187 protein-coding genes, 7 pseudogenes and 1 riboswitch (1 of these 195 cut by a window edge) are annotated in these 230,686 nt (G+C 73.9%); of the genes and pseudogenes, 97 read left to right on the plus strand and 97 right to left on the minus strand.

Features of this window, described 5'->3' with window-relative positions; all coding sequences use genetic code 11:
* Positions 1-46 precede the first annotated feature (46 nt).
* From AB0O09_RS02050 to AB0O09_RS02060, 3 genes are all read right to left on the minus strand, one after another.
* Entirely contained in the window at positions 47-1,450 is a 1,404-nt protein-coding gene (locus AB0O09_RS02050; RefSeq protein WP_363539274.1) for an NADP-dependent succinic semialdehyde dehydrogenase, read from the minus strand.
* A gap of 144 nt (positions 1,451-1,594) precedes the next feature.
* Positions 1,595-2,602, minus strand: coding sequence for a sphingomyelin phosphodiesterase (gene sph, locus AB0O09_RS02055; protein WP_363539276.1), 1,008 nt, complete (start codon positions 2,600-2,602; stop codon positions 1,595-1,597).
* Positions 2,603-2,814: 212 nt separating this feature from the next.
* Complete coding sequence (locus AB0O09_RS02060) at positions 2,815-4,044, minus strand: glycerophosphodiester phosphodiesterase (RefSeq protein ID WP_363539278.1); 1,230 nt, start codon at positions 4,042-4,044, stop codon at positions 2,815-2,817.
* Positions 4,045-4,321: 277 nt separating this feature from the next.
* On the opposite strand from AB0O09_RS02060, the gene AB0O09_RS02065 reads away from it, so the two are divergent.
* The 8 genes from AB0O09_RS02065 (at position 4,322) to sigJ (ending at position 11,006) form a co-directional block, all read left to right on the plus strand.
* The gene (locus tag AB0O09_RS02065) at positions 4,322-5,311 is read left to right on the plus strand and encodes an endonuclease/exonuclease/phosphatase family protein (protein ID WP_363539280.1); all 990 of its coding nucleotides are present in this window, start codon (positions 4,322-4,324) and stop codon (positions 5,309-5,311) included.
* Between the two features lie 206 nt (positions 5,312-5,517).
* Complete coding sequence (locus AB0O09_RS02070) at positions 5,518-5,820, plus strand: urease subunit gamma (protein ID WP_344628329.1); 303 nt, start codon at positions 5,518-5,520, stop codon at positions 5,818-5,820.
* A 14-nt stretch (positions 5,821-5,834) separates the two neighbouring features.
* The gene (locus AB0O09_RS02075; protein ID WP_359986227.1) at positions 5,835-6,146 is read left to right on the plus strand and encodes an urease subunit beta; all 312 of its coding nucleotides are present in this window, start codon (positions 5,835-5,837) and stop codon (positions 6,144-6,146) included.
* Complete coding sequence (locus AB0O09_RS02080; RefSeq protein WP_363539282.1) at positions 6,139-7,890, plus strand: urease subunit alpha; 1,752 nt, start codon at positions 6,139-6,141, stop codon at positions 7,888-7,890. The genes AB0O09_RS02075 and AB0O09_RS02080 overlap by 8 nt, the downstream gene beginning before the upstream one ends.
* Before the next feature lie 10 nt (positions 7,891-7,900).
* Positions 7,901-8,557 (plus strand): urease accessory UreF family protein, encoded by a 657-nt coding sequence (locus tag AB0O09_RS02085; RefSeq protein WP_363539284.1) that lies wholly within the window; start codon positions 7,901-7,903, stop codon positions 8,555-8,557.
* Entirely contained in the window at positions 8,547-9,224 is a 678-nt protein-coding gene (gene ureG / locus AB0O09_RS02090) for an urease accessory protein UreG (RefSeq protein ID WP_363539286.1), read from the plus strand. Before AB0O09_RS02085 ends, ureG begins: the two co-directional genes overlap by 11 nt.
* On the plus strand, positions 9,221-10,102 hold the full coding sequence (locus AB0O09_RS02095) for an urease accessory protein UreD (RefSeq protein ID WP_363539287.1): 882 nt from the start codon (positions 9,221-9,223) through the stop codon (positions 10,100-10,102). The genes ureG and AB0O09_RS02095 overlap by 4 nt, the downstream gene beginning before the upstream one ends.
* 25 nt (positions 10,103-10,127) lie before the next feature.
* Complete coding sequence (gene sigJ, locus AB0O09_RS02100) at positions 10,128-11,006, plus strand: RNA polymerase sigma factor SigJ (protein ID WP_363539289.1); 879 nt, start codon at positions 10,128-10,130, stop codon at positions 11,004-11,006.
* Between the two features lie 88 nt (positions 11,007-11,094).
* Here the strand turns inward: sigJ and AB0O09_RS02105 are convergent, their stop codons facing one another.
* From AB0O09_RS02105 to AB0O09_RS02140, 8 genes are all read right to left on the minus strand, one after another.
* Positions 11,095-12,057, minus strand: a complete 963-nt coding sequence (locus tag AB0O09_RS02105; RefSeq protein ID WP_363539746.1) for a cytochrome c oxidase assembly protein — start codon at positions 12,055-12,057, stop codon at positions 11,095-11,097.
* A 159-nt stretch (positions 12,058-12,216) separates the two neighbouring features.
* A complete protein-coding gene (locus AB0O09_RS02110) occupies positions 12,217-13,224 on the minus strand; it encodes a 2-hydroxyacid dehydrogenase (RefSeq protein WP_363539291.1) in 1,008 nt (335 codons plus the stop codon).
* A gap of 282 nt (positions 13,225-13,506) precedes the next feature.
* A complete protein-coding gene (locus tag AB0O09_RS02115) occupies positions 13,507-14,841 on the minus strand; it encodes an MFS transporter (RefSeq protein WP_363539293.1) in 1,335 nt (444 codons plus the stop codon).
* Between the two features lie 97 nt (positions 14,842-14,938).
* Positions 14,939-15,520, minus strand: coding sequence for a TetR family transcriptional regulator (locus AB0O09_RS02120; RefSeq protein ID WP_363539295.1), 582 nt, complete (start codon positions 15,518-15,520; stop codon positions 14,939-14,941).
* 113 nt (positions 15,521-15,633) lie between these two features.
* Positions 15,634-16,659, minus strand: coding sequence for a 6-phosphofructokinase (locus AB0O09_RS02125; protein WP_030269331.1), 1,026 nt, complete (start codon positions 16,657-16,659; stop codon positions 15,634-15,636).
* 318 nt (positions 16,660-16,977) lie between these two features.
* The gene (locus AB0O09_RS02130) at positions 16,978-17,706 is read right to left on the minus strand and encodes a glutamine amidotransferase (RefSeq protein ID WP_030269330.1); all 729 of its coding nucleotides are present in this window, start codon (positions 17,704-17,706) and stop codon (positions 16,978-16,980) included.
* A gap of 68 nt (positions 17,707-17,774) precedes the next feature.
* On the minus strand, positions 17,775-19,031 hold the full coding sequence (locus AB0O09_RS02135; RefSeq protein WP_344626428.1) for a MurT ligase domain-containing protein: 1,257 nt from the start codon (positions 19,029-19,031) through the stop codon (positions 17,775-17,777).
* Between the two features lie 289 nt (positions 19,032-19,320).
* Positions 19,321-20,139 (minus strand): methyltransferase domain-containing protein, encoded by an 819-nt coding sequence (locus tag AB0O09_RS02140; protein ID WP_363539297.1) that lies wholly within the window; start codon positions 20,137-20,139, stop codon positions 19,321-19,323.
* A 149-nt stretch (positions 20,140-20,288) separates the two neighbouring features.
* Between AB0O09_RS02140 and AB0O09_RS02145 the strand changes: the two genes are divergently transcribed.
* Positions 20,289-20,936, plus strand: coding sequence for a methyltransferase domain-containing protein (locus AB0O09_RS02145; protein ID WP_363539299.1), 648 nt, complete (start codon positions 20,289-20,291; stop codon positions 20,934-20,936).
* A gap of 52 nt (positions 20,937-20,988) precedes the next feature.
* Here AB0O09_RS02145 and AB0O09_RS02150 read toward each other — a convergent pair whose 3' ends face one another.
* The 6 genes from AB0O09_RS02150 to AB0O09_RS02175 are packed head-to-tail and all read right to left on the minus strand — an operon-like array spanning position 20,989 to position 28,002.
* Positions 20,989-22,146, minus strand: a complete 1,158-nt coding sequence (locus tag AB0O09_RS02150; protein ID WP_363539301.1) for a glycosyltransferase family 4 protein — start codon at positions 22,144-22,146, stop codon at positions 20,989-20,991.
* A 9-nt stretch (positions 22,147-22,155) separates the two neighbouring features.
* A complete protein-coding gene (locus tag AB0O09_RS02155) occupies positions 22,156-23,631 on the minus strand; it encodes an oligosaccharide flippase family protein (protein ID WP_363539303.1) in 1,476 nt (491 codons plus the stop codon).
* Positions 23,628-24,917: a hypothetical protein gene (locus AB0O09_RS02160; RefSeq protein WP_363539305.1), complete on the minus strand. Its 1,290-nt coding sequence runs from the start codon at positions 24,915-24,917 to the stop codon at positions 23,628-23,630. Before AB0O09_RS02160 ends, AB0O09_RS02155 begins: the two co-directional genes overlap by 4 nt.
* Before the next feature lies 1 nt (position 24,918).
* Positions 24,919-25,797 carry a glycosyltransferase family 2 protein gene (locus AB0O09_RS02165; protein ID WP_363539307.1) on the minus strand — a complete coding sequence of 293 codons (879 nt, stop codon included), beginning with the start codon at positions 25,795-25,797 and terminating at the stop codon, positions 24,919-24,921.
* 58 nt (positions 25,798-25,855) lie between these two features.
* Positions 25,856-26,575, minus strand: a complete 720-nt coding sequence (locus AB0O09_RS02170; protein WP_363539309.1) for an FkbM family methyltransferase — start codon at positions 26,573-26,575, stop codon at positions 25,856-25,858.
* A complete protein-coding gene (locus tag AB0O09_RS02175) occupies positions 26,572-28,002 on the minus strand; it encodes an O-antigen ligase family protein (protein WP_363539311.1) in 1,431 nt (476 codons plus the stop codon). Before AB0O09_RS02175 ends, AB0O09_RS02170 begins: the two co-directional genes overlap by 4 nt.
* 37 nt (positions 28,003-28,039) lie before the next feature.
* On the opposite strand from AB0O09_RS02175, the gene AB0O09_RS02180 reads away from it, so the two are divergent.
* Together AB0O09_RS02180 and AB0O09_RS02185 are read left to right on the plus strand one after the other, a co-directional pair.
* Positions 28,040-29,569, plus strand: coding sequence for a polysaccharide biosynthesis tyrosine autokinase (locus AB0O09_RS02180; protein WP_363539313.1), 1,530 nt, complete (start codon positions 28,040-28,042; stop codon positions 29,567-29,569).
* Positions 29,566-30,141 carry a low molecular weight phosphatase family protein gene (locus AB0O09_RS02185; protein WP_363539315.1) on the plus strand — a complete coding sequence of 192 codons (576 nt, stop codon included), beginning with the start codon at positions 29,566-29,568 and terminating at the stop codon, positions 30,139-30,141. Before AB0O09_RS02180 ends, AB0O09_RS02185 begins: the two co-directional genes overlap by 4 nt.
* On the opposite strand, the gene AB0O09_RS02190 is transcribed toward AB0O09_RS02185, so the two are convergent.
* Together AB0O09_RS02190 and AB0O09_RS02195 are read right to left on the minus strand one after the other, a co-directional pair.
* Entirely contained in the window at positions 30,117-31,121 is a 1,005-nt protein-coding gene (locus AB0O09_RS02190) for a polysaccharide deacetylase family protein (RefSeq protein ID WP_363539317.1), read from the minus strand. The genes AB0O09_RS02185 and AB0O09_RS02190 overlap by 25 nt on opposite strands.
* Positions 31,118-31,963 carry a class I SAM-dependent methyltransferase gene (locus tag AB0O09_RS02195; protein WP_363539319.1) on the minus strand — a complete coding sequence of 282 codons (846 nt, stop codon included), beginning with the start codon at positions 31,961-31,963 and terminating at the stop codon, positions 31,118-31,120. The genes AB0O09_RS02190 and AB0O09_RS02195 overlap by 4 nt, the downstream gene beginning before the upstream one ends.
* Positions 31,964-32,105: 142 nt before the next feature.
* Between AB0O09_RS02195 and AB0O09_RS02200 the strand changes: the two genes are divergently transcribed.
* Both AB0O09_RS02200 and AB0O09_RS02205 read left to right on the plus strand, forming a co-directional pair.
* Entirely contained in the window at positions 32,106-33,224 is a 1,119-nt protein-coding gene (locus tag AB0O09_RS02200; RefSeq protein ID WP_363539321.1) for a glycosyltransferase family 4 protein, read from the plus strand.
* Entirely contained in the window at positions 33,221-34,318 is a 1,098-nt protein-coding gene (locus AB0O09_RS02205) for a GNAT family N-acetyltransferase (RefSeq protein ID WP_363539323.1), read from the plus strand. The genes AB0O09_RS02200 and AB0O09_RS02205 overlap by 4 nt, the downstream gene beginning before the upstream one ends.
* Before the next feature lie 7 nt (positions 34,319-34,325).
* Here AB0O09_RS02205 and AB0O09_RS02210 read toward each other — a convergent pair whose 3' ends face one another.
* The gene (locus AB0O09_RS02210; RefSeq protein WP_363539325.1) at positions 34,326-35,351 is read right to left on the minus strand and encodes an LCP family protein; all 1,026 of its coding nucleotides are present in this window, start codon (positions 35,349-35,351) and stop codon (positions 34,326-34,328) included.
* A 279-nt stretch (positions 35,352-35,630) separates the two neighbouring features.
* Between AB0O09_RS02210 and AB0O09_RS02215 the strand changes: the two genes are divergently transcribed.
* Positions 35,631-36,206, plus strand: a complete 576-nt coding sequence (locus AB0O09_RS02215) for a sugar transferase (RefSeq protein WP_363539327.1) — start codon at positions 35,631-35,633, stop codon at positions 36,204-36,206.
* A gap of 48 nt (positions 36,207-36,254) precedes the next feature.
* Here the strand turns inward: AB0O09_RS02215 and AB0O09_RS02220 are convergent, their stop codons facing one another.
* The 7 genes from AB0O09_RS02220 to asnB all read right to left on the minus strand — a co-directional run bounded on the left by AB0O09_RS02220 (position 36,255) and on the right by asnB (position 45,561).
* Positions 36,255-37,406, minus strand: coding sequence for a glycosyltransferase family 4 protein (locus AB0O09_RS02220; RefSeq protein ID WP_363539329.1), 1,152 nt, complete (start codon positions 37,404-37,406; stop codon positions 36,255-36,257).
* Positions 37,407-37,409: 3 nt separating this feature from the next.
* Positions 37,410-38,171: a WecB/TagA/CpsF family glycosyltransferase gene (locus AB0O09_RS02225; protein ID WP_363539331.1), complete on the minus strand. Its 762-nt coding sequence runs from the start codon at positions 38,169-38,171 to the stop codon at positions 37,410-37,412.
* Positions 38,171-39,166, minus strand: a complete 996-nt coding sequence (locus AB0O09_RS02230; RefSeq protein WP_359988293.1) for an NAD-dependent epimerase/dehydratase family protein — start codon at positions 39,164-39,166, stop codon at positions 38,171-38,173. Before AB0O09_RS02230 ends, AB0O09_RS02225 begins: the two co-directional genes overlap by 1 nt.
* Positions 39,167-39,359: 193 nt before the next feature.
* Positions 39,360-40,745 carry a GNAT family N-acetyltransferase gene (locus tag AB0O09_RS02235; protein ID WP_363539333.1) on the minus strand — a complete coding sequence of 462 codons (1,386 nt, stop codon included), beginning with the start codon at positions 40,743-40,745 and terminating at the stop codon, positions 39,360-39,362.
* A gap of 98 nt (positions 40,746-40,843) precedes the next feature.
* The gene (locus AB0O09_RS02240) at positions 40,844-42,292 is read right to left on the minus strand and encodes a pyridoxal-dependent decarboxylase (RefSeq protein ID WP_363539335.1); all 1,449 of its coding nucleotides are present in this window, start codon (positions 42,290-42,292) and stop codon (positions 40,844-40,846) included.
* 136 nt (positions 42,293-42,428) lie between these two features.
* On the minus strand, positions 42,429-43,535 hold the full coding sequence (locus AB0O09_RS02245) for a hypothetical protein (RefSeq protein ID WP_363539337.1): 1,107 nt from the start codon (positions 43,533-43,535) through the stop codon (positions 42,429-42,431).
* 175 nt (positions 43,536-43,710) lie between these two features.
* The gene (asnB, locus tag AB0O09_RS02250; protein WP_363539339.1) at positions 43,711-45,561 is read right to left on the minus strand and encodes an asparagine synthase (glutamine-hydrolyzing); all 1,851 of its coding nucleotides are present in this window, start codon (positions 45,559-45,561) and stop codon (positions 43,711-43,713) included.
* A 160-nt stretch (positions 45,562-45,721) separates the two neighbouring features.
* On the opposite strand from asnB, the gene AB0O09_RS02255 reads away from it, so the two are divergent.
* Positions 45,722-45,997, plus strand: coding sequence for a hypothetical protein (locus AB0O09_RS02255; protein WP_030269292.1), 276 nt, complete (start codon positions 45,722-45,724; stop codon positions 45,995-45,997).
* Between the two features lie 34 nt (positions 45,998-46,031).
* The gene (gene glmS, locus AB0O09_RS02260) at positions 46,032-47,858 is read left to right on the plus strand and encodes a glutamine--fructose-6-phosphate transaminase (isomerizing) (protein ID WP_344626451.1); all 1,827 of its coding nucleotides are present in this window, start codon (positions 46,032-46,034) and stop codon (positions 47,856-47,858) included.
* Positions 47,859-47,922: 64 nt separating this feature from the next.
* Here glmS and AB0O09_RS02265 read toward each other — a convergent pair whose 3' ends face one another.
* The gene (locus AB0O09_RS02265; RefSeq protein WP_363539748.1) at positions 47,923-48,903 is read right to left on the minus strand and encodes a DUF5937 family protein; all 981 of its coding nucleotides are present in this window, start codon (positions 48,901-48,903) and stop codon (positions 47,923-47,925) included.
* A 113-nt stretch (positions 48,904-49,016) separates the two neighbouring features.
* Between AB0O09_RS02265 and AB0O09_RS02270 the strand changes: the two genes are divergently transcribed.
* Complete coding sequence (locus AB0O09_RS02270) at positions 49,017-50,282, plus strand: MFS transporter (protein ID WP_363539342.1); 1,266 nt, start codon at positions 49,017-49,019, stop codon at positions 50,280-50,282.
* Positions 50,283-50,526: 244 nt separating this feature from the next.
* Here AB0O09_RS02270 and AB0O09_RS02275 read toward each other — a convergent pair whose 3' ends face one another.
* Positions 50,527-52,014 carry an amino acid decarboxylase gene (locus AB0O09_RS02275; RefSeq protein WP_363539750.1) on the minus strand — a complete coding sequence of 496 codons (1,488 nt, stop codon included), beginning with the start codon at positions 52,012-52,014 and terminating at the stop codon, positions 50,527-50,529.
* A gap of 179 nt (positions 52,015-52,193) precedes the next feature.
* On the opposite strand from AB0O09_RS02275, the gene AB0O09_RS02280 reads away from it, so the two are divergent.
* The 4 genes from AB0O09_RS02280 to AB0O09_RS02295 are packed head-to-tail and all read left to right on the plus strand — an operon-like array spanning position 52,194 to position 54,954.
* Positions 52,194-53,135: a LysR family transcriptional regulator gene (locus AB0O09_RS02280; protein ID WP_363539344.1), complete on the plus strand. Its 942-nt coding sequence runs from the start codon at positions 52,194-52,196 to the stop codon at positions 53,133-53,135.
* A 34-nt stretch (positions 53,136-53,169) separates the two neighbouring features.
* Positions 53,170-53,526, plus strand: coding sequence for a VOC family protein (locus AB0O09_RS02285; protein ID WP_363539346.1), 357 nt, complete (start codon positions 53,170-53,172; stop codon positions 53,524-53,526).
* Positions 53,527-53,554: 28 nt separating this feature from the next.
* On the plus strand, positions 53,555-54,211 hold the full coding sequence (locus AB0O09_RS02290; RefSeq protein WP_363539348.1) for an NAD(P)-binding domain-containing protein: 657 nt from the start codon (positions 53,555-53,557) through the stop codon (positions 54,209-54,211).
* Between the two features lie 2 nt (positions 54,212-54,213).
* On the plus strand, positions 54,214-54,954 hold the full coding sequence (locus AB0O09_RS02295) for a PIG-L deacetylase family protein (protein WP_363539350.1): 741 nt from the start codon (positions 54,214-54,216) through the stop codon (positions 54,952-54,954).
* Here AB0O09_RS02295 and AB0O09_RS02300 read toward each other — a convergent pair.
* A complete protein-coding gene (locus AB0O09_RS02300; protein ID WP_363539352.1) occupies positions 54,918-55,811 on the minus strand; it encodes a DedA family protein in 894 nt (297 codons plus the stop codon). The two genes, AB0O09_RS02295 and AB0O09_RS02300, sit on opposite strands and share 37 nt — an antisense overlap.
* A gap of 4 nt (positions 55,812-55,815) precedes the next feature.
* On the minus strand, positions 55,816-56,010 hold the full coding sequence (locus AB0O09_RS02305; RefSeq protein WP_095877200.1) for a DUF1918 domain-containing protein: 195 nt from the start codon (positions 56,008-56,010) through the stop codon (positions 55,816-55,818).
* 334 nt (positions 56,011-56,344) lie between these two features.
* On the opposite strand from AB0O09_RS02305, the pseudogene AB0O09_RS02310 reads away from it, so the two are divergent.
* Together AB0O09_RS02310 and AB0O09_RS02315 are read left to right on the plus strand one after the other, a co-directional pair.
* Positions 56,345-58,723 (plus strand): annotated as a pseudogene (locus AB0O09_RS02310) (discoidin domain-containing protein); the annotation flags it as partial.
* Between the two features lie 102 nt (positions 58,724-58,825).
* A pseudogene (locus tag AB0O09_RS02315) lies at positions 58,826-59,209 on the plus strand (discoidin domain-containing protein); the annotation flags it as partial.
* Positions 59,210-59,297: 88 nt separating this feature from the next.
* Here AB0O09_RS02315 and AB0O09_RS02320 read toward each other — a convergent pair.
* Complete coding sequence (locus AB0O09_RS02320) at positions 59,298-59,957, minus strand: TetR/AcrR family transcriptional regulator (RefSeq protein WP_363539354.1); 660 nt, start codon at positions 59,955-59,957, stop codon at positions 59,298-59,300.
* Between the two features lie 37 nt (positions 59,958-59,994).
* Positions 59,995-60,162 carry a hypothetical protein gene (locus AB0O09_RS02325; RefSeq protein ID WP_363539356.1) on the minus strand — a complete coding sequence of 56 codons (168 nt, stop codon included), beginning with the start codon at positions 60,160-60,162 and terminating at the stop codon, positions 59,995-59,997.
* A gap of 163 nt (positions 60,163-60,325) precedes the next feature.
* On the opposite strand from AB0O09_RS02325, the gene AB0O09_RS02330 reads away from it, so the two are divergent.
* Complete coding sequence (locus tag AB0O09_RS02330) at positions 60,326-60,865, plus strand: winged helix-turn-helix domain-containing protein (RefSeq protein ID WP_363539358.1); 540 nt, start codon at positions 60,326-60,328, stop codon at positions 60,863-60,865.
* Positions 60,862-62,148 carry an MFS transporter gene (locus AB0O09_RS02335; protein WP_363539360.1) on the plus strand — a complete coding sequence of 429 codons (1,287 nt, stop codon included), beginning with the start codon at positions 60,862-60,864 and terminating at the stop codon, positions 62,146-62,148. Before AB0O09_RS02330 ends, AB0O09_RS02335 begins: the two co-directional genes overlap by 4 nt.
* 71 nt (positions 62,149-62,219) lie before the next feature.
* On the opposite strand, the gene AB0O09_RS02340 is transcribed toward AB0O09_RS02335, so the two are convergent.
* Entirely contained in the window at positions 62,220-62,399 is a 180-nt protein-coding gene (locus AB0O09_RS02340; RefSeq protein WP_363539362.1) for a hypothetical protein, read from the minus strand.
* On the opposite strand from AB0O09_RS02340, the pseudogene AB0O09_RS02345 reads away from it, so the two are divergent.
* Both AB0O09_RS02345 and AB0O09_RS02350 read left to right on the plus strand, forming a co-directional pair.
* Positions 62,398-62,703: pseudogene (locus tag AB0O09_RS02345) on the plus strand (aldo/keto reductase); the annotation flags it as partial. The gene AB0O09_RS02340 and the pseudogene AB0O09_RS02345 overlap by 2 nt on opposite strands.
* 122 nt (positions 62,704-62,825) lie before the next feature.
* Positions 62,826-62,990 (plus strand): annotated as a pseudogene (locus AB0O09_RS02350) (aldo/keto reductase); the annotation flags it as partial.
* Positions 62,991-63,166: 176 nt separating this feature from the next.
* Here AB0O09_RS02350 and AB0O09_RS02355 read toward each other — a convergent pair.
* Positions 63,167-64,159, minus strand: a complete 993-nt coding sequence (locus AB0O09_RS02355; protein ID WP_363539364.1) for a site-specific integrase — start codon at positions 64,157-64,159, stop codon at positions 63,167-63,169.
* A gap of 289 nt (positions 64,160-64,448) precedes the next feature.
* Here AB0O09_RS02355 and AB0O09_RS02360 point away from each other — a divergent pair, with 289 nt between their 5' ends.
* The 3 genes from AB0O09_RS02360 (at position 64,449) to AB0O09_RS02370 (ending at position 66,695) form a co-directional block, all read left to right on the plus strand.
* A complete protein-coding gene (locus tag AB0O09_RS02360; RefSeq protein ID WP_363539366.1) occupies positions 64,449-64,682 on the plus strand; it encodes a hypothetical protein in 234 nt (77 codons plus the stop codon).
* Between the two features lie 392 nt (positions 64,683-65,074).
* Positions 65,075-66,430, plus strand: a complete 1,356-nt coding sequence (locus AB0O09_RS02365) for a GH1 family beta-glucosidase (protein WP_363539368.1) — start codon at positions 65,075-65,077, stop codon at positions 66,428-66,430.
* A 130-nt stretch (positions 66,431-66,560) separates the two neighbouring features.
* Positions 66,561-66,695: a hypothetical protein gene (locus tag AB0O09_RS02370; protein ID WP_363539769.1), complete on the plus strand. Its 135-nt coding sequence runs from the start codon at positions 66,561-66,563 to the stop codon at positions 66,693-66,695.
* A gap of 73 nt (positions 66,696-66,768) precedes the next feature.
* Here the strand turns inward: AB0O09_RS02370 and AB0O09_RS02375 are convergent, their stop codons facing one another.
* The gene (locus tag AB0O09_RS02375; protein ID WP_363539370.1) at positions 66,769-67,182 is read right to left on the minus strand and encodes a MarR family winged helix-turn-helix transcriptional regulator; all 414 of its coding nucleotides are present in this window, start codon (positions 67,180-67,182) and stop codon (positions 66,769-66,771) included.
* Between the two features lie 149 nt (positions 67,183-67,331).
* On the opposite strand from AB0O09_RS02375, the gene AB0O09_RS02380 reads away from it, so the two are divergent.
* The 7 genes and pseudogenes from AB0O09_RS02380 to AB0O09_RS02410 all read left to right on the plus strand — a co-directional run.
* Positions 67,332-68,363 carry an aldo/keto reductase gene (locus tag AB0O09_RS02380; RefSeq protein ID WP_363539372.1) on the plus strand — a complete coding sequence of 344 codons (1,032 nt, stop codon included), beginning with the start codon at positions 67,332-67,334 and terminating at the stop codon, positions 68,361-68,363.
* A 312-nt stretch (positions 68,364-68,675) separates the two neighbouring features.
* Positions 68,676-69,797, plus strand: a complete 1,122-nt coding sequence (locus AB0O09_RS02385; RefSeq protein WP_363539374.1) for a Gfo/Idh/MocA family oxidoreductase — start codon at positions 68,676-68,678, stop codon at positions 69,795-69,797.
* 894 nt (positions 69,798-70,691) lie between these two features.
* Positions 70,692-71,015, plus strand: coding sequence for a hypothetical protein (locus AB0O09_RS02390; protein WP_363539376.1), 324 nt, complete (start codon positions 70,692-70,694; stop codon positions 71,013-71,015).
* Positions 70,979-71,074, plus strand: a pseudogene (locus AB0O09_RS02395) (histidine kinase dimerization/phosphoacceptor domain-containing protein); the annotation flags it as partial. The gene AB0O09_RS02390 and the pseudogene AB0O09_RS02395, both read left to right, overlap by 37 nt.
* A gap of 252 nt (positions 71,075-71,326) precedes the next feature.
* Complete coding sequence (locus tag AB0O09_RS02400; protein ID WP_363539378.1) at positions 71,327-71,581, plus strand: hypothetical protein; 255 nt, start codon at positions 71,327-71,329, stop codon at positions 71,579-71,581.
* Positions 71,582-71,594: 13 nt separating this feature from the next.
* Positions 71,595-72,719, plus strand: coding sequence for an SPFH domain-containing protein (locus AB0O09_RS02405; RefSeq protein ID WP_363539380.1), 1,125 nt, complete (start codon positions 71,595-71,597; stop codon positions 72,717-72,719).
* 111 nt (positions 72,720-72,830) lie between these two features.
* Positions 72,831-72,941 (plus strand): annotated as a pseudogene (locus tag AB0O09_RS02410) (family 1 glycosylhydrolase); the annotation flags it as partial.
* 51 nt (positions 72,942-72,992) lie between these two features.
* Here AB0O09_RS02410 and AB0O09_RS02415 read toward each other — a convergent pair.
* Together AB0O09_RS02415 and ctaD are read right to left on the minus strand one after the other, a co-directional pair.
* Positions 72,993-73,337 (minus strand): hypothetical protein, encoded by a 345-nt coding sequence (locus AB0O09_RS02415; protein WP_363539382.1) that lies wholly within the window; start codon positions 73,335-73,337, stop codon positions 72,993-72,995.
* Positions 73,338-73,432: 95 nt separating this feature from the next.
* A complete protein-coding gene (gene ctaD / locus AB0O09_RS02420) occupies positions 73,433-75,178 on the minus strand; it encodes a cytochrome c oxidase subunit I (RefSeq protein WP_363539384.1) in 1,746 nt (581 codons plus the stop codon).
* A gap of 357 nt (positions 75,179-75,535) precedes the next feature.
* On the opposite strand from ctaD, the gene AB0O09_RS02425 reads away from it, so the two are divergent.
* Positions 75,536-76,669, plus strand: a complete 1,134-nt coding sequence (locus tag AB0O09_RS02425; protein WP_363539386.1) for a PP2C family protein-serine/threonine phosphatase — start codon at positions 75,536-75,538, stop codon at positions 76,667-76,669.
* Positions 76,670-76,742: 73 nt separating this feature from the next.
* On the opposite strand, the gene AB0O09_RS02430 is transcribed toward AB0O09_RS02425, so the two are convergent.
* The 5 genes from AB0O09_RS02430 to AB0O09_RS02450 all read right to left on the minus strand — a co-directional run bounded on the left by AB0O09_RS02430 (position 76,743) and on the right by AB0O09_RS02450 (position 81,629).
* Positions 76,743-77,195, minus strand: a complete 453-nt coding sequence (locus tag AB0O09_RS02430; protein ID WP_363539388.1) for a MaoC family dehydratase — start codon at positions 77,193-77,195, stop codon at positions 76,743-76,745.
* A gap of 22 nt (positions 77,196-77,217) precedes the next feature.
* Complete coding sequence (gene fabG, locus AB0O09_RS02435) at positions 77,218-77,973, minus strand: 3-oxoacyl-ACP reductase FabG (RefSeq protein ID WP_363539390.1); 756 nt, start codon at positions 77,971-77,973, stop codon at positions 77,218-77,220.
* A gap of 4 nt (positions 77,974-77,977) precedes the next feature.
* Positions 77,978-78,664, minus strand: coding sequence for an HAD family phosphatase (locus AB0O09_RS02440; protein WP_363539392.1), 687 nt, complete (start codon positions 78,662-78,664; stop codon positions 77,978-77,980).
* Entirely contained in the window at positions 78,661-79,878 is a 1,218-nt protein-coding gene (locus AB0O09_RS02445) for an acetyl-CoA C-acetyltransferase (protein ID WP_363539394.1), read from the minus strand. The genes AB0O09_RS02440 and AB0O09_RS02445 overlap by 4 nt, the downstream gene beginning before the upstream one ends.
* Before the next feature lie 224 nt (positions 79,879-80,102).
* The gene (locus AB0O09_RS02450; protein WP_363539396.1) at positions 80,103-81,629 is read right to left on the minus strand and encodes a long-chain fatty acid--CoA ligase; all 1,527 of its coding nucleotides are present in this window, start codon (positions 81,627-81,629) and stop codon (positions 80,103-80,105) included.
* 301 nt (positions 81,630-81,930) lie between these two features.
* On the opposite strand from AB0O09_RS02450, the gene AB0O09_RS02455 reads away from it, so the two are divergent.
* A complete protein-coding gene (locus AB0O09_RS02455) occupies positions 81,931-82,482 on the plus strand; it encodes a TetR/AcrR family transcriptional regulator (protein ID WP_363539398.1) in 552 nt (183 codons plus the stop codon).
* A gap of 28 nt (positions 82,483-82,510) precedes the next feature.
* Here the strand turns inward: AB0O09_RS02455 and AB0O09_RS02460 are convergent, their stop codons facing one another.
* Positions 82,511-83,668, minus strand: a complete 1,158-nt coding sequence (locus AB0O09_RS02460) for an acyl-CoA dehydrogenase family protein (RefSeq protein ID WP_363539400.1) — start codon at positions 83,666-83,668, stop codon at positions 82,511-82,513.
* 225 nt (positions 83,669-83,893) lie between these two features.
* Between AB0O09_RS02460 and AB0O09_RS02465 the strand changes: the two genes are divergently transcribed.
* Positions 83,894-85,117, plus strand: coding sequence for a helix-turn-helix domain-containing protein (locus AB0O09_RS02465; protein WP_363539402.1), 1,224 nt, complete (start codon positions 83,894-83,896; stop codon positions 85,115-85,117).
* 42 nt (positions 85,118-85,159) lie between these two features.
* Here the strand turns inward: AB0O09_RS02465 and AB0O09_RS02470 are convergent, their stop codons facing one another.
* The 5 genes from AB0O09_RS02470 to AB0O09_RS02490 form a co-directional block, all read right to left on the minus strand.
* Positions 85,160-86,992: a thiamine pyrophosphate-binding protein gene (locus tag AB0O09_RS02470; RefSeq protein WP_363539404.1), complete on the minus strand. Its 1,833-nt coding sequence runs from the start codon at positions 86,990-86,992 to the stop codon at positions 85,160-85,162.
* Positions 86,989-89,097, minus strand: coding sequence for an FAD-dependent oxidoreductase (locus AB0O09_RS02475; protein WP_363539406.1), 2,109 nt, complete (start codon positions 89,095-89,097; stop codon positions 86,989-86,991). Before AB0O09_RS02475 ends, AB0O09_RS02470 begins: the two co-directional genes overlap by 4 nt.
* Before the next feature lie 812 nt (positions 89,098-89,909).
* On the minus strand, positions 89,910-90,404 hold the full coding sequence (locus AB0O09_RS02480) for a universal stress protein (RefSeq protein ID WP_363539408.1): 495 nt from the start codon (positions 90,402-90,404) through the stop codon (positions 89,910-89,912).
* 190 nt (positions 90,405-90,594) lie between these two features.
* Positions 90,595-91,023: a hypothetical protein gene (locus tag AB0O09_RS02485; protein ID WP_363539410.1), complete on the minus strand. Its 429-nt coding sequence runs from the start codon at positions 91,021-91,023 to the stop codon at positions 90,595-90,597.
* A 79-nt stretch (positions 91,024-91,102) separates the two neighbouring features.
* Positions 91,103-92,050 carry a chlorophyllase gene (locus tag AB0O09_RS02490; protein ID WP_363539413.1) on the minus strand — a complete coding sequence of 316 codons (948 nt, stop codon included), beginning with the start codon at positions 92,048-92,050 and terminating at the stop codon, positions 91,103-91,105.
* Between the two features lie 217 nt (positions 92,051-92,267).
* Here AB0O09_RS02490 and AB0O09_RS02495 point away from each other — a divergent pair, with 217 nt between their 5' ends.
* Complete coding sequence (locus tag AB0O09_RS02495) at positions 92,268-92,834, plus strand: TetR/AcrR family transcriptional regulator (protein WP_363539752.1); 567 nt, start codon at positions 92,268-92,270, stop codon at positions 92,832-92,834.
* A 136-nt stretch (positions 92,835-92,970) separates the two neighbouring features.
* Here AB0O09_RS02495 and AB0O09_RS02500 read toward each other — a convergent pair whose 3' ends face one another.
* From AB0O09_RS02500 to AB0O09_RS02525, 6 genes are all read right to left on the minus strand, one after another.
* Complete coding sequence (locus AB0O09_RS02500; RefSeq protein WP_363539415.1) at positions 92,971-93,987, minus strand: ketoacyl-ACP synthase III family protein; 1,017 nt, start codon at positions 93,985-93,987, stop codon at positions 92,971-92,973.
* Positions 93,984-94,709 carry an SRPBCC family protein gene (locus AB0O09_RS02505; protein ID WP_363539417.1) on the minus strand — a complete coding sequence of 242 codons (726 nt, stop codon included), beginning with the start codon at positions 94,707-94,709 and terminating at the stop codon, positions 93,984-93,986. Before AB0O09_RS02505 ends, AB0O09_RS02500 begins: the two co-directional genes overlap by 4 nt.
* Positions 94,681-96,474: a thiamine pyrophosphate-binding protein gene (locus tag AB0O09_RS02510; protein ID WP_363539419.1), complete on the minus strand. Its 1,794-nt coding sequence runs from the start codon at positions 96,472-96,474 to the stop codon at positions 94,681-94,683. The genes AB0O09_RS02505 and AB0O09_RS02510 overlap by 29 nt, the downstream gene beginning before the upstream one ends.
* Entirely contained in the window at positions 96,471-97,490 is a 1,020-nt protein-coding gene (locus AB0O09_RS02515) for a GlxA family transcriptional regulator (RefSeq protein WP_363539421.1), read from the minus strand. The genes AB0O09_RS02510 and AB0O09_RS02515 overlap by 4 nt, the downstream gene beginning before the upstream one ends.
* Before the next feature lie 551 nt (positions 97,491-98,041).
* Positions 98,042-99,751 carry a SulP family inorganic anion transporter gene (locus AB0O09_RS02520; RefSeq protein ID WP_363539423.1) on the minus strand — a complete coding sequence of 570 codons (1,710 nt, stop codon included), beginning with the start codon at positions 99,749-99,751 and terminating at the stop codon, positions 98,042-98,044.
* 174 nt (positions 99,752-99,925) lie between these two features.
* On the minus strand, positions 99,926-101,770 hold the full coding sequence (locus AB0O09_RS02525) for an ABC transporter ATP-binding protein (RefSeq protein WP_363539425.1): 1,845 nt from the start codon (positions 101,768-101,770) through the stop codon (positions 99,926-99,928).
* Positions 101,771-102,067: 297 nt separating this feature from the next.
* Here AB0O09_RS02525 and AB0O09_RS02530 point away from each other — a divergent pair.
* The 5 genes and pseudogenes from AB0O09_RS02530 to AB0O09_RS02550 form a co-directional block, all read left to right on the plus strand.
* Positions 102,068-102,187 (plus strand): annotated as a pseudogene (locus AB0O09_RS02530) (very short patch repair endonuclease); the annotation flags it as partial.
* A gap of 398 nt (positions 102,188-102,585) precedes the next feature.
* Positions 102,586-102,728, plus strand: a riboswitch (SAM riboswitch).
* Positions 102,729-102,920: 192 nt separating this feature from the next.
* The gene (locus AB0O09_RS02535; protein ID WP_344623590.1) at positions 102,921-103,634 is read left to right on the plus strand and encodes an IclR family transcriptional regulator; all 714 of its coding nucleotides are present in this window, start codon (positions 102,921-102,923) and stop codon (positions 103,632-103,634) included.
* A 109-nt stretch (positions 103,635-103,743) separates the two neighbouring features.
* Entirely contained in the window at positions 103,744-104,523 is a 780-nt protein-coding gene (locus AB0O09_RS02540; RefSeq protein ID WP_363539427.1) for a class I SAM-dependent methyltransferase, read from the plus strand.
* Between the two features lie 162 nt (positions 104,524-104,685).
* The gene (locus AB0O09_RS02545; RefSeq protein WP_363539429.1) at positions 104,686-105,678 is read left to right on the plus strand and encodes a phospholipase; all 993 of its coding nucleotides are present in this window, start codon (positions 104,686-104,688) and stop codon (positions 105,676-105,678) included.
* 281 nt (positions 105,679-105,959) lie between these two features.
* Positions 105,960-108,029, plus strand: a complete 2,070-nt coding sequence (locus tag AB0O09_RS02550) for a protein kinase (protein ID WP_363539431.1) — start codon at positions 105,960-105,962, stop codon at positions 108,027-108,029.
* A gap of 72 nt (positions 108,030-108,101) precedes the next feature.
* Here the strand turns inward: AB0O09_RS02550 and AB0O09_RS02555 are convergent, their stop codons facing one another.
* The 7 genes from AB0O09_RS02555 to AB0O09_RS02585 all read right to left on the minus strand — a co-directional run bounded on the left by AB0O09_RS02555 (position 108,102) and on the right by AB0O09_RS02585 (position 116,943).
* Entirely contained in the window at positions 108,102-108,407 is a 306-nt protein-coding gene (locus AB0O09_RS02555) for a hypothetical protein (RefSeq protein WP_363539433.1), read from the minus strand.
* A 19-nt stretch (positions 108,408-108,426) separates the two neighbouring features.
* Positions 108,427-109,341: an NlpC/P60 family protein gene (locus AB0O09_RS02560; protein WP_363539435.1), complete on the minus strand. Its 915-nt coding sequence runs from the start codon at positions 109,339-109,341 to the stop codon at positions 108,427-108,429.
* 199 nt (positions 109,342-109,540) lie between these two features.
* Positions 109,541-112,066 (minus strand): acyl-CoA reductase, encoded by a 2,526-nt coding sequence (locus AB0O09_RS02565; protein WP_363539437.1) that lies wholly within the window; start codon positions 112,064-112,066, stop codon positions 109,541-109,543.
* Positions 112,063-113,244 (minus strand): acyl-protein synthase, encoded by a 1,182-nt coding sequence (locus AB0O09_RS02570; RefSeq protein ID WP_363539439.1) that lies wholly within the window; start codon positions 113,242-113,244, stop codon positions 112,063-112,065. Before AB0O09_RS02570 ends, AB0O09_RS02565 begins: the two co-directional genes overlap by 4 nt.
* Positions 113,241-114,383 carry a GNAT family N-acetyltransferase gene (locus AB0O09_RS02575; RefSeq protein WP_363539441.1) on the minus strand — a complete coding sequence of 381 codons (1,143 nt, stop codon included), beginning with the start codon at positions 114,381-114,383 and terminating at the stop codon, positions 113,241-113,243. Before AB0O09_RS02575 ends, AB0O09_RS02570 begins: the two co-directional genes overlap by 4 nt.
* Complete coding sequence (locus tag AB0O09_RS02580) at positions 114,380-115,684, minus strand: MFS transporter (protein ID WP_363539443.1); 1,305 nt, start codon at positions 115,682-115,684, stop codon at positions 114,380-114,382. Before AB0O09_RS02580 ends, AB0O09_RS02575 begins: the two co-directional genes overlap by 4 nt.
* Complete coding sequence (locus AB0O09_RS02585) at positions 115,681-116,943, minus strand: phenylacetate--CoA ligase family protein (RefSeq protein ID WP_363539445.1); 1,263 nt, start codon at positions 116,941-116,943, stop codon at positions 115,681-115,683. Before AB0O09_RS02585 ends, AB0O09_RS02580 begins: the two co-directional genes overlap by 4 nt.
* Positions 116,944-117,453: 510 nt before the next feature.
* Between AB0O09_RS02585 and AB0O09_RS02590 the strand changes: the two genes are divergently transcribed.
* Entirely contained in the window at positions 117,454-118,491 is a 1,038-nt protein-coding gene (locus tag AB0O09_RS02590) for an alpha/beta hydrolase (protein ID WP_363539447.1), read from the plus strand.
* Between the two features lie 54 nt (positions 118,492-118,545).
* On the opposite strand, the gene AB0O09_RS02595 is transcribed toward AB0O09_RS02590, so the two are convergent.
* Entirely contained in the window at positions 118,546-120,057 is a 1,512-nt protein-coding gene (locus AB0O09_RS02595) for an MFS transporter (protein ID WP_363539449.1), read from the minus strand.
* A 199-nt stretch (positions 120,058-120,256) separates the two neighbouring features.
* On the opposite strand from AB0O09_RS02595, the gene AB0O09_RS02600 reads away from it, so the two are divergent.
* The gene (locus AB0O09_RS02600) at positions 120,257-120,607 is read left to right on the plus strand and encodes a YciI family protein (RefSeq protein WP_363539451.1); all 351 of its coding nucleotides are present in this window, start codon (positions 120,257-120,259) and stop codon (positions 120,605-120,607) included.
* Between the two features lie 9 nt (positions 120,608-120,616).
* Positions 120,617-121,894 carry a sigma-70 family RNA polymerase sigma factor gene (locus AB0O09_RS02605; RefSeq protein WP_363539453.1) on the plus strand — a complete coding sequence of 426 codons (1,278 nt, stop codon included), beginning with the start codon at positions 120,617-120,619 and terminating at the stop codon, positions 121,892-121,894.
* Between the two features lie 27 nt (positions 121,895-121,921).
* On the opposite strand, the gene AB0O09_RS02610 is transcribed toward AB0O09_RS02605, so the two are convergent.
* Positions 121,922-122,566, minus strand: coding sequence for a hypothetical protein (locus AB0O09_RS02610; protein WP_363539455.1), 645 nt, complete (start codon positions 122,564-122,566; stop codon positions 121,922-121,924).
* A 386-nt stretch (positions 122,567-122,952) separates the two neighbouring features.
* Positions 122,953-123,684, minus strand: coding sequence for an alpha/beta fold hydrolase (locus tag AB0O09_RS02615; RefSeq protein ID WP_363539457.1), 732 nt, complete (start codon positions 123,682-123,684; stop codon positions 122,953-122,955).
* Between the two features lie 224 nt (positions 123,685-123,908).
* Between AB0O09_RS02615 and AB0O09_RS02620 the strand changes: the two genes are divergently transcribed.
* A complete protein-coding gene (locus tag AB0O09_RS02620) occupies positions 123,909-124,778 on the plus strand; it encodes an S-methyl-5'-thioadenosine phosphorylase (protein ID WP_363539459.1) in 870 nt (289 codons plus the stop codon).
* A gap of 353 nt (positions 124,779-125,131) precedes the next feature.
* Here AB0O09_RS02620 and AB0O09_RS02625 read toward each other — a convergent pair whose 3' ends face one another.
* Positions 125,132-125,446, minus strand: coding sequence for a hypothetical protein (locus tag AB0O09_RS02625; RefSeq protein ID WP_363539461.1), 315 nt, complete (start codon positions 125,444-125,446; stop codon positions 125,132-125,134).
* A 32-nt stretch (positions 125,447-125,478) separates the two neighbouring features.
* Between AB0O09_RS02625 and ligD the strand changes: the two genes are divergently transcribed.
* The 5 genes from ligD (at position 125,479) to AB0O09_RS02650 (ending at position 131,009) form a co-directional block, all read left to right on the plus strand.
* Positions 125,479-126,375: a non-homologous end-joining DNA ligase gene (ligD, locus tag AB0O09_RS02630; protein ID WP_363539463.1), complete on the plus strand. Its 897-nt coding sequence runs from the start codon at positions 125,479-125,481 to the stop codon at positions 126,373-126,375.
* Positions 126,376-126,883: 508 nt separating this feature from the next.
* Positions 126,884-127,600 carry an SMI1/KNR4 family protein gene (locus tag AB0O09_RS02635; RefSeq protein ID WP_363539465.1) on the plus strand — a complete coding sequence of 239 codons (717 nt, stop codon included), beginning with the start codon at positions 126,884-126,886 and terminating at the stop codon, positions 127,598-127,600.
* Between the two features lie 91 nt (positions 127,601-127,691).
* The gene (locus tag AB0O09_RS02640; RefSeq protein ID WP_363539467.1) at positions 127,692-128,987 is read left to right on the plus strand and encodes an MFS transporter; all 1,296 of its coding nucleotides are present in this window, start codon (positions 127,692-127,694) and stop codon (positions 128,985-128,987) included.
* A 116-nt stretch (positions 128,988-129,103) separates the two neighbouring features.
* Complete coding sequence (locus AB0O09_RS02645) at positions 129,104-129,844, plus strand: response regulator transcription factor (RefSeq protein ID WP_363539469.1); 741 nt, start codon at positions 129,104-129,106, stop codon at positions 129,842-129,844.
* 7 nt (positions 129,845-129,851) lie between these two features.
* Positions 129,852-131,009 (plus strand): HAMP domain-containing sensor histidine kinase, encoded by a 1,158-nt coding sequence (locus AB0O09_RS02650; RefSeq protein WP_363539471.1) that lies wholly within the window; start codon positions 129,852-129,854, stop codon positions 131,007-131,009.
* Positions 131,010-131,061: 52 nt separating this feature from the next.
* On the opposite strand, the gene AB0O09_RS02655 is transcribed toward AB0O09_RS02650, so the two are convergent.
* Positions 131,062-131,340 (minus strand): hypothetical protein, encoded by a 279-nt coding sequence (locus AB0O09_RS02655; protein WP_363539473.1) that lies wholly within the window; start codon positions 131,338-131,340, stop codon positions 131,062-131,064.
* Between the two features lie 488 nt (positions 131,341-131,828).
* On the opposite strand from AB0O09_RS02655, the gene AB0O09_RS02660 reads away from it, so the two are divergent.
* Together AB0O09_RS02660 and AB0O09_RS02665 are read left to right on the plus strand one after the other, a co-directional pair.
* A complete protein-coding gene (locus AB0O09_RS02660; protein WP_363539475.1) occupies positions 131,829-132,881 on the plus strand; it encodes a lytic polysaccharide monooxygenase in 1,053 nt (350 codons plus the stop codon).
* A gap of 313 nt (positions 132,882-133,194) precedes the next feature.
* Positions 133,195-134,664, plus strand: a complete 1,470-nt coding sequence (locus AB0O09_RS02665; protein ID WP_363539477.1) for a phosphatase PAP2 family protein — start codon at positions 133,195-133,197, stop codon at positions 134,662-134,664.
* Here the strand turns inward: AB0O09_RS02665 and AB0O09_RS02670 are convergent.
* Positions 134,643-135,089: a hypothetical protein gene (locus AB0O09_RS02670; protein ID WP_363539479.1), complete on the minus strand. Its 447-nt coding sequence runs from the start codon at positions 135,087-135,089 to the stop codon at positions 134,643-134,645. The two genes, AB0O09_RS02665 and AB0O09_RS02670, sit on opposite strands and share 22 nt — an antisense overlap.
* Before the next feature lie 62 nt (positions 135,090-135,151).
* On the opposite strand from AB0O09_RS02670, the gene AB0O09_RS02675 reads away from it, so the two are divergent.
* Positions 135,152-135,940 (plus strand): DNA-formamidopyrimidine glycosylase family protein, encoded by a 789-nt coding sequence (locus AB0O09_RS02675; protein WP_363539481.1) that lies wholly within the window; start codon positions 135,152-135,154, stop codon positions 135,938-135,940.
* A gap of 29 nt (positions 135,941-135,969) precedes the next feature.
* Here AB0O09_RS02675 and AB0O09_RS02680 read toward each other — a convergent pair whose 3' ends face one another.
* Both AB0O09_RS02680 and AB0O09_RS02685 read right to left on the minus strand, forming a co-directional pair.
* The gene (locus tag AB0O09_RS02680) at positions 135,970-136,965 is read right to left on the minus strand and encodes an RNA ligase family protein (RefSeq protein ID WP_363539483.1); all 996 of its coding nucleotides are present in this window, start codon (positions 136,963-136,965) and stop codon (positions 135,970-135,972) included.
* Between the two features lie 73 nt (positions 136,966-137,038).
* Entirely contained in the window at positions 137,039-137,668 is a 630-nt protein-coding gene (locus AB0O09_RS02685; protein ID WP_363539485.1) for a uridine kinase, read from the minus strand.
* A gap of 92 nt (positions 137,669-137,760) precedes the next feature.
* Here AB0O09_RS02685 and AB0O09_RS02690 point away from each other — a divergent pair, with 92 nt between their 5' ends.
* The 6 genes from AB0O09_RS02690 to AB0O09_RS02715 all read left to right on the plus strand — a co-directional run bounded on the left by AB0O09_RS02690 (position 137,761) and on the right by AB0O09_RS02715 (position 143,270).
* Positions 137,761-138,264, plus strand: coding sequence for an HD domain-containing protein (locus tag AB0O09_RS02690; protein ID WP_363539487.1), 504 nt, complete (start codon positions 137,761-137,763; stop codon positions 138,262-138,264).
* A gap of 162 nt (positions 138,265-138,426) precedes the next feature.
* The gene (locus AB0O09_RS02695; RefSeq protein ID WP_363539489.1) at positions 138,427-138,597 is read left to right on the plus strand and encodes a hypothetical protein; all 171 of its coding nucleotides are present in this window, start codon (positions 138,427-138,429) and stop codon (positions 138,595-138,597) included.
* Positions 138,594-138,899 (plus strand): dsRBD fold-containing protein, encoded by a 306-nt coding sequence (locus AB0O09_RS02700; RefSeq protein ID WP_363539491.1) that lies wholly within the window; start codon positions 138,594-138,596, stop codon positions 138,897-138,899. The genes AB0O09_RS02695 and AB0O09_RS02700 overlap by 4 nt, the downstream gene beginning before the upstream one ends.
* A gap of 179 nt (positions 138,900-139,078) precedes the next feature.
* A complete protein-coding gene (locus AB0O09_RS02705; RefSeq protein ID WP_363539493.1) occupies positions 139,079-140,788 on the plus strand; it encodes a serine/threonine-protein kinase in 1,710 nt (569 codons plus the stop codon).
* 11 nt (positions 140,789-140,799) lie between these two features.
* A complete protein-coding gene (locus AB0O09_RS02710) occupies positions 140,800-142,032 on the plus strand; it encodes a hypothetical protein (RefSeq protein ID WP_363539495.1) in 1,233 nt (410 codons plus the stop codon).
* A gap of 137 nt (positions 142,033-142,169) precedes the next feature.
* On the plus strand, positions 142,170-143,270 hold the full coding sequence (locus AB0O09_RS02715; protein WP_363539497.1) for a hypothetical protein: 1,101 nt from the start codon (positions 142,170-142,172) through the stop codon (positions 143,268-143,270).
* Between the two features lie 67 nt (positions 143,271-143,337).
* On the opposite strand, the gene dacB is transcribed toward AB0O09_RS02715, so the two are convergent.
* From dacB to AB0O09_RS02730, 3 genes are all read right to left on the minus strand, one after another.
* On the minus strand, positions 143,338-144,960 hold the full coding sequence (gene dacB / locus AB0O09_RS02720) for a D-alanyl-D-alanine carboxypeptidase/D-alanyl-D-alanine-endopeptidase (protein WP_363539499.1): 1,623 nt from the start codon (positions 144,958-144,960) through the stop codon (positions 143,338-143,340).
* A gap of 237 nt (positions 144,961-145,197) precedes the next feature.
* Positions 145,198-146,595 carry a PQQ-binding-like beta-propeller repeat protein gene (locus tag AB0O09_RS02725; protein ID WP_363539501.1) on the minus strand — a complete coding sequence of 466 codons (1,398 nt, stop codon included), beginning with the start codon at positions 146,593-146,595 and terminating at the stop codon, positions 145,198-145,200.
* Positions 146,576-146,851: a hypothetical protein gene (locus tag AB0O09_RS02730; protein WP_363539503.1), complete on the minus strand. Its 276-nt coding sequence runs from the start codon at positions 146,849-146,851 to the stop codon at positions 146,576-146,578. Before AB0O09_RS02730 ends, AB0O09_RS02725 begins: the two co-directional genes overlap by 20 nt.
* Positions 146,852-147,044: 193 nt before the next feature.
* Here AB0O09_RS02730 and AB0O09_RS02735 point away from each other — a divergent pair, with 193 nt between their 5' ends.
* The 3 genes from AB0O09_RS02735 to AB0O09_RS02745 are packed head-to-tail and all read left to right on the plus strand — an operon-like array spanning position 147,045 to position 151,030.
* Positions 147,045-149,396, plus strand: a complete 2,352-nt coding sequence (locus AB0O09_RS02735) for an FHA domain-containing protein (protein ID WP_363539505.1) — start codon at positions 147,045-147,047, stop codon at positions 149,394-149,396.
* Between the two features lie 6 nt (positions 149,397-149,402).
* Positions 149,403-149,933 carry a hypothetical protein gene (locus tag AB0O09_RS02740; protein ID WP_363539507.1) on the plus strand — a complete coding sequence of 177 codons (531 nt, stop codon included), beginning with the start codon at positions 149,403-149,405 and terminating at the stop codon, positions 149,931-149,933.
* Positions 149,930-151,030, plus strand: a complete 1,101-nt coding sequence (locus tag AB0O09_RS02745; protein ID WP_363539509.1) for a serine/threonine-protein kinase — start codon at positions 149,930-149,932, stop codon at positions 151,028-151,030. The genes AB0O09_RS02740 and AB0O09_RS02745 overlap by 4 nt, the downstream gene beginning before the upstream one ends.
* Here AB0O09_RS02745 and AB0O09_RS02750 read toward each other — a convergent pair.
* Positions 151,009-152,340 (minus strand): streptophobe family protein, encoded by a 1,332-nt coding sequence (locus tag AB0O09_RS02750; protein ID WP_363539511.1) that lies wholly within the window; start codon positions 152,338-152,340, stop codon positions 151,009-151,011. The two genes, AB0O09_RS02745 and AB0O09_RS02750, sit on opposite strands and share 22 nt — an antisense overlap.
* A 591-nt stretch (positions 152,341-152,931) precedes the next feature.
* Here AB0O09_RS02750 and AB0O09_RS02755 point away from each other — a divergent pair.
* The 5 genes from AB0O09_RS02755 to AB0O09_RS02775 all read left to right on the plus strand — a co-directional run bounded on the left by AB0O09_RS02755 (position 152,932) and on the right by AB0O09_RS02775 (position 157,627).
* A complete protein-coding gene (locus AB0O09_RS02755; protein WP_363539513.1) occupies positions 152,932-153,945 on the plus strand; it encodes a DUF6777 domain-containing protein in 1,014 nt (337 codons plus the stop codon).
* A gap of 33 nt (positions 153,946-153,978) precedes the next feature.
* Complete coding sequence (locus AB0O09_RS02760; protein WP_363539515.1) at positions 153,979-154,494, plus strand: hypothetical protein; 516 nt, start codon at positions 153,979-153,981, stop codon at positions 154,492-154,494.
* Positions 154,495-154,573: 79 nt separating this feature from the next.
* Positions 154,574-155,080 carry a YbaK/EbsC family protein gene (locus AB0O09_RS02765; RefSeq protein WP_363539517.1) on the plus strand — a complete coding sequence of 169 codons (507 nt, stop codon included), beginning with the start codon at positions 154,574-154,576 and terminating at the stop codon, positions 155,078-155,080.
* A 160-nt stretch (positions 155,081-155,240) separates the two neighbouring features.
* The gene (locus tag AB0O09_RS02770; RefSeq protein WP_363539519.1) at positions 155,241-156,458 is read left to right on the plus strand and encodes a CoA transferase; all 1,218 of its coding nucleotides are present in this window, start codon (positions 155,241-155,243) and stop codon (positions 156,456-156,458) included.
* 8 nt (positions 156,459-156,466) lie between these two features.
* On the plus strand, positions 156,467-157,627 hold the full coding sequence (locus AB0O09_RS02775) for an acyl-CoA dehydrogenase family protein (RefSeq protein WP_363539753.1): 1,161 nt from the start codon (positions 156,467-156,469) through the stop codon (positions 157,625-157,627).
* Between the two features lie 1,726 nt (positions 157,628-159,353).
* On the opposite strand, the gene AB0O09_RS02780 is transcribed toward AB0O09_RS02775, so the two are convergent.
* The 3 genes from AB0O09_RS02780 to AB0O09_RS02790 all read right to left on the minus strand — a co-directional run bounded on the left by AB0O09_RS02780 (position 159,354) and on the right by AB0O09_RS02790 (position 162,109).
* Entirely contained in the window at positions 159,354-159,692 is a 339-nt protein-coding gene (locus AB0O09_RS02780; protein WP_363539521.1) for a hypothetical protein, read from the minus strand.
* A 177-nt stretch (positions 159,693-159,869) separates the two neighbouring features.
* A complete protein-coding gene (locus AB0O09_RS02785) occupies positions 159,870-161,096 on the minus strand; it encodes a helix-turn-helix transcriptional regulator (protein ID WP_363539523.1) in 1,227 nt (408 codons plus the stop codon).
* A gap of 119 nt (positions 161,097-161,215) precedes the next feature.
* On the minus strand, positions 161,216-162,109 hold the full coding sequence (locus AB0O09_RS02790) for a GntR family transcriptional regulator (protein WP_363539525.1): 894 nt from the start codon (positions 162,107-162,109) through the stop codon (positions 161,216-161,218).
* Between the two features lie 202 nt (positions 162,110-162,311).
* Here AB0O09_RS02790 and AB0O09_RS02795 point away from each other — a divergent pair, with 202 nt between their 5' ends.
* The 5 genes from AB0O09_RS02795 (at position 162,312) to AB0O09_RS02815 (ending at position 166,947) form a co-directional block, all read left to right on the plus strand.
* Complete coding sequence (locus tag AB0O09_RS02795; RefSeq protein WP_363539527.1) at positions 162,312-162,641, plus strand: hypothetical protein; 330 nt, start codon at positions 162,312-162,314, stop codon at positions 162,639-162,641.
* 2 nt (positions 162,642-162,643) lie between these two features.
* Positions 162,644-163,981, plus strand: a complete 1,338-nt coding sequence (locus AB0O09_RS02800; protein WP_363539529.1) for an FtsK/SpoIIIE domain-containing protein — start codon at positions 162,644-162,646, stop codon at positions 163,979-163,981.
* A gap of 215 nt (positions 163,982-164,196) precedes the next feature.
* Entirely contained in the window at positions 164,197-165,507 is a 1,311-nt protein-coding gene (locus tag AB0O09_RS02805) for a replication initiator (protein WP_363539755.1), read from the plus strand.
* On the plus strand, positions 165,500-165,682 hold the full coding sequence (locus AB0O09_RS02810; protein ID WP_363539531.1) for a helix-turn-helix domain-containing protein: 183 nt from the start codon (positions 165,500-165,502) through the stop codon (positions 165,680-165,682). The genes AB0O09_RS02805 and AB0O09_RS02810 overlap by 8 nt, the downstream gene beginning before the upstream one ends.
* Positions 165,682-166,947: a tyrosine-type recombinase/integrase gene (locus AB0O09_RS02815; RefSeq protein WP_363539533.1), complete on the plus strand. Its 1,266-nt coding sequence runs from the start codon at positions 165,682-165,684 to the stop codon at positions 166,945-166,947. The genes AB0O09_RS02810 and AB0O09_RS02815 overlap by 1 nt, the downstream gene beginning before the upstream one ends.
* Positions 166,948-167,505: 558 nt before the next feature.
* Here AB0O09_RS02815 and AB0O09_RS02820 read toward each other — a convergent pair.
* The 3 genes from AB0O09_RS02820 to AB0O09_RS02830 all read right to left on the minus strand — a co-directional run bounded on the left by AB0O09_RS02820 (position 167,506) and on the right by AB0O09_RS02830 (position 180,143).
* Positions 167,506-174,480: a polymorphic toxin-type HINT domain-containing protein gene (locus AB0O09_RS02820; protein ID WP_363539535.1), complete on the minus strand. Its 6,975-nt coding sequence runs from the start codon at positions 174,478-174,480 to the stop codon at positions 167,506-167,508.
* 204 nt (positions 174,481-174,684) lie between these two features.
* A complete protein-coding gene (locus tag AB0O09_RS02825; RefSeq protein WP_363539536.1) occupies positions 174,685-178,998 on the minus strand; it encodes a LamG-like jellyroll fold domain-containing protein in 4,314 nt (1,437 codons plus the stop codon).
* A gap of 413 nt (positions 178,999-179,411) precedes the next feature.
* Positions 179,412-180,143 carry an FCD domain-containing protein gene (locus AB0O09_RS02830; protein ID WP_344627499.1) on the minus strand — a complete coding sequence of 244 codons (732 nt, stop codon included), beginning with the start codon at positions 180,141-180,143 and terminating at the stop codon, positions 179,412-179,414.
* A gap of 335 nt (positions 180,144-180,478) precedes the next feature.
* Here AB0O09_RS02830 and AB0O09_RS02835 point away from each other — a divergent pair, with 335 nt between their 5' ends.
* From AB0O09_RS02835 to AB0O09_RS02855, 5 genes are read left to right on the plus strand one after another with little or no spacing between them, the layout of a single operon-like run.
* Positions 180,479-181,921 carry an amino acid permease gene (locus tag AB0O09_RS02835; RefSeq protein WP_363539757.1) on the plus strand — a complete coding sequence of 481 codons (1,443 nt, stop codon included), beginning with the start codon at positions 180,479-180,481 and terminating at the stop codon, positions 181,919-181,921.
* Entirely contained in the window at positions 181,918-183,276 is a 1,359-nt protein-coding gene (locus AB0O09_RS02840; protein WP_363539538.1) for a glutamine synthetase family protein, read from the plus strand. Before AB0O09_RS02835 ends, AB0O09_RS02840 begins: the two co-directional genes overlap by 4 nt.
* Complete coding sequence (locus AB0O09_RS02845) at positions 183,273-183,971, plus strand: gamma-glutamyl-gamma-aminobutyrate hydrolase family protein (protein ID WP_363539540.1); 699 nt, start codon at positions 183,273-183,275, stop codon at positions 183,969-183,971. Before AB0O09_RS02840 ends, AB0O09_RS02845 begins: the two co-directional genes overlap by 4 nt.
* A 53-nt stretch (positions 183,972-184,024) precedes the next feature.
* Positions 184,025-185,389 carry an aldehyde dehydrogenase family protein gene (locus AB0O09_RS02850; protein WP_363539542.1) on the plus strand — a complete coding sequence of 455 codons (1,365 nt, stop codon included), beginning with the start codon at positions 184,025-184,027 and terminating at the stop codon, positions 185,387-185,389.
* A 5-nt stretch (positions 185,390-185,394) separates the two neighbouring features.
* Positions 185,395-186,162: a 3-oxoacyl-ACP reductase gene (locus tag AB0O09_RS02855; protein WP_263106550.1), complete on the plus strand. Its 768-nt coding sequence runs from the start codon at positions 185,395-185,397 to the stop codon at positions 186,160-186,162.
* A gap of 81 nt (positions 186,163-186,243) precedes the next feature.
* Here the strand turns inward: AB0O09_RS02855 and AB0O09_RS02860 are convergent, their stop codons facing one another.
* Positions 186,244-186,531, minus strand: a complete 288-nt coding sequence (locus AB0O09_RS02860) for a hypothetical protein (protein ID WP_363539544.1) — start codon at positions 186,529-186,531, stop codon at positions 186,244-186,246.
* Positions 186,532-186,660: 129 nt separating this feature from the next.
* Complete coding sequence (locus tag AB0O09_RS02865) at positions 186,661-190,380, minus strand: SpoIIE family protein phosphatase (protein ID WP_363539546.1); 3,720 nt, start codon at positions 190,378-190,380, stop codon at positions 186,661-186,663.
* A gap of 118 nt (positions 190,381-190,498) precedes the next feature.
* Between AB0O09_RS02865 and AB0O09_RS02870 the strand changes: the two genes are divergently transcribed.
* Positions 190,499-191,446: a pseudouridine synthase gene (locus tag AB0O09_RS02870; RefSeq protein WP_363539548.1), complete on the plus strand. Its 948-nt coding sequence runs from the start codon at positions 190,499-190,501 to the stop codon at positions 191,444-191,446.
* A 9-nt stretch (positions 191,447-191,455) separates the two neighbouring features.
* Here the strand turns inward: AB0O09_RS02870 and AB0O09_RS02875 are convergent, their stop codons facing one another.
* On the minus strand, positions 191,456-192,991 hold the full coding sequence (locus AB0O09_RS02875; RefSeq protein WP_363539550.1) for an ATP-dependent DNA ligase: 1,536 nt from the start codon (positions 192,989-192,991) through the stop codon (positions 191,456-191,458).
* Between the two features lie 82 nt (positions 192,992-193,073).
* Positions 193,074-193,601, minus strand: coding sequence for a 2'-5' RNA ligase family protein (locus AB0O09_RS02880; protein ID WP_363539552.1), 528 nt, complete (start codon positions 193,599-193,601; stop codon positions 193,074-193,076).
* A gap of 102 nt (positions 193,602-193,703) precedes the next feature.
* On the opposite strand from AB0O09_RS02880, the gene AB0O09_RS02885 reads away from it, so the two are divergent.
* Positions 193,704-195,785 carry an MDR family MFS transporter gene (locus AB0O09_RS02885; RefSeq protein WP_363539554.1) on the plus strand — a complete coding sequence of 694 codons (2,082 nt, stop codon included), beginning with the start codon at positions 193,704-193,706 and terminating at the stop codon, positions 195,783-195,785.
* Positions 195,786-195,826: 41 nt separating this feature from the next.
* Here AB0O09_RS02885 and AB0O09_RS02890 read toward each other — a convergent pair whose 3' ends face one another.
* Positions 195,827-197,500 carry a SpoIIE family protein phosphatase gene (locus AB0O09_RS02890; RefSeq protein ID WP_363539556.1) on the minus strand — a complete coding sequence of 558 codons (1,674 nt, stop codon included), beginning with the start codon at positions 197,498-197,500 and terminating at the stop codon, positions 195,827-195,829.
* Positions 197,501-197,651: 151 nt separating this feature from the next.
* Here AB0O09_RS02890 and AB0O09_RS02895 point away from each other — a divergent pair, with 151 nt between their 5' ends.
* From AB0O09_RS02895 to AB0O09_RS02940, 10 genes are all read left to right on the plus strand, one after another.
* Complete coding sequence (locus AB0O09_RS02895) at positions 197,652-199,730, plus strand: SpoIIE family protein phosphatase (RefSeq protein ID WP_363539558.1); 2,079 nt, start codon at positions 197,652-197,654, stop codon at positions 199,728-199,730.
* A 146-nt stretch (positions 199,731-199,876) separates the two neighbouring features.
* Positions 199,877-201,817, plus strand: a complete 1,941-nt coding sequence (locus tag AB0O09_RS02900) for a hypothetical protein (protein WP_363539560.1) — start codon at positions 199,877-199,879, stop codon at positions 201,815-201,817.
* 199 nt (positions 201,818-202,016) lie between these two features.
* Positions 202,017-203,027 (plus strand): MFS transporter, encoded by a 1,011-nt coding sequence (locus AB0O09_RS02905; protein WP_363539759.1) that lies wholly within the window; start codon positions 202,017-202,019, stop codon positions 203,025-203,027.
* Positions 203,024-205,321 carry a molybdopterin oxidoreductase family protein gene (locus AB0O09_RS02910; RefSeq protein ID WP_363539562.1) on the plus strand — a complete coding sequence of 766 codons (2,298 nt, stop codon included), beginning with the start codon at positions 203,024-203,026 and terminating at the stop codon, positions 205,319-205,321. Before AB0O09_RS02905 ends, AB0O09_RS02910 begins: the two co-directional genes overlap by 4 nt.
* Positions 205,322-205,325: 4 nt before the next feature.
* Complete coding sequence (locus tag AB0O09_RS02915; RefSeq protein WP_363539564.1) at positions 205,326-205,943, plus strand: 4Fe-4S dicluster domain-containing protein; 618 nt, start codon at positions 205,326-205,328, stop codon at positions 205,941-205,943.
* A complete protein-coding gene (locus tag AB0O09_RS02920) occupies positions 205,940-206,536 on the plus strand; it encodes a Rieske 2Fe-2S domain-containing protein (RefSeq protein WP_363539566.1) in 597 nt (198 codons plus the stop codon). Before AB0O09_RS02915 ends, AB0O09_RS02920 begins: the two co-directional genes overlap by 4 nt.
* A complete protein-coding gene (locus tag AB0O09_RS02925) occupies positions 206,533-206,889 on the plus strand; it encodes a DUF6755 family protein (protein WP_344628105.1) in 357 nt (118 codons plus the stop codon). The genes AB0O09_RS02920 and AB0O09_RS02925 overlap by 4 nt, the downstream gene beginning before the upstream one ends.
* A gap of 116 nt (positions 206,890-207,005) precedes the next feature.
* The gene (locus AB0O09_RS02930; RefSeq protein ID WP_363539568.1) at positions 207,006-208,061 is read left to right on the plus strand and encodes a LacI family DNA-binding transcriptional regulator; all 1,056 of its coding nucleotides are present in this window, start codon (positions 207,006-207,008) and stop codon (positions 208,059-208,061) included.
* Between the two features lie 171 nt (positions 208,062-208,232).
* Positions 208,233-209,249, plus strand: a complete 1,017-nt coding sequence (locus tag AB0O09_RS02935; protein WP_363539570.1) for a LacI family DNA-binding transcriptional regulator — start codon at positions 208,233-208,235, stop codon at positions 209,247-209,249.
* Between the two features lie 138 nt (positions 209,250-209,387).
* The gene (locus tag AB0O09_RS02940) at positions 209,388-211,136 is read left to right on the plus strand and encodes a discoidin domain-containing protein (protein WP_363539572.1); all 1,749 of its coding nucleotides are present in this window, start codon (positions 209,388-209,390) and stop codon (positions 211,134-211,136) included.
* A gap of 74 nt (positions 211,137-211,210) precedes the next feature.
* Here AB0O09_RS02940 and AB0O09_RS02945 read toward each other — a convergent pair whose 3' ends face one another.
* The 6 genes from AB0O09_RS02945 to AB0O09_RS02970 all read right to left on the minus strand — a co-directional run bounded on the left by AB0O09_RS02945 (position 211,211) and on the right by AB0O09_RS02970 (position 215,911).
* Entirely contained in the window at positions 211,211-211,987 is a 777-nt protein-coding gene (locus AB0O09_RS02945) for a polysaccharide deacetylase family protein (protein WP_363539574.1), read from the minus strand.
* A 100-nt stretch (positions 211,988-212,087) separates the two neighbouring features.
* Positions 212,088-212,765, minus strand: coding sequence for a DUF6445 family protein (locus AB0O09_RS02950; protein ID WP_363539576.1), 678 nt, complete (start codon positions 212,763-212,765; stop codon positions 212,088-212,090).
* Between the two features lie 97 nt (positions 212,766-212,862).
* Positions 212,863-213,378, minus strand: coding sequence for a DUF6584 family protein (locus AB0O09_RS02955; protein WP_363539578.1), 516 nt, complete (start codon positions 213,376-213,378; stop codon positions 212,863-212,865).
* Positions 213,379-213,506: 128 nt separating this feature from the next.
* Positions 213,507-214,274, minus strand: a complete 768-nt coding sequence (locus tag AB0O09_RS02960) for an alpha/beta hydrolase (RefSeq protein ID WP_363539580.1) — start codon at positions 214,272-214,274, stop codon at positions 213,507-213,509.
* Between the two features lie 55 nt (positions 214,275-214,329).
* A complete protein-coding gene (locus AB0O09_RS02965) occupies positions 214,330-215,307 on the minus strand; it encodes a hypothetical protein (RefSeq protein ID WP_363539582.1) in 978 nt (325 codons plus the stop codon).
* Positions 215,300-215,911: a helix-turn-helix transcriptional regulator gene (locus AB0O09_RS02970; protein WP_363539584.1), complete on the minus strand. Its 612-nt coding sequence runs from the start codon at positions 215,909-215,911 to the stop codon at positions 215,300-215,302. The genes AB0O09_RS02965 and AB0O09_RS02970 overlap by 8 nt, the downstream gene beginning before the upstream one ends.
* A gap of 124 nt (positions 215,912-216,035) precedes the next feature.
* Here AB0O09_RS02970 and ligA point away from each other — a divergent pair, with 124 nt between their 5' ends.
* Complete coding sequence (gene ligA, locus AB0O09_RS02975; protein WP_363539761.1) at positions 216,036-218,072, plus strand: NAD-dependent DNA ligase LigA; 2,037 nt, start codon at positions 216,036-216,038, stop codon at positions 218,070-218,072.
* 220 nt (positions 218,073-218,292) lie between these two features.
* Here ligA and AB0O09_RS02980 read toward each other — a convergent pair whose 3' ends face one another.
* Positions 218,293-218,883 (minus strand): DinB family protein, encoded by a 591-nt coding sequence (locus tag AB0O09_RS02980; protein WP_363539586.1) that lies wholly within the window; start codon positions 218,881-218,883, stop codon positions 218,293-218,295.
* Between the two features lie 552 nt (positions 218,884-219,435).
* Between AB0O09_RS02980 and AB0O09_RS02985 the strand changes: the two genes are divergently transcribed.
* Together AB0O09_RS02985 and AB0O09_RS02990 are read left to right on the plus strand one after the other, a co-directional pair.
* Entirely contained in the window at positions 219,436-220,101 is a 666-nt protein-coding gene (locus AB0O09_RS02985; RefSeq protein WP_344623952.1) for a response regulator transcription factor, read from the plus strand.
* Positions 220,098-220,463: a VOC family protein gene (locus AB0O09_RS02990; RefSeq protein ID WP_363539588.1), complete on the plus strand. Its 366-nt coding sequence runs from the start codon at positions 220,098-220,100 to the stop codon at positions 220,461-220,463. The genes AB0O09_RS02985 and AB0O09_RS02990 overlap by 4 nt, the downstream gene beginning before the upstream one ends.
* Before the next feature lie 7 nt (positions 220,464-220,470).
* Here AB0O09_RS02990 and AB0O09_RS02995 read toward each other — a convergent pair whose 3' ends face one another.
* The 5 genes from AB0O09_RS02995 to AB0O09_RS03015 form a co-directional block, all read right to left on the minus strand.
* Positions 220,471-221,784 (minus strand): MFS transporter, encoded by a 1,314-nt coding sequence (locus AB0O09_RS02995; RefSeq protein ID WP_363539590.1) that lies wholly within the window; start codon positions 221,782-221,784, stop codon positions 220,471-220,473.
* A gap of 77 nt (positions 221,785-221,861) precedes the next feature.
* Positions 221,862-225,155, minus strand: coding sequence for an amino acid adenylation domain-containing protein (locus tag AB0O09_RS03000; RefSeq protein ID WP_363539592.1), 3,294 nt, complete (start codon positions 225,153-225,155; stop codon positions 221,862-221,864).
* A gap of 37 nt (positions 225,156-225,192) precedes the next feature.
* Positions 225,193-225,996, minus strand: coding sequence for a class I SAM-dependent methyltransferase (locus AB0O09_RS03005; protein WP_363539594.1), 804 nt, complete (start codon positions 225,994-225,996; stop codon positions 225,193-225,195).
* Positions 225,993-229,550 carry an amino acid adenylation domain-containing protein gene (locus AB0O09_RS03010; RefSeq protein WP_363539596.1) on the minus strand — a complete coding sequence of 1,186 codons (3,558 nt, stop codon included), beginning with the start codon at positions 229,548-229,550 and terminating at the stop codon, positions 225,993-225,995. The genes AB0O09_RS03005 and AB0O09_RS03010 overlap by 4 nt, the downstream gene beginning before the upstream one ends.
* A 193-nt stretch (positions 229,551-229,743) precedes the next feature.
* Positions 229,744-230,686, minus strand: the 3' portion of a protein-coding gene (locus AB0O09_RS03015; protein ID WP_363539598.1) for an alpha/beta fold hydrolase. The gene runs 38 nt beyond the window's last position; only the last 943 of its 981 coding nucleotides appear in the window; its start codon lies off the right edge, out of view; it ends in the stop codon at positions 229,744-229,746.

Raw genomic sequence — 230,686 nt, forward strand, 5'->3', positions numbered from 1 at the left:
CGGGGCACGCAGCGTGCGTGCCCCGCCCCTGCCGCGTCCGGGCCGGTCAGCGGCCGCGCCAGACGGTGGTGATGTTGCAGAATTCGCGGATGCCGTGGCCGGACAGCTCCCGCCCGTAGCCGGAGCGCTTCACGCCGCCGAACGGGAACGCCGGATGCGAGGCCGTCATGCCGTTGAAGAACACGCCGCCGGCCTCGATGTCGCGGGCGCAGCGCTCCTGCTCCTCGTGGTCGGTCGTCCACACGTTGGAGCTGAGGCCGAACGGGGTGTCGTTGGCCAGTTCGATCGCCTCGTCCAGGCTCTCCACCCGGTACACGGTGGCGACCGGGCCGAAGGCCTCCTCGTGGTGGATGCGCATCTTCGGGGTGATGCCCGTCAGCACGGTCGGCAGGTAGTACCAGCCGCCGTCCAGCTCCTTGGGCAGGCCGTCCGGGCGGGCGCCGCCGCACTCCACGACGGCCCCGGCGGCCACCGCGTCGTCGACCAGCTCCTCCAGGTCGGCGCGGCCCTGGGAGGTGGCGAGCGGGCCGATCTCGGTCTCCTCGGCCAGCGGGTCGCCGACCTTCAGGGCCTTCATCCGGTCGGTGAACGCCCTGGTGAACGCCTCGTAGACCTCGGCGTGCACGATGAAGCGCTTCCCGGCGATACAGGACTGCCCGTTGTTCTGGGTGCGTGCGGTGACCGCCCACTGCACGGCGCCCGCCAGGTCGGCGGAGGGCAGCACCAGGAAGGGGTCGCTGCCGCCGAGCTCCAGCACCGACTTCTTCACCTCGTCGCCGGCGATCGAGGCGACCGAGCGGCCGGCGAGCTCGCTGCCGGTCAGCGTCACCGCGGCGACCCGCGGGTCCCGGACGACGCCCTCCACCGCGGCGGAGCCGATCAGCAGGGTCTGGAAGCAGCCCTGCGGGAAGCCCGCCTCCAGCAGCACCCGCTCCAGCGCCAGCGCCGTCCGCGGCACGTTCGAGGCGTGCTTGAGCAGGCCCACGTTGCCCGCCATCAGGGCCGGCGCGGCGAACCGCACCACCTGCCAGAGCGGGAAGTTCCACGGCATCACGGCCAGCACCACGCCGATCGGCCGGTAGCGCACGTGCACCGAGGCGCCGCCGGAGTCCGCCACGTCGGCCTCGGACGGGTGCTCGTCGGCCAGCAGCTCCGGCGCCCGGTCGGCGTACCAGCGCATCGCCTTCGCGCACTTGGCGACCTCGGCGCGGGCCGCGACGACCGGCTTGCCCATCTCCACCGTCATCGTCCGGGCGATCTCCTCGCGCTCGGCGTCGAGCAGGTCCGCGGCGCGCTTCAGCAGCGCCGCGCGCTCCTCGAAGGAGGTCGTCCGCCAGGACCGGTAGGTCTCGGCGGCGAGGCCGAGCCGCTGTTCGAGGGCGGCGTCGTCGTACGGGGTGAAGGTCTCGACGGTCTCCCCGGTGGCCGGGTTGACGGTGGCGATGGGCATGGCGGCTCACTCCTCGGTTCTGGCACGCGGGTGCCGGTCGGGCCCGGTCGGATCCACCCTCCCCCCGATCGGGGCGGGGCGCAGCCGCGGCGGCCGCCCGGGGTGCGGGCGGGGCCGCCGCGGCGTGCCCGCCGTGCGGAAGGATCAGTGCGCGGCGAGCGGGTAGTGGTCCGACAGGTCGTTGTACGTGTAGCTCTTACCCCAGCTGCTCACCGTCCACGGCGTGCTGTGGAAGCGCACGACCTGGTTGGTGTACTGCTGCGGCCGGGCGTGGTCGGCCCGGTACAGCACGTAGTCCAGGTCCTCCGCGGGCTCGCCCGGGTAGCGGTAGGCGGCGATGGAGTTGTCGACCGTGTCGAAGGAGTGCGGCCAGCCGGTGCGCTGCGAGGCCGGGGCCAGGTTGCCGTTGTCGAGCAGCGCCTGGTACTCGGAGCCGTGCGAGTCGACGTTGAGGTCGCCGGCCAGCACGATCGGCTCGTCCGCCGGGATCCGCTTGGCGTCGAGGAAGGCCCGCATCGCGAGCAGCTGCTTGGCCCGGACGGCGGCCGGCTCGCCGCTGGAGCAGCCGGTGTCGGTGGACTGCAGGTGCGTGCCGACCACGTGGGTGCGCAGCCCGTCGACGTTCAGCACGGCGTACACGAAGCCCTTGTTGGACCACCAGTCGGCGCCGCAGGCGTCCTTGAAGACGTACTGCTCCTTGCGCAGGATCGGCCACTTGCTGAGCAGCGTCACCCCGCCGTCCTCGGGGGTGGTCGAGCTGTAGCTGCCGGAGGTCGCGTCCCAGCCGCCGGTGGAGCGGCCGACCACCGGCGTGTGGTACGGGTACGCGGCCGAGGCGCGGGCGGTCAGCGCGTCGGAGGCGGCGTTGTCGAACGCCTCCTGGAGGACCACCACGTCGTGGCCCTGGAAGAAGTCCGCCGAGGCGATCGCCTGCGCGCGGAGGTCCTGTCCCCAGTTCGGGTAGAGCGACTTGCTCATCAGGAACACGTTGTACGTCAGGACGTCGAGCGCGGGCGCGGTGACCGGCGCGCTCTCGGCCGCGGCGCCGGTGGCGGCCGCCGCGGGGGTGGCGGCGAGCGTGCCGAGCACGGCGGCGGCGACACAGGCCGCGGCGGCCGTTCTGGTGGCGCGGCGGACGGACGACAGGGGCATCGAAGCTCCGTGAGGGTGTGTCGTGAACCCGTCGGGTTGCGGGATGTTGTGCATCCAACTTCGGCGCCCGCACGGCGTGCAAGACATCGGGCGAGCATTCGGTGAACTCGTCCGAAACAGTGCTACCGATCGGTAGTCGGATGGGCCCGGGACGCACGGCGGCCGGGCCGGGTGCGCCTGCACCCGACCCGGCCGCAATGGCCGACCGATCGTCAGTTCACCCCGCGGGAAGCCCAGAAGTCGCCGCGGGCCAGCACCGAGGTGTCCGTGTTGTCGGTGAAGAAGCCGTCCACGCCCAGGTCGTAGAGCCGGCGCGCCCAGCCGATCGAATCGCCGTACGCGTTCGGGTCGGTGCCCCGGCGGAAGTCGACCGGCAGGAAGGAGTTCTCGTTGCGCACCGTCCACGGGTGCAGCACCAGGCCGGCCGCGTGCGCGTCCGCCACCAGCGTGGTCGGCGGCAGCAGCCTGCCCGCGGCGTCCACCGGCGCGATCAGCTGCGTGGTCGGGCCGATGCCGTGCGAGAACGACGCCAGCCAGCGCAGCCCGCCCGGCGTCACCAGGTCCGCGACCGTCCGCCGGTCGCCCGCCAGCACGAAGTCGTACGGCTGCGTCGTCGGACCGCTCAGCAGCTGGATCCGCGGGTTGTCGACCAGCTTCGCCAGCCGCTGCAGGCTGCTCGGCTCGAAGGACTGCAGGACCGCCCGGCCGTTGCGGCCCGCCAGCCCGCCGCGGCGCAGCTCGTCCGCCAGCCGCTCCTCCAGCGGCAGGCCGATCGAGCGGAAGTAACTCGGGTGCTTCGTCTCGGGGTACAGCCACACCGGGCGGCCCAGGGTGCGGGAGCGCCTGTTCGCGAACTCCACCACCTCGCGGAAGGTCGGCACCGGCCAGCGGCCGTCGTACGGGGTGTTGCGCTGGCGCTGCTGCGGCAGGCGCTCCTTCGCGCGCAGCGTGCGCAGCTCGGCCAGCGTGAAGTCCTCGGTGAACCAACCGGTCAGCGCGGTGCCGTCGACCGTCTTCGTGGTCCGCCGGGCGGCGAACTCGGGGTGGTCGGCGACGTCGGTCGTCTCCGCGATGTTGTTCTCGTGGCGGACGACCAGGTGGCCGTCCTTCGTCGGCACGACGTCCTGCTCGATGACGTCCGCGCCGAGCTCCAGCGCCAGCTCGTAGCTGCCGAGGGTGTGCTCCGGCCGGTAACCGCTCGCACCCCGGTGCGCCACCACCAGCGGGTGCGGCAGCCGGTCCAGGCCGGTGCCCGTGCGGACGGGCGGACGCGTCCCCGCGGCCCGCTGCGCGTCGCCCCGGCCGTCCGCCTGCTCGTCGTCGGCGGCGGACGCGGGGGTCGCCCCCGCCGCGGTCAGCGCGGCCGCACCGAGGCCGGCCGCCCCGGTCGCCCGCAGGAACGTGCGGCGCGAGGATCCCCCGCCGATCGGACGCTGCGTCATCTGGCCTCCCTGCCAAGGGTTTCGGTCGATGCCCGGCACCCTAGGCGGCCGGTGCGCACCACGCGGTGAACCGGGAACGAACCACCTGCCAACCGCCGCCGAACGCCCGCCCGGACGCCCGTCCGTACGGCACTGCGGCTCGGGACCGCCGCTGAGGACCGCCGCACACGGGCACCGCGCTGCTCCCTCCGGGTGGCGGCCGGTGCGGAACCCGCCCGACCGGGTACGGCGTCCTCGCAGCGGACGGCGACAGGGCCGAGGACGGAGGTACCACGGGGTGGCACGGGGCGACGGCACGGCGGTGGAGGAGCGGACGTCCCGGGAGGCACCCGCCCGGCCGCCCGGACGGCCCCGCGGCCGGGTGACGGCCACCCTGGCGGCACTCACCGCACTCCTGCTGATCGGCCACCGGCTGGTTCCCGACGGAGGCTGGCACCTCGGCAGCCTGCTGGAGGCCTTCCTGCCGTGGGCCGGGCTCGCCGTCCCGGTGCTGCTGGCGGCGGCGCTGCTCCGCCGCTCGCCGCTCGCCCTCGCCGCGGTGCTGCTGCCGGCCGTCGCCTGGACCGGCCTGTTCGGCGGACGGCTGCTGCCCGGCGGCGACGGAGGCCGCTACGACCTGACGGTGGTGCAGCACAACGTCGCGGACGAGAACACCGACCCCGAGGGCACCGCCACCCGGCTGGCCGGGACGGGCGCCGACCTGCTGGCCGTCGAGGAACTGACGGAGCCGGCGGACGGGGTGTACGAGCGGATCCTCGGCACGGTCTACCCCTACCGGGCACGCTCCGGAACCGTCGGACTCTGGTCCCGCCTCCCGCTGACCGACGTCCGGCCGGTGGACCTGAAGCCCGCCGAGGTGCACGAGTACTGGAAGCGCGGGGTCCGGGCCACCGCACGGACGCCCAAGGGCGACCTGGCGGTGTACGTGGCGCACCTGCCCTCGGTGCGGATCTCGCCGACGGCGGGGTTCACCACGCCCCGGCGCGACGAGAGCGCGCGGCTGCTGGCGGCGGCGATCGACGCCGAGCCGCTGCGGCGGACGCTCGTCATGGGCGACATGAACGGCACCCTCGACGACCGCGGACTCGCCCCGGTCACCTCCCGGCTGACGCCCGCCCGGGGCGGCTTCGACTTCAGCTGGCCGGCGGGGTTCCCGTTGGCGCGGATCGACCAGGTGCTGGTGCGGGGGGCCACGCCCGTCCGCACCTGGACCCTCGCCCGGACCGGCAGCGACCACCTGCCGGTGGCGGCCCGGATCCGGCTGTGAAGGGGGCGGCCACCAGGGGCGCGGAGGGCGCGCCATCCGGGGCGCGTGGGGGAGGTGCCCCCACGCGCCCCGGGTGGCCGGCCCGTAACCAGGGCGGGGGCCGGGCGGTTACGCCTCGGAAAGTAGGGCGTAACCGGTCCACAACAAAGGGCGGATCCAATGTCCTCCTCGTCACCGTCCGACCTCCCACCCCGAGGTGCGTACAGATGAAGTTGACCCCCCGCGAGCAGGAGCGCCTGCTCGTCCACGTCGCCGCCGACGTCGCCCGCTCGCGGCGGGCCCGCGGTCTGCTGCTCAACCACCCCGAGGCGGTCGCACTGATCACCTCGCACGTGCTGGAGGGCGCCCGGGACGGCCGCAGCGTCGCCGAACTCATGGAGTCCGGGCGGCAGGTGCTCACCCGCGAGGACGTGATGGAGGGGATCGCCGAGATGATCCCGGACGTCCAGGTGGAGTGCACCTTCCCGGACGGCACCAAGCTCGTCACCGTCCACGGGCCGATCCAGTGAACGCGCCGGGCCCCGTGACGCCGGGCGGGATCCTGTACGGCGAGGGGGAGATCGGCCTGAACGCCGGCCGGCCGGTCACCCGGCTGACCGCGGTGAACGCCGCGGACCGGCCGATCCAGGTCGGCTCGCACTACCACTTCGCCGAGGCCAACCCGGGGCTGGAGTTCGACCGGGCGGTTGCCCGCGGGCAGCGGCTCAACATCCCGGCCGGCACCGCCGTCCGCTTCGAGCCGGGCATCCCGGTGGAGGTCGAACTCGTGCCGATCGGCGGCCGCCGCGAGGTGCACGGCCTGCGCGGCGAGACCGGAGGTGCCCTCGATGGCTGACCGCGGCGACCCGTCCGCCCCCGCGCTGCGGCTGAGCCGCGAGCGCTACGCCGACCTGTACGGGCCGACCACCGGCGACCGGATCCGGCTCGCCGACACGGCGCTGCTGATCGAGGTCGAGGAGGACCGCTGCCGCGGCGGCGACGAGGCGGTCTTCGGCGGCGGCAAGGTGATCCGCGAGTCGATGGGGCAGGCCCGGACGAGCCGGGCCGAGGGCGCCCCCGACACCGTGATCACCGGCGCGGTGGTGCTCGACCACTGGGGTGTGGTCAAGGCCGACATCGGCATCCGGGACGGCCGGATCACCGCCCTCGGCAAGGCCGGCAACCCGGAGACCATGGACGGCGTCCACCCGGACCTCGTGATCGGCCCGGAGACCGAGGTGATCGCCGGCAACGGGAAGATCCTCACCGCCGGGGCGATCGACGCCCACGTGCACTTCATCTGCCCGCAGCTCGCCGACGAGGCCCTCGCCTCCGGCATCACCACGCTGATCGGCGGCGGCACCGGCCCCGCCGAGGGCACCAAGGCCACCACCATCACCCCCGGCGGCTGGCACCTCGCCCGGATGTTCGCCGCGATGGACGACCTGCCGCTCAACATCGGCCTGCTCGGCAAGGGCAACACCGTCAACACCGCTGCGATGCACGACCAGTTGAGAGCCGGAGCGCTCGGCTTCAAGATCCACGAAGACTGGGGCGCCACCCCGGCCGCGATCGACGCCTGCCTGCGGGTCTGCGACGCGACCGGCGCCCAACTCGCCATCCACACCGACACCCTGAACGAGGCCGGGTTCGTCGCCGACACCCTGGCCGCGATCGCCGGACGCGGCATCCACGCCTACCACACCGAGGGCGCCGGCGGCGGCCACGCCCCCGACATCATCACCGTCGTCTCGCAGCCCAACGTGCTGCCCAGCTCCACCAATCCGACCCGCCCGCACACCGTCAACACCGTCGACGAACACCTCGACATGCTGATGGTCTGTCACCACCTCAGCCCGCACGTCCCCGAGGACCTGGCCTTCGCCGAGTCCCGGATCCGCCCGTCCACCATCGCCGCCGAGGACGTGCTGCACGACCTCGGCGCCATCTCGATCATCAGCTCCGACTCCCAGGCGATGGGCCGGATCGGCGAGGTCGTGCTGCGCACCTGGCAGACCGCGCACGTCATGAAGGTCCGCCGCGGCGCCCTGCCCGGCGACGGCCGCGCCGACAACCACCGGGCCCGCCGCTACGTCGCCAAGTACACGATCAACCCGGCCGCCGCCCAGGGCGTCGACCACGAGATCGGCTCCGTCGAACCCGGCAAGCTCGCCGACCTGGTGCTCTGGACCCCGGCCTTCTTCGGCGTCAAACCCGACCTGGTGATCAAGGGCGGCCAGATCGCGTGGGCGCAGACGGGCGACGCCAACGCCTCCATCCCCACCCCGCAACCCGTGCTGCCCCGACCGCAGTTCGGTGCCACCGGCCGCGCCCCCGCCGCCAACTCCCTCAACTTCACCGCGCAGGCCGCGATCGACGACCGGCTGCCCGAACGGCTCGGCGAACAGCTGGGCGTGCGCAAGCGGTTCACCGCCATCCGGTCCACCCGCGGCGTCACCAAGGACGACATGGTGAACAACACCGCCCGCCCCGACGTCCGGGTCGACCCCGACACCTTCACCGTCACCATCGACGGCGAGGCCGTCACCCCCGCCCCCGCCACCGAACTCCCGCTCACCCAGCGGTACTTCCTCTTCTGAGGAGGCCCAGGTGCACGCCGCCCTGCTGCTCCTCGCCGACGGCCGCTTCCCGGCCGGCGGCCACGCCCACTCCGGTGGCGCCGAGGCCGCCGTCCGGGCCGGCCGGATCCACGACGCCGACACCCTCGCCGCCTTCCTCACCGGACGCCTGCACACCACGGGCCTGACCGCCGCCGCCCTCGCCGCGGCGGCCGCCGCCGAGGACGCCGACCCCGCCACCCTCGACGCCGCCGCCGACGCCCGCACCCCCTCACCCGCCCTGCGCGACACCAGCCGCCGCCTCGGCCGCCAACTGCTGCGCGCCGCCCGCGCCACCTGGCCGCACCCCGCCCTCGACCTGCTGCACAGCGCCCACCCCCGCGGCCCCCACCAGCCCGTCGCGCTCGGCACCACCGCCCGCGCCGCCGGGCTCACCCCCGTGGACGCCGCCGCCCTCGCCGCGTACGAGAGCGTCAACGGCCCCGCCACCGCCTGCGTGCGGCTGCTCGGCCTCGACCCCTACGAGGTCGCCGCCGTGCTCGCCCGGCTCGCCCCCGACCTCGACACCGTGGCCGCAGGTGCCGCGGACGCCGCCGCCCGCGGCACCCTGCCCGCCGCCTCCGCCCCGCTGCTCGACGTCCACGCCGAACGGCACCGCTCCTGGAAGGTCCGCCTCTTTGCATCGTGACCACGTCGACCCCCACGACGCCCCCGCCCGCCACACCTACGCCGAACAGACCCGCACCCGCACCCGCCGTGCCCTGCGGATCGGCCTCGGCGGCCCGGTCGGCTCCGGCAAGACCGCCACCGTCGCCGCGCTCTGCCGGGAGCTGCGCGAGGAGATCTCCCTCGCCGTCGTCACCAACGACATCTACACCACCGAGGACGCCGAGTTCCTGCTGCGCAACGCCGTCCTGCCGCCCGAGCGGATCGCCGCCGTCGAGACCGGCTGCTGCCCGCACACCGCGATCCGTGACGACATCTCCGCCAACCTGGAGGCCGTCGAGGAACTGGAGGAGACCGTCGGCCCGCTCGACCTGGTGCTCGTCGAGTCCGGCGGCGACAACCTCACCGCCACCTTCAGCCGCGGCCTGGTCGACCACCAGATCTTCGTCATCGACGTCTCCGGCGGTGACAAGATCCCCCGCAAGGGCGGCCCCGGCGTCTCCACCTCCGACCTGCTCGTCGTCAACAAGACCGACCTCGCCCCGCTGGTCGGCGCCGACCTCGCGGTGATGGCCCGCGACGCCGAGGCCCAGCGCGGCGGCCTGCCCACCGTCTTCACCGCCCTCACCGCCCCGGACGGCATCGCCCCCGTCGCCGCCTGGGTCCGCGCCCGGCTCGCCGAACGGTGACCGTCACCGGCGCCCGGCACCCGGCCGCCGGGCACACCACCGCCCCGCACCCGGCCGCCGTCGGCGCCACCGCCCGGATCACCGCCGCACCCGACGGCCGCGGCGGCACCGCCCTGCCCGTCCTCGCCGGCGCCGGCCCGCTCGCCCTGCGCCGCACCCGCGGCGCCCCGGGCACCGCCCACGTCTGCGTGATCGGCTCGATGGCCGCCCCGCTCGGCGGCGACCGGCTCGCCCTGCACGCCGAGGTCCGGCCCGGCGCCGCCCTCACCGTCACCAGCGCCGCCGCCACCGTCAGCCTCCCCGGCCGCGGAGGCGCCCCCGCCCGCTACGACCTGCACCTCACCGTCGGCGAGGACGCCGAACTCGACTGGCGCCCCGAACCCGTCATCGCCGCCGCCGGCAGCCACCTGCTGCTCACCACCGTCGTCCGCCTCGCCCCCGGGGCCCGGCTGCGGCTGCGCGAGGAACAGGTGCTCGGCCGGCTGCACGACCACACCCGCGGCGCCCCGCCCGGCCGGATCACCGCCCGGCTCACCGTCCACCTGGCCGGCCCCGCCCAGGCCGACCGCATCCTGCTCGACCAGCAGACCGACCTCGGCCCCGGCGCCCCCGGCTGGGACGGCCCCGCCGTCCTCGGCCCGCACCGCACCGTCGGACAACTGCTCACCGTCGGCCTGCCCGCACCGACGCCGCCCCCGGACGGCACCGACGCCGCCCTGCTCACCCTGCCCGGCCCCGCCGACGGCCCGCCCGCCACCCTGCTCACCGCCCTCGCCCCGGACGCCCTCGCACTGCGCCGGCTGCTCGCACCCGACACCGGCCGGAACGGTTCGGGCACAACCGTCACCTCCGCGGCCGCCCGAACGTCAGAGAGGTGAGAGCACACCGACGAGGAGGGGCCCGATGGACCGGAACGACTGGCTGGCCGAGCGCTTCGAGAGCCACCGCGGCCACCTGCGGTCGGTGGCGTACCGGATGCTGGGCTCGCTCGGCGAGGCCGACGACGCCGTGCAGGAGGCCTGGCTGAGGCTGAGCCGCACCGACGCCGACGAGGTGGAGAACCTGGGCGGCTGGCTCACCACCGTGGTCGGCCGGGTCTGCCTCGACATGCTCCGCACCCGCCGGACCCGCCGCGAGGAGCCGATCGGCGAGCGGCTGCCCGACCCCGTCGTGGCGAATGCCGACGGCACCGACCCCGAACAGCAGGCGCTGCTCGCCGACTCGGTCGGGCTCGCCCTGCTCGTCGTGCTGGAGCAGCTCGCCCCGGCCGAGCGGCTGGCCTTCGTGCTGCACGACATGTTCGGCCTGCCGTTCGACGAGATCGCGCCGATCGTCGACCGCACCCCGGCCGCCGCCCGGCAGCTCGCCAGCCGTGCCCGGCGGCGCGTCCAGGGCGCGGCTCCCGCGCCGGACCCTGACCCGGTGCGCCGCCGCGAGGTGGTGGACGCCTTCCTCGCCGCCTCCCGCGGCGGCGACTTCGAGGCATTGGTCGCCGTCCTCCACCCGGAGGTGGTGCTGCGCGCCGACGACGGCCCGGCCGCGCCGCTGATCGTGGTGCGCGGGGCCCGCGAGGTGGCCTCGCAGGCGTTCCGGTTCCGGCACATGGCGCCGTTCTCCCGGCCGGCGCTGGTCAACGGCGGGGCCGGCACGGTCACCGTGGTCGACGGCCGGCCGGTCTCGGTCATGGACTTCGTGGTCGCCGACGGCCTGATCGTCGCGATCGACGTCCTGGCCGACCCGGAGCGGCTCGCCCGGCTCGACCTGGACCTCCTGGAGGACTGACCCCGGCCCGGACGCGGACCCGAACGGCGGCGAGCCCCGCCCGGTACGCACCGGGCGGGGCTCGTGGCGGGTGCGGCGGGGCGGGGGCTCAGCCCGCGTCGGCGGCGCGGCCGCGCCGGTCCAGCGAGGCCAGGTAGGCGTTGTAGGCGGCGAGCTCGGCGTCGCCGTCCCGGTCCGCGGCGCGGTCGCGGCGGCGGGCCTGCCGCTCCTCGGACCGCGCCCACTGGAGGGTCAGGGCGATCAGCACGATCGCGGTCGGGATCTCGCCGAACGCCCAGGTGATGCCGCCGGCCAGCTCCTGGTCGTCCAGCAGCTTGGTGCCGGGCGGGGCGGCGGCGTCGGTGAAGGTGGTCACCAGCGGGTGGGTCGCCATCATCACGGCCACGCCGAAGAAGGCGTGGAACGGCATCCCCACGAAGAGCTCCAGGATGCGCATGATGTAGCCCGGCCGGTGCGGACCCGGGTCCACGCCCATGATCGGCCAGAAGAAGAGCATGCCGACCGCCAGGAAGTGGACCATCATCGCGAGGTGCCCGAGGCGGTACTGCATCAGGTAGTCGAACAGCGGCGAGAAGTACAGCGCGTACAGGCTGGCGACGAACAGCGGGATGGTGGCGCCGGGGTGCGAGACCACCCGGACGTACCGGCTGTGCAGCAGGGCCACCAGCAGCTCGCGCGGGCCGCGGCCGCTGCCCTTGCGGGCCGGGCGCAGGGCCCGCAGCGCCAGCGTGATCGGGGCGCCGAGCAGCAGCAGGATGGGGGAGAGCATGGACAGCACCATGTGCTGGATCATGTGCGCGCTGAACAGCACCATGCCGTAGTCGTTCAGCCCGGTGCAGGTCACCAGGACGACCGTGCCGGTGCCCGCCGTCCAGGCGATCATCCGGCCGACCGGCCACTTGTCGCCGCGCCGCCACAGCCGGATCGCGGCCGCCGTGTAGAGGCCGAGGGCGAGCACCGCGCCGATCAGGAAGGGCCAGTCCGGCGACCAGCCGAGCGCGGCGGACGGGTTGTACGGGCCGAGCGTGCCCGTTCCGCCGTGGTGGTGCATCCCTGCCATGCCGTCGCCCATCGGCGCGTCCTGCCTTCGCTGGTGCCGACCGGACCCGCCCGCAGGCCGGTCCGGTTCGTCCGTTTTGCTTCCGGCACAGCCTAGGCGGCGCTTACGAACGGACCGAACCCGGCCCCGCTCCCGGCGGGCGCGGCGCGGTCAGCCGGCGGCGCCGGCGGCCGGGACGAGGATGTTCTCGCCGGTGCGGCCGGCCGCGAAGTCCTCGACGTTGCGGACGGTCGCCGCGATGATCTGGCCGACCGCGGTCCTGGTGAAGTACGCCTGGTGGGAGGTGACCAGCACGTGCGGGAAGGTCATCAGCCGGGCCAGCACGTCGTCGGTCACCCCGTGCACCGACCGGTCGGTGAAGAAGACGCCGGTCTCCTCCTCGTACACGTCCAGGCCGACCCCGGCGAGCCGGCCGGACCGCAGCGTCTCGACCAGCGCGGCGCTGTCGACCAGGCCGCCGCGGCTGGAGTTCACCAGGATCGCGTCGTCCTTCATCCGGGCGAGCGCGGCCGCGTCGATCAGGTGGCGGGTGTCCGGCAGCAGCGGCACGTGCAGGCTGACCAGGTCGCTGCGCTCCAGCAGCTCGTCCTTGTCGACGTACTGCAGACCGAGCTCCCGGCAGGCCGGGTTGGGGGCGACGTCCCAGCCGAGGAGTTCGGTGCCGAAGCCGTGCGCGATCCGGGCGAAGCACTCGCCGATCTTGCCGGTGCCGATCACGCCGACGGTCATCCCGTGGACGTCCCGGCCCAGCAGGCCGTCCAGCCGGAAGTCGAACTCGCGGGTGCGGCTCGCCGCCCGCAGCAGCCGCCGGTTCACGGCCAGCGCCAGCGCCCAGGCGTGCTCGGCCACGGCGTGCGGGGAGTAGTGGGAGACCCGGGCGACGGTCAGGCCGAGGTCGCGGGCGGCCGCCAGGTCGATGTTGTTGAAGCCGGTGGAGCGCTGGGTGATCAGCTTGGTGCCGCCCGCGGCGAGCCGGGCCAGCACCACGCCGTCCAGCTCGTCGTTGACGCTGCTGGACACCACCGGGAAGCCGTCGGCGAGCGGGGCGGTGTCCCGGGTGAGAAAGACGTCCAGCATGCGCAGCGGGTGCCGGCCGGCGAACGCCGCGTCCAGCAGCGGACGCTCGTCGGTCTGCACGCCGTAGGCGAGGATCTCCATCGGGGTCGCTCCTCCTGCTCGCTCTCGGGCCCTGCGGTGGCTCTCCCAACCTATGGTGTGCCCCGGACCCCGGCCATGGGCCGATCGTCCCTCCGGACCGGCGGTGGGTGCACCCGTAGGGGCGCGGGGAACTGCGCAGTCCGGGGGCGGGTCGTCGTACGGATCAGGGCTCGGCCCGATGCTGTGGTGGCGATCGCTTCCGAATTGCGCAGTTCTCCCCCGGCCTTCGGCCGGGAGGTGCCCCCACGCGCCCCTGGGGGCTGCCCCTGGTGGGACGGCCGGTCAGGTGAGGGCGCCGGCGAGGGCGGTGAGGGCGAAGAGGGCGCCGGCGGCGGCCAGTGCGGCGCCGCCCGAGCCGACCGTGAGGAGGGCGGTGAGCAGGACGGTCGGGCCGAGTTCCATCGCCGTGTTGAGCACGCCGCCGGCCAGGCCGATCTGCTCCTCCGGGACGCCGTCGGTGGCGAGCACCGCGGCTCCGGCGAAGGCGAGGGCCGCACCGAAGGGCAGCAGCACCAGCCCGGGGACGAGCGGCAGGTAGCCGGAGCCGGTGCCGAGGTGGGCGAGGGCGAACAGGCCGGCGGCGCCGGTGGCCAGACCGATCGCGGTGACGGCCTTCGGCCCGACCCGGCCGACCAGCGGCCCGGCGGCCTGCCCGCCGAGGAGCAGTGCGGCGGCGTAGGGGAGGAAGGCGCCGGAGGTGGCGAGCGGGGTCCAGCCCAGGTCCTGCTGGAGGTGCAGGGTGAGCAGCAGGAAGAGGGTGGCGGTGCCGCCGGCGCTCAGCAGGGTGGCGGCCAGGCCGAGCAGGCGGCGTCCGCCGCGCAGGAAGCCGAGCGGCAGCAGCGGCTCGGCGGCGCGCCGCTCGCGGAGCACGAAGGCGGCGAGCACCAGCAGGCCGAGGGCGAGCGGCAGCTGCCAGCCGCCGGTCTCGGTGAGGACGAGGCCGTAGCTGACCAGGACGGTGCCGGCGGTGGCGAGGACGGCGCCGGGCAGGTCGAGGGCGGGGCGCCGGTCGCGGGCGGGGTCGCGGGGCAGCAGTGCGGGGGCGAGGGCGAGGGCGGCGGCGACGACGACCACCGGGACGGCGAACATCCAGCGCCAGGAGAGCCAGCTGGCGACGGCCCCGGAGGCGAGGTTGCCGGTGGTGGCGCCGAGCACGGAGAGTCCGCCCCAGGTGGCCATCGCCCGGCCGTAGGCCGCGGGGCCGGGCAGCAGGGTCTTGAGGACGGCCATGCCGGCCGGGGCGACCAGGGCCGCGGCGGCGCCCTGGAGGAAGCGGAGCAGCAGCAGGGCGGTGTAGCCGGGGGCGAGCGGGGCGGCGATCGAGGCGAGGCCGAGCACCACCAGGCCGGTGGTGAGCATCCGGCGGCCGCCGTAGCGGTCGGTGAGCCGGCCGCCGAGCAGCAGCAGGGCGGCGAAGGAGAGCCCGTAGGCGGCGTTGAGCAGGACGAGCCGGCTGTGGTCGAGGCCGAACTCGCGGCCGATGTCGGGCAGCGGCACGGAGATCGCCATCAGGGTGAAGATCAGTGTCGCCTGGACGGTGCCGAGCAGGGCGAAGCCGGGTGCGGTGCGTGGCGCCGGTGCGCCGGTGGACGTCGGAGTGATGGCCGTGGCAGCCATGGTCTCCCCCTCTTTCTGTACCGTTCGGTCCAATATAAGCCGTGCAGAGGGCCGCCGAGGAGCGGCCGGTGGAGCCGTCGGTCCGGGCCCGCGGGGCTCAGTCGAGCAGTGACAGGGCGAGGTCCGCCGCGTCGGTGACCCGTCGCGGGTCGTCGCCCGCCTTGCCGATCACCCGCATGCCCTGCATCACGGTGAGCAGCAGCCGGGCGAGCGCCCGCGGGTCCTTCTCCGGCGCCAGCTCGCCCTGGGCCTGCGCCCGGGCCAGCGCGCCAGCGGTGAGCGTCTCCAGGGTGTCCCAGCTGGCCCGGACGCGGCGGGCCGCGTCCGGGTCGCGGGTGGCGAGTTCGGTGGCGGTGTTGGTGATCAGGCAGCCGCGGTGCCGCTGCTCGCGGACCGCCTCGTCGGCGAAGCGCCGCACCACGGCGCGGACCGTGGGCAGGGCCGCGCCGGGCTGCGAGAGCTCGGCGAGCAGCTTGGCGTCGGTGTTCTCCCGGTAGCGGTCGAGCGCCTTGAGGAACAGCTCGTGCTTGCCGCCGAAGGTGGCGTACAGGCTGGCGCGGCCGATGCCCAGGTGCCCGGTGAGGTCGGCCATCGAGGTCGCCTCGTACCCGCGCTCCCAGAACAGCTCCAGCGCCGCCTGCAGCGCCGCGTCCGGGTCGAACTCCTTGGTCCTTGCCATGGGAAGACCATAGCGCTATCTGGATCGATCGGTCAAGAAAAGCTGGAGAAGAGAAGGAACCCCGCCCGCCGAGGTGGCGGACGGGGCTCCCGAAGAGCTGCGGGACGGGCCGGTCAGATGACCGTCTCGGCCTCGGTGTAGCGCTCCTGCGGCACGGTCTTCAGCTCGGCGACCGCCTCGGCGAGCGGCACCAGGCGGATGTCGGTGCCCTGCAGCGCGGTGATGTGGCCGAAGGCGCCCTTGTGGGCGGCCTCCACCGCGTGCCAGCCGAAGCGGGTGGCGAGCACCCGGTCGTAGGCGGTCGGGGTGCCGCCGCGCTGGGTGTGGCCGAGGATCACCGGACGGGCCTCCTTGCCGAGCCGGTGCTCCAGCTCGCGGGAGAGCTGGGTGGCGATGCCGGTGAACCGCTCGTGGCCGTACATGTCCTTGGTGCCCTCCTCCCACGGCATGGTGCCGGGCTCGGGCTTGGCGCCCTCGGCGCAGACCACGATCGCGAACTTCTTGTGCCGGTCGAAGCGCTCGCGCACCACGTCGGTCAGCTTGTCGATGTGGAAGGGGCGCTCGGGCACCACGATCGCGTGCGCGCCGGCCGCCATGCCCGCGTTGAGGGCGATCCAGCCGGTGTGACGGCCCATCACCTCGACGACCATGACCCGCTGGTGCGACTCGGCGGTGGTCTTGAGGCGGTCCAGCGCGTCGGTGGCCACCGAGACGGCGGTGTCGAAGCCGAAGGTGACGTCGGTGCAGGCGATGTCGTTGTCGATCGTCTTCGGCACGCCGACCACCGGCAGGCCCGCGTCGCTCATGAGCTTCGCGGCCTTCAGGGTGCCCTCGCCGCCGATCGGGATGACCGCGTCGATCCCGAGGTCCTTGCAGTGCTGCTTGGCGCGCTCGACGCCGTCCCGCAGGTGGCTCGGCTGGACCCGGGAGGACCCGAGGATCGTGCCGCCCTGGGCGAGGATGCCGCTCACCGACTCCAGGGTGAGAGGACGGTGGACGCCTTCGAGGAGGCCGCGCCAGCCGTCCTGGAAACCGATGATCTCGTCGCCGTGGTCGACCACCCCCCGGTGGACCACGGAACGGATCACGGCGTTCAGGCCGGGGCAGTCACCGCCGCTGGTCAGGACACCAATACGCATTGCTTTGCAACTCCCCTGGGGGCACCTCCCAGCCGCCAGGCTGGGGGGAAGAACCGGAGGCCGGACTACCACCTCGGTGTCGCCACCGCGGACAGGTCGCACCCGGGCGTCTTCAACCGGGGGCGACCATGGCACAGCATACGGTTCCTGCGTCCGGCCGGGCAGGAGCCGAGCGGGAGCGGCATCGTCGACGCGTCCGCGCAATCTGCAGCCGGACGCCGAGGAGGGTTGCGTCCAGCGTTCCCTATTCTCTTATGCATCCCGCCCGCATGGCACCGGTTGACCGCAATGCGGTCAACCGGACACCCTTCGTCGGAATCAGGCGGGCTGGCTGGTGGCCGCGATGCGCTCCGCGCGCAGCGCGTCGTACCAGGTCGTGTCGGCCGGCGGCAGCGCGCTGACGTCCAGCGCCAGCTTGAGCAGCATGTCGGCGACGGCGGGGTTGCGGGCCATCACCGGGCCGTGCAGGTAGGTGCCGAACACGGTGTCGCGGTACGCGCCCTCGGTGCCGTCGCCGGTGCCGTTGCCGCGGCCCGTCCGCACGTTCGCCAGGGGCTTGACGCCCTCGCCGAGGTGGGTGACGCCCTGGTGGTTCTCGAAGCCGGTGAGCTGCGGCAGGCCGAGCGCCGGGTCGACGTCGGCGAGCACGTCGCCGACGCAGCGGGAGCCCTCGCCGCGGGTCGTCCACACGTCGAGCAGGCCGAGGCCCGGCTCGCGCTCGCCGAGGTCGTTGATGAACTCGCGGCCGAGGATCTGGTAGCCGGCGCAGACCGAGAAGATGATCGCACCGTTCTCGGCGGCGCGGACCAGCCCGCCGTCGTTGCGCAGCCGTTCCGCGGCGAGCCGCTGCGGACGGTCCTCGCCGCCGCCGATCAGGTAGATGTCGCCGCTGGTCGGCACCGCCTGGTCGGAGCGCACGTCGATCCGGGTCACCCCGAGGCCGCGCTGCCGCGCCCGCCGCTCGACGACCAGCGCGTTGCCGCGGTCGCCGTACGTGCTGAGCAGGTCCGGGTACACCCAGACGAGGCGCAGGCTGCTCTCGTTCATCCTCGAAGGCCTTCCGTACTGCTGCTGCTGCTGAGGCTGCTGGAACTGCGGGTCGGCGGGGTACGACATCAGACCGCCACCGCCTTGCGCAGCTGCTGGAAGGCGGTGTAGTTGGCGATCGCCTCGATCCGGCCGGGCGGCGCCAGCCGGACGGCCTGCTCCAGGGTGTCCACCACCTGGAACTGCAGCCCGGCGACCTCCAGCCGGACCGCCAGGTCCAGCTTGCGCTGGCCCATCACGAAGATCGGGTGGCCGGCCAGGCGCTCGTAGTCGACGTCCCACAGCCAGGAGGTGTCGGTGCCGTCCGCGTCCAGCGCGTTCACCGACAGCACCACCGGCGCCGGCGGCTGGTCGATCAGCGTGAAGGTCTCCAGCCAGCCGGCCGGGTTCTTCGCCAGCAGCAGGCGCACGTCGCGGCCCTGGTACTGCACCACGTCGTAGCGGCCGGCGACCGCGGCGACCGTCTGCATCCGCTGCAGCGCGACCTGCGGGGCGACGCCGAAGACCGCCGCGACCGCCGCCGAGCTGGTGGCGTTCGCCAGGTTGGCGCGGCCGGGCAGCTGCAGCTGGATCGGCCAGGCACCGCGGTGCGGGTCGATGACGTGGGTGCCCTGCAGCGCCCAGTGCGGGTTCGGGCGGCGGAAGCCGCACTGCGAGCAGAACCAGTCCTCGCCGGGGCGCTGCATCACGCCGCCGCAGGACGGGCAGGACCAGGCGTCCTCCTTCCACGCCTGCCCGGCGGCCACCCAGACCACCTTCTTGCAGGACGAGGCGGCCCAGGTCACCAGCGGGTCGTCGGCGTTGGCGATGATCACCGCGTCCGAGTCCTTGAGGCCCTCGCGCCACTTCTCCGCCATCATGCGGGTCTCGGCGGCGCGGTCCAGCTGGTCGCGGGAGAGGTTCAGCAGCGCTATGGCCTTGGGCCGGGTGTCCCGGGCGACCGTCGCGAGGTACTTCTCGTCCACCTCGATCACGCCGAAGCGCGCGTCCGAGCCGCCGGCCAGCGCGGCGGTGATGCCGGCCGGCATGTTGGCGCCCAGGGCGTTGGAGACCACCGGGCCCGCGGCGCGCAGCGCCTCGGCGATCAGCCGGGTGGTCGTGGTCTTGCCGTTGGTCGCGCTGACCAGCACCACGTCGAGGTGCTCGGACAGGGTGGCCAGCAGATCGGGGTCGAGCTTGAGCGCGATCTTGCCGCCGATCACCGAACCACTGCCGCGCCCGGCCTTCTGCGAGAGGGCGGCGGCCATCTTGCCGGCCGTCACGGCGATCTTGGCGCGGGCGGGCAGCGAGGCGTCGCGTGCGGCTTCCGGACCGGTGCCTTGCATGCTCAGTGGTTCCTCCTTGCTGCGGCGCCGCCCCGGTCGTGCGGGACCGTCGGACGGCAGGGACGGGGGCCAGCCTACCCACTCCGGCGGCGGGCTCTGAGCGCAGGACCCTTCGCGGCCTGCCGGGACGGGCCCCGGCGGGACTCCGGCGCCCCTCCTGCCACGGCCGCGCCGGGCGGCGCCGCCGGGCGGTCACGGGCGTGACGGCCGGTCAGCCGGCCGGTCCGGCCGCCGGTCCGACGGGCGCCGGCGGAACCGCGCGAACCGGGAGGAACGCGGCGCCGGGACGTCATCCCGGCCGCTGCGCCACGATGAAGACGGACGACGGGCGGAGCTTCTGCCAGGCCGACGTCGGGTGGTACCGGTAGTTCCAGGCGGTGGCGAGGGCGAGCGCCCGGTCGACGACCGCGCCGATCCGGTTGGCGTACATGTTGCAGCGGAGCAGCCGGCCGATCCGGGAGGTCGGGGTGGCCGCGCAGAAGAGGCTCGACCGGATCGACAGCCCGGCGTCGCGGACGGCCCGCTCCAGCAGGTGGCGCGGGATGCCGCGTTCGCGCCGGGTCAGTCCGGGGCGGTCGGCCGAGCGCCAGTCCCCCATGGAGACGACGGGCTCGCAGAGCAGCACCCACCCGCCGGGGGCCGTCACCCGGCCGATCTCCCGGACGACCTTGGACACGTTGGGGATGTGGTGCAGCACGCCGAAGCACAGGACCAGGTCGAAGCTCCGGTCGCCGAACGGCATGTCACCCGACGGCACCGGGTCCTCGTACCGCACCGGCGTCGACCGCAGCGCCGCCGACCGCAGGTGCGCGGAGGGCTCCAGGATCGTGATGTCGTCGATCCGGTCCAGGACGGGGAGGAACTCCCCGCCGAAGGCGCTGCCGACCCCGAGCGCCCGGGGGAAGCGGCGGTCGGGCAGGTGCCGGAAGCCGTACTGGCGGTTGAACCCGCCGTAGCCGTACGCCTCGGAGTCGGAGGACGCCGCGCCGAGGTCCGCGTACGCCTCGCGTTCGTCGGCGAACCACTCCTCGACCTGGGCGGGGCCGAAGTCGTCCCCCCACAACTCGAGGCCGGAGAGGTAGCGTTCCGCGAACTCGTCTGTCCTCATGCGCGCACTGTAGGGCGGCGCGGGAGCCGGCGGCGGCCGGCCGGGCCGGGGACCGGCGGACATGCCACGGACGGCGCAATGGGGCGGTGGCCCCGGTGCGGCGCGCCAGACTCGGCGGGGCCACCGAGGAACGGACAGCGGAGACCGGGATGCTGAAGACGACGATCGCCGACCCGGACAGGCCAGGCTCGCTCGCGCACGCGGCGCGGGCCCGCCGCTGGACGGAACTGCTGCGCTGCTTCCCCGACCTCGCCGAGATGCGCGTCCTCGACCTCGGCGGCACCCCCGGCTCCTGGCGTGCCGCACCGCGGCGCCCCGCCCACGTGGTGACGGTCAATCTGGACCCCGCCACCGCACGGCACGACGAGCCGGGACTGACGGCCGTGGTCGCCGACGCCTGCGACCTGCCGCCGTCCCTCGCGGCCGAGCGCTTCGACCTGGTGTACTCGAACTCCCTGGTGGAGCACGTCGGCGGGCACAGCCGGCGGCAGCGGTTCGCCGAGACCGTGCACACCGGCGCGACGCACCACTGGGTGCAGACCCCGTACCGCTACTTCCCGATCGAACCGCACTGGGTCTTCCCCGGCATGCAGTTCCTGCCCTTCCGGGCCAGGGTCGCGGTCTCCCGGCACTGGCCGCACGGGCACATCCGGTCCGACGGCCCGGCCCGGGCGGTGGCGGACGTCGCCGAGGTCGAGCTGCTGTCCGCCACCGAGATGCGCGGGTACTTCCCCGACTCGCACCTCTGGTTCGAGCGCTTCGCCGGCCTGCCCAAGTCGCTGGTGGCCCGGGCGTAGTGCCCGTCCCGACCGGCCGGGCCGGGGAGCCGTGGCACCCCGGCCCGGGGCCTCAGGCGGCCGTCCGGAACCAGCGGGTGTAGGTGTCGGCGACCGCGTCGAGGTCGAAGTGCCCGCGCACCCGGTCGCGGCCCGCGGCGGCCAGCCGGGCCCGCAGGGCGGTGTCGCGGCCGAGGCCGACCATGGCGTCCGCGATCTCCCGGGGTGCGTCGACGTCGACGAGGACGCCGGCGCCCCCTTCGGCGAGGACCCAGGGCACCGCGCCGCTGCGGCGTCCGCCGAGGACGGGCACGCCCACGGCCATCGCCTCCAGCAGGATCATCGGGCACGCCTCCAGCCGTGAGGGGTGGACCAGGGCGGTCGCCTCCGCGGCGAGGCGCTCCAGCAGCTCGCGGTGGCCCGTCGGGCCGGCGAACTCCACGCCCCGTGCGAGCCCGTGGGCCGCGGCCCACCGGGCGGCCGCGCCGTCCGGGCGGAACCCGTCGCCGAACATCAGCAGCCGGGCCGCGGGGAGGCTGCGCCTGGCCAGGCCGAAGGCGCGCAGCGCGGCCCGGCCGTTCTTGAGCGGCCCCCAGCCGTTGAGGACGGTGGCGAAGACCGGCGCGGCGGTCGCCGCGGGCGGCGGCGCGCTCGGCATCCCGGCGAGCCGTACGCCGTTCGGGATGACCTGCACGGGGACGGGCGCCCGCAGGACGGTCGTCAGGTGCCGGGCGGTGTACGGGCTGACGCCGCTGAGCGCGGTGGCCCGGTGGACGGCGGGCAGCGCGAGGGAGTTGCGCAGCCAGCGGTACGGACTGAGGCCCTCCTCCCAGGCGCACCTCAGCGGCGCGTCGTGGGCGGTGACGAAGGCGGGCAGCCCGCTGCGCGCCGCGGCGAGGGCGAACTCGTACGTCCAGTGGGCGCTGATCACGTCGGCCGGCCGGGCGTGCATCTCGCGGACGAGGGCCTCCCGCTCGACGCGGAAGAAGTCCCGCAGGTAGTGCCGGGCGTGCGCCCGGGTGGGCAGCACGACGACGGTCAGCGGGCCGGCGGTGCGGACCCAGCGCCGCTCCGTCCAGCCGAGCGCGTACACGGTGACGCGGTGCCCCTGGCCCAGCCAGGTGTCCACCAGCTGACCGGTGTAGGGCACGGCGTAGGTGGCGGGCGGCGTGCAGCCGAGGCGGCCGGCGAGCGGGGCGAGCGAGATCGGTCCGGTGAACCCGATGTGCATGGGCGGTCCTCAGGGGCGGCCGGTTCGGGCGGGTCGGGGGAGCAGGCCGTGCGAGGCGGCCATGGCGAAGACGGGCACGTTCCGGCGCACCAGGAGCCAGAACGCGGCGACGGGCAGCAGGGCGAGCAGCCCGAGGGCGGTCGAGGACGCCGCGCTGCGGCCGTACTGCGCGCCGGTGTGAGCGGCGAGGAAGAAGGAACCGCCGATCACCGCGTGGACCAGGTGGGCGCGCAGCACGGCCGGCACCTCGACCAGGCCCGCGCGGTGCCACCCGGCCAGTTGGAGGGCGTGCCCGACGGCGGGACCGACCGCCATCGCGGCGGGGACGAGCGCGAGGTTCCGCAGCGAGGTGGCGGCGCCGACGGAGAGGAGCACCGACAGGGCGACGGCGGTCTGGACGACCAGCAGCCCCCGCAGCGCCTTGCGGACCTCGTCGACGGCGTAGCCGATGGAGCACAGGAAGTAGAGGGCGGCGTTCAGGGCCAGCAGCGGCACCAGGCCGCAGGCGCTCTCCCAGCCGGGGCCCAGGAGCAGTGCGAGGGCGGAGGGGCCGAGGCCGGCCGCGGCACCGAACGGGATGAACGCCAGGCCGGACGCGGCGCTGAGCATGTCCCGGACCTTCGGCGCCAGCGGCAGCCCCTGGCCGTGGGCGCGGGCCAGCACCGGCGTCGCCGCGTGGTGCAGGCTCTGGCACAGCAGGTTCAGCGGGATCGCGACGGTCAGCGACGCCCGGGAGAACTGGCCGGCCGCGGCGGGTCCGAGCAGCCGGGCGGTCAGCCACAGCGGGGACTGCAGGGCGGCCGTCTGCACCAGACCGTAGCCGGTGAACGTGCCGGAGAGCCCGATCATCGACCGGGCCGGCACGTCCGGCCCGTCCGGGAGGTCGGACCGGGCCAGCCGGACGGTGGCGACGAGCAGTGTGCAGGCGGAGGCCGCCGGGAACGCCGCGGCCATCCCGTACGGGTTCCAGCCGAGGGCGAGCAGCAGCGCACCGGTGAGCATCCCGCCCAGCTGGCCGCCGAGGTCGGCCGCCACGGACGCCCGGGCCAGCCCGCACCGGCGCAGCGCCGCGGTGGCGACCGCCGTGGACGGCAGGACGAGGAACTGCAGCCCCAGGATGCGCAGCAGGGGCTCCATCAGCGGGAGGTGCCACAGCGCGGCGCAGGGCGCGGCGGCGGCCTGCACGGCCAGGCAGCTCAGCGCCCCGGTGACGGCGGAGATCCGCCGGGCGGTGCGCAGCACCTGGCGGGTCAGGTCCTCGCTGCGCAGCAGGTAGGTGGCGAGGCCGGCGTTGGAGAACAGGGTCAGCACCTGGAGCACGGCCAGTGCGGTGGCCTGCACGCCGTAGGCGCTGCTCGCCACGGTGCGCGCGGTGAAGGCCGTGTAGCCGATCTGGAGGACGGTGTTGGCGGCGGCGCCGCCGTAGTTCCAGACGAGGGCGGCGAGCGCGCTGCGGGGCTCGGGAGCGGTCCGGACGGTGCTCATGCGGCAGCCCCCAGGCGCAGGGACGGTTCTGCGGGGGCCGGCCGGTGGACGGTGCGCGGCGCCGCCGGCCCCCGCAGGAGCAGGCCGATCAGCAGGCTCTGCTCGAAGGGCATCGCGTACGCCAGGCAGAAGCAGGCCATGCCGGTGACGGACAGCCACATCGCCAGCCCCATCGGGGAGCGGGGCGGGGTGCGCCGCAGCACGGAGACGACGAGCCAGACGGCGGCGCAGAGCCCCAGCAGGCCGACCCGAAGGAGCAGGTGCAGGTAGAAGTCGTGCGGCTGGCTCTCGACGACGTGCCCGTAGAGCATCCGGTCGAACCCGGAGCCGAAGGGGAGGCCGAAGAGCCAGTCGTGCACGCCGTTCAGCCGGCCGACGAGCAGGTGCGAGCTGTCGATGCGCCACTCCAGGGTGTCCTCGTTGCTGGCCGACGAGGCGAGGTTGCGGGTCAGGCCGGTGTCGGAGGGGAGCGAGAACACGAGCAGGGCCGTTGCGGCGAGCAGCACCGCCACGGTGACCCCGGCGGCCTTGCGGCCCGGCCCCACGGGGCGCAGGAGCAGCCATCCGGCGACCATCACGATCGCGGCGGCCCACACCGTGCGGTGCTGCAGCAGCACCACGACCGGCAGCAGCAGTCCGGCCAGCAGCCGGCCTCCGGACGAGCCGAACGGATCGCACAGCAGCATGACGGCCGCCTGGGCGATCACCAGGGCCGACGCGGCGTCCACGGGACGGGAGTTGATCATCCGGCCGTCGACCAGGACGGAGGTGGAGTTGCTGCCGATCCCCAGCCGGCTCCACCAGTACGCCGCGGCCAGGCAGTAGACGCAGGCCAGCACCGTCCAGAGCCGGACGACCAGCCGGTCGAGCGGCTTCCCGGTCCTGGCCGTGGCGGTGTAGCAGATCGCCCCGAGTGCGTGCAGGAAGTACACCCGGGCCTCGTTCCCGGCCCCCTGGACGCCGTACGCCGCCATGCCGGTGACGACGGACACCGCCACCAGCAGGCCCAGCACCGCGAGGGCGGCGTGGCCCGGGGTCGGCCTGATCGGGCGGCGCACCACGGAGACGACGGCGGCGATCCCGGCGCACACCGTCAGCAGGTCCAGCGGGTAGAGGCTGATCCCGGCGCCCAGCACCGGCACCTGACCCCGTGCCAGCACCAGCCAGGCCTGGCCGCCGGCCATGGCGCAGACGCCGATCGCGGCGGAACGGACGAAGAGCAGCACCACGGCGACGGCCGTGGTGAGGGCCGCCGCCGCCAGCAGCGCGTCCTGGGCGGAGAACACGTCAGGCCCGCCGGGCGCGGTCCAGGGCCGCGGCCAGCGTCGTCCGCGCGTAGGGCGCGACCATCAGCAGGGGCGCCCACGGCCACAGGTGCCGGTGGCAGAACGCCCACCACTGCCGCGGCGGCAGCTCGCGCTGCGACACCAGCCGCCGCAGCGCCTCGCGCACCCCGATGCCGGGCTCCCGGGAGCCGCTCAGCGGCGGGTTGGTGTCGCAGGCGCCGACGTACCCCGGGGTGACGTAGAGGGGGATCCCGGCCCGCCGGGCGCGGAGGCCGTAGTCGAAGTCGCCCATCGAGTGCCGGAACCTGCGGTCGATGTCGCCGAGCCGGTCGCGGACGCGGCGGGGGACGAGCACGACGTTCCCGTTGCAGGTGTCGCAGGGCTCGGGCGCGCCGGTGGGGTCGACGAGCACGAAGGCGTGCGAGCGCGGGTGCCACCGGGGGAGCGTCCGCCGCCGGCCCGAGTAGGTGGTGCGGGCGCCGTCCGAGGAGTGCAGCGCGCCCACGACGACGGCCCCGCCGCCGGTCCGCTCCGCGGTGGCGAGCAGGTCGGCGAGCGCGTCAGCGGTGAGCCGCACGTCGTCGTTGAGCCACAGCTGGTGGTCCCAGGCGGGCAGCCCGCCGCGTCTGCTGCGCCGGCTGGCGGTGCGCATGCCCTCGCCCCAGAAGACGTCCTGGCCGACCGTCACCACCTCGACCTCGGGGAAGTGCTCCGCGACCGCCCGGGCGGTGCCGTCGGTGCTGCCCGCGTCCACGAGGTGGACGGACAGCACCGTGCCCTCGGGCAGGCCGCGCTGGTTCCGCAGCGAGGCGAGCGCGGCCAGGGTCTTCGGGGCGCGGTTGTGGCAGGTCATCAGCACCGCGATACGGAGTGGTTCCACAGGACGAACATGGTCCACCGGGTGGTCCCGCGTCCCCCCGACACTCCGAGGCGTCGCGCTATTCGCGGAACAGCACCGCGTCGCACTGGTACATCCGGCCCGTCCTGCCGTCGGTGAACCCCGGCAGGAGGTGCATCAGGGTGAACCCCCGCTCCTGGGCCCAGTCCAGGGCCTCCCGGTGGAGCATCCCCCCGTCGTACAGCGGCACCAGGGACATCTCCAGCTGCAGCCCCGCGCAGTCGGCGACGCGCTCCCCGGCGCCGTCCAGCACCTGCCGTTCGAAGCCCTGGACGTCCAGCTTGAGGAAGGCCCGCTCCCCCTCGGCCACGAGACCCGGCCACAGTGCGTCGAGGCGCTCCACCCGGACCTCCTCCGTCCGGACGTACGCGCTGCCGGGCGAGGCCTCGGTGTGCAGGTCCAGCATCGGCAGCAGCGAGCTGCTCGCGCCGGCGTTGCCCGCGACGTTGATCACCGCGGTGCCCGGCCGGTCGCCGAGCGCACCGCGCACGGTGTGCCACCGGGGATCGCCGGCCGCCCGGCGGAGCAGCTGCCGGTGCAGCTCGCCGACGGGCTCGAAGGAGGTGATCCGCCCCCGGTAGCCGCAGACGCGCAGCTGGGACGCGTAGTGCCCGGTGTGCGCGCCGACGTCGAGGACGACGTCCACGCGGTGGTGGTCCAGCAGGCGGGCCACCTGGTGGTCGGGGCACTCGTCGGGGTAGCGGGCGACGTCGAGGCCCAGTCGTCGGACCGCACTCCGTGCGCGGTGCAGCAGGGTCATCGCGCCAGCTTCGCAGGAGCCGGCGGGGCATCGGTTGATTGGCGCAGCACGGCCGGCGAGTGTCGGGGACGGTCCGGTGCGGCGCCGCCCGGCGGCGGGGCGCCGTCGGTGGCCCCCGCCGCCGGGCCGGGCAGCCGCCGGCCTGGCAGGGCCGCGGGTGCGCCAGGGGACCACGCGAGCAGTACGGAGACGAGCACGAGGACCAGCAGCAGGAACGGGCTGAAATCGACGCCGCGCAGCGGCGCCTCGGTCACACAGGTGGCCACGGTGATGGCCGTCAGCGCCCAGGGCAGCCCGGCACCGGCCGCCGCGCCGCGGGCGGCCGCCACCACGACGGCCGCCGCGAACAGCAGCAGGCCGGCCGCGCCGACCAGACCGGACGTGGCGAGCGTCTGGTGCAGCTGGCTGTGGGCGTGGGAGTAGACGGCCTGGACGGGGGAGGAGCGGTCGGTGAACAGCGTCGGGCCGTAGCCGAGCAGCACGTCCGAGCGGAACGCGTTCATCGCCATGTCCCAGACCGCCGTGCGCCCGTGCAGCGTGCTGACCTCGCGGTCCGACAGCACCTGGCCGGCCCCCGCCACCAGGGCCGGCACGAGGACGGCCCCGCAGGCCGCGATGCCGAGGACCAGCAGCCGGCGCAGCAGCGGGTGGACGCGGTGCTGCCCGCCGCGCCGGTACAGCAGGAGCAGGCCCAGGGGCGCCGCCAGCCACGCCGTCCGGGACTGGGCCAGGACCAGGACGGCCGCGGCCGCGCCGGCGTGCAGCGGCCAGCGCCGGCTCCGGTACAGCGGCGTCAGCTCCACGGCGAGTGCGACCGAGGCGATGACGCCCAGCAGGATCGGGTGGGTGGTGACACCGACCAGGCGGGAGGAGCCGAGGCCGGGCAGCCGGAAGTTGACGATGGGGCTGGCGGCCAGTGCCCAGCCGGGCGCGACGGCCAGCGCGCACAGGCTGCCCCAGGTGTAGACCCGCAGCATCGCCCGCACCCGGCGCATCATCGCGGCCGGCCGGATCCGCGGCGCCGCGTACAGGGCCGCGACGGTCAGCGGGGCGAGGTACAGCCGCCAGTCGCCCGCGCCGCCGTGCCCTCCGACCAGGGCGGAGAGCACCGGGCCGGCGTACATGCCGAGCGCCGCCGCGGCCACGGCCGCACCGACCGGCCCGGCCGGCCGGCGGGGCCCGGCCAGGGCGAACAGCAGCACGCCGACCAGCAGTGCCACGGTGGCCAGCAGGTAGCCCATGCCCATCTGCAACTGCCAGGCGGCCGGGCCCTCCTGGGCGGTCGGCAGGCCCCAGCCCGCGGGGGCGCCGGAGTCCGCTGGGCCGCGCGGAGACAGTACGACGGCGAAGAACGCCGGGCCCAGGCCGACCGCCCACACGGCGACCGCTGCCAGGCGGGGGGCCACGGTGATGGCGCTGTGGCGCACAGACACTCCTCGGCGGGGTGAGAGCGGCTGACCCGAAATGTGGTCAAACGTGTTTAAGCTCCCTAAGGGGATATCTCATGCCCCGGTGTCGAGTCCGGGCCGCCCCGGATGCCGCGACCGGAACAACCCGAAGGGGTGCACGTTGGATCTGCGTGGATTTTTCAGGGCCATGGCGCGGCGCTGGCTGTCCGTCACGCTCTTGGCGCTGGCCGGACTCGGCGCGGGGCTCGCCGTGACGGCCGCCTCCACGCCGCAGTACCTGGCGACCGGTCAGATCTTCGTCTCCACCCGCGCGAGCGGAGACATCGCCGAACTCAACCAGGGCAGCGCCTTCTCCCAGGCGCGCGTCCAGTCCTACGCCGACATCATCTCCAGCCCCCGCATCGCCGGCCCCGTCGTCGACCGGCTGCGGCTGAAGACGACCCCGCAGGAGCTGGCGGGCCACATCTCCGCCTCCGCCAAGCTGAACACCGTGCTGATCGACATCACCGTCTCCGACACCGACCCGGAACGGGCGGCGCGGATCGCCAACGGCGTGGCCGAGGAGGCCGGCCGACAGATCGTCAGCCTGGAGACGCCGCCCGGGCAGGGCACCGCCCCCGTCCACATCGGCATCACCCGCACCGCCGAGGCGCCCGGCGCGCCCGTCTCCCCGAAGCCCCTGCTCAACGCCGCGGCCGGGCTGCTCGCCGGGCTGCTCTCCGGCGTCGGCCTCGCCCTGCTGCGGGAGACCCTCGACACCACGCTGCGCACCGCCCACGCGCTCGGCACCGCCACCGGGCTGCCGGTGCTCGGGTCGGTGCCCTTCGACAAGGGCGCGCCGGACAGCCCGCTCGCCGTCGGCCCGGCCGCGCACAGCGCGCGCGCCGAGGCCTTCCGGCTGGTGCGGACGAACCTGCAGTTCGCCCAGGTCGACCGCAGGCCCCGAGTGATCATGGTGACCAGCCCGCTGCCGGGCGAGGGCAAGACCAACACCGCCGCCAACCTCGCGCTCTCCCTCTGCGAGACCGGCGGCCGGATCTGCCTGGTCGACGCCGACCTGCGCAACCCGTGCGTCGCCAAGACCTTCGGGCTCGTCCGGGACGCCGGCCTGACCAGCGTGCTGATCGGCCAGGCCGCCGTCGACGAGGTGCTGCAGGAGTGGGGCGACGGCAACCTGAGGGTGCTCACCTCGGGGCCCGTCCCGCCCAACCCGGCGGAACTCCTCGCCTCCGACCGGATGGGGCTCGTCCTCGCCGATCTCGCCCGGGACTTCGACACCGTCGTCGTCGACAGCGCCCCCCTGCTGCCCGTCGCCGACACGCTCGGACTGGCCCACGCCGTCGACGGCGCGGTCTTCGTCGTGCGGGCGGGGCGCACGCCGGGCGAGCGGGTGCAGGCGGCCGTCGACTCGCTGCGTTCGGTGGGTGCCCCCGTCCTCGGCGGCGTCCTCAGCATGGCCAAGCTGCAGAGCGAGGGCTACGGATACGGATACGGGTACGGCGAGGCCGCCGCGGGCGACCTGCTGGTGGCGCCCAGGAAGCTCGGCGAGGGCGCCCCGGCCGACGCCGTCCGGGCCGCCAAGTGACCCGCTTCGAGGTGCTGTTCGTCTGCACCGGCAACCTCTACCGCTCCCCGCTCGGGGAGCGGCTGTTCGCCGCGCACACGGGCCCGTCCGGCGGCGGCATCGGCGTCGCCAGCGCCGGGACGCTGGCGCGCCCCGGGCTGCCGATGCCGCCGCGGACCGCCGCCGCACTGGAGGACCTGGGCGGCACGCCCGGCACGTTCGCGACCAGGCGGCTGACCGCGGCCCTCGTCGCCTCGGCGGACCTGGTCCTCGGACTCGCCCAGGAGCACCGGGACGCGGCGGTGCGCCTCCACCCCGCGGCGCTGCGGCGCTGCTTCGCGCTGGAGGAGTTCGTCCGGCTCGCCGACGCGGCGACCGGGCAGGGGGTGGCGGACGGCCCCCGCACCGCGGTGGCGCTGGCCGCCGCGGCACGGGGCCGCACTCCGCCGGTCGCGGCGGGGGCCGAGGACGTTCCGGACCCGGACGGCCGTCCGGCGGAGGAGCTGCGGTCGTGCGCCGCCCGGATCGACCGGGCCGTGCGCCGGGCCGTCGGCCTGCTGACGGCCGGTCAGGGCCTGGCGCCGAGCGACTGACCCGCCCGGGCGGCGGCGCGCGCCACCACCCGCCCCGCCCGGAACAGGGCGGGATGGAACCCGGAGAGGATGGTCTCCAGCCGGTCCGTACTGGTGCGGGTGGAGACCACCAGGCGGTCGATCCGCAGCGGGTGCAGGACCGACGGGTCCGCCAGCCGGTGGTTGTAGAGGAACCCGGTGCGGTAGCCCGCCCGCTGGAGGATCCGGTGCACCCGCTCGTCGGTGTTGCCGTTGGGGTAGGCGAAGGCGGCGGGCGGGCGGCCGAGCAGGTCGGTCAGCCGCCGGTGCGCCTCCAGCACCTCCGTGCGGACCTGCCCGTCGTCGCAGCGGTCCAGGCAGGGGTGGGTCAGGGTGTGGTTGCCGATGACGACGCCGGCCGCCTCCAGCTCCCGCAGCTCGCCGCGGCTGAGCTGGCGCCGGCGCGGCGCGGGCACGGCGGCGGTGGCCCGCAGGTCGGCCATGGCGAGCCGGCGGTCGCCCTCCGGGAGCAGCTTCAGCGTGTGGGCGGCGGCCTCCGGCGCGGCCGGCGGGAGGCGGTCGGTGCGGGCTCCGTGGCGGACGAGGTGCTCGGCCTCCTCCCACCAGAACGGCGTGTCGGTGCCGACCAGCCCGGGGATGACGAAGCACACCGCCGGGATGCCGCGGGCGGCCAGCAGCGGCAGGCCCCGGCTGTGCACGCTGTGGTCGCCGTCGTCGAAGGTCACCAGCACGCTGCGCGGCGGCAGCGGCCGGCCGCCGTGCACCGCCGCCTCGACCTGCTCCAGCGAGACGGGCACGAAGCGGCGCTGCAGCAGGTCGAGATGGGCCTCGAACGCCGCCGCGTCCTCGACCCCGTGGTAGCCGAGGACGGCGAGCCGGCCGGCCGAGCGGCGGCGGAACCAGGCCTGGACGGGCGAGCGCCGCAGTGCCCGGTCGGCGCCCTGCCAGGAGTCCCAGCGCAGGTACCAGCCGACGAGCCGGGCCCGGACCGCCGGGTTCACGCGCGGACCAGCGCCGGGAACGAGGCCCCGATGCCGACGCCCCGGTACCAGTGGTCACGCGGCTTCTCGCTGAAGTGCAGGAACTCCCGGCGGTTGTCCTCGGCCCAGCGGGGCAGCTCGCTCCAGCAGTACGTCTTCGTCGCCAGCACCACGGCCCGGGGGGACAGCAGCGGCGTCGCGGCGGCGAGTTCGGCCCGCTCGTGCTCCGGCGTCCAGCCGGTGTCGACGAACAGCAGGTCGATCGGCTGCTGCCGGGCGACCGGACCGGCGAGGAACTCCAGCGAGTCGCCGATCACGTGGTCGACCACCTTGTCGTACGGGGGCACGATCAGCTCGCCGGCACGGTCGTCGACGTCCACGGTGGCCAGCCGGCCGCCGCCGTTCCTCAGCAGCGCGGCCGCGATCACCGCGCTGCCCAGGCCCCGGTTGGTGCCGGTCTCGACCACGAACCCGGGACGGAGCGCCCGGACGAAGGCGTACCAGCCGATCCGGCGGCCGTAGCGGACCACCGGGTCGGTGGTGGCGTTCCGCTCGCTCCTCGCCAGGCCGGCGGCGACGAGGCGGCGCAGCTGCTCGTCCTGCTGCACCTCGGCCAGGTAGCCGCGGATCTCGTCCACCGGGGTGCCGGTCGACGTGGCGACGAACCAGGACAGGTGCTCCAGGTTGAGGGGTTCGAGGTCGTAGGTGTAGTGGACGTGCTCGCGCGAGCGGACGAGCCAGGACGCGGTCTGCTTCACGGCGTGGGCGTTGTGGCGGGCGGCGGCCGCCAGCCGGATCGGGAAGGTGGCCAACGGGGCCAGTGGGCTGGCAGCGATCCGCCGGGTCAGCGCCGTGTGCTGCATGACTGCTCCTAATGTGTCTTTCCCGCCCCAGTGACGGGTCTCTGACGTCCCGTTACGGCGTGTTTGTGGCAATTTATCCATCATGGAAAGAAAGTCTCCGGCGACACGCCACCCGGCCGGCCGCCCACGGGTGGCCCTGGTCGTGCCGTTCCTCTCCGAGTTCCGCCGCTCCTTCTACCGGCAGCTCGAAGCGGACCTCGACGCGCGCGGAGTGTCCCTCGTCGTCGCGCACGGGCAGCCCTACAGCCGGGACCAGCGGGCGCGACAGGACGTCGTCGACATGGCCGGCGCGGTGCGGCTGCGACAGTCCAGCCTGTGGGTCGCGGGCCGCCCGCTGGTCCACAAGCGCCTCGGCTCCCTGGCCCGCACCTCCGACGTGCTGGTGGTGGACCAGTCGCTGCGCAACCTGGAGCTGTACCCGCTGCTGCTGCGGCAGCTGACCGGCCGCGGGCCGGCCGTCGCCATGTGGGACCACGGCCGCACCTACACCGGCCCGCAGTCACGGCTGGAGCAGTCGCTGAAGTTCGCCCTCACCCGGCGGGCCCGCTGGTTCTTCTCCTACACCGACGGCGGCTCGCGCGCGGTGACCGACCACGGCTTCCCCCGGCAGCGGGTGACGGTGGTGCAGAACGCCGTCGACACCACGGCGCTCGGCGAGGCCTACCGCCGGGTGACGGAGGACCAGCTGGTCGCCCTGCGCGCCGAGCACGGCCTCACCGCGGGCCGCACCGGGCTGTTCGTCGGCGCGCTGAGCTCCAGCAAGCGCATCCCCTTCCTCGTCGCGGCCGCCGAGGCCGTCGCCGAGCGGCTGCCCGGCTTCCGGCTGCTGGTCGCCGGGACGGGCGAGCAGAAGGAGCTGGTGGAGGCCGCCGCCTCCCGCAGCCGGGTCGTCGTGCCGCTGGGGCCGGTGTTCGGCACCCGCAAGGCACTGCTGGGGGCGGTGTCGGACGTGTTGCTCATGCCCGGCCTGGTCGGCCTGTGCGCCGTGGACTCCTTCGTGCTCGAGACCCCCGTCGTCACCACCCCGTGGCCCTGGCACGCCCCCGAGTTCGAGTACCTGGAGCACGGCCGCAACGCCCTCGTCGCACCGGACGACGTGCAGCAGTACGCCGACGCCGTGGCCGGCCTCCTCGGCAGCCCGGCCGGGCTCGGCGCCATGCGCTCGGAGTGCCGCAAGGACGCGGCGCGCTACACCGTCGAGGAGATGAGCCGCCGCTTCGCCGACGGACTCGTCGACCTGCTCCGGGACGCGCGCCGGTGACCCGCCCGGCCACCGCCCGGAGCACGGCACCCGCACGGGCCGGCGGCCTCCGGATCCACCGGACCCCCGAGACGCTCGCCCCGTACGAGCAGGGCTGGCGGGAGCTGGCCGCCGCCGCCCCCGGCTCCTCGTACTTCACCACGCCCGACTGGGTGCTCGGCACCTGGGAGGCCATGGACCCGGCCGCCGCCGCGGCGGCCGAGGTCGCGCTCTGGACGGGACCGGACGGCCGGCCCGAGGCGGTGGTGCCGCTCGCCCGCACCAGGTGCAGGCTCCACCCGCGCATCCCCCTCCCCGTGACCGCCTGGACCCTGCTGGGGGCGGATGCCGACGGGGCGGACCACGGCCTGTTCCCCGTCGCCGCGCACCGGCGCGAGGAGGTCCGGACCTGGCTGCGCGACCGCACCCGGCGCGGCAGCCTCTGGCTCCCCGCCATGGACCCGGAGAACGACACCGCCCTGCTGCCCGCCGGCACCCGCCGGATCGCCAGGACCACCTGCCCCCGGCTGGAGATCGGCGAGGGCGCCGTCGTCGGCTCGACGGGCTTCCGCCGTCTCATGAGACGCCGCGCGCGGCAGCTCGCCGAGGCCGGGATCGCCTTCCGCTGGGTCGGACCGCAGGACATGACCGCCGGACTCCTCGACGCCGTGCTCGCCCTGCACCGCCTCCGGCAGGACCACCGCGGGGCGGTGACCGCCCTCGGCCCGCACCGCCGCCCGCTCCACCTGCGCCTGCGGGACCGCGCCGACGCCGACCGCGGACCGGCCGCCCTGGTCGCCGAACGCGAGGGCACCCCGGTCGGCGCCGTCTACGGCTTCCTCTGGCAGGACACCTTCGCCTACTACAACGGCGGCTGGGACCCGGCCTACGCCCGGCTCAGCCTCGGCACCGTCCTCCTCGACCGGACGATCGCCGCGGCCGCCGCCCACGGCGCACGCACCTTCGACTTCCTCCGCGGGAACGAGTCCTACAAGTACGACTCGTTCGGCGCCTCGGACCGCTGGGACGAGCAGTGGCTGCGCCCCCGCGGCGCGGGCGCCCTGGTGACGGGCGCCGTGCTGCGCCGCGCCCGGCGGCGGCACGGCCCCGCCTGAGACCGGCTCAGCCCTTCGCCGGGTCGGGCGGCGGTGAACGGTCCTCCCGCAGCGACCGGAACAGTTCGGAGGCGGCGGGCTCGTCCGGCACGTCCCGGTCCGGGTCCGCCGCGTACGGCTTGCGGGGGACGGTCCGGTAGTCCACCTGGCCCTCCGGCACCGCGCGGAGCCGGGCCACCAGGTCGTAGAGCTTGCCGAGCGAGTCCAGCCCCGAATCGGCGGTGATCGAGGACGTGACCGCGTCCAGGACGGGGTAGAGGCGCGCGGGGTTGAACAGCGTCCCGCTGCTGCGCAGCTTCGCCGACAGCTGCCCGAGGAAGGCCTGTTGACGGGACATCCGGTTGGTGTCGCTGCCGTCGCCGACGTGTTCGCGGGCCCTCACGTAGGCCAGCGCGTCGGTGCCCTGCAGCAGGTGCGGCCCGGCGGACAGGTCGAGGCCCACGTTCGGGTCCCGCTCGGCCCGCGGCAGGTCCACCTCGACGCCGCCGACCGCGTCCACGATCCGGCTGAACCCCTCGAAGCCCACGACGAGGTGGTGGTCGACCCGGATGCCCGTGAGGTCCTCGAAGGTGCGGATCGTGCAGGCCGCCCCGCCGAGGTCGAAGGCCCAGTTGAACTGCGCGTACTGGGCGCGGCTCGCGGTCGCACCGGTCCGCGGACAGCTCGGGATCGGCACCATCATGTCCCGCGGGACGCTGACGACCTGGAGACGCTTCCCGTCCCCGGCCAGGTGCACCAGCAGGACGGTGTCGGAGCGCGCACTGCCCAGCTCGGGACGGTAGTCGGAGCCCATCACCAGGATGTTCTCGGCCCTCCCCGAGGACTTGGGCCGCAGACCCGCCTGCTCCGCGAGGGCCCGCTCGGCCGCGGTGTCCGTGCGGAGGTTCCCGTCCAGCTGCACGTAGGCCCACCAGCCCAGGCCGACCGCGGCGGCCAGACCCGCGGCGACCGCGAGGGCCAGGATCCGCAGCGCCCGCCGCCGGCGGCGGGGTGACGGGGCGTCGGCCGACGGGTCCTCGGGCGCGCCGGTCATCGAGCCGGGGCCTGTTCGGAGATCGGCCCTCCGGTGCCCGGATCGCCCCGTCCTGCCACTCGCGCCGCCGTGCCCATCGGACCGCCGCCCTTCCGTCCGGAGTAAAAGGATGCGTGCCGCACCCGCATGGTGCCGTGTCTTGTGTGAGAGTGATTGCCGGAAATGCTCCGGTTCACGTACATCTGACATCTTTTACGCCTAAAGGGGTGTCACATGGCGCTCTCTGCCCCGCACCGCCCGTCCGGTCGGCGATCGGTCGGACGTCTCCCTGTCAAACGGGTGATCGACATCGTCGGCGCCATCTCGCTCCTGATGCTGTTCCTGCCGGTCATGGTGGCCGTCGTCCTGCTCCTCAAGGCGACCTGCCCCGGCCCGGTGCTCTTCCGCCAGGTCCGCGCGGGCCGACACGGCAGGCCCTTCCGCATGCTGAAGTTCCGCACCATGCACCTCGGCGCCCACGCCGAGCGGGCCTCCCTCGCCGGGCGCAACGACACCGACGGCCACCTGTTCAAGCTGCGGGACGACCCGCGGGTCACCCGGATCGGCCGCCACCTGCGCAGGTTCTCGCTCGACGAACTGCCCCAGCTCTTCAACGTGCTCCGAGGCGAGATGTCGCTCGTGGGCCCGAGGCCGCTCCTGCTGGAGGACTCCGACTACACCGGACGGGCCCGGGACCGGCTGCTCGTCCCGCCCGGCCTCACCGGCCTGTGGCAGGTGCGGGGACGCTCGAACCTGCCGTGGGAGGAGATGCTCCGGCTGGACCTCCACTACGTCGAGAACCTCTCCCTGCGCCTCGACGCCGGCATCCTGCTCCGGACCATCCCCGCGGTCATCACCAGCCGCGGAGCGCACTGACGCGCTCCGCGGCGATCCCAGCGCCCCTAGCGGTGCATCACCCGAGCCCTAGCGGTTTGTCCGGGATGCCAGCACGCCGCAGTACAGGTCCTCCACGCTCCGCAGCCAGGTGGCCTCGGTGAAGTGGTCCTCGAAAATCCGGCGGCAGTGCGTCCGCAGGGCCGGGAAGCGGGCCCCGGCGGCGGCGAGGACGGGGCCGAGGGGCTCGTCCCAGCGGACGACCGTGCCGGTGCCGCGGGCCCGGACGGTCTCGGCGACGGACGAGCCCTCGAAGGCGAGGACCGGCAGCCCCGCGGCGAGCGCCTCGACCTGCACCAGCGGGGCGCCCTCCAGGCAGCGGCTGGGGAAGACCAGGCCCCGCCAGCCGGGCAGCCGGCGGCGGAGCTCGGTGCGGTCCAGGCGTCCGAGGAAGCGGACCTGCGGCGGGGCCGCCGCCCGGGCCCGGTCGAGGAGTTCGCCCTCGCCCACGACGTCCAGCGGTTCGTCGGCCGGCCAGCGTTCCAGCAGCTCCAGCACGCCCTTCTCGGGGGTCAGCCGGCCGGCGAAGACCCACCGCCCCCCGGTGCCGCCGGCCGGCCGGGGCACCGGGTCGTCGACGAAGTTCGGGATCAGCGCGGTGCGTTCGGCGGCCACGCCGGCCCGTACGTACGTGCGCCGGCCCGATTCGGAGAGCAGCACCAGCCGGTCGGCCCGGCGCAGCAGCGGATCGCCGTCCGGCCCGCGGCGGTTGGCCCAGGCGAGCGGCGCGGTGGCCAGCCGCGAACCCCGGTAGCAGCCGTGCCGCAGTCCGGCGAAGGGGCTGCCGTCCGGGCACGCGGTGCAGGTGGCCCCGTCCCGGAAGAGCGCCGCACCGGCGCACAGCGGGCGGTAGTTGTGCAGGGTCGCCACCAGCGGGCCCGGCCAGTCGCGGACCCAGCTGCGGCCGAAGTTGGGGAAGAGGTTGTGGACGTGCACCACGTCCGGGGCGAAGGCCCGCAGTTCCGCGACGGGGGAGCGACCGCGGCCGGTGGCTACGGTGGCGGCGGCCCGCAGCGGGTGGAGCGGGCTGCGGGCCGCCTCGTCGGTGTGCGCCGCGACGACCGTGACCTCGTGGCCCGCGGCGCGCAGCGCCCGGGCCTGGTCCCGGACGGCCTCGTTCTCGCCGCTGGGCTGCGCGGAGGCGTAGAAGCTGTGCACCAGGGCGACCCGCAGCGTGTCCACCGGTCAGTCGGTCCCTCTCATCCGGGGCGGCCGCAGCGCGATCCGCGCCAGGTACGCCGGGTTGTTGCGCAGGTAGCGCCGCCAGAGGCGGCGGGGTTCGCGGGCGAGCCGGTACGACCACTCCAGGCCGCGCCGCTGCATCCACGCGGGGGCCGGCCTCTGCAGCCCGGCGTGGAGGTCGAAGGCGGCCCCGACGCCGAGCAGCACGGGTGCGGTGAGCAGCGGCCGGTGCGCGGCCATCCAGTGCTCCTGCTTGGGCGTCGACAGCCCCACCCAGACCAGGTCGGCGCCGCTGTCGTTGATCCGCCGGACGGCCTCGGCGTCCTCCTCGGGGGTGAGCGGACGGAACGGCGGCGAGTGGGTGCCGGCGATCCGCAGCCCGGGCAGCCGCGCCCGGAGCCGCTCGGCGAGCAGCTCCGGGACGCCCGGCCCGGCGCCGTAGAGGTAGGAGCTCCAGCCGCGTTCGGCGGCCCGGGCGAGGACGTCGAGCATCAGGGCGGGGCCGGGCACCCGGCTCATGCCGGGGGCGCCGGCCCGCCGGCCGGCCCACACCATCGGCATGCCGTCCGGGACGGTCAGGCCGGAGGCGTTGTGGATGCGGCGCAGCGCGGTGTCCCGCTGGGACTCCATCACCCCGTGCACACCGGTGACGCAGACGTAGCCGCGCTCGCCGGTCTCCACCCGGCGAGTGATCTCGGCGAGGGCGGTGGCCGGATCGACGGCGCTGATGCCCACGCCGAGCACGTCGACCCGCGGCAGGGCCATCAGCGCTGGTGGGGGCGGCCGTCGCGGCGGGCCCGGACCTGGTCGTGCACCCAGCGGTAGGTCTTCTCCAGGCCGGTCAGCAGCGGGACGGAGGGCGCCCAGTCGAGTTCCTTGACGATCCGGGTGTTGTCGCTGTTGCGGCCGCGCACGCCCAGCGGGCCGGGCACGTGGCGGTGCCGCAGCCGCACCCCGGCGATCTCCTCGACCAGGGCGTACAGCTGGTTGACGGTCACCAGCTGGTCGGAGCCGATGTTGAGCGGCTCGGTGACCTCGCTGCGGGCGAGCCGCAGGGTGCCGGTGACGCAGTCGTCGATGAAGGTGAAGCTGCGGGTCTGCTCGCCGTCGCCCCAGATCTCGATCTCGTCGGAGCCGGTGAGGACGGCGGTGGCGACCTTGCGGCAGGCGGCGGCGGGGGCCTTCTCCCGGCCGCCGTCCCAGGTGCCGTACGGGCCGTAGACGTTGTGGTAGCGGCCGGTGCGGGTGGCCAGGCCGAAGTCCTCGCGGAAGTGCCGGGCCATCCGCTCGGTGAAGAGCTTCTCCCAGCCGTAGCCGTCCTCGGGCATGGCGGGGTAGGCGTCCTCCTCGCGCAGCGGCAGGACGGCGGCGTCGGTCTGCTTGTCGGCGGCGTAGACGCAGGCGGAGGAGGAGTAGAAGTAGCGTCGGGCGCCGTGCTCGCGGGCGGCGAGCAGCATGTGGGTGCTGGAGAGCACGGACAGCATGCAGTCCGCCTTGTGGCTCTCGATGAAGCCCATCCCGCCCATGTCGGCGGCGAGGTGGTAGACCTCGTCGGCGCCGCCGGCCATCGTCTCCTCGCAGGCCTCGCGCAGCGAGAGGTCGCGGACGAGGTTCTCGGCACCGGCGTGCACCTGGTACCAGTCCTCCTGCGGTTTGCGGTCCACGGCCCGGACGGTGAGTCCCTCGGCGAGCAGTGCGCCCGTGAGGTGCCCGCCGATGAATCCTCCGGCGCCCGTCACCACGGCATCGACGTGTGCCACGGCTCGATCTCCCTTCCGGCAATTGCGACAAGTCACTGGAAAGGGATATATCTGCTCTTAAGGGGTGTCAGGGTCCGCTCGGGGCCGTGCGCCGTCTGCGCCCCTCCATTCGGCGGAGCGCACGGCACTCCGGCCCGGCCGCGAGGTGCGGCCGGGCCGGAGTCCGTTCGGGGTGCTGCGGGGTGACGTCGCCTCAGCGGCGCGGGCGGGTGGGCCAGGGGGTGGGCAGCTTGTCGGCGGCCTCCGCGAGGTGCGCGGTGATCACCAGGGTGCCGTCCTCGACCTGGTAGTCGAGCGGGGCCGAGAGCCGGCGCATGGTGGAGATCAGCCCGGTGTTGGAGGAGTGCGTCACCGCGTAGACGGTCGCCACCCCGGCCTCCAGGGCGAGGGCGGCCATCCGGCGGAGCAGGTCGACCCCGAGGCCCTGCCGCTGCCAGTCGTCCTCGACCAGCAGCGCGACCTCGGCGCCGTCGTCGTCCCACATCAGGTGGGCCAGGGCGACGATCCGCCCGTCCGCGTCCTCGACCGCCAGGGTCTGCCCGTGCCGCGGGTCGAGCAGGTGCTCCAGGTAGCGGTCGGCGTCCTTGACCGGGCCGTGGTAGCGCTTGCGCAGGGTGTCGGACGAGCAGCGCCGGTGCATCTCCAGCGCGGCCCGCTTGTCGCCGGGCGCGGCGCGACGGACGGTCAGGTCGGCACCGGCCGGCCGGGCGAGCCGGGCCTCGACCTTGGGCACCCGCGGGCCGAGCAGGCTGTCGAGCTCGACCAGCGCCTGGCCGCGGGCGAACTCGGTCGGGGTGAACGGCAGGTGCGGCCGGGTGAGTTCGATCAGGTCGCCGCCGGGGACGGGCAGCCGCATGGTGTGGCCGTCCACCCCGGCCGGGGTGGAGCGGCCGCGGTCCGGGTACTGCCGGATCGTGCACCGGCCGAACAGCTGCCGCAGGGCGACCGGCAGCTCGGCGGCGTCCAGCGCGGTGCGGGTGGCCAGGGCGAGCACGTGCGTGGGCGCGTCGACCAGTTCGTGCGCGTCGGCGCGGTCCGTCCAGATGTCGGTGCCGCCGGCCGCGGCGACCGCCGCGGTCAGCTCGGCCCGGTCGAGGGCGGCCGGGGCGCGCAGGAAGAACTCGTCGACGGTGCCGGCGGCCAGCGGGTGGGACTGCATCGAGACGATGTTGACCCGGCGCTCGGCCAGTGCCGTGCAGATCCGGGCCAGGCTGCCGGGGGAGTCCTCGACCGTGGTGCGGACCCGCCACAGCACGGTCGCCTCCAGCACGTCCAGGGGGTCGCTCACCGCGGCCTCCCCGGGCGGCGCATGGGTGTCCGGTGAGGGCGGTCCGTGCGGCCGCCGGTGCGCCCACCAGCCGTGGAAGACGGCCGTGGCGAGCAGGGCGAGGGCCGACACGGCGAGCAGAACCGGGCCGTCGTGGCCGTGCACGACCACGTTGGCGACCAGGTCGGCGGTGGCGACGGCGAGGAAGACGGCGGCGAGTTCGACGGTCTCTCTGCGCCAGCGGTGGGTCCGGGCGGCGCGCCGCTGGGCGCGCGAGGGACCGGCGGTGGTGACGGGTTCACGAGTGTCCATGCAGGTATCGTGTCGCGCCGGTGTTTCACGATCACGAATCCCCCGTGACCTGACGGTAAATGTCTCCGCGGCCGGCCCCTCGGCATGATCGGGGCACGTCAGGCGGGGCCGGAGGTGTCCGGACGGCCCGTCAGCCCGGCCGCCGCGGCGTGCACTTCGTCCACGAGCAGCCGGACGTCGGCCTCGGTGGTGGTGGCGTTGAGCAGGCAGGCGCGGAGCATCTCGTGCCCGCCGAGCACGGCGCCGGTGACGAACACCCGGCCGCGCAGCTGGACCGCCGCGGGCAGCTCCCGGTTGATCCGGTCCAGCTCGTCCCCGTCCAGCCCGGCGGGCCGGTACCGGAAGGCGACGATCGAGGTCTCCACCGGCGCCAGCAGCTCCAGCGCCGGGTCGGCCTCGACCAGCTCGCCGAGCCTGCGGGCCAGCGCGGTGGTGTGCGCGATGTCGGCGGCCACGCCCTCGCGGCCGCGGTGCGCGACGGACGCCCAGACCTTGAGCGAGCGGAACGGCCGGGTCTGCTCGGTGCCGTACTCGGAGAACCAGCCCAGCGAGCCGGCCGCCTCGTCGCGCAGGTAGGAGGGCACCAGGCTGAAGGTGCCGCGCAGGCCCTCGGTGTCCCGGACGAGCGCGCAGCCGCAGTCCACCGGCACGCCCAGCCACTTGTGCGGGTCCAGGGCGAGCGAGTCGGCGCGTTCCATGCCCGCGTAGCGGTGGGCGATCACCGGGTCGAGCACGCCGAACGCGCCGTACGCGCCGTCCACGTGCATCCACAGGCCCTCGCGCTCGGCGAGGTCGGCGATCGGGTGGAACGCGTCGACGGCGCCGGTGCCGACGGTGCCGGCCGAGGCGACCACCAGGAAGGGCAGCCGCCCGGCCGCCCGGTCCTCGGCGATCGCGGCCTCCAGGGCGGCGGTGTCCAGCCGGCCCTCGGCGTCGGTGGCCACCGTGCGCAGGTGGCGGCTGCCGAGGCCGAGCAGCTCGGCGGCCTTGCGGACGCAGGAGTGGGTCTCACCGGTGACGTAGCCGACCAGCGGCGGCAGCGCGGCGAGGCCCTCGGCACGGACGTCCACCCCGGCCCGCAGCGCGGCCCGGTTCCGGGCGGCGGCCAGGCAGACGATGGTGGCCATCGAGGTGCCCGAGGTGAGCAGACCGCCGCCGGCCGGGTGCGGGAAGCCCACCAGCTCCGCGATCCAGCGGACCACGGCCCGCTCCAGGTGGACGTCGGCGTGGTCGCCGCCGGCCGAGCTGGGGTTCATCGCGGAGGCGACCAGGGTGGCGAGCACACCGGCGGGCTGCGGGGCGGAGTTCACCCAGCCGAAGAACCGCGGGTTGCCGTTGCCCATGGGCGCCGGCAGCACCTGCTCGGCGACGGTCTTGAGCAGGCCGCCCAGGTCGGTGCCGGTCTCGGGAAGCGGCAGGTCCAGCAGCGCCTGCCGGTCGGCCACGGCCGTCGGCTGCCAGACCGGACGGTCGGCCAGGCCTTCCAGGTAGTCGGCGACCAGGTCGGCCGCGGCGTGCGCCGCACTGCGGAAGTCTTCGGAGGTCATGGTGGGTGCACTCCAGCGAACGGGGGTGGGGGAAGCAATGGCGCGGCTTCCTCGGCGCACCCGCGTCCCGATCGTACGCTCCTTACATCGGCGTGGATCCACCCAGGTGCTCCCACGTGCCCCTGCGCTCGCCCCGTCAGTCCAGGGTGCTGGAGAGGCCGCCCGCGGAGCGGCAGTAGCCGGCGATCTCCTTGTCGGTGATCTGCTTGCAGAGCTTGGCGGCGGCGCCGGACTCGGTGTAGTTGACCGTCCAGTAGCTGACCAGGCCCTGGGTGCAGGCCTTGCGCTGCCAGGTGTCGGCGGCGGTGGCGCACTGCTGGGCGGCCCAGTCCGCGCGGTCCAGGTTGTACTTCATGGTGCGCGAGCCGACCCCGCGGCTGCAGTCGTTGGCGCCGCCGCCGGCCTGGGCGTTGAGGCACCACTTCAGCGCCCCGGCGAAGGCCTCGGGGTGGTTGGCGTAGTCGTGCGAGCTGAGGTAGAGGGTCGGCGCGTAGAAGAAGCAGGCGGACTGGAAGAGGGCCGGCTGTTCGGGGCAGGGGTAGAGCGGTTCGGCGGCGAGCTTGTCGGCGGGCAGGTTCGCCTTGGCCTTCTCGTCCTCCTCGTCCGGGGCGAAGAGCTGCATGAACAGGCCCTCGGAGCAGGTGATCCGGCGGCTGGTGCTGGGGAACTTGCTGCACAGGTCGCGGGCGGAGGGGATGTCCTGCTTGGTGACGAACATGATCCCGTGGCCGACACCGTGGATGCACGGCCCGGTGTTGGCGGGTGCGCAGAGCGTCAGGATGTCCTGCTGCGGGTTCTTGGAGGCCGCGAGCATCTCCTCGACCGCGCCGTGCAGGTAGCCGGCCGCGCAGGTCTCGTGCGGGAAGGAGATGACCTTCTGGAAGTCCTCGTGGTACCGCTTCACCGCGGTGTGGCCGAGCTCGTGCGCGATCGGGTGGCAGAACCGCACGGTGTACGGCTTCTCCTTGGTGATCTTGTCGAGGTCGGCCAGCGCCACGCCGGGGTCGGTGGCGTCCATCTCGGCGACCAGCTTGTTCCGCAGGGTGGAGCGGGTCCACACCGCGGGGTCGCCGGTCGGAGAGGCGGACGCCGGGGTGGCTCCGCCGGGCGCGGCCTGGGTGGTGGCGGGCAGGCCGGCCGCGACCGGTGCCGTCTCGGGGGTCCAGCGGGTCACCGAGACCGCGCCGATCCCGAGGACGCCGAGCAGGACTGCGGTGACGATCGCGAAGATCCGCGGATGCATGGTGCTGATTCCCCCGGTGGTCGACGACGGACGGGCGGCACTCCCATCCTGACGTCGGCGGCACCGATTGCACGGACCGGCCGCCGCCGAACGGTGAGGTGTCGGCACCACCGGGGGAGCGGTTTCCCCCGGACGGCGCAACAGGCCCCCCTGTCGACACCTCACCCCCACCGTCTCACATCACGAGTGACACGTCGTATGTTCGCAGCCAGTCGTCGATGCCGAGCACCACTTCGGTGGCGGCCCGGGCGTACTGCGGGTCGGCGCCCGGCGCCAGCGCCTCGGCGACGGCCGTGCGGTCCAGCAGGGCCGCGGCGGGGGAGTCCCGGTCGGCGGCGAGCCGGCCGAGGGCCGACTGCAGCGAGCGCGGGTAGCGCAGGTCCTGGATCGAGGGGTAGGGGCTCTTCGCCCGGTCGGCGACGGCGTCCGGCAGCAGGTCGCGCACGGCGGCCCGCAGCAGGCTCTTCTCCCGGCCGTCGGCGGACTTGATCCGCCACGGCGTGTTGAAGACGTACTGGACCAGCCGGTGGTCGCAGAACGGCACCCGCACCTCCAGGCCGCAGGCCATCGACAGCCGGTCCTTGCGGTCCAGCAGGATCCGGACGAACCGGGTCAGGCTCAGGTGGGTGAGCTCGCGCATCCGGCGTTCCACCGGGTCGGTGCCGGGCAGCTGCGGCACGGCGGAGACCGCCTCCCGGTAGCGGTCGGCCCGGTAGGCGTCCAGGTCCAGCCCGGCGAGCAGGCCCGGGTCGAGCAGGCCCTCGCGGGGGCCGGCGCCGAGCCCGGCGGTGCGGGCCAGCAGGGCGGCCCAGGGGAAGGTCTCGGCGGCGATCAGCGCCGGGTCGTGGAACCAGGGGTAGCCGCCGAACAGCTCGTCCGCGGCCTCGCCGGACAGCGCCACCGTCGAGTCGCGGCGCACCGCCCGGAAGAGCAGCAGCATCGAGGTGTCCATGTCGCCGAACTCCCACGGCAGGTCGCGGGCGCGCAGCACGGCGGTCCGGTGCGCCGGGTCGCTCAGGGTGTCGCTGTCCAGCTCGACGGTGCGGTGGTCGGCGCCGACGTGCTCGGCGAGCAGCCGGGCGTACGGGCCGTCCGGGGTGCCGCGCATCGCGTCCGGGCGGAACCGCTCGGTCTGCCCGGCGTAGTCGACGGCGAAGGTGCGGACGGGGCCCGCGCCGCGCCGCCGCAGCGCCTGCGCGGCGAGCGCGGTGATCGCGCTGGAGTCGAGTCCGCCGGAGAGCAGGGCGCAGAGCGGCACGTCGGAGTCCAGCTGCCGCCGTACGGTGTCGGCCAGCAGTTCGCGGACGGCCGCCGCGGTGGCCGCGGCGTCGTCGGTGTGCTCGCGGGCCTCCAGCGCCCAGTACCGGCGGGCGGTCAGCCCGGAACGGCGGACGGTGACCACCTGGCCGGGCTCCACCTCGACGAGGCCCCGGTAGACGGCGTGGCCGGGCGTGCGGGCGGTGCTGAGGAGCTCGCGCAGCCCGTCGAGGTCGACCTCGGGCCGCAGCGCCGGGTGGGCGAAGAGCGCCTTGGGCTCGGAGCCGAACAGCACGCCGGCGCCGGTGCGGTGGAAGTGCAGCGGTTTGACGCCCATCCGGTCGCGGACGAGCAGTAGTTCCTCGCGGCGGGCGTCCCAGAGCGCGAAGGCGTACATGCCGTTCAGCCGGTCGACGAAGCGCGGGCCCCACTGGAGGTAGGCGCGGAGCACGACCTCGGTGTCGCTGCGGGTGCGGAAGCGGTGCCCGGCGTGCTGCAGGGCGGTGCGCAGCTCGCGGTGGTTGAAGACCTCGCCGCTGTAGCTGACGACGGCGGGGGAGTGGCCGCCCTGCTCGGCGGCCATCGGCTGGGCGCCGCCGGCCGGGTCGATCACGGCGAGCCGCCGGTGGCCGAGGGCGGCGTGCCGGGTGAGGTGCAACCCGCCGCCGTCCGGGCCCCGGCAGGCCATGGTGGCCGTCATCGCCTCCAGCGCCGCGCGTTCCCGGGTGAGGTCCCGGTCGAACGCCACCCACCCCGCGATTCCGCACATGCCGCCTCCGCAACTGTCTTTGGCGTGTACGGATCAGCACGCTACGCGGGAGCGTTCGGCCGCTGCAAGTGTGTTCGAGAGGGTCGAACCAAGGAATGTCTGCCCGATTTCGGGCAGAAATCTTGGGAATCCGACGGGCGGCCGCATAGAGTCCTCGACCGTGCCCGCCTCACCCCACCCTCATGAAGACCTCCTCGCCCACCTCACCCGCACCAGCCCGCTCGGGCCGGGCGAGGCGGCGCGGGTCGTCGCGGAGGTGATCGCGTACTTCTCCGAGACCACCGAGGAGTACGTCCGCCGCCGCCACGGTGAGCTGCAGGCACGCGGCCTGACCAACGAGCGGATCTTCGCCCGCCTCGGCGCCGAACTGGCGTCCCGGCGAGTCGCGGCGCCCGAGCTGTCCACCCGCCAGCTGCGCCGCATCGTGTATGGGTGAGCCGCCCGACCGCTGAACCGAAGGAGCCCCACCCATGTGCGGAATCGTGGCCTACATCGGCCCCAAGGACGCGACCACCTTCCTGCTGGAGGGTCTGCAGCGACTGGAGTACCGCGGCTACGACTCGGCCGGCGTCGCCGTCACCGGCAAGACCGGCAGCCTGAAGGTCTGCAAGACGAAGGGCCGGGTCGCCGACCTCGCCGCCGCCGTGCCCGCCCGCTTCAAGGGCACCACCGGCATCGGCCACACCCGCTGGGCCACCCACGGCGAGCCCAGCGACGCCAACGCCCACCCGCACGTCGACAACGCCGAGCACATCGCCGTCGTGCACAACGGCATCATCGAGAACGCCGACGAACTGCGCGCCAAGCTGACCGCCGAGGGCGCCGTCTTCACCTCCGAGACCGACACCGAGGTGCTCGCCCACCTGGTCGCCGCGCACGGCGGCGAGGGCACCGAGCTGGAGGACGCCGTCCGCGCCGCCCTCAAGCACGTCGTCGGCACCTACGGCATCGCCGTCGTCGACGCCCGCCAGCCCGACCGCATCGTCGTCGCCCGCAACGGCAGCCCGATCGTGCTCGGCCTCGGCGAGAAGGAGATGTTCGCCGCCTCCGACGTCGCCGCCCTCGTCCGCTACACCCGCCAGGTCGTCCACCTGGAGGACGGCGAACTCGCCGTCGTCCGCGCCGACGGCTTCCGCACCTTCACCGAGGACGCCCGCACCGTCACCCGCCAGCCGTCCACCGTCGACTGGGAGGTCGGCTCCTACGACACCGGCGGCTACGAGCACTACCTGCTCAAGGAGATCCACGAGCAGCCCGCCGCCGTCGAGCGCACCCTCTCCGGCCGCCTCGACGAGCGCTTCGCCACCGCCCACCTCGGCGGCCTCAACCTCGACGCCCGCGAACTGCGCGAGATCCGCCGGGTGAAGATCCTCGGTTGCGGCTCCGCCTACTACGCCGGCGAGATGGGCGCCCAGCTCATCGAGGAGCTCGCCCGGATCCCCGCCCACAGCGAGCCCGCCTCCGAGTTCCGCTACCGCAACCCCGTCATCGAGGCCGACACCCTCTACGTCGCGGTCAGCCAGTCCGGCGAGACCTACGACACCCTCGCCGCCGTCCAGGAGATCAAGCGCAAGGGCGGCCGCGTCCTCGGCGTCGTCAACACCGTCGGCAGCGCCATCGCCCGCGAGTGCGACGGCGGCATCTACCTGCACGCCGGCCCGGAGATCTCGGTCGCCTCCACCAAGGCCTTCACCTCCACGGTGATCGCCTTCGCGCTGCTCGCCCTGCACTTCGGCCGCATCCACGACCTCTCGCCCGCCGACGGCCGCCGCATCGTCGCCGCGCTCAAGGCCCTGCCCGGGAACATCCGGGAGATCCTCGACCAGCAGGACGAGATCGCCAAGCTCGCCGCCGAGTACGCCGACAACGCCGGGATGATGTTCATCGGCCGGGTCCGCGGCTACCCGGTCGCCCGCGAGGGCGCCCAGAAGCTCAAGGAGATCAGCTACGTCCACGCCGAGGCGTACCCCGCGAGCGAGCTCAAGCACGGCCCCCTCGCGCTGATCAGCCCCGAACTCCCCACCGTCGCCCTCGTCCCCGACGACGAGCTGCTCGACAAGAACCTCACCACCCTCGGCGAGATCAAGGCCCGCTCCGGCCGCGTCCTCGCGATCGCCCACCGCGCCCCCGAGACCAAGCTCGCCGACCACTGCATCGTCGTCCCCAAGAGCGAGCCCGAACTCGACCCGCTGCTCCTCAACATCCCGCTCCAGCTGCTGGCCTACCACGCCGCGGTCGCCCTCGGCCGGGACGTGGACAAGCCGCGCAACCTCGCCAAGTCCGTCACCGTCGAGTAGCCGCACCCCGACGGGCCGGCCGGCCGGGGGTGTTGCGCCCCTGCCGGCCGGCCCGTCGGCGCCGCTACGGACCGGCCGCCCGGAGCAGCACCTCGGCGGCCTCCGTCCGGGCGTACAGCACCTGGCGGCCGGCGCGGTGCGCGTCGAGCAGACCCGCGGCGCGCAGCGCGCCGAGGTGCTGCGAGACACCGCCCGGCGAGATCCCCGTGCGGCGGGCGAGCTCACCCGTCGACGCCGGCTCGTCCAGTTCGGCCAGCAGCCGTGCCCGGGTCCGTCCGAGGACGGCCGCCAGCGCCTGCGACGGCTCGTGCTCGCGCCGCTCCCACAAGGTGGCGACCCCGCGCGGCGGATAGCGCAGCGTCGGCTGCCAACCCGGGCCGGTCACCGAGAAGACCGTCGGCCAGACGAACGCCGAGGGCACCAGCAGCAGCCCCTGCCCACCCAGCCGGCGCCCGCCGCGCGCGTACCGGTGGCCGATGCGGAGCGTCTCGCCCTCCCAACCGACCTGGGAATTCAGGTCGTTGAGCAGACTCTCGGCGCCCGACCGGGCCAGCAGCCGGGCCCGGTGCAGCACGTCCCCCTCCAGCAGCGCCCGCAGCCTCGGCCACAGCGGCGCGAGCACCACCGCCCAGAACGCCTCCACCGCGTCGGCGAGTTCGGCCAGCCCGCGGGCCGGGTCCGCACGCAGCGCGGCGACCCGCTCGGACCGCGGCGCACGAGGGCCGCTCAGCCCGGCCCGGACCGCCTCCGGTGCGGTGGCCCGCAACCCGTCCAGTTCCAGCCGCAGATCGGGCACCGAGGTGGTCGGCGGCGGCGCGACGAAGACCGGGATGGTCCGCGGCGGCTCCGGGACGAGGTCGGCGAGCAGCCCCCAGTCCGGCCCGGCGGCGTCCAGCCGCTCCCGCGCCGGACCGCTCCACGGCAGGTACAGCGGATGCTGCTCCGGCCGCTTGAGGACCCGGACGGCCGCCACCACCTCCCAGAGCGGCGAGAGGGCGAACCGGGTCAGTGCCAGGTCGCGGGTGGTGAACTCCAGGTCCAGCATCGGCACTTCGTCCTCCACGCCCGTCGACCGGCGGCCGCCCCGGGCCGCCCCCGAATTTAGCCCACACTGAATCCGTGGCCGTGACGGGCCGCCGGACGCCATCGTCCCGGGTCATGACCACCACCCACACCCGGGCGCCCTCGCCCGCCGCCGTACCGGACGGCCCGGACAGCGCCTACCGGTTGCTGATCGCCGCGGCCGCCGCCGGCAAGGCCGGCAGCGCCGTCGGCAGCCTCGCCGTGCCGCTCACCGCCGTCCTCGCCCTGCACAGCCCCGCCTGGCAGGTCGGTCTGCTCGCCGCGCTCCAGACCGCCGCCTTCCTCCTCGTCGGCCTGCCGGCCGGGGCCTGGGTCGACCGGCTCCGCAAACGGCCCGTCATGATCGCCGCGGACGTCGCCCGCGCGCTGCTGTACGCCTCCGTCCCGGCGGCCTGGGCGCTCGGCTGCCTGGGCTTCCCCCACCTCTGCGCGGTCTCACTGCTGGCGGGCACCGCCACCGTGTTCTTCGACATCGCCGCCCAGAGCCACCTGCCGTCCGTGGTCGGCCGCGCCGGCCTCACCCGGGCCAACGCCCACCTGGTCACCGTCGACGCCGTGGCTCAGATCGGCGGACGCAGCGCCGGCGGCCTCCTGGTCGCCCTGCTCACCGCCCCCGTGACCCTGCTCGTGGACGCCGCCGGCTGCCTCGGATCGGCCTGGCTGCTGCGGCGGATCCGGCACCCCGAACCGGCCCCCGCCCCGACCCGCCCCGACGGCCCGCGCCTGGCCGACGAGATCCGGGACGGGCTCCGCTTCGTCCTCACCCACCCCGTCCTGCGGCCGATCGCCCTCGCCGGCGCCCTCACCAACGTGTCCGTCCAGCTCTGCCAGACCGTGCTGCCACTGCTCTTCGCCCGGACGCTCGGGCTGCCGGACGCGGCCACCGGCCTGTTCCTCGCCGTCGGCGGCGTCGGCGTCTTCCTCGGCTCCCTGCTCGCCCGCCCCCTGGCCCGCCGGACGGGGGCCGGACGGCTGCTCTGGCTGATGGGGATCGCGGTGGCACCGGTCGGCATCGGCGTCGCGCTGGTCGACCGGGGGCCGGCGCTCTGGTGCGCGGCCGCCGCCTGGCTGGTGACCACGCTCAAGGTCGGCATCGACAACGTGATCAAGGTCAGCTTCCGCCAGCACGTCACCCCCGACCACCTGCTCGGCCGGATGAACGCCACCATGCGGGTGATCCTCACCGGAGCCCTCACCGTCGGCGGCGCCCTGGCGGGCCTGCTCGGCACCCTCCTCTCCGAACGGGCCGCCCTCTGGGCCGGAGCCGTCGGCCTCGCCCTGGTCTGGCTCCCGATCCGCCGCTCCCCCCTCCGCACCGCCCCCACCCTCCCGGGCACCTGACGGGAAACGGCGAAGCCGAAGGGCGAAGCCCGCTCAAGGGCCCGGGAACCGCGCGCAGGGGAAGGAACGGGCCTGCCACCGGTGCACTCGGGTGGGTGCGGGAGTGTGTGGGTGTGCAGCCTTCCGTTCCGCGCAGTTCCCCGCGCCCCTGTCGGGGTTCGCCCGACGGGGAGGGCGAAGCCGATCCGGGGGCGCGGGCGGCCGACCCCGCCTGAGGTGGTCCCCGATGGTGCTTCCGCGCCGGTCAGGCCTCCACGACCCGGAGGAAGCGGACGGCCGGGTCGGTGGCTCCGCGGACGTGGCCGGTGGGGGCGGCGGCCACGGCGTGGAGGAAGGCGACGAGTTCGGCGGTGATCTCCTCGCCGGGCAGCACGTTGGGGATGCCGGGCGGGTAGGCGGAGAGGGTGTCCGCGGAGATCCGCCCGACCGCCTGGGCGGTGGGCACCGACCGTCCCGGCGCCAGGAACGCCTCCCGCGGTGTCATCCGGACGGCTCCCGGCGCGGGGAGCTCCGGCCCCGGGGCGTCCTCGGCGACGCCCGGGACCACCGGCAGGGCGTGCAGGGCCGCCGCGAACCGTTCCGCCTCGGGCCCGGCGCCCGCGCCGACCACCGCGACGACGGCGGCGTCGGTCGCGACCTCGACCAGGACCCCGTGCTCCTGCATCAGCCGCCGCCGGGCCTCGTGCCCGGAGATGCCGCCGGCCCGGACGTCCACGGAGACCCGCAGCGGGTCGGTGGCGACGATGTCCCGGAAACGTCCGAAGCCGTCGCTGACCACCCGGAACCGCCCGCCGGCCCGGACCGCGGCCCGCATGGCGTCGGCGGCGGCCAGTGACTTTGAGATCGCCCGGTGCCCGGTGACGAGGGTCCGCCGGGCCTCGTCCAGCGAGGCGAGCAGCAGGGAGCTGGCGCTGGTCGACTGGGTGAGGTGGAAGACGCGTTCGACGAGCGGTTCGAGCCGGTCCGCGAAGGGCCCGTTGCCGAGGTGCAGCATGGCGGCCTGGGTGAGTGCCCCGCCGAGTTTGTGGGTGCTGGAGACGACCAGGTCGGCGCCGTGCGCGAGCGCGTTCGCGGGCAGTGCGGGGTGGAAGCCGAAGTGGGAGCCCCAGGCCTCGTCGACGATCAGCGGGACCCCGGCGGCGTGCGCGACCCGGGCGAGCGCGGCCACGTCGGCGACGGCGCCGAAGTAGCTGGGGGTGACGACGTAGGCGGCCGCCGCGTCGGGGTTCCGGGCGAGGGCGACGGCGAGGTCGCTCGCGGTGACGCCGTGGGCGATGCCGGTCCGGGCGTCCACGGTCGGCTGGACGAAGGCGGCGCCGAGGCCGGACAGCACCAGGCCGTCGACGACGCTGGAGTGCACGCTGCGCTGGACGACGAGGGTCCGGCCGAGCGACTGGGCGACCAGGGCGGCGATCCGGTTGCCCTGCGAGGCGCCGTTGGTGAGGAACCAGGTCCGCCGGGCGCCCCAGGCGTCGGCGGCGAGCCGCAGGGCCTGGTCCATCGGGTTGTCCGGGCCCAGGTCGATGCCCTCCAGCAGGGGCGGCACGTCGCGCCGCAGCACGGCCTCGCCGACGTGTCCGGCCAGCCCGGCGAAGCGGTCCGGGTCGGCGGCGTGCCCGGGCACGTTGAGCCGCAGCCAGTCGCGGTCCGCGCTCGCCCGTACCGCCTCGGCGTAGGGGGCGCGCAGCTGGGCCGGGTCGGCGGCGGCGGGGACGGGGGAGGAGAGGGTCATGGTGCTCACCCTGCGACCGTCGCACCGCGCCGCCCATCGAGGCACCCGGTACTTTTCTGGACATCTCCAGAAAACCTCGATGGCTCCACCCCGGCCACCGACGAGGACCACCGACAACCCGGACCGACCCACACCCGGACCGACCCACACCCGGACCACCGACAGCCGAGGCCCCACCCGTGCTCGATCTCCGCCACCTGCAGGTGCTCCGCGCCATCGCCCGCGAGGGCTCGCTGGCCGCCGCGGGCCGCTCCCTGCGGCACAGCCAGCCGACGGTGAGCCACCACCTGGCCACCCTGGAGGCGCACTTCCGCACCCCGCTGGTGCACCGCGGCGCCCGCGGCGCCGTCCTCACCGAGGCGGGCCTCGCCCTGCTGCCGCACGCCGAGGCGGTGCTCGACCGGGTCCGGGTCGCCGAGCGGGAGCTCGCCGACCTGGTGGAGCGGGGCGCCGCCACGCTCCGGGTCGGCACCTTCCCGACCGCGGGTGCGCTGCTGCTGCCGCCGGCGGTCCGCACCCTGCACCGCGCCGGGGTGCACCTGGCGCTCACCGAGGGCGAGCTGCCGGCCCTGCTGGCCGGGCTGCGCAGCCGGCAGCTGCAGGTCGCCCTGGTCTACTCCCGCTCGGACGGCGGTCTGGACCTCGGCGAGGACTTCGTCGTCCACCCGCTGCTGGAGGATCCGCTGCAGCTCGTCCTGCCGGCCGACCACCCGCAGGCAGGCCGCGACCGGGTGCCGCTGGCGGCGCTGCGCGAGGACGGCTGGATCCTCGGGGTGAGCGACGCCGACCCGGTCGACCGGGTGCTGTTCCGAGCGTGCGCGGAGGACGGCTTCGAACCCGTGCCGGTGCTGCGCACCGACGACTACTCGGTGCTGCAGGGGTTCGTCGCCGCAGGGGTCGGTGTGGCGCTGCTGCCGAGGCTCGGTCTCGGCCCGCCCCGGGACGACCTCGCGGTGCGGCCGGTCGACGGTCCGCAACTGGCCCGGCGGATCGGGGTCGCCGCGCTGCGCACCAGCGATTCGGCGAACGCCAGGGCCCTGCTGGCCGCCCTCCGTGACGAGGCGGACCGGCTGCGTCACCGCTGGTCGGAGGCGGACCGGGCGGCGGGCGGCGGGGGGTGATGCCCCGTCAGCTCGGGTGGACTATGGTGCGACCATGGCACTGGAGTGGGAGCAGGTCGTCGTCGACTCCGCCGATCCGGTGGCGCTCGGCCGCTGGTGGGTGTCCGCCCTCGGGTGGACGGTGGTCAACGACGCGCCGGACGAGTTCGAGATCCGCCCGTCCGCGGACCGGCTGCCCGGTCTGATCTTCGTCCCGGTGCCCGAGCGCAAGCAGTTGAAGAACCGCCTCCACCTGGACTTCCGCCCCGACGACCAGGCGGCCGAGGTCGAGCGGCTGCTCGCCCTCGGCGCCCGCCGGGCCGACGTCGGACAGGACGGGGCACCCTGGGTCGTCCTCGCAGACCCGGAAGGCAATGAGTTCTGCGTCCTCGCCCAACGAAGCGACCCTTGAACGGGACCCCACACACGGGAGACTTGCGATGCGATTCGGGATCATCGGTACGGGCACGGTGGGCCGCACCCTGGCCGCCAAGCTCGTCGCGCTGGGCCACGAGGTCACCCTCGGCTCGCGCACCAAGGACAACACGGCGGCCGTCTCCTGGGCGGACCAGTCCGGCCCGAACGGCCACGCCGGCACCTTCGCCGACGCCGCCGACTTCGGCGAGGTGGTGATCAACGCCACCGCCGGGACGGTCTCGCTGTCGGCGCTGCGGCTCGCCGGTGCGGAGCGGCTGGCCGGCAAGGTGCTGATCGACGTCTCCAACCCGCTGGTGTTCTCGCCGACCGGCGAGGTCAGCCTGGAGCCGGTCAACACCGACAGCGTCGGCGAGCAGATCCAGCGGGAGTTCCCCGAGGCCCGGGTGGTCAAGGCGCTCAACACGCTGTCCGCCCCGCTGATGGTGGACCCGGGCCGGGTGCCCGGCCCGCACCAGCTGTTCGTCGCGGGGGAGGACCCGGAGGCGAAGGCCCTCGTCCGCGGGGTGCTGGAGCAGTTCGGCTGGCCCGGCGACCAGGTCGTCGACCTCGGCGGGATCAGCGCGGCCCGCGGCACCGAGATGCTGATGCCGTTCTGGCTCCGGCTGATGGGCCACTTCGGCCACACCGACTTCAACTACTCGATCAGGAGCGCCGACTGACCATGACGGATCAGGCACCACCCCCGTACCGGCCGGTCACCGAGGACTGGCAGACCGCCCTCGCCGTCGTCGCGCACCCCGACGACATGGAGTACGGCGCCGCGGCGGCCGTCGCCCGCTGGACCTCCCAGGGCAAGCGCGTGGTCTACGTGATGGCCACCAGCGGCGAGGCCGGCATCGACTCGATGGACCCGGAGACCTGCCGCCGGGTCCGCGAGGAGGAGCAGATCACCTCCGCGGCCCTCGTCGGCGTCGACGTGGTGGAGTTCCTCGGCCACCAGGACGGCGTCGTCGAGTACGGCCTGCCGCTGCGCAAGGACATCGCCCGGACGATCCGGCGGCACCGCCCGGAGATCGTGATCACCACCAACTTCCGCGAGACCTACGGCGGGACGTGGCCCAACCAGGCGGACCACATCGCGGTCGGCCGCGCCACCCTGGACGCCGTCCGGGACGCGGGCAACCGCTGGGTCTTCCGCGACCTGCTGGACGAGGGCCACGAGCCGTGGAACGGCGTCCGGCAGCTGTGGGCCGCGGCCTCGCCGGACTCCGGCCACGCGGTGGACACCACCGAGTCCTTCGACCTCGGCGTCGCCTCGCTGGAGGCGCACCGTGCGTACCTCGACGGACTCGGCGGCGACATGGCGGACGCCCGCGGCACGCTGGAGACCTTCGGGGCGATGGCCGGCGAGCGGCTCGGCACCCGCTACGCGTCGCCGTTCGAGGTCATCCTGCTGGGCTGACCGTCCGGCCCGCCCGGCCCGGATCCGCCGGCACCGGACCCGCCCGTACCCGGCCCGTCCCCGCCGTTCCTCCGCGGGGGCGGGCCGGGCTGCGCCCCGGACCCGTCGGCCGGCCCGTCCTGCGCGGCCGCGTCCCGCGCCGACCCGTCCTGCGCGGACACCTCCTGGGCGGACACCTCCTGTGCGTCCGCGTCCCGTGCCGGTGCCTCCCCGCCCTCCGCGGGTCCGGCGGCGGCCCGGCGGCGCCGCTTCAGGTAGGCGCGGAGCCCGACGAGGGCGACCAGCACGCCGAGCGCGGCGAGCAGGTAGACCTGGTAGCGCAGCGCCTGTTCGTAAAGGGTGCCGATGTCCGTGCCGAGGGCGTAGCCGAGCGAGGCCCAGACGCCCACCCAGAGCGCGGCGCCGGCGACGTTGGCGGGCAGGAAGCGCCGCCAGGCCATGTCGGTGGTGCCGGCGATGATCCCGTTGGTCTGGCGCAGGACGTCGATGAACCGGGCGACCAGGACGACCTTGACGCCGTTGCGCCGGAAGAAGCCCTCGGCGTGGGCCATCCGGGCCGGGGTGAGCCAGACGTACCTGCCCCAGCGGTGGACGAAGGCGTGGCCGCCGGTGCGGCCGATCAGGTAGCCGAGGCTGTTGCCGACCACCGCGGCGGTGAACGCCACCGCGACCACGCCCGCGATGGACATCCGGCCGGTGCCCGCGTAGACGGCGGCCAGCACCAGGACGGTCTGGCCGGGGACGGGGATGCCGCAGTTGTCGAGCAGCACGAGCAGGCCCACTGCCAGATAGCCGTAGTCGTCCAGCAGTGGGGCCAGGTGGGCCAGCGGGCCCGGCAGCGGAGGCGGGGTCGTCAATCCCTTAGCGGCGTTCCTGCTGGTGCTCGATGACGCAGTCGGGGCCGGGGTAGACCAGGCCGTCGTGGCCGTCCTCGAAGCGGACCAGGTACGGGGGCTCGCCGTCGGTCCCGCGGACCTCGATGATCTCACCCTTGCGGTCCACCATGCCGACGGACCGGCTGTGGATGTGGAGCTGGTCGCCCACAGTGGCTTGCATGATCATGCTCCTCGGTGGCTGTCGACACTGAACTGTGCTTCCACTCTGCGGCGCGGGCCGGGTGCACGCAATGGGGGCAGATGGGGCACAACTTCCCTCACCTCTCAGGTGATCACATCTTTGCTGGACCATCACATCCAAATTGCAGGCTTCGATCGATTTTTTGCGCACGGGTATGGACTTCGTGCATCCGCTGCTCATAGTCTCGCCACGCCCGGCGGGAAGCCGCGGGCTGCACCGGTGCGTCGTCGACACGGCGTCAGTGCGGCGCGGCGGCCGGGCACTTGCCCCCACCCGGAGCACCCCCACGATCGGCAAGGATGTGCAGCCGCAGATGCAGCAACCACCCCCCACCCGGCACGGCAGGCGCACCGTCGCGGCCCTGACCGCCACCGCCCTCGGCACCGTCGGCCTGCTGACCGCCGTCCTGGCGAACGCCGGTGCCGCGCACGCCGCCGGCGTGCCCGCCCTCTCCCCGCTGAACGTCCCGGGCCGCGGAGCGACCGTGCCGTTCGTCGAGCAGGAGGCGGAGTACGCCGCCACCAACGGCACCGTGATCGGCCCCGACCGCAGGTACGGCGCGCTGCCGTCCGAGGCGTCCGGCCGGCAGGCCGTCGCGCTCAACGGCACCGGGCAGTACGTCGAGTTCACGCTGACCCAGCCGGCCAACTCGATCGACTTCCGCTACAGCCTGCCGGACTCGGCGGACGGCAAGGGCCGCGACGCCTCGATCGACCTGCTGGTCGGCGGCGCCAAGCTGAAGAGCGTCCCCGTCACCTCGAAGTACGGCTGGTACTACGGTGGTTACCCGTTCAACAACAACCCGGGCGACTCCAACCCGCACCACTTCTACGACGAGACCCGCACCCTGCTCGGCCAGACCTACCCGGTCGGCACCAAGATCCGGCTTCAGGTCGCCTCGACCGCCCAGTCGCCCACCTTCACCATCGACCTGGCGGACTTCGAGAACGTCGCCGGGCCGATCGGCAAGCCGGCCGGCGCCCTCGACGTGGTCGCTGACTTCGGGGCCGACCCGACCGGTGCCACCGACTCCACCGCCAAGTTCCAGGCCGCGGTCGACGCGGGCACGGCCCAGGGCAGGACGGTGTACATCCCGCAGGGCAACTTCACCCTGTACGGCCACGTGGTCGTGGACAAGGTCACCCTGGTCGGCGCCGGCCCGTGGTACTCGGTGCTCGGTGGGCGCGACCCGAACAACCGCGCCAACGCGGCCGGCGTCTACGGCAAGTGGGCCAACCAGGGCGGCAGCTCGAACGTCACCCTCAAGGACTTCGCGATCATCGGCGACATCCGCGAGCGGGTCGACGAGGACCAGGTCAACGCGCTCGGCGGCGCGATGTCCAACTCCACCGTCGACAACCTGTGGCTGCAGCACACCAAGGTCGGCGCCTGGATGGACGGCCCGATGGACCGCCTCACCATCAAGAACAGCCGCATCCTCGACCAGACCGCCGACGGCGTGAACTTCCACACCGGCGTCACCAACTCGACGGTCACCAACACCTTCGTCCGCAACACCGGTGACGACGGCCTCGCCTCCTGGCCGCAGGACAAGCCGAACACCAACGACAGCTTCACCCACAACACCGTGGTGCTGCCGATCCTGGCGAACAACATCGTCACCTACGGCGGCCGCGACTTCACCATCTCCGACAACGTCATGTCGGACACCATCACCAACGGCGGCGGCCTGCACATCGCCAACCGCTACCCGGGGGTCAACTCCGGCAGCGGCACCGCCGTCGCGGGCACCGTCACCGCCGCCCGCAACACCCTGATCCGCACCGGCAACAGCGACTACAACTGGAACTTCGGCGTCGGCGCGGTCTGGTTCAGCGGCCTCAACGAGCCGATCAGCGGCGCGACGATCAACATCACCGACACCGACATCCTGGACAGCTCCTACGAGGCGATCCAGACCATCGAGGGTGCGGCCAACGGCATCAACTTCACCAACGTGAACATCAACGGCGCCGGCACCTACGCCGTCCAGGCGCAGGCCAACGCCACCCTGAAGTTCACCGACGTGAAGGCCGCCAACATCGCGCAGTCCGCCACGCCGATCCACAACTGCGTGGGCACCGGCTTCGTCATCACCGACGGCGGCGGCAACTCGGGCCTGACCGGTTCCACCTGCACCGGCACCTGGCCGGCCCCGGTCTGGACGTACAACGGCGTGCCCTCGAACCCGGGGACCTCCAGCCCCTCGCCGAGCCCCTCGCAGTCCTCCTCCCCCTCGCCGAGCCCGTCCTCCTCGCCGACGCCGACCTGCCCGACCGGCACCGGCAACATCGCGCAGGGCAGGCCCGCCACCGCGTCCAGCAGCAACCAGACCTACGGTGCGGGCAACGCGGTCGACGGTGACGCCAACTCGTACTGGGAGAGCGCGAACAACGCGTTCCCGCAGTGGGTGCAGGTCGACCTCGGCTGCGCGGTGGGCCTCGGCAGGGTCACCCTGAAGCTGCCGCCGGCCTCGGCCTGGAACACCCGCACCGAGACCCTCTCCGTGCAGGGCTCCACCGACGGCTCGTCCTTCACCACCCTGGCGGGCTCGGCCGGCCGCACCTTCGACCCGGCCACCGGCAACACGGTGACGATCGACCTCCCGGCCAACTCGACCCGCCACCTGCGGATCGCGGTGACCGGCAACACCGCCTGGCCGGCCGCGCAGTTCTCCGAGGTGCAGGCCTTCCTCGGCAGCGGCCAGACGTCCTCCCCGACGCCGACCCCGACCACCACGCCGGGCTGCAACCCCGGCACCGGCAACATCGCGCAGGGCAAGTCCGCCACCGCGTCCGGCTCCACCCAGACGTACGGTGCGGGCAACGCAGTGGACGGTGACGCCAACTCGTACTGGGAGAGCGCGAACAACGCGTTCCCGCAGTGGGTGCAGGTCGACCTGGGCTGCGCGGTGGCGCTCGGCAAGGTGACCCTGAAGCTGCCGCCTGCCTCGGCCTGGAACACCCGGACCCAGACCCTGGCGGTCTCCGGCTCCACCGACGGCTCGTCCTTCGGCACGCTGGTGGGTCCGGCCGGCTACACCTTCGACCCGGCCACCGGCAACACGGTGACGATCGACCTCCCGGCGAACTCGACCCGCCACCTGCGGATCACCGTGACCGGCAACACCGCCTGGCCGGCCGGCCAGCTCTCCGAACTCCAGGTCTTCGCCTCCTGACCGCGAAGACCTGGCAGCGGATGCCCACCTCGCCGGAGGTGGGCATCCGCTTCTTTCCGGCTCCGTGTTCAGGCAGCCGGCTCCGTGGTCAGGCGGCGGGCCGCTCCTCCAAGTAGCCGCGCAGGAGCCGCTTGCACTCGCCGATCAGCGCCGGATCGCCCTCCGGGTCCACCCGGAAGGCCACCTTGAGGACGGCGTCCGCGCACTCCATCGCCACCCGCAGCGCCAGCGCGGAGCCCTGGTAGGCGAACAGCTCGCCGCCCAGGGCGCCGATCCGTTCGGCGACCGCCGCGTTGTTGTCCAAGTCCCGGTCGAGCAGGTGCCGGTCGTCCCGCAGGTCGCCCGGCACCGCGGCGACCAGGCCGAAGTCCAGGTGGCCGAAGCCGGCGACGCTGCGCTTCATCGCGACGAACTCGTCCACCGCGAGGTCGACGAAACCGGGGACGCCGACCGGCGCCGCCGCTTCGATCCGGACGGCCAGCCGGGAGAGGAAGCGGTCCAGGTTCCGCTCGGCGAGGGCGCCCAGCAGGCTCTCCTTGCCGGAGAAGAACTGGTACAGCGTGCCGATCGGCACCTGCGCCCGGTGGGCCACCTCCTTGGTGGTCAGTGCCGTCGGGCCGACCTCGTCGAGCAGGCCCGCGCAGGCGTCCAGCAGCCGCTCGTAGCGTTCCTGGCTGCGCTGCTGGACGGGCCGGCGCCGGACCGCCCCGGACGGCGGCCGGTGGTCTGTCCCCGTCTGCGCCTTCATGGGATCACTGTGCCGTATCGGGCATTCCACGCGCGAATCACGTGCGGTGCGGCGGTCGGACGGCCTCTCGGTCGTCGACGAGCGCTCCCACCACGACCCGGGCGACGCGTTCGGCCGTCCAGCGGCCGGGCTCCTCCATCGAGGAGACGTGGTGGCCGGGGGTCGGCAGCGACAGGACGTCCGCGGCCGGGCCGGCGTCGGACACCCCCGTGGCGACGGAGGCGCACGGCACCGGCTCCGGCCCGCAGCCCTCGGGCCCGATGGCCTTCCGGGCCCGAACTCCTCGCTCGACCGGCTCCGGCGCGTGGGCCGCGCCGCCCTGCAGAAAGCGCTTGACGAATGGTCAAGAAGTGTTGACCATTGAGGGCATGCCTACCGACGATCTTCCCGAGACGTTCCACGTCACCACCGACGAACAGTTGCGCGCCGTCTCCAACCTGACGCGCCACCGGATCATGGCCGTGCTCCGCTTCGAGCCCGCGACGATCACGCAGATCGCCGAGCGCGTGGGCCTCGCGAAGGGGAGTTCCAGCTACCACGTACGACTGCTCGAACGGGCCGGCCTGGTGACGGTGGTGCGCACCCGGAAGGTCCGCGGGGTCACCGAGCGGTACTACGCCATGGCCGCGCGGTCGATCGTGCTGCCGGACCCGGGCGAAGGAGGGCCCGACGTGCTGATGCGGCACGCGGTGGCGGACCTGGAGGCGGCTCCCGCGGACGGTGAGCGGCACGTGCGGATGGCCCATCTGCGGCTCACCGAGGAGCAGTTCGCGGAGCTGGGAGCGCGGCTGGAGGCACTGGCGGACGAGTACCGGGAGCTGTCCGACCCGTCGCTGCCGGACGCGTCACTCGTCTTCGCACTCTTCCACCCGGCGTCGCACGTGCAGGCCGAGAGGGGCGCCAAGTGACCTCGGACATCAGGAAGTTGCCCGTCGGGTTCGGACGGCTGTGGACCGCGCAGACGGTGTCCTCGCTCGGTGACGGCGTGTCGCACGCCGCGCTGCCGCTCCTCGCACTGACGTTGACACGGGATCCGATGGCGCTCGCCGTCGTCTCGGCCGCCGGAACGCTGCCGTGGCTGCTCTTCGGGGTGCTCGGCGGTGCGCTGGTGGACCGCTGGGACCGTCGGCGCACGATGTGGGTCACGGACGCGGCACGCGCGGTGCTGCTCGCGGTACCGGCGGCAGCGGCCGCGCTCGACGTGCTCAGCATCCCCCTGCTCGCGGCCGTCGCCTTCCTGCTCGGCCTCGGCGGACTCTTCTTCGACACGGCCGCCACGGCCTACCTGCCGGACCTGCTCGGCCGCGACCCCGCGCTCCTGGAACGCGCCAACTCCCGCCTGCGCGGCACCCAGACCGCCGCCTCCGGCTTCGCGGGGCCGCCCGCGGGCAGCGCCCTGCTCGCGCTCGGGCGGGCGTTCCCGCTGCTCACCGACGCCGTGTCGTTCGCACTCTCCGCACTGCTCGTACGCTCGCTGCCCGCCGCGCCCCGGCCCGTGCCGCAGGCCCGTGAGTCGCTGCTGCGCCAGGCGCGGGACGGCGCCTCGTACGTGTTCCGGGACCGTTTGCTGCTCGGGCTCGCGCTGCGCCCGGCCGTCGGGAACATCGCCTTCCTCGCCGTGGAGACCGTACTCGCGCTCTTCGCGCACGACCGTCTCGGCATCGGCACCTCCGGCTTCGGCCTGCTCCTCACGGCGGAGGCCACCGGCGGTCTGCTCGGCGCGGGCATCGCCTCCTTCCTCGGCCGGCGACTCGGCACCGGCACCGCGCTGACCTGCACGGCCGCGGTCGAGGGACTCGCCGTCCTGGGGCTCGCCGCCGCCCCGAACCCGTACGTCGCCGGCCTCGCGCTCGCCGTCTGCGGGGCGGGCATGGGCGCCACCATGGTGCTCGCCCCCTCCCTCCGACAGGCGGTCGTCCCCGCCCACCTGATGGGCCGGGTCGCCTCCACCTCCCGCATGCTCGCCATGTGCGCCGCCCCGTTCGGCGCCTTCCTCGGCGGCTGGCTGGCCACCGCCTACGACGTACGCACCCCGCTCTACGCCGCCGCCGGCCTCCTCCTCACCATGACCGCCGTCACGTCGACCATGACCGGCAACCGCCGGGTCGAGGCGGCGCTGCGCGCCGCCGTCCCGGCCGGTGATCCGGATCGTCCGGAATCCGCGGATCTCGTTCAGCAGGTCGCCGTCTAGGGCTCCGGGAGGTCGTCGGGGGAGTGCCGGGCCCCGCTCGGACCCGGAGGACGACAGGGCGGAGCCACGGGTCAGGAACGGGCAGGCCGCATGCTCCCGGCGCCGGCGATCCGCGACGCGGCGTCCGACCCGAGCAGGTCGAGGACCTCCGCCGCGCGGCGCGGCTCGCCCGGCGCGGCCAGGACGGCCCCGCCGAACGTCGAGCTGATCGCGGCGTCGCCCGGTATCGTGCCGGCCAGCAAGTGCGGCATGACCGGCGTCGACGGGCGGCGCGTCATCGACGGCCGGCCCGAGACCCTCCGGCGCACCGCCGACGAGGCGCTCGCCCGGCTCCGCACCGACACCCTCGACCTCTACCACCTGCACCGCGTCGACCGGCAGGTCCCCGTGGAGGAGAGCATCGGCGCGATGGCCGAGCTCGTCCAGGCCGGGAAGGTCCGGGCCCTGGGACTCTCCGAGGCGTCCGCCGCGACGCTGCGCCGGGCCCACGCCGTGCACCCGATCGCCGAGCTGCAGAACGAGTACAGCCTCTGGTCGCGCAACCCCGAGCAGGGCACCCTGGCGGCGGCCGGAGAACTCGGCGTCGCCCCGGTGGCGTTCAGCCCGCTGGCCCGCGGCTTCCTCACCTCGGCGCCGCCCGACCCCGGCACGCTCCCGAGCGGGACATCCGCCGGCAGATGCCCCGCTTCGACGCCCGGCACTACCCCGCCAACCTCGAACTCCGGCGCAGGCTCGACGAGATCGCCGGGGCCGCCGGCTGCAGCCTCGCCCAACTGGCGCTGGCCCGGGTGCTCTCCCGGGCACCGCACGTCCTGGCGATCCCCGGGACGCGGTCCGTCGCGCACCTGCGGGAGAACCTGGCGGTGCTCGACCTCGCCGTCCCCACCGAGGCCCTGCAGGCGGCCGGGGAGGTGCTCAACTCCGCGACCGTGCACGGCGCGCTACAACGGGGCCACCCCGGCCGAGATCGACACGGAGCGCTGCGGGGCGGCGGGCTGACGTCCGAGCCCGCCGGTCGTCACCCTGCCGGGCCCTCACCGTTTCGGGTCGGGTCGGCGCGGCGCAGGACGGTGGCCCCGCCGAGGTCGGACGGTTCCAGCTCGATGGCGCGGCGGAGTTGCTCCATCCGCTTCGGCATCGGCTCCCAGCCGGGTTCGCCGGCCATGTCGAGGTTCAGGCTGCGGATCTCGCGGACGTAGGCGCGGGCCAGACCGCGGAAGTGCAGCGGCAGGCCGGGCCGGGCCCGGCCGCTGGGGGAGACGCTCACCCACAGGGCGTCGGTGGTCTCGTTCGCCCGCCCGGCGGGCTTCGCGGCGTCGCGGACGACCAGGTGGCCGCGGGCCTTCAGCCAGGTCCGCAGGGCGGCCCGGGTGGGGCCCGAGAGGGCGACGGTCTCGGTGACCGGTTCGGCCGCGAGGTCGCGGTGCTGGGGGAGGCGGGTGACGCGGATCCGGCCCCGGTCGGTGTCGACGTCGCCCACCCGCAGGTGGCAGAGTTCGCCGGCGCGGCAGCCGGTGTCCATCACCGTGCCGATGATCGCGAGGATCCGGCTCCGCGCCTCGGACTGGCCCGGTCGGACGGCCCGCTCCAGGTGGCCGAGCAGGATGCTGCGCGGCCGGGCGGCGACGACCGGCCGCAGCCCGGCCTGCCGGGTGCGCGGCGGCAGTACGACCGCGATCCCCGCGCCGGCGCCGAGGATCTGCAGACAGTCCTCCCGCACCCGCATGGAGGCGGGGGAGGGCTGGTCCGGCCGGGCGGCGGGCTTGCGGCGCAGCAGACCGCGCTCGGCCGCGTCGAGGTAGGCGGCGAGGGTGTCGGGGGCGAGGAGCTCGGCGAGGGAGGCGGCGGCCGAGGAGGGGATCTCGCCGCGCTCCAGGGCGGTGCGGAGCTCACCGGCGATCCACCGCAGTTGCTTCGCGCGGGACGCGCTGGTGGGCGGTTCGCAGGCGCGCTCCACCACGGCGTTCAGCGCCTCGACGGAGGGTGCGGCCACGACCGGGACGTCTGCCATGCGGTCACCCTAGTGCGGGGGTCCGACAGGTCCGCCGATCCGCGCCACCGAGCCCGCCGACCGGCTCATCGGATGGTCATATTAATAACTGGCCTGAGGCGCCGTAGGTGGTGGGACGGTCGCGCGGGGGTGACCGTCCCCGTCGGCTCACCGTCCCGCCGTGGTGGCCGTTTCTCCGGCGACTGCCGGTGCAGAGCCGCCCGGGCCGGACCGGCCCGGCCTTCCGGTGGATGTCCGGAGCGCTGCCCCTCGTTCTGGCGGCGCTCCTGCTGGCGCTGTTGATCCTCCGGTGTGCGACACGGTGATGCAGTGGTGGAAGACCGTGACCGGCCCGGCCGGGCGGGACTCCTGCGACGGGCGGCTCGTACTGCGGCTGAACGACGAACCGCCGTGCGAGTTCGGGGCCACGTGGACGGCGGACGACCGGAGCCCGCACTTCCGCGGACGGCTGACCACCGTGAACGGCGCCGACGTGGGCCGGACGGTCCTGCGGAAGATGACGCCGAAGGACAAGCCCGAGTAGGCCCTGCGGACATTCGCGGGGAACCCTTTCGGTCGACCATGCCGAGTTCCGGGCGGAACTGCCGGAGTGCGACGCGGTGCTCGTGTGCAGGGTCCTGACCCGGGGCGCACCGGACGGGGCAGGGCACACCAAGGTCGTCGTGGACGGAGGGGCGGCCGTCATCGTGCTCTCCCCGGCCGTGCCGCTGCCGCCGCCTCCGGGGACGGGCCTTCCGGGCGGCGCACGGTGGTGACCGCGGCCGGCGGTCGGTGGGCGCGGGTCGTTCGGGCCGGGGTCGCGCGCGGCGGTTGTCGCCGCCGGGTGCCTGGTGCGCCGTGGGGCGTCGCACTAACATGACAAGGCCTCATGTTCTTGTGATCCCGTCACCGCCCTCATGAGCAGGAAGTCAGGCCATGCCGAACCGACTCGACCTCCCGTCCGACTTCCGCTGGGGAGCCTCCACCGCCGCGTACCAGATCGAGGGCGCGGTGGACGAGGACGGCCGCGGGCCGTCCGTCTGGGACGTGTTCGCCGCCCGCCCCGGCGCCGTCCGCGACGGCCACACCGGCGCGGTGGCGTGCGACCACTACCACCGCTATCCCGAGGACGTCGCCCTGATGCAGGGCCTCGGCCTGGACGGCTACCGCTTCTCGATCGCCTGGCCGCGGATCCGGCCCACGGGCGCGGGTGGGACCAACCCGGCCGGCCTCGACTTCTACGACCGCCTGGTCGACGCCCTGCTGGAAGCCGGGATCACCCCGCTGCCCACCCTCTTCCACTGGGACCTCCCGCAGGCCCTGGAAGACGAGGGCGGCTGGCTGAACCGCGACAGCGCCCACCGCTTCGCCGAGTACACGGCGGTGGTCGCGGACCGGCTCGGCGACCGGGTGCCCGCCTGGATCACCCTCAACGAGCCCTTCGTGCACATGGTCTACGGCTACGCCCTCGGCATCCACGCCCCCGGCCGCGCCCTGTTGCTCGACGCCCTGCCCGCCGCCCACCACCAGCTGCTCGGCCACGGACTGGCCGCCGCGGTGCTGCGCGAACGCGGCCTGCAGGTGATGATCGCCAACAACCTCACCCCCGTCCGGCCGGCCACCGAGGACCCGGCCGACGTCGAGGCCGCCACCGCCTACGACGCCCTGCACAACCGGCTGTTCACCGACCCCCTGCTGCTCGGGCAGTACCCCGACCTGTCGGCCTTCGGCCTCGACGAGGACCTCGGCGGCACCGTCCGCCCCGGCGACCTCAAGCTCATCTCGGGCCCCGGCCTCGACGGCCTCGGCGTCAACTACTACAACCCCACCCGGATCGCCGCCCCCACCGACCCCGGCCTTCCCTTCTCCGAAGCCCCGATCGAGGGCGTCCCCCGCACCGCCTTCGGCTGGCCGGTCGTCCCCGACGGCCTGCGTGAACTCCTCGTGGGCCTGCACGACCGCTACGGCGCCGCCCTCCCGCCCGTCACCGTCACCGAGAACGGCTGCTCCGTCGCCGACACCCCCGCCCCCGACGGCACCGTCGACGACCCCGACCGGATCTCCTACCTCGCCGGCCACCTCGACGCCCTCGCTGCCGCGGTCGCCCAAGGCGTCGACGTCCGCGGCTACTTCACCTGGTCGCTGCTCGACAACTACGAATGGGCCGAGGGCTACCACCAGCGCTTCGGCCTCGTCCACGTCGACTTCGAGACGCAGAGGCGCACCCCGAAGGCCTCGTACGCCTGGTACCGCGACCTGATCGCCGCCCATCGGGCTTTGCAGGATGGGTAGTTGGGCATCCGCCCGGGAACTCGTCCACGTCGGGTCCGATGCCGATCAGCCGCCTCGGTGATGGAGGGCGTTCGAAGGCGGCGCGCCGTCGGGAGGGCGAAGGCACGGTGTTCGACGAGCGCAGGGGTCATTGCCGGCGGACGAGAACGCCGAGCTCCTGGCCGCCTGGATCGTCGAAGCCCGGGCAGCCGACCTGCCCCACCTGTACGCCTTCACGTGCGGCCTCGAACCGGACCGGGACGCCGTGACCGCTGCCCTGACCTGATGGGTTGACGCGACCCTCCGTCACCAGAGCATGTAAGACGGGGCGGTTGGCCGGGTGAGCCCTGTTCCGGCGCCTAGAGCCGGCGGAACACGGAGGTCAGGGTTTCGATCTCCTGCGCGGAGAGCTTGTCGGTGAGGTGGCGGCGTACCGCGGTGTCCAGGCCGGGGTGCACGGCGGTGATGGCCGTGCGTCCGGAGTCGGTGAGGGTGACGGTGACACCGCCGGCGCGTTCGCGGATGACGAGTCCACGGTTGCCCATGCGGGTGAGCTGGTGGGAGATGCGCGTGCGGTCCCAGCCGAGTGATGCGGCGAGCTCGCTCTGGCGCAGGCTGCCTCCCGCCTTGTCGAGGTTGGCGAGGATCGTCAGGTCCGGTTCGGACAGGCCCGCCGCCTCGGCGGTGTCCGCGATCACGCGGGCTCGGACGACCTCGTGGGCGCGCTTGAAGGCGCTCCAGAAATCGACGGGCTCGCACGCGGCGTCGGCCATGGCCCCGTCCGACGCGGCGGCCCCTCCATTCGGTGTTGACATATCAACTTGCCTCTTCTTAGTGTTGAGATGTCAACACTAACAGGTGGCTGCGCCCTCAGCAGCCCCCTGTCGGCCGCGTCCACCCTTCTCGCCCCGCAGGAGGCACCGTGCAGACCCGACCCCTTGGAGCCGGCGGCCCGCAGGTCGCCCCTCTCGCACTGGGCTGCGCCGGCATGTCCGACCACACCGCCCCCGCCGACGAGGCCGACGCCATCACCACGATCCGCACGGCCCTCGACGCCGGCGTCACCCTCCTCGATACCGCCGATTTCTACGGCACGGGCCACAACGAGGACCTCATCCACCGCGCCCTGCGCGTCGGCGATCGCGAAAAGGCGCTGCTGAGCGTCAAGTTCGGCGCTCTGCGCGGCCCCGACGGATCCTTCGTCGGCATCGAGGGCCGTCCCGCCCACGTGAAGAACGCGCTCGCCCACTCGCTGCGCCGCCTCGACACCGACCACGTCGACATCTACCGCCCCGCCCGCCTCGCCCCCGACACCCCGATCGAGGACACGATCGGCGCCATCTCCGAGCTGGTCCAGGCCGGGTACGTGCGACACATCGGGCTCTCCGAGGTGGGGCCCGAGACCATCCGCCGTGCCCACGCCGTGCACCCGATCTGCGATGTGCAGATCGAATACTCCCTGTTCAGCCGTGATCCCGAGGCCGACGGCATCCTGGACACCTGCCGCGAGCTGGGGATCGGCGTCACCGCCTACGGTGTCCTCGCACACGGCCTGCTCACCGGTACCTACCGGCAACCCGCCGGAGGTGACCCGCGCGCCCACTGGTTGCCCCGCTTCCGACCCGACAACCTTGCCACGAACCTCACCCTCGTCGAACGGCTGCGGCCGCTTGCCGACGCGCGGGGCATCAGCGTCGCGCAACTCGCCACCGCCTGGGTCGTCGCGCAGAGCCGTGAGCGCGGCATCATCGTGGCCGTCCTGGGCACCCGCCGACCCCACCGCGTCGCGGAGGCCCTGGCCGCGACCGAGGTCGCCCTGGCCGACGCAGACCTCCGCGCGATCGACGAGGCCGTCCCGGCCGGTGCGGTGGCCGGAACCCGCTACGCCGCGCCTCTCATGGCTCTGCTGGACAACGAACGCGGCCCGAATCCGTCTGCAAGCGCACGGAACTGACCGCCGAGGGCCGGGCGGCCTGCGCGGCTTCCACCGGCAGGGTCTCCGTCGGCATGCTCGGTGAAACCGGGCCAGGAGTTCCGCGGCGCCCGCAACACCACCGTGTCCTTCACGCCCGTCTGCGGCATCACCCGCTGACCCACACCCTCCGATCCCGTGCCCGCCGGGCGCGGATCTCCTGCCTCGGCGCCTGCTCGACACACGGCCCTGCTTCCCATGACGGGGCCCTGTGGTCGGTCACTCCCTCACTGGGTCCATGGCCGTTGTGAGCGACGCCGGTGCCCCGTCCATACGGAGAACAGGCTGCGAATCGTGAACACATCTGAGTCACTTCTCACCGAACTGGTCCGCTCCGAGAAGCCGATCGGAGTAGGGATCATCGGACTCGGGGCGCACGGCAGCTGGGCCGAGCGCTCTCACCTGCCGGCGCTGCGCGCCGTCCCGGGCTACGAGCTGAAGGCCTTGAGCGCGAGTTCGAAACAGTCGGCGGAGCGCGCCGGACACAAGCACGGTGTCTCTCGAACCTTCGGGACGGCGGCCGAACTGACTGCCTGCGAAGAGGTGGACCTCGTGGTCGTGGCGGTGAAGGTGCCGCGCCACCGGGAACTGGTGCAGACGGCGCTGAGCGCCGGCAAGAGCGTGCTGTGCGAGTGGCCGCTGGGCAACGGGCTCGCGGAGGCCGAGGACATGGCGCGGCAAGCGCGCAGCCGCGCCGTGCCGACCGTCGTCGGACTCCAGGCACGGTCGCATCCGGCCCTGGTCTATGCGCGGGATCTCGTGGCCGACGGCTACGTGGGGGAGGTGCTGTCCACTACGGTCGTCGGCTCCGGCGGTGCCTGGGGCGCCACCGTCGGCCCCGGCGATCACTACGTGCTCGACGCCGCCAACGGCGCGACACTGCTGACCGTTCCCTTCAGCCACACCCTCGACGGACTTGCGTCCGTCCTGGGAGAGCCCGAGGAACTGCGGATCCAACTGGTGTCGCGGCGCACGTCGGCCGTGGACACCGAGAGCGGACAGCCCGTGCCCATGACCGCCGCAGACCAGGTGGTGGCCTCGGGACGGCTGCCGGGCGGTGCGGTGGTCACCTTCCACTACCGCGGAGGCACGTCCCGGGGCACGAACTTCCGCTGGGAGATCAACGGCACCGAGGGCGACCTCGTCCTCACCGCCCCGATCGGCCATCTCCAGCTCAGCCCGGTCACCCTCGAAGGCGGCCGCGGAACCTCCCCCGGACTCGCTCCCCTGACGGTGCCGGAATCGTATGTTCACGTCCCGCAACTGGACCCCCGAGCCGACGCGCCGCTCTACGCGGTCGCTCACGCCTACCGGCAGTTCCTGGTCGACCTGCGCGAGGGCACGTCAGCGGTGCCCGATTTCGCGCACGGCGCCGCCCGGCACCGCAGCATCGAATCCGCCTTGACGACAGCCTGACCGGACGTGCCGGCCTCGGCCCGCCCACCGGCGGACTGCCACACGAAGCCGAAGCAACGAGCGCGAGGAGGCGGCCCGCGAATCGAGAAGGGACCGGATCGCACATGCGGACGTCCGGCGGAGCGCGCGCGGCACCACGGCCGGCAAGCGGCACCCGCGGTCGCGTCGTTGTGCTTCGGTCCGGCCACGATGAAGGTCCACACACCGGAGGGCCCCAGCCGACGCACGGCTGGGCCCCCGAGGTGATGGGTGTCGGTCAGCAGATGGACCTGTCCACGTCGTGAACCGCTCGTCCACGCGGCGGCGGGCCGCACCCGAGCACGATCACCACGGATCGGGCGGGTCAGCGCTGCAGGGTGAGGACGCCCGGCCGCCACGGTAGTTGGTCGTAGGGACCGCTCGCGGTGGGGGACTTGCCCTGGAGCGGACCCGCCGTGACCCGCACGCTGGGGCGACAGCGTTCCGGCGGAAGCGGGTGGAAGGCTCGATGCCGTGGCGGCCGGTGTCGGTGCCGGAGTGGGAGAAGCTGCGGGTCGCCGCACAACCCGCTTGCCGGAAAGCCGACTTGCTGGCCGTCCCGGATCGATCTGAGGCTCTCGGCCATGGCGACAGGGTGTTTCGACGGGCCGAGGGCCGCCATCAGCGCTTCGGCCCTCGTCCGCCTCGACTCCGAGACGCAGCAGCGCACTCCGAAGGCCTCGTACGCCTGGTAGCGCGACCAGCTCGCCAGCGCCCCGGACGACGTCCCGGCCGCCGCCGACGGTTCCGGTTGCCCGCGCCCACCTCGCGAGGTGCCCGCGTCGGCTGTCCGGTGCGTGCTCGCTTCCGGCACGGCGCCGTCACCGGCGGCGAACTCGTTTGCGGCGATGTGCCGTGAGCCGCCACGATCAGCGGATGTTCGAACTGCTGCCGGGGATCGGCGTCCTTCTGCCGGACGGTGCGGGAACGCTCCGCTTCGGAATGGACGATGTCGCCACGCGGAGGACCTTGGCCGGCCTCGGCCAGGTCCGGAGCCCGGGGGGCCTCGACGCGACGTGGATCTTCACCGTCCAGTGGGGCGATCTCGAACTGACCGCCTGCGCGAGGGGTGATCGGCACGACCCGGGCCCCGGCGACCTGCTGCTGGCGTACGTCGTGCTGAGCCGTGCCGGGCACCCGCGACGGCCGATTCCCGGCCGGGGCGTGGTCGCATCGCCCGCGAGTTGCACGACGTGGTGACCCACCACGTGACCGCGATGGTCGTCCAGGCCGAGGCCGCCCGCTACCTGACCGCCGCCGCAGGGGTCCAGTGGTGGGTCGACGCCGACCGCGACGGTGTGGGGGTCCCGTCGTCATCCACGGGACCGAGGCAGTCGCACGGTGGGCGGCACACGCCCCGCCCGCGCACCCCGTCGGCAGCGCGAGCGCCGGTGACACCTCGGAGTCGGGTTGCTCCAGTACGGGACGCGGCCGCGCGCCTGCCCGCTGCGGTCGGCCGGTGCTGCGACGATGGTGGCGCGGCGTACGACAGGTGAAAGGGGCGGCCGTCGATGGTGTCGGACGAGGCCGTGATCGGTTGCCCCGGCACGCTGGTGATCGGGACCCGGGGAGCCGCCGGCCCGGGTGAGGTCCTGGTGAGGGTCAGGGGCGGTTCGGAGACCTTCCTGGCCTGGTCGGAGGAGCCGCTGCCCAAGGGAACACCGGTCCTGGTGATCGAATCGCGCGGTACTCGCCAGGTCGACGTCATGGAGTGGACCGGCCCCACCGGCGACCCGGGGTCCGACCTTCCCGACGGACCTCGCTGAGGAGGCAACCAGGATGTTCGGTTATCGCGTTCCCGCCCCCGACCAGGCGATGTTGATCTCCGGTGGAAGGCGGGGCCTTGCAGGCGCGCCGTTCCGCGTGGTGACCGGGCACGGGGCGTTCGTCCTGCAGATCTTCCGCAAGGTCCGCTTCCTGACCCTGGCGATGTGCGAGGCGGAGGTTGCCGAAACCTGCGTCACCAAGCAGGGCATCGCGCTGACGGCGCGGGCGGTGATCGCCTTCAAGGTCGGCAACGACACCGAGAGCATCGTCAACGCCGGCCAGCGCTTCCTCTCCGACCAGGACCAGATGTCCGTGCTGACCGGCCGGATCTTCGCCGGGCACCTGCGCGCCATCATCGGCTCGATGACGGTCGAGGAAATCGTCACCGAGCGGCAGAAACTCGCGACCGAGGTGCTCGACACCTCGAAGGCCGAGATGGCGAAGATCGGCCTGATCGTCGACTCGCTCCAGATCCAGTCGATCGACGACGGCGACACCGGCTACATCGCCGCGATGTCGGCCCCGCACCGGGCCGCCATCCAGCGCCAGGCCCAGATCGCCCAGGCACAGGCCACCCAGGCCGCGGTGGAGGCGGAGCAGCAGTCCGCCCGGAAGCAGGCCGAGTACGCCCGGGAGACGGCCGTCGTGAAGGCGCAGTACACCGCCGAGGTGGATCGGGCCCAGGCCCAGGCGGCCCAGGCCGGCCCGCTGGCGCAGGCGCACGCGCAGCAGGAGGTGCTGACGGCGCAGACCGAGTTGGCCCAGCGCGCGGCCGAGCTGCGCCAGCAGCAGCTGGTCGCCGAGGTCGTGAAACCGGCCGAGGCGGAGGCCGAGCGGATCAGGGTCCTGGCACTGGCCGAGGCGGAGCGGATGAAGATCCAGGCCGAGGCGGCGGCCTCGCACGACCGGGTGGCGCTGGACCGGATGCTGATCGACCAGCTGCCGCAGATCGTCAAGGAGGCGGCCGGTGGGCTCGCGGGCGCCAACGTCAACGTCCTCAACGGCGCCGACGGCCTGGGCGAGATCGCCGCAGGCCTGGTCAGCCAGGGCCTGACGATCCTGGACTCGGTCCGCCGGGGCCTGGGCGCACCGGAGGGCCGCGTCGAACAGGACGGTGAGCCGACCGGCGTCGAGTGACGGGAACGCCGTCCGTCGTGAGGGGCAGGAGCCCGTCCCTTCGGGGCCTTGTGGTCCGGTCGTGCGCTGCCCGGGGCTGAGGGGCCGACGAGGTGGCAGGGCGTTCGACGGGCCGAGGGCCGCCACCGGCGCTTCGGCCTCGTCCATGTCGACTTCGAGACGCAGAAGCGCACCCCGAAGGCCTCGTACGCCTGGTACCGCAACCTGATCGCCACTCATCGAAGCAGGGGCTCACGGCGGTCAGGCCGTGGAGCGGGTGGTTCCGGTGGTGGATCACTGCCAGGAGCGGGTCGCCACCGCGGCGGCCGCTCCCAGGGCCGTGGCGAAGGGGAGCAGGGCGACGAGGCCGAGCCTCAGGCGACGGTACCGGTCCTCGTACTCGCTCCGCAGCTCCCGACAGCGCTGGGCGATGTGGGTGACGGCCTGGCGGGACACCTGCAGACGCTTCTGGGCGTACGCCTGTGCGACCTCCTCACGCTGCCCGGTCGAGAGCCAGGGGAACAGCTCGGTGAAGGCGGCGGCGTCCCGCTGGGCCGTGGCGATCTCCGCCTGCCACAGCAGGTAGCCCTCCAGCTGTCGCAGGCCGGTGTCGGCGATGTCGGCGGTGTCTTCGTCCATCACGAACCTCACGGACGGCAGGTGGGGCGGCTGCGCCGTCCTGCGGGACCGTGTTCCCGCAGGACGGCGGTCGTCGGCTTCGCCGGGACCGGTGGTCAGGCGCGGCCGCCGGGGCGGGGCCCGCGGCGCTGCGGGGTGTCGTACTCGACGGGGGTCACACCGGTGAGGTGCTTGGCGGGCTCGCCGTGGTTGTCGAGGTAGTCGCGGGCGGCGATGTCGGGGTGGTGCAGGTCGAACGCCGGGGACTCCGAGCGGATCCGGGGCAGCGTGAGGAAGTTGTGCCGCGGCGGCGGGCAGGAGGTCGCCCACTCCAGCGAGCGGCCGTAACCCCACGGGTCGTCCACCTCGACCTTCTCGCCGTACTTGGCGGTCTTCCAGACGTTGTAGAGGAACGGCAGGATCGACAGGCCGAGCAGGAAGGCGCCGACGGTGGAGACGCTGTTCAGCGTGGTGAAGCCGTCGGAGGCGAGGTAGTCGGCGTAGCGGCGGGGCATGCCCTCCGCGCCGAGCCAGTGCTGGACGAGGAAGGTGGTGTGGAAGCCGACGAACAGCGTCCAGAAGCAGATCTTGCCGAGACGCTCGTCGAGCATCTTGCCCGTCATCTTCGGCCACCAGAAGTGGAATCCGCCGAACATCGCGAACACCACCGTGCCGAACACCACGTAGTGGAAGTGCGCCACGACGAAGTACGAGTCCGAGACGTGGAAGTCGATCGGCGGCGCCGCCAGCAGAACACCCGTCAGGCCGCCGAAGAGGAAGGTGACCAGGAAGCCGACCACCCAGAGCATCGGCGTCTCGAAGCTGAGCGAGCCCTTCCACATGGTGCCGACCCAGTTGAAGAACTTCACGCCGGTCGGCACCGCGATCAGGAAGGTCATGAAGGAGAAGAACGGCAGCAGCACCTGCCCGGTGACGAACATGTGGTGCGCCCACACCGTGACCGACAGGCCGGCGATCGCGATGGTCGCGGCGATCAGGCCGGAGTAGCCGAACATCGGCTTGCGGCTGAAGACCGGGACGATCTCCGACACGATGCCGAAGAACGGCAGCGCGATGATGTAGACCTCGGGGTGGCCGAAGAACCAGAACAGGTGCTGGTAGAGCATGGCGCCGCCGTTGGCCGGGTCGAAGACGTGCGCCCCGTACTTGCGGTCGGCCTCCAGCGCGAGGAAGGTCGCGGCGAGCACCGGGAAGACCAGGATCACCAGCACGGCCGTCAGCAGGACGTTCCAGACGAAGATCGACATCCGGAACATCGTCATGCCGGGGGCGCGCATGCAGATGATGGTGGTGATGAAGTTGACCGAGCCGAGGATGGTGCCGAAGCCGGAGAAGGTCAGCCCCATGATCCACATGTCTCCGCCGATGTTCGGGGAGTGCACCTCGTCGGAGAGCGGCGGGTAGGAGAACCAGCCGAAGTCGGGTGCGCCCTGCGGGGTGAGCAGGCTGGCGACGACGATCAGTGAGCCGAACAGGTAGAGCCAGTAGGCGAACATGTTCAGACGCGGGAAGGCGACGTCCGGCGAGCCGATCTGCAGCGGCATGAACCAGTTGGCGAAGCCCGCGAACAGCGGGGTCGCGAACATCAGCAGCATCGCGCCGCCGTGCAGCGTGAACAGCTGGTTGAACTGCTCGTTCGAGACGATCTGATTGCCGGGGCGGGCGAGTTCGGCGCGCATCACCAGGGCCATCACACCCGCGACCAGGAAGAAGGCGAACGACGTCCCCAGGTAGAGCGTCCCGATCTTCTTGTGGTCCGTGGTGGTGAGCCACTGCACGAGAACCCTGCCCCGTCCCCGTGGCTGCGCACTCACCTGCGCCGTTTCCGTCCCAGCGGTCATCGGTTCAGCACTCTCCTCGCCCTTTTTGCCTCGATCGTCACCATCATGGTGGAGTCGGGCGGCTGCGCACGGTGAACGGCCGGTGGATACGCGGCGGCATCACCCGTTTGCCCTCGGTCCGCGCTGCCCGACGTGCCCTCCGGCGTCTCGGCGGCGCACCCGGGAGCCGTCCTGCGCCCGGTGCCGCCGCCTGATCACCGAGTACCGGGAGAGCCGTGGGCGGGAGCGGGGTGGAGCGGAACGGCCGCCGGCCAGGGCCGTCGGCAGCCCGCCGTGGCGTACGCCGTACGGGCGGCCTGCCGCGAAGCCCGTACGTGCCGGATGCTCCGGCCCCCGGGCGCGGCGCATTCTTGAGGCATGGACGTCGAACGGCGCTCGGGCGGCGAGAGGCCGTGGGGTCGGATCCCGGCCCTGGTGCTGGTGCCCGTCGGTCTCCTCGTGGTGCTCACCGTGGTGATCACCCGGTCGCCCGACTCGGTCCGTCTGGGACCGCTGCTCGTGATCGCCCCCGCACTGACCCCGTCCTTCGCCGGGCCACGGGTGACCGCCGCCGTCGCCGCGCTCACCGTCGCCGTCGGTGTCCTCATCGCCGTCCTGCGCGGCGGCCTGACCAGCGGCAACCACCCGGCGCAGCTCGCCGCACTCGCCGTACTGTCCACGATGATCGTGGTCTTCGCGGTGGTCCTGGAGCGCCGCGCCCGGCAGCTCGCCCGTGCCCAGTCGGTGGCCGAGGCCGCCCAGCGCGCGCTGCTGCGCCCGATTCCCGAGCGGATCGGCCCGCTGCAGATCGCGACCGCGTACCTGGCCGCCGAGCACGAGGCGCAGATCGGCGGTGACCTCTACACGGCGACCCGTACGGACGGCGGGGCGCGGATGATCGTCGGGGACGTCCGGGGGAAGGGCCTGGCCGCCGTCGGGGAGTCCGCCCTGCTGCTCAGCGCCTTCCGGCTCGTCGCCGCCGAGCACGCCACGCTGCCCGACCTCGCCCGGGCGCTGGACCACAACGTCAGCCGGTACCTGCTCGACTTCGCCCAGACCGACGGGGAGAGCGCCGAGCACTTCGTCACCGCGCTGTTCCTGGACATCCCCGACGACGCCCCGGTGGCCCGCATGACCAACTGCGGGCACCCGCCACCGCTGCTGCTGCACCACGGCCGCGTGATCGGACTCGACGGTGCCGGTGCCACGCCGCCGCTGGGCCTCGGTGTCCTGGCGGCCGCCGACTACCCGGACGACGCGTTCCCCTTCGAGGTCGGGGACACGCTCCTGCTCTACACCGACGGCGTGGTCGAAGCCCGTGACCGTTCCGGTGCGTTCTACCCGTTCGCGGACCGGGTCGCCCGGTGGGCCGGCAGCACGCCGGAGGCGCTGGTCAACCACATCCGCCGTGACCTGCTGGCTCACGCCGGTGGGCGGCTCGGCGACGACGCGGCCGTCGTCGCCGTCCGGCGCACGGACGGGTCCGAGCACCGCCTGCACGGGCTGCTGTAGACGGCCCACCGACGTGGCCGGGCCGGTCGGTGACCGGCGCGTCGGTCTCCGCGGCCGCCTGCGGTCGGGGCGATCAGGGCACCAGGATGCTGACGGTCTCCACGACGCAGGCCGGCTTGTCGCCGCCCTCCACCTCGACGGTCACCCTCGCCGTCGCCTGGTGACCACCGCCGCCGGGCACCACCGACAACAGCTCCACCCCGGCGCGCACCTTGGAGCCCACCGGGACGGGGGACGGGAAACGGAGCTTGTTCGCCCCGTAGTTGACGCCCATGCTCAGCCCCTCGACCCGGTACACCTGCCAGACCAGCATCGGCACCAGGGACAGCGTCAGATAGCCGTGCGCGATGGTGGAGCCGAACGGACCCTGTGCCGCCTTCGCGGGGTCGACGTGGATCCACTGGTGGTCGCCGGTCGCCTCCGCGAAGGTGTCGACCTGCTGCTGGGTGACGGTGTGCCAGTCGGAGTACCCGAGGTGGGTTCCGGCCGCCTGCGTGAACTGTTCCACGCCGTGGAAGGTCTTCATGTGCTCTCTCCTCGTTCCCTGCTCAGTCCTGCGGTCCGCCGGCGACGTAGAGGACCTGGCCCGAGACGAACCCGGCGCCCTCGCCGGCGAAGAACGACACCGCGTGCGCGATGTCCTCGGGCCTGCCGGTCCGGGCGACCGGGATCTGCGTCGCCGCGGCCGCCTTGAACTCCTCGAAGGTCATGCCGATCCGGCGCGCGGTCTCGGCCGTCATCTCGGTCTCGATGAACCCGGGGGCGATCGCGTTGGCCGTGACGCCGAACCTCCCGAGCTCGATGGCGAGCGTCTTGGTGAACCCCTGGATCCCGGCCTTGGCCGCGGAGTAGTTGGCCTGGCCGCGGTTGCCCAGTGCGGAGGTGCTCGAAAGGTTGACGATCCGGCCCCAGCCGGCCTCGGTCATGTGGCCCTGGACGGCGCGGGTCATCAGGAACGAGCCGCGCAGGTGCACGTTCATGACCGCGTCCCAGTCGTCGGCGGTCATCTTGAACAGCAGGTTGTCGCGGGTGATGCCGGCGTTGTTGACCAGCACGGTGGGCGCGCCAAGCTCCCGGGCGATCCGGTCCACGGCGCCCTGCACGCCGGGCTCGTCCGCCACGTCCACCCCGACGGCCAGCGCCCGGCCCCCGGCGGCCTCGATCTCCTCGACGACCGGCCTGCAGGCCTGCTCGTCCAGGTCGATGACGGCGACGGACAGGCCGTCGGCCGCGAGTCGCTTCGCGACGCCGGCTCCGATGCCGCGGGCCGCTCCGGTGACGACGGCGGTACGCGTGGTGTTCATTGTGTCAACTCCGCTTCGAGTCATGGGTGATGGTGGTAGGGGACGGGAGTGGCCGTCGGGACAGGCCGGGGACCAGGTCGGCGAGCGCGGCCCGGGTGGTGCCGGCGTCGGTGTGGAGCAACGCCTGCATGCCGACCGCACGGGCGCCGAGCACGTTCGGCTCGGCGTCGTCGACGAACAGCGCCCGCTCGGGCGGCACTCCGAGCAGCTCCAGGGTGAGCCGGTAGATCGGGGCCAGCGGTTTGCGCAGGCCGACCTCGCCGGAGATCACGACGGGATCGAAGAGCGGGTCGATCCGCTCGCGCGGGTAGGTGTTGCCCCAGCTGTTGGACAGCAGGGCCACCCGGATCCCGAGGTCGCGCAGCTCGCCGGCCAACTCGAACATCGCCGGGTCGGGCCGCATCCCGGCGAACAGGCGGGCGAGGACGCCGACCGGCTCGACCGGCGCACCGTGGACGGTGACCAGTTCGGCGGCGAGCAGTGCGTCGAACTCGTCGACCGTCAGCTCGCCGGTCTCCAGCCGGTGGACGGGGGTGCCGTCCTCGGCGTCGCGGGACAGCCAGGACTTGAGCGTCCGGGAGAAGGACTCCGGCCGGATGCCGTCGGCCTGCAGCCACGCGGCGATCGAGTCCCGGACCGGTCCGGTGAGGACGCCGCCGTAGTCGAAGACCACGGCCTCCACGGTGGTCACGAGAGCCGCTCCAGCACCATCGCCATGCCCTGGCCGCCGCCGACGCACATGGTCTCCAGGCCGAACTGCTTGTCGTGCCACTGCAGCGAGTTGATGAGGGTGCTGGTGATCCGGGCGCCGGTCATGCCGAACGGGTGGCCGACGGCGATGGCGCCGCCGTTCACGTTGAGCTTCTCCTCCGGGACGCCGAGGTCGCGCGCCGACGGGATGACCTGGGCGGCGAACGCCTCGTTGATCTCGACCAGGTCGATGTCGCCGATGGTCAGGCCGGCACGTGCCAGGGCCTGCTTCGAGGCCTCGACCGGCCCCAGGCCCATGATCTCCGGGGACAGCGCCGAGACACCCGTGCTCACGATCCGCGCCAGCGGGGTGATGCCGAGCTCCCTCGCCCGGGTGTCCGACATGACGACGAGGGCGGCGGCGCCGTCGTTCAGAGGGCAGCAGTTGGCGGCGGTGACGGTGCCGTCGGGGCGGAAGACGGGCTGCAGCTGGGAGACCGTGTCGAGGGTGACCCCGGCCCGTGGCCCGTCGTCCTCGGCCACCCGGCTGCCGTCGGGCAGGGTCACCGGGGTGATGTCGCGTTCCCAGAAACCGTCGGCGATCGCCTTCTCGGCCAGGTTCTGGCTGCGCACGCCGAAGGCGTCCTGTTCCGCGCGGCTGATGCCCTTGAACCGGGCGACGTTCTCGGCCGTGTGACCCATGGCGATGTACGCGTCCGGCAGTTGGCCCCGGGTGCGCGGGTCCACCCACGTCCGGCCGCCCTCGGCGAACTGCTCGGTGCGGGCCTGCGCCTCGGCGAAGACCGGGTTCATGGTGTCGGGCAGTCCGTCCGCGTTGCCCTTGGCGTAGCGGCTGACGGTCTCCACTCCGGCGGAGACGAACACCTCGCCCTCGCCGGCCCTGATCGCGTGCAGTGCCATCCGGGTGCTCTGCAGGCTGGACGAGCAGTAGCGGTTCACCGTGGTGCCCGGGACGGAGTCCAGTCCGGCGAGGACGGCGACGACGCGCGCCATGTTGAAGCCGGACTCGCCGGCCGGCTGGCCGCAGCCGAGCACCAGGTCGTCGATCGTCCCCGGGTCGAGCTGGGGCACCTTGGCGAGAGCGGCCCGGACCATCTGGACGGTGAGGTCGTCGGGGCGCAGTTCCTTCAGCGAGCCCTTGAAGGCCCGGCCGATCGGCGAGCGGGCGGTGGCAACGATGACGGCTTCGGGCATGGCTTTCCCTTCGTTACTTACTAAGCGCTTGCTTAGCTCCTCAGGCTGCAGGAGTGCGACACGGGCGTCAACCGGCCCGATTCGGCGGCCCGGTGTGGACCGCGTCACACGCCGGGCCGCCGGCCGCGGCAGTGGCGGCGACCGCCGAGAAGCGTTCTCGCGGCACGAGGGCGTGCCGCAGCCCCGCCGCGGCACGGATCGACCGCGGCGGAGCGACGGGTGTTTCACGACCCCGTGCGGAGCGCCTTCTTGAGGATCTTCCCGGTCGGCCCCTTGGGCAGTGCGTCGACCAGGCGCACCTCGCGCGGGTACTTGTAGGCGGCGACCCTGTCCTTGCAGTAGGCGGCGATCTCCTCCGCTGTGGCCGACGCGCCCGGCTTGAGGGCGACGTAGGCCAGGACGTCCTCGCCGAGCCTCTCGTGGGGCCTGCCGACGACGGCCGCCTCGGCCACCGCCGGGTGCGTGAACAGGACCTCCTCCACCTCGCGCGGGTAGACGTTGTAGCCGCCGCGGATGATCAGGTCCTTCTTGCGGTCGACGACGAACAGGTATCCGTCCTCGTCGGCGTAGGCGAGGTCGCCGGTGTGGAACCATCCGTTCCTGAACGCCTCGGCGGTGGCTTCGGGCCTCTTGTAGTAGCCCTTCATGACGTTGTGGCCGCGGACGACGATCTCGCCGACGTGGTCGGGCCCCGGTGGCAGCTCCTCGTCGTTCTCGTCGACCACCCGCACCTGAACGCCCCAGATGGGCCTGCCGATCGAGAGCACCTTCCGGGCCTCGGCACTGGTGTTGAACGTCGTGGTGCTCGCCGTCTCCGACAGCCCGTAGCCCTCCAGGACCACGACGCCCGGGAACTTCTCCTCGAAGGCGCGGATCACCTCACCGGGGATCGCGGCCCCGCCGGAGACCCCGACCCGCAGCGAGCCCAGCTCCCGGCCGGAGGTGTCGGCCGACAGGAGGGAGACGTACATGGTGGGCACGCCGGAGAAGACCGTGCAGCCGTGCCGCTCGACGGCGTCGAGCACCGGCCCCTGCTCGAACCGGGGCACGAGGACCATCGTGCCGCCGAACCGCACGCAGGCGTTCAGCACGCTCGACAGCCCGAAGACGTGGAACAGCGGCAGCACCGCCACGGCGATGTCGTCCTCGCGGAAGCCGAACAGCTCTCCGGCGACGGTGCAGTTCATGTAGAGCTGGAAGTGGGTGAGTTCGGCGCCCTTGGGTCGGCCGGTGGTGCCCGAGGTGTAGAGCAGCGCGGCGGTGTCGTCCGCATCGGTCGGCTCGATCTCGCCGGTGTCCTCGCCGGAGCAGAGCTCGTCGTAGTGGACCGTGCCCGCCGGCAGCCCCGCGCCGCTCGGCGAGGTGACGACGTACGTCGTGACGCCCTCGACCTGCTGCGCGCCTTTGAGCGCCTCGTCGGCGAACGACTCGAAGGTCACCAGCAGCTTCGCGTCGGAGTCGTCGAGGTGGTAGGCGATCTCGGGGGCGCGGAGCAGCGGGTTGAGCGGGACCATCGTCAGTCCCGCCTTGAGGATCCCGAAGTACGTGAACAGGAACTGCGGCACGTTGGGCAGGTGGACGGCGACCTTGTCGCCGCGCTCCAGCCCGAGGGCGCGAAGGCCGTTCGCGACGCGGCCGGAGATCTCGTCGACCTGCGCGTAGCTGAAGGACGTGTCCGCGAAGTGGCACATCGGCTTGTCCGGACGGGCCTGGCGCGACTCCCGGAGCATGGTCGCGAGGTTGAAGCTCATGAGGGCACTCCCGAGGGGATGGGTGCTGTGCGGCCCGGGTGGGCGGGGCGGCAGTCGGCGGTCCCGGAGGCGGCAGGGGAGAGGGGCGTGGGTGGTCGCCTGCGGTGTGGGCGTGTGACGGAGGCTATGACCCCCACCAACACTAAGCAAGCGCTTAGTAAGTGTTACTGGTGGGTAATTTCCGGGGCGCGGTTGATAGGGTCGGCGCATGCGTCGGAGCGAGGGAAGATCTGCGTCCACCCCGGCCGCCCTCGCGGACGAGCTGTGGCCCGACGTCCGACCGGAGACCGCCCGCCGGCTGATGGCGGCCGGCCTCGAGTGCTTCGCCCGGCAGGGCTACCACGCCACCACTACGCGCGACATCGCCGCGGCGGCGGGGATGAGCTCGGCGGCGCTCTACGTCCACTTCCCGTCCAAGGCCGCCCTGCTCTTCGAGATCGTGCGCAGCGGCCACGAGCAGATCCTCGCCGTGGTGGACCGGGCCGTCACGGGGGCCGGTGACCCGGCGGCGAGGATGGGCCGGCTGGCCCGGGAGTTCACCGAATGGCACGCCCGCCGCCACGCCGTGGCCCGGGTCGTGGCGTACGAGCTGAAGTCCCTGCCCGAGGACGACTACCGCACCGTGGTGGACCTGCGGCGCAGGATCGAGCACCTCACGCAGGGACTCGTGCGCGAGGGGATCGAGGCCGGTGTGTTCGAGGTCCGCGACGTGCAGGCCGCCGGCCGCGCCGTGCTCTCGCTCGGCATCGACGTCGCACGCTGGTACGAGGACCGCATGCGCACCTCACCGCGGGCCCTGGGGCAGCAGTACGCCGACCTCGTCCTGCGCATGCTCGGTGCCGACCCGGCGTAGTACCGGCCGCGGGTGGGGCCCGCTGCGGTCACAGGCCCATGGACTTGGCGATGACCGTCTTCATGACCTCGCTGGTGCCGCCGTAGATGCGGAAGACGCGGTTGTCCGTGTAGAGGCGGGCGATGGGGTACTCGAGCATGTAGCCGTAGCCGCCGTGCAGCTGCAGGCACTTGTCGACGACCCGCGACGCCGTCTCGGTGCAGAAGAGCTTGGTGGCGGCGGCGTCGGCGGAGGTGAGTTCCTGCTGCTCGATGAGGTCCAGGGCCCGGTCGCAGAGGGCCTGTGCGGCGGCCACCTCGGCGGCGCACTCGGCGAGGACGAACTTGGTGTTCTGGAAGCCCGAGACGGGCTGCCCGAAGACCTTGCGGTCACGGGTGTAGGCGAGCGCGAAGTCGATCGCGGCCGCAGCGGCGGCCACGGCGGACACGGCGATGCCGAGACGCTCGGGAATCAGGTTGTGGGCGAGGTACGCGAACGCCTTGCCCTCCTCGCCGAGCAGGTTCTCCACCGGCACCTTGACGTCGGTGAAGGACAGTTCGGCGGTGTCCGAGCTGCGCAGGCCGATCTTCTCCAGCTTGCGGCCGACCGCGTAGCCCTCGCTGCTCGTGTCCACGCACAGGATGGACAGGCCGCCGCGGCGGTCGTCCGCCGGGGCCGGGGAGGTGCGGCAGACCACCAGCATCAGGTCGGCGAGGACACCGCCGGTGATGAAGGTCTTCGCGCCGTTGAGCACGTAGTGGGTGCCGTCCTCGGACAGCACCGCGGTGGTGCGGATGCCGGCCAGGTCCGAGCCGGTGCCGGGCTCCGTCATCGCGATCGCCGTCATCATCCGCCCGGAGACGAAGTCGGGCAGCCAGCGCTTCTTCTGCTCGTCGTCGGCGAACTCGAGCAGGTACGGCAGCACCAGACCGGTGTGCACGCCGGAGCCGCCGAAGGACACGCCCGCGCGCATCAGCTCCTCGACCACCACGGCCTGGTACTTGAAGCCGCCGACACCCGAGCCGCCGTACTCCTCCGGGACCTCGATGCCGAAGATCCCCAGGTCGCCGAGCTTGTGGTAGAACTCGCGCGGCGCGTGGCCGGCGGCCTCCCAGGCGTCGTAGTGGGGCACGACCTCGTGGGCGATGAAGTCCCGGATCATCTCCCGGAAGTTCTCGTGGTCCTCGGTGTAGACGGAGCGCTGCACTGCCTGTCCCTCCTCTGCGCCCGGGTCTCCGGGCGACCGCCGGTGGTCTTCGCCGCGGGCCGCGCGAGGCGGCCGACGGCGGTTTCCGGCGGCCCTGAGCTGCGGTTCTGTCCTGCGACGCGCTCAACCTAGGGTGCGGGCCCGCGCATGGCCAGGTGCATCTGCACAAGACATCGGCCCATGGGTGTGCAACCTGCCCAACATGGTCCGGGCTAGCCTGGGAGCATGAAGGACGGCTGGGCGGCGCCCGCGCCCGAGGTGGCGGAACACATCCGGGCGACCGCGGAGCGGATGCAGGGCGCGTTGGACGAGCTGCTCGCCGAGATCGGTCAGCAGCTGGCCCCCGACACGCCGGAGGCGCCGACCGATCCGGTCATGGCCCAGGAGATCGCCGCGAGCAACCGGGACACCGTCGGGCGCTGGGTACGCGCCAACCGGCTCCGTCCCGGCCGCCCGGTTCCCGCGGACCTGACGGCGCAGATCCTGGACGTGGCGCGCGACATGGTCCGACGCGGCGTCGACGAGCGCCATCTGGTCCAGGGCTACTGGCGCGGGCACAACCTGCTGTGGCGGTACTGGATGCGCGCCGCGCTCGCCGAGCCGGCCCCACCGGAGGTGCTGGAAGCCTCCCTCGACCTGGCGGCCCGTTCCATGTCCCGGTTCGTGGACCGCACCCTGGCCGGCGTCCAGAAGCACGTGGAGCACGAACGCGACCAGCTCGTCGGCGGCATGCCGGCCCGGCGGCTGGAGACCGTCAACCTCCTGCTGCAGGGCGCGCCGATCGGCGAGGAACGGGCGAGTGCGCGCCTCGGCTACGACCTGCGCCGGCGTCATCTGGCCCTGGTGCTGTGGCACGCGCCCGGCGTGGCGGAGCAGGGCGAGCTGGAGTCCGCGGCCGATGCGATCGCCGAGGCGGCCGGAGCCCGGCGGCCCCTCACCGTCGTCGCGGGGATCTCGGTGCTGTGGGCCTGGATCGCGGTTGCCGGGCGGGTGGACACCGAGGTCCTCGCCGGGGCGCTCGCCGCCACGGGCAGCAACGCCCGTGCGGCCGCCGGGATGCCGGGTGACGGTCCCACCGGTTTCCGGCTCAGCCACCAGCAGGCGCTGACCGCCCAGCGGCTGATGTTCCGGATGCACCAGCCGCCCCGTCTCACCGCCTACGAGGACGTTCAGGTCGTCGCCATGGCGGCACACGACGAGGACCAGGCACGCGAGTTCGTCGCCGCCACGCTCGGCAAGCTGGCCGACGCGTCCCCCGAACTCGCCCGGACGCTGCGCGTCTACCTGCAGGAGGACTGCAACGCCGGCCGCGCCGCGCGCCGGCTGTACACCCACCGCAACACGGTCCTCAACCGCATCGCCCGCGCCGACGCCCTGCTGCCCAGGCCGCGTCCCGGACGCGGGCTGCAGATCGGCCTCGCACTGGAGCTGCAGCACTGGCTCGGGTGACGCACCGGCCCCCGTCGGGGACGGGGGCCGGTGGGCGCGGGCCTACGTGCACTTCTCGTCGATCTTGTACTGGAGCGCCTTCGGGTAGTCGTGCCGGCCGAGCCGGACGCGGGCCAGGATCGGCGCGTGGTTGAGGTCGTTGCCGGGATCGGCGATGTCCTCCAGGAGCGAGTCGAGCTCCGCGTGGGTGGTGAGCTCGAACCCGTGCATCCGGTCCTTGTCCGTGCCGAAGACCTCGGCCAGCTTCTCGTAGCGCCACGGGTGCAGCACGTTGTAGAAGTCGGCCCCGTCGGACGGCTTCTCCTTGTAGTAGCAGGGGCTGACCAGCATCTGCTCGATGCCGTAGAAGCCCTCGTTGTCCAGGACGAAGACCACCGGCCTCAGATGGTGACGCACGTGGGTGGACAGCTCCTGGCAGATCTCCTGGAACGAGCCGTCCCCGACGAACACGAGCGGGCGCTTCATCGGTTGCTGCCGTCCCAGCGCCACGCCCGTGGCCGCGCCGACGGAGTAGCCGATGGACAGCCAGCTGTTCTGCGCGAGGAAGCCGGCCCGCTCGGTGATCCGCAGGTTCATCGAGCCCAGCAGCGCGAACGCCGCGTCCGAGACCACCGTGAACGGCGAGGGGGCCTCCGGGTCGCCACCGGTGGCCCGGTGCTCCAGGAAGAAGTTGACGTGCTGGAAGAAGCTGTCGTACGTCAGCTCGGGCGGGTACCGGTCGGTGCTCAGCGAGTCCAGGAAGTCGGCCGTGCTGGCCGGGACGTCCAGGCCCGCCGCGTGCGCCAGCGCGAAGTGGTCGGCGGGGAAGGTCCGCCCCGCCAGCGCCTCGCGCAACGCCGTGATGAACCGGCCGAGTCGGACGTCGGGGAAGTAGCCGGCGCCGACGCTGACGCCGCCGCGTGCCGCCACGATCCAGTCGTCGCCGATCGACTGCTCGCCGGCGAGGTTCTTGGAGGTGGTCCAGATCCCCAGGCCGATCCGGCACCCGGCGTTCTTGAAGGTCGTCCGGATCTCCGGCAGGCTCGCCCTGCCGTTGTAGACGCCGGCGAACAGCGGGTGCCGTTCGGACACCACGGACTTCGCGCCGACCGTGGTGCAGAACTGCATCCGGGTGGTCTGCACGAACTCCAGCAGCTCGTTCTCCAGCCGCCCGCGGACGAGTTCCTCACCGGCCCAGACGATCGGTGTGCCGAACTTGCCGATCAGCTCCACCGCTGCCGTGACGGCCTTCTCCAGCATCTCCTCGTTGCGCCGGGTGAACGGCCGCTCGTGGGCGCGGAGCTCGCCCTGCGGAGGCTCGCACGGCGCGTGCCAGAGGTCCTCCGTGACCTCCAGGTAGACCGGCTTGCGCTCGGTCAGGCACGCGGTGATCGCGCTGTCGATCTGCGAGGGTGCGAGTCCCGGGTTGGAGAGCACCTGTGCGTCCACCGTGACCTGCCGGTAGACCTCCAGGTTGCTCTCCCGGCGCGGGCTCATGTGCGAGGTGAGCAGGCCGACCGCCTGCTGGTTGAGCCACTGTTCGTAGGACGGCGCCGCGTTGATCGCGATCAGTGGCACGTCCTCGACGTAGGCGCCGCCGATGGTGTTGAGGAGGCTGAACGCGCCCACCCCGTAGGTCACCGCCACGGCTCCGACGCCCTGTTCGCGACCGTCCGGGTCGGCGTCGGCGGCCCGCACCCTGGCGTAGGCGTCCGCGGCGTAGCCGCCGCCCATCTCGGTCGGGGTGCCGATCCAGCGCACGGCCGTGGTGGCCTGCATGATCGTCAGGAACGGGCCGAGGAAGTCCCCGGGCACCCCGAACAGGTGCCGGATGCCCAACTGTTCGAGCCTGGTGGCCAGGTAGCGGGCCACCGTCCATTCGCCGTCGCCGCTCATCCGCGCAGTGCCTCCTGTCGGTTCTCCTGCTGCAGCCGGGCCTCGGGCCGGATCTCCGGTTCCGCCGGGGCCGGCGGCGCCGGTGCCTCGTGCACGGCGACGGCCGCCCGGACGGCGGTCTCCACCGCGCCCTCGATCCAGGCGTGCTTCAGCGAGGCGTGCTCGCCGGCGAAGTGCACCGGGCCCTCCGGCTTGACCACGTCGAGGTGGAAACTGGTCATCTGGTGCGGGGTGTACACCGCCGCCTCGCCGAAGGCGTAGGGGTCGCGCAGCCAGCTCTGGGTCTTCCCGTAGCCGGTGTAGAACACCTCGATCCGCCGACCGTGCACCGACTGGAGGTTGCGCAGCGCGTGGACGTACCGCTCGTCGTCCTCCATGGAGTCCCAGCGCACCGCGTCGTCCGACCAGCTGTAGCTCGCCAGCACCACCCCGCCGCCGTCGCCGCCGGGCACCGGGTGCGAGGGGTAGTACATGAAGCGGTTCGGGTTGTCGGTGGTCGAGCCTCCGCCGAAGCAGTCGGTGGCGGGGCGCACGCTCGCCCGGAGCAGCGGGGTGTGCCGGTACACCTCCCGCTGGGCCTGGCTGATCCGGCTCTCGTCGACGCTCGCGTGCGCGCCGAGCAGCACCTCGGGCAGGTCCCGCGGGGGGCGGTGGCCGTTCTGGGCGGCGGCCACGGCCGCCTCGGCGTCGTCCTCGCCCGCCCGCTGGTAGTACTCGTACAGGCCGGGTGCGACGGTGTCGAGTTCGGCCTTCCAGTCGGCCTCGGTGAACTCCCACCACCGGCGGGAGAACTCCAGCAGCACCTTGGTGGCCTGGTCGTAGTGGGTCTCGATGATCGCCCTGCGCTTCTTGTAGGAGAACGGCGGCGTCACCTGGACGAACCGCAGCGCGGAGAACGGGACCGTGACGATCGCGAAGTCGCCCTTCCAGACGGTGGGTTCGGCCTCCGGGTCGTCCTCGGGGACGGTCTCGACAGCGACCTGCGGCCCGACCGGACCGACGCTCCGGGCTCCTCCGCCGTCCCGGCGCGGGTCCCAGTACTCCATCCGGATCATTCGCTCGCCCATCCGCAGCTCCTCCCGGAGCTCCTCGGCGAGCGCCTCGGGCAGCTTCGAGCTGCCGCCCACGATCTCCCAGTACGTGGCGTTCGGGTTGATGTCGCTGCGGCCCAGGAAGGTGTGGAAGAAGGCCAGGTGCAGCCGCGAGGTCATGTTCTCGATCGTGCCGATCGCCTCGATCGCCTCGTCGCTGAAGCCCGCGTACTCGCGCAGGAAGCGGCCCATCGAGTACCCGTCGAAGTCGCGGATCACCCGGGCCCAGCCGTCCAGCCACTCGGCGAACGGCTTGTTCACCCGCTTGCCGTCCCTGATCACCGAGTAGTAGTCGCGGACCGGCTCCAGGGCCTGGTTGACCATGTCGGCGGCGGTGATCCGCACCTCGTCGCCGGTGAGGTGGAAGCTCTCGTTGACGCAGCTCGGATCGGCGGCGTACTCCTTGCGGCGGGCCTGGACCCGGTTGGTTCGGATCCAGGAGTTGAAGCGTTTGACCGGTTCGCGGAAGTCCGGGCTGTCCGCGCCGTACTTCCAGACCTTGCCGGGTTCGAACGACTCGTAGACCACCGGCGGGACGGGCGCGTTCTGGTGGCCGGTGTCCGGATCGACGTCGACGTTGAAGAACAGCTGCCGCCGCAGGCCGAGGCTGTCGACCAGCGCGAGGGTGAGCGGGTGGAAGCCGGGCAGCCGCATGGCCCCGGCCTCGGCGTACTGCTCCGGGTCGCGGAACGGTCCGTCGACCGCGTCGTCGGTCGACCGGAAGGTCTTGATCCGCCCGCCGACCCGGCTGGCGTTGGCCTCCAGGACGGTGACGTTGTGTCCGGCGTCCTTGAGCAGCTTCCCGGCGACCAGGCCCGCGATGCCCGCGCCGACGATCAGCACGTCCTTGGGTTCGTCGGTCTCCGGAATGCCGTCCTTGATCAGTACGTCGAGGTAGCGGAGCTTCAGGTCCTCGTCGTCCGGACCGACCAGTAACAGCTCGCGCGCCAGGCGCCGGCAGGTCTGCCAGCGGGCGCGCTCACCGGCGGTGCCTTCGATGACGGGGTTCTCCATGGTGTCTCCTCGGGGATGCCCGGCGGTCAGGGACCGACCGGCTTGTCGGGGGAGGTGCTCGCCCTCGGCGAGGGGTCGCGGCGTGGTGATCAAGTGGTCGGGGCGTGGAGCGCGTCCGTCCTGCGGAGGGGGCGTTGCAGGCCGGTGGTGCCGGAGGCGCGGTCCGTGAGTCCGACCTCGGCCTTGCGGGCGAGGCCGACGACTTCGTCGAAGCCGTCGGGGACGTGTGCGGGGTGCCGGCTCTCCGGGGTGAACCCGGGCGGCGGACCGGTGCTGCCGGACCGGCTCGAACTGCTGCTCCGGTGGGGCCGCGTCGCGGGCGGACTTCAGCCCGCGGCCCCGGCCGTCGTCCGTTTCACGCTCGAACTCCGGCCGTACGGGATGCCCCGGCGCCTCGGCCGGTGGCTCCTCGGCCCGTCGTCGACGATGCCGGCGAAGGCGCGCGGGTGGGTGCGGCGGAGGTGGGCGATTCGGGGGGACGGGCGGGGGCCGAGGTCACGCTCGGGTCCTCGCGGTGGGTGACGGGCAGAGGTGATCACGGCACGTGAATTCCTCCGTACCCAAAGTAACTGTACTGTCGAGAGTCCTGTCAACCGGAGACCGGCCTCCTGGCCTGCTCGCGCAGTGTCGCCGGGGCGATCCCGGCCCGGGCGGCAGCCGAGGCCGGAGCCGACTCCGGGGTGCAGGTGCGCACCCCGAAGGCCTCCTGTGCGGGGTGTCGCGACTGATCGCCGACCACCGGGCGCGGCGCGGGAGGTGGGCCGGTCGGGGTGCGTTCCGACGGGCGCGTCGACGGTCTCGGACGGCGGCGCTCAGGAGGGTGCGGTGTCGTGTTCCGGCGGGACGACGACGACCGGGAGGCGGGCGTGGTGGACGACCTCGGTGCTGGTCGATCCGAGGGCGAGGCGTCCCCAGGCCCCCGATCCCCGGGAGCCGACCACCAGCAGGCCGGCGTCCTTGCTCGCTTCGAGGAGGACCTGCGCCGGGCGGCCGGGCTCGCAGACGATCTCCACGTCCACGAACGGTTCGCCGAGCTGCTCCTGCAGTTCCCGGACGGAGTCGGCCACGGCCTGCATGACGAGATCGCGCTGCTGGGGGACGGGCTGGCTGTCGGGGCCGGAGGAGACCGTCCACGCGAAGCCGGACTGCCGGGCGGGGGTGTACTCGTACGCGCAGACGGCCCGCAGGCCGGCGGCGCGCAGCCGGGCCTCGCGGAGCGCGAAGGTCACGGCATGCCGGGCCTGGGGCGAACCGTCCGTGCCGACCACGATCGGACCGGCCGCGGGGCGGGCGGCGGGATCGGTCATGGGTGACCTCCAAGGACTCGGTGCGCGGCGTTGCGTGCGGCCGGCGCGGCGGGTACGGCCACGGGTCCGGTCGGCCGTCCGTCGCGAGGCGCACCTATCAGCCTGCCCCGGTCACTCCCCGGGCACCATCGCAGCCGGTGAGCCGTGTCCGGTCGGTCACGATCGGCGACCGACCGGTCGGCGGGGCCCGCTACGACGCGACCGAATCCGGGGCCGCCCAGCGGAGCGAGTACCAGGAGAGCGCGGTGAGGGCCGTCGCGGCGGGCAACTCGGCGCAGTAGGCGAGGACTTGGGCGAGCAGGTAGTCGTGGCCGTGGTGCGCGGACCAGATGTCGAAGTAGGCGTCCATCGCCAGCAGGACGGCGGTGGCGGCGGCCAGCGGGCTGGTGGCCCGGTGGCGGCGGCGGACCAGTGCGGCGAGCAGCAGCAGCGCCGCCACCTCCATGACGTCCAGCCAGACCCAGGAGTTGGCGAGGTTGCGCGCACCGAAGCGGCGGACGGACAGGGCCAGCACCACGATCCACGGCACCAGCAGGGTCGCGGCCGTCCGCAGCCCGATCGGCAGCCATCGCCGGACGTCCGCCTCGCGGACCGTCGGCAGTCGTCCCGTTCCCGTCACGCGCCGATCGTATCGGCCGGCCGGCCGCGCGCGGGGGCCGGGGACACCGCGCGGGGTCCGTCCGTTCGGCCCCGGCGGGCTACTTGGCCTCGACCCGTCCGACCGGGTCGGGGTCGGCCGCCAGCGCCTCGCAGACGGTCTGCCAGGCCGGGTCGCCGGGGTGGAGTCGACTGCGGAGGTAGGCGGCGGTGAGCCGCGCGAGGGCGGCGACCCGTCCGGGGTTCTCGTCGGTGGTCTCGGCGGCGTCGTATCCGGCGATCCCGCCGAGTCCGTGCTCCGCCCCGAACAGGGTGAGCAGGGACTTGGGGCCGGGGGCGAGGGTGTAGGGGTCGGCGTGCCAGTCCGGGCCCATGTCGGTGAAGTGCCGGGAGTCGTCCTCGTCCCCCGCGACGACCAGGGCGGGGGTGGTCATGGTGGAGAAGTCGACGGCGCCGACGATCGGCCACTGCTCGGCCATGGGCCCGTTGAAGGCGTCGCCGCCCCTGCCGGGTGCGGCGAGCAGGACGCCCGCCTTGATCCGCGGCTCGGCCAGGTGCACCACCTCCCCGGTGTCCGGGTCGGTGAGTCCGGCACCCAGCAGGAGAGCGGCGGTGAAGCCGCCGAGCGAGTGCCCGGCGACGGCGACCCGGGTGGGGTCGATCCGTCCCGCGAGCTGCGGCACGGTGCGCTCGATCACGTCGAGCCGGTCGAGGACGTGGCCCATGTCCTCGGCGCGGGAGCGCCAGAAGTCCGGTGCGCCGGGGGCGTCGGCGACCAGGTGGCTCAGCGTGCGGGAGGTGAGGTGGGTGGGCTGGACGACGACGAAGCCCTGGGCGGCCCAGGCCTGGGCGAGCGGGGCGTAGCCGTTCAGCGAGGAGAGGTTGTTCGAGGGGCCGTGGCCGTGGGAGAGCAGGACGACGGGGAGGCCGGTCCCGGAGGCGGGGGCGGAGACGCGCACCTCGAGGTCCACGGGGCGTCCGGGCACGGGCAGGACCAGGGGGCCGTACGACAGGACGGGGGCGGGGGCTGTGCGGGTGGATGCGTGCATGGCGGGCGGGTCTCCCTGCTGCGGTGGGTGCCGCGGCCGACCGGAACGGGCGGCGGCGGGCACGGGTGATGGCCGGCTGCGCCCGCTTCGGATAGCCTGAAGCGGAACGCTGTCCCGTTTACTATCCGGAACATCGTTCCGTTTTGTCAACGGGTGTCGGAGGGAGCGGAGAGTCGTGTCCAGCGAGAGCCCCACGGGAAGGGCGCCGGCCAGGAGCATGCGGGCCGACGCGCTGCGCAACCAACAGGCGCTGCTCGCGGCCGCCGCCGAGGTGTTCGTGGCCTCCGGCGTCGACGCGCCGATCCGCCGGATCGCGGAAAAGGCGGGGGTGGGGACGGGAACGATCTACCGGCACTTCCCGACCCGCGCCGATCTCGTCACGGCCGTCTACCGCCACCAGATCGAGGAGTGCGCGCAGGCCGGCCCGGAGCTGCTGGCCGGTTCCGGCTCCCCGTTCGCCGCCCTGCGGCAGTGGATCGACCTCTTCGTCGACTTCCTGGTCACCAAGCACGGACTGGCCGACGCGATGCAGTCCGACAGCAGCGGCTTCGCCGCCCTGCACGGCCAGTTCCTCGACCGCCTGCTACCGGTCTGCGGGCAGTTGCTCGACGCCGCGGCCGGGGCGGGCGAGATCCGGGCGGGCATCCGGCCCTACGAACTGATGCGCGGCATCGGCAACCTGTGCATCGGAGGCGCCGACCCGCAGTACGACCCGCGGCGGCTGATCGGCCTGCTCCTGGACGGCCTGCTCCTGGACGGGCCGCGGCGCCCCCGGCCGGAGTGACGCCGACGGCGAACGCTCGCCGGACGCCGGCGGGTGCGCACGGGGCGCCGGGCGGGTGGGGCGGCGGGTCGGGTCGCCGCCGAACGCCACCGTGCGATGTCGTCGGCGGTCGAGCCCCGGTCCGGCGAGCGGGCGCTCACCCGCCCCCGGCGCCCCAGCGGACGGCTGCCGCACCCGCGTAGTCGCCGGCGTGTGCGAAGCCGCCCAGCACCACCAGGTCGCCGTCCTTCACCCGACCGGACCGCCGCGCCCGGTCCAGGGTGACGGGGATGGCGGCGCCGAAGAGGTTGCCGCACCGGTCGAAGGTGTCGGGATGCCGGTCGGGAGGAAGTCCCAGCGAGCGCCGCCAGTTCTCCAGGAACGCACGGTTGGGCTGGTTGGTGACCAGCACGTCGATCTCCGCGGTGGGGACGCCGATCCGCGCGCAGACCTCGGAGACCAGGTCGGGCACCAGCCGGTTGCCGCGTTCGAGGACGGTACCGACGCTCTCCTCGGTGAAGCCGATCCGCAGCTGGGACCGCCCCGGTTCCCAGTAGCGCCGGCCGTCCTCCAGGACGGCCGTCATGTCCCCACCGTGGGCGCCGATGTGGCGGCCGGCCACGGCCAGCACCGGCGAGGCCGCCGACGTGGTGAGGTAGCCGACGCCGCAGCCGTCCCCGGGGATCGCGGCCTGGGCGAGCCGTCGCACCTCGGACTGGGTGAAGAGCTGCCCGGCGGCGGTCTGCGCGTTGCAGATCAGCGCCGTCCTCGCCTCGGTGGTGCGGAGGATCTGCCCGGCCAGCTCCAGCATGTGGACGAAGGAGGCGCAGCCCGCGTTGGCCACGTCGATCAGCCAGGACGGGTTCAGACCGAGTCGGCGCGCGACCTCGGTGCCGGCCCCGACGAACGGGCTGTCCGGCAGCTGGCTGTGCACCAGCAGGACGTCCACCGCCCGGATCTCGGCCCGGCCGTGGCGCTCGATCAGCGGCTGGACGGCCTGCTCCACCAGGTCCACGTTGCTCTCCCCGGTCACGTGGTGCCGCAGCGCCGGGACGCGGAACATCGGGCTGTCCCTGAGCCTGTCCTCCGCCCCAGGGTGGTCGGTGTAGTACGAGGCGGGAACCGGCTCCCCGGGCAGGTGGCCGGAGACGTCGGTGAGGCTGACGGTCTTCACTTCGCCCCCGGACCGGCAGCGGCGACCGCCGAACGCGGCGGCACGCCCACCGGCAGGGAGTTGTGGGAGCGGTGCTCCAGGATCGCCTTGAGGTTGGCCATCTCCACCGTGTGCCCCGCGTAGAAGAGGTCCCAGTACGCGCCCACCCAGACCCGGTCCGGGCCCGGGGCGAGCTCGGGGCGCGGGTTGGCGTCGTAGTGCGGGTGCCGGCAGTTGGTCCAGGTGATGACGGAACCGGGCCGCCCCAGCACCGGTCCGGCGGGCACGACCCGCATCAGGTAGATCATCCAGAGCTGCTCGCCCTGGTCCCAGGCGCAGTGGAAGTCCACCGTCCGGGCCTCGGCGTTGGACTCCACCCGGCAGTAGATCCTGGTCCCGGCCTCCAGCAGGTCGTCCCCGACCCACAGGCCGGGGGCGCCGGCGGGCTCGAAGTTCCGCAGGCTGAACGTCCACTCCTCCAGGTGGTGCCCCTGACGCAGGTAGGCGTACGCGTCGTCCGGCGGGCAGTCGACGTACTCGTGGATCGTGCAGTACTGCCCGTAGACCTCCTGGTGCGGATGGGCCGGGCGGGTCAGTTCCGCACAGCGGGCCGCCAGGACGTCCGGTGCGGTGTTCTCCACCGTGGTCAGACCGGGCACGCCGGTCGGGCCGGACACCCCGGTCGGGCCGGGGGCTTCGGTCGGGCCGGACGGCTCAGCCGGTGTGGACGGTGCCGCGTTCACGGGCGCTCTCCTCGTGGTCGGCCGGCACGGGGCCGGCTGCGGTCAGGAAGGGAAGGAACGGGGGGATCTCCGCGGGGTCGACGTCCACGGCCACCAGGACCGGACCGCTCGTCGTGTTGCCGTGCAGCAGTGCCCGTCGCAGCTGCGGTCCGGTGGCGGCCCGGTGCACGGCCAGGGTGGGGAACATGCCTGCCGCACCAGCGGCGATGTCCGAGGGGAGGAAGAGGTTGGCCGGGTTCGGAGCACCCAGGAACAGCTGCTCGCGGGTGGCACACATGGCGTGGGCGTTGTTGTTGAGGATCACGAAGGTGACGCGAGCGCCGTACTCGAGCGCGGTGTGCACCTCCATGCCGTGCATGAAGAAGGCTCCGTCCCCGGCGAGCACGTAGCTGCGCCGCCCGGTGGCGAGTGCCGCCCCGATGCCGGCGCCGAAGGCGTAACCCATGCCGCCCATGCCGACGGCCACCACGAACCGCCCCCGCCGCGTCGCCCGGAGCCGGTGGATCGCGCTGGCTCCGGTGTTCCCGGCGTCCACGAAGACGTGGGCGTCCGGCGGAAGGGCGTCCGCCACCGCGGCCACCGCCTCGGTGTGGGAGAGACCGCCGGCACCGGGAGGCGGGGGCGCCAGCGGAACCGGACCGGCGTGCCCGGGGGCGGGACGGACGCCGGCGGCGAGCCGGGAGGCCAGTTGCCGCAGGGTGTCACGCAGACCGCCGGAGAGGTGGAGTCCGGGGACGGACGGGACGAACGGCGGCTCGGGATCGACGCAGATCACGGGGGTCTCGGCCAGGGCCGACTCCAGCCCGCCGCGGGCCAGCACCGGCAGGCGGGTGCCGACGAGCAGACAGAGCTCGGCCTGCCGCAGACAGTCCAGGACGTTCGGATGCCCCATCACCCCGGCCACGCCCGCGAAGTGCTGGTCGTCGTTGTCGAACACGTCCCTGGCGTCCGGCGTGACCGCCACCCAGGCGCCCAACCTCGCCGTCAGGTCGGCGAGTTCCTGCTTCGCCCCGGCCGCGGCGACGCCCTCGCCGGCGATCACCAGCACCCGGGTGGCGGCGCGCAGCCGCTCCGTCGCGCGGTCCAGCCGCACGGTCGGGGTGCGCGGTTCGGGTACCGGGGTGGGCGGTGCCGCCCCGCGGGGTGTCAGGGTGGCCTGCTGGACGTCCTTGGGCAGCAGGAGCACCGCGGGCCCGCGCGGGTGCGAGCGGGCCGCGGCCATCGCCTCGGCGAGCAGCCGCGGCAGTGCGTCCGGGTCCTCGACCCGGGCGCAGAAGCGGCTGACCGGCGCGAACAGTCGGTGGGCGTCGAGCGATCCGGCCCGTCCGCTGGTGTCCTGGAAGGCGCCGAGCCCGTCCAGAGCGGTGGGTGGCTGCCCGACGAGGGCCAGCACCGGGACGCGTGAGGCGTACGCCTCCGCCAGGCCCGGGAGCAGGTTCATCGCGCCGCCGCCGGAGGTGGCTGCGACGACGCCGAGCCGCCCGGTGGTGCGGGCGTACCCGTCGGCCATCGTGACGGCCGAGAACTCGTGCTTCGCGACGACGGTGTGCGGGCGGCCCCCGAGGCGGTGCAGGGCGTCGTACAGGTCCTCGATGTTCGCGCCGCCGATGCCGAACACCTGCCGGACTCCGTCCTCGGCCAGAGCGGCCGCCAGGTGGTCCACGACGCGGACCCCGGCGGTCGCGGCTGCGGTGTCCCCGGACGGGGTCGCCCGGATGCCGGTGGGGCCCGTCGGCGGGGTCGTCTCCCGGATGTCGGTGGTCACGGGGTGGCACTCCTGTCTGCCGGGCCGGTACCGAGGACCAGACCGGCCGGCGCGAGGGCCTGGAACCGCCGGCGGTACTCGTTCGGAGTGAGCTCCAGCGTCCGGCCGAAGGAACGGAAGAAGGTTTCGGCGGAGGCGAATCCGCAACGGCGGGCGATCTGGCCGACCGGTAGTTCGGTGGACTCCAGCAGTTTCCGGGCCCGGGCGATGCGCATCCGCTCGATGTACTGGCCCGGCGGAGTGCCGACCTCGCGCCGGAACACCCGGGCGAAGTTGCGTACGCTCATGTTGGCGCGCCGGGCCACCTCGGGTACGGGCAGCGGCTGTTCGAGGTTCTCCAGGATCCACTCCTGCGCGGCCCGGATCGGCGGACGGTCGGCCAGCTGGGCCTCCAGGATCGTGCTGAACTGCGACTGGCCGCCGTTCCGTTTGAAGAACAGCACCAGGAAACGGGCCACCTCCAGCGCGAAGGAGGCGCCGTGATCGGCCTCGACCAGGGCGAGGGCCAGGTCGATCCCGCTGGCCACGCCGGCCGAGGTCGCGTAGGTGCCGTCCCAGACGAAGATCGGATCCGGGTCGACGGCCACCTCCGGGTAGCGTCGGGCCAGCTCGTCGCAGAACGCCCAGTGGGTGGTGGCCCTCCGGCCGTCGAGCAGACCCGCCTCGGCGAGCAGGAAGGCGCCACCGCAGACGGACACCACCCGTCGCGAGCGCCCGGCCGCCCGTCCGATCCAGGACACCAGCTCCCGGTCGGCCAGTGCCTCGGGGAGGCTCCAGCCGCCCGGCACGACCAGCGTGTCGATCGGGCCCTCGCCCGTCCCGAGCGGCTCGGCCTCGATCACGATGCCCGTGCTGGTCCGCACCCGCGGCGCACGGGGCGAGACGATCTCGATCCGGTACTCGCCCTCCTCTCCGGGACGCCGCCGGTTGGCGGTGTCGAACACCTCGATCGGGCCCGTGATGTCGAGGGCCTGGGCACCCGGGTAGACCACCACAACAACTCGTCGCTGAGACACCGTTACAGCCTGTGGCCGGCCGGGGAGTGGCGGCAATGACGGCTTACTGACGAATCCGGCCACGGAAGTTGGACATGTCCACGGCGAACAGCGCGAATGACGCAGCGTCACGACTCCCTGTGAGGCGCGTCATAGTGCCGGTGCGCGCGTCCGACCGAGAGGTGGCGGTGATGGCGCGACGTCACGACCCGGGGTGAGACGGGTCGTAGTCCCGCGCACGTCCCCGGCTGCTCCCCGCGACTTCCCGCCCCGAGTGGTGAGAGCCCGGCGCTTCACCGCGGCGACCGGAAGCACCCCGCACCCCTGACTGCTGGACCAACGCCTCGCCCGTGCCGGGGAACTGCTGGAGACCACCGGGCTGCCGGTGGAGGAGGTCGCCCGCAGAGTCGGCCACGGCAGTGCGACGGCCCTCGCGGGCAGTTCGTCCCCCGCCGCGGCGTCCCGCCGAGCGCCCGCGCCGCGCCTTCACCCGTACCGCACGGCCCCGCTGACGCCGTACGCTCCCGATCCCCGTGGCCAGGGCCGGGAGTGCGCGAGGACCGGGCCGGGGCTCACCCGGCCGGGGGCTCCTCGGGCGGGGAACCGGGGGACCGGCCGCCCGGATACGCGCGGACGGCGTCGATCAGGTTGCCGAAGACGTTCTCCGGCGGGATCCGCTGCCACACCTCGTAGACCTTCAGGGTGTCCACCAGGGCCGCGTCGGGCCGCGCGAGGACGAAGGTGACGCCGCGCGTGGCGAGGAAGTCGAGCAGGCTGTGCAGGCGGACCCCGGCGGAGTAGTCGACGTCGGCGATGCCCGCGGCGTCGAGCACCAGCCAGCGCACCGGATGGGGCGCGCCGTCGACGAGCGCCCTGACCTGGTCGGCGAAGCGGCTCGCGTTCGCGTAGAAGAGCTCCGCGTTGAAGCGGAAGACGATCAGACCGGGCGCACTCTCGACCCCCGGCCCGGCGACCGTGTAGGTGGGCACGCCCTCGCCGGTGACGCCGACGACGAAGTCCTTGGGCCGGTACTCCCGCCGGATCACCTCGAACAGGGACAGCGCGAGGGCCAGCAGCACGCCCTGCTCGACACCGATGCAGAACACCGCGAGGGCGGTGGCGACGGCCACGACGAACTCGTTGCGGCGCCGGCTGCGGATCCGCCGCAGACCGCGCACGTCGATCAGGTCGAGGCCCACCAGGAACACGATCCCGGCCAGCGTCGCGAGCGGCATGTCGGCCAGCAGATCGGTGAAGACCAGTGCGACCAGGAGCGACAGGAGCGCCATGGTGAGGTTGGCGACCTGGGTCCGGCCGCGCTGCTGGTCGAGGATCTCCGTCTTCGTCGGGGAGCCGTTGACGACGAAGGTCCCGCTCAGCCCGGCGGCGATGTTGGCGACCGACAGGCCGACCAGGTCGCGGTCGACGTCGACGCGGTCGCCGTGGCGGGTCGCGTAACCGTGGGCCGTGGCCGCGCTCTGGGCCAGGATCAGGACGAAGCAGGAGACCGCGACGGAGAAGACCGCGGACACGTCGCCGGGGGACAGCCCGGACGGCAGGCCGAGCGGTGGGAGTCCGCCCTCGACGGCGCCGACGACGGCGACCCCGTGGCCCGGGGCGTCCGTCGCCGCTGACACGGCGATCAGCACCACCACCGCCACGACGGAACCGGGGAACCGGGGCAGGAGGCGCTTGAAGACCACGATGATCACGACGGTGGCGGCGCCGAAGGCGGCGGTGCGCCAGGAGACCTCGTCCAGGCGGGACATCCAGGACCACTGCTGCTGGAACCAGTTGCCACGGCCCCCGGGGATGCCGAGCAGCTCGGGGATCTGAGCCGTCGACACCTGGACACCGACACCCGTCAGGAACCCGATCAGGACGGCCGCGGACAGGAAGTCGGCGAGGAAGCCGAGCCGCAGCAGCCGCGCGGCGGCGAGGATCACGCCCGACAGCAGGGCGACCAGCCCCGCCAGCCCCACCCACTGCGGCGACCCCGGGACGAGACCGTCCACCCCGAGCCCGAGCAGCCCGGCGGAGAGGATCGCCGCGGTGGCGGAGTCCGCGCCGACGACCAGCAGCTTCGACGAGCCCAGCAGGGCGAAGGCGACCGCCGGCAGGACCAGCGTGTACAGGCCGGTGACGATGGGCATGCCGGCGATCGAGGTGTACCCCATGACCTCGGGGATCGCGACCGCCGACAGCGCCACCCCGGCGAGCACGTCCCGGCCCAGCCATGCCCGCCGGTACCCGCGCAGCGACACGGTGACCAGCCTCGTCATGCCAGTCACCTGGGCACCTCCGCAGCGGCCGGAGAACGCGTACGCCCCCATGGTCGCCGTCGCCGGACCGCGGCTGCGGCATTTCGCCCGGGTCCGCGGCGTCGGCGACCGACTGCCGGTACGGCCGGCCCCGGCCACGTCGCCCCGGATGCGCGGAGAGCGCCGCGGCCGGCGTCAGTGCAGGTCGGCACGGGCAGGATCGGCACGGGCAGGATCGGCACGGTCCGGGGTGTCGTCGAGGAAGCCGCCCGACTGGTGCTGCCAGAGCTTCGCGTAGGTGCCCTCCGATGCGAGCAGTTCCTCGTGGGTGCCGTCTTCGACGATCCGTCCGCGGTCCAGGACGACGAGCCGGTCCATGGTGGCGACCGTGCTCAGCCGGTGCGCCACCACCAGTGCCGTCCGCCCCTCCATGAGCCGCCACAGGGCCTCCTGGACGAGGAGTTCGCTCTCCGAGTCCAGGGCGCTGGTCGCCTCGTCGAGCAGCAGGATCGGCGCGTCGCGCAGGATCGCCCGGGCGAGGGCGACCCGCTGCCGCTGTCCGCCGGACAACTTGATGCCGCGCTCGCCCACCATGGTGCCGAAGCCCTGCGGCAGCGCGTCGGTGAACTCCGTGACGTGCGCGGCCTCCGCGGCGCGGCGGATCTCGGCGTCGGTGGCGCCCGGCCGGGCGAACGCGATGTTGTCCCGCAGCGACCGGTGGAACATCGCCGGGTCCTGCGGCACGTAGGCGATCAGACTGCGCAGGTCGGCCTGGCGCAGCCGGGTGATGTCCTGGCCGCCGATCAGGATCCGTCCGGCGTCGACGTCCGTCATCCGCAGCAGCAGCCGGGTGAGGGTGGTCTTCCCGCCGCCGGACCGGCCGACCAGTCCGAACTTCGCCCCGCTCGGCACCGTGAGGTCGAGGCCCCGGAAGATCGGGTCCGCGCCCGCGTGGGCGAAGTGCACCCGCTCGAAGCGGACCTCCGCGCCCCGGCGCAGCAGCGGTTCCGGCACGGCGGGATCGAGCACGGTCGGCGGCGTGAGCAGCAGCTCCGTGAACTGTGCGGCCTCCGTCAGCGAGCTCTCCAGCCGGCGGTAGATCTGGTTGAACTCGAACATGATCCGCGTCGCGTTGCTGTAGTAGGTGAAGGCGATCACCACCGCCTCCACGTTGTGCCGGCCTCCGCCGAGGGTCACCGCCAGCAGCAGGCCGAGGGCGTTGGTGAGCACCGACATCGGCGCGACCAGGGTGTCGATGCGCAGGTTGCCGTAGTCCCAGGACCGCAGCGAGAGCCGGCGCGACTCGGCGACACGGGACCGGTGTTCGGCCGCCTCGCCCCGTTCGGCCGCGAACGCCCGGACGGTGTCCATGTTCATCAGGCTGTCGGCGACGTGGCCGGACACCCGGGCGATCGCCTCCTCGCGCTCGTTGACCAGCGCCTGGCGGCGGCGGATGAGCGGGGCCGCGCACAGCGCCGTCAGCGCGATCATCACCAGCAGCCCGACCACGAGGAGCGGTTCGTAGCGCCACAGCACCACCGAGCCGAAGACCAGCGGCACGAAACTGGCCACGACCGAGAAGGTCAGCGTGTCGACGAAGTCCTCGAAGCGGGAGGCGAAGCTCAGCACCCGCTTGGTCAGCGAGCCGGCGAAGTTGTCGTGGAAGAACGCCGCGTCCTTGGCGAACAGCTCGTCCATGCCGATCACGTAGAGGTGCTCGATGCCGAGGGCGTCGAGGCGGTTCAGGCAGTGCAGGCCGACGCGCCACACCGCCTCCCCGGCCAGCAGGGCGCCGGCGAAGCCCAGGACGTACGGGAGCAGCGAGCCGGAGCCGGCCCCGGCGGGGGAGGCGATCCTGCCGACGAGCTTCGCCACCGCCAGCGGCGCGAGGTAGGCGATCCCGATGTTGCCCAACGCCGGCAGCAGCATGGCCGGCACCGTGAGGTACGGGAGCCGGGCCAGCTCCCGTCCGTAGTAGCGGAGTGCGAGGAGCACCGAACGCCTGCCCGGTGCTCCTCGGGGTGTCTCGGACGATCCCATCCCGACCTCGTTGCGTCGTGCGGAAGCCCAGCGACCGCCCTTCCCGGCGAATGAAATGATGTATGACTAATCGTCAAAAACCTTGCACGGAAGGGCAGAAGCCCCAGTCTCCCGCGGCCGCCCCGATGCAGTCCAAGCAATTTCCGGCAGGGCGTCACCTCCGACGGTCGCGGGCCGGCCGGGTCGCCGACGGGTCGGAGTGACCACCCGGGCCGGGCCGGAGTTGATCGGGGCATGGAGGAGACGGGTGCCCGGCAGGTGGTCCCGCGACCGAGGGACGCCAACGCCCGCCGGGTGATGCGGGCCCAGCGCCGTGTGAACACCGCGCCCGAACTCGCCCTCCGGCGGGCACTGCACGCACTCGGCTTCCGCTACCGGGTGGACCTTCCCCTCCCCACCATGCGGCGCCGGAGGGCGGACATCACCTTCGTGCCCTGGCGTACCGCGGTGTTCGTGCAGGGCTGCTTCTGGCACGCGTGCCCCGAGCACCTGCACGCGCCGAAGCGCAACGCCGAATGGTGGTGGCGGAAGCTCGACGACAACGTGCGTCGCGACCGGCACACCGATGCGAACCTCGTCCGGCTGGGTTGGCTCCCCCTGAGGATCTGTGGGGACGGGCGATCCCGGCCCGCGGGGGCGGTGGGTGCGTCGCGCGACCGACGATCCCGCCGTCCTGAGGACACGTCACGTCAGGACGCGCGGTGTTTCTGCAATTTGCAGCAAGGCCATGCGCTCCGCTCGGCCGCCGACGGACCGGGGCGCGCGGACGGGGGAGGTTTGGCGGGCCGCCCGCGGAATCTTGTATGGTTCCTCGCGAATCATCCAGAGGGGTGGAGGGACCGGCCCTACGAAGCCCCGGCAACTCCCCGGTCGAACCGGCGTCCGAAGTACGCGCCGCGCCGCCCGGGATCAGTGCCAACTCCGGCCTGCCGCCACTGTGGCGCGGGAAAGATGAGGAGACACGGTGCTCTCTGTGCTGTCCTTCGCCCGGGCGCTTCCCGCCCCGGTCTCTCCGCGTACCCGTCCCGTGCCCGGCGCAGCCACTCGGCCGACTTCTCCGGCCTGTCCTCGCTGACCACCCCCGCTCCCGCGCGGAGCGTCCGTGGGCGGGGCCCCCGCCGTTCACGGGATCTGAGACGGAGTACCCATCATGGAGAACACCAGCGGCGTCGGCGTGCTCGACAAGGTCACCTCGATCCTCGGCACCCTGGAGGCCGGTCCCACCACCCTGGCCGGACTCGTGGCCGCCACCGGCCTGGCGCGGCCCACCGCACACCGGCTCGCCGTCGCACTGGAACAGCACCGCCTGGTCGCCCGCGACCTGCAGGGACGGTTCGCCCTCGGCCCCCGGCTCACCGAGCTCTCGGCGGCCGTCGGCGAGGACCGCCTGCTGTCCGCGGCCGGCCCGGTCCTGGCCCACCTGCGCGACCTCACCGGCGAGAGCGCCCAGCTCTACCGCCGGCAGGGCGAGGTCCGGATCTGCGTGGCCGCCGCCGAACGCCTCTCCGGCCTGCGGGACACCGTGCCGGTGGGCATCGCCCTCCCGATGAAGGTCGGCTCCGCCGCGCAGATCCTGCTCGCCTGGGAGGAGCCCGAACGCCTCCACCGCGGCCTGCAGGGCGCCCGTTTCACCGCCACCGCCCTCAGCGGCGTACGGCGCCGCGGCTGGGCCCAGTCCATCGGCGAACGCGAGGCCGGGGTCGCCTCCGTCTCCGCACCCGTGCGCGGTCCGGCCGGCCGGGTCGTCGCGGCCGTCTCCGTCTCCGGGCCGATCGAGCGGCTCACCCGGCACCCCGGCGCCCGGCTCTCCCAGGCCGTCGTCGAGGCCGCCGGCCGGCTCGGCGAAGCCCTGCGCCAGCCCTGACCGGCCCGCCGGGCCGTGCCCGCGGAACACCCGCGGGCCGGCCGCCGGTCCGGGCATCCGGTTCGCGTACCGCCGGGTCGGCTGACCGTCCGTCAGTTAGCGTGGGCGTGTGAATCAGGACGAACGCTCACTCCGCGCCTCGTCGTTCGGCGCCGCGGCGACCGCCTACGCCGAACACCGCCCCGACTACGCGCAGGCCGCCGTGCGCTGGGCGCTCGAACCCGCGCCCGGCCCGCGGGTGCTCGACCTCGGCGCCGGTACCGGCAAGCTGACCGCGGGACTGCTCGCGCTGGGCGCGGAGGTCGTCGCGGTCGAGCCCGACCCGGCGATGCTGGCGGAGCTGCGCCGCTCGCTGCCGGACGTCCGCGCCCTGCGGGGCAACGCCGAGGCGATCCCGCTGCCGGACGCCTCCGTCGACGCCGTGCTGGCCGGCAACGCCATGCACTGGTTCGACATGGCCGTCGCCGGCCCCGAGATCGCCAGGGTCCTCGCACCCGGCGGCGTGCTGGCCGGCCTGTGGAACCTGCTGGACGACCGGGTCGACTGGGTCGCCGGACTGGCACGGACCGCAGGGAGCGCGGCCGTCGGCCCCCGTGACACGCCCGCCGCCCGGCGTGCCGAAACGGCCGCCGTGCACCTTCCGAAGGCCGGCGGACCCGCCCGGTTCGGGTCGCCCGAGCAGGCCGCGTTCCCGCACGGGCAGCGCCGCACGGCCGACACCCTGGTCGCCTCGCTCGCGACCCGCGCGGGGATGCTGGTCATGCCGGAGCGGGAACGGGAGGCCGCGCTGGGCCGGATCCGGGCCTTCCTCGCGGGTGAACCGGAGACCGCCCGCGGCGAGTTCACCCTGCCGATGCTGACCGGGGTGCTGCGCAGCCGGAGGCTGTGAGGCCGGTCCCGGCGCTTCGGGCCGCGGCGCTCCCCGCGCCGTGGCCGCGGGTGCGGGGGTGTCGTGGCGTGGCCGGATCCGGTTCCCCGTCGCCGGGCCCCGTGTCAGCATGCAGTCGGTGAGGTCGACTGACTGAGCGCGGACAAGAATAGGGGGCTATTCATGATCACTCGACTCGGGAGGGGGGCCGGCCCGCGGAGGTGGGCGGCGCTGACCGCCGCCGCACTCTGCGGAGCCGTCGGCGCCGGCACCGTCGGGGCGACCCCGGCCGCGGCGGCCGACCAGCGTCACGCGATCTACGCCGTCGCGCACCGGGTCGACACCCTGGACGGCGTCGACGCCGCACTCGACCACAGCGCCAACGGCATCGAGATCGACGTCTGCGCCTGGTGGAACCCGAACGAATGGCGCGCCTACCACGACTGCTCCTCGGCCGGCGACGCCCGGCTGGGCCCGAGCTTTGACAGCATGATCGACCGGATCGTCGCCGACGCCGGCGCCGGGCGCCGGCTGGCCCTGGTCTGGCTGGACATCAAGGACCCCGACTACTGCGGGGAGCAGCAGAACCGCGGATGCAGCGTCGCCGGACTGCGCGACAAGGCCCAGCGGCTGACGGCCGCCGGCATCCAGGTGCTCTACGGCTTCTACGAGTACCACGGCGGCAGCACCCCGGACGTCGGCGGCCGCGGCTGGAAGAGCCTCGAAGGCGGGCTCGGCCCGCTGGAGGGCATGACGACGACCGGGACCCGCGACCGGGTCCGCGCCGCCTTCGACCGGTCCGGCCCGGCGATCCCGGCCGGCCACCGGGTGATGGACTACGGCGACAGCGACATCGCCAAGGGGTTCGGCAACTGCACCGAAGCCACGTACAACACGTGCGCGGAACTGAAGAAGGGCGCCGCGGACCGCGCCGCCGGACAGCTCGCCGCCACGCTCTCCTGGACGACCACCTACAACGACCCGTGGTACGTCGACAAGCTGCTGGGCGACGCGCGGGTGGACGGCATCATCGCGGGCTACGGCGCCTTCACCGGGGTGCGCGAGTACGACCGGAGCTGGCAGTGCGCCAACGCCGTCAACCTCGTCCGCGACTGGGTGAACCGCCACGGCTCGACCCACCGCATGGCCAACGCCGGTGACCGCATGTTCCGTTAGGGCCCGCCGGAGCCGGAGCCGGAGCCGGGGTCGGGGTCGGGGTCGGGGTCGGGTCGAGTCGAGTCGTGCACGCATTCGGTTCGACCCGGCCGCGGTCGGCGCGGTACGGTCGCCTGTCATGCACACCAGGCCCGCCGTGCGGCCCCGGCCGCACCGGTGACGGTCGGTCAGGGCCGGTGCGCACGGGCAGCGATCACGCCCGGCCGACGGGGTGCCACCGGAGTCGACGTTCACCCGGTGGCGGCCCCGCGCCGAGAGGGCGACGGGGGAAGACGGGGGCGATGGACGCCGAGGAGACCGAGGGCCTGCGCACGGCGGGGCCGATCCGCTCGGCCGGGCAGGGCCGCTACGAGATGCAGGCACCGCTCGGGGAGGGCGGCATGGCGTCCGTGCACCGGGCCCGCGACCGGGTGCTGGGACGGACCGTCGCCGTGAAGACGCTCCACCCGGACCTGGCCCGCGACCCGGCCTTCCGAGAGCGGTTCCGCCGCGAGGCCCGGGCGGTCGCGGCGCTCAACCACGTCAACATCGTGGCCGTGCACGACAGCGGCGAGGACACCGGGCCCGACGGCGTGGTGCCGTACATGGTGATGGAGTACGTCCGGGGCCGGTCGGTGCGCGAGCTCGTCCGCGAGGCGGCCGCGGGCCGTGCCGGCGGCACCGTCCCGCTGGACCGTGCGCTGGCCGTGACCTCGGCCGTGCTGGACGCCCTGGAGTGCAGCCACCGCCAGGGGCTCGTCCACCGGGACATCAAACCGGCCAACGTCATGACGACGGACGACGGCCCCGTCAAGGTGATGGACTTCGGCATCGCCCGGGCGCTGCAGTCGGACGCCACCGCGATGACCCGTACGGGCACCGTCCTCGGCACACCCCAGTACCTCTCGCCCGAGCAGGCGCAGGGCAGGCCGGCGGACGCCCGCTCCGACCTCTACTCGGTCGGCTGCATGCTCTTCGAACTGGTCACCGGCACCCTGCCGTTCGACGGGGAGTCGGCGATGAGCGTGCTCTACCAGCACGTCCAGCAGCCGCCGCCGGTGCCGTCCTCGATCAACCCGTCGCTGCCGCCGGCCGTCGACGCGGTGGTGGCCCGCGCCCTCGCGAAGGACCCCGCGGGGCGCTACCAGAGCGCCCGCGCCATGGCCGAGGACGTCCGCCGGGCCGCCGCGGACGGGGCACCGACCCGTCCGCTGCACTCCGCTCCCACGGTGACGGCCGAGCACGTCAGCGCGGAGCGCATCGGGGCCGAGCGCATCGGGGCCGAGCGCATCGGGGTCGAGGACGACAAGGCCCGGCCCGCCGGGGCCGAGCACGCCGACGCCCGGGACACCGGGGGCGGGGGCGCGGGTGCCGGCGCGGGTACCGACCCGTCCTGGCCGTTCGCGGCGTTCACCGGTGCCGACGGCGCCGCTACGGCCGACGCCCTCGCCGAGGGCGTGCGGTACGTCGCGATCCGGCGGCAGGCGCAGCTGAGGCGCGTGCGCAACGCCAGGATCGTCGGTCTGGCCCTGGTGCCCGTCGTCGCGGTCGTCTGGGCCGTGACCGCGTTCGGTGACCCCTTCGGGTACCGGACCGCCACCCACACCCCGGACCCGCGGGCGACCGGCCCGTACTCCTCGTGCGATCCGCCGGCCTTCGGGGGCGACGGCTTCAGCCCGCCCTCGTTCTCCGGCATGTCGCCCGCCGAGGCGCGGACCTGCGCGGAGATCGCCGGGCTGAAGATCGACCAGAAGACCACCACCGGCAGCAAGTACAACAAGGACACCGTCACCCGGCAGGAACCGGGGACCTCCCAGTCGGTGAAGCGGGGCAGCACCGTCACCGTCTGGGTGTCGACGGGCGGCGACCCCCGGGCGACGGGGGACCTCGCCAACTGCGAGGCCGAGGAGCAGCACGGCAAGGTCCCCACCCCCTGGCTCAAGGGCAGGACCCTGAACGCCGCCCGCACCTGTGCGGACATCGCCCACCTCAAGCTGGAGGAGGCCGGCAAGGTCCAGGACCGCCTCACCCCGGCCGGGCAGGTGGCACGCCAGGAACCCGGATCGGAGGACACCACCGTCGGCAGCACCGTCAAGGTCTGGATCTCCACCGGCGGCGACCCCAGGGCCGTCGGCGCCCTCACCGGCTGCGACAGCGCGACCGGCGACCGGCCCGAAGCACCGGCACTGGAACACATGACTGCGGCCGACGCCCGCACCTGCGCCGACATCGGCCACTTCAAGCTGCAGGAGCAGAGCGTGCCGGACAAGATCTGGCCGAGCGGCGAGGTCGTCCGCCAGGAGCCGGGCAGCTTCAGCCGGATCGACCCCGGCAGCACCATCAGCATCTGGGTCTCCTCCGGCACGCCGTGACCGGAGTCCCCCGCCGGCCGGTGAGCCACGGGTCGGCCCCGCGGACGGCGGGCCGACGCTCGTGCACGGCGGTCACCTCCTCGCGAGGTCACCGGAGTAGGCGCCGACGCTGAGGTGGAGGCTGCCGTCGGCGTTGCGCGTGTAGACCTGCTCGTGCGGGTCGGCTGCGCAGCCGGTGAGGATGCTCATCGGGCGGGTCTTGAGGATCAGGCGGTCGGTGCCGACGGAGACCAGGTCGGCGACGGAGTCGCAGTAGCGCGTGCCGGTCAGCGGCCGCGGAGACGGTTCCGGTCCACCGATCGGGAGAGCCGACGTCGGGTGGGGTCGGCCGGCGGTGCCGCTCGGCCGCGGGGCCCGGCCCGGGACGGGGTCGTCCACCGGGCCGGGCCCCGCAGGCTCAGCAGTCGGGGATGACGGTGCCGTTGTTGTCCTTGGCCTGGTCGTTGCCCCACTTGGACAGGTAGTAGGCGGAGACCCATTGGCCGGCGGGGCCGGTGTCGGGGTCGGTCTTGAGCCACCAGTGGTTGTAGCTGCTGCCGTTGCGGATCTCGCGTCCCCAGGCTTTGCAGAACACGTAGTTGGTGCCCTGGTTGAGGGTGCCGGTGCTTGTGGTGGCGGTGGGGGAGGCGTAGACGGGGGCGTTGGCGAAGGTGTCGACCCAGTACCTGGTGGTGCCGGACGGCGGCGGGGTGGAACCGCCCGGGCCGTAGAGGCGGACGGCGCCGTAGTAGTCGCCGTGCGAGGACAGCGCGGCCACCTGCACGTGGCCGCCCGAGTACGGTGCCTCGGCGATGTATCCCCGGCCCAGGTACATCGCCACGTGGTGGATGGTGGACGGGGTGCCCCCGAAGAACACCAGGTCGCCCGGGAGCAGCGGGCCCGTCCCGTCGCTCCGGAGGAATCTCGCCACCGCGCGCGAGGTGGTCCACTGGGTGGTGGTCACGCCGTTGATGACGTCCGTGCCCACGGCCAGGTAGTAGGCGTAGCGGACCATGCCGGAGCAGTCCAGGCCCTTCACGTGGCAGTCGTTCGGGGCGCTGTTCGACGCGTCGCAGATCCCGTACGAGGGGCCCGGCTGCCCGCCGTGGCCGCCGCCCCACGAGTACGGCGTGCCGATCAGGCTGCAGGCCGCGTTCACGGCTGAGTCGGCCTGTGGCGCGGCACCGGAGGAGAGGACTCCGCAGGCGGGTGCCGCGTGGGCGGCCTGCGCGCCGACGAAGAAGACGGCGAGGGAGGCGAGTACGGCCAGCAGTGCGGCGAGGCGCAGGGTCGGAAGGGACCGCCGGGGTAACGGGTCGACGCGCGTAGTCACAGGGCATCCTCGGGGGCGTGTGCCACAAGTGGCGGCAACGGAAGGGGGGTTGGTGGCGGACATTCAAGCACCGCGCGGTCCGCATCCGACAGGCCCGGGTGAAAACAATTTCTGCAAGCCGCGCGCACGCGGCACCGAGGTGGCCGCGCCGACGCCCGGCGGGGCCGGGGGCCGCGCCGGGCGTCGGGTGTCGTGGACGTCAGGCGGTGGCCGGCCTCCGGTCGACGACGGTGCGGAGCTTGCCGCTGGTCGGAGTGCGGTCGAAGGCGCTGGTGGGGACGGTCTCGACGGTGCAGGTGAGGAGCGACTCGGCGGTGGCCGAGGCCAGTTCGGGGACGGTGGCCAGGAAGACGTCGAGGGCGGCCTCCGGGGCGGGGGCGTAGCGTTCGTCGAGGCGGACGGTGAGGTGCTCGCGGACGGGGTCGGCGTCCACGAGCAGCTGGAGTTCGCCGCGGTAGCCGAGGTGTTCCTCCGCCACCGCCATGAGGCGGCGGACGTTGAGGAAGTAGGTGCCCACCCGGACGACGTCGCCGTACCGGCCGAGGAGTTCGATCCGGGGGGTGTGGCTGCCGCACGGGCAGGGGCCGTCGACGCTGCGGCCGAGGTCGCCGATCTGGTACCGCTCCAGGCGCTGGCCGGCCCGGGCGCGGGTGGTGAAGACGAGGCGGCCGGGCTGTCCGGCGGGGACGGGCCGGTCGGTCTCCGGGTCGAGGATCTCCAGGGTGTGCAGCTCGGTGAGGACGTGGTGGACGGAGCCCTCGGCGTGGGTGCACTGGTAGCCGAGCGGTCCGAGGTCGGTGCTGCCGTACGCCGCCGAGCGGATCGACTCGACGCCGAACTCCTCGGTGAGCACCCGGCGCTGTTCGGCGGTGAAGTGCTCGCCGCCGTAGAACACCTTGCGGATCCCGCCGTAGGCGCGCAGCACCGCGCCCTGGTCGTGGAAGAGCTGCCAGAGGTAGGAGGGCATGCCGAACACGGTGTCCGCCTGGTGGGTGACGAGCGCCTCGGCGGTGGCGGCGTGGTCGGGTCCGGCCGCGATCGGCAGCTGGGTGGCGTTCAGCCGTTCCAGGATGGAGAAGAAGCTGATGAAGCTGCCGTACATGCCGCCGCAGTAGAAGAGGTTGGCGGCGCGGTCCCGGGCCGGGTCGAAGCCGGCCGCGAGCAGGCCGTTGGCGCCGGCCCGCATCTGGGTGTCGTAGTCGGCATTGGTGAAGACGGACAGGGCCGGCGCGCCGCTGCTGCCGCCGCTGCGGAAGTACAGGTGGGCGTGTTCGGGTGCGAGGGTGCGCAGTTGCTCCTGGACACCCGGCTTGTCGAGCAGCGGCCCGTCCGGCGCGGCGGGGAGGGCCCGGGGCCCGGCGAGGTCGTCGAGGCAGGCGGTGGTGGCGAAGGCGGCGCCGGTGCGGACGGCGACCCGGCGGCTGTAGCGCTGGAGCGCGTAGACGCCGTCGTGGGGTTCGCCGTGGTAGCTGTCGAGCATGGCGCCGACCGGGGTGACCCGCAGGACGCCGGCGGCGAGCACGGCCTGCGCGAGCCGGGCGGTGTCGGCGCGGTCGGCGCCGATCGCGGCGGTCTGCAGGTAGCGGCGCATCGGCCGCAGCACGGCCATGACGGAGGCGCGGGGCAGCGGCTTGACCCAGATCGAGCGGTTCAGCGGGGAGGCGGCGAGGGCCGGGCGGGTGTCGGCGAGGACGCGCCAGGAGCCGTCCTCGGCGGCGAGGACCCGGGTGAGGCCGAGGTGTTCCTCCAGCCGGGCGAGCAGTTCGGCGGTGGTGATCTCGGCGTGCTCGGCCGGGTCGAGGACCGGGCGGGGCGACGCGGCCGAGGCGGCGGCGAGATGCGTGGCGAAGCGGTCGGCGAAGGCGAAGACCTCGGTCTCGTCCTCGGTGTCGAGGTAGACCACCTGGGGGCTGGAGCAGGCCTGCTGTTCGAGGCGGCAGACGTCGGCGGCGAGCGCGTCCAGGGTGGCGGTGTCCGACCAGGCGTCGCGGGTCAGGTAGGCGAACGAGATCCGGTGGCCCCACTCGACCAGCCGGCAGCCGGGCGGCACGAGTTCGGCGACCGAGCGGACGGCCTCCTCGCCGCCCCAGACGGCCACCGCGTCGGCGGGCTCGCAGAGCAGGCGCAGCCAGTCGGTGCGGCCGGAGGGGAAGCGGAGGGCGACGGTGCGCCGGGCGATCGCCCCGGTCGGGTCGGCGTCGGCCAGTGCGGCGAGCAGGTGCTGCGCGAGCAGGGTGTCGCCGCTGCTGGTCTTCAGCACGTTGAGGTTGCCGGTGAGCAGGCCCTCGACCACGCTGAGCGGGGCGACCGCGGCGGCGTTGCCGGGGGCGATGTGGACCAGCAGGCCGACGGGTGCCCAGGCCTCGAAGACGGTCTCCCGGGCGTCGGGCCGGACGAGGCGTTCGGGGCGCAGTGCGCCGAGTTCGCGGCGGAGCTTGCGTTCCAGCGCGGGCCGGTCGACCGCCGCGGCGATCTCGTCGAGGAGGGCGGCCGCCTCCTCGGCGTCGAGGCCGTCGACGGCGAGTTCGGCGAGCAGACGGGACCGGACGGGGTCGCCCGCGGAGCGGAGGGTGTCGGCGAGGCGGGCGCAGGCGTTCAGCACCGTCTCGGTGGGCAGCGGTTCGGCGAGCACCTCAGCGGCCAGCGCGGGCAGGTCGGCGAGCCGCCGGGCGGCCTCCTCGTCGTCGACGAGGGCGCCCTGCCAGTAGTGGGGTGCGGTGGTCACGACATTCCCTTCAGGAGTTCGGCGGCGGCGGCCGCGCAGGTGCGGTTGCGGCTGATCCCGGCACGGCCGTGGACGGTGAACCACGGGGTGGCCAGCGGGCAGGGGCACGCGCCGCCCGGGTGCAGCGAGGCCAGGTCGCCCATGACGACGCTCTGCGCGGGCACCGAGGTGATGTACGGGGAGACCAGGTGCAGGAAGCCGGGCTCGCCGTACGGCAGCGGCTCCAGGGTGCGGGTGTCGCGGACGGCCACCCGCGACCAGACCGGGGCGTGCAGCCGGTGGTGCCCGCACTCGATGTACGGCACGCAGTGCTCGACGGAGCCGAAGGTGTCCCGGATCCGGTCGGAGGGGATCCCCAACCGCTCGGTGACGGCGGCGTAGAACGCGTCCTTGCCGATCTGCCGGTCGGTGTGGCCCTTCCAGCCGCCGCCGAGCAGGACGAGGGAGCCGGCCGGCAGCTGCAGCGGCGGCAGGCCGAGGGCGCGCATCCGCTCCAGGGTGAAGTGCAGGAAGGCGGGGAAGCCGAGGATCCGCACGGGCAGCCCCTCCTCGGCGTACCGCTGCAGGGCCTCGATGCAGCCGTGGACGTCGAACTCGTGGCCGCTGCCGGTGTGCCGCAGGGCGTGCGCGGTGCGGTGCGCGGGCGCGAAGTCGCACAGGTAGTTGTCGGTGAAGGAGGTGCCGAGCTTCAGCCGCGGTGCCGGTTCGTAGCTGTACAGCAGGTAGTTGACGGGTTGTTCGGGGGTGATCCAGCCGTAGTGGTCGAAGATCCGGGCGACCATGCGCTGGGCGGAGCGGATCGTCCAGGTGTCGAAGAACATCTGCGACTTCTGGCCGGTGGTGCCGGAGGAGGTGAGGTGCAGGAACACCTCCTCCCGCGGGATCGACAGCACCTCGTGCCGCTTGAAGAAGTTGGCGTGCACCAGCGGGGTGCGGACGTCCGCGCCGACGGTCGGGGCCGGGGTCTCGGCGGGCCCGGCCAGCAGCGAGCGGAGGAACGGCGAACGCCGCGCGTGCCAGGCGTTGGTCTCGGCCATGGCGGCGGCGAACAGCGCGTCGGCGTCCGGTCCGGCGGTGTACGGGTCGGCCAGGTCGCACAGCTGCTGCAGGTGCGTGAGCGCGGCGGGGTCGGGGACCTCGACCGGTGCGAGATGCGGGTTCGGGGCGGGGACGGTCACGGGGCAACCTCGGGAAGGGTCAGGTAGGTCGAGGTCCAGGCGGTCAGGTACGACTCCAGGTACGGCCGCAGCCGCGGGCCGGCGGCCGTGGCCCGGAAGTCGATCTGGCGGCTGGTCCGGGACAGCACGACGTAGTCGTGGAACCGGTCGCCGATCCGGCGCATCGCCGGGTAGACGGCGCTCGGGATGAATCCGGCGGCGAGGAAGGCGTCGAGCGCGGCGGTGTCGGCCAGCGGCAGCAGCGTCTCGACGTAGTCGGCGCCCGCGCGGGTGACGGCCGCCATCAGCGGCTCCAGTGCGCCTGCGACGGCCGCCGGGGACGGGTGCACGGCGACCAGCGAGCAGCTCGCCGCGACCGGGTCCAGGTCGGCGTACGCCTCGAAGGCGCCGTCCGGCGGGGTGAGCACGGCGTTCGGCAGGTGCAGCGGGAAGAACCGCGCGCCCGGGTCGGGGAAGAGCTCCAGGAACCGGCGGCGGACGAAGCCGGGCGCGGTGATCAGCTCCATCGGTGCGGTCGCCGGTGCACTCCGCCCGGCCGGGCGGGCCGGGGCCACGGCCGCGCGCGGGCGGCCGTGGTCGAGGCCGGTGCTGCGCCGGGCCGCCTCCAGCAGCGGCAGCAGGGCGCCCGGGACGGTATCGACGGTCTCCCGCCGGGCCAGCACGCCGTCGGCGTGCCGGGCGAACAGGGCGAGGCTCTCGCAGCCGGCCACCTCGACCGCGTTCGGCAGCAGGCCGAGGGCCCGGAAGCCGTGGCGGACGAAGACCTGCTGCGGGCCCGGGGTGACCACCCGGACGGTCGCGTACACGGAGTCCAGCGCGCCGCTCGCGAAGGCGTCCGCGCAGACCGCGGCGGTCAGCCGGCCGGCCAGTCCGCCGCCGCGTTGCTCGGGGTGGACGGCCAGGCCCACCAGCTTGCCGATCCGGCTGCCCGGGTCGGTCTGCACCGCCACCGATCCGGTGAGCCGCCCGCCGTCCTGGCGGGCCGTCAGCCAGTGGGTGTGCGGGTCGGCGATCAGCCGGCGCATCTCCTCGGGGTCACTGCCGAGCGCGACCGGGTAGCCGTGGCCGTAGACGTCGAAGTAGAGCTGCCGCAGCTGGGCGACGTCCTGGGGTGCCGCGGGGGCGATCGTCGAGGTCACGCCGCGCCCCCGATCGGGTCGGCGTCCGCGATCGGACGGGCGTCCGCCGACGGTTCCCGGTGGCCCGTCCACCACAGCGCGGCGGCGACCGGCAGCACGCCGAGGGCCTGGACGAGGCAGAGCGTCCGCGGCGACAGGTGGTCGCCGAGCGCGCCGAAGAGCAGCGAGGACACCGGCAGGACGGCCCCGAGCAGGGCCTGCATCACCGCGAAGAAGCCGGCCCGGTCCTCGGCCGGCACGGTCCGCTGGAACAGCGCCACGAACCGCACGCCGATCACGCCGACGCACCAGCCGGCGACGGCCATCGCGGCGAGTGCGGTGGCCCGGCCGGCGGCCAGCCCGGGCAGGGCGAGGGCGGCGGCCATCAGGCCGAGGCAGCCCGCACCGATCGCGGTGGGCGCACCGGGGAGGCGGCCGCCGGTGGCCGAGCCCGCCAGGGTGCCGAGGCCGAGGGCGGCCTCCAGCGCGGCGACGGTCGTGCCGTCGGAGTGCAGCACTCCGCGGGTGTACAGCGGCATCACCACGAAGACGGCCGTGGTGAACAGGTTGGCCGCGGTGAAGCAGAGCAGCACCCGCCGGACGAAGGGCAGGTCGGCCAGGATCCGGCGCAGCGGCCGCCGTTCGGCGCGGGCGCCGGCGTCCGCGGCCGGGGCGGCGGGGAACCGGGTCGCGCCGATCAGCGCGGCGGCGAGCAGGTAGGCCCCGGCGCAGCCGGCGACCACGCCGGGCAGGCCCGCGGCGTCGACCACCAGCGGTCCGAGCAGGCCGCCGGCGAGTCCGGCGAGGGACTGGGTGGCGAGTTCGAAGCCGGTCGCGGTCTCCAGGTCGGCGTCGTCGACCAGGTCGGGGACGGCGGTGGTCAGGCAGGGGTCGAAGACGGCCTGGCAGCCGGCCAGCAGCAGCGCGGTGCCGTAGGCGAGGGCGGTCGGCGGGGTCGCGGCGTACGTCCAGCCGGCGGTGGCGAGGGCGGCCAGCCCGGCGACGGCGGCCGCGGTGCCGAGTACCGTGCGGTGCGGGCAGCGGGCGACGATCGCGGCGACCAGTGGCACCAGGGCGACGGCGGGCAGGGTGCTGACGGCGAGGAAGGCGCCGGAGGCGAGGCCGCGGTCGGGCCCGGCGGCGTAGCCCACCAGCCACCAGACCGCGCCGACCTGGAACATCCGTCCGGCGGCCTGGGTGAGCACCTGGGCGGCCCAGACGGCGCCGAAGCGCCGGTTGCGCAGGACGAGCGGCGGACGGCGCGCGGCCCTCCCGGTGAGCCGGGCCGGGTCGGTGTGCCCGGTCGTTCCGGTGGCGGTCATGAGTGCGGCCGTTCGTCGAGGACGCGGATCAGCTTGCCCGTCCGGGAGTTGACGGCGAGTTCGTGGTGGCGCACCCAGTCGACGGAGAGCGGGTGGACGTGACCGGCGGCGACCGCCTCCGGGTAGAGCGGCCGGGCGGTGTGCACCGCCCGTTCGACGGCGGCGGCCGTCGCGGCGAGGCCGTCGGGGCCGCCGGTCCCGGCGAGGCGCAGCACCAGGCCGTCCCGGCCGTCCCGGCGGCGGACGACCAGTTGCACCCCGGTCACCAGGCCCGCGGTGTCGGCGGCCCGGACGAGGTCGAGCACGTCCTCGGTGTACAGCGACACCGGGCCGACCCGGACGCCCTCCTGGGCGCGGCCGAGGATGCGGAACCGGCCGGCGCAGGCGTCCGTCCACGCGGCGCGGTCCCCGACGGGGTAGCGCAGCACGGGCATCAGCCGCCGCCGCAGGTCGGTCACCACGACCCGGCCGGGCACGCCCGCTTCGGTGATCGGCACGCCGGTGTCCTCGTCCAGGATCTCGACCACGGTCTCCGGGGCGAACACCCGGTGCACCCGGGTGTCCTCGCCCGGGACGGGGCGGCCGAGCAGGCCGGCGTCGACGGCGGCGTAACCGACCGACGACACCCGGGCGTTGGGGAACGCCTTGCCGAGCAGCGGTTGCTGGTCCTGGAAGAGGCCCTCGCCGCCGAACAGCAGCAGTTCCACGTCCGGCAGTTCGCGGCCGTCGGCGAGGAGGTGGTCGGCGAGTGCGCACAGCGTCGTCGGGGTGCCGGCGACCACCTGGGCGGCGAACTGCTCCAGGGTGCGGACGGTGGAGGCGAGCGGCGCCGCCCCGCCGATCGGCAGCCGGACGTTGGCGACCGGGGAGTGCTGCAGTGAGTCGAGGACGAAGGTGTGACTGGCGTACAGGTCACCGGCGTAGAAGAGGTCGGCGACGCGGTGGCCGGGGCGCAGGCCCGCGTCGACCAGCCCGCTGCCGAAGGAGGTGGTGAACTCCCGCCACTCCTCCCGGCTGTAGAAGGAGAACTTCGGGGCGCCGGTGGTGCCGCCGCTCTTGAAGACCACGGCCTCGGTGAGGGGGCCGGTCAGCAGCCGGTTGTCGCGGGGCGTGTTCGCCCGCCAGAACTCGGCCTGCGGGACGACCGGCAGATCGGTCAGCCGCTCCGTCCGGTCGGGCAGGCCGGCGTACAGCTCCGCGTAGAAGGGTGAATTGCGGCGGACGAAGCGAATGAGTTCCGCTGGTGGGTGAACGGGCATCGATTCCTGCTCTGGGGCATGCGCGGGCGGAACGGGTCGCGGGGGTGGTGCGATCCCGCCCCGGACGATCGGGTGCGACGGATTGCGGTCGGCACTCCGCAGAGGTCGGGCGGGTGCGGATCGTCAGAGAGCTGACGTGAAGTAAGGAGCGTTTGGCTTCTCGCTCGATGAAACTGAGGCTAGCACCTTCACCGGCCTTTGGATTCCAGCCGTAAGGCCCCCAGGAGGGTGGTTCGGGCGGTGATCTGAGCTCCGGTCAGGGGTGATTCGGGCACGTCGCAACGGCGTGGTGAGATACGTCTCAGGAGGGCAATTTCCGGTTGAATAGGAAACATTTCAGGTGCGCTCGCCGGATTCCGCTAAGGATGCCGGAATTGCCACCCGCCGTTCGGCGGGGACGGCATCCGCCGACCGGCGGGAGCGCCGCCGGGGCGGCGGATCCGAAAACGCACCACGGGCTCGCTCCGGCTGGCAGGCTGTCCCGGACGGCACGTCGAGGAGGGGGCTGGGATGGGCATCGGCGGACCGCCGCGGCAGCACGGGCAGGCCCCGCCCGCGCCGCCCCTCGACCCGGAACTGCGGGCCGCGCTGGCCGCCTCGGGAGCGGCCGCACGCGAGCGGGTCACCCCGGAGAACCTCGCCGCCGTCCAGCGCCGGGACGCCGGGGCGAGGCCCCGGCCGACCCTCCCTGAGCTGCGGGCGGACGGCCGGTTCGAGGTGGCGGAGCTGACCGCGCCCGGCCTGCACGGCGGCCCCGAGGTACGGCTCGTCCTCGCCCGGCCCGCCGGCGTGCCCGGACCGCTGCCGCTGCTGTACTACCTGCACGGCGGCGGCATGGTGATGGGCAACGCCCGGTCCGTCCTGCCGCGGCTGCTGCGCGAACTCGCCCTGCCGCTGCACCTAGCCGTCGTCTCCGCCGAGTACCGACTCGCGCCGGGGACCCGCTACCCGGGACCGCTGGAGGACTGCTTCGCCGGGCTCGTCCACACGGCCGGCCGCGCGGCCGCGCTCGGCCTGGAGGCGGACCGGATCGTCCTCGGCGGCAAGAGCGCCGGCGGCGGCCTCGCCGCGGCACTCGCCCTGCTGCTCCGCGACCGCGGCGGCCCGACGCCGATCGGCCAGTTGCTGCTGAGCCCGATGCTCGACGACCGCGGCAGCACCTTCTCCAGCCACCAGATGGCCGGCGTCGACACCTGGGACGCGACCTCCAACGCCACCGCCTGGCGTGCCCTGCTGGGCGACCGGTACGGCGCCGTAGACCTCCCGCCGCACGCGGCCCCGGCCCGCGCCACCGACCTGTCCGCGCTGCCGCCGGCCTACCTGGAGGTCGGCTCCGCCGAGACCTTCCGCGACGAAGCGGTGGCCTACGCCGACGCGATCTGGCGGGCCGGCGGCGAGGCCGAACTGCACGTGTGGTCCGGCGCCTGCCACGGCTTCGACGCGCTCGCCCCGCAGGCCGCCCTCAGCCGCGACGCCCGCGAGGCGCGCCGCCGCTGGCTCCGCCGGATCCTCGGTGTCCCGGGCCCCGGCAACGGCAGCGCAGCGTGACGGCCGGACGCGGCCCGGAGCCGTGCTCCGGGCCGCGTCCCGCCGATCGGCCGGTCACCCGTCGGAGCGCGCCGCGACCGCGGTCCGGCCGGCCCGCACCGGACGGGCGGCAGCCGCCGGCCCCGCCTCCGCGGACGGTCCCGCCTCCGGCGGCGGCGTCGTCCTGCGGGGTGCGAGCAGCGCCGAGACGATGCCGAGGGCGGCCAGCGCCGCACCCACCCACAGCGCCGGCTTGAAGGCGTCGACGAAGGCGTCGGGCGTGCCGTAGACGCCGGGGCCGGTGAACACCGCCGCGAGCACGGCCACGCCGAACACGCCGCCGAGTTCGCGGATCGCACTGTTCGCCCCGGAGGCGACGCCCGCCTCCTGCGGCGGGACGGCGCCCATCACCGCGTTGGCCACGGTCGGGAAGCACATCGAGGTGCCGACGCCGGCCACCGTGAGCGCGATGCTCAGCTGCGCGTACCCCATGCCGGGGTCGGCGATCGCGGCGACCCAGCCGAGCCCGGCGGCCTGCAGGGCGAGCCCGGCCGCCATGAACGGCCGGTTGCCCCACCGCTCCGAGAGGGCGCCCGCGAGCGGTGCGACCACCATCGGCGTCGCCGTCCACGGCAGGATCCACAGGCCCGCGGTCAGCGGCGAGTTGCCCAGCCCGATCTGCAGGAACTGCGACATCAGGAAGAGTGCTCCGAACAGCGAGGCGTACATGAAGAAGCTGACGCCGTTCGCGGTGGAGAAGCCCCGCAGTCGGAAGAGGCCGAGCGGCAGCATCGGGTAGCGGGCCCGCCGCTGCCGGGCGAGGAAGCAGGCCACCAGCACCGCTCCGGCCAGCAGCGAGAGCACCACCTCGGCGCTGCCCCAGCCGGCCGTGTCGGCCCGGACGAGCCCCCAGGTCAGGCCGAGGAAGCCGGTGCCGGCCAGGGCGAGACCGGGGAGGTCGAGGCGGGGCCGCGGGCCGAAGCTCTCGGTCAGCCGGCGCAGCGCGAGCGGGGCCAGCGCCAGGCCGATCGGGACGTTGAGCCAGAAGATCCACTGCCAGTCGAGGCCGTTGGTGACGGCTCCGCCGACCACCGGACCGGCGGCGACGGCCAGGCCCGCGATGCCGCCCCAGAGCCCGATCGCGGCCCCGCGCTTCTCGGCCGGGAAGGCCCGGCTGATCAGGGTGAGGGTCAGCGGCATCACGATCGCCGCGAAGCCGCCCTGCACCGCGCGGGCCGCGATCAGGGCGCCCACCGAGGTGGAGAGCGCGGCCGCGGCGGAGGCGGCGGAGAAGCCGAGCAGCCCGACGGCGAACATCCGCCGCCGGCCGAACCGGTCGCCGAGCGCCGCCCCGGTCAGCAGCAGGCAGGCGAAGGACAGGTTGTAGGCGTTGACCGTCCACTCCAGGTCGGTGAGTTTCGCGCCCAGGTCGACCCGCAGCACCGGCAGCGCGGTGGTGACGACCAGGGTGTCGAGGGCGACCATGAACAGGCCGAGGGACGCCAGGACGAGGGTCCACGTCCGGTGCGGCCGGCCGGCGGCCGGGGCGGCGGACCCGGGGGCGTGCGGGGTGACTGCGGAGGGCATGGGAGGCGCTCCTTGCGGATCGGGTGCCGGAATCGGTCTCACTCGACCGACGGACGGCCGGACGCCGGATCGACAGAAAACGTCGGAGAATCTCCCGGAACGGAAGAATTGTCCGCGGAGGTGTCGATCCGGTCGGGCGTCGACCGTCGACATGACGGGAGGGCCCGGCCGGCGGGCCCGATCGAGAAGGGATCGCGTCATGGCGCAGTACCTGATCCTGGTCTACCGGGACGAGGCCCGGGTGGCCGCCGCCTCCGCGGACGAATGGGAGGCGGCGCTCAAGGACCACCTCGCGTTCCAGGAACGCAACGCGGCCGCCCTGCTCGGGGCCAACGCCCTGTACCTCACCGAGACGGCCACCTCCGTCCGCCCGGACGGCTCCGGCGGCTTCGCCGTCACCGACGGGCCGTTCGCCGAGACCAAGGAGGCGCTCGGCGGCTACTACCTCGCCGAGGCCGCGGACCTGGACGAGGCCATCGCCCTGGCCCGGCAGGTCCCGGCGCACTTCGGCGGCGGCGTCGAGGTCCGGCCCGTCCGGGTGTTCGACTGACGGGCCCCGATGGGCACCGACCCGGCGGTCGCCGCCGCGGTCGCCGACGCGCACCGGCACGAGTGGGCCTTCGTGCTCGCCGCGACGGCGCGCGTCACCGGCGACCTCGACCTGGCCGAGGAGTGCGTGCAGGACGCGTACGCCAAGGCGCTCACGGTGTGGGGCGACCGCGGCATCCCGCGGCGCCCCGGCGCCTGGCTCACCACCACCGCCCGCAACCGGGCCACGGACGAGCTGCGCCGCCGCGCCGCACTGCGCCGGACGCTGCCGCGCCTGATCGACCCCGCCGCGGCTCCCGGGGCGGCCGGGCCCGTCGTGCCGGAGCCGGCCGAGGAGGGGGAGGAGTTCCCCGACGACCGGCTCCGGCTGATCTTCACCTGCTGCCACCCGGCGCTCGCCGAGGAGGCCGAGGTCGCCCTCACCCTGCGGCTGCTCTGCGGCCTGACCACCGCCGAGGTGGCCCGGGCCTTCCTGGTCGGCGAGAGCGCCATGGCCGCCCGCATCACCCGCGCCAAGAAGAAGATCGCCGCCGCGCACATCCCCTACCGGGTGCCGCCCGCCGCGGAACTGCCCGAACGCATCGACGCCGTGCTCACCGTCGTCCACCTGGTCTTCACCACCGGTCACACCGCCCCCGCCGGCGACGACCTCGTCCGCCGCGACCTGGTGGAGCGCGCCGTCGACCTCGCCCGGATGCTGCGCACCCTGCTGCCGCAGGACGCCGGGGTCGCCGGGCTGCTCGCCCTGATCCTGCTGACCGACGCCCGGCGCGAGGCCCGCTCGGCCGAGGACGGACGGATGCTCCTGCTCGCCGAGCAGGACCGGCGGCGCTGGGACCGCGCGCAGATCGACGAGGGCCTCGCCCTCGTCCGCGAGGCGCTGCGCCCCCGGCCGCCCGGACGCTTCGCCCTGATGGCGGCCGTCGCGGCCGTCCACGCCGAGGCACCGAGCTGGCAGGAGACGGACTGGCGCGAGGTGGTCGCGCTCTACGACCTGCTGGTGCAGATCTGGCCGTCGCCGGTGGTCGCCCTCAACCGGGCCGTCGCGGTCGGCTTCGCCGCCGGCCCGGCCGCCGGGCTCGCCGCACTCGACGCCCTGGCCGCCGAACCGCAACTGGCCGGCTACGGCTACCTCGCCGCCGCCCGCGCCGACTTCCTGCGACGCCTGGGCCGCACGGCCGAGGCGCGGCTGGCGTACCGGGAGGCGCTGGTGCTCACCGCGAACACCGTCGAACGCGACTTCCTGGCCGACCGGCTGCGCGCGCTGGACGCCCCCGGCCCGGCCTGAGCGCCGCCGGGGCCGGTCGCCGTGCGGTCAGCGCAGGCACCCGGCGATCCGGACGGTGGTCCGGGCGTGCGCGACGAGGCCGCTGTCCGGGTCGGTGGCCGCGAAGTCGAGGGTGTAGTCGCCGTCGGCGAGCAGCGGGACGGTGAAGCGCCCGGAGCCGCCGGTGCCGAGGGTGACCGGGCCGCCCGGTCCGGTGCCGGAGCCGTCGAGCGGGGCGAGCCGCTCCAGCGGCAGCGGGGCCGCGCCGTGCCCGGTGACGGCCCGGTCGGCCCGGAACTCCATGCCGGTCATGGTGAATCCGGGGACGCAGGTGTCCGTGCCGAGCGCGGAGCCGGCCAGCCCGGCCCAGGGGCCGTCCGTGGTCAGGTCGTGGATCCGGCCGTCGGCACCGGCGGTCACCTTGTCCACGCGGTCCCGGAAGGCCAGCGCCCGCCGGGTGTAGCCGCCGCGCGGCGCGAACTCCACCGGCGCGTTCACGCACAGCGCGTACACGGTGAGGGTGACTGGCGCGCTGCCCGGGTTGTACGCGGCCGCCAGCCAGGCGCTGCTGCCGACGAACTCGCTGGTGGTGGCGTACCCGGCGCCGTCGACGGCGTACCCGCCGCCGAGCGCCGTCTCGTTCGCGGCGCAGCCCGCCACCGCCGTCCGCTGCCCGCCGGCCTCCAGCGCCACCTGCGCGTTACCACCCGCAGTTGTGGCTCCGTCCTCGCCCACCACACGCCGGCGCCGACCGCGCCGGTGAGCACCAGGGCGCCGGCCGCCACCGCCGCGGCGGTCTTGCCGCCCAGCACGCCGGCCGCTCCCGTCCGGACCGCAGAACCCATCGCCGCCGCCCCTCCGCCCCGTCCGGGGCGTTCCGCGCCATCAGGACGTGCCGTGCCCGGCCGCGCCGGCCCGTGGACGTGCCCCCGTGCCCCACCCGCCCCGGCGCACCCGTGCCCGTGGGGACGTGCTCCCGCGGGGTGTGCGAGGGGACGGCCGGCACAATGTAGCGCCGCCGCAGGGCCGCGCCCAGAGTCCGCACAACGCTTTCCGTACGGGGCCCGGACGGCGGACGGTCAGCGGTGGGCGAGGGCGAGCAGGAGTCCGCCGTCGGCCGAGGCCGGCAGGTCGAGGGCGGCCGCCACGTCCGGCGGGAGGTCGCGCAACCCCAGCAGGCCGGCGGTGAGTTCGGCGGTGGCGCGGTGCCAGTCGCCGGCCCGGCGCAGCAGGGTGTGACCGCTGCCCGCCACCCGGTAGCCGGCCGCCCGGGCACCGGCGCCGCGGGCCCGGCCGGCGAAGCGCAGGGTGGCGTCCGGCGCGGTGACCCGGTCCAGGTCGCCGTGCAGCATCAGCAGACGGCGGCCGGTCAGGTGCTCGCACGGCTCGTCCTCGGGGCACCAGGGTGCGAGCGCGACCACGCCGGTCACGCAGGGGTGCCCGCCGGCCCGCAGGGCGGCGCGGCCGCCCATCGAGTGGCCGATCAGCACGGTCGGTACCGGGCCGAGTTCCTCGGCGAGCTCCTCCAGGGCGGCGAGGGTGTCCCGGGCGGCGTCGGCGCGCTCGCCGTTCCAGCCGCGGCAGCGGTAGCGGACGACGCCGACCGCCACCCCCGCGCCGGCGGTGGCCTTCTCCACGGCCCGGGCGAAGGGGCGCATCCGCAGCCCGGGCAGGTTGACCGGGCCGGGCCGGTGCAGGCCCGCCTCCTGACCGCCGTGCAGCACCAGCACCGCGGCGGCGGGTGCCTCGGGCCGCTCGCGCCACACCAGCGCCCGGTGGCCGGGTGCCCCCGAAGCCGCCTGTCCGTCCATCGCCGTCACTCCTGTCAGCCGAGGCTGTCACTGTACGCGGCGCCGTGGAGCGGCCGGGAGGACGGCCCGGCCGCCGCCGGGGCCGGCGGGTGCGCCGTCCGTGGACCGTTCGGCGTCCGTCCCGTCGGGGCGGCCCCGCGGCTCGTAGGGTTGGGGACGCCGGCCGGCCGCGCTTTCGGCCGGCAGCCGTCCGACGAGAGACCGTCACCCCCGAAGGAGAGGCCATGCCTGACGCCCCCTCGATCCCGCCCGCCACGGGCGCCCCCGTCCGGGCCGAGATCGGCGTGATCGGCGGCTCCGGCCTGTACGCGCTGCTCGACGACGTCACCGAGGTCACCGTGCAGACCCCGTACGGTCCGCCGAGCGACTCGGTCTTCCTCGGCGAGGTGGCGGGCCGCAGCGTCGCCTTCCTGCCGCGGCACGGCCGCGGGCACACCCTGCCGCCGCACCGGATCAACTACCGGGCCAACCTGTGGGCGCTGCACTCCCTCGGGGTGCGGCAGGTGCTCGGCCCGTGCGCGGTCGGCGGGCTGCGCACCGAGTACGGCCCGGGCACGCTGCTGGTGCCGGACCAGTTCGTCGACCGGACCCTCGGCCGGGCCCAGACCTTCTACGACGGACTGCCGCTGCCGGACGGCTCGCTGCCGGAGGTGGTGCACGTCTCGATGGCGGACCCGTACTGCCCGGACGGCCGCGAGGCCGCCCTGGCCGCCGCCCGCGCCAACGCCTGGGAGCCGGTCGACGGCGGCACCCTGGTGGTCATCGAGGGGCCGCGGTTCTCCACCCGCGCGGAGTCCCGCTGGTTCACCGCCAACGGCTGGTCCGTGGTCGGCATGACCGGCCACCCGGAGGCCGTGCTCGCCCGCGAACTCGGGCTCTGCTACACCTCGTTGGCGCTGGTCACCGATCTGGACGCGGGGGTGGAGACCGGCGAGGGCGTCACCCACGCCGAGGTGCTGGAGGTCTTCGCCCGCAACGTGGACCGGCTGCGCACGGTGCTGTTCAAGGCGGTGGCCGACCTGCCGACCGCGCGGGACTGCGTCTGCTCGCACGCCCTCGACGGCCTGGAGACCGGGCTGGCCGGCGTTCCCTAGGCCGTCTCTTTCGGATCTTGTCGGATCAGCGTGCGGCGGTGGGCGCCCAGCTGGGCGTGCCGGCGGATCGTCCTCGTACTGGACCGTACTCGGACGATTCGCCGGTGCGTTCGGGTGGGATGCCCGGCGTCGCGCGCCCGGCAAGATCCGAAAGAGACGGCCCAGCCGTCCGCCGCCGGGTGACCGGCTCCGCACCCGTCTCCGCACGTGGGGGCTCGCCGCGCGGGCGCCGCAGGGAGAACCGTTTCGCTGCCCCGGCCGCCCCCTAGTCTGGCGTTCCGAGGGCCCGGCTCACCGACGCGACCGGGCCCTCGGGCCGACGCCGTGCCCCGCCCTGCCCCGCCCGCCGCGGTTCAGGACGCCCGGCGCGGTGCGGCCTTCCTGGCGGTGGTCTTCGCTGCCGTCTTCTTCGCAGCCGCGGTGGTCCGCTCGGTCGGGGCCTTACGGGCCGCCGCGGCCTTCTCGGCGGGCACCTTCTTCGCCGGGGCCCGGGCGGTCCGGGCGGCCGATCCGGCCGTGGAGCGGCCGTGCCCGCTCTTCGCCGCCCGGACGCCGCTGCGCGGCACCGCCCTCAGGCCGATCACGTTGTCCCCGCCCGCGGCGTACGGCTGCACGGGCACGCCGACCAGCCCGAACGTGATGACACCTTTCCAGGTGACCTGTGGCATGACCTGTCGCCTTCATGGGGATTCACCACGGTATGCCGGAGCGACAGGTCACGGAAGTCGAAGGCCGCCGCCTGGTCCTCTCCCACCTGGACAAGGTGCTGTGGCCGGCCACCGGCTGGACGAAGGGCCAGGCCCTCTACTACTACGCCCAGGTCGCGCCGCACTTGCTGCCGCACGTCCGGCGCCGGCCGGCCACCCTGCTGCGCTTCCCCTCCGGGGTCGGCGAGGAGGGCTTCTTCGCCAAGAACCCGCCGCCCGGCCTGCCCGACTGGGTCCGCACCATGGTCGTCGACAGCCACGAGGGCCCCAAGGACCGCGTCACCGTCGACGACCTGCCCACCCTGATGGCCCTCGCCAACGGGTACGCCCTCGAACTCCACGTCCCGCAGTGGAGCGCCGACACCGGGCCCACCGCCCACGACCGGCTGGTCATCGACCTCGACCCGGGCCCCGGCACCGACATCACGCTCTGCTGCGCGGTCGCCCTGCTCGTCCGCGAACGCCTCGCCGAGGACGGACTCACCGCCCACGTCAAGACCTCCGGCAGCAAGGGCCTCCACCTGTACGCGGCACTGCAGCCGAGCGGGGCCTCCGCCGTCGTCGGCTACGCCCGCACGCTCGCCGAACGCCTGGCCGCCGACCACCCCCGCCACGTGGTCAGCAGGATGGCCAAGGCGCTGCGCCGCGGCAAGGTCTTCGTCGACTGGTCGCAGAACACCACCACGAAGACCACCGCGGCGCCCTACACCCTGCGCGCCACCGCGACCCCCGGCGTCTCCACCCCGATCACCTGGGCCGAGGTCGAGCAGTGCACCGCCCCTGACGACCTCGCGTTCACCCCCGAGGACGTCCTCGCCCGCACCGCCGAGCACGGCGACCTGCTGGCCCCGCTCCTCGGCGAAGCGGCGGAACTCCCGGGAAGCGACTGACGGTTGCGGTCCCGACAGCCGGCCTCCGTCACTCGGCCGCCGTCCACGGGCGGCGCGCCCGGGCGACCTCCTCGCGGCGGACGGCCCGCTTCCGGCGGTACGCCCAGGGGCCCCACCAGTCCGGTGTCAGGGGCGGGGGGACGCGGGCGGAGGCCTGGTCGGGATGCAGGCCGAGGCGGCGCAGCGGGGCGGCGCGGACCCGGACGGTGACGTGGCAGCGCCAGCGCCCGCCGAGCGCCGGATCGGGCCCGCAGGCGAGGTCGTGGCGGATGTCCTGCCCGTCGAGCGGCGACCAGTCGATGCCGCGGTCGCGCAGTCAAACGGCGAGGGCGAACCCCGGGCGCGGCAGACCGGACAGGTTCTCGACGGTGAAGAGGGTCACCCATTCCCCGGGATCCGTGGTGTTCGTGGTGTCCATCAAGCCAGCGTGCCAGCCCGGCTGACGCCCTGTCGCCCGGATTTCCGGGCGCCTGCCGGACGGTCGGACCCGGCCGGTAGGGTCCCGGGTATGACACACGGGTTCGATCTCGTCGAAGGTGTCGCGGCCGGTCTCGAAGACCGCGCGGCGGCCTGGTGGTTCGTGCAGGACTTCGCGGAGCACTGGGTCGCTCCGCTCGCGGAGGGCGACGGCTGGGCGGAGGCCGACCTCGCCGCCGCGGAGGAGCGGCTCGGCCACCGGCTGCCCGCGGCGCTCCGCGAGGCCTACGGCCGGTTCGGTCGGCGCGCCGACCTCACCGCCAACCGCGACCCGCTGCTCGACCCCGCGGAGCTCCACCTCGACGCCGGGGGCCACCTGCTGGTCTTCCGCCACGCGAAGGAGGGCGCCGCCGCCTGGGGCGTCCCGCTCGACGAACTGCACCGGCCCGACCCGGCCGTGGTGCAGGAGAGCGACGGCAGCCGGCGGCCCTGGCTGGACCGCCTCTCGGTGGCCCTGGTCGAACTCGTCCTCTCCGAGTCCCTGCACGCCCCCGACGGCCACGCCGACCTCCTCGAACCGCTCGACGTCGCGACGCTCCTCGCCCTCGAGGACGGCTACGTCCAACTGCCCTTCCCCGACTACCCGGTGTTCTCCGCCCCGGCCGGCAGCCGCTGGTTCGCCGGGGACGACGTGCTGCTCCGCGCGGACGACGGCGGCGCCCTCCGTGCCCGCGCCCGCACCGCCGAGGCCCTCGCCGGCCTCCGCAAGGACCTCCCCGGCAGTTGGCTGCGCGCGGACGGCGCGTGAGGCGGGCGATCCCCCTGCCCTGCACGGACGGTGCCGGCGCGCCGGTGAACGGCGGCACCGTCCGGGCCGCGACGGGAACGGAGCCGGTGCTGTGACGGAAGCGGCGCAGGACGTGCGGGACGCCGGGGCGACGGATCACGGTCCGAGCCTGTGGCGGCAGCGGGACTTCATGCTGCTGTGGGGCGGCCAGACGGTCAGCGAGACGGGATCGGCGGTCACCGAGGTCGCCCTGCCGCTGCTCGCGGTCGTCGCGCTCGGCGCGAGCACCTTCCAGGTCGGCCTGTTGACCGCGGCCACCACACTGGCGTTCGCGGTGATCGCGCTGCCGGCCGGTGCGATGGTGGACGGCACCGCCAAGCGCTCCGTCATGATCGTCTGCAACCTGCTCCGGCTGGTGATCATCGGATCGGTCCCGCTGGCCGCGGCGTTCGGCGTCCTGACGATGGCCCAGCTGTACGCGGTCGCCGTGGCGGCGGGCGTCTGCTCGGTGTTCTTCGACGTCTCCTACCAGAGCTACGTGCCGTCGCTCGTCCGCGCCGAGCACCTGATGAACGCCAACGGCAAGCTCGGGACCACCCAGGCACTCGCACAGTTCGGCGGGCCGGGGCTGGGCAGCGGGTTGGTCTGGTCGGTCGGCGCCGCGGGGGCGATGACGGCCGACGCGCTGTCCTACGCGCTCTCGGTCCTGTCGGTCCTCGGGATCAGGACCCGGGAGGAGCGTCCGCGGGCGCGGCCGGCGGACGGGACGCTGCGCCGCCGGATCGCCGAGGGCCTGAGGTTCGTCCTCGGACACCGCATCCTGCGCCGGGTCGTGGCGTGCACCGCCACCGCGAACCTGTTCTCCGGCATGGTCTCGGCGCTGGCGATGGTCTTCCTCGTCCGGGTGCTGCACGTGGGGCCCGCGCTGACCGGGCTGGTGATGGCGGCCTCGGCCGTCGGCGGGATCGCCGGAGGGCTGTTCGCCGGCCGGCTCGCCGAGCGGCTCGGCTCGGCCCGGATCATCTGGGTGTCGATGCTGGTGTTCGGCGCGCCGCAGGTCGTCGCGGCGGCCGCCCGGCCCGGCTGGGGAGTGCTGCTCTTCCCGTTGGGCTGGGGCGTCGCGGGCTTCTCCGCGACGGTCTACAACGTCGCGCAGCTCAGCTACCGGCAGTCGGTGACACCGCCGGAGCTGATGGGCCGGATGAACGCGGCCGTCCGCTGGGTCGTCTGGGGCACCCTGCCGGTCGGCGGCGTGCTCGGCGGGCTGCTCGGCACGCTGATCGGGATCCGGCCCGCACTCGGGCTGGCCCTCGTCGGCACCTGGGCGGCCGGCTGGTTCGTCTTCTTCTCCCCGCTCCGCCACCTGCGCGACGTCCCCGGCCCCGGATCCGCCACGGCCGCACCCTGACGGTCGGCGCACGGGCACCCGGACTCCCGGCCTGGCCGTGCGCGGACCCTTACGGAAGTCGTACGGATCGCCGGGGCCGGGCGGCGAACCCCGGCCGTCTGCCTATCCTCGGAGGCGTGAACGCGTCCGACGGCGACAGCCGACCCCCGAACGCCGGCCGCATCCTGGTGGTCGACGACGATCCGACCGTCGCTGAGGTCGTCACCGGCTACCTCCGGCGGGCCGGCTACACCGTCGACCGGGCCGCCGACGGCCACCAGGCGCTGGCCGCCGCCGCGCACGGCCCCGACCTGGTGGTGCTCGACCTGATGCTGCCCGGCATCGACGGCCTGGAGGTCTGCCGCCGGCTGCGCGCGACCGAGCACGGCGCCCGGCTGCCGGTGGTGATGCTCACCGCGAAGGGCGACGAGTCCGACCGCATCCTCGGCCTGGAACTCGGCGCGGACGACTACGTCACCAAGCCGTTCAGCCCGCGCGAACTGGTGCTGCGCGTCCGTTCCGTGCTGCGCCGCGCGGGTGCCGCGGCCGCCCCGGTCTCCGCGGCGCCGGCCCCCGTGCTGGCGAGCGGCGACGTGGAACTCGACCCGCAGGCCCGCCGCGCCCACCGGTCCGGCGTCGAACTGTCGCTCACCCTGCGCGAGTTCGACCTGCTGGCGTTCTTCCTCCGGCACCCGGGCCGGGCGTTCGGCCGGGAGGAGCTGATGCAGCAGGTGTGGGGCTGGGAGTTCGGCGACCTGTCCACGGTGACCGTCCACGTCCGCCGGCTGCGCGAGAAGATCGAGGACGACCCGGCGGCGCCGCGCCTGATCACGACGGTCTGGGGCGTCGGCTACCGCTACGACCCGGTGGGGAGCTGACACCGCCATGAGGGACCTGCTGCTGATCGCCGCCTTCGCCGCCCTGGGCGCCGGCGCGGCCGGCCTGCTCGGCTGGCCGGCGGTGCGGCTGCTGCGCCGCCGGTCGGTCGCGCTCTCGCTGCTGTGCGTGGCCGTCGTGACGGTGCTGGCGATGACCACCGGCACGGTGGCGGTGGCGCAGGCGATGTTCCTCTCGGAGCACGACCTCGGCGTGGTCGTCACGGTGACCCTGATGGCCGCGGTCGTCTCGGTGGCCACCGCGGCGCTGCTGGGCCGCCAGGTGGTGGCGGGCAGCCGGGCGTTGGCGGCGGCCGCCCGGACGGTGGGCAGCGAGGGCGGCTTCGCCCCGCCGGTGCAGCCGCTCGGCAGCGAACTCGCCCATCTCAGCGAGGAGCTGGCGGCGACCAGTGCCCGGCTGGCGGAGTCGCGCCGGCGCGAGCAGGCCCTGGAGCAGTCGCGCCGGGAGCTGATCGCCTGGATCTCGCACGATCTGCGCACCCCGCTGGCGGGCCTGCGGGCGATGGCCGAGGCGCTGGAGGACGGGGTCGCCGAGGACCCGCCGCGCTACCTGGCCCGGATGCGCACCGAAGTGGACCGGCTGACCGGCATGGTGGACGACCTGTTCGAACTGTCCCGGATCCAGGCGGGTGCGCTGACGCTCTCGCCGTCCCGGGTGTCGGTGTACGACCTGGTCGGCGACGCGATCGCCGGCGCGGCCCCGCTGGCCCGCGAGCGCGGCGTCCGGCTGGCGGGCGGCGCGGTGGCCGCCGAGCCGGTCGAGGTGGACGGCCGTGAGATCACCCGGGTGCTCGGCAACCTGCTGGTCAACGCGATCCGCTGCACCCCCGCGGACGGGGTGGTGGCGGTCGCGGCGCGGCGTGCGGAGGACGAGGTGCTGGTCTCGGTGACGGACGGCTGCGGCGGCATCCCCGAGGCCGACCTGCCGCGGGTCTTCGAGACCGGCTTCCGCGGCGGCGCCGCCCGGACCCCGCGGAACACGGGCGGCGGCGCGGGCCCGCACCACGGGGACTCCGGGGCGGGCCTCGGCCTGGCGATCGTCCGCGGCATCGTGGAGGCGCACGAGGGGCGGGCGACCGTCCGCAACGTCGCCGGCGGCTGCTGCTTCGAGATCGCGCTGCCGGCCGCCGCGGCCGCCCGGGTCTGAGCGGCGGACCGTCCGCGGGGCCGGGGCGTCCGCCCCGCGGGCGGTCCGGTGGTCACCGCGCGGGCGCCCGGCCCGGCCCGGTCACCGGCGGCGCCGAGGTGTCGGCGGGCGGCGGGATGGTGTCGACCGGCGGCGGGGTGGTGTCACCGCTGGGTGGGGGAGCGGTGCCGTCGGTGGGCGGCTCGGTCGTGGCGGGCGGTGCGGCCCCGACCGTGAGCACGATCCTCTTCGCGTCCGCGTAGGCGGGGTCGGGCACCGAACCCAGGTCGGTCAGCGTGGTGGTGACGATCGCGGGGACGTCGGCCGGCCGGTCGTACGTCTTCGACTGCACGATGACGGTCCGGGTGTGCGGCAGCCCGTCGCAGAGGATGCCGTCCGGGGCCGCCCGGGTGGTGCCGAACGAGACGGCCTCCGAGTCTCCGGGTCGGTCTGTTCGACGGACACGTTCAACGGGCGTGCGCCGGACGGGCTGTCGCAGAGGCAGGTGACATCGGCCCGGACCCGGCTCGGGATCTCGGGGTCGATCACGGCCCGGTCGATGCCGACCGGGGTGACCGCCGGTACCGCGCGGCGCACGGGGGCCTGCATCCGTCCTCCCGGGGGGTGGGGGCTGCCTCGGCGTGCTGCCTCGACCATGACCCGGACGGGGTCCGGCGGCGCGGCGGGTCGGCCGACGCGCCGGGGAATTTGTCATAGCCCCGACCGAATCCGTTTACAGCCGACGGAGTCCGCGCTACGTTCCGAATGGGAGCGCTCCCACCCCTTCGCCCGGGGCCCGCCCCGCGGTCCCCGCCCCACCTGCCGAAAGGGACGACGCACATGGCCGACCTCCGCCGACGGTTACACCTGATCAGCCTGCTCACCCTGCTCGCCGCCCTGCCCGCACTCGTGCTGGTGGTGCTGGGCAGCCCCCGGGCCGCGGCCCACGGCGCGCCGATGGCGCCCGGCAGCCGGACCTTCCTCTGCTACCAGGACGCCATCACCCCCACCGGGGAGATCAAGCCCCGCAACGCGGCCTGTGCCGCCGCGGCCGCCACCGGCGGCACCACCCCGTTCTACAACTGGTTCTCCGTGTTGCGCTCGGACGGCGCGGGCCGCACCCGCGGCTTCGTCCCGGACGGACAGCTGTGCAGCGGCGGCAACCCCAACTTCACCGGCTTCGACCAGGCCCGCACCGACTGGCCGCTGACCCACCTGACGAGCGGCGCCGCGTTCACCTTCAGCTACAACGCCTGGGCGGCCCACCCTGGCTCCTTCCACCAGTACGTCACCAAGGACGGCTTCGACCCGGCCGAGCCGCTCACCTGGGACGCCCTGGAGAGCACGCCCTTCCGGTCCGTGGCCGACCCGCCGCTGTCCGGCACGGTCGGCACGGTCGACGGCAAGTACACCTGGAACGGCACGCTGCCCGCGAACAAGTCCGGACGGCACGTCATCTACACCGTCTGGCAGCGCTCGGACAGCGCCGAGACCTTCTACTCCTGCTCCGACGTGGTCTTCGACGGCGGCACCGGTCAGGTCACCGGTGTCGGCGACGGCAGCGGCCCGACCGACCCGCCGCCGGCCGGCGCCGCCTGCTCCGCCGCCTACCGCACCGTCGGCAGCTGGTCCGGCGGCTACCAGGGCGAGGTGACGGTCAAGAACACCGGCACCACCCCGATCCTCGGCTGGATGGTGCACTTCACCCTGCCCGGCGGCCAGTCGCCGGCGAGCGTCTGGAACGGCGTCAGCACCGGCACCGGCACGGCCGTCACCGTCGACAACGCGGACTGGAACGGCTCCCTCGCCGTCGGCGCCTCCACCACCTTCGGCTTCGTCGCCAACGGCGGCGCACCCGACCCCGCGGTCGCGTACTCCTGCATGGTCATGTGACCGCAGGCCGACCCGGCCGCAGGACGGCCTGCCGGCGAACCGCCCGCCGGCAGGGCCCGCGCGGCCGGCCCTCCGTCGGCCCGTCGGCCCGCCCGCCCGTGTGCGGTGTGGCCGACCGTCAGCCGCCCGCAGCGCCTCGCCGATCCGGGCACCGCTGCCGCTGCCGCCGCCGCTGATCCCGCCGGACCGGGCCAAGTGCGCTCCCGCACAAGGGCGGTCCGGCACCGGGACGGTCCGCCGGCACGCCCGGCCCGGGGCCCGTCGCCGCGCGCTGGTCCGGCGCGGTCCGCGGCGGAGGGCCTAGGCTGGCCCCATGAGGGCGCTGCGCAGTCTCGACCGACGACTCTTCGCCCGCGTCGCCGTCAGCCGGCTGCGCGGTGCCCACCCGGTGCTGCCCCGGCTCAGCAAGGCGGCCAACCACGGGGTGTTGTGGTTCGGCGTCGCCGCCGCGCTCGCCGCCACCGGCAACCGCACCGCCCGGCGGGCCGCCCTGCGCGGGGCCGGCTCGCTCGCCCTGGCCTCGCTGCTGGCGAACGTCCCGGCGAAGTACGCCACCCGGCGGCCCCGCCCGCTGCTCGACGACGTCCCGCTCGCCCGGCGGCTGGCCGTCCAGCCGCTGACCACCTCCTTCCCCTCGGGCCACTCCGCCTCCGCCGCGGCCTTCACCGTCGGCCTGGCGCTGGAGTCGCCCGCGCTCGCCGTCTGCGCCGCCCCGGTGGCGTTCGGGGTGATGGCCTCCCGGGTGTACGTCGGGGTGCACTACCCCGGTGACGTGCTGGCCGGGGCGGCGCTCGGCGCCGGCGCCGCGCTGCTCACCACCCGGTGGTGGCCGCGCGCCGCCGAGGAGCCGGCCCGGGCGGCCCCGGCGCGGATCACCGCCCCCGCGCTGCCGCGCGGCGCCGGGCTTGTCGTCGTGGTCAACGCCGACTCCGGGCCGGACGGCCCCGGGGCCACCGTCGCCGAACTCCGCCGCCTGCTCCCCGAGGCGGAGATCGTCGAACGCGGTCCCGAGGACGACCTGGCCGACCTGGTCGAGCAGGCCGCCTCCCGGGCCACCGGGGCCGGCGGTGCGCTCGGCGTCTGCGGCGGCGACGGGTCCGTCAACCTGGCGGCCTCCGTCGCCCGCCGGGCCGGTCTGCCGCTCGCCGTCTTCCCCGGCGGCACCCTCAACCACTTCGCCCTCGACCTCGGCGTCAACGAACTCGCCCGCACCGCCGAGGCGGTGGAGAGCGGCAGCGCGGTCGCCGTCGACCTCGGCCGGGTCAGCGGGCCGGACGGCACCGACCTGCCGTTCCTCAACACCTTCAGCATCGGCGTCTACCCGGACCTCGTCCGCATCCGGGAGCGCCACGAGAAGCGGATCGGCAAGTGGCCGGCTCTCGCCCTCGCCCTGGTCGAGGTGCTCTCCTCCGCCGAACCCGTCCGGGTCTCCGTCGCCGGGGTGCCGCGCAACCTGTGGCTGCTGTTCGCCGGCAACAGCGTGTACGACCCGCCCGGCTTCGCCCCGACCCGGCGCACCCGCCTCGACGACGGCCTGCTCGACGTCCGCGCGGTCGACGGCAGCCACCCCTTCGCCCGGACGCGACTGGTCGCCGCCTTCCTGCTCGGCACCCTCGGCCGCTCCCCGGTCTACCGCGAGGCCCGGCTGTCCGCCCTCGACCTGACCGACCTGCGGGGTGTCGCCCACGCCGCGGTCGACGGCGAGGTCGTCGACGCCCCCGAGCGCCTGCTGCTCGCCAAGACGCCCTCCGGGCTGACGGTCTACCGCCCGGCCGAGGCCTGACCCGACCCGGCGCCGACCGGCCCGACCGCGGCCGCCACCCCGTGGTGGCGGAGCCGTCCGGCCAGGAACTCCATCTCCACCTCGGTGCCGGTGAGGCCGCTCCCGGCCAGTTCGCCGGCCAGACGCCGGGCCTCGGCGAGCGAGCGGGTACCGTCCTCGCGCAGCACCCGCAGCAGGGCGAGCCGGCTCACCGCGGGCCCGACCGCCCGGACGGCGAAGGCGCCGTGCTCGGCCAGCAGCACCCGCCGGACGGAGTCGGGCGCCGGGCCCCAGGCCTCCTCGCAGGAGACGACCGAGCAATCGGCGCAGTCCGTGTCCACGCCCCAGCCGAGCCGCCCCCACCGCACGAACTGGCCGACCTCCCGGCGGACGGCGCCTCCGCACCGCCCGCACTCCACCGTGCTCCGCACCGCCCGACCGGTCACCGCGCCTCCCTCTCCGGCCCGCATCCTGCCACCGCGCCCCGCCGGACCGGCATGATGGGGGAGTGCCCGAAGGCGACACCGTCTACCGCACGGCCGCGCAGCTGCGGGAGGCCCTGGCCGGCCACCGGCTGACCGTGGCCGACCTGCGCGTGCCCGCGCACGCCACCGCCGACCTGACGGACCGCCTGGTGCTGGACGTCGTGCCGCGCGGCAAGCACCTGCTCACCCGCTTCGACGGCGACCTCACCCTGCACACCCATCTGCGGATGGACGGCCGCTGGGCGGTCTTCCGCAGCGGGGAGAAGTGGCACGGCGGCCCGGCGCACCAGATCCGCGCCGTGCTCGGCACCGCCGAGCGCACCGCCGTCGGCTACCGCCTCCCCGTCGTCGAACTGCTCCGCACCGCCGACGAGGACCGGGCCGTCGGCCACCTCGGCCCCGACCTGCTCGGCCCGGACTGGGACGCCGCCGAGGCGCTGCGCCGGCTCGCCGCCGACCCGGCCCGGCCGGTCGGCGAGGCCCTGCTCGACCAGCGCAACCTGGCGGGCATCGGCAACGTGTACGCCAACGAGCTGTGCTTCATGGCCGGCGTCACCCCGTGGACCCCGGTCGGCGAGGTCGCCGTGCTCGACCGCGTCCTCGCCAAGGCGCAGCACCTGCTGGAGGCCAACAAGCTGCGGGCCGAGCGGATCACCACCCGCGACCCGCACCCGGACCGCCGCACCTGGGTCTACGGCCGGGCCCGCCGTCCCTGCTCGCGCTGCGGCACCCGGCTGCGTACCGCCCCGCACGCCGAGGACCGCCCCGCCGTCTGGTGCCCGCACTGCCAGCGCGGCCCGGCCCCCGGCTGAACCGTCCGGGCCGGGGACGGCGCCCGCGCTCACGGGGTGCGCCGCCCGGCCGCGTCGAGGCGGGCCAGCTCCAGGGCCGCGCGGCCGAGGCAGGCGGTGAGTCGGGCGGCCTGCGCGGCGGGCAGGCCGCCGAGGCGGTCCGCGAGGTCCTCGACGGTGTCCCGGGCGATCTCGGCGGCGACCTCCGCCGGAGCGGCCGCCGGGCCGAGCTTGGAGACGGCGGCGGCCGCCCGGGCCGGGGTGAGCAGGACGGCCGCCTGCTCGACCAGCCAGCCGGGCACGCCGGCCGCCCCGCCCGGCGGGGCGGTGTACGGGCGGGCGCCGCGGTAGCGGGCGTCCTCGGCGAAGCCCGGCTGCTTGACCTTGCGCACCGGCCGGCCGGCGGCCACCGGCACGGCCCCGGCGGGCTTCAGCACGTACCCCTCGGCGAGGTTGCCCGCCAGCGGCGGCAGGTCGAATCCGGCGGGGACGAGGCTCGGGAAGGCCGCGGGCAGCTCCTGCAGCCGTACCAGCGGTCCCTCGCCGAGCAGCGGGGCGCACGGCAGCCCGGCCGCCGCCGCGGCCCGGCGCAGCGCCGCGTCGCCGGCCCACCACCGCTCCCCGCGGACCTCCACCACCGCGTCGAACACCGACCAGTGCAGGCCCGGCGCGTACCAGACGCCGGTCTGCACGGGCCGGGCGCCGTCCTGCGGCGGGACGGCCGGGTGCGGGTAGCGGCCGCCGAACAGCTCGCCGTACAGCACCACCCGTCCCGCGGCCCGGAGCTCCTCGCGCAGGGCCGCGGCGGCGCGGCCGGCCGCCACCGACAGGGCCGGCCAGATACGGGCGAGGCCGAAGAAGCCGTCGAGTGCGTCGCCGTCCAGCAGCGCGCGCCGCTTGGCCGCGCGGACCGCGCCGTCCTCGCAGAGCAGGGCGAGGTGGGCGCCGTGCACCTTCTCGGTGGCGGCCCAGGCACGGACGGCGGACCGGCTGAGCGCCGCCCGCTCGGGGATCTTCGGGTAGGGGGCGAAGGCGCTCTCGGACACCCGCCGAGCATCCCGGCCGGGCCCGTCCGGCGGCAACGGGATTACCCGCGAGGAGGGCCCGTGCCGTCCGTGCTCAGGGCTCGACGAGCGCCGGGTGCCGCGGGTCGTCGACCTTCACCGCCAGGTCGGCGGTCTCCCGCGGCCGGGTCTCCTCCTCGTAGCGGGCGAAGGCGGGCAGCGTCCAGCGCTCGGCCCCGGCGGTGTGCCGGGCGAGCGCGCCCGGGCCCATCGCGAGGTGGACCGTCAGCTCGAAGGGCAGCCAGCGGCCGAGCAGCAGCGGGCCGTCCAGCAGCAGCACCCCGCCCGGCGGCAGTTCGGTGTACGGCGCCCGGGTGGCCCGGTCGGCAACGGCGTCCCACAGCGAGGGCAGCACCCGTCCGCTGCCGCCCGGGTCGAGCGGTGCCAGCACCTCGCGCAGCAGCGCGCCGTCGTCGAGCCAGAGGTCGTGGAAGGCGTCGGCGTCCTGCCGGCCGTACTCCAGGCGGATCGAGGCGGGCCGCAGGAAGTCCGCGGCGGACACCCGCAGCACCGGACGGCCGCGCAGCCGCAGCGGCCCGACCAGGGCGTCCGCGAGCGCGCCCGGCCGGGCGGCGGCCGCGCCGTCCACCGCGACCCGCACCCACGGCGCGTTCCGCGCGGCCTCCTCGACCCGGTCGGCGACCAGGGCGGTCAGCCGTTCCGCGGAGATCGGTGTCACCCGCACCCTGCTGCTCCTTCCCGTCGGCCCGGCCGACTATATTTCGCCGCGACTGACGGGCCGTCGGGGCCCGGCGCCGTACCCGAGGGGAGACCACCGTGGCCGAACCGACCCTGGCCGACGTCGACGCCCTGGCCGCCCGCGCCCACGCCGGGCAGACCGACAAGATCGGCGTGCCGTACGTCGAGCACGTCCGGGCGGTGGCGGCCGGCCTCGCCCCGTTCGGCACCGGCCTGCAGATGGCCGGGCTGCTGCACGACGTGCTGGAGGACACCCCGCTGACCGCCGAGGACCTGCTGCGTGCCGGGGTGCCGTCCGCCGTGGTGGCGACCGTCCGGCGGGTCACCAAGGTCCCGGGCACGCCCTACGAGGAGATGCTGGCGCAGATCGCCGGCGATCACTCGGCGGCCCTGCTGAAGATCGCGGACAACGCGCACAACTCGCTGCCGGAACGGGCGGCGCAGCTGCCCGAGGCCGACCGCCTGCGGCTCGCCGAGCGCTACCGGGCCGCCCGTCGGGTGCTCTGGCCGGCGGCCGGCGAGGCCGACGTCCGGGCCGTCGTCGGCCTGGTCAACCCCGGTCTGCTGGCCGAGCTCGGCTGACGCCGGCACCCCGCGGCGGTGGCGCCGCCGCCGGTCGCTGTGGCCCGCCGGCCCGGGCAGGAGCACGCTGGAAGCAGGAACGCGGCCGGCCCCGCCCGCCGCGGCGGCCCGCTGCCGCCGGGCGCCACGGGCCCGCCGACCGCCCGAGCACAGGGAGCGGCGATGTCCGACATGCAGCAGCGGATGAACGACAAGGCGGAGCGGGACGAGGAGGACGTGCGCTCGCGCGACCCCGAAGAGGGCATCACCTCGTACCAGACCGCGCACGCGCAGGACGAGTCGACGGCCGAGGGCGACCGCCTCGACGAGCCCCCCGAGGAGCTCGGCCGGTGAGCGCGCTCTCCGGCGAGGGGCCGCACACCAGCGAGTGGCAGGTACGGCTGATGGTCACCGAGGACGGCGACGTCACCAGGGCGCACGCCGTCCTCGAGTCCGGCGGCACCGTGACGGAGGGCACCGGCGCGATGCAGGCCGACGCCGAGGCCCGTCGCAGCAGCCACGATCCCGCCGTCCCGATGATCGGCGACGAACTCGCCGTCGGCCGTGCCCTGCTCGACCTCGGGCACCGGCTGGTGCACGCCGGTTCCGTCGCCGCCGAGGCCGCCGAGTCGGCCCGCCGCCGCGACACGGAGTGACCGTGCACGATCGATCCGCCCGCCGCCGGAAGAAGGTAGCCGCAGGCGACAAGTAGTGTGCGAAACAGCCGAATCGTGACCTTCCGACACCCGTGGAGCGGAACCCGCCGGACCACGGGTGCGTCACTGTCGGTGGCCGTACGCCCGGTACGGTGATCGACGTCATGGTGGCAGGAACGGTGGACGAGAACAGAGGCAAGGGCGGCCCCGAGGGCCAGGCCCCCCAGGACGCTGCGATTGGGCAGGACGCGCGCTGGGAGCTCCCCGGCTACACCCACGAGCGCGAGCTCGGCGCGGGAGCGGCCGGGCGCGTCGTGCTGGCCAGCCACGACGCGACCGGCACCCCCGTCGCGGTCAAGTACCTCAACGGCGACCACGCCGACCACGAGAACTTCCGCACCGAGGCCGGGCTGCTCGCCGGCCTCGACTCCCCGCACGTCACCCGTCTGTACGAGTACGTGGAGGGCCCGCGGGGCGCCGCCATCGTCATGGAGCTGGTCGACGGCATCTCGCTGCGCGACCTGCTGCAGGCCGAGGGCGCCACCGGCCCCGAGGCGGCGCTGACCGTGCTCAAGGGCTCGCTGCTCGGCCTCGCCGACGCCCACCGGGCCGGCGTGGTGCACCGCGACTACAAGCCCGGCAACGTCATCGTCACCACCGAGGGCGTCTCCAAGCTGGTCGACTTCGGCATCGCGGTGCAGAGCGGGGCCAAGGGCGACATCGCCGGCACCCCCGCCTACATGGCGCCCGAGCAGTGGGCCGGCGAGGCCGCCTCCCCGCGCGGCGACGTGTACGCCGCCACCGCGACCTTCTTCGAGTGCCTGACCGGCGCCAAGCCGTACGCCGGCACCACGCTGATGGAGCTGGCCGTCCAGCACACCGAGGCGGACATCCCCGACGAGCAGGCCCCCGAGGCGCTGCGCCCGCTGATCCGCTCCGGCCTGGCCAAGACCCCGCAGGACCGGCCGGAGGGCGCCGCCGAGCTGGTCGCCGACCTGGAGGCGGTCGCCGCCGGTGCCTACGGGCCGGAGTGGGAGGAGCGCGGCCGCCGGCAGCTGGCCGGCCTGGTCGCCCTGCTGCCGCTGCTGCTGCCGCACCCGCACGGGCACGCCGCCGGCAACACCTCGGTTGCCACCACCACCCTGTCGCAGCCCCCGGGCGGCGTCACCGCCGTCCGGCGGTTCGGTCCGCGGGCCAAGCTGCTGAGCGCCGCCACCGGACTCGTCCTGCTCGGCGGCACCCTCGCCGGGGTCGCGGCCGCCGGCGCCTCCGACTCCACCACGACCACCGAGGTCGCCGCCCCGAAGGCCACCACGACCTTCGGTTCCGACGGCCCCGTGGCGGTGCCGTCGCCGTCCGCCCCGCCGTCCGGTTCGCCCTCGGCGTCCGCGTCCCCGTCCCCGTCGGCCTCGGCCTCCCCGTCGGCGTCGCCGAGCGCCTCCCCGACCACCTCGCCGTTCGCCTCGCCGAGCACCTCCCCGACCAAGAAGCCGACCACGGCCCCGCCGACCAGCGCCCCGCCGACCACGCCCACGACCACGCCCACGACCAGCTCCCCGCCGCCGCCGACCCTGCGGGTCATGCGGCTGAGCGTCAGCACCACCTGCGGCAGCCGGAACTACGAGGTGGTCGCCAGGGTCACGGCCGCGACGGACGGTGCGGCGAGCGGCACGGTGACCGTCGCCTGGTACTCGGGCGTGAGCCGGCTGCCGGTCTCCACCGTTCAGCTCACCCTCCCGAAGGGCAAGACAAGCTTCAGCACCACGGTGTCGGCTCCGAGCACCTCCGGCTCCTGGACTGCACGGGTGAGTTCGAGTCCGGCGGCCGAATCGGGCCAGGGCAGCGCATCCGGTCCCGTCAACACGAGCACTTGCGTCATCCTGACCTGAGGAAACGAGACATGAGCACCCCGCAGCAGCCGGACGAGGACGCCACCGTCCGCTTCGGCGCCAAGCCGCCCCGGGCGGACGAGACCGTGCGCCTGAACGCGCCGAAGCCCGGCCCGGAGGAGACCGTCCGCCTCGGCCCGGCGCCCGTGCCCGCGGCGGACCCCGAGGGCACCGTCCGGCTCGGCCCGGCCAAGCAGCCGGACCCGGAGGGCACCGTCCGTCTGGGCCCGGCCAAGCAGGCCGATCCGGACGGCACCGTCCGGCTGAACGCGCCGCGGCCGAACCCGGACGCGACCGTCCGGCTCAACGCGCCGGTGCCCGCGGCCGACCCGGAGGGCACCGTCCGGCTCGGCCCGGCCAAGCAGGCGGACCCGGAGGGCACCGTGCGGCTGAACGCCGCGAAGCCCGACCCGGAGGCGACCGTCCGTTTCGGCTCCTCGCCGGTGCCCGCGGCCGACCCGGAGGGCACCGTGCGGCTCGGCCCGGCCAAGCAGCCGAACCCGGAGGCGACCGTTCGGCTCGGCGGTCCCGGGGCGCGGCCCGCGCCGCAGGCGTACCTCCCGCCGCCCTCGCAGCAGCAGCCGCCGGCCGAGAGCTTCGAGAGCGCCACCTTCCTCGACCCGCAGGTCTGGCCGACCCCGCCGGTCGGTACCGCCGTCCCGGCGCAGACCCCGGCGATGGGCACGTCCCTCACCCCGGCGACGGGCACCCCGATCACCCCCGCCATGGGCACTCCGGTGCCCCCGGCGCAAGACGGGCTGCAGCGCTTCGGGCCGGGCGTGCCCCCGCAGGCGGCCGCCGTCTGGCACGGGGCGACCGCGCTGCCGCCGGCCCCGGAGCAGCCGAAGCGCCGGCGCCGCCGCTGGCTGCTGCTGCCGCTGCTCCTGCTGCTCGCTGTGCTCGCCTGGCTGGCCTGGGACCGTTACGGACGGCCGGTCGCGGTGACCGGTGTCGCCGTCCGCACGGACAACGCGAAGGGGCCCTCGTGCGACGGCACGGCGGTGATCACCGGAGCGATCTCCACCGAGGGCGGCGCGGGTACCGTCCGCTACCGCTGGAAGCGCAGCGACGGCACCGACTCCGGCGTCCTCACCCAGCCGGTCTCCAGCGGCCGCCGCACCACGGACGTGGTGCTCCGCTGGACCTTCCAGGGCCACGGCAGCATGCAGGCCACGGCCACCCTGGAGATCGTGCGACCGGGCAGCGGCACCTCCTCGGTGTCCTTCCCCTACACCTGCCCCTGACGGAGCTCCCGCCCCGACGGCGCATCCCCGGCACCCGGCCCGCTGCGGCCGGGTGCCGGCGCGTTACTGACACGGTGTCAACGCGATGGGCGGGGCAACCCCTGTCGGCCGCGCCGCGCAGGCCCTACCCTGCGTCCATGATCCTGCGCTCCGCGAAGCGGCTCGTGCTCCTTCTGCCGGTGCTGTGGCTGACCTCGCTCACCTACGTGGCCTGCGCCGTGCTGGTCGTCCACCTCCGCCACAGCGACCCGGAGGTCGAGCGCGAGCTCGCGCAGGGCGCGAACCAGTGGCCGGCGCTCGCCGCGCTGGCGGTGGCCACCGCGGTCGCCACGGCCTGGGCCCGGCGGCCCGACCGGAGCCGCCGGTTCCCCTGGTACCGGCTGGCGGCGCGGTCGCTCGCGCTGTTCGCGGCGGCCGTGTCCGCCGCGCTGCTCTCGTACCACCGGGGCGGCCCCGACTTCGACCACCTGCTCGGCCTGGGCGCCGTCACCACCTTCGCGGTGGTGCTGTGCCTCCTCGGCTGGGGGCTGCTCAACCTCGGTCCCGTCCGGGCGGCGGCGGGCGCGGCGGCCGCAGTGGCGGCCTCGGCGGCGTGGTCGGTCCGCGCGCCCGAGCGGTCGACGGTCGCGGTGCTGGCGGCGGTGACGCTGCTGGTGGCGGTCGGTACGGCGGCGGCCGCGCTCTGGCGGGTGCCGCGGGTGCGGCTGCTCGCCGGGCTGCCCCCGGTCGAGTGGACCGGCGGCGGCCTCCGCCCGCCGGCGCGCCGGCCGGTGCCGGGCGAGATCTGGTGGGCGGACGTGCAGTTCGAGGAGTCCGGCGAATCCAAGGACCGGCCGGTGCTGGTGGTGCGCGTCCGGGAGGACCGGCTGGAGGTGCTGAAGAGCACCAGCCAGGACCGGCTCGGCCGCAACGACCACATCCGGCTGCCCACCCGCACCTGGAACCCGGAGGCGGCCCACGACAGCTGCCTCGACCTGAGGCCGCGCACCCTGACGGCGGAACGGCTGCGCCGCTACGCGGGGCCGTGCCCGGTCGGGGTGTGGCGGGTGGTCCGCGGCCGCACCCTGCCGCTGGTGAAGCCGCCGCGCGCCGTCCGCCGGTCCGCGGCGGACGGGCAGGCACCGCCGCGGCCGCGCCGTCCCGCCGCCGACCGGGGCGACGCGCCCGGCACCGGCCTCCGCAAGCCGTCGCGGGAGAGCGGGAAGGCCGGCGCCGCGGGCCGCGGGGGCGGCGGCTGACGGCACCGCGGCCGGGCCCCGGGAGGTGTCCCGAGGGGCCCGGCCGCGGTGCGGCGGGGTGCGGCGGTCAGCAGCGGCCGACGCTCTCGCAGTCCTCCCAGCGGGTGCCGGTGCCGGACTTGGCGCCGGTGGCCTCGTCGCCGCCGCGGGCGGGGGCGTTGAGCGACTTGAGCTTCGGGGTGACCGGGGTGGCGGCCGGGGCGGTCGGGGTGGCGGCCGGGCCGGAGGCGAGGCGGACGGCGATGGCGTCGATCACCGGGCGCGGGCTGGTGCCGGCGAAGTTGCTGAACATCACGGAGAAGATCAGCTTGTGGCCGTCGGGCGCGGTGGCGTAGCCCATCAGGTTGTCGACGCCGCTCATCGAGCCGCTCTTGGCGTGCACGTTGTTCTCGGCCTTGGTGCCGCGCATGCGGGCGGCCAGGGTGCCGCCGACCATCCGGTCCGGGTTGCCGGCCACCGGAAGCGCGTTGTACCAGGCGTCGAACCAGGGCTTGTCCTGGGCGACCTTGAGCAGGCCGGCCATCTTGGCCGGGTTGATGAGGTCGTAGCGCGAGAGGCCGGAGCCGTCGACCTGGCGGCCGCCCGGGGTCTCCAGGCCGTTGGCCTTGAGGAAGCCCTTGACCTGGGCGACGCCGGTGGCCCAGTCGCCCTTGCCGCCCTTGACCTTGCCGATCTCCTTGGTCAGGTGCTCGGCTATGCCGTTGTTGCTGATCTTCAGCATCGGGACGATCAGCTCGGCGAGGGTCTTGGACTGGTGCGAGGCGATCGCCGTCGAGGTCTCGGAGCCGGTGGCGGAGGCGACGCCGCGCTGGACCGTCACGCCGTGCCGGGCGAGCGCGCCGGCGAAGACCTTGGCCGCGTAGGTGGCCGGGTCCTCGACCGTGACCCAGTAGGTGGCCGGGGCGGCGCCGGCCGCGATGCTGCCGGAGAGCAGCAGCTCGTTGGCGCCGCGGCGGCGGTCGACGCCCGCGGAGGCGCCGCTGCCGGCCGCGCCGGTGGTGATGCTGCCGGTGAACTTCATCGGCGCCTCGGCGGGCACCAGGGCGACCTTGGCCTTCTCGCCGGCCGCGCCCGGGGTGACGGTCACCTGGACGGTGTCCATGGTGTACTCGGCGTCGTTGGCGATCGTCAGGCCGGAGATCTGCGGACTGTAGGAGTACGGCTCGTCGTCCCAGGTCCAGCCGGGGCCGAGCGGGGTGGAGTCGTAGCGGGTGCCGTCGGCGAGGATCCGGCCGGTGACGGTGGTGATGCCCGAGGCGGCGACCTTGGCCGCCAGGTCGTCGAGGTCCTGGACGAGCAGGCTGGGGTCGCCGCCGCCCTTCAGCACCAGGTCGCCGGCGAGCTTGTTCCCGTACACGGTGCCGGTGGTGCGGACCTCGGTGGTGAACCGGTAGTCGGCGCCGAGCAGGTCGAGGGCGGCCGTCGAGGTGACGGTCTTCATGGTGGACGCCGGGGTGAGCAGCGCGCCGGGCTGGCGGGAGTACAGCACCTGGCCGGTGGCGGCGTCGAGGACCTGGACGCCGGCCTGCGCGTTGGCGAGGCGGGCGTCGGCGAGCAGCGCGTCGAGGTCGGCCGTCAGCGTCGCGTCGGCGGGGGCGGGGTTGTCGGCCTGGGCCGAGCCGGCGAGCAGGGACGCGGCGAGTGCGGCGGCGGCCAGCGGCAGGCCGCGGCGGTACAGGCGTGCGGGCACAGATGCTCCAGGAATCGGGTACGGCGGGGCGCGCGCGTCGCCCACGCCCCCGTTTTGGCCTGCACATTATCAGCTGATGCGACATCAGTTGATCTTCGGGCGGGGCGGCCGTGCGGCCGTCCCCCCGCGCCCGGGTGCACGCTCCTTCCATGTACACGCCCCGGCGGCCCGGAAGGTCTCACGCGAATTCCCGGAGATCCGCGGGCGGCCCCGCTCCGCCCGCGGGGGAGGGGCCGGTCAGCCGACCGAGAAGGCCGTGACCCCGGAGTCCGTGCCGACCAGTACCCGGCCGCCGGCGAGCACCGGGGAGGCGAAGTGCGGTGCCGGGCCGGTCCTCGCCTGCTGCAGCACCCGCCCGGTCGCAGGGTCGAGGGCGAGCAGCACACCGCGGTGGTCGTCCACCACCCAGACCGCGCCGCCGCCGACCACCGGCGAGCCGCCGCGCTCCAGGTCCACCTGCCAGTCCTGGTGCAGCGAGCCGTCCTGACCCACCGTCACCCGGGCGAGGCCCTGCTGGCAGGGCACGTACACCACCGAGCCGTCCACCGCGGCCCCGCCGTACGCCGGGCAGACCGTCGCCTGCGCCACCTGCCCGCCGATGCCGCCGAGGCGCTGCGCGTCCAGCAGGTACGCCTCGCCGCGCTTGCCGACGGCCAGCACGTGGCCGCCGACCCGCACGGGGGAGAGCGAACCGAGGTCGAGGTCCTGCGCGTTGTCGTCCGCCCACGTCGAGGGGGTGAACCAGTCGACCCGCTGCAGTTCGGGGGAGAGCGCCAGCACCGAGTCCGAGCCGTCGTACGAGCCGCCGGTCGACTCGCCGTTGCCGACCGACACCAGCAGCCGGTCGCCGTCCACCACCGGCCCGCCGCTCGCCCAGATCCCGCCCTCGCGGCGCGTCGGCACCGCGTAGGAGAGCACCGTCCCGGCGCCGCTGGTCGGCACCGACACCAGACCGCCGACGTAGTCGCCGCAGTCACCGAACAGGCCGCCGAACGCGATCACCACCCGGCCGTTCCACAGCGCCAGCGCCGAGCGCTGCTGGTGCGCGAGCGGGTCGCCCCTCGGCGGCTCGACCTCGCGCCGGACCTCCAGCGCCCCGGTCGCCGCGTCGAGCCCCACCAGCACGTGCCGGCCGCCCGCCAGCTCGGCGACCGCGAACACCCGGCCCGTCGCCGGGTCGTAGACCGGGGTGCCGGTGATCCCCAGCGGGTCGATGTTGCCGCACGGCAGCTCGGCGGCCCGGGCCGGGGCACCGACGTGGCGGCTCCACAGCACCGCGCCGCTCGACGCGTCCAGCCCGTACACGGTGTTGTTCTCGGTCGCCGCGAGCACCCTGTCGCCGACCACCAGCGGCTGCCCGTAGACGGCGCCGTCGAGCTTCGCCGTCCAGGCCGTGCCGAGCGGCCCGACCGGGGCGGCCCCGGGGGCCGTGCCGGTGCGCAGCGCGTCGCGGTGGTAGGTCGGCCAGTCCCCGGCCCGCAGCGGGGTCGGCGAGGCCGATCCGGCGACCACGGCGGACGGCACCGCGGTGGTGACCGCCGAACCGCCGCCCGAGGTGCACCCGGCGAGCAGCACGGCGACCGCCGCGGCGACCGCGGGCAGCAGGCGCCGCCGGTCAGGCCGGAGCCGTCGCACCGCCCCCGGCCTTCACGGCCTCGACCATGCGCTGGTGGACCTCGCGCGCGGCCGACTCGTCCCCGGCGGCCACCGGGCTGCCCTCCACGGTGAACCAGTCCAGCGCGCCGCTGTACTGGACCGTCAGACGGGCTTCCCCGTCGATCCACGTCGTGTGGACCGTCAGATCGCCCTTGATGACACCCAACTCGACCGTTCGCACCCCTCCGGTGCCGGCGAGGATGCCCTGCGTGGTCCAGGTCGCCCAGGTGTTCACGGAGCCTCCCCGGTGTGCGGCCGACAGTACGAACTCGTCATGCCCCAAGACATACCGGGTGACACACCTGTTTCCGGCCGAATCGCCCCGCCGTGGGCATGTCGCCGGACGCCCCGCGTCGCGGCCCCGCTCCCGGCCCGGGCGCCCCGGCGGAAGCGGGCGTGCCTCCCGGGGCGCGGCTACCATCGGCGGTATGGGAGAGCGACCCGCCGCGCTCACCGCGCCGCAGCTGGTACTCGAGACCGAAGGCGACTCGCAGGTCATCAGCCCGAGTCGCACCTACCACGTCGGCCGCGACCCGACGAGCGAGGTCTTCCTCAGTGACCCCCGGGTGTCCTGGCACCATGCGGTGCTGCACGCCGACGGCGACCACTGGGAGCTCGACGACACCGGGTCCACCAACGGCACCTACACCGACGGTCACCGGATCCGGCACCTCGACGTCGGCGCCGGCAGCGAGCTGCGGTTCGGCAGCGCCGCCGACGGACCGCGCTGCACCCTGCGCGAGCTGCCATCGCGCCCCGCGGCCGACCGGCGGCCGTCGGCGCTGACCGCCATTACCGGCTCGATGCGGCCGCCGACCACCGTCCGCCCGCTCCCGGCCAAGGTCGTCCGGATCGGCCGCGCCCTCGACAACGAGCTGGTCGTCGGGGACCTGTCGGTCTCCCGCCGGCACGCCGAACTGCGCGCCCGCTCCGACGGGCGCTGGGAGATCGTCGACCTCGGCAGCCACAACGGCACCTACCTCAACGGCCAGCCGGTGCTCGACGCCCTGGTCGGCGAGGGCGACCTGATCGGCATCGGCCACTCGGTGTTCTGCCTGGTCGGCGACGAACTGCAGCAGTACGTCGACACCGGCGACGTCGACCTCGACGTGGACGGGCTCGGCGTCACCGTGGCCGGCGGCCGCCGGCTGCTCGACTCGGTCACCTTCCCGGTCGGGCAGAAGATGCTGCTCGCGGTCGCCGGCCCGAGCGGCGCCGGCAAGTCCACCCTGCTCAACGCCCTCACCGGGCTGCGCCCCGCGAACGAGGGCACCGTCCGCTACGACGGCCGCGACCTCTACCGCGACTACGCGGAGTTGCGCCGCCGGATCGGACTCGTCCCGCAGGACGACATCCTGCACACCCAGCTGCAGGTGCGCCGCGCCCTGCGCTACGCCGCCGAACTGCGCTTCCCCGACGACACCGCCGCCGCCGAGCGGGAGGCCAGGGTCGAGGAGGTGATCCACGAACTCGGCCTGGAGAAGCGCGCCGACCAGGTGATCTCCAGCCTCTCCGGCGGCCAGCGCAAGCGGGTCAGCGTCGCCCTGGAACTGCTCACCAAGCCCTCGCTGCTCTTCCTGGACGAGCCGACCTCCGGCCTCGACCCCGGCATGGACCGCTCGGTCATGCAGATGCTGCGCAACCTCGCCGACGACGGCCGCACCGTCATCGTGGTCACGCACAGCGTGCTCAGCCTCGACGTGTGCGACCGGCTGCTGCTGCTCGCCCCCGGCGGCCGGATCGCCTTCTACGGCCCGCCCGGCGAGACCCTCGACTTCTTCGGCTTCCAGCAGTGGCCGGACGCCTTCGACGCCTTCGAGAACGACACCGAGCGCGACTGGGCCGGCCAGTACCGCTCCTCGCCCTCCTACCGCCGCTACATCGCCGGCGCCATGGACCACCCCCGCCCGGCCGCACCGCACGCCCCGGCCGCCGCCGAGACGCCGGCCCCCAAGCCCCCGCGCCCGCAGCGCTGGCACCACCAGGTCGGCACCCTCGTCCGTCGCTACGCCACCGCGCTCACCGCCGACCGGACCTTCCTGGCGGTCATGATCGCGCTGCCGTTCGTGATGGGCGTGATGGCCCGGGCCCTGGCCGGCAAGAAGCTCGCCGAGGACAGCGTCTTCAACGCGCTGCTGATCCTCTGCGTCGGCGCGGTGCTCACCGGCGCCGCCAACTCGGTGCGCGAACTCGTCAAGGAACGCGTCATCTACCAGCGGGAACGCGCGGTCGGCCTGTCCAGATCGGCGTACCTCTGGTCCAAGATCATCGTGCTGGGCACCGTCACCGTCGTCCAGGCGGTGGTGCTCACCATGGTCGCGCTGCTCGGCGTCGACCTGCGCCCGCAGGGCGGCGGAGGCGTCCTCATGCCACCGCTGCTGGAGATCACCCTGGCGGTCGCCCTGCTCGCCTTCACCGCCATGATGCTCGGCCTCCTCATCTCCGCCCTGGTGAAGAAGGAGGAGGTGACCATGCCGCTGCTGGTGCTGGTCGCCATCGTCCAGGTGGTGTTCTGCGGCGCGCTGATCCAGCTCAACAGCACACCCGTGCTCGCCCAGCTCTCCTGGCTCGTCCCCTCCCGCTGGGCCTTCGCCGCCATGGCCTCCACCGTCGACCTGCACGCCTCGGTGCCCAAACCGCTGACCGCCGATCCGCTCTTCCGGCACGAGGCTTCGGTCTGGCTGCTCGACATGGGCATGATGGTGGTGCTGAGCATCCTCTTCGGCCTGCTGGTCCTGCGCCTGCTGCGCCGTCACGAACCCGCCGTGATGCGGAGGTGACCGCGGATGACGGCCCCGTACGAGTTCCAGCCCACCCACGTCGCGCCCGCCGACGGGCTGCAGACCTGGGCGAGCCCGGACCCGTCGCGGCCGTCCGTGCGGCTCGACCCGCTGCTGCCCGTCCGGCTCGCCGACAACAACGGCAACTGGGCGCGCATCGTCTGCTCCAACGGCTGGTCGGCCTGGGTCGACGGCCGGCTGCTGGTCACCCTGCCCCACCCGCCGTCCGGCACCGACCACCCGCTGACCCCGCTGGAGGACCCGCGCCCCCTGCTCGCCGCCCTGGAGAAGGCGCTGGCGACCTACCGCCGGCTGGTCGGCGAGTACGCGGACGGCCTGATCGACCTGGAGAGCTTCCGCGACCGCAGCCGCAACCTGCGGCTCGGCGCCGTCATCGACGGATCCTCCGCCTGGCTGCTCGACCTCGACCAGGGCCGCTGGTTCTTCAGCGACGGCACCCGGATGCAGACCTACGCCACCGTGGACCCGCCCGCCGCCAAGCGGTCCGCGGCCGGCGCCCGGGGTGATGCCGGATGACGACCGCCGCACCGGCCGACCTGACCGGCCACCAACTCGCCACCTACCGGCTGGAGCAGCTGATCGGCCGCGGCGGCATGGCCGTCGTCTACCGCGCCGAGGACCTGCGTCTCGGACGGACGGTCGCGGTCAAGCTGCTCGCCCCCGACCTCGCCCGCAACGACGTCTTCCGCGAGCGGTTCGCCCGCGAGTCCAAGGCCGCCGCGGCCATCGACCACCCGCACATCGTGCCGGTCTACGAGGCCGGTGAGGCCGACGGCCTGCTCTACATCGCCATGCGCTACGTCCGCGGCCGCGACCTGCGCGTCCTGCTCGACCGCGAGGGCCCGATCTCACTGCGCCAGACCGTGCGGATCACCACCCAGGTCGCCTCCGCGCTGGACGCCGCGCACGGCCACGACCTCGTCCACCGCGACGTCAAGCCCGGCAACATCCTGGTCGCCGAGGGCACCGACTCCGAGCACCCCGAGCACGTCTACCTGACCGACTTCGGGCTCACCAAGAAGTCCCTGTCGCTCTCTGGCCTGACCACCGTCGGCCAGTTCGTCGGCACCCTGGACTACGTCGCCCCCGAGCAGATCAACGGCAAGCCGGTGGACGGCCGGTGCGACGTCTACAGCCTCGCCTGCGTGGTCTACGAGATGCTCTCCGGCGACCCGCCCTACCAGCGCGACGACGACCTCGCCCAGCTCTGGGCGCACCTCAACGACCCGCCGCCGCACCTCAGCGAGCACCGCCCCAACCTGCCCGCCGCCCTCGACGACGTGCTGATCCGGGCGCTCGCCAAGACACCGGACGAGCGGTACGACAGCTGCCTGGCCTTCGTCGGCGCCCTGCACGGCGTGGAGCACGTCGCGGCGATCCCGGTGCCGACGCCGACCGAACTCGTCCCGCAGCTGCCCGAGTCCGCGGCGCCGGCCGAACCCGCCCCGCCGCGGGAGTCCCCGGCGTCCGCGGATTCCCCGGCGTCCGGGGAATCCGCCGCACCGCCGGAGCCCGTCGCACCGCGGAAGGCCGCCGGTCCGCCCGACCCGCCGGCGCCCCCGCCGGAGCCCCCCGAGTGGGCGCTGCCGGTCTACGGCACCGACCGCGACTGAGCCCCGGGCTCCGCCGGCCGCCGCGCCGCCGGCGCGGTGTCGCGGCGCACCCGGGCAGCCGTCAGGCCGCCGAGCAGCCCGGCCACCGCCCCCCAGACCGCGCCCACCGCCACCAGCACCAGCAGGTCGGGCTCCAGCACCGCCGCGCCGCTGCCGCCGAAGCCGAGCAGGGTGAGGCCGTACGCGGCGGAGATCCGGGTGAGCACGCCGATCAGCAGCATCGCCACCGCCAGCGCCACCGCCAGGTGCACCGCGTGCCGCCAGGCCTTGATGCCGGGCGGGGCGTGCATCGCCATGCCCAGCCCGGTGAACAGCAGGGCGACCACCGCCAGGGCGACGAGCAGCCACGCCCGGGAGTCCTGGTCGGTGAGGGTGGCCGCGTCCAGCCGGACGTCCTGGTTCTGCTGCAGCACCCCGGCCAGCGGCTGCGGCATCGGCAGGCCGAGCGTGCCGGCGACGTGGCCGTGCCAGGCACCGCCCATGCCGATGCCGAGCGCCAGCCAGGCCAGGTTCGGCAGGCCGAGGAAGACCACCGCAAGGGTCTGCCGGGCGTGCCCGCCGACCGCGGCCTCCACCAGGCCGGCCGGCAGCGCCAGGGCGACGTAGACCAGCAGCAGCGTCAGCACGGCGTGCGCGGCCGGACGGACGGCGGTGTGGAAGCGCAGCAGCGGCAGCGGCAGCGGGGTCCGCCGGGAGACCGCCAGGGCGAGCAGGAGCACCACCGCGAGCCACACCAGGCCGAGGCCGACCGCCCGACCGGTGTCCACGGTGAAGCCCACCGTCGGCGAGGCGCCGACCAGGCCGCCCAGCTCGTCGATCAGCGGTTCGCCGGTCGACACCACGAAGCTCTTCTCGGCCGGGACCGACAGCAGCAGCAGCGCGAGCGCCCACAGCACGGCGACCCGGCCCACCCGGGCCAGCAGCTCCCGGCCGGAGACGGTGGCGTGCAGCCGCATCGGGCGCAGGAACAGCCAGCCGACCAGCAGCGCGCCGGTCAGCGACACGGAGAGCGGGACGGCCTCGATGCCGCCCTTCGCCCCGGCCACGAACGCCGCCCCGCCCTCCACCCGGGCGGAGGCGCCGCAGGCCATCAGCACGGTCGCCGCGACCACCGAGCCGTAGCCCCCGGAGGGCAGGTCGTTCGCGCCGGCGAAGTACAGGCCGATCGCGGCCACCGCCAGCATGGCGGCCACCGCGGCCGCCACGGCCGTCAGGGCCTCGCCCCAGTGCCGCAGTTCGCCCACGGCACCGCCGGAGCGGGCCGCGGGCCCGTCGCTGGTGCGGGCGCCGGGCCCGCTGCTCGTCCGCACAATCGGCTCCTGCCGGGTCGGCTCAATCCGGTGGGGGTCTCCTTCCAGCCTCCGCCCGGCGGCCGGGAACGGCGAGCCCGGGCGGCGGGGGAGGGCGGGCCCGGGTGGCCGGGAACGGCGAGCCTGCAGGCGGGGGAGGGCGGGCTGTCGCGCGGGCCGGGCCGGGCGCGCGGAGAATGGCGTGCGGGGGTGCCCAGAACGGGAGGAACACCCGTGAGCCCGCTGCCGCCGTCACCCGACCAGCCGTCCGGACCGCCCGAGGACCCGTCCGGACCGCCCTCCGGACCGCTGTCAGGGCCGGGCTCCGGCCCGCCGTCCTCCGGCAACCGCCCCGCGGGGCCGGGCCACACCTCGTCGTACCCCGGCGGGCCCTCGGGACCGCCGTCCGGCCCCACCTCCGGACCGGGGGCGCACCCCGGCGGCCCGGGCGGTGCCGGCGGCCGGGGAGGCCCACCGAGCAACGCCCGCACGGTCGTCACCGGCGGCGGGGGAGACTCCGGCGGAGGAGGCGCGGGCGGGGCCGGCGCCGGAGGTTCGAGCGCCGGCGGCGGCGGGCACCGGCGGCCGCCGTGGTGGCGCAACCCCCGGACGGTGCTGCCCGCGGGCATCGCCGCCGTGGTGCTGGGCGTCGTCCTCGGCCTGGTGCTCTCCGGCGGGGGCGGTTCCACCGCGGCCGCGCAGCCGGTCGCCCTGCAGCCGGCCGGCTCCGCCGGGCAGGCCCCGTTCACCGACTCCGTCGCCGGCCAGAGCCCCGCCCCGACCGCAACGGCGTCCGTCGCACCGCCGACCGGCGGCAACCGCAGCGGCGGCGACGTCGGCCTCTACGGCGGTACCATGAACGTCTCCAGCTGCGACGTGCCCAAGCTCAGCGGCTACCTCGCCGCCAACCCGGACAAGGCCAAGGCCTGGGCCGGCGTCGAGGGCATCCAGCCGAACCAGATCGACGGCTACCTCAAGGGCCTCACCCCGGTGGTGCTGCGCGCCGACACCCGCGTCACCAACCACGGCTACAGCAACGGCCAGGCCACCGCCTACCAGGCGGTGCTGCAGACCGGCACCGCCGTGCTGATCGACAACCAGGGCGTGCCGCGGGTCCGCTGCGCCTGCGGCAACCCGCTGACGCCGCCGGTCGACCCGGGCGCCCCCGCGAGCTACAACGGGCAGCCCTGGGCGGGCTTCGACGGCCGGCAGGTGGTCGCGGTGACGCCCGCGCCGCAGCCGATCCAGACGGTCGTGCTGGTGGATGCGAACGGTACGGCCTTCGGCCGGCCGGCCGGCGGGACGGGACACGACGACACCACGCACGTGACGATGCCGCCGACGACCTCCCCGCCCGGCTCCCCGTCGACCTCGGGCCCCGGCTCCCCGTCGACCAGCGTCCCCTCCCCCGGGACGCCGTCGACCTCCACCCCGCCCTCCGTCGGCCCGAGTTCCGGCCCGTCCGGCTCCGAGTCCGGCTCGCCGTCGGCGCCGCCCAGCTCGGCGCCCGCCTCGAAGGGCGGGGGCGGCCAGTCCTCGGCCGGCGCCGGTGCGTCCAGCGGGTCCGCCGGGGGCGCCTCCTCGGCCCCGCAGTCGCCCGCCGAGCCCGCCTCGCCGAAGTCCTGACCACACATCAGAGGGCCGGGCACCGCACTGTCGGTGCCCGGCACTAGCGTGCGCGGCACGGGATTCACCGGAAACCTCACCGTCGCCCGCCTGGACACCCCGCTGAGCGGCACGGCCGCCGTCCGGGCCGCCGGGGTCGTGGCCGACAGCTGTGCCGCCGCCGAGGGCTGGCAGCTGCTGACGAGCGGCGGCGACGGCCTCAGGTCGTCGGCGCTCGCGCGGGAGACGGGCGGCCCGCTGGTGAACGCCTTCGTGTTCGACAGCGACTTCGCCGTGGTGGAGGTGTTCGACACCGGACGGCCCGCCTGGACGTGCGTGCTCTCGCCGGAGGCCGCCCTCGACCACGACTGCCCGCAGGACCGGCTCGGCGACCCGGCCGAGACCGCCGCCACCGCCGCGGACTGGGCCGCCGCCCACGGCCTGGCCGCCGATCCCGAGGCGCTGGCGGCGGTGCTGGGTGCGGAGTCCGACCCGTTCGCCGAGGAGCTCGTCCTCGTCCTGCTCACCGCCCTCGGCCTCCCCGCCGGACTGCTGGCCCCGGTGGGCTGAACCGCCCGCGCACCGCCGAAACGGCCGTGTCGCCACCGGTCTGCCGGACGGCGGCGACCGGCTGGTAGCTTCGGGCCACATGGAGAGCACGCAGAGCATCGCCGGGTCCGTCCGCGCCGTTCTGGACGGCTGGGCGGTGCCGTACACCTGGCTGGAGATCGACCCCTCGTTCGCCGACACCGCGCAGTTCTGCGAAGAGTACGGCTACACGCTCGAGGACTCGGTCAACTGCATCCTGGTGGTCGGCAAGACCGAGCCGCGCCGCTACGCCGCCTGCCTGGTGCAGGCGACCCGCCGGCTCGACGTCAACCGGGCGGTGAAGCGGCTGCTCGGCGCCCGCCGGGTCTCCTTCGCGAGCGCGGAGGAGACGGTGGCGCTGACCGGCATGCAGGTCGGCGGGGTGACCCCGGTGGCGCTGCCGCCCGGGATGCCGGTGTACGTCGACGCGCCGGTGCTCGGCCGCACCGAGATCGTGCTCGGCGGCGGCGACCGGGCCGGCAAGCTGCTGATCGCCCCGGGCGCGCTGCTGGCCCACCTGCCGGGCGCCGAGGTGGTCGAGGACCTGTCGACCCCGCCCGCCGCCTGACGCCTCGAACCGGGCGGAACCGCCCGCACCCGGCCGCCGCGCCGGCGGGGACCTGGACGGAACGTCCAGCCGGTCCCCCTGGTGACACTCCATTTCGTCGCCTGCCAAACCGCGGTTCGGGTGCACAGAATGTGCGCCACACCGAACGAAGGAGGTGCCGATGGGGACGGAACCGACCGAATCGATCGCCGACGCAGCGGTTGCGCGCGCGCCGCTCGCCGGAGTGCTGGTCGCGGACTTCGGCCGGGTGCTCGCCGCCCCGTACGCCACGATGCTCCTCGCGGACCTCGGCGCGGACGTGGTCAAGGTCGAGCGCCCGGACGGCGGCGACGACACCCGGGCCTGGGGGCCGCCCTACGCGCCGGACGGCCAGGCCACCTACTACCTCTCGGTCAACCGCAACAAGCGCTCGCTCACCCTCGACCTCCGGGAGGAGGACGACCGCCGCCGCGCCCTCGAACTCGTCCGGCGCGCCGACGTGGTGGTGGAGAACTTCCGCCCCGGCACGATGGCCAAGCACGGCCTCGCCTACGAAGACGTCGCCGCCGCCAACCCGCGCGCCGTGTACTGCTCGATCACCGGCTTCGGCACCGGCGAGGGCGCCGCACTGCCCGGCTACGACCTGCTGATCCAGGCGGTCGGCGGCCTGATGAGCGTCACCGGCCCGGGCCCCGGGCAGCCGGTCAAGGCCGGGGTGGCCCTGGTCGACGTGCTCACCGGACTGCACGCCGCCTTCGGCATCATGGCAGCCCTGCGCGAACGCGACACCACCGGCCGCGGCCAGCTCGTCGAGGTCAACCTGCTCTCCACGCTGCTCTCCAGCCTGGTCAACCAGTCCGCCGGCTACACCCTGGCCGGCGCCGTGCCCGGCATCCTCGGCAACCGGCACCCGTCCATCGCCCCGTACGAGGTCTTCCGCGCCGCCGACCGACCGCTGGTGGTCGCGGTCGGCAACGACCGCCAGTTCGGCGCCCTCTGCCGCGGCCTGGACGCCCCCGACCTCGCCGACGACCCGCGCTTCACCACCAACGCCGACCGGGTGGCGCACGTCGAGGACCTCGCCGTGGAGCTCGGCGGCCGGCTGCGGATGCGCACCGCCGCCGCCTGGTTCGAGCACCTCACCCCGCTCGGCGTCCCCTGCGGACCGGTCAACGACCTCGCCGGCGCCTTCGGCCTCGCCGAACGCCTCGGACTCGCGCCCCGCACCGACCAGGGCCTGGTCGCCAACCCGATCGGCCTCTCCCGCACCCCGCCCGCCTACCGCCTGGCCCCGCCACGGCTTGGCGAGCACACCGACGAACTCCTCGCCTGGCTCGACGCACCCCATCAGCCCGCGAACAACCCCGCGAACCACCCCACGAACGGAGACCTCCCGTGACCGGCCCGATGAAGGACCCGCTGGACCTGCTCGACATCCCCTCGCTGCTCACCGACGAGGAGCGGGAGATCCAGGCGACCGTGGCCCGCTTCCTCGCCGACCACGTCCGCCCGAACCTGCCCGAGTGGTTCGAGAACGCGCACTTCCCGCGGGAGATCGCCCCCGAGCTCGGCAAGCTCGGCGTCCTCGGCATGCACCTGGAGGGCTACGGCTGCGCCGGCACCCAGGCCGTCGCCTACGGCCTCGCCTGCCTGGAGCTGGAGGCCGCCGACTCCGGCTTCCGCAGCTTCGTCTCGGTGCAGGGCTCGCTCGCGATGTACTCGATCCACCGGTACGGCTCGGAGGAGCAGAAGCAGGAGTGGCTGCCGCGGATGGCCGCAGGCGAGGCGATCGGCTGCTTCGGCCTCACCGAGCCGGACTTCGGCTCCAACCCGGCCGGCATGCGCACCAAGGCCGTCCGCGACGGTGACGACTGGATCCTCAACGGCGCCAAGATGTGGATCACCAACGGCGCGATCGCCGACGTCGCCACCGTCTGGGCCGCCACCGAGGAGGGCGTCCGCGGCTTCCTCGTCCCGCGCGGCACCCCCGGCTTCGAGGCCCGCGAGATCAAGCAGAAGCTGTCGCTGCGCGCCTCCACCACCGCCGAGCTCAGCTTCGCCGACGTCCGGCTGCCCGCCTCCGCGCAGCTGCCGGAGGCCCGCGGCCTCGGTGCACCGCTGTCCTGCCTGAACGAGGCGCGGTTCGGCATCCTGTTCGGTGCGGTCGGCGCCGCCCGCGACTGCCTGCAGACCGCCCTCGCCTACGGCGGCGACCGGATCCAGTTCGACCGGCCGATCAGCGGCTTCCAGCTCACCCAGCAGAAGCTCGCCGACATGGCGGTCTCGGTGAACAACGCCGCCCTGCTCGCGATCCACCTCGGCCGCCTCAAGGAGCAGGGCCGGATCCGCCCCGAGCAGGTCAGCGTCGGCAAGCTCAACAACGTCCGCGAGGCGATCGCCATCGCCCGTGAGTGCCGCACGATCCTCGGCGCCAACGGCATCTCGCTGGACTACTCACCGCTGCGCCACGCCAACAACCTGGAGTCCGTCCTCACCTACGAGGGCACCAGCGAGATCCACACCCTCGTCATCGGCCAGGCCCTCACGGGCATCCCCGCCTACCGCTGACGGCCTCGGACGGCTGCCGGTTCTCCGAACAGCGGCGCTGCTGTTAAGGGGCCGAATTCTCTACAGCATTCCTTTGTCTGCCGCCTTCCCTTAAGAATCAATGAGGCCCTCGCCGTAAATTGGCGAGGGCCTCATTGGCTCTGCTCTATTAAATTATTTAGGTGAACTTTCGACTACAGTTGGATTGCTATTCGGCGAACCTGTGAGAGGATTTCCTCAAGGTCTCGATCATCTTCGGGGCCCACATCGTCAGGGGTGTTCCATGGGGATGTCCTGAGGTCGTGGTGGCGTTCAAGCTCGGCGGCCAAAGAGTAAGCTGATTCGTAGATTTCTCCACGCCGAGAGGTTGTCTCGGAAACTCCCGCTAGGAAAACTTCTGCCACGGCATCAAGTCCTATTTGTCCGTCGCCATATTGATTCAGCGCTTCCTCGATCCGGCGCCCCCAGGCAGATCTCTCGTTGCCCATTTCCATTGAATTTAATCCAATTCTGACATCGGTGCGACTGGCGCGCTCAGGGCTTGTTTGGAATTCCATTTATGGAGCCATTCTTGACGAATCTCTGATGGCTCACCAGGAGTAGGCCGTCGCGCTCCTCGATAATCCACTCAAATCGTCCGACATTCCCATTCATCCCTCCAGGGACCTGGATAATGGTGAAGGGCCGCTTGTCCCCTCCGATACGTTGGAATACTGTTCCGTGCTCTTCGATATCATCGATGGCCAGGTCTGCGGCGCGGTGTACCGCATCCTGCTTCAGCCCCGAGCCCCATCGAGGAAGATCTCGGACTGCAGTTGCAGCTTCAGTAGGGGTTGTTGGAACTCCTGAAACGCACGGAGTCGAGTTGTGAACAAGGATCGGCGCCTGGCCGGCCAGCACATAGTACGCGTGATAGGCGACCCCTTCCTGAGTGCGTTTTCGCAGGTGAGCGGCAATCTACCGGTCCGTCAACGTCCGTGGAAGTGCGTTGTTGTCCGGCCCTGTTGCCGTCAGAGTTGCCGTCAGAGGTCTACACCACCGGGGTTTGCGGTGGGCGGCAGTGAGGGCGGTGGAGCGGGCTTTGGCCGGTGTCCTGCCCGGGTTGGGGTCGGGCATGGTCAGGGGGCCGTAAGCTTGCCCGCGATCTCGGGCAGGCTTTGGGCCTGCCCGCAATTGGCCCGAGTGGCCCCCTGGCCTTGCCCGACGCGGGCCCCGGCCCGGGTAGGTGGGTAGAGCACGCTTCGCCGCCCGGCCCGCGCCCGAGCACCGAGCCCCGCCCTGGTGCGTCAGTGTTGGGCCCCCCTGCCCACGGCGAGCCCCTCGGCCCTCCCGGTCTGCACCAACCCGGCGACGCGGCTCGGATGCTGGCCGATCCCGCCTTCCCTGGCTGGCCCCATTGTTGGCCTGCTACCGGGCCGTCACCGGGCCCTGCCCGGCCCTTTCTCCGCTTTTGCGCGCGCAGGTAGCCGGGCCGTCGCGCGGTGGGGCGTAGACAGGAAGCGCGGGGCGGCTCGGCCTGCGGGCGCGCGCGGCCCGCGCAAGCGGGCCGCCTTGAACCCGTAAGGAAAGTTTCGACGCACTCCACCACCAGGGCCGTGTCTCGCTGAACTGCTGAACCGGCCTGCCCGCCACCGCTGTTCACTGGACTGGCCATGTCCGCACTGGACTACGGCACAGCCGATGGTCGAGAGGCCCGCTCTCCTGCGCCCCGAGGCGGCAGCCCCACGTGCCGAGGACGAGGCCGGGCTCAGCTACGGGCGCTCACTTCGCTGGCCACGATGATCCGGCCGCCGGCCTTCCGCACGGACCGGCTGACTCGGGCCTTCTCGTCGGGCAGGACGGAGAGCATCTCGCCGGTGGGGACGATGATGGTGTCGGCGTCGCCGTCGAGGAGCATCTGCAGCGCGTAGGTGAGTCCTCGGCGCTGGTCGGGTTCGGTGGCGCCCTCGTCGTCGTGGATGACGCCCGCGAGGTGCAGGCCCGACTCGCGGGCGATCCGCTCGCACATAGCCTGCCGGGTGACGACGGGCTCGTCCTTGGCGGTGCACAGGTAGACGACGGCGGTGGGCTTCGCGGGCTTGGTCATCTCTTCGTCCCATCTCAGTTCGGCTCGGCGCGGACCGTTGGTGACGTATGTCGGTCCGTGCCGTTCGTGCGGTTACTGAGATCGTCGGGCGTCGCCATCGGGTGGCCCAGGAACGTGTGGGGTCAGTTCGCCTGCTGGCCGGTGTGGATCTGATACGTGGTGTCTCTGCCGGGCTGGTCAGAGTTCAACGGCGAGGAAGTCGGCGAGTTCGACGAGCTGTGGGGACAGGCCGCGCTTGCGGCGGGTGACGAGGGTGGTGGCGATGTCGCGGGCGTATCGCTGGTAGCGCAGCCATTCGGGGGCGGCCTGCTTGATGCCGAGCAGGATGTCGGCGGCCGGCGCGTAGTCGCGCTGTTCGGTGTGGGCGGCGGCGAGGTCGAGCAGGTGGCGGTTGCGGTTGTTGGAGGTGGAGCGGGCGGGTGCGGTGACCTGGCCGGAGAGCTGGAGGGCCTTGCCGTACTCGCGCAGGACCATGGCGTTCTCGACCTCCTTCATGGCGACCGTGTTGGGGCCGAAGGTCGTCCAGTACTCGTGGTAGTCGATCACGTCCCTACCGACCAGGACGGCGGCGGCCTTGGCCTGCCGGAGCATCTCGTCCGCCTCCGGGGTGCGATTGTTGCGCACGGCCGCAGCCGATCCCCGAAGTAGCAGCCAGCCCCACGTTCCGAGGTGGCTGGCGGTGGAGTGCCGGAAGGACGGCTCGATGGCGTCCGCCGTGGCGACGGCCACGTCTTCGGCCTCGTCGAAGCGGCGCTGCCGCAGCAGTAGCCAGCACAGCGAGACCACCGCGGACGCCCCGAGGACCTGGTTGCCGCTGCGCTCGGCCAGGTCGATCGCCCGGTTCAGCGCCTGGTAGGCGAGATCGTCATGCCGCAGGTGGATCAGCGTGGAGCCCGCCAGCTGGTACGCCGACGCCTGTACTTCCAGCGCCGTCAACCTGGCTTCTCCTTCTGCCAGTTCGGCGACCTGGGCGGCCTCGGTCAGCACGCTCGGCAGTGCTCCGAGGGTGGCCGCGTAGTCGTCGCCCTGGTAGAGGCGGTTGCCTTCGCGCACTGATGCGCGGACGCTGGTGATGGTCGGGGCGTCGTGAGCGTCGTCAGCGTGGGTCACCCGGCCCAGGCCCCGGGCGGGTGTGATCACCCGACGGATCGCCAGAATCCCGGCCGGGTCGACCTCCGGGGCGACCGGGGCCTCGATGGGGCCGGTCTGCATGAGATCCGTCGTCTTCACGCCCAATGCCTGGGCGAGCTGGCGCAACGTGCCCATGCGGGCGCTCTCGCGGTCGTTGCGCTCCAGCTTCCGGATGGTTGCCACCGACACCCCGGACGCCTCCGCGAGCTGCTCCTGCGTCATGCCCCGACGTCGGCGCAACCGCCCGATCCGGTCCCCGATGCTCTGCGCCATGGCCACCCCTGAACCTGCGTTTTCGTTCCTCGCCAACGGTACGCCGCCCGCCAGGAACCGATGTGAACAGCGGCCGACCGTAACCGACCGGGTGATCCCGCTCGTCAGGACCGCTGGATTCAGCCGGGCTTCCGCGCAGTGCTCTTCTTCGGCTTGGCGCCGGCCTCCAGGGCTTCGATGCGCTCGCGCATCTCCTCGATCTGCTCCAGCGCGTCCTCCAGGACGTCGGACAGGTGCTGGATGCGCTGGCGCGTCATCAGCTCCTCCGGAGATGGGCCGCTGTAGGTCTCCAGCGCGCCCGGGACCGCCGAGAGCTGGCCTACGGCCACGGCCTCCACGACTCTCATGCCGCCCGTCTCGGTGGGGACGCCACGACGGATGCGCGTTCCCTTGCCCTCGACCAGCAGGAGGACGAGCGCGTGGTGGGCGGCCTGCTCGTCGATGCCGAGCATCTCGGCGACCTGCTCGTCGGTGAGTTCGGTCCCCTCCTGGAGCGTCCCGTCGGCGATCTTCTTCGCCAGATGCTCGTAGGCGAGACGGGATGCCATCGTCGGGTCGTCCGCACTCTGTACGAAGACCTCCGGAGTGCCGCAGGACTCGTCCCGAGTGAGCCATCGCTCGTCGAGGAGTTTGCGGATTGCCGCGTCGACCGCCGCGATGGGAGCGCCGTACTGCTCGGCGAGGCTGTCACGTGAGGGCAGCTTGGCCCCGGATGCGAGGTCGCCGGCGCGGATCTGGCGCTCCAGGTCTGCGCTGATCGTCTGGTAGGCGCGCTCCAGGTCTACGGTCTGGCTGACGAAGGTGCCCTTGCCGGGCTTCGAGACTGCCCAACCCTGCTCCCGCAGCAGGGCCATGGCTTTCTGCACGGTCAGGCTTGACGCCTTGTAGGTCTTCATGAGCTGGCTCTGCGAGGGCAGCAGCTGTCCGGGCCGCAGGGCGTTGTCCCTGATCTGCTGTTTCAGGTCGTCGGCGATGCGCTCGAAGGTCAGGCGAAGGCCATCGGGCTGGGACACCAGTCCCCCTCTGTTGGGCGTGCGGGTTGAAGGCAGAACGGTGCCGACCGCATCCGCCGGTCACCAGGGTAGTCAGCCATGGATGGGGTGGAAACCATTCGAATAGGGATGGGCTTGGATGGGGTCGGATGGAGTGTGCTAACGTTCCGGCACGTGATCGCACCAGCGGCCACACGAACCCCACCCGTTCCGGGAGGAACACATGCGCACCATCCCCGTCGACACCACCGCCGCCACCGCGATGCTGGGCGTCGTCCGCGACAAGGTGAAGGACTTCCAGACCGGCGAGATCGCCCTCGACAAGGAGACCGGCGCCAAGCTGCTCGTCGCGGACGTGATGTTCGTCCTCGACGGCCGCGCCGAGATGATCTCCGTCACCGTCCCCGAGACCGGCCTCGCCAAGGGCACCAAGCCCGGCGCGCTCGTCGCCTTCACCGGCCTCGTCGCCACCCCGTGGGAGAACAACTTCAACGGCCAGGCCCGCCACGGCATCGCATTCCGCGCCTCCGCCATCACCGCGAAGGCGGCCTGACCATGCTGACGACCACTCCGTACATATCGCCCGACACCCTGCTCTGGCTGCTCGTCCCGGCCACGGCCCTGCTGCTGGGGCGGATGGTCTTCGTCTCGGTGCGCTGGCTGCGGGCCGACACCGAGACCCGGATCAGCCTCGGTCAGGCCCGCCGCATCCGGCGCACCTGGAAGCGGCTCGCTCCGATGGCCGAACTCGCCGCCAAGGACGCCACTCCGAGTGGCCTGGAGCACCTGAACGCCGACGGCAAGGCGATCAAGCCGAAGATCCGCATCCCCCGGATCACCACCAAGGCCGACGAGTTCGGCGTCACCGTCACCGCCAACACCCTGCCCCGCGTCGGCCTCGAAGCCTGGCAGGACGCCGCCGACGACCTGCGCAACGGCTGGGGCATGACACGCGTCAAGATCACCCAGCCCAAGCCTGGTCAGATCACCGCGCGCGGGTTCCGCCGCGAACCACTCGACACCCTCGTACCCTCGCCCATGTTCCGGGCGGACGGCACGCTCGCGGTCGAACCCGGCTCGCTCACCACGGCCGACGATGTCCTGTTCGGGTGGGACGAGGACGGGCAGCGGATCCGCCTAAACCTGGCCAAGAGCGCGCACGGCCTCATCGCCGGGGTCACCAGGTCCGGCAAGTCGATCACCGTCAACACGCTCCTCGCCTACGCGTCGCTGATGCGGGACGTGCAGCTGATCGTGATCGACCCCAACCTCGCGGCAGCCGCCCCCTGGTGGCGCACCGCCCACAAGGTCTCGGCCTCCGTGCACCCCGACGAGGCGTCAGACGTCCTCGCCTGGGTCCGCGAGGAGATGAACCGCCGCGAGAAGCTGTTCTGGTCAGCAAGGACCGACCGCATCACCGCGTTCAGCGAGAAGCTGCCGCTCCTCGTGGTGGTGATCGACGAGGTCGCCAACTACACCCGGCATTCCGACCGCAAGGCCCGCGAGCGGTTCGAGGCCCAGCTCCTGGCGATCGCAAGCCAGGGCGCGAAGTTCGGCATCCGCCTCTGGCTGATCACCCAGAAGCCCTCGGCCGACGTGCTGTCCACGGCGATGCGCACGAACCTGTCCGCGCGCATCTGCCACCGGGTCGACACCGTGGAGGACTTTCTCCACCTTTTCCCGGACGGCCGGGAACTGGAGGTCAGCGCCGCCGACCGCGAGATGCCGCAGGGCGTCTCCATCGCCTCCATCGGCGACACGCGCGCCCCCGTGCGGATGCGCTCGGTCTACCTGCCCACCGAGGCGTGCTGGCAGATCAGCGACGCCATGTGCCACTCCGGACTCCAAGTCCGTGACCTGCCCACCGGCACCGACTACGTGAAGGCCGCCTGATGCGCACCCCTCTTCGCCTTCGCTCCAGATCCCGGCGGGCCTCCGCCGCCCGCAGACCCCATCCCGGCAGGGGCGCGACCTCCCACCTCCGCCCCTGCCGGGGCCCACCCCTCACCGACTTCCGGCGCGCTCACGCCGTGACGCAGAAGGGTCATGCCCTCATGACGTTTCCCACCCCCGACACCCCTACCGCTCCTCCGCTGTCGCCGCAGGACATGGCCTCGCTCGGTTCCCTCGGCAAGCTTCCCGGCCTGGTCCGCCAGCTGACCACGCTCGGCGGGTGCTCCCGCCCGGTCCGCCTCGACGGCCACCGGACCGAGGTCGACTCCGCCACCGGCATGATCCTCCGCCACCTCGACTCCGCCGAGATGCCCGCCGGATGCCTGCTCGTCCGCTGCGGCAACCGCCGCGCCACTCGCTGCCCATCCTGCGCTGAGGTCTACCGCCAGGACACCTTCCAGCTCATCACCGCCGGCCTGCGCGGCGGCAAGACCGTCCCCGAAACCGTGGGACGGCACCCCAGGGTCTTCGCCACCTTCACCGCCCCCTCCTTCGGCCCAGTCCACAACCGCCCCACCGGCCCGTCCGGTTCCGGCCGCCGCTGCCGCTGCGGCCAGAACCACGCCGAGGACGACCCTGCTCTCGGCTCCCCCCTCAGCCCGGACCGCTACGACTACCAGGGTGCGGTGCTCTGGAACGCCCACGCCCCAGCGTTGTGGTCCCGGTTCATGCTCAACCTCCGCCGCGAGGTCGCTCGCCTCGCCGGAGTGGCCCAGCGCAAACTGTCCACGGTCGTCAGGGTGTCGTACGCCAAGGTCGCCGAGTACCAGCGACGCGGACTCGTCCACTTCCACGCCGTCATCCGCCTCGACGGACCGGAAGGCAACACGTCCCTCCCACCCACCTGGGCCACCGTCGACCTGCTGACCGACGCAATACACGCCGCCGCTGCCCGGACTGCCGTCGTCGGGCCGGAACTCAGCGGCGAGACAACCACCTTCGAGTTCGGCAGCCAGCTCGACGTGCGCCCGATCCGAACCGCCGACTTCGACGGCGGCACCCAGATCACCGAACGGGCCGTCGCCGCGTACATCGCCAAGTACGCCACCAAGGGAGCCGAAGGAGCCGCCGGAACCCTCGACCAGCGGCTGCGGCTGATCGGCGAACTCGCCCAGTGGGACATCCCCGTCCACGCCGAGAAGATGATCCGCACCGCCTGGGACCTCGGCACCCGCCCCGAACTCGCCGACCTCAAGCTCCGTGCCTGGGCGCACATGCTCGGCTTCCGAGGCCACTTCTCCACCAAGACCCGCACCTACTCCACCACCCTCGCCGAGCTGCGGCAGGCACGGGCCGAGTGGCAGCGCTCGCAGTCCGGAGCACCAGCCACTGGACCTGACGAAGCGTCCACGCTCGTCCTCTCGCACTGGGCGTACTCCGGCATCGGCCTCACACCCGAACTCGCCCGCCTCGCCGCCGCCGTCACACCGCCGGTCAAGCGAAGCGGGGTGGCCTCCGGTGCGTGACGACGAACTCCTCACCGTCCCCGAGGTCATGGCCCGACTCAAGATCGGCCGCTCCACCGTCTACGACCTCATCCGCACCCGGCGAATCGCCTCGATCACCATCGGCCGCGCCCGCCGCATCCCCGCCCACGCCCTCGCCGACTACCTCCACGCCCACCTGGAAGAAGCAGCCTGATGACCACATCCCGCCCTGCCCGCAAGAGCCGCGCCAACGGTGAAGGCACGCTCTACCAACGCCAGGACGGCCGCTGGGAAGCCGCCGGCTACGTCCTGGCCACCGATGGCAGCCGAAAGCGCGTCCGCGTCTATGGCACCACCCGCAAGGAGGCCTCCGACAAGCTCACCGAGCGCATCGCAGCGAGTAACCAAGGACGAGCCGTCGCGGCAGCCGACAGTACCGTGACCGCGTATCTCACGTACTGGCTGGACAGCGTCGCCGTCCACCGCCTCCGCGAGAACACCCACACCCGCTACCGAACCTGCGTCCGCATCTACGTCATACCCGGCCTCGGCCGGAAGAAGATCGCCCATCTCACCGCCAAGGACGTCCGCACCTGGCTCGACCGGCTCCGCATCACCTGCCAGTGCTGCGCTCGCGGGCTCGACAAGCAGCAGCGCTGCTGCGCGGTCGGCCAGTGCTGCGGCAAGCGGCTGTCCCCACTCACCGTCACCTACGTCCACTCGGTGCTCAAGTCCGCACTGGAGCACGCCGTCCGCGAGGACGAACTGCCGCGCAACGTCGCCCGCAACATCAAAACCGGAGCTCCCCGGCCCCGGCGCTTCGAACCGCTCACCGTCGCCGAGGCCAGGCGGTTCCTCGCATCCGTCGAGGGGCACCGGCTGCGGGCCCTGTTCGACCTCGCGCTCCGCACCGGCCTGCGCAAGGGCGAACTCCTCGGCCTGCGCTGGGAAGACCTCGACCTGGACAACGGCACCGCCAGCATCCGCCGCACCCTCCAGCGCACCCCCACCGGCGGCCTGACCACCCTACCCACCAAGACCGTCAGCTCCGAGCGCCGCATCGCCCTGCCAACCGAGTGCGTCCACTCACTCAAGCGCCACCGCGAACAGCAGGACCGAGAGCGCGAGGCCACTGGTGCGGTCTGGACAGAGAGCGGCTTCGTCTTCACCGCGCCTGACGGCTCACCCACCGAACCCTCCACCCTGACCCGGCACTTCACCGTGCTGTGTCAGACAGCCGGGCTTCGCCGCATCCGGTTTCACGATCTCCGACACACCGCCGCGACCCTGCTCCTCGAACAGGGCGTCGAGCTTGTGGTGATCAAGGAACTCCTCGGTCACGCTCACATCGGCGTTACCGCCACGGTTTACGCCCACGTCAGGCTCCGCCTCCAGCGGCAAGCCATCGACACCCTCGGCAACGCGCTCCGAGCGTCCGAGACCCCTGACGACCCGCCAAGTGCAGAACCCGTCCGCTGACGTTGCCGTCAGCGTTGCCGTCAAGACGCCAAGAAGCCCTCCCCAGGACGCACCACGGGGAGGGCTTCTATCGTTGGCGCTTATTTACAGGGCGTTAATTAAGCCCACTGTAAAGAATCACCTCTTCGCGCGCCGGTCCGGTTACGGGGATCCGCTTCCACCACCATTCACGTTCACTCCCAGGGCGAGCGTCCACCTTTTCAACACGGAGCAGATCATCCGGCTCCGTGAAGGAGATAAAACGGCTGTCGATTTCCGAGAGTAGGATTTCGAAGTGGGATCTCAGTGCGACATCAAGAGCCCCCAGTCCATCCTGGATGAAATCCCGGAGGACCAAAGCGGCGACCAAGTCGTGCGCCCCCCATACGGACCTGTCCGAGCTGGGCAAGGAGAGGTCTGCCTCAAGCTTCTCTACGTGAGCCTTCCAAGAAGCCAGAAGCTGGGGAAGAGTGATACTCCGCTGGCCAGAGAGGTGGACGACCACCCCCTCCAACGCGCGCACGTCATCGGGGGACAGGCGTCCAGAAATCCAGGACAGGTCAGAATTGGTCACGATAGTCACGGCTTTCCAAGCGAACCGGGGTAGTATGCCGTACTCTTCCACGGCATATCATAGTTGACGATCACCCTCACGCCCCTGTAGTCAAACTGCGCGGCATTCTGGTTGCCGATACGAGCCGGTCCAGCCTGGCGCAAAGTCGTTTCAATCTCTGTTGCCGTCGGTCGCCCCATGGTCGGGTTCCCATCTCCCGTATGACCATTCACGAATTCCACGATCTCGTCAAGCGAGTACTCGCTTCCATGGAAGTCCTCTCCACCAAGATGGTCACCGATCTTTCCACCAATCGGCTCGCCGCAGAATGGACCGCTATTGTGCACGAGAATCGGCGTGGAACCCGCGAGTACATAGTACGTGTGGAGCTCGTCTACCGTGAGGTTGTGCATGTCGGCGGTGCCGGACACCGTACGGGTGGCGGTGACAACAGCGGTGCCGTTTGGCGTTGCGAGGTAGTGCCCCGGGGCCAGGCGGTCTGCCGTGGTCCAGGTGTGGGTGGTTTCGTCCCAGAAGGGGTGGTGGGCGGTGGTGTGGACGGTGCTACTGGTGCCGTCCTCGGACTGGACTTGGACGTCCACGAGGTCGGTGTCCTTGTTGAGCCAGGTCGTGGTGACCGTTCGGGCGCCGATGTCCTTACCGGTGTCCGGATCGGCTGCCTCGACCTTGTCCCCGGGACGGATGTCCCTAATGGGCTTCAGCGTGCCGTCGGCCATGAGGACGAGGGTGTCCGGGCTGAAGCTGTTGCAGCCCTTGAGCCGGTTCACGATGCGGCTTCTGAATGATCCCGCATCGGCCTTTGCTGCTCCGGCACCCTTCAGGGAGCCGAGTCCGTCGGCCATGAGGAAGGCGAATTCCTCGGACTTCGCGCTGAGTGCGTCGAACGCGCCCTGACTGGCACCGCAGTCGTTGACGATGCAGTAGGTGGCGGCGATGCGCTTGGCGCCGGCGACGTCGTCGTGCTTCTGGAGGTAGCGGGCCGCCTGGATGCAGGCTTCACGCCCAAGGCAGAGGTAGGACGTCTGTCCGTTCTCGCCGCGGTGTGCGCCGAACCAGAAGTCGCCGTTGAACGCCTGCTGGCCGTACGTGAAGTCGAAGTACCAGCGGAGCAGTTCGTCCCTGTCGTTGCTCTTCGGGGTGAAGGTGGCGATCAGGTTGCTGATGACGGCGTCTTCGTCGGCCCAAGGGTTGCCGCCCGAGCCGCCGCCTCCGCCTCCGCCCCCGCCGTCCCCGCTGCCGCCCGGTGCGTTGCCGCCCGAGTGACCGCCGGTCGGGCAGTTCGCTTCCTCGCCACCGCAGTTCAGCATCTGACCGCTCGGGTCGCTGAACGTCAGCGGGTTGTTGTCGCTGTAGGTGTAGCCGGCGAGGGCCTGCGGGTCAGTGGGGACGAGGAGGGGGTCCACGCTGGTGAACCGGCCGGTGGCCGGGTCGTAGTCGCGGACGCCCAGGTGGGTGAGGCCGGTCGGTTCGTTGGTGCCGCTGAGGAAGCCCCGGGTACCGGCCCAACCGGTGGGCTGGGTGCCGCGGGTACCGCCGAAGGGGGTGGAGCGGCGCTGGCTGGCGGCGTTGGTGGTGGCGTCGATGCCGAGTTCGGCGGTGCCGTGGTGGTCGTTGATCTGGAAGGTGACCGCGTTGTCGTCCGTGCGGACCGCGGTGGCCGCGCCGAGCGGGTAGTAACGGGTCGCCTTCGCCTTGAGGGCCCCCTTGACGAGGTTCAGCTCGGTGTTGCCGAGGTAGAGCGTCCAGTTCTCGGCGGCGGGAGCGGCACTGTCCAGGTTGTGGGCGAGGAGCCGGTTGCCGTCGGCGTCGTACAGGTAGTCGGTGGTCCGGGCCGTCTTGGTGGTGGTGCCGCCGGTCGTCACGGAGACCGTGTCGTTGACGGACGCCAGGCGGCCCTCGGTGTTCCAGGTGAGGTCCTGGTCGCTCGACCGGTCGGCCGCGGGCTTGAGGTGACGGGCCAGCGTGTTGCCGGCCGCGTCGTAGCCGTAGGTCTCCGGGACGGGCGTTCCGAGCGCGCCGACGACAGTGCTCGTGCCGCTCAGCGCGTGGGGCTGCGCGGCGGTGGCGGCGGGGTAGGTGTAGCCGGTGGTCGCGTCCTGGCCCGTGTTGCCCGCGGGGTCGTGGCGGGTCTCAGTGGCGCGGGTGCCGTTGGTGTTGTAGGTCCAGCTGGTCCAGTACGGCGCCGGGCCGCCCAGCTGGGTGCCGGTGGGACTGATCGGGCAGGTCGCCCCCGAGGGGGTGAAGGCCTCGGTGAGGCGTGCCAGGTAGTCGTACTGGAAGCACTGCCGGTCGGTCCCGTACGAGGACGTGTCGGTCAGCGAGGTGACGTTGCCCGCCTGGTCGTAGGTGTAGGCGGAGGCCCGCACCGGGGTGGGGTTGTTCTGCAGGGTCGTGCTGCTGGCCTGCAGGCGCTGGGTGCCGAACTCGTAGGAGTTGGTGACGGTGATCTGCTTGTTGGCGGTGCCGTTGGACAGGACGGCCTGCTGCGGCTTGCCGCTGTAGTCGTAGGTCTGCCCGGACAGGTACGGGATGCTGCCCGTGCCGCTGGCCGCCGTGGGCCGGTGCAGGGCGTCGTAGGTGAACGCCACGGACTCGCCGGCGAGGTTGCCCGCGGTCGGGTAGGAGATCGAGGCGACCGTGCCGTCGAGGCTGTAGATCGTGCCGAGGGTGTAGCTGCCGGCCAGCTTCTCCTGGCCGGGGACGGAGGGAACGGTGTAGGTGGTGCGGCCCGGCCGGTAGAGCTTGTCGAAGAACGAGTACGCGGTCTTGTACTCGTAGGTGGTGCCGCCGACGGTGGTGAACCGGCTGGCGGTGGAGAGCTGGCCCTTGTTGCCGGCCGGGTCCCAGGTGCGGGAGGTCAGCAGCGGGCCGGTGGCCGTGCCGTCGTGGGTCTCCAGCGGTCGGCCGAGGTTGTCGTAGACCGTCGCGACGGTCTTCCCGCGCCCGTCCGTGGTGCTGACGGCCTCGCTGCGGTCGTTGTAGGCCGTGGTGGTGGTGCCCGCGTCCGGGTCGACGGCCTTCGTCCGGCGGCCGAGCTGGTCGTAGGTCCAGGACCAGCCGGTGCCGGCCGGGTCGGTGAGACCCGTCAGGTTGCCCGCACGGTTGTAGGAGTAGCTGGTGGTGTCGTAGGCCCCCGTCGGGGTCGACGCCTTGTACTGGCGCAGCTCGGTGGTGCGTCCGGCCGCGTCGGTGATCGTGGTGGTGGGGGTGCCGCCCTGCGGCGGGGTGACGGTCGTGCGGTCGCCGCCGTAGGCGATCAGGGTGCTGGCCAGCGCCGTGCCGGGCCCGTTGCCCTTGAGCAGGGTCGTCTTGGTGACCCGGCCGAGGCCGTCGTACTCGTTGCGGGTCTGGGTCTCCACACCGGTGGTGTCCGCGACGGTGGCGAGCGTCGCGCTGGGCGCGCCGGTCGCGTAGTACGGCGCGTACGTGAGGACGGTCTGGCCCCGCTCGTCGTAGAAGGCGTCGGTGATCAGCCGACCGTTGTTCGGCCCGGGTTCCTGGGTCTGCCGCACGCGGCCGAGGCCGTCGTAGACGGTGTACGAGGTGTCCTGGCTGCTGTCCTTGTTGACGGTCTTCGTGGTGACCGAGGCGGCCTGCTGTCCGGAGGCCGCGGTGTACGCGTACTCCAGGTTCGGGCTGCCGGGGTTGTTGAGCTTCAGGTGGTCGGGCCGCCAGACCTTCAGCGTCCGGCCGAGCGCGTCGTAGACGACGTCCGTGCGCAGGGTGTTGGCGTCGATCGAGTCGACGGTCTGGCCCCGCAGCAGGTCGTGGTCGGCCGTGGTGGTCTGGGCCGTCGTGGCGTCCCCGGCCTTCGCCGGCGGCGTGGTGACCGTGGACCTGGTCGGCCGGCCGGTGGCCGGCGTGTACGCGGTGGTGGTGGTGCGTGCGCTGGTGGACGCGGTGGTGACCGGCCCGGGCGTGCCGGTGGTGTCGAACACCGTGGTCGACGCGAGGCTGGTGCTGGTCAGGATCCGGCCGTAGACGTCGTACCCGGTGGCGTTGTCCAGGTACGTGGCCTTGGTGCCGGTCTGCGACTTGAGGGTCTCCTCCAGTGTCGCGTCGCCCTTGGTCGGGGCCGCGCCGTAGGCCTGCCCGTCGTACCGGGTGCGGACGTCGGCGAGGACGTCGGAGGTGCCGTCGCCCTTGGTGGTGCGGTCGACGGTCGCACCGCAGTTCGCCGCGACCGTCTCGGCGCGGATCGCCTTGTTGAGGATCCATGCGCCGGTGTTGTCGGCGTAGGTGGTGCGGGTGCACTGGTCGTCCGTGGTGACGGCGGTGTCGCCGAGACCCTCGGACTGGGTGGTGCGGCCGTAGTCGTCGAACGTGCTCTTGGTGCGGGTCTCGCGCCAGGCGCTGCCCGCCCCGTTGTCGAGCGAGGTGAAGGTGCGGGTGTCCTGGGTGCCGGTGAGGTTGGCGGTGGTCGTGCCCCAGTCGCGGACGCGGGTGGCCGTGGTCTTCTTCCACGGTGTGTTCACCGTCTTGGAGAGGACCTTGCCGCCCGGCCCGTCGTACTTCTCCGTGCGGTACTCGTACCCGGCCCAGGCGTCGTCGTCGGTGATCGGGTTGCCGAGGCCGTCGTCGACGGAGACGGAGCGGGTCTTGGTCCGGTCCGTGGCGTCGGTGCGGTCGCCGTCCGTTCCGCGCAGGAAGAAGTGCTCGCCCTGTGTGGACATCCCGCTGTTGCCGCCGGTCTCGACCCGGACGCGGCCGTAACCCCGCCACTGGGACCAGGTCTTGAGCTTCTCCTTGGTGATGCCGTCGAGGTCGTCGAAGTGCCAGGCCGCGTCACCGAGGTACGTGTAGTGCGTGACCATGTCGGGCGCGCCGCCCGTGCGGTCGGTCACCAGCACGCTGTCGACGAGGTACTTGTTGAACCACTCCGTGGTGACCGGGACGTCGTTGGTGGGCTGGTACTGCTGCGGGAAGCAGCGCGTGGTGTTGGTCTGCGGCGTGGGCAGGTGGTTCTCGTCGCAGGCGGCGGCGGAGTAGTTGACGTCGATCTGCCCGCCGACCTCGTCGATCACGGTGCCCAGGCGCTGCTTGATGAAGGGTGCGCGGCCGTCACCGGTCTTGTCGAGCCGGTTGACCAGCTGCTTGTAGACCAGCGTGGTCTTCGGCACCACCACGGCCGAGGGCGACTCGGCGGTGGTCGCGTTGCCCGTCCGCTGGACGGAGGTGAGCAGCAGTTGGTAGTCGTAGTCCGCGGTGCCCCAGCTGTGCGTCAGGTCCCAGGTGTCGACCGGCTTCAGGGTTCCGTCGGCGCGCAGGGTGCTGGCGACGACCTGGCTGAGCCGCGTCCGGGTGAAGAAGGTCGGCGAGTACCGGCCGTTGTCGCAGTCCTTGCCGGTGTCGCAGTTCTGGTCCCACGGGGTGTCGTACCAGTACTGGCGGTTGGTGTTGATGTTCGCCGGGTCGCAGAGCGAGGCGGTGGCCTCCAGGCAGCGCTCCGCGGTCTTGAACTCCACCCGGGCCATCGGCTGGACGGTGGCGGAGTAGATGTCGCCCTGCTGCTGCCCGTAGTCGATGTGGTCCAGGTGACCGCCGCGGACGTACGGCGTGCGGTCGGTGGCCTTCAGGTTGCGCCCGTAGTTGTTCCCCTCGGGCGTGTACCAGTAGGTGATGTCGTTGCCGTGGCTGTCGACGACCAGGTCGAGGTTCCAGCGCCAGCCCTGCTGGCACCACGACGACGCGAAGCCGCTGCTGTTGTAGCAGGGCTCGCCGCTGTTGTTGCCGAACACCGGCACGGTGTAGACGGACTTGGTCTCCGCCTTGCCCGAGGCCCAGTTCGGCAGCCGGTTGTAGCCGAAGTAGTAGGCGGTGCCGTCGGTGGTGGTGGCGCGGAAGTACTCGCCGTCGTTGTCGCCGTTGCCCCGGTTGGCGTCGCGCAGGCGGACGATCTTGGTGCTGTCGTCGCCCTTGATCCGCCATTCGTCCGCGGAGACCGGGATCAGTTCGCCGCTGTGGCCGGCGAAGGCGATGGTGGCGTTGTCGGTGGCCCAGCACAGGTCGCCCGGGTCGGCGCCGTTGGTCTTCGGCGCGCCGTCGTCGGCACAGGGCTTGTAGGTCCGCTCGACGAAGCCGGAGTCCATGCTGAAGCCGTCGCCGACCCAGGAGCCCTGGTTGTTGCTGTTGACGGTGCGTCCGTCGATGCTGCCCGAGTTGTAGGCGAGCCCCAGCTTCGGGGTGAGTCCGCCCGGCATCTCGGTGAGCGGCATGTCGTAGGACCAGGTGAACGACCCGCTGTTCAGCGACGTCGACCAGGTCGAGGCCGAGGAGAGCGGGGTCGCCTTGTAGTCACCCGACGGGCCGCCGGAGCCGACGGTGGCGGCGAGGACGGTGCTGCCGCCGGTGGCCTGCAGACGCAGCTGCCCGGCGGGTGCGGCGGGTGCGGTCAGCGGGACGCCCTCGGCCCGGACGACCTGGTGCTCGGTGTCGTTGCCGCCCTTCAGCGGCGTCTGCACCCGGCACTCGGGCTTCTCGGGCGTCGTCAGTACGCACGCCGGGAGCCGGACCAGGCGCAGTCGCGCACCGAATCCGGCACCGCCTGCCTGGGCGAAGGCGCTGTAGTCGACCGCGACCTCGGCCGAGGTGCCGGACGGCCCGGTCGGCGCTCCGACGGTCATCAGCACGCCGGAGATCCCGGCCCGTTCGGCCGCGTCCCGGCCGAGGACCTGGACGTCGGCCGACACTCCGCCGGGCGTGCTGCCGGCCGCCGTCAGGCTGACGGGGAGCGCCCCCGCCTTGGCGTCCTTCCCCGGGGCGAGCGCGGCCTTCGCCGTGCCGGCCTTGGGCCAGGACACCTGGCGCGCGGCCGGGGCGCTGAGCGTGGTGTTCGCCTTGGCGGCCTTCACACCCGCGTTCTTGACCTTCACCGGCGTGCCCGGTGACGGGACGGCGGGCTTCGTGAAGCCGGCCGCGGACGCCGCCGCGGCCAACGGCACCGTCGGCAGCAGTGATCCGATCAGAACGGCAGCCACCACGGCTGCCGTTCTCGGCCGGGACCGCCCTGCGGCAGCCCTGTTCCTACTCATGCGTGTCTTCCTCGTGACGGTGCCCCGGGCGGGGCGCATCGGGAACGGCGGGCGCGGTGCGCCCGCCGTGGTCCCCGCGGCCGGGCGGCGGCGGGGAACGAAGGGGTGAGGGGCGGCCGGTGCGCCGTCCGCCCCTCACGTCGGGTCTGCCGGTCAGAAGAGGCCGGAGGTGGCGACCACGGTGTTGGGATTGACCAGTTGCTCGATCTGGTGGTCGTCGAGGACGCCCTGGAAGGCCCAGACGTCGTCCACCTGGCCGGAGAAGTACTGCCCCCAGGTGCCGGCGGACTTCGTGCCACCCATGTCGACCCGTGCCTGTCCGCTGACGGCGGATGCCGCGTCGAACGGCCTGAAGGCCGGCTGGGCGGTGCTGCGGGCCGTACAGCCGAGGGGCTGACCGTTGCAGTTGCTCATATCCGGCACCCCGTCGACGAGGAGCGAGAGCTGGCCGGCGAGGCCGTCGTACACCACGGTGAGGTGCGACCAGTTGCCGGTGTTCTGGCCGGGTGCGTGCACCGCGGTGGCGGTCGCGCCCGTGGTGCCGTCCGTGCCGGCGACCGTCGCCTGCCACTCGCCCTTAGGCTGCTGGGTGGTCGGGTCGAGGCCGAGGTAGTGCCAGCGGACGCTGACCGCCGTCCCACTGGAGCCGGGAACGGAGAGGAGCGTCATGTCGCGGGTCGCGTCACCCGCCTGGCCCGCCCACATGGTCAGCGTGAAGCTGCGGTCCGTGTGGAGCGGAGTGGTGGTGCTCTCCGCGGCGCCGGTGGTGCCGTCCAGGTTGAGCGCGGTTCCGTCGAGGTAGACGCTGGGAGCATCGGTGGCGGCAGTGCCCACCAGGGTGGCGTGGGCGGCCGCCGGCGAGTCGTCCGGCGTGGTCGCGGGCGTCGTCCCGCTCTGCTCGTCGAGCTTCCAGCGACCGGCGACGACCGGCTTGGAACGGACCGCCGAGGCGATCTCGGGGCCGGTGACGACCCGGTCCCAGACCCGGACCTCGTCGATGTCGCCGTCGAAGAACTCGTTGCTCGCGCCCTCCTTCGCGCCCGCGCCGGCCTGGAGGAACCCGGGCGCCGCCGTCGGGGCGGTCTGCGTGAAGTCGGTCTCGGACACGAGGAATCCGTTCACGTACAGCCGGATCTTCCTGGCCGTGGCGTCGGACACGCCGACCAGGTACGTCCACTGGCCGTCGGAGGGCCCGAAGCACGGTGTGGTACCGGGCGTGGCCGATGTGCAGCTCGGCTGGGAGGCCGTCACGAGCGCGGCGGTGGCGGTGTCCTCCTTGTAACGGGTGAACACCCACTTCTTGGTGTCGGCCGCGTACGACAGGGCGAACTCGCCGACGTGGGCACCGGACTGGGTGACGATCGTCCGCTTCCTGGTGTCGCTGTCCGCGGGCTTCGGCAGCCGCGCCCAGGCCGCGACCGAGAAACTGCGGGTGGCGTCCACCGCGGGGTGCGCCGTGTGCGCGCGGTCGTCCACACCGTCGAAGGTCGCCGCGGTGCCGCGGACGCCGGCGGACTGGATCTTCGCGCCGCCCTCCAGAGCGAGCGCATCGCTTTCCGGGGCTCCGGCCGTCGAGGTCGCGCCGGCGGGCTCGTCGAAGTGCCACACCGACTTGGCGGGCACACCGCTCGACAGGGCCGCGTCGCCGGCGACCTGCGCCACCTCGGAGGCGGACAGCGCACGGCTCCACATCCGGGCCTCGTCGAGGGAACCCATCCACGGGTCGACGTTGGCACCCATGTAGCGGAGCCGGCCGAACTCGAGCGGGCCGACGGCTCCGAACGACGACGGAGCCGCGGCCTGGGCCACCAGCGTGCCGTCCACGTAGAGGAACACCTTCGCCGCGGCGGAGTCGTAGACGCCGGTCAGGTGCGTCCACCGGTTGGGGACGACGGCGGTGGTGCCGGTGGCGGACTGCCAGCCGAAACCGTTCGCGAGGTCCTTGGTGAAGGTGGTGAACGACCACTTGCCGCCGCGTTCACCGAGGTCGAAGAAGGCCGTGTTGGCACCGGCCTGGCTGACCGCCGTGCGCGTCACGTCGGCATTGGCGATGTTCGCCCAGACCGAGACGGTGAAGCTCCTGCCCGTGTCCAGCAGCCCGGCCGGGCCGTCGACGTAGGCGCCGCCGGTGCCGTTGAACGCCAGCGCGGTGCCGGCGTGCCCGGCGGCCTGGAGGCTCGTGCCGGTGTTCAGCGCCGCGGTCACCTTCGCGGGCGTGCCCGCGGTCGCGGTGCCCCCGGTGTCGTCCATGGACCAGTTGGCGCGCTCGGTCTGCCCGTCCAGCGCGTTGAAGAAGTACGTGGTGAGCCCGGACGCATGGTCGGCGGCGTCGACGGCTCGGACGACGATGCGGTGCTGGCCGGGGGTGGTGGGCAGCACGCTGATCGACTGCGGTGCGCCGTTCGTCGTGGCGAGGTCGTGGTCGGGTGCGGCGGTGTCGACGCCCCACTGGTACTTGACGACGTCGTTGTCGGGCGCGTCCAGCGTGAAGGTGCCGTACCGGCCCACGCCGTCGGCGGCGGCCAGCGGCTTGGTGATGTCGTCGACCACCGGGTACGTGTCCGACGACACCACGGGAACGCCGGGGGCCGTGGTGTCGAGGAAGAAGTAGCAGTTGGTCGGGTCGCCGTCGGACGACCAGGGGCCCCAGCTGGCACCGTCCCAGGCCCTCATGTCCCACCCGTAGGCTCCGACGGTCGCGGCCGGCAGCGCCGGTAGCTGGTATGAGAAGACGGATCCGGAAGCCTTGAAGGTGTTGCTCGCCGGGGTGGTCGTCTCGGTGCTCCCGGTGGACCACCAGCGGCGGCGGTAGCCGGTGCCGTCGTCCCAGCCCACGGCGAACTGGACGCCGATGGCCTCCCCGTCCGGGTCGGTCGCCGTCGCGTTGATCTTCGGCCACGTGGTGACGGTGGTGCCGGTGGAGACGCAACTGCCCGGTGTCATGCTGAGGGCACTGATCGGGCTCTGGCGCGGCGGAAGGTTGTAGTTGACGCGGAGGTAGGCGTCGTCGGTGAAGCGCTTCCAGCCGTACGAGTCGCTCTCGTTCTCGGCCTTCAGACCGAAGGTGATGGTCGGCCAGTTCCAGTTCGCCGCGTTCTGGACGAGGTCCTTGACCGGCCCGGAGGTGCCGCCGAACTCCAGCCAGCCACCGGGACAGGTGCTGTCGTAGCCCTTCGCGGCGTTCGCGGTCTGCAGCTTGCTGCTCCAGAACCCGGCTGCGTTCTGGCTGTTCCAGGTCAGTTTGTTGGTGATGTAGCCGGTGCTCCACAGCTCCACGGGCCGCGCGCTGCAGGAGTACGAGTGGCTCTCGTAGGTGCCGAACTCGGCGCTGAGGATCTGCTTGCCGATGAACTGGCTGTTGGGTATCTGGAAGAACGCGCGCTTCACGTCCTTCGGAACGCAGCGGCTGGTGTCACCGCAGTACCCGACACCCCAGTCGTGGACGTAGGAGCCGGTGCTGCTGAAGTGCCAGTACGGCTGGGTGGGGTAGTACTTGGAGACGCCCGCCCAGTCCGTGGCGGTGGGGGTGTTCCACGCGGGGTCGATCATGACCGGGAAGACCGTGGCCGGGTCGTCCAGCATGGTCTGGTCCGGCGTCAGCACGAGCCTGTCCAGCGCCGCCGGGAAGTCGACCGCGATCCGGGAGACCTTGGCGTCCTCGTGCGGCGCGTAGTCGTCGGCCTGACCGGTGGTGCCCGTCGCCGCGGGAGCGGCGTCCGCTCGCGCGGCAGGGACTGCCGGGGCGGCCTTCGGCTTCACCCCGGTGGTGTTCTCGGCGGCCTTCCGCGACGAGTCCCACATGACGGGGGTCGGCGCCGTGAAGACCACCCCGCCGGCGCCCTTGTCCACGGCGGTCAGGGTGCCGTCCGCGGCCTCCTTGAGGGCCAGGCCGTCCGCCTTGAGCCCCAGCCGCAGGGTGTCCAGCGCAGGGTTCTTCGCCGCCGCCGGGGTGCGGACGACGACGAGCTGGGTGAAGCCCGTCCGGGTCGCCGTGAGGCGCAGGTCGACGTCGGGGAGGATCGACCGGTATTCGGCCGTGCTGCCGTCCACCACCGGCGCCGGCAGGACCGTCGGCCACGACAGGCTCAGCTCCCGCCCGCGGGAGACCATCCGCACCAGCGGTTCGCCCGCGCCGCCGCCGGAGAAGACCACGTCGGCCGTTGCCGCCGCTGGAGCCAGCGTCCCGTCGGTGCGCCTGCGGAGCGTGGGGTCGATGTCGACCCAGGCCCCCGACTTCCGTACGCGGTGCGGCTGCACGTACGTCGTCGTCACCAGCCGGCCGTCGGGCTGGGCGGCGGTGTCGCTGTACTCCGACCGCTTGGTGGCCACGTCGACGGGCTTGCCGGTCCGCTCGGCCTCCGCGACCGCGGAGCGCTCCGCACTCGTGGGGGCCTTGGATGCGTCGTCTCCCCAGCCGTTGGCCACACCGATGGTCGACGAGGAACTCGTCGCGGCAGCCGTTGGCACGGCCCCGATCCCGCCCACCATGCCTGCAATGGCAGCGGCGGCCACCCACCTGGAGGGTGACCACCCCCACCCGGGTCGCAACAAAACCACGACACACCCCAGCTTTAACCGAATCTTAAGTTGGCAGCACGAATGATGATCATCGAGAAATGTTTAGTCAATGTGCTAGAGGGGGAATGTGAGCCCGCGTCACCGCAGCGCCAGGTGATCATTACGTGGCAAGGCGAACCAAAAACGGACAAGCCTGCCGGGATGAGTGTGATCGGACTCACACGCTTTCAGGTGATGTATATTCAAGAACTGAATGTCCGTCATGTGCTTCCGCCCGTTCGGCATTTCGCCCGACTCAATCCTGACGACACATCAATGACGCAGTCAGAAAAGGCGTCGAGGATGAGCCGGCGAACCGACCGTCAGCCCAGGAAGCCGCGGAGCAGGGCGGCCGTGGCGGCCAGGTGCTCCTCGGTGGCGCGGCGGGCGGTGTCGGCGTCGCCCGCGAGGATCGCGTCGACCATGCCGCGGTGCTGGTGGGCGGCGTGGTCGATGTTGCGGTCCAGGATCGGGATCGCGTTCAGCAGGTCGTTGAGCCGCATGCGGGCCTCGGCGATCGCGGTGGCGAGGGAGCGGGAGCCGGTGAGTTCGGCGATCGCGAGGTGGAAGCGGGAGTCGAGCCGCCTGTACTCCTCCGGCGGGGCCTGCTCCAGGTCGGTGAGCCGCCGCCGCAGGTAGGCGCGCTGCTCGGCGGTGAGGTCGCGGCGGGCCGCCGTCTCGGCCGCGCCGGCCTCCAGGACGAGCCGGTAGGTCAGCGCGTCCTCCAGCTCCTCGCCGAGGTCGCTGGCGGCGCGGCGCAGGTCGGCGACGTCCGGCGGCGGCATCCGGTAGGTGACGAAGGTGCCGCCGTAGCGGCCGCGGCGGGACTCCACCGCACCGGCCTGCTGCAGCGAGCGGATCGCCTCGCGCAGGGTCTCGCGACCGATGCCGAGCCGGGCGGCGAGCTCGCGTTCGGCGGGCAGCCGGTCGCCGTGGCCGAAGACGCCGAGCTTGATGGCCTGCAGCAGCCGTTCGACGGTCTCCTCGAAGGCGTTGCCCGTCCGGACGGGCCGGAAGATCGCCCCCGCCTGCCAGTCGATCCCTGCCTCGTCCACGCGGGCATCGTACCCAGCCCCGACGTCCGGCCCCGGCGGGCCGGGGTCCTTCGCCGCGTCCCTCTTGACGTGCCCCGAACCCAGGGTGAACGATGCTGCCCATCCAATGGTCTGGTTTCGGGCCATTGAATGTTCGGAGGGCGCACCCACACCGCCGTGGCTGCGCGTGTCCAGGCCCGCCTCACTCCCCAGGGGTGCCCATGTCCGCCGACCCCACACCCGACCAGGCAGCACAGCACACTCCCGCACCCGTGTTTCCGGCGGCGAACCCGCCCGTTTCCGCCGACGAACAGCGGCTCCACGAGCTGGGCTACGCCCAGGAGCTCACCCGCTCGATGTCCGGCTTCTCCAACTTCGCCGTCTCCTTCTCGATCGTCTCGATCCTCTCCGGCTGCCTCACCCTGTACGGGATGGGCATGAACACCGGCGGCCCGGCGATGATCGTCTGGGGCTGGCCGCTGGTCGGCCTGCTCACCCTCTGCGTGGGCCTGGCGATGGCCGAGATCTGCTCCAGCTACCCGACCGCGGGCGGCCTCTACTACTGGTCGGCCAAGCTGGCCCGCAGCCGCGGCGCCGCCTGGTCCTGGTTCACCGGCTGGTTCAACTTCCTCGGCCAGGTCGCCGTCACCGCCGGTGTGGACTACGGCGCCGCGTTCTTCACCAACGCCTTCCTCGCCCTGCAGTTCGACTTCGCGGCCACCCCGGCGCACACCGTGGAGATCTTCGCGGTGATCCTGCTGCTGCACGGCCTGCTCAACACCCTCGGCGTCAAGCTGGTCGCCCGCCTCAACGACGTCTCCGTCTGGTGGCACCTGGTCGGCGTCACCGTGATCGTCGGCGCGCTCGCGATCCTGCCGTCCAAGCACGCCTCGGCGTCCTTCGTCTTCACCGAGTTCGTCAACAACACCGGCTTCCACAGCCAGTTCTACGTCGCCATGCTCGGCCTGCTGCTCGCCCAGTACACCCTCACCGGGTACGACGCCTCCGCGCACATGACCGAGGAGACCCACGACGCGGCCCGCTCCGGCCCGCGCGGCATCGTCAACGCGATCACCGTCTCGCTGGTCGCCGGCTGGGTGCTGCTGCTCGGCATCACCTTCGCCATCCAGGACTACCAGGGCGCCCTCGACGGCGCGACCGGCGTGCCGCCCGCACAGATCTTCATCGACGCGATCGGCACCACCGGCGCCAAGCTGCTGCTGCTCATCGTGATCGGTGCCCAGTTCTTCTGCGGCATGGCCTCCGTCACCGCCAACTCCCGGATGATCTACGCCTTCTCCCGGGACGGCGCCCTGCCCGGCTCCGCCCTCTGGCACCGGATCTCGCCGCGCACCCACACCCCCACCAACGCGGTCTGGCTCGCCACCGGCGGCGCCCTGCTGCTCGGCCTGCCCGCCCTGTGGAACTCCACCGCCTACACCGCGGTCACCTCCATCTCGGTGATCGGCCTGTACATCTCGTACGTCATCCCGACATTCCTCAGACTGCGCCAGGGTGACGCCTTCCAGCGCGGCCCCTGGCATCTGGGCCGCTGGAGCAGGATCATCGGGACCGTCGCGGTCGGCTGGACGGCCGTGATCACCGTGCTGTTCATGCTGCCCACCGTCAGCCCCGTCACCGCCGTCAGCTTCAACTACACCCCCGTCGCGGTCGCCGTCGTCCTCGGCTTCGCCGGCCTGTGGTGGCTGGTCTCCGCCAGGCACTGGTTCACCGGCCCCAAGGTCCACGGCACGCCCGAGGAACTCGCCGCCCTCGAAGCCGAACTGGAGATCCGATGAGCAGCCCCAGGCTCACCCTCGACCGGCTGCGCGAGCTGGTCGCCGACGGCGCCGTGGACACGGTCGTCCTCGCCATGACCGACATGCAGGGCCGCCTGCAGGGCAAGCGCCTCGCCGCCGAGTACTTCCTCTCCGACGTCGTCCCCGGCGCCGCCGAGGGCTGCGGCTACCTGCTCGCCGTCGACACCGACATGAACACCGTGGACGGCTACGCCATCTCCTCCTGGGAGAGCGGCTACGGCGACCTCGTCCTGACCCCGGACCTCGCCACCCTGCGGATGGTGCCCTGGCACCCGGCCACCGCGATGGTCCAGTGCGACGTCCACCACCACGACGGCCGCCCGGTCACCGTCTCGCCGCGACAGGTCCTGCGCCGCCAGCTGGAGCGCCTGGCCGGCTACGGCTGGCAGGCGTACGCCGGCACCGAGCTGGAGTTCATCGTCTTCCGCGACACCTACGAGCAGGCCTGGGACCGCGCGTACCACGGCCTCACCCCGGCCAACCAGTACAACGTCGACTACTCCGTGCTCGGCACCTCCCGGGTCGAGCCGCTGCTGCGGCGGCTGCGCAACGGGATGGCCGGCGCCGGCCTCACCGTGGAGTCCGCCAAGGGCGAGTGCAACCTCGGCCAGCACGAGATCGCCTTCAAGTACGCTGAGGCCCTCACCACCTGCGACAACCACGCGGTCTACAAGACCGGCGCCAAGGAGATCGCCGCCCAGGAGGGCTGCAGCCTCACCTTCATGGCCAAGTACGACGAGCGCGAGGGCAACTCCTGCCACATCCACCTGAGCCTGCGCGATGCCGCCGGCTCCCCGGTGATGGCGGGCGACGGCCCGTACGGCTTCTCCCGGACCATGGAGCACTTCCTCGCCGGGCAGCTCGCCTGCCTGCGGGAGTTCTCGCTGCTGCTCGCCCCGACGATCAACTCCTACAAGCGGTTCGTGCCCGGCAGCTTCGCGCCGACCGCGGTCGCCTGGGGCCGGGACAACCGCACCTGCGCGCTGCGGGTGGTCGGCCACGGCCCGTCGCTGCGCTTCGAGAACCGCGTCCCCGGCGGTGACGTCAACCCCTACCTCGCGGTCGCCGCGCTGATCGCCGCCGGGCTGCACGGCATCGAGCACCAGCTCGAACTCGAACCGGAGTTCACCGGCAACGCCTACGCCTCCGACGCGCCCCGGGTGCCCGCCACCCTGCGCGAGGCGGTGGACGCCTTCGAGGCGAGCGAGGCCGCTACCGAGGCCTTCGGCAAGGACGTCGTCCGGCACTACGCGCACGCCGGCCGGGTCGAACTCGCCGCCTACGACCGGGCGGTGACCGACTGGGAGCGGCGCCGCGGATTCGAGCGGTTGTGAGTCCCGTGCGCCACCGCCCGCTCATCGGCATCACCAGTTACCAGGACGAGGCCGCCTGGTCGGTCTGGCGGCAGAGGGCCTCGCTCGTCCCGCAGACCTATGTCGACGCGGTCTCCCGGGCGGGCGGCACGCCCGTCCTGCTGCCCCCGCAGCCGGGCGGCGTCGGCCGGCTGGTCGAGGCGCTCGACGGCGTCGTCCTCGCCGGCGGCGCCGACATCGACCCGGCCCGGTACGGGGCCGCCGCCGACCCGCGCACGGGGGAGCCCCACCGGGCCCGCGACGACTGGGAGTTCGAGGTGCTGGCGGCCGCCCTGGCGTACGACCTGCCGCTGCTCGGGGTCTGCCGCGGCCTGCAACTGCTCAACGTCGCGCTCGGCGGCAGCCTGCTGCAGCACCTGCCCGACGGCAGCCACCAGCAGGTCCCGGCGGTGTTCGTGCAGCAGCCGGTGCGGATCCGGCCGGGCAGCAGGCTGGCCGGCATCCTCGGCGAGCACACCAAGGTCAACTGCTACCACCACCAGGCCGTCGCCCGGCTCGGCAGCGGTCTGCAGCCGACCGCCTGGAGCGCCGACGAGACGGTCGAGGCCGTCGAACTCCCGGACCACCGCTTCGCCCTGGGCGTCCAGTGGCACCCCGAGAGCGACCCCGACGACCTCCGCCTCTTCGAGGCCCTGACCCGGGCCGCCCGCGGATGAACGCCGGCCCGGCCACGGCCCGCGTCGCCTCTCCACCCGACAAGGAGCACCTGATGACCGACCCCGACCGCTACGAGGTGGTCAACCCGGCGACCGAGGAGGTGATCGCCACCGTCGACCTGGCGGGCCTCGCGGAGACGGACGCCGCGATCGCCCGGGCCCGGGCCGCGTTCGAGCAGTGGCGCCGGGTCGCCCCGGCGGACCGGGCCCGGCTGCTGCGGGCGTTCGCCGCGGCCGTCGACGCCGACCGCGAGCACCTCGCCGCCCTGGAGGTCGCCAACGCCGGGCACACCGTCGGCAACGCCCGCTGGGAGGCGGGCAACGCCCGTGACGTGATCGAGTACTACGCCGCGGCCCCGGAACGGCTGTTCGGCCGGCAGATCCCGGTGGCCGGCGGCGTCGACGTCACCTTCCAGGAGCCGCTCGGCGTCGTCGGCATCATCGTGCCGTGGAACTTCCCGATGCCGATCGCCGCCTGGGGCTTCGCCCCGGCCCTCGCGGCGGGCAACACCGTCGTGCTGAAGCCGGCCGAGCTCACCCCGCTGACCGCCCTGCGCCTGGGTGAACTCGCCCTGCAGGCGGGCCTGCCGGAGGGCGTGCTGGAGATCCTGCCGGGCCGCGGGCCGGTGGTCGGCCGGCGCTTCGTGACCCACCCGGACGTCCGCAAGGTGGTCTTCACCGGCTCGACCCGGGTCGGCAAGGAGATCATGGCGGGCTGCGCCGCGCAGGTGAAGCCGGTGACCCTGGAACTCGGCGGCAAGAGCGCCAACATCGTCTTCGCCGACGCCGATCTGGCGAAGGCCGCCGCCACCGCGCCCTACGCGGTCTTCGACAACGCCGGCCAGGACTGCTGCGCACGCTCCCGGATCCTGGTCGAGGAGTCGGTCTTCGAGGACTTCATGGCGCTGCTGGAGCCGGCCGTCCGCGGGGTGCGGGTCGGCGACCCGGCGGACGAGAAGACCGAGATGGGCCCGCTGATCTCGGCCGCGCACCGCGAGCGGGTGGCCTCCTACGTGTCGGAGGCGGCCTTCCGCGGCAGCGCGCCGGAGGGCCCCGGATTCTGGTACCCGCCGACGGTGCTGGCACCGGTGCGGCACGACGACCGGGCCTTCACCGAGGAGATCTTCGGCCCGGTGGTGGCGGTGGTGCCGTTCCGCGGTGAGGAGGACGCCCTGCGGATCGCCAACGCCACCGACTACGGCCTGTCCGGCTCCATCTGGACGAGGGACGTGGGCCGTGCGCTGCGGGTCGCCCGCGGCGTGGAGGCGGGCAACCTGTCCGTCAACTCGCACTCCTCGGTGCGCTACTCGACGCCGTTCGGCGGATTCAAGCAGTCCGGTCTGGGCCGTGAGCTCGGCCCGGACGCCCTCAGCGCCTTCACCGAAACCAAGAACGTCTTCATCTCCACGGAGGAGTGACCAGCATGACCAAGCGACTGGACGGCCGGGTGGCGGTCATCACCGGAGCGGGCAGCGGCATCGGCCTGGCCACCGCGCGGCGGTTCGCCGCCGAGGGCGCCAAGGTCGTCTGCGTGGACCTCGACGAGGAGACCGGCGCCAAGGCGGCGAACGAGGTCGGCGGCCTGTTCGTGCAGGCCGACGTCACCGACGAGGCGGCGGTGCGCGCCATGTACGAGCGGGCGGTCGAGGAGTACGGCAGCCTGGACATCGCGTTCAACAACGCGGGCATCTCCCCGCCGGACGACGACTCCATCCTCACCACCGGACTGGAGGCGTGGAAGCGCGTCCAGGACGTCAACCTGACCAGCGTCTACCTGTGCTGCAAGTACGCGATCCCGCACATGCAGCGGCAGGGCAAGGGCTCGATCATCAACACCGCCTCGTTCGTGGCGGTGATGGGCGCGGCGACCTCGCAGATCTCCTACTCCGCCTCCAAGGGCGGCGTGCTGGCGATGTCGCGGGAGCTGGGCGTGCAGTTCGCCCGGGAGGGCATCCGGATCAACGCGCTCTGCCCGGGGCCGGTGAACACCCCGCTGCTGCAGGAGCTGTTCGCCAAGGACCCGGAGCGGGCCGCCCGCCGCCTGGTGCACATCCCGCTCGGCCGGTTCGCCGAGCCGGAGGAGATCGCCGCCGCGGTGGCCTTCCTGGCCAGTGACGACTCCTCGTTCATGACCGCCAACACCTTCCTGGTGGACGGCGGCATCTCCGGCGCCTACGTCACCCCGCAGTAGCGGGCACGGGACCGGCGACGGCCGGGCGGCTCCCCCGGGGCCGCCCGGCCGTCGCCGGTCCTGCGGGGTCGGTCGTACGGGTCAGGAGGACGAGTCCCCGCCGACCGCGACGCCGATGCCGTAGCCGTAGGCGTCGCCGCCCACGGCGAGGGCCGCACCCTCCGCGGAGGAGGCGTCGCCGCCCACCGCGAGCGCGTGCTCGATCAGCGCGTCGGCGTCGCCGCCGACCGCGAGGGCCTCGCCCTCGGCGGAGGAGGCGTCGCCGCCGACGGCGAGCGAGCCGTGGGCGGCGGCCGCGCCCGCGGTGCCGAAGACGGCGAGGCCGGAGATGAGCGCGGCGGTGGTGATCCTGGCAAGGCTGGAGCGCATGAGTCCTCCTGGTCGGGAAGCCGGACGGCACCGATCCTGCGGCCCGCACCGCCCGCGTACGAACCGACACGGCCCGATCACCCGCCCGCCTCACCTCGACGGAGCAGCCCGTGCGCCGTCCGGGTGAGATCAGGCGGCGCCCCGGGCGGCGCCGGGCGGCAGCTCCAGTTCGTACCAGACGACCTTGCCGTCCTTGGTGGCGCGCACGCCCCAGCGGTGCGCCAGCTCGTTGACCAGGTGCATGCCGCGGCCGCCCTCGTCCTCGGCGCGGGCGCGGCGCAGCCGGGGCTCGTGCCGGTCGCGGTCGGCGACCTCCACGGTGAGCACCTGGTTGCGGAACATCCGCAGCTGCACGGGGGCGCCGGCGTGCACCAGGGCGTTGGTGATCAGCTCGCTGGTCAGCAGCTCGACCATGTCGGTGAGCCCGTTCAGCCCCCATTCGGTGAGCGTGTCGCGGGCGAACCGCCGGGCGTGCCGGACCATGGCGCGGTCCCCGGCCAGGGTGAGGGTGGCGAGCCGGTCGCTGCCGATCGGCCGCGAGTGCGCCATGATCACCGCGATGTCGTCCTGCCCGGCGGCGGCGCCGAGCGCGGCCAGCACCGCGTCGCAGGTCTGCTCCAGCGAGCTGCGGCGCTCGGCGACGGTGCGGCGCAGCAGGTCGATGCCCTCGTCGAGGTCGCGGCCGCGGCGTTCGACCAGGCCGTCGGTGTAGAGGACGAGGATGGCGTCCTCGTCGAGCGTGGTGTGCACCGACTCGAAGGGCACGCCGCCGACGCCGAGCGGCGCGCCGGGAGGCAGTTCGAGCAGTTCGGTGGAGCCGTCGGCGCGGGCGATGACGGGCGGCAGGTGGCCGGCGGTGGCGGCGGTGCAGATCCGGTCGACCGGGTCGAAGAGCACGCAGACGCAGGTGGCGAACTGGCTCTCGCCGATCGCGGCGGCCGCGTCGTCGAGCCGGCGCAGCACCCGGGCCGGGTCCATCTCCAGGGTGATCAGCGTCCGGGCGACGGTGCGCAGCTGGCCCATGGTGGCGGCGGCCCGGATGCCGTGGCCCATCACGTCGCCGACGATCAGCGCGACCCGGCCGCCGCTGAGCGGCACCACGTCGAACCAGTCGCCGCCGACCTCGCTGATCACGCTGCTGGGCAGGTAGCGGTGGGCGATCTCCAGGCCGGGGGTGCGGTGCACGTCCTGCGGCAGCAGGCTGCGCTGCAGGGTGAGCGCGGTGTCCCGCTCGCGGCGGTAGATCCGGGCGTTGTCGATGCAGACGGCGGCCCGGGCGGCGAGCTCCTCGGCGAGCGCCACGTCCGCGTGCGTGAAGGACTCCGGGTTGTGGGTGCGGACGAACTCGACGCCGCCGAGCACCGTGCCGCGGGCGAGCAGCGGCACCATCAGGTACGAGTGGACGCCGGCCTCCAGGCTGGGGGCGATCCGGTTCGGGTGGGCGACGATCCGGCGCAGCGCGGCCTCGTCGACGTGCGGCACCAGGATCGACCGGCCGGTGCGCAGGCTCTGCGCGTACAGCTGCGCGGAGCGCGAGCCGCCGCCGACCGGGTCGGCCGCGCCGATCATGGTGCCGCTCGCGCCGACCTCGCCGACCGCGACGGCCCGCAGCATCACCGAGCCGTCCCGGGGCACCGGCTCGGGCTCGTCGCCCTCCAGCACCGACTCCAGCAGGTCGACGGTGACGAAGTCGGCGAACCGCGGGATCACCACGTCGATCAGCTCCTGCGCGGTGCGCTGCAGGTCGAGGGTGGTGCCGATCCGGGTGGACGCCTCGTTCAGCAGGGCGAGCCGGGCCTGCGCGGCGCCGGCCGCCTCCAGGGCGCGCTGGCGCTGCTCGGCGGCGTCCCGCTCCCGGGTGTAGAGCAGCGCGTTGTCGATGGCGACGGCGGCCCGGGAGGCGAGCTCACCGGCGAGGCGCAGGTCCTCCTGGTCGTACGGGCGCTCGGTGACGCTGCGGTAGAAGGTGGCGACGCCGACGGCGGAGCCGCGGGCGATCAGCGGCACCACCATGACCGAGCGGACCCGCTGCTCGCGGACGGCCGCGGCCCGTTCCGGGTCGTCGTTGAACCAGTTGAGGGTCGGCTCGTCCAGCTCCGGCAGCAGTACCGGCCTGCGGTGGGCGAGCACCCAGGCGTACGGCGTCGACGGGTGGAAGCGGTGCACGCTGCCGACCGGGGAGACCGGGCTCATGCCGCTGCCCGGCACGGTGTGGAAGGCCATCCGGCGCAGCACCGCGGACCGGTCTGCGCGGCCGGGCGCCCCGGTCTCGGCGCCGCGCACCAGGGCGTCCAGCACCTCGACGACGACGGTGTCGGCGAGCCGCGGGCTGGCCGTCTCGGCGAGCTCCCGGGCGGTCTGCGCGAGGTCGAGGGTGGTGCCGATCCGGGCCGAGGCGGCGTTCACCAGGGCGAGCCGCTCCTGTGCGGCGCGGGCCTCGGTGAGGGCCTGCTCGCGGGCCTGCGCGGTCTGCTGCTGGTGCAGGTAGAGCCGGGCGTTGTCGATGGCGACGGCGGCCCGGGAGGCCAGTTCGTCGCCGAGGGTGCTGTCCTCCGGGCCGAAGCCCTCCCGGTCGGGGCTGCGCGAGTACACCACCATGCCGAGCACGGTGCCGCGGGCGACCAGCGGTGCGACCCGCACCGGCCGCGGCCGGTCGTCGAGGTAGTCGCGGACGCGCTCGGTGAGCGCCTCGTCGGCGAGCAGCGGCAGGTCCCAGTTGGGGGCGACGATCGTCCGGCCGGAGCTCAGCGCCTGCTCGTACACCGATCCCGGCGGGATCCGGTACACCGCCTCGGTCGGCAGCTCGCCGATCGGGTGCTCCGGATCGGCGGTGGCGACGGCGAGCCGGCGCACCCGCAGCCCGTCCTCGCCGGTGGTCGCCTCGGCGCCGGAGACGAGGTGCTCCAGGGCGAACACGCCGACCGCGTCGGCCAGCCGCGGCACGATCACCTCGGCGAGCTCCCGCGCGGTCTGCCGCAGGTCCAGCGTGGTGCCGATGGAGACGGTGGCCTCGGCGAGCACCGTCAGCCGCTCGCGGGCCATCGCCGCGGCGTGCTCGGCCCGGTACCGCTCGGTGACGTCGACGATGGTCGAGCTGACCCCCAGCACCTGCCCGCCGGGCTCGTCCAGCCGGAAGTACGACGCCGACCAGGCGTGGTCGTGCGTCGGGTCGCTCGGGGTGCGGCCGTGCGAGCGGGAGTCGACCACCGGCGGCCCGCCGTCCAGGACCTTGCGCATCACCGCCTCGACCTCGCGGCCGTTGATGCCGGGCAGCACCTCGGTGACCCGCCGGCCGAGGTGCTCGGCGACCGGCAGGCCGTTGATCTTCGCCAGCGCGCTGTTCAGCCGGACGAACCGCAGCTCCGAGTCGTACACGGCCATGCCGACCGGTGACTGGGTGAAGAAGCCGTCCAGCACGGCGAGGTCCGCCTGCAGGCGGCGCAGCGCCGTGACGTCCGAGGCCACCGCGAGGACGAGCGGCCGCCCGTCGGGCCCGGCGATGGGGTGGGTGCGGAACTCCAGGTTCACGTGGTGGCCCTCGCGGTGCTTCACCGGGAACACCCCGGACCAGGCCCGACCGCTGACGATGTGGTCGAACAGGGTCAGCACGTCGTCCCGCTGGTCCTCGGTGATCAGCAGGTTCGCGGCGAACTCGCCGATCGCCTCCTCGGTGCTGTAGCCGAGCAGCATCTCCGCGTCGCGGCTCCAGTGCAGGATGCGCCCGTCCTCGGCGATCAACGCCGTCGCGATCGGCACCATGAGCAGCCCGTCGCGGGCGTGCCCGTCGGGCCCCTCCGCAGCCGGATCCCGGCGGTTCGGGGAGCTCGTGCCCTGCTCGGGATTGTCCATGCCAGGCACCGTCCAGAGATCGGCCTTCCGCCCTGCCATCCTCCCATGGCAGCCGGAGCCCGCCCAGAGGAGCGCACGGCCGTACGGGCGTCCCGGTGCGGCCGATAGGGTTCGCACGGTGAGACGCAGGCCAGGCATCCCGGCGAGCCCGCTGCCGCAGCGGGAGGGCATCGACGCGGTCCGGCTCCGGCTGCCGCCGGACGGGCCGTGGCCCACCGCGGGCGCGTACCTGCTGGAGCGCTACGGCCGGGCGGTCGGCCCCGAGCGGGTCGCCGACATGCTGCGGGCGGGCGTCTTCGTCACCGCCGACGGCCCGCTCACCGCCGACACCCCCTACCGGCCCGGCGGCTACGTCTGGTTCCACCGGGACCTGGAGCCGGAGACCCCGGTGCCCTTCGCCGTCGACGTCCTGCACCGGGACGAGCGGATCCTCGTGGTCGACAAGCCGCACTTCCTGTCCACCACCCCGCGCGGCCGGCACGTCACCGAGACGGCCCTCGCCCGGCTGCGCCGCGACCTCGGCCTGCCCGGCCTCAGCCCCGCCCACCGGCTCGACCGCCTCACCGCCGGACTGGTGCTGTTCGTCGTCCGCCCCGAACTGCGCGGCGCCTACCAGGGCCTGTTCGAACGCCGCGCGGTCCGCAAGGAGTACGAGGCGATCGCCGGACTCGACCCGCAGCGGCCGATGCCGGTCACCGTCCGCAGCCGGATCGTCAAGGAACGCGGCGAGCTCGCCGCCTTCGAGGTCCCCGGGGAGCCCAACAGCGAGAGCCGGATCGAGCTCGCCGAGCACCGCGACGGCCTCGGCCGGTACCGGCTGCACCCGCACACCGGCCGCACCCACCAGCTGCGGCTGCACATGGCCTCGCTCGGGCTGCCGATCCTCGGCGATCCGCTCTACCCGCGGGTGCTCACCGAACCGGCCCCGGACGACTTCCGCCGCCCGCTCCAACTGCTGGGCGCCGTGCTGGAGTTCACCGACCCGGTGAGCAAGGAGCCGCTCCACTTCGAAAGCCGCCGCACCCTGGCCGCCTGGACCTCCCCCGAAACCTGGGGCACCGCATAGGGGCGCTGCTCACGTCCCCTCCGAAGCGATCGCCCGTACGGCGGCGACGGTGTCGGCTTCGGCGGCGGTCTTGTCGGGGCGGTAGCGGACGACCCGGGCGAACCGCAGGGCCAGCCCGGCCGGGTAGCGGGGACTGCGCTGGAGGCCGTCGAAGGCGACCTCGACCACCAGCTCCGGACGGACCTGCACGTCGTAGTCGCCGCGGCCGGTCTCCCGCGCGAGCAGCTCCCGGGTCTGCCAGGCCAGCAGTTCGTCCGTCAGCCCCTTGAAGGTCTTGCCGAGCATCACCCACTCCGGCAGGCCCGCCTCGCCGCCGGACCGGGCCCCCAGGTGCAGGTTGCTCAGCCACCCGCGGCGCCGCCCGGTGCCCCACTCGGCGGCCAGCACCACCAGGTCCAGGGTGTGGTGCGGTTTCACCTTGATCCATCCGGCGCCGCGGCGGCCCGCCTCGTACCGTGCAGCAAGGTCCTTGACGACCACGCCCTCGTGGCCGCGGCCGAGCGCGTCGGCGAGGAAGCCGGCGGCCTGCTCCGGGTCGGCGGTGACCAGCCGGGGCACCCGCCGCGGTTCGTCGACCAGGCCGGCGAGGGCGGCCCAGCGGCGTTCGCCCGGTTCGTCCACCAGGTCGGTGCCGTCGAGGTGCAGCAGGTCGAAGAAGTAGGGGTGCAGCGGCACCTCGGCCCGCAGCCGTTGCGGGTCCTGCCGGGAGGCGGTGCGCCCGGCCGTCACCTGGAACGGCCGGGGCCTGCCGTCCGGGCCCAGGGCGATCGCCTCGCCGTCCAGGACGGCGGCGCGGACGGGCAGGGCCAGGGCTGCCTCGACGAGTTCGGGGACGCGGGCGGTGATGTCGTCCAGGCTGCGGGTGAACACCCCCACCTCGCCGCCCGACCGGTGCACCTGCACCCGGATCCCGTCCAGCTTCCACTCCAGGGCCGCGGGGGAGACCTTCGCCAGTGCTTCGGCGACGCCCGGCGCGGAGGAGGCCAGCATCGGCCGCACCGGCCGGCCGACCTCCAGTCCGAAGGCGGCCAGCGCCGCCGCCCCGCCGGTGAGCGCCGCCTCGGCGACCGCCCGGGCCGAGCCGCGGAACATCAGCGCCCGCCGCACCGCGGGGACGGGCACCCCGGCGGCCGCGGCGACGGCCTCCGCCATCACGCCGTCCAGCGCGCCCTGCCGCAGTTCGCCGACCAGCACACCGCGCAGCAGCCGCTGTTCGGGGGCGGTGGCCCGTCCGAAGAGGGAGTCGAGCAGGGTGCGCCGGGCGGCCTGCGCGCCGCGGCCGTGCACCGCCGCCAGGTCGCCGAGCAGGGTCTCGGTCTCGGCCGTCCCGAGCGTGGCCTCCGCGGCGGGCGGGGGCAGCTCGCGCAGCGCCGCGTAGCCGACGCCGACGCGCATCCGGCGGGACTCGCCGGAGAGCAGGGCGACCGCCGCCGGGGCCTCCTGCGGGCCGAGGTCGCGCAGGCAGTCCGCGAGCAGGACGATCTTCGCCGTCCGGCCCGGCTCGGCGGCCACGGCCTCGGACGCCCGGGCGACGCGTTCCAGCACGGCCGACTCCCTCCCGCGGCGGGTCACTGCCTGCCATCCTGCCCCCTCGGCGCGGCCGCCGCCGGTCCCGGCCCGCGACCGGTCAGAGCGGGCCGAGGGGGACGGTGGTGCCGGTGAGGGTGTCGTAGCTGCGGCCCGCGTCGAAGCTGCCGGTCAGGTCGGGGTGGCGGCCGACCACGGTGTGGGCGAGTGCCAGCTCCTCGGGCTCCAGCCGTCGGGTCAGGCCGATGTGCGGGGCCCAGCGGCCGGGCAGGTAGTGCGGGTTGGGGTCCGCGGCGCCGTCCAGCAGGAGCCAGACGCGGCGGTGCAGGTCGACCAGTTCGAAGGTCGGGACCACCGCCCAGCTCAGCACCCGCCGGCGGCTGCGCGCGGAGAAGGACAGCAGTCCGGTCAGCCGGACCGGCAGCGGCAGCGCCTCGGCCAGCAGTTCGCCGACCGCGTCGAGCGCCCCTTCGGGCGCGGCCCCGCAGGAGGCCAGGGTGAGGTGCGGCCGGTGCCCGGGGTGGGTGTTGTGGGCGAGGCTCGGGAGGCCGGCCTCCGAGAGCTGCTGCCAGACCTCGCGCACCGCCGCGTCGAGGGCGGGCGCGCAGGTCAGCTCGACGGTCTGCATGGGCCCACGCTACGGCCCGGCCCCGGCGCCCCGGCCGACGGGGTTCACCGCCGCGGCGGCCCTGCACGGGCGCCCGGCCGCCCACCGGGCGACCATGCGAGGGTGACCACCACCGAGAGCAGCCCGCCGGTCCCGGCCGCCGCGCCGCCCGTCCTGGACCGGCGGCAGCGCAACGTCGTCTTCGTCACGATCATGCTCGGCATGCTGCTGGCCGCCCTCGACCAGACGATCGTCGGCACCGCGCTGCCGACGATCGTCTCCGACCTCGGCGGCGCCCAGCACATGTCGTGGGTGGTCACCTCGTACCTGCTCGCCGAGACGGTCACCACCGCGCTGGTCGGCAAGTTCGGCGACCTGTTCGGCCGCAAGCTGGTCTTCCAGGTGTCGGCGGTCGTGTTCATCACCGGCTCGTTCCTGTGCGGCCTGTCCACCGACATGCTGATGCTGATCGCCTGGCGGGCCATGCAGGGCGTCGGCGCGGGCGGCCTGATGGTCACCTCGATGGCGCTGATCGCCGACGTGATCCCGCTCCGCGAACGCGGCAAGTACCAGGGCGCGATCGGCGCGGTCTTCGGCGTGGCCACCGTCATCGGCCCGCTGCTCGGCGGCCTGTTCACCGACCACCTGACCTGGCGCTGGGCGTTCTACGTCAACGTGCCGATCGCGATCGTGGTGGTGCTGGCCGCGGCCCGGACGATCCCCTCGGTGCGGGCCCCCGGCCGCCCGGTGATCGACTACCTGGGCATCGCCCTGGTCGCCGTCGGCGCGAGTGCGGTGATCCTGGCGACCAGCTGGGGCGGCAACGAGTACGCCTGGAGCTCGCCGGTCATCCTCGGCCTGTTCGTCGGCGGCGCCGTCGCCCTCGGCCTGTTCTGCTGGGTCGAGACCCGGGCCGCCGAGCCGATGCTGCCGATGCGGCTGTTCCGCAACCCGGTCTTCACCGTCTGCGCGGTGCTCAGCTTCATCGTCGGCTTCGCGATGCTCGGCGCGCTGACCTTCCTGCCGACCTTCCTGCAGTACGTCGACGGGGACTCGGCCACCGTCTCCGGGGTGCGGACCCTGCCGATGGTCTTCGGCCTGCTGATCGCCTCGGTGTTCAGCGGCACCATGGTCAGCCGCACCGGCCGCTACCGGATCTTCCCGATCGTCGGCTCGGCCGTGATGGGCGTCGGCCTGTACCTGCTGTCGCTGATGGACGCCGACACCCCGGCCTGGCTGCAGTCCCTCTACATGCTGGTGCTCGGGGCCGGCATCGGCCTGAGCATGCAGGTGCTCACCATCGCCGTGCAGAACACCGTCGACTACGCCGACCTCGGCACCTCCACCTCCGGCGTCACGTTCTTCCGCACCCTCGGCAGTTCCTTCGGCACGGCCGTGTTCGGCACCATCTACACCAACACCCTCGGCCCCCGGCTCGCCGAGGGCATCGCGACCTCCGCCCGGCTCACCGGCGCCGACCCGGCCGTCCTGGTGAACGCCGCCCAGAACCCGAAGGACCTGCACGCGCTGCCCGCCGACCAGGCCGCGCCGATCGTCGACGCCTACGCGGACGCCCTGCACACCGTGTTCCTCTGGACGGTGCCGGTGGCCGCGGTCGGCTTCGTCGTCGCGCTCTTCCTCAAGCAGGTGAAGCTGCGCGACTCCACCCGCGCCTCCTCCACCGACATGGGCGAGGGTTTCGCCTCCCCGGTCTCCGGGGACTCGGCGCGGGTGCTCGAACTCTCCGTCGCCAAGATCATCCGAGGTACCGACCAGGACACCGCCAGGGACGTCGTCGCCCGGTCCGGCACCCGGCTGGACATCGCCGTGGCCTGGGCCGTCATGCAGGTCGAACTGTTCACCCGGACGGTCGGCCACGCCTCGCTCACCCTGATCGCGGCCCGCCGGCGGCTGCCCGGCGAGGTGCTCGAACCGGTCTTCGACCGGGCCGTCGGCGAGGGCTGGCTGTCCCGGGTGAACGGCTACTACATGCACACCGAGGCGGGGCAGCGGGAGGCCGAGCGGATCGGCGGCGCCTGGGCCCAGTGGCTGAACGACCAGCTGGAGCAGGAGGCGGGCCGCCCCCGCAGCGCCGAACTCCGGGCCGCCGTCCACGCCATCGCCAAACGCCTCATCGCCGAGGACCTCACCGAGGGCCTCCCGTCCCGCGAACCGGGCGACCCGGCGGGGGCCGGCAAGCACTAGAGGGCCACCGGGGGCGCGTGGGATACCTCCCGGTGGGTGCCTCAGTCCCGCAGGGTGGCCGCGAGGAGGGCCACGTCGTCGTCGGCGGTGGGGGAGAGGCCGGTGAGGACGGCGTCCAAGAGCTGTTCGCCGCCGGCGTGCGGGGGGAGCCGCAGGCGGGTCAGCCGGGCGAGCGAGGCGTCGATGGCCTCGTCGCGGCGCTCGACCAGCCCGTCGGTGTAGAGCAGCAGGTGGTGGCCGGGCGGGCACTGCGCCGTCACCTCGGGGAACCCGCCGAACCCGGCGGCGAGTGGCGGGCCCGGCTCGACCGACAGCAGGCGGACCGTCCCGTCGGGGGCGACCAGGGCCGGCGGCAGGTGCCCGGCGCTGGCGAAGGTGCAGGTGCCGCTCCGCGGGGACATCACCACCGCGAGGCAGGTCGCCGGGCGCCCGGTGGCGAGCGGCGCGGTCAGCCGGTCCATCCGGTCCAGGACGCGGCCGGGCGGCAGGTTCCCGGCGGCGACCATCCGCAGCATCGCCTGGTAGTGGCTCATCTCGACGGCGGCCTCCAGGCTGTGCCCCATCACGTCGCCGATGGCCAGCAGGGTGCTGCCGTCCGGGCGGGCCACCGTCTCGTAGAAGTCGCCGCCGACCAGGGCGCTCGCCCCGGCGGGCCGGTAGCGGAAGGCCACTTCGAGGCCCGGGTGCGGGGCGCCGGGCTCGGCGAGGAGGGCGCGCTGCAGGTCGAGGGCGATGCCGTGCTCGCGGGTGAAGCGGCGGGCGTTGTCGATGCTGACGGCGGCCCGCAGCGCCAGGTCCGCGACCACCACGGTGTCCTCCGGGGTGAACACCGGCGAGCTGCCGGCCCGGATCAGGGTGACCGTGCCGAGGGCGCGGCCGCGGGCCAGCAGCGGCACCACCAGACCGGAGTGCACGCCGCCGCGGCGCAGCGCCGCCAGCCGGTCGGGGTGTGCCGCGGCCCGGCCGAGGCGGTCGTCGGCCGGCATGTTCTCGATCACCGGGCGGCCGCTCTCCAGCGCCCGTCGGGCGGCCGAGCCGGGCTGGTGGTCGATGTGCTCGCCGGCCTTGCCGAGGGCCGCCGCGGTCTCCTCCAGTTCGGGTACGGAGACCAGGGAGGCGCGGAGCAGCCGCAGGACGCCGGGGAGGGTGTGCGCGGCGGGGGCCTCCTCGGGCGGCAGCACGTCCACCGAGGCGGCGTCGCCGAGCTCGGGGACGAGGAAGCGGGCGAGTTCGACGCAGGTGGTGTCCATGTCGAGGGTGGTGCCGATCCGGGTGGAGGCGCTGTCGAGCATGGCGAGCCGCTCGCGGGCGCGTTCCAGTTCGTTCTGCTGCTGCCGGGAGGCGGTCACCTCCAGCACGATGCCGGCGATGCCGACGACCGTGCCGTCGACCTCCAGCCGGTGGTAGGCGCCGTGGAAGTAGCGCCGGGCGAGCGGGGAGGGCACCCGGGTCTGGCCGCTGGAGGTGGTCTCGCGGGGGACGCCGTCGGCGAGCACGGCCCGCAGCACGTCGAGCCGGGCGTCGATGCCGGGCACGACCTCGGCGATGGTGCGGCCGATGTGGTCGGCGGCCGGGGCGCCGTTCAGTCGGGCCAGCGCGGTGTTGACGTACACGTACCGCAGGTCGGTGTCGAGGACGCCGACCGCGCCCGGTGTGCCCTCCAGGAGCTCGCGCACGGGGGACGGCAGCGCACGCCACACGTGGTCGTGGGACACCGGCGTCACCGCCTTCCGGCAGCAGGTCTGCCCTCCATCGTCGCGGGCGGGCCGGGCGGCTGCATCCGCACCCGGCCCGGCGCCGACTTGCCGCCCGCCCGGGCGCTGACAAGGTGGAGAGCGAGCCCTAGGCCCGGAGAGGGGTGCACCCGTGCAGCCGAACGACCGCGTCCGCACCGACACCGCTCTGCTGGAGGCGCTGTTCACCCGTGCCCCGGCCGGTCTGTTCGTGCTCGATCCGGATCTCCGGGTGGTGCGCTTCAACACCGCTGCGCGCGGCATGCGCGGCATGCCGCCGGACGCCGTGGTCGGCCGGACGGTGGAGGAGTTCGCCCCCGGGTTCCCGCACGAGAAGCTGACCGAGGTCGCCCGGTCCGTGCTGGCGACCGGCAACTCGGTGCGGCGCCTGCGGGTCTCCGGCACCCTCCCGCACGACGACAGCAAGCGGATGGTGGTGTCGCTGTCGGTCTTCCGGTTGAACGCCCCCGGCGGCCGGGTGCTCGGCCTCGCCGTGATGGCCGAGGACGTCACCGAGCAGCAGAACACCGCGGACCGGCTGGCGATCCTGCACGACGCCCAGCGGCTGATCGGCTCCACCCTGGACGCCTCCGCGACCGTCGGCGAACTCGCCGAGGTGACGATCGGGCGCTTCGCCGACGTCGTGATCGTCGACCTGCTGGACGACGTGCTGCGGGGCCGCCGGCTGCAGGCCGGGCCGGTCGCGGCGGACGCGCCGCTGCGCCGGGTGGTGCTGCGCTCCGTGGAGGAGTTCCAGAGCAGGACACCGGACGGCGAGCTGACCTCCCTGCACTTCCCGACCGTGCTCAGCCAGAGCATGCACGACCACCGGCCCCGGCTGATCGCCCGCCTCACCCCGGACGAGCCGCTGCTGTCGGCCGACCCGGTGCGGGCCCGGCGGCTCGCCGAGGCCGGCGCGCACTCGCTGATCGTCGCGCCGCTCACCGTGCACGGCACCGCGCTCGGCCTCGCCGTCTTCGTCCGCACGGCCACCGAGGAGCCGTTCGACCAGGGGGACCTCGAACTGGCGGCGGAGCTGGCCGACCGGACGACGCTCAGCGTCCACCGGGCCTGGCAGTACCTGCACGAGCGGACCATCGCGACCGCCCTGCAGCGCCGGCTGCTGCCCGTCCGCCCGCCCGAGCTGCCCGCCGTCGACACCGCCTACCTGCACCTGTCCGGTGACGCCGGGGCCGACTGGTTCGACGTCGTCCCGCTCTCCGGCGGCCGGGTCGCCCTGGTCTGCGGCACGGTCGCCGGACGCGGCGTCGAGGCGGCCGCCACCATGGGCCAGCTGCGCACCGTCGTGCAGACCCTGGCCCGGCAGGACCTGCCGGCCGACGAACTGCTCGGCGTCCTCGACGAGACCGTCCGGCGGCTGGCGGAGGAGACCGTCCCCGAACCGGGCGAGCCGCCCGTCCTCGCCAGCTGCCTCTACCTCGTCTACGACCCGGTGACCGGCCGGTGCAGCGCGGCCGCCGCCGGCCACCCGCCGCTGGTGCCGATCGCCCGCGACGGCAGCCTGCTGGACTTCGAGGTGCCCGTCGGCCCGGCGCTCGGCCGCGGCGGCGGCGAGGGCTACGAGGCGGTCCACGTCGAACTGCCCGAGGGCAGCCTGCTCGCCCTGCACACCCGCGGCCTCACCGCCGGCTCCGACACCGGCGACCGCTCCGGCCGGAACCGGCTGCGCAGGCTGCTCGCCCACCCCGACCGCAGCCTGCGCGAACTGTGCGACGACGTCGCGTACGCCGCCGTCCCGCACCGCCTCGACGAGGACGCGCTGCTGCTGCTCGCCCGGACGAAGCTCTTCGGCAGCGACCGGGTCGCGCTGTGGACGCTGCCCGCCGACCCGGCCGTGGTCTCCACCGCGCGCACCCTCGTCTCCCAGCAGCTCGCCGCCTGGGGGCTGGAGGCGATCGCCGCGGACACCGAACTGATCGTCAGCGAGCTGGTCACCAACGCCATCCGCTACGGCCGCGGGCCGGTGCGGCTGCGGCTGATCCGCGACCGCGGGCTGCTCTGCGAGGTCTCCGACAGCAACTCGGCCGCCCCGCACATGCGGCTCGCCCGCAGCGGGGACGAGGGCGGCCGCGGCCTGTTCCTGGTGATGCACCTGAGCCGCCGCTGGGGCACCCGGTACGGCGAGCGCGGCAAGACCGTCTGGTCCGAGCAGCCCGTCCCCGAGTCCGTGCGGGCCGCAACCATCGCATGATCAACTCGTTGGATGATCTGCAGTCCACCCCGGCTGCAGTCCACCCGGCTGCCGCCCGAACCGCGGGGCCCGTCCGACGATCCGCGCCGCGGGGCGGGACTCGACGCGAACCGCCGGACCAGCACTAGCCACCGGAGCCCGCTCCCATGGACCGCCCCACCCCGCGCCGCCCCGCGCCGCGGCCCGCCGCTCCCCGCCCGCCCGAGCCGGACGCGGCCGAGCCGCCGGGGCCGCTCCCCGGCGGCCCGCCGCGCGAGGACGCGGTGCAGAGCGACGCCGAGGAGGTCCTGGTCGTCAACTACCGCCGCCTCGCCCGGATCGCCTACCTGGTGCTGCCCGCCGGGGCCGACCGCCGCCGGCGCCTGCTGCGCGCCCACGCCGTCACCCAGCGCGCCCTGGCCGGCCCGCCCTGGCACCCCGCCGCCCGCCGCGGCCCCGCCGAGGAGCTCTACGAGGAACTGCGCGACCGCGTGGTGTGCCGCGCCCTCGGCGCCGCCCACCGGCCCGGCGACCGGGCCGTCCGGCTGCTGCCGCAGGTCTGGGGCCTGCGGCTGACCACCGCCGACGGCGGCCCGGAGGCCGTTGCCCTGGACCGCGCCCTCGCCGCACTGAGCCCGGCCGGACGCGCCGCCTACGCGCTGCGCGCCGTGGACGGCCTGCCGCCCGCCGAGGTCACCGCCGTCCTCGTCCGGGCCGGCGGGACACGCCCCGACCGGGCCCGCCGCGAGGCCGCGGCCGTCCCCGCCGACCTCGCCGCCCAGTGGGACGGCGAGCGCTTCGACCCGTGCACCGTGCGCGTCCAGCCCGCCGACCTGATCCGCCGCCGGCGCGCCGCCCGGATCGCCGGCGCGGCCCTGCTGTTCCTGCCGTTCGCCGTCGGTGCCCACATGCTCCGGCACGAGTCCCGCGCGCCCGCCCTCCGGCTGCCGAGCTCCGACGCGGTCACCGCGGCCCGTCCCGACGCACTCGTCCGGGCCGACCCCGGCCTGTGGCGCCGTACCGCCCGGCTCGACCACACCGCCTGGCCCGCCCGGGGCGACCGCACCGGCGACCGGGCCCTGCTCGGCCGCGCCCTCGCCGCCTGGGACGGCGCCGTCCCGGGCGCCGGACCCACCGGCCGCGAACCCGGCACCGCCGGCGGTCCGCCCGCCGCACCCCCGCAGCTGCTCTACGCCGGCAGCGTCGACGGCGACGAGGTCGTGCTGCTCTCCGACGGCGGCCGGATCGCCCGCTGGACGGACGGCCGCGGCCTGCAGCTCGCCCGCGCCGACGACTCCGACGTCACCACCGCCGCCGCGCTGGTGCTGCACCGCACCGGCGACGCCGTCCGCTACCTGCTCGCCCCCTGGATCTCCGAGGCCTCGCTGCGCAGCCTCCGCGCCCCCGACACACCCGCCCGCCCGCTCGGCCGGAAGGACGGCGTCACCGACCCGGTGCCCGCACCCCCGGCGGACGGCTGCCAGGACCTCACCGCCCTGCAACTGCGCTCCTCCCGCGAGGTCGCCGAGAACCACGCCTTCCTGCTCGCCGACCTCGGCGGCCTCGCCCCCGCCCACCTCACCTACACCCCGCCGCCCACCACCGGGGCCGCCCGCGCACCCCGCGAGGCCACCGGGAGCGAGGCGCTGACCACCTGGGCCCGCACCGTCTGCGCGATCCCGGAGCGCGCCCCCGGGGTGAAGGCGCTGAACGCCTGGGCCTTCGCCGTCCAGCCGCTGCCCCAGCGGGCCGGCACCGCCACCTGGGTCTGCCTGCGCACCGACCGCTGGAACGGCACCGGCTCCGCCGCCACCGAACTGCTGCTGCCCGGCGCCGCCGAACCGGCCAGGACCGGCTACGCCGAGGGCCGCGGCTGCAGCCGCTTCGACCAGGACACCGTGGCCTGGAGCCGGTGGCGCGCCCCCGACGGGCACGACCTGCTGCTCGCCGCCGCCAGCCGCCGCGTCGTCAGCCTCACCGTCCACGAGCCGGGCGCCGCCGACCGGGCCGTCCGCGACCGCACCCTGGCGGTCGAGCTGCCCGGCCCGGACCGGCCCACCGTCGAGGGCGCCCGCGCGGACGGCACCCCCGTCCGCCCGCTGTCCTGACGGGCCCGCCGCGGGCACCGCCGGCGCTCACCCGCCCGGCCGCCCCGGCGGGCCGCGAACGGCCGCGCCGCATACGGTCGTCGGGATCCCTGCGCACGGCCGGACACGACGACGGGAGGCCCGGGTGGCCACGACCAGCCTGCCGGAGGAGGCACCGCCTGCACCCCCGCCCGAGCCCGCACCGCCGCGGCGGGTCGCCCTGCGGGCCCTCCTCGCCGCGACGGGCGCCTCGCTGCTGCTGATCCTCGCGATCGTGCTCGGCAGCCGCGGACTGCGCGACTTCGACTCCGCACTGGTGCCCTACGCCGTCGCCACCGTCTTCCTCACCTTCGGCGTCGTCCACCGCTACACCGTCTGGATCTCCGCCCCCGCGGCTGCCCGCCTGTTCCGCCAGGGACGGCGCGCCGCCCTCTCCCGGCACAACCTGCGCCGGCTGCCCACCGCCCTGCCCCGGCTCGCCGTCACCTACCTCGGCTTCCAGAAGTTCCTCGGCGCCCGCTCGCACGCCCGCTGGGCCGCCCACCAACTCCTCTTCTGGGGCTGCCTGCTGGCCGCCGCCATCACCTTCCCGCTGACCTGGGGCTGGTTCACCTTCACCGCCGTCGGCCCGGACGGCCCGGGCTACCGGATGCGGCTGTGGGGCATCGAGGTCTTCGGCTTCACCTACGACAGCGCCCTCGGCTGGGCGCTCTACCACGGACTCGACCTGGCCGCCGTGATGGTGATCGGCGGCAGCGGCTACTTCCTGTGGCGCCGGATGCGCGACCGGCAGGCCGTCACCGGACAGCGCTTCGGCTACGACCTCGTCCCGCTGCTCGCCCTGATCACCGTCTCCGTCACCGGGCTCTTGCTCACCTTCTCCGAGATCGCCCTCCAGGGCGGCGGCTACCAGTTCCTGTCCGTGCTGCACATGGCGTCCGTCGTGCTCACCCTGGTCCACCTGCCCTTCGGCAAGTTCTTCCACATCGTGCAGCGCCCCGCCGCCGTCGGCATGCAGCTGTTCAAACTGGTCTCCCGCACCGACGGCGAGATCCTGCACTGCCGAAGCTGCGGACGGCCGATCGACACCGCCGCCTACGTCGCCAACCTCCGCGGCACCATGCGCGACCTCCACCTCGACTTCGACAGCTGGGCCGAGACCTGCCCCCGCTGCAAACGGGTGCTGCGCGGCGGCGCCTACCTCGCCCAGGTGAAACGGGGCTTCCGGTGACCGACTCCGCCCGCCGCATCGACCCGGTGATCGCCCCGCCCGGCACCCGCGGCTTCCGCGACGCGGGCGGCCTGCCGGCGGCCGGCTGGCGCGCCGACCTCGGCGACGAGACCCTGGTGCCCACCCACTGCTGCTTCTGCGGCGTCCAGTGCGGCATGTACCTGCGCGTCGCCGGCGGCAAGGTCTTCGGCGTCGAACCCCGCAACCACGACATCAACCGGATGCGGCTGTGTCCCAAGGGCCTCAACGCCTACCAGCAGGTCAACCACCCCGACCGGCTCACCGCCCCGCTGCTGCGCCGCTCCCGGGGCGAGCCCTTCCGCGAGGTCGGCTGGGAGGAGGCCCTCGACCACGTCGCCGAACGCATCCGCGCGATCCAGGCCGAGCACGGTCGGGACGCCTTCGGCATGCTCGGCGGCGCCAGCCTCTTCTCCGAGAAGACCTACCTGGTCGGCAAGTTCGCCCGGGTCGCGCTGCGCACCCGGCACGTCGACTACAACGGCCGGCTCTGCATGGTCAGCGCCGCCGGCGCCAACAAGCTCGCCTTCGGCATCGACCGCGCCGCCAACCCGTTCGCCGACATCCTGCAGACCGACTGCCTGCTGATCGCCGGGGCCAACGTCGGCGAGTGCTTCCCCGTGATGACCCAGTACGTGTGGGGCGCCCGGGACCGCGGCGCGGTGCTGATCGTCGTCGACCCGCGGCAGACCGCGATCGCCCGCACCGCCGACGTGCACGTGGCGCTGCGCTCCGGCACCGACTCGGCGTTCTTCAACGCGGTGCTGAACACCGTCGTCCGCGAGGGCCTCACCGACGAGGCCTTCCTCGCCGGGCACACCAGCGGCTGGGACGAGGTCCGGGCGGCCGTCGCCGCGTACACCCCCGAACGGGCCGCGGAGATCTGCGGGATCCCCGCCGAACAGGTCGTCCGGGTGGCACGGCTGTTCGGCGGCGCGCCGCGCGCCATGGCCTGGCACGCCCGCGGCATCGAGCACCACACCCAGGGCGTGGAGAACTGCCTCTCCGTCATCAACCTCTGCACCGCCACCGGCAACCTGGGCCGCCCCGGCTGCGGCTACGGCACCATCACCGGCCAGGGCAACGGCCAGGGCGGCCGCGAACACGGGCAGAAGGCCGACCTGCTGCCCGGCGGACGGTCCATCCTCGACCCGGTGCACCGCCGGCAGATCAGCGAGATCTGGGGCATCGACGAGACCGAACTGCCCACCGCCGGAACCTCGATGATGGAGATGGTGCACCAGATGCGGCGCCGCGAGATCCGCGGCCTGCTCGGCGTCTGCAACAACCCCTTCGTCTCGTTGCCGCACCACTCCGTGGTGAAGGAGGGCTACGACACCCTCGACTTCCACGTCCAGCTCGACTTCTTCCTCTCCGAGACCGCCGCCGACGCGCACGTCGTGCTGCCGGTCACCACCTGGGCCGAGGACGAGGGCGTGATGGCCAACGCCGAGGCCCGGGTGGTCAAGCACAACAAGGCCCAGGACCCGCCGCCCGGCGTCCTCACCGACACCCGGGTGCTCTGCGAACTCGCCGAACGCCTCGGCGCCGGCGACAAGTTCCGCTTCGCCGGCTCCCGCGAGGTCTTCGACGAACTGCGCCGCGCCTCCGCCGGCACCGTCGTCGACTACCACGGCATCACCTACGAGCGGCTGGAGGAGACCGGCGGCATCGCCTGGCCCTGCCCCTCCGTCGACCACCCCGGCACCCCGCGGCTGTTCGAGGACGGCCGCACCTACCACCCGGACGGCACGGTGCACCTGCAGGTCGTCGAGTGGCACCCGCCCGCCGACCCGTACGACGACGAGTACCCGATGACGCTGACCACCGGGCGCACCGTCGCGCACTACCTCTCAGGCAACCAGACCCGGCGGCTCGGCGGACTGGTCGAGCAGACCCCGCGGCCCTGGGTCGAGGTGCACCCCTCGCACGGCTTCCGCACCGGCGACGCCGTCCGCGTCGTCACCCGCCGCGGCGCGACCGTGCTGCCCGCGCTGGTCACCGAGGCGATCCGGACCGACCACGTCTTCGTGCCCTACCACTGGCCGTACCCCGTCGCCGCCAACCAGCTGACGATCGACGCCCTCGACCCGCGCTCCAAGATCCCCGAGTACAAGGTGTGCGCCGTGCGGATCGAACGGGCCGAGCACCTCGACGAGGTACCCGCCCCACCCGTGCCGCCCGGGCGCACCGCCTACCCGCAGGCGCAGGCCTCGCGCACCGACCCGCTGCCGCCGACCGCCCCGCAGGGGCGCGGCACCGCCGAGAGGGGCTGACCGGATGCTCGGCAGGACCGTCTTCATCGACCCCGGACGCTGCATAGGCTGCCAGGCCTGCGTCTCCGCCTGCCGTGAGTGCGACTCGCACCGCGGCAAGTCGATGATCCACCTCGACTACCCCGACGAGGGCCACTCGGTGGCCTCGCTGCCCACCCTCTGCATGCACTGCGAGGACCCGGTCGCGCCCTGCGCCCAGGTCTGCCCGGCCGACGCGATCCTGATCACCGCCGACGGCGTCGTCCAGGAGGCCGACCCCACCCGCTGCATCGGCTGCGCCAACTGCGTCAACGCCTGTCCGTTCGGCGTCCCCAAGATCGACCTCGACGCCAAGCTGCAGATGAAGTGCAACCTCTGCTACGACCGCACCTCCCGCGGACTGGCACCGATGTGCGCCACCGTCTGCCCGACCGGCGCCCTGTTCTACGGAACGGTCGAGGAGCTCCGGGCCGAGCGGCCCGGCGTCGAGGTCTCCGCGCAGTTCGCCTTCGGTGACGCCGAGGTGGCCACCGGCGTCGCCGTCGTCGTGCCGGCCGAGCGCCGCGCACCCGTCCCGGGCGGCCTGCTGCCGCTCGTCGAGGTCAACGGGCGGCCCACGCCCGGGAACGGAGCCCCGCGATGACCGACCCGTCGGACAACGGGGGGACCCCGCTCGAACACGCGGCGCTGGTCGACCGGATCTCCGCCGACTCCCTCACCACCCGCCGCGACTACCTGCGGATCGTCGCCACCGTCTCCGGCGGCCTCGCCGTCGGCTCCACCGTCGTCGCCGCCGGCGTACTGCCCCGGCACGGCGACGGCACCGCCACCCCGCTGCGGGTCGCCGACCGGATCGGCCGCGGCCAGGCCGTCTCCTTCGCCTACCCCGGCGAGGACGACCGGGCGATCGCCGCCCGGCTCTCCGACGGCACCCTGGTCGGCTGGTCGACGATCTGCACCCACCTCGCCTGCGGCGTCGTCCGCCGCCCCGACCACGGCCGCGACGGCGACCTGTACTGCCCCTGCCACGAGGGCGAGTTCGACATCCGCACCGGAGAGGTCACCGCCGGGCCGCCGCCCCGGCCGCTGCCCAGGGTGCTGCTCGTCGAGGACGCCCGCGGCGCGGTCTGGGCGGTCGGCACCGCCCGCTCCGGCGAGGACCCGCAGGCCGGCCTCTGTCGCGGCCTGCGCGAACGGGACCCGGACCTCGCCGACCGGATCGGCTGCGACTCGTGACCGCCCCCGAGGAGTACCACGCCGGCAGCGAACAGCCCGGCCTCAACCGGCCGCTGCACGAACGCTACCCGCAGATCCGGGCGACCAGCGGCTACGCCGACCCGCGGGTGCACTCCCCGGGCCCGGGGCCCGGCGCGGGCGGCGAGCACGAGCCGGAGCGCTCCTCGATGCTCAGCGCCCGGGTCGCACTCGTCTGCACCGTCGTGATCGGCCAGCTCTGGGCACTGACCGTGGCCACCGACGCCTGGATGGAAGGCCGCACCGGCACCGCCTGGTGGTGCACCGGATTCTCCGCGCTCTCCTTCCTGGTGGTGCTGGGCGTCTGGTGGTACGCGCCGCGCCAGGACCGGTAGCCGGCCCCGGACGGCGGGGCTGGTGGGCCCGCCCGGGCGGAGGGCGGGCGGCACCCGAACGGCCGGTTCGGGAGGCGGGGGCGGGCCGCCACGTCCCACGGGGTATAACTGGCAGCGTGACCACCGATCTGCCTCCCTCGACCAGACCCGTGACACTGGAGCACGTCGCGAAGGTGGCCGGCGTGTCCCGGGCGACCGTCTCCCGCGTGGTGAACGGCAAGTCCACCGTCGACCCGGAGCTGCGCCGGATCGTCGAGGAGGCCGTCGCCGCGACCAACTACGTGCCGAACTCCGCGGCCCGCTCGCTCGTCACCCGGCGCACCAACTCGGTGGCGCTGGTGGTCTCCGAGGCGGAGCGCCGCGGGCAGCCGCTCGACCCCTTCGTCGGCCGGATGTTCACCGACCCGCACTTCGGCCGGGTGGTGAGCGGCGTGATCCAGGTGCTGCGGCCGCAGGGGATGGCCATGGTGCTGATGCTGGCCGACGACGCGGAGTCGCGCGGCCAGCTGCAGGGCTACCTCCGGCAGGGCCACGTGGACGGCGTGATCCTGGTCTCCTCGCACGCCTCCGACCCGCTGCCGCAGTGGCTCACCGAGGCCCGCATCCCGGCCGTACTGGCCTCCCGGCCCGCCTCCTCCGCCTCGATCGCCTACGTCGACGTGGACCAGCGCGAGGGCGTCCGGCTGGCCGTCGACCACCTCGTCGGACTCGGACGGCAGCGGATCGCCACCATCAGCGGACCGCTGGACATGCCGGCCAGCCGGGAGCGGCTCGACGGCTTCCGCGACGCGCTCGCGGCGCACGGACGCGGCGAGGCCGTCCACGTCGAGGGCGACTTCACCCAGGACGGCGGGGCCGCGGCGATGCGGGCGCTGCTGGAGCGCGCGCCCGACCTGGACGCGGTGTTCATCGCCTCCGACCTGATGGCCCTCGGGGCGCTGCCGGTGCTGTCGCGCAGCGGGCGGCGCGTCCCGGAGGACGTGGCGGTGGTGGGCTTCGACGACAGCAGCGCGGCGCTGGCCTGCGACCCGCAGCTGACCACCGTGCGGCAGCCGGTGGAGGACATGGCGGCCGAGATGGCGCGGCTGGTGCTGCGGCAGATCGCGGAGCCGGCGAAGACGATGCCGATGGTGGTGTTCCGGCCGACGCTGGTCGTACGGCAGTCCGCCTGAGGGGTGCACCACGCGTCCCTGGCGTCGTGCACCCAAGCTGGAGAGCATTTTCTCCCTTCTGGCCGGCAGTCAGGTGCACGCCCATTGACACCGGAGGTTTTTCGGGGGCACTCTCGTGGCGCTGGTGAGAGAGCGCTCTCTCAACATCGTCGGTCCTGAGGAGGACGGCTCGTGGACCTGACCGCCCCGGAGTGGCACCGGCCGACCCTGGAGGACGTGGCCCGGCGGGCCGGGGTGTCCCGGGCCACCGCCTCCCGGGTGGTCAGCGGGTCGCACCCCGTCAGCGAGCGCCGCCGGTCGGCCGTGCTGCGGGCCGTCGCCGATCTGCAGTACGTGCCCAACCAGGCCGGCCGTTCGCTGGTGAGCCGCCGCACCGGCTCCTACGCGCTGGTGCTGCCGGAGGGCATGGGCCAGGTCTTCTCGGAGGGCTTCTTCCCCACGCTGATCCGCGGGGCCACCGCGGAACTCGAGGAGTCCGACGAGCAGTTGGTGATCCTGCTGGCCGGGTCGGCGGCCGGCCGGCGGCGGATCGAGCAGTTCGTGCGGGGCGGCCACGTGGACGGTGTGGTGCTCGCCTCGGTGCACGACCGCGACCCGCTGCCCGGGTTGCTCGCCGGTACCGGCGTGCCCGTGGTCTGCTGTGAACGCGCTTACGGCGATGTGCAGTTGCCCTGTGTGGGCGTGGACAACGCGGGCGGTGCGGCGGCCGCCGTCCGGTACCTCAAGAGGATCGGCCGCACCCGGATCGCGACCGTGGCCGGGCCCTCGTCCACGCCGGCCGGGCAGGACCGGTTGGGCGCCTACCTGCGGGAGACCGTCCGGGGGCACCGCCGTCCGCTGGTCGCCGAGGCCGACTTCACGGTCGAGGGCGGGCGGGCCGCCACCGCCCGGCTGCTGGCGGAGGAGCCGCGGATCGACGGCCTGTTCGCCGCCTCCGACCTGATGGCCGTGGGTGCGCTGGAGGCGCTGCGCCGGGCGGGCCGACGGGTGCCCGAGGACGTGGCCGTGGTCGGCTTCGACGACGTGGACTGCGCCCGCACCGCCGAGCCCGCGCTCACCACCGTGCACCAGCCCATCGAGCAGCTCGGCCGCCAACTCGTGCGCCTCGTACAGCGGTTGGCGGCGGGGGAGGAGGCCGGGCCGGCGCTGGTGCTGCCCACCGCACTGGTCCTGCGCGACTCCGCCTGACCGCTCCCCCACACCGAGGACGGCCGTGGACCACACCCGCACGCAGCCGCCGGCCCGCGGACCGCCCGCGCCGGCCGCACCGCCCCACCCGTGCACCGCAGTCGACTCCGCACCACCCCCACCCAGCTGGAGTTCCCCATGACCACCGCACCACCGGCCGCCGCGGCGCGCCCCCACCGGGTGCTGACCCGGTTGCTCACCGCCCTCGTCCTGGCCCTCGGCGCCCTGCTCGTGCCGTTCGCGCCGGCCGCCCCCGCGGCGGAGAGCCTGCTCTCGCAGGGCAAGACCGTCACCGCCTCCTCCACCGAGAACGGCGTGGCCTTCCCCGCCTCGGCCGCCGTCGACGGCAACGCCGGCACCCGCTGGTCCAGCGCCTTCGGCGACCCGCAGTGGCTGCAGGTCGACCTCGGCGCCACCGCCACCGTCAGCCGGGTCGTCCTGCAGTGGGAGGCGGCCTACGCGACCGGCTTCAAGCTGCAGACCTCCGCCGACGGCAGCACCTGGACGGACGTCCACACCACCGCGAGCGGCACCGGCGGCACCCAGAACCTCACCGTCAACGGCACCGGCCGCTACGTCCGGATGTACGGCACCGCCCGCGCCACCCAGTACGGCTACTCGCTCTGGGAGTTCCAGGTCTACGGCACCCCGGGCGGCGGCACCGGCGGCGGCGACGTCCAACTCTCGTACAACAGGCCCGCGGTGGCCTCCAGCAGCCAGAACGACGGCGGCTGCGGCAACTGCACCCCGAGCAAGGCGGTCGACCAGGACCCGGCCACCCGCTGGGCCACCTCCGCCTGGAGCGACCCGGGCTGGATCTACGTCGACCTCGGCGCCACCGCCACCGTCCACAAGGTCGTCCTGCAGTGGGACCCGGCCTACGCCACCGCGTACAAGCTGCAGGTGTCGGGCGACGCCGTCAACTGGACGGACATCTACTCCACCACCACCGGCAAGGGGTTCAAGGAGACCGTCTCCAACCTGAACGGCACCGGCCGGTACGTCCGGATGTACGGCACCGCCCGGGTCGGCCAGTACGGCTACTCGCTCTGGGAGTTCCAGGTGTTCGGCACCGGCGGCAGCCCCGTCACCCCGCCGCCGCTGCCGCCGAACCCGACCTTCCCGGCCGGCCGGCTGGTCTTCGGCGACGAGTTCAACGGCTCCAACGGCACCGCGCCGGACGCCGGCAAGTGGACCACCGACCCCGGAGCGGGCGTCAACAACGAGCTGGAGTACTACACCACCGGCAACAAGAACCTGTACCAGGACGGCACCGGCAACCTGGTGATCGAGGCCCGCAAGGAGGTCACCCCCGGATCGGCCTGCCCGCGCGACCCGCTCTCCGGCAGCACCGTCTGCCAGTACACCTCGGGACGGATCAACACCTCGGGCCACTTCGACTTCACCTACGGCCACGCCGAGGCGCGGATCAAGGTGACCGGCACCCAGGGCCTGTGGCCGGCGTTCTGGATGCTCGGCTCCGACTTCAAGACCGGTACGCCGTGGCCGTACTCGGGTGAGATCGACGTCATGGAGCACGTCGGCAAGGTCGCCGACTCGGTGTACTCGACGCTGCACGCGCCCGCCTACAACGGTGCGGGCGGGTACGGCTCGCCGTACACCCTGGCGGGCACCGACTTCGCCAACGCGTTCCACACCTACGCGGTGGACTGGGACTCCGCCCACATGACGTTCTACGTGGACGGCAACGCCTTCTTCACCGTGGACCGGACCGCCCTGGAGGCCACCCGCGGCCCCTGGGTGTACGACCACCCGTTCTACCTGATCCTCAACAACGCGGTGGGCGGCGACTGGCCGGGCGCGCCCGACGCCACCACCGTGCTGCCGCAGAAGATGCTCGTGGACTACGTCCGCGTGTACCAGTAGGTCGCCCCGCCGTAGCGGGAGCCGCCGGCCCGGGCCTCGTCGCGAGGTCCGGGCCGGCGGCGCCCGACCGGCCGTCAGGGGCGGTACACCGCGCCCGGCTGCGGGGCCGCCGGGGCGAGCAGCTGCGAGACCGTCACCACGGTGTAGCCGCGGCGGTGGAGTTCGGCGAGGATGCCCGGCACGGCGGGGACGGTGCCCGGGTAGATGTCGTGCAGCAGGATGATGCCGTCGCGGCGGACCTGGTCGAGCACCCGCTGGCGGATCAGCGCCGAGTCGTTCGTGTCGTAGTCCTTGGCGGTGACGCTCCACAGCACCTGGGCGACGCCGAGTTCGGCGCAGATCCTCGACACGTCCTCGTCGGTGCGGCCCTGCGGCGGGCGCATCAGCACCGGCCGCTCGCCGGTGATGCGCTGCACCGCGTCCTGGGTGAGGGAGATCTCCTTGCGGGCCTCGTCCGGCGCGATGTCGGTGAGGATCCGGTGCGTCCAGGTGTGGTTGGCCGGCTCGTGCCCCTCGGCGACGATCCGCCGGACGGTGTCCGGGTGCTTCTCGACGTGGTTCTTGCCGAGCATGAAGAAGGTCGCGTGCGCGTTCTCCTGCTTGAGGACGTCGAGCAGCTTCGGCGTGTACTCGCTCGGGCCCGCGTCGAAGGTGAGCGCCACGCAGGTGGCCTTCCGGCAGTCGACGCCCGGCACGGCGGTGTCCCGGGAGACCGCCGAGGCGCGGTCGCGGGCCTCCTTCGGTGCCGTGGTGTCGAACGAGGCGCAGCCGCCCACGGCCAGGGCGGTCGCCACCGCCGTGAGCAGAGCCGTTGCCGTGCGCCTGCGAAGCCTCTTCCCGGCGGTCGTCATGGAGCCCCTCCCCTCGGACCCGCCCCCGGTCGGAGGCGTGCTCGAGTGAGACCCTAGACGTACTTACATACCGGGTATGCGGCGGGTGTCGGGGTGCGGATCAGGCCATCCAGAAGAAGACCGCGGTCATCCGCTTGTCCTCCAGCGTGCTGCCCCAGTAACCGGTCGCGGTGTGGATGATGTTGGCGCTGTAGAGCAGCAGCCGGTTGAAGCGGTGCGGGACGCGGACGTCCTCGACGAAGGCGTTCGAGGGGACGAAGCGGGTGCCCAGGGCGTCGACCAGGTTGTTGTGCGGCGCGGCGACGATGTTGCCGCCGAGCGCGCCGTTCGGCATCTGCTGGCGGTAGAAGCTGGTGCCGCAGTCCTTGGGGGCCGAGGGGTTGAGGTAGAGCACGGCGGCGTAGCGGCACACCAGCCGCGAGTCGGTGTGCGGGCGCGGCTCGCACTCGTCCCGGCCGACCACCTGGATGCAGTTGTGGTTGACGGTGGCGCCGCCCGGCCCGGTCTCCGGCCAGATCCGGCGGGCGCCGGTGGCCTGCATCACCAGGGCCTCGACGTGGGCGAGTTCGTCCGGCTCCAGACCGGGCATGGTGCGCAGGCCCGGCCAGGTCTCCGGCTTGTGCGGGTACCCCTCGCTCCAGTCCTGGCGGGCCAGCGTGCGGGTCCGGACGGCCTCCGCGTCCGGCAGGACGTCGTCGAAGACCCAGTAGTCGCGGCCACGGGTCGGCTTGCGGTACGGCAGCACCGGGATCGCCGGCGTCCGGGAGAGGGGTGGCATGGCCCCGACGGTAGCGACGGGCCCCGGCGCACCTCGCCCGTGATCAGGTCAATTGTGTGTCAAGCCGAGCTCAAGGCGATGGCCTGCGGAGACGGCGTCAGAGCAGCCACCGCACGGCGGTGACGGCGCCCAGCACGGCGAGGCCGAGCAGCAGCAGGCCGAGCAGAGCGAATCCGGCGCAGAACAGGGTGCCGCCGTCCTGCTCCGCGGCGGCGGCCCCGCGGGCCTCCTCCTGCACGTCCCACCAGCGGGCCGGCCGCCCGAGCTGCGCGGAGGCGGCCTCACGGACCTCCGCGAGCCGGGCCCGGGCGGTCGCGGTCGATGCCCGGTGCTCCGGGCCGCGCCAGGCCAGGGCGGCCATCCGCCGCACCGGGTCGGCGTAGCGGGCCTCGAAGGCGGCGGTCTCGGCCGGGTCGCGCTCCTCGTCCAGGTACGCCCAGCGGCCGGCCTGGGCGGGTTCGCCGTACAGCCGGTAGACCTCGGCGAGCCGCCGCCGGGCCGTCAGGTCGGCCGGGCAGGAGCCGACCAGCCCGCGCAGACGCTGGAGGGCGACGGGTGTCCGGCCGGCACGGAGGTCGGCCTCGGCCCTGGCGAGGGTGGTCTCGACGGTCACCGGAGCATGTTCGCGGACGGTGCGGAGCAGGTCAAAGGGGTTGTTCCGGTCGATCGCGGCGGCCCGGACGGCCCGCCCCCGCCCGGTTGGGCGAGCGGGGGCGGGTCGTCCGCCTCCCCGGGGCCGGGTCAGCCGGTCGGCAGGAAGCCCTCCAGCAGCGGGGCGAGCAGGGTGGTGCGCCGCATCACGTCCATGTGGGTGGTGCGCGGGAGGACGGCGAGGCGGGCGTCCGGGATCAGCTCGTACATCTCGACCGCGTGGTCGAGGCGGACGAAGTCGTGGTCGCCGACGACCAGCAGGGTGGGGGCCCGCAGCGTGCGGAGCCGCTCGGCCGGCCATCCCCCGAAGGCGGCCACCGCGTCGGAGACCTTGGCGTGGAAGGCGTCGAAGTGCTCCGGCTCGGGGGAGACGGCGAGGTGGGCGGCGCGCATCTCGGCGAAGTCCTCCGGGGTGGGCAACCGGCTGGAGCCGGAGGGGAGTTCGGAGGCGTGGATCTCCTCGTGGTAGCCGTCCGGGCGGTAGTTGACCGAGGCGAGCACGAGGTGGTCGACCCGTTCCGGGTGGTCCAGCGCGAGCTGCAGGGCGGCGTAGCCGCCGAGGCTGAAGCCGAGGACGTCGGTGCGTTCGACGCCGAGGCGGTCGAGCAGGGCGAGCACGTCCGCGGCCAGCAGGTCGATCCGGTACGGGCGGTCGGTGTCGCGGGTGCGGCCGTGCCCCTGGAGTTCCGGGGCGATCACCCGGCGGCCGCGGGTCAGCGCGGGCAGCAGCGTGCCGAAGCACAGCTCGACGGTCAGCAGGCCGCCGTGCAGCACGACCAGCGGCCGGCCGGTCGTGCTGCCGTGCTCCTCGTAGTACAGGTCGAGCCCGTTGACGTGCGCGTAGCTGCCCGTGGTCACGCTGGTCTCCCGTCGGCGGCGGCCGGTCCGATACCAGTCTGGCCCGTGCCGGCCCTCAGACCGTGTACCGCTCGACGAGGGCGCACAGGGTGTCGAAGGCGGGTTTGGGCGTGTGGTCGTCCGCCGTCAGCCCGAAGCGGTGGAAGAGCCCGGGCCCGCCGCTGTCGGCGTCGCGCAGCGAGAAGTGGGTGTACCCGCTCAGCCCGAGCGCTGCCGCGTGCTCGGCGACGGTGCGGACGACCGTCTCGACGATCTCGGCCTGCCGCTGCGGCGTCCGGCCCGGGCCGGTGGGCCAGCCGTGCTCGGTGACGTGCAGCGGCAGGTGCCCGAGGCCGGCGGGCGCGAGCACGTTCTCGCGGTGGTGGCGCAGCACCGCGGCGACCGTGTCGGCGAGCTCGGCCGGCGCGACCGGGCGGAACACGTCGGGGAAGAAGTCCAGCCCCACGTAGTCGAGTTCGGCGCGGAAGTCGGGGCCGCCGAGCTCGGCCAGCTCGGTGACGAAGGACGTCGCCGGGCCGAACAGCGGGGTGGTGTTGAAACCGATCCGCAGGTGGTGGTGGCCGAGTTCGCGGGCCTGGTCCCGGGCGGCGCGCACGCCGTGCACGATCGCCTCCCGGACGGCCGGGTGGTCGCCGTCCAAGAGGGGGTTGCCGGTGACGTTCGGCTCCTCCGTCACCTGCAGGGTCTGCGTCACCGCGCCGTACCGGCCGACGAGTTCGCGCAGGAAGGTGCAGTACCCGGGGACGTCTCCGGCGGCCGACCGGTACTGCGCGACCAGGTCCAGCCGGCGGCCGCGGACGGCGTACCGCTCGGCTCCGGCCGGGGTGGCCGTCGGATGCGGGCCGCCGGGTGCGGTGGTGTCGTCGAAGGCGGTGTAGGCGCGGACCAGGAAGGGCCGGCCGGGGCGGCCCTGCAGCCGGTCCAGCAGGGCGGTGACGCGGTCGGGGTCGTCCGGCGGGCCGACGGCGAGGTCGCCGTCGTCGTCGCCGCAGACGCCGCCGGGGTAGATGCCGAAGAGCAGACGCTCAGTCACGGTCGCCTCCGTCCTGTTCCCGGGACGGGGTGGGGCCGGCGGGCCAGGCGAGCGTGCCGGTGCGGATCTCCTCGGCGAGCGACTCGACCCAGGCGGTCTCGGTGCGGGCGAGGGCGAGCGCGTACTCGGCCTCGATCACGAACAGCCTGGGCACGCCCGCGGCCAGGGCCTGGGCCAGGCGTCGTTCGTCCTCGGCGGTGCGTTCGCGCAGGCGGCGGGCGCGTTCCGCCAGCGCGTCGCGGGCGCGCTCGGGGCCGAGTGCGCCGAGGTGGCCGACCGCGCCGAGGAAGGGCGAGAACTCCCGTTCCGGGGTGCGGATCTGATGGTCCAGCCGGCGGACGAGCTCCTCACGGCCGGCCCCGGTGATGCCGTAGACCGTCCGCTCGGGGCGGTTCCCGGTGCGTTCCTGGCCGTGGGCGGCCACCCAGCCGGCCTCCTCCAGGGCGGCGACGGTGTTGTAGAGGGTGCCGCGGTTGACCGCCGCGGCGTGGTGGGCGCTGCGTTCCCGCAGCTCGGCGAGGATCCGGTGCGGATGGGCGTCGCCTTCGAGCAGCAGGCCGAGCAGGGCCGGGACGATCGGGTGGTCGAGAGCGCGTCGTGGCATGGTCTAAATCTATCAGTCGAAATAGACTGTTTGGCAAAGCGGAACCTGTCCGTCCGGTCGCCGGCGTCGGGACGGGCCGACGGGCCGGAACCCGGCCCTCCGAATGTCGGTGGCGGTCGAGATGATGTTCGACATGAAGGACGCAGCCGCCCTGGCCACCCACGCCGCCTATGCCGATGCCGTCGCCACCGCCGTGCAGGCGGCCGCGGCCTACTACGCCGACGGCTCCACGCCGTTGGGCGACGACGAGTACGACGCGCTGCTGCGCTCGATCGAGGCCTGGGAGCAGGCCCACCCCGGCGAGGCGCTGCCCGACTCGCCCACCGGCAAGGTGGCCGGCGGCGCCGCCCTCGGCGACGTCCCGCACAGCGTGCCGATGCTCAGCCTCGACAACGTCTTCTCCGCCGAGGAGCTCACCGCCTGGGCCGCCGGCCTGGAGTGCCGCCTCGGCCGCCCGGTGGACGGCTGGTGCGTCGAGCCCAAGCTCGACGGCCTCGCCGTCGCGGCCCGCTACCGCGAGGGCCGGCTCGTCCGCCTGATCACCCGTGGCGACGGCCTCGCCGGCGAGGACATCGGCCACGCCGCCGACGCCGTCCTCGGCCTGCCGCAGACCCTCGCCGAGCCGATCGACGTCGAGCTGCGCGGCGAAGTCCTGCTCACCCAGAGCCAGTTCGAGCACGCCAACGAGGTGCGCACCGCACACGGCGCCACCCCCTTCGCCAACCCCCGCAACGGCGCCGCCGGCACCCTGCGCGCCAAGGACCGCCCCTACCGCATCGAACTCACCTTCTTCGCCTACGGCGCCATCGGGCTCGGCGGCCTCGGCCACAGCGCCCTGCTCGACCGGCTCGCCGCGCTCGGTGCCAGCACCGCCGCGAGCACCGCCGCCCGCCCCGGCCGCTGCGAGGGCGTCGAGGAGGTGCGGCAGCGGATCGAGGAGATCGCCGCGCTCCGCGCCGACCTGCCGTTCGGCATCGACGGCATCGTGGTGAAGGCCGACGCCGAGGCCGACCAGGAGCAGGCCGGTGCCGGCTCGCGCGCCCCGCGCTGGGCCGTCGCCTACAAGCTGCCCGCGGTGCACAAGGTCACCCGGCTGCTCGGCGTCGAGTGGAACGTCGGCCGCACCGGCGTGATCGCCCCGCGCGCCGTCCTGGAGCCGGTCGAGGTCGACGGCGTCACCATCACCTACGCCACCCTGCACAACCCGGCCGACATCACCCGCCGCGGCCTGCTGATCGGCGACCAGGTCTTCGTCCACCGGGCCGGCGACGTCATCCCCCGGGTCGAGGCGCCGCTGGTCGACCAGCGCACCGGCGACGAGCAGCCGATCGTCTTCCCCGCCGTCTGCCCGCGCTGCGGCGACGCCATCGACACCTCGCAGCAGCGCTGGCGGTGCGTGCGGGGCCGCGGCTGCCAGGCCGTCGCCTCGATCCGCTACGCCGTCGGCCGCGACCAGCTCGACGTCGAGGGGCTCGGCGGCACCCGCGCCGTCCAGCTCGTCGAGGCGGGCCTGGTCGCCGACCTCGCCGACCTCTTCGCGCTCACCCGCGAGCAGCTGCTCACCCTCGACCGGATGGGCGACACCAGCGCCGACAACCTGCTCGCGGCGATCGCCGAAGCCAGGACGCGGCCGCTGAACCGGGTGTTCTGCGCGCTCGGCGTGCTCGGCACCGGTCGCTCGATGTCCCGCCGGATCGCCGCCCACTTCGGCAGCATGGCGGCCGTCCGCGCCGCGGACGCCGAGGCGCTCGCCGAGGTCGACGGCATCGGCCCGGACAAGGCCGCCGTGATCGTCGCCGAACTCGTCGGACTCGCACCGGTGCTGGACAAGCTGGCGGCGCACGGCGTCGGCACGGCCGTCACCCCGTCCGCCGCGGCCACGGCCGCCGCCGAGGACGGCCCGGCCGGCCCGCTGGCCGGCGAGGCCGTGGTGGTGACCGGCAGCATGACCGGCCCGCTGGCCGACCTCAGCCGCAACCAGATGAACGAGCTGATCGAGCGCGCCGGCGGTAAGGCGTCCTCGTCCGTCTCCAAGCGGACGACCCTGCTGGTGGCCGGCGAGAAGGCCGGCTCCAAGCGCGCCAAGGCGGAGGAGCTCGGGATCCGGGTCATCTCCCCGGAGGACCTGGCCGAGCTGGTGGCCGGCCTGCTGGTGGCGTAGGTCCGGTTCACCCCCTGCGGAGCCGCACTCCGTGGTTCGCCCCGGCGGTGCCGATGTCCGGTGCCGCCGGGACTTCGCCCCGGATCGGCGGCGAGTGCCGCGACCACGCCAAGGAGACCGGCGCCGCCGGGACTTCGCCACCTGCCGGGTTCGGCGCGGGCAGCACACCGGCCCGCAGCGGCTCGGCCCCGGCCGGGCCGGCACGTCTCGCCGCAGGCCGTCAGCCGACGCCCGGGGACGCGGGTTCCCACGGTCGGACCCAGGGGTCGGGCCACGCCTCGGCCGCGGCGAGCAGCGGGTCGAAGGTCGCGCCGTCGATGCTCTCGCGGATGACGTCGGCGTGACCGCCGTGCCGTGCCGTCTCCTCGATCAAGTGCAGCAGGACCCAGCGGATCGACCATTCCTCGACCTCGGCGGGAATCCACGGAGCCCCCTGCGGCACCGGAACGGCCTGCCCGAGGTCCGGAATCCCGGTGATCACCGCGTCGGTCCGATCGGCCGCCTCGGCATACGTGGCCAGGATCGCGGTCAGGGTCTCGTCCGGGGCGAGCCGGAATTCGTCCGCGTCCGACTCGTCCGTCTTTCGCTGCGTCCCGCGCTGCCGCTGAAGCATGAGGTCGGTCCAGAACTCCTCGCACCGTGCGGCGTGCTTGATGAGACCGCCGATGCTCAGTTCACTGCCGGTGGGCGCCATGCGGGCCTGCTCCTCGGTCAGACCGTAAGCGGTGACCCGCAGCGCGCGCCGCTGGTGGGCCAGGTAGGCGGTCAGCGCCGTGCGCTCGTCGGCGACGGGCGGGACGACTCTCGGCATGGCGGGTCCTCTCACTCTGCAAGTTCTTGCAGCAAGTTTCAGTGGGACTCTACTGCCGCCTCCCGGCGCGCGTACAGCGTGCCGATCGACCCGATCCCGACCGCCGGCACCGGGTTCCGCCGGCCGCGGCGCCCGCGGGCGGTGCTGTCGAGCCGAAGCCTTGCGGAAGCGCTCGGCGGCAGATCGTGGGGCGGGAAGTCCCGGCGGCGGCCGGTGCGGTTCCCGGTGGTGGATCGCGGCCGCGATTGCCCGCATTGCACATCCGCCCCGGTGGCGGCGCGCGCCCGTCGGTTCGGCAATCCGCTGAATGCCTGTTAACCGGTTAGCGGTGCTTTGTCGGTGATGGCCGGAAACCGTTGACCGAACATTCCTTCGCGATAGTATGTTAATTACCGATACACGCGTGGCACCTGTCGCGGGCGCTTGTCTCCGTCACCATGGATCACACGGGAAACGGTGCCGACCACGAGTTGCGAGGTAGTGATGCCAGGGCCAGCCGTCGCACCCCGGAGCAGCAACCCCGCCGGTGCGCCCCCGCAGTCCGTTCGAGTCATGATCGTCGATGAGTCCTCCGTCATCCGGGACGGGCTGTGCACCCTGCTCGCCCCCGCCGCCGACATCGACGTGGTCGCCGCCACCGACAGCGGCGCCCGCGCCGTCCACCTGGCCGCCGTGCACGGCCCGCACGTCCTGGTCACCGGCCTGCACCTGCGCGGCATGTCCTGCCTGGACCTGCTGCGCCGGCTGGACGCCGAACGGTTGCCCGTGCGGCCGCGCCTGGTGGTCTTCGCCCAGCACGACAACGAGGACATGGTGAAGGACGTGCTGCAGGCGCCCACCCACGGCCTGCTGGTCAAGGACACCAGCCGCGAGGAACTGGCCGGTGCCGTCCGGGCCGCCGCCCGCGGCGAGGCCGTCTTCTCGCCCAGCGTCTCCCACCGCCTGGTGGAGTGGTACCGGACGGCAGGCAGCCGTCGGGTCCGGCCGGCCACCCGCTCCGCACTGCAGTCGCTGACCATCCGCGAGCGGGAGGTGCTCGGCCTGATCGCCGAGGGCCTCTCCCCGCTGGAGATGGCCGACCGGCTCTGCATCGGTGAGGCGACCGTGCGCACCCACGTCTACCGGCTGCGCACCAAACTGGAGTTGAAGGACCGTGCGCAGCTGGTGGCGTTCGCCTACCGGGCCGGGGTGGCCGCCGAGGAGGGGTTCGCGGCATGAGCCTGCGGCTCCACCGGGTGGCCGTGGACGCCCTCGACCCGGCCGCACCGGCCCGCTCCCGGGCGGCCGCACCGGGCCACCGCATCCTGCTGGAGAGCGCCGCCGAGGTGGTCGTCGGCACGGACGAACACGCCTGCCCCGGGCTGGTGTCCGTGCCCGTCCCGGAGCGGCGGAAGGGGAAGAACCGGCGGCACCTCGACCTCGTCCCGGACGACCGCGGGGCCGAGGTGGCCCGGCCGCCGGCCCTCGGCGCCATCCAGGCCGGCGTGGGCCGACCCGCCGACGCCGGCCGGACGGTGCTCGCCGCCCCGGAGGGCGACGGGCTCTGCGTGCTCGGTCCGAAGCGCTCCCCGATCGGCTGACAGGCCGTCAGGCCACGCCGCCCGCCGGGACGGGCGTCGCGTCCGCGACCACGGTCTCCGGGGAGTCGTCCACGGCCCGTAGCTCCCGGGCCGAGCGGATCAGGTACAGCACCACCGGGGAGACCAGCATCCAGCCGCCGGCCACCAGCAGCACCCCCGGCACGGAGGTCGCCGCGGCCACCGGCCCGACCAGGGCCTGGCCGACCGGCAGCAGGGCGATGCTGCCCAGCCACTCGTAGGACGCCACCCGGGACATCACCGGCAGCGGGATGTGCTGCTGCAGCGCGGTGTAGAAGTACACGTTGAACATGGCGACGCCGACCCCGCCGACCAGCGCCGCGGCGGCCACCACGGCCGTCCGGGCGGGCATCGCGAGCGCCACCAGCTGCAGGCCGTACAGCCCGAGCGGGACGAAGGTGGCACGCAGCAGGTACCGCGGCCGGTGGCGGAGGGCGATCACCCCGCCGACCACGGCGCCGAGCCCCGAACAGGCGGCGATCGCCGCCCAGGCGGAGGCCCCGCCCAGGTCGGACTTGGCCACCGCCGGGCCGAGCACCAGCACCGAGGGCAGCGCCAGCAGGTGGAAGGTCGCCGCCCACAGCACCATCGACCAGAGCCAGGTGCGGGAGCGGAACTCCTGCCAGCCCTCGGCGAGTCCGCGCAGCACCGAGGCCGACGCCTCGGCCGCCTTCGCCGCCGTCCGTGCCGCCGTCCGTGCCGCCGTCCGTGCCGCCGGACGGGCGAGCGAGAGGGCGACGGCGCTGGCGGCGAAGGTGAGCGCGTCGGCGAGCAGCGCCGCCCCGGGGCCGAAGACCGCGATCAGCACGCCGGCGACGGCCGGGCCGACCGTGTAGGCGAGGTTGTCGCTCAGCCCGACCATCCCGTTGGCCTGCTGCAGCCGGTCGGGTTCGACCCACTCGGCGATCAGGCCGGTGGACGCCGGGCGGAAGAACGCCGCCGCGGTGCCCCAGACCAGTTGGAGCAGCACCAGGGAGAGCAGGGTGGCGTGCCCCGTCCAGAGCAGCACGCCCTGGGCGGCCTGCGAGCCGAACCGCACCAGGTCGCAGGCGACCATCAGCCGGCGCCGTTCGATCCGGTCCGCGACCACGCCCCCGACCAGCACCAGCAGCACGCCCGGCGCGATGCCGGCGGCGAGCACCAGGCCGAGTGCGCCGGCGCCGCGGCCGAGGTCCAGCACGGCGAAGGCGAGCGCGACCGGCACGATCGCGTCGCCGAGGACGGAGAGGCTCTGCCCCGTGTAGTACAGCGCGAAGTTGCGGTTGTGCAGCACCTCGGGGATCCGTGCCGGTCGCCTGTCCATCCTGCTGCCCTCTCGTTCTGGCCGGTGGCGTTCTGGTCGTGGCGTTCTGGTCGTGGCGGTGCCGGAGTCGGTGGCGGTCAGGTTCCCGGCGCCCGGTCGGTGTCCGCGGAGAGCACCGCGTCCAACTGGTCCTCGTCGAGGCCGCCGAGCACCGCCTCGACGACCCGGACGGCCAGCGCCTCGACGGTCGGTGCGTCGAACAGGTCCCGGAGCGGGAGGTCGACGCCGAAGTCGCGGCGGATCCGGGCGGCCAGCCGGGTGGCCAGCAGCGAGTGGCCGCCGAGCTCGAAGAAGTCGTCGCGGATGCCGACCCGGTCACGGCCGAGCAGTTCGCCGTAGAGCCCGGCGAGGGTCTGCTCGACCTCGTCGCGCGGCGCCTCGTAGCCGGCCGTGCGGACCGCCGGGGCGGGCGCCTCGGCGAGGGCCTTGCGGTCCGTCTTCCCGTTGGCGGAGAGCGGCAGGGCGGCCAGGGCGACGAGCGCCGCGGGCACCATGTAGCCGGGCAGCAGCCGGGCGAGGTGCGCGCGGACCTCGTCCTCCGCAGGTTCGCCGGGGCCGCCCGGGGCCGGCACCCAGTAGGCGACCAGCCGGGGTTCGCCCGGGGTGTCCTCGCGCAGCAGCACCACGGCCTCGGCGACCGCGGGGTGGCCGGTCAGCACGGCCTCGATCTCGCCGAGTTCGATCCGCAGGCCGCGCAGCTTCACCTGGTGGTCGAGCCGGCCGAGGTGCTCCAGGGCGCCGTCGGGGCGGCGCCGGACGAGGTCGCCGGTGCGGTAGAGCCGGGCCGCCGGGTCGGCGGAGAACGGGTCCGGCAGGAACCGCTCGCCGGTGAGGTCGGGGCGGCCCCAGTAGCCGGCCGCGACCTGCACCCCGCCGAGGTACAGCTCGCCGGGACGGCCGACCGGGACGGGCGAGCCGTGCGCGTCCAGCACGTGCAGCTGCGTGTTGGCGACGGGGTGGCCGATCGGCACGCCCGCGGTGTCCTCGGGCGTGCACGTCCAGCGGGTGACGTGCACGGCCGCCTCGGTCGGCCCGTAGAGGTTGTCGATCGGGGCGGTGATGCCGGCGGCCCGGCAGCGGCGCACCAGTTCGCCGGGCAGCGTCTCGCCGCTGCACAGGATCTGCCGCACGCCGCGCAGCGCGTCCGGCTCGGCGCCGTCCAGGAAGACCTGGAGCATCGAGGGCACGAAGTGCACCACGGTGATCCGCTGCTGCTCGATCACCTCGGCCAGGTAGCGCGGGTCGCGGTGGCCGTCCGGCTCGGCCAGCACCAGCGCGGCGCCCGCGGTGAGCGGCACCAGCAGCTCCCAGAGCGACACGTCGAAGCCGATCGGGGTCTTCTGCAGCACCCGGTCGCTGCCGTCGACCGCGAAGGCGTCGCGCAGCCAGACGGTGTGGTTGAGCAGTCCCGCGTGGGTGTTGACGACGCCCTTGGGACGCCCGGTGGAACCGGAGGTGTAGAGCACGTAGGCCGGGTCGGCGCCGTCGCGGCCGATCTCCGGTGCGGTGGCGGGGAATCCGGCGTCCTCGCCCGGTTCGACCAGGGCGGGCAGCGGGCCCTCCAGCCGGCTCGCGAGCTCCGCGGTGCCGATCAGCACGGGCACCTCGGCGTCGGCGAGGACGTAACCGAGCCGGTCGGCGGGGTAGGACGGGTCCAGCGGCACGTAGGCGGCGCCCGCGCGGAGCACCGCGAGCAGGGCGGTCACCAGGGCGGGGGAGCGCTCCAGCAGCACGCCGACCCGGTCGCCCGGCCGCACCCCGAGGGCGACCAGCCGGTGCGCCAGGCGGTTGGCCCGGCGGTCGAGTTCGCGGTATCCGACCTGCTCGCCGCCGCGGACCAGGGCGACGGCGTCCGGGGTGCGGTCGGCCTGCTGCGCGACCAGGTCGGCGACGGTGGCGACGGCGGGCAGCTCCAGCCCGGTGGCGTTCCAGGCGGCGAGCTGCCGCTCCTCCTCCCCGGTGAGCAGCGGCAGCCGGGAGACCGGCAGCGCCGGGTCGGCGGCGGCCCCGGCGAGCAGCCGGCCCAGGTGGCCGTGCAGCCGCTCCACGGTGACCTGCTCGAAGAGGTCGCGGTCGTACTCGTACGCGATCCGCAGTCCGCCGTCCGCGCCCGTCTCCAGCACGACGCACAGCTCGGCCCGGGCGCCGGAGGTGTCGACCTCGGCGGTGCGGGCCCGCAGCGGGCCGGGCTCGTCGCCCGCCGGGTGCGCGTTGAAGGCGAACAGCACCGGAGTGAGCGGGCTGCGGCCGCCGCGGCCGGGGGCGAGCTCCTCCACCAGCCGTTCGAACGGCGCCTCCTGGTGCTCGAAGGCGCCGAGCACCCGCTCCCGGACCTGTCCGAGCAACTCGGTGAAGGCCGGATCGGCGGAGAGGTCGGCCTGCAGCAGCAGGGTGTTGAGGAAGAAGCCGGCGGCGGACTCGAACTCGGGCCGGCCGCGGCCGCTGACCGGCACCGCGACCGGGACCCGGGGGCTGCCCGTCCAGCGGTGCAGCAGCGCCTGGAAGCCGGCCAGGGCGGTCATGAAGAGCGTGCTGCCCGCCGACCGGCCGAGGGCCTCCAGCGCGGCGGTGAGGTCCGCGGGCAGGGTGCGGCGCAGGACGGCGCCGCGCCCCCGGCCGGCGGCGCGCGGCCCGTCCACCGGCAGCTCCAGCGGTTCGACGCCGGAGGCGAGTTCGGACCGCCACCAGGCGAGGTCGGCGGTGACCGCGCCGGAGCCGGCCCGCTCCTGCTGCCAGGCCGCGAACTCCCGGTACTGTCCGGGCTGCCCGCCGAAATCCGGTGTGCGGCCCGCCGAACGGGCCCGGTAGGCCTGCCAGAGCTCGTCCAGCAGCACGTCCACCGACCAGCCGTCGCTGTTGATGTGGTGCTGGGCGAGGACGACCCGGGCGGCGCCGCCGGGCAGCAGGACGGAGGTGGCCCGCAGCACCGGGCCGTTCTCCAGGTCGAACGGCAGGTCGGCCTCGGCCCGTGCGGTGGCGGCGAGTTCCTGCTCCGCCTCGGCGGCGGGCAGGGCGGTCAGGTCGACGGTCCGCACCGGGACGGCGGCGGGCGGGTCGACCACCGGGCGGAGGTCCTCGCCCTCGGCGGTGTAGCGGGTGCGCAGTGCCTCGTGCCGCTCGGCGAGGTCGCCGAGGGCGGCCGCCAGCGCGTCGGTGTCCAACTCGCCCGGCCAGTCGACCTGGTGGCAGATGTGGTAGGCCGGGTTGTCGGGCTCCAGCCGGTGCAGGAACCAGAGCCGCCGCTGCCCGGGCGAGAGCGGCGCCGGTGCCTCCGCCGGACCGGGCGGGGCGTCCGCGGCCTCCAGCCGGTCGAGCAGGGCCTGGCGCTGCTGCGGGTCCAGGCCCGCGAGCAGTTCCTCGATGCCGTCCATCGCCGTCTCCTCCTCGGGCGGGCCGGGTGCTGGCTGGTCAGCGGGCCGTGGCGACCCAGACGTAGTGCTCGGAGTTCGGGCCGTACGGCGACTCGTCGTAGCCGCCGTACTCGCGCTCGACGGTGAAGCCGGCCTGCTGCAGGGTGCGGCGGACCTCGTTCGGGTAGCGGTAGTAGTTCTTCCGGAAGGTGTGCCGGCGCTCGGTCACCAGTCCGTCCTCGTCGAGCAGTTCGCTGACCCGGCGGCGGGTGATGGACTGCTCCTGGAGGTCGTAGGTGTTGTAGTCCCACATGGCGATCCGCTGCCCGGTGCCGGGGTGGCGGATCTCGCCCGCGAGGTAGAGGCGCTCGCTGTACTTGGCCATCTCGTCGAAGCGGAAGTACGGGATGCCGGAGACGAACCGGCCGCCGGGGGTGAGGTGTTCGCGGACGGTGGCGAGTGCCTCGGCCCAGTCCTCGTCGTTCGCGCAGTGGAACAGCGGCTGCCCGGCGGCCAGGATCAGCGGGAAGCGCTCGCCGAGGCGGACCGTCCGCAGGTCGCCCTCGACGAAGCGCACCGCGGACTCGTCCAGGCCCTCGGCGGCGGCGTTGCGGCGGCCCTGCTCCAGCATCGAGACGGACAGGTCGACGCCGACGCCGCTGCCGGCGATCCGCACCGCGGGCAGCAGCACCCGGCCGGTGCCGGCCGCGAGTTCGAGCACCGGACCGCCGAACTCCTTCACGGTGGAGAGGAAGAACGGCAGGTCGAGCTTGTTCAGCCCGGCCCACAGGGTGTCGTACAGGTCGGCCTCGAAGAAGTAGTCGTCGTCGGCTGCGGGCTGGGGCGTCGTCCCGGTGGTCATCGGGTCTCCTCGGTCGTGGCGGTGCCGGCGGTGGCGGTGGCGTTGGCGGTGGCTGTGCCGGTGTCGGTGGTGGCCGTGCTCGTGGCGGTGCGGGAGATCAGGGCCCGGATCTGCTCCTCCGAGAGGGCGGCCATCCGGGTGCGCAGGCGGCGGTCGGTCTCCTCCTGCGCGGCGGCCAGCGCGGGGTCGACGGCGCCCGCGGCGAGCCGGGCGACGGTCGGGAAGCGGAACAGCGCGTGCAGCGGCACCTCGACGGCGAAGGCGCGGCGCACCCGGCCGAGCAGCCGGGTCGCCAGCAGCGAGTGGCCGCCGAGCGCGAAGAAGTCGTCGTCGGCGCCGACCTCGGACAGGCCGAACACCTCGGCCCACAGCGCGGCGAGCCGGGCCTCGGTGCCGGGCCGCGGCGCTCGGAACGGCGGGCGCAGCGCACCCGGGTCGGGCAGCGCCGCCCGGTCGACCTTGCCCGCCGGGGTCAGCGGCAGCGCGTCCAGCACCACGAAGCCGGCCGGCAGCATCGGCTCCGGCAGCCGCTCGGCGAGCCACTCCCGCAGCCCCTCGGGTGCGGCGGTGCCCCGGCCGGGCACGGTCAGATAGCCGACCAGCGCGGCGTCGCCGCCGACGGGGGAGTGCAGCACGACCACGGCCTCGGCGACGCCCGGGTGCTCCACCAGGCGGGCCTCGATCTCGCCCGGCTCGATCCGGTGGCCGCGGAGCTTGACCTGCCGGTCGGCGCGGCCGAGGAAGTCCAGCCGGCCGTCGGTGCGCCAGCGGACCAGGTCGCCGGTGCGGTAGAGCCGGGCGCCCGGCGGGCCCTGCGGGTCCGGGACGAAGCGCTGCCGGGTGAGCTCCTCGGCCCCCAGGTAGCCGCGGGCCAGGCCGGCGCCGCCCAGGTGCAGCTCGCCGACGGCGCCGCGCGGCACGGGTGTGCCGTCCGCGGCCAGCACCCGGGCCACGACGTTGTCGATCGGCCGGCCGATGTCCGCGGGCCCCTCGCCGGTGCCCTCCGGGGCGACCTCGCCCTCGGTGGCGACCACCGCGTTCTCGGTGGGCCCGTAGTGGTTGACCACGGTGAACGGCAGCCCGGGCCGCGGCCGGCGGCGCAGCAGCTCGCCGCCGGTGAGCAGCGAGCGCAGCGGCAGCGCCGTGCAGCCCTCCTCGGCGAGCACCGCCTCGGCCAGCGGCGTCGGCAGGAAGGCGACGGTCGCCCCGGAGCCCGCCAGCCAGGCGGTCAGCCCGGCCGGGTCGGTGCGGACCGCCGCGTCGACCACCGCGACCGAGGCCCCGGCGGCCAGGTAGGGCCACAACTCCCAGACGGCGGCGTCGAATCCCTGCGCGGCGAGCATGGTGCCGCGGTCCTCCGGGGTGATCCGGTGGCGGCGGTTGTGCCAGTGGCAGAGGTTGAGCAGGGCGCGGTGCTCGACCAGGACGCCCTTGGGACGCCCGGTGGAGCCCGAGGTGTAGATGGCGTAGGCGAGGTCGTCCGCGGCGGCGGGCCGGTGGCCGGTGTCCGAGGGCGCGCCGTCGGTGGGCTCGGTGGCGGGCTCGGTGGCGGGCTCGGTGGGCTCGGCGGCGGGCGCGGCGTCCGGCTGCTCGGCGTCGGTGAGCAGCAGGGCGGCGGCGGAGGCCGGCAGCCGGCCGGCGCACCGGGTGTCGGTGACGACCAGCGGGGTGCCGCTGTCGGCGAGCATGTGGGCGAGCCGGTCGGCCGGGTACTCCGGGTCCAGCGGCAGATAGGCGCCGCCGGCCTTCAGCACGGCGAGCAGCGCGCCGACCAGCTCCGGCGAGCGCTCCAGGCAGACCCCGACCAGGGTGCCGGGGCCGACCCCGCGGCCGATCAGCCGTTCGGCCAACCGGTCGGCGTACGCGTCGAGTTCGCCGTAGCCGACGGTGCGGTCGCCCTGCACCACGGCCGGCCGCTCGGGCGCGGCGGCGGCGTGCCGGGCGACCAGCTCGTGCACCAGCGGCGCGGTGGGGTGCGGAACGGGGCTGCTGCCGAGTGCGGCGAGTTCGACGGTCTCGGCCGGGCCGGGGGCGGCCAGGTCGGCGAGCGCGGCGGTCGGGTCCGCGGCGGCGGCGGCGAGCAGTGCGGTGATCCCGGCGAGCAGCCGCTCGGCGGTGGCGTGGTCGAACAGGTCGGTGCGGTGGTCGAGTTCGAGTCCGAGGGCGCCGTCCGGGAGCTCCCGGGCGAACAGGTCGAGGTCGAAGCGGGCCGCGCCCGGGTCGAAGGGGAACTCGCTCGCCCCGATCGGTCCGAGGTCCAGCCGTGGCGGCGGGGTGGAGAGGTAGGAGAGGGCGACGGACACCAGCGGTGGGCGGCTGAGGTCGCGGGTGGGCGCCACCGCCTCCACCAGCCGGTCGAAGGGCACGTCCCGGTGGTCCGCGGCGGCGAGCACCGACTCCCGCGTCCGGGCGAGGAGTTCGGCGAAGGACGGATCGCCGGAGAGGTCGCCGCGCAGCGGCAGCAGGTCGACGAAGAACCCGGCGAGCCGTTCCAGTTCGGGCCGGTCGCGGCCGGCCATCGCACCGCCGACGGCGATGTCGGTGCTGCCCGTCCAGCGGGCCAGCACGGCCTGCAGGCCGGCGAGGACCGCCATGAAGAGGGTCGCCCCCTCGCCCTTTGCGGCCGAGCGCAGCGCGACCGTGGCGGTGGCGGGCAGCACGGCGGACACCCGGGCACCGGTGAGGGCCTGGACGGCCGGCCGCGGCCAGTCGGTGGGCAGCTCCAGCGGGGCGAGCCCGGCGAGCCGCTCCGTCCACCAGCCGAGCGAGGAGCCGTCCCCGGTGGTGTCGTGCTGTGCCTCCCAGGCGGCGAAGTCGGCGTACTGGAGCGGGGGTTCGGGCAGGGGTGAGGGCTCGCCGCGGAGCAGCGCCGGGTAGATCGCGGACAGTTCCTCGCAGAGCACCGCGAGCGTCCAGTGGTCGGCGACCAGGTGGTGGACGGTGAGGGCGAGGACGTGGTCATCCGCCGCCAGTTGCAGCAGTCCGGCCCGCAGCAGCGGCCCCTGCGCCAGGTCGAAGGGGACGGCGCAGTCGTCGGCGAGCAGGCTGCGCGCGGATTCCAGGGTCTCCTGCTCGGAGCGGCCCGGGGTGAGCTCGGCGACGGGCAGGGCGAGCCCGGTGGCGGGCTGCGGGCACTGCACCGGTGTGCCGTCGGCGGTGGTGCGGAAGGCGGTGCGCAGCGACTCGTGCCGGACGAGCAGGGTGTCGAGGGACCGACGGAGCACGGCGGTGTCCAGCGGACCACGCAGCCGGAACGCGGTCGACACGTTGTAGGCCGCGGTGCCCGGGTACAGCTGCTCGACGAACCACAGCCGGCGCTGGGCGGCGGAGAGCGGCGCGGGCGCGTCCCTCTCCGGCCGCGGTGGGATCCGGTCGTCGGCCGCAGGGCCGCCGGCCGCCCCGCGCAGCCGCCGGGCGAGCAGCGAACGGACGCCGGCCGCACGGGCGTCGGGCGCACCGGTGGCGACGGCACCTGTGTCGGTCGAACGGGCGTTGACAGCACGGGCGTCGGCCGTACGGGCGTCGGGCGGGGCTTCGGCTGGGTCGTGGACCATCGGGCAACACCTCTTCGGCTGGGGCGGGCCCTTCGGGCCGGGGCGGGTCGCGCGTGCGGGGTGCAGTGGCCGTGCTCGGCACCGCCCGCGGACGGCGGCGTGGCGGACGAACGGGTGCCCTCGGCCGTGCCGGGTCGTGCCGGCCCTGGGCGTGGCGGCCGGCGGGGCGTGGTGCGATGGGGTGCGGTGGGTGTCAGGGTGCGGCGGCGCGGATCAGTTCGGCGGCCGTCCGGACGACCGGCTCCCGGACGACGTCGTAGTGGCCGCCGGGGACCTGCCGGAGGTGCAGCGGCCCGCTCACCCGCGCGCGCCACTCGCCGGGGTCGACGGCGGAGTCCTCGGCGTGCAGCAGGGTGACCGGTCCGGCGTACGGGCCGGGCACGTGGGCCTGCATGGCGCGGGTGGCGGCCCGGTAGCCGTGGTGCCGGGCGGCCAGGTCGGTGCCGTCCAGCCCGAGGTCGATGCCGTGCTCGCGCAGCGCGGCGACCGCGGCGTCCAGCGCCTCGTCCGGCGGGAGCCGCCAGACCGCGGAGTCGACGGGCAGCCGGTCGCCGCCGCCGGGCAGGGCGTCGGCCGGTCCGGCGGAGTCCACCAGGTCGGCGACGAAGCGCTGCAGGGTGGCCGGGCCGTCCCAGGCGGGCACCGCGGCCGGCCAGCTCATGCTGTCCAGCAGGACGACCGGTGGCGCCGCCCCGGCGGTCGCGAGCCGGCGGGCCGCCTCGTACGCGACCAGGCCGCCGAAGGACCAGCCGGCGAGCACTGCCGGGCGGTGTCCGGCGGCGGCCAGCAGCGCGAGGTAGCCCTCGGCCGTCGACTCCACCGTGATGGGCCCGTCCGGCCGTTCTTCGGCGGCGACGGCGAGCACCGGCCGGCGTCCGGCCAGCAGCCGGGCCAGCCCGGTGTAGCAGAACACCCCGCCGCCGATCGGCGGGCACAGCACGACGGCGCCCGCCCCGCGGTCGGTGCCGGGGTGCAGCTCGACCAGGGTGCCGCGGGCGGCCGGCGGCACGGAGGGGCGGCTGCGGCCGGCGCGCAGCGCGTCCAGCAGGGCCTGCTTCTGCGGCGAGAGGGAGGCCACCCGGTCGTCGGCGGGCGGTACGGCGGGTGCGGGTGGCACGCTCGGTCCGGGCGGCACG

This window comes from Kitasatospora sp. NPDC093679 (assembly GCF_040683455.1).
GTDB lineage: Bacteria > Actinomycetota > Actinomycetes > Streptomycetales > Streptomycetaceae > Kitasatospora > Kitasatospora arboriphila.

Excerpts from the sequence above, each read along its gene's own strand:
- AB0O09_RS02050 (WP_363539274.1), bottom strand. The coding sequence starts at position 1,450 with ATGCCCATCGCCACCGTCAACCCGGCCACCGGGGAGACCGTCGAGACC.
- sph (WP_363539276.1), bottom strand. The coding sequence starts at position 2,602 with ATGCCCCTGTCGTCCGTCCGCCGCGCCACCAGAACGGCCGCCGCGGCC.
- AB0O09_RS02060 (WP_363539278.1), bottom strand. The coding sequence starts at position 4,044 with ATGACGCAGCGTCCGATCGGCGGGGGATCCTCGCGCCGCACGTTCCTG.
- AB0O09_RS02070 (WP_344628329.1), top strand. The coding sequence starts at position 5,518 with ATGAAGTTGACCCCCCGCGAGCAGGAGCGCCTGCTCGTCCACGTCGCC.
- AB0O09_RS02080 (WP_363539282.1), top strand. The coding sequence starts at position 6,139 with ATGGCTGACCGCGGCGACCCGTCCGCCCCCGCGCTGCGGCTGAGCCGC.
- sigJ (WP_363539289.1), top strand. The coding sequence starts at position 10,128 with ATGGACCGGAACGACTGGCTGGCCGAGCGCTTCGAGAGCCACCGCGGC.
- AB0O09_RS02105 (WP_363539746.1), bottom strand. The coding sequence starts at position 12,057 with ATGCACCACCACGGCGGAACGGGCACGCTCGGCCCGTACAACCCGTCC.
- AB0O09_RS02110 (WP_363539291.1), bottom strand. The coding sequence starts at position 13,224 with ATGGAGATCCTCGCCTACGGCGTGCAGACCGACGAGCGTCCGCTGCTG.
- AB0O09_RS02115 (WP_363539293.1), bottom strand. The coding sequence starts at position 14,841 with ATGGCTGCCACGGCCATCACTCCGACGTCCACCGGCGCACCGGCGCCA.
- AB0O09_RS02120 (WP_363539295.1), bottom strand. The coding sequence starts at position 15,520 with ATGGCAAGGACCAAGGAGTTCGACCCGGACGCGGCGCTGCAGGCGGCG.
- AB0O09_RS02125 (WP_030269331.1), bottom strand. The coding sequence starts at position 16,659 with ATGCGTATTGGTGTCCTGACCAGCGGCGGTGACTGCCCCGGCCTGAAC.
- AB0O09_RS02130 (WP_030269330.1), bottom strand. The coding sequence starts at position 17,706 with ATGAACGAGAGCAGCCTGCGCCTCGTCTGGGTGTACCCGGACCTGCTC.
- AB0O09_RS02135 (WP_344626428.1), bottom strand. The coding sequence starts at position 19,031 with ATGCAAGGCACCGGTCCGGAAGCCGCACGCGACGCCTCGCTGCCCGCC.
- AB0O09_RS02140 (WP_363539297.1), bottom strand. The coding sequence starts at position 20,139 with ATGAGGACAGACGAGTTCGCGGAACGCTACCTCTCCGGCCTCGAGTTG.
- AB0O09_RS02145 (WP_363539299.1), top strand. The coding sequence starts at position 20,289 with ATGCTGAAGACGACGATCGCCGACCCGGACAGGCCAGGCTCGCTCGCG.
- AB0O09_RS02150 (WP_363539301.1), bottom strand. The coding sequence starts at position 22,146 with ATGCACATCGGGTTCACCGGACCGATCTCGCTCGCCCCGCTCGCCGGC.
- AB0O09_RS02155 (WP_363539303.1), bottom strand. The coding sequence starts at position 23,631 with ATGAGCACCGTCCGGACCGCTCCCGAGCCCCGCAGCGCGCTCGCCGCC.
- AB0O09_RS02170 (WP_363539309.1), bottom strand. The coding sequence starts at position 26,575 with ATGACCCTGCTGCACCGCGCACGGAGTGCGGTCCGACGACTGGGCCTC.
- AB0O09_RS02180 (WP_363539313.1), top strand. The coding sequence starts at position 28,040 with ATGTGGTCAAACGTGTTTAAGCTCCCTAAGGGGATATCTCATGCCCCG.
- AB0O09_RS02195 (WP_363539319.1), bottom strand. The coding sequence starts at position 31,963 with ATGCAGCACACGGCGCTGACCCGGCGGATCGCTGCCAGCCCACTGGCC.
- AB0O09_RS02210 (WP_363539325.1), bottom strand. The coding sequence starts at position 35,351 with ATGACCGGCGCGCCCGAGGACCCGTCGGCCGACGCCCCGTCACCCCGC.
- AB0O09_RS02225 (WP_363539331.1), bottom strand. The coding sequence starts at position 38,171 with ATGGCCCTGCCGCGGGTCGACGTGCTCGGCGTGGGCATCAGCGCCGTC.
- AB0O09_RS02235 (WP_363539333.1), bottom strand. The coding sequence starts at position 40,745 with ATGGACACTCGTGAACCCGTCACCACCGCCGGTCCCTCGCGCGCCCAG.
- AB0O09_RS02240 (WP_363539335.1), bottom strand. The coding sequence starts at position 42,292 with ATGACCTCCGAAGACTTCCGCAGTGCGGCGCACGCCGCGGCCGACCTG.
- AB0O09_RS02245 (WP_363539337.1), bottom strand. The coding sequence starts at position 43,535 with ATGCATCCGCGGATCTTCGCGATCGTCACCGCAGTCCTGCTCGGCGTC.
- asnB (WP_363539339.1), bottom strand. The coding sequence starts at position 45,561 with ATGTGCGGAATCGCGGGGTGGGTGGCGTTCGACCGGGACCTCACCCGG.
- glmS (WP_344626451.1), top strand. The coding sequence starts at position 46,032 with ATGTGCGGAATCGTGGCCTACATCGGCCCCAAGGACGCGACCACCTTC.
- AB0O09_RS02265 (WP_363539748.1), bottom strand. The coding sequence starts at position 48,903 with ATGCTGGACCTGGAGTTCACCACCCGCGACCTGGCACTGACCCGGTTC.
- AB0O09_RS02270 (WP_363539342.1), top strand. The coding sequence starts at position 49,017 with ATGACCACCACCCACACCCGGGCGCCCTCGCCCGCCGCCGTACCGGAC.
- AB0O09_RS02275 (WP_363539750.1), bottom strand. The coding sequence starts at position 52,014 with ATGACCCTCTCCTCCCCCGTCCCCGCCGCCGCCGACCCGGCCCAGCTG.
- AB0O09_RS02285 (WP_363539346.1), top strand. The coding sequence starts at position 53,170 with ATGGCACTGGAGTGGGAGCAGGTCGTCGTCGACTCCGCCGATCCGGTG.
- AB0O09_RS02290 (WP_363539348.1), top strand. The coding sequence starts at position 53,555 with ATGCGATTCGGGATCATCGGTACGGGCACGGTGGGCCGCACCCTGGCC.
- AB0O09_RS02295 (WP_363539350.1), top strand. The coding sequence starts at position 54,214 with ATGACGGATCAGGCACCACCCCCGTACCGGCCGGTCACCGAGGACTGG.
- AB0O09_RS02305 (WP_095877200.1), bottom strand. The coding sequence starts at position 56,010 with ATGCAAGCCACTGTGGGCGACCAGCTCCACATCCACAGCCGGTCCGTC.
- AB0O09_RS02320 (WP_363539354.1), bottom strand. The coding sequence starts at position 59,957 with ATGAAGGCGCAGACGGGGACAGACCACCGGCCGCCGTCCGGGGCGGTC.
- AB0O09_RS02330 (WP_363539358.1), top strand. The coding sequence starts at position 60,326 with ATGCCTACCGACGATCTTCCCGAGACGTTCCACGTCACCACCGACGAA.
- AB0O09_RS02340 (WP_363539362.1), bottom strand. The coding sequence starts at position 62,399 with ATGCCGCACTTGCTGGCCGGCACGATACCGGGCGACGCCGCGATCAGC.
- AB0O09_RS02355 (WP_363539364.1), bottom strand. The coding sequence starts at position 64,159 with ATGGCAGACGTCCCGGTCGTGGCCGCACCCTCCGTCGAGGCGCTGAAC.
- AB0O09_RS02365 (WP_363539368.1), top strand. The coding sequence starts at position 65,075 with ATGCCGAACCGACTCGACCTCCCGTCCGACTTCCGCTGGGGAGCCTCC.
- AB0O09_RS02375 (WP_363539370.1), bottom strand. The coding sequence starts at position 67,182 with ATGGCCGACGCCGCGTGCGAGCCCGTCGATTTCTGGAGCGCCTTCAAG.
- AB0O09_RS02390 (WP_363539376.1), top strand. The coding sequence starts at position 70,692 with ATGTTCGAACTGCTGCCGGGGATCGGCGTCCTTCTGCCGGACGGTGCG.
- AB0O09_RS02400 (WP_363539378.1), top strand. The coding sequence starts at position 71,327 with ATGGTGTCGGACGAGGCCGTGATCGGTTGCCCCGGCACGCTGGTGATC.
- AB0O09_RS02405 (WP_363539380.1), top strand. The coding sequence starts at position 71,595 with ATGTTCGGTTATCGCGTTCCCGCCCCCGACCAGGCGATGTTGATCTCC.
- AB0O09_RS02415 (WP_363539382.1), bottom strand. The coding sequence starts at position 73,337 with ATGGACGAAGACACCGCCGACATCGCCGACACCGGCCTGCGACAGCTG.
- ctaD (WP_363539384.1), bottom strand. The coding sequence starts at position 75,178 with ATGACCGCTGGGACGGAAACGGCGCAGGTGAGTGCGCAGCCACGGGGA.
- AB0O09_RS02425 (WP_363539386.1), top strand. The coding sequence starts at position 75,536 with ATGGACGTCGAACGGCGCTCGGGCGGCGAGAGGCCGTGGGGTCGGATC.
- AB0O09_RS02430 (WP_363539388.1), bottom strand. The coding sequence starts at position 77,195 with ATGAAGACCTTCCACGGCGTGGAACAGTTCACGCAGGCGGCCGGAACC.
- fabG (WP_363539390.1), bottom strand. The coding sequence starts at position 77,973 with ATGAACACCACGCGTACCGCCGTCGTCACCGGAGCGGCCCGCGGCATC.
- AB0O09_RS02445 (WP_363539394.1), bottom strand. The coding sequence starts at position 79,878 with ATGCCCGAAGCCGTCATCGTTGCCACCGCCCGCTCGCCGATCGGCCGG.
- AB0O09_RS02450 (WP_363539396.1), bottom strand. The coding sequence starts at position 81,629 with ATGAGCTTCAACCTCGCGACCATGCTCCGGGAGTCGCGCCAGGCCCGT.
- AB0O09_RS02455 (WP_363539398.1), top strand. The coding sequence starts at position 81,931 with ATGGCGGCCGGCCTCGAGTGCTTCGCCCGGCAGGGCTACCACGCCACC.
- AB0O09_RS02465 (WP_363539402.1), top strand. The coding sequence starts at position 83,894 with ATGAAGGACGGCTGGGCGGCGCCCGCGCCCGAGGTGGCGGAACACATC.
- AB0O09_RS02470 (WP_363539404.1), bottom strand. The coding sequence starts at position 86,992 with ATGAGCGGCGACGGCGAATGGACGGTGGCCCGCTACCTGGCCACCAGG.
- AB0O09_RS02475 (WP_363539406.1), bottom strand. The coding sequence starts at position 89,097 with ATGGAGAACCCCGTCATCGAAGGCACCGCCGGTGAGCGCGCCCGCTGG.
- AB0O09_RS02480 (WP_363539408.1), bottom strand. The coding sequence starts at position 90,404 with ATGACCGATCCCGCCGCCCGCCCCGCGGCCGGTCCGATCGTGGTCGGC.
- AB0O09_RS02490 (WP_363539413.1), bottom strand. The coding sequence starts at position 92,050 with ATGCACGCATCCACCCGCACAGCCCCCGCCCCCGTCCTGTCGTACGGC.
- AB0O09_RS02495 (WP_363539752.1), top strand. The coding sequence starts at position 92,268 with ATGCGGGCCGACGCGCTGCGCAACCAACAGGCGCTGCTCGCGGCCGCC.
- AB0O09_RS02520 (WP_363539423.1), bottom strand. The coding sequence starts at position 99,751 with ATGACGAGGCTGGTCACCGTGTCGCTGCGCGGGTACCGGCGGGCATGG.
- AB0O09_RS02525 (WP_363539425.1), bottom strand. The coding sequence starts at position 101,770 with ATGGGATCGTCCGAGACACCCCGAGGAGCACCGGGCAGGCGTTCGGTG.
- AB0O09_RS02535 (WP_344623590.1), top strand. The coding sequence starts at position 102,921 with ATGGAGAACACCAGCGGCGTCGGCGTGCTCGACAAGGTCACCTCGATC.
- AB0O09_RS02545 (WP_363539429.1), top strand. The coding sequence starts at position 104,686 with ATGATCACTCGACTCGGGAGGGGGGCCGGCCCGCGGAGGTGGGCGGCG.
- AB0O09_RS02550 (WP_363539431.1), top strand. The coding sequence starts at position 105,960 with ATGGACGCCGAGGAGACCGAGGGCCTGCGCACGGCGGGGCCGATCCGC.
- AB0O09_RS02580 (WP_363539443.1), bottom strand. The coding sequence starts at position 115,684 with ATGACCGCCACCGGAACGACCGGGCACACCGACCCGGCCCGGCTCACC.
- AB0O09_RS02585 (WP_363539445.1), bottom strand. The coding sequence starts at position 116,943 with ATGCCCGTTCACCCACCAGCGGAACTCATTCGCTTCGTCCGCCGCAAT.
- AB0O09_RS02590 (WP_363539447.1), top strand. The coding sequence starts at position 117,454 with ATGGGCATCGGCGGACCGCCGCGGCAGCACGGGCAGGCCCCGCCCGCG.
- AB0O09_RS02595 (WP_363539449.1), bottom strand. The coding sequence starts at position 120,057 with ATGCCCTCCGCAGTCACCCCGCACGCCCCCGGGTCCGCCGCCCCGGCC.
- AB0O09_RS02600 (WP_363539451.1), top strand. The coding sequence starts at position 120,257 with ATGGCGCAGTACCTGATCCTGGTCTACCGGGACGAGGCCCGGGTGGCC.
- AB0O09_RS02605 (WP_363539453.1), top strand. The coding sequence starts at position 120,617 with ATGGGCACCGACCCGGCGGTCGCCGCCGCGGTCGCCGACGCGCACCGG.
- AB0O09_RS02615 (WP_363539457.1), bottom strand. The coding sequence starts at position 123,684 with ATGGACGGACAGGCGGCTTCGGGGGCACCCGGCCACCGGGCGCTGGTG.
- AB0O09_RS02620 (WP_363539459.1), top strand. The coding sequence starts at position 123,909 with ATGCCTGACGCCCCCTCGATCCCGCCCGCCACGGGCGCCCCCGTCCGG.
- AB0O09_RS02625 (WP_363539461.1), bottom strand. The coding sequence starts at position 125,446 with ATGCCACAGGTCACCTGGAAAGGTGTCATCACGTTCGGGCTGGTCGGC.
- ligD (WP_363539463.1), top strand. The coding sequence starts at position 125,479 with ATGCCGGAGCGACAGGTCACGGAAGTCGAAGGCCGCCGCCTGGTCCTC.
- AB0O09_RS02635 (WP_363539465.1), top strand. The coding sequence starts at position 126,884 with ATGACACACGGGTTCGATCTCGTCGAAGGTGTCGCGGCCGGTCTCGAA.
- AB0O09_RS02650 (WP_363539471.1), top strand. The coding sequence starts at position 129,852 with ATGAGGGACCTGCTGCTGATCGCCGCCTTCGCCGCCCTGGGCGCCGGC.
- AB0O09_RS02660 (WP_363539475.1), top strand. The coding sequence starts at position 131,829 with ATGGCCGACCTCCGCCGACGGTTACACCTGATCAGCCTGCTCACCCTG.
- AB0O09_RS02665 (WP_363539477.1), top strand. The coding sequence starts at position 133,195 with ATGAGGGCGCTGCGCAGTCTCGACCGACGACTCTTCGCCCGCGTCGCC.
- AB0O09_RS02695 (WP_363539489.1), top strand. The coding sequence starts at position 138,427 with ATGTCCGACATGCAGCAGCGGATGAACGACAAGGCGGAGCGGGACGAG.
- AB0O09_RS02710 (WP_363539495.1), top strand. The coding sequence starts at position 140,800 with ATGAGCACCCCGCAGCAGCCGGACGAGGACGCCACCGTCCGCTTCGGC.
- AB0O09_RS02715 (WP_363539497.1), top strand. The coding sequence starts at position 142,170 with ATGATCCTGCGCTCCGCGAAGCGGCTCGTGCTCCTTCTGCCGGTGCTG.
- AB0O09_RS02735 (WP_363539505.1), top strand. The coding sequence starts at position 147,045 with ATGGGAGAGCGACCCGCCGCGCTCACCGCGCCGCAGCTGGTACTCGAG.
- AB0O09_RS02740 (WP_363539507.1), top strand. The coding sequence starts at position 149,403 with ATGACGGCCCCGTACGAGTTCCAGCCCACCCACGTCGCGCCCGCCGAC.
- AB0O09_RS02745 (WP_363539509.1), top strand. The coding sequence starts at position 149,930 with ATGACGACCGCCGCACCGGCCGACCTGACCGGCCACCAACTCGCCACC.
- AB0O09_RS02765 (WP_363539517.1), top strand. The coding sequence starts at position 154,574 with ATGGAGAGCACGCAGAGCATCGCCGGGTCCGTCCGCGCCGTTCTGGAC.
- AB0O09_RS02770 (WP_363539519.1), top strand. The coding sequence starts at position 155,241 with ATGGGGACGGAACCGACCGAATCGATCGCCGACGCAGCGGTTGCGCGC.
- AB0O09_RS02775 (WP_363539753.1), top strand. The coding sequence starts at position 156,467 with ATGAAGGACCCGCTGGACCTGCTCGACATCCCCTCGCTGCTCACCGAC.
- AB0O09_RS02780 (WP_363539521.1), bottom strand. The coding sequence starts at position 159,692 with ATGACCAAGCCCGCGAAGCCCACCGCCGTCGTCTACCTGTGCACCGCC.
- AB0O09_RS02785 (WP_363539523.1), bottom strand. The coding sequence starts at position 161,096 with ATGGCGCAGAGCATCGGGGACCGGATCGGGCGGTTGCGCCGACGTCGG.
- AB0O09_RS02795 (WP_363539527.1), top strand. The coding sequence starts at position 162,312 with ATGCGCACCATCCCCGTCGACACCACCGCCGCCACCGCGATGCTGGGC.
- AB0O09_RS02800 (WP_363539529.1), top strand. The coding sequence starts at position 162,644 with ATGCTGACGACCACTCCGTACATATCGCCCGACACCCTGCTCTGGCTG.
- AB0O09_RS02805 (WP_363539755.1), top strand. The coding sequence starts at position 164,197 with ATGGCCTCGCTCGGTTCCCTCGGCAAGCTTCCCGGCCTGGTCCGCCAG.
- AB0O09_RS02815 (WP_363539533.1), top strand. The coding sequence starts at position 165,682 with ATGACCACATCCCGCCCTGCCCGCAAGAGCCGCGCCAACGGTGAAGGC.
- AB0O09_RS02835 (WP_363539757.1), top strand. The coding sequence starts at position 180,479 with ATGTCCGGCTTCTCCAACTTCGCCGTCTCCTTCTCGATCGTCTCGATC.
- AB0O09_RS02840 (WP_363539538.1), top strand. The coding sequence starts at position 181,918 with ATGAGCAGCCCCAGGCTCACCCTCGACCGGCTGCGCGAGCTGGTCGCC.
- AB0O09_RS02850 (WP_363539542.1), top strand. The coding sequence starts at position 184,025 with ATGACCGACCCCGACCGCTACGAGGTGGTCAACCCGGCGACCGAGGAG.
- AB0O09_RS02855 (WP_263106550.1), top strand. The coding sequence starts at position 185,395 with ATGACCAAGCGACTGGACGGCCGGGTGGCGGTCATCACCGGAGCGGGC.
- AB0O09_RS02860 (WP_363539544.1), bottom strand. The coding sequence starts at position 186,531 with ATGCGCTCCAGCCTTGCCAGGATCACCACCGCCGCGCTCATCTCCGGC.
- AB0O09_RS02865 (WP_363539546.1), bottom strand. The coding sequence starts at position 190,380 with ATGGACAATCCCGAGCAGGGCACGAGCTCCCCGAACCGCCGGGATCCG.
- AB0O09_RS02880 (WP_363539552.1), bottom strand. The coding sequence starts at position 193,601 with ATGCAGACCGTCGAGCTGACCTGCGCGCCCGCCCTCGACGCGGCGGTG.
- AB0O09_RS02900 (WP_363539560.1), top strand. The coding sequence starts at position 199,877 with ATGGACCGCCCCACCCCGCGCCGCCCCGCGCCGCGGCCCGCCGCTCCC.
- AB0O09_RS02915 (WP_363539564.1), top strand. The coding sequence starts at position 205,326 with ATGCTCGGCAGGACCGTCTTCATCGACCCCGGACGCTGCATAGGCTGC.
- AB0O09_RS02920 (WP_363539566.1), top strand. The coding sequence starts at position 205,940 with ATGACCGACCCGTCGGACAACGGGGGGACCCCGCTCGAACACGCGGCG.
- AB0O09_RS02940 (WP_363539572.1), top strand. The coding sequence starts at position 209,388 with ATGACCACCGCACCACCGGCCGCCGCGGCGCGCCCCCACCGGGTGCTG.
- AB0O09_RS02945 (WP_363539574.1), bottom strand. The coding sequence starts at position 211,987 with ATGACGACCGCCGGGAAGAGGCTTCGCAGGCGCACGGCAACGGCTCTG.
- AB0O09_RS02950 (WP_363539576.1), bottom strand. The coding sequence starts at position 212,765 with ATGCCACCCCTCTCCCGGACGCCGGCGATCCCGGTGCTGCCGTACCGC.
- AB0O09_RS02970 (WP_363539584.1), bottom strand. The coding sequence starts at position 215,911 with ATGCCACGACGCGCTCTCGACCACCCGATCGTCCCGGCCCTGCTCGGC.
- ligA (WP_363539761.1), top strand. The coding sequence starts at position 216,036 with ATGTTCGACATGAAGGACGCAGCCGCCCTGGCCACCCACGCCGCCTAT.
- AB0O09_RS02980 (WP_363539586.1), bottom strand. The coding sequence starts at position 218,883 with ATGCCGAGAGTCGTCCCGCCCGTCGCCGACGAGCGCACGGCGCTGACC.
- AB0O09_RS02985 (WP_344623952.1), top strand. The coding sequence starts at position 219,436 with ATGATCGTCGATGAGTCCTCCGTCATCCGGGACGGGCTGTGCACCCTG.
- AB0O09_RS02990 (WP_363539588.1), top strand. The coding sequence starts at position 220,098 with ATGAGCCTGCGGCTCCACCGGGTGGCCGTGGACGCCCTCGACCCGGCC.
- AB0O09_RS02995 (WP_363539590.1), bottom strand. The coding sequence starts at position 221,784 with ATGGACAGGCGACCGGCACGGATCCCCGAGGTGCTGCACAACCGCAAC.
- AB0O09_RS03000 (WP_363539592.1), bottom strand. The coding sequence starts at position 225,155 with ATGGACGGCATCGAGGAACTGCTCGCGGGCCTGGACCCGCAGCAGCGC.
- AB0O09_RS03005 (WP_363539594.1), bottom strand. The coding sequence starts at position 225,996 with ATGACCACCGGGACGACGCCCCAGCCCGCAGCCGACGACGACTACTTC.
- AB0O09_RS03010 (WP_363539596.1), bottom strand. The coding sequence starts at position 229,550 with ATGGTCCACGACCCAGCCGAAGCCCCGCCCGACGCCCGTACGGCCGAC.